General features: G+C 51.3%; 181 protein-coding genes and 11 tRNA genes (1 of these 192 cut by a window edge). 59 read left to right on the top strand and 133 right to left on the bottom strand.

Translation table 11 applies throughout. The features are described 5' to 3' along the window. On the bottom strand, positions 1–579 hold the start of the coding sequence (locus tag LZ463_RS07440) for an NAD+ synthase (RefSeq protein WP_241454987.1). Its footprint begins 1,035 nt before the window's first position; the window shows 579 of its 1,614 coding nt (coding positions 1–579); the start codon lies at positions 577–579; the stop codon falls past the left edge of the window. Between the two features lie 40 nt (positions 580–619). Here LZ463_RS07440 and LZ463_RS07445 point away from each other — a divergent pair, with 40 nt between their 5' ends. Both LZ463_RS07445 and LZ463_RS07450 read left to right on the top strand, forming a co-directional pair. Further along, positions 620–1,801, top strand: a complete 1,182-nt coding sequence (locus tag LZ463_RS07445; RefSeq protein WP_241454988.1) for a GNAT family N-acetyltransferase — start codon at positions 620–622, stop codon at positions 1,799–1,801. A 42-nt stretch (positions 1,802–1,843) separates the two neighbouring features. Further along, complete coding sequence (locus tag LZ463_RS07450) at positions 1,844–2,884, top strand: serine/threonine protein kinase (RefSeq protein ID WP_241454989.1); 1,041 nt, start codon at positions 1,844–1,846, stop codon at positions 2,882–2,884. A 101-nt stretch (positions 2,885–2,985) separates the two neighbouring features. Here the strand turns inward: LZ463_RS07450 and ppa are convergent, their stop codons facing one another. The 5 genes from ppa to hemC form a co-directional block, all read right to left on the bottom strand. Then, entirely contained in the window at positions 2,986–3,522 is a 537-nt protein-coding gene (gene ppa / locus LZ463_RS07455; protein WP_241454990.1) for an inorganic diphosphatase, read from the bottom strand. A gap of 117 nt (positions 3,523–3,639) precedes the next feature. After that, the gene (locus LZ463_RS07460) at positions 3,640–4,836 is read right to left on the bottom strand and encodes a heme biosynthesis HemY N-terminal domain-containing protein (protein WP_241454991.1); all 1,197 of its coding nucleotides are present in this window, start codon (positions 4,834–4,836) and stop codon (positions 3,640–3,642) included. A gap of 4 nt (positions 4,837–4,840) precedes the next feature. After that, positions 4,841–5,968 carry a uroporphyrinogen-III C-methyltransferase gene (locus LZ463_RS07465; RefSeq protein ID WP_241454992.1) on the bottom strand — a complete coding sequence of 376 codons (1,128 nt, stop codon included), beginning with the start codon at positions 5,966–5,968 and terminating at the stop codon, positions 4,841–4,843. A 29-nt stretch (positions 5,969–5,997) separates the two neighbouring features. Then, on the bottom strand, positions 5,998–6,771 hold the full coding sequence (locus LZ463_RS07470; RefSeq protein WP_241454993.1) for a uroporphyrinogen-III synthase: 774 nt from the start codon (positions 6,769–6,771) through the stop codon (positions 5,998–6,000). A gap of 12 nt (positions 6,772–6,783) precedes the next feature. Continuing rightward, positions 6,784–7,731, bottom strand: a complete 948-nt coding sequence (gene hemC / locus LZ463_RS07475) for a hydroxymethylbilane synthase (protein WP_277623974.1) — start codon at positions 7,729–7,731, stop codon at positions 6,784–6,786. 312 nt (positions 7,732–8,043) lie between these two features. Between hemC and trpS the strand changes: the two genes are divergently transcribed. The 11 genes from trpS (at position 8,044) to LZ463_RS07525 (ending at position 17,524) form a co-directional block, all read left to right on the top strand. Beyond that, a complete protein-coding gene (trpS, locus tag LZ463_RS07480) occupies positions 8,044–9,063 on the top strand; it encodes a tryptophan--tRNA ligase (protein WP_241454994.1) in 1,020 nt (339 codons plus the stop codon). 77 nt (positions 9,064–9,140) lie between these two features. Next, positions 9,141–9,899, top strand: coding sequence for a winged helix-turn-helix domain-containing protein (locus LZ463_RS29030; protein ID WP_277623975.1), 759 nt, complete (start codon positions 9,141–9,143; stop codon positions 9,897–9,899). Continuing rightward, positions 9,893–10,366, top strand: coding sequence for a DNA glycosylase AlkZ-like family protein (locus tag LZ463_RS29035; protein WP_277623976.1), 474 nt, complete (start codon positions 9,893–9,895; stop codon positions 10,364–10,366). Before LZ463_RS29030 ends, LZ463_RS29035 begins: the two co-directional genes overlap by 7 nt. 2 nt (positions 10,367–10,368) lie before the next feature. After that, positions 10,369–11,241 (top strand): dienelactone hydrolase family protein, encoded by an 873-nt coding sequence (locus LZ463_RS07490; protein WP_241454995.1) that lies wholly within the window; start codon positions 10,369–10,371, stop codon positions 11,239–11,241. A gap of 102 nt (positions 11,242–11,343) precedes the next feature. Then, positions 11,344–11,799, top strand: coding sequence for a universal stress protein (locus LZ463_RS07495; protein WP_241454996.1), 456 nt, complete (start codon positions 11,344–11,346; stop codon positions 11,797–11,799). Positions 11,800–11,899: 100 nt separating this feature from the next. Then, positions 11,900–12,541: a response regulator gene (locus tag LZ463_RS07500; RefSeq protein WP_241454997.1), complete on the top strand. Its 642-nt coding sequence runs from the start codon at positions 11,900–11,902 to the stop codon at positions 12,539–12,541. 244 nt (positions 12,542–12,785) lie between these two features. Then, positions 12,786–13,169, top strand: coding sequence for a response regulator (locus LZ463_RS07505; protein WP_241454998.1), 384 nt, complete (start codon positions 12,786–12,788; stop codon positions 13,167–13,169). A 27-nt stretch (positions 13,170–13,196) separates the two neighbouring features. Continuing rightward, complete coding sequence (locus LZ463_RS07510; RefSeq protein ID WP_241454999.1) at positions 13,197–14,084, top strand: helix-turn-helix domain-containing protein; 888 nt, start codon at positions 13,197–13,199, stop codon at positions 14,082–14,084. A gap of 104 nt (positions 14,085–14,188) precedes the next feature. Then, positions 14,189–15,028 carry a universal stress protein gene (locus LZ463_RS07515; protein WP_241455000.1) on the top strand — a complete coding sequence of 280 codons (840 nt, stop codon included), beginning with the start codon at positions 14,189–14,191 and terminating at the stop codon, positions 15,026–15,028. A gap of 124 nt (positions 15,029–15,152) precedes the next feature. Beyond that, positions 15,153–17,081, top strand: a complete 1,929-nt coding sequence (locus tag LZ463_RS07520) for an MASE3 domain-containing protein (RefSeq protein ID WP_241455001.1) — start codon at positions 15,153–15,155, stop codon at positions 17,079–17,081. A 119-nt stretch (positions 17,082–17,200) separates the two neighbouring features. Beyond that, complete coding sequence (locus LZ463_RS07525) at positions 17,201–17,524, top strand: flagellar basal body rod C-terminal domain-containing protein (protein WP_241455002.1); 324 nt, start codon at positions 17,201–17,203, stop codon at positions 17,522–17,524. Positions 17,525–17,574: 50 nt separating this feature from the next. Here the strand turns inward: LZ463_RS07525 and LZ463_RS07530 are convergent, their stop codons facing one another. The 13 genes from LZ463_RS07530 to LZ463_RS07585 form a co-directional block, all read right to left on the bottom strand. Further along, on the bottom strand, positions 17,575–18,339 hold the full coding sequence (locus tag LZ463_RS07530; protein ID WP_241455003.1) for a sulfite exporter TauE/SafE family protein: 765 nt from the start codon (positions 18,337–18,339) through the stop codon (positions 17,575–17,577). A gap of 1 nt (position 18,340) precedes the next feature. After that, positions 18,341–19,750: an oxygen-independent coproporphyrinogen III oxidase gene (hemN, locus tag LZ463_RS07535; RefSeq protein WP_241455160.1), complete on the bottom strand. Its 1,410-nt coding sequence runs from the start codon at positions 19,748–19,750 to the stop codon at positions 18,341–18,343. Between the two features lie 17 nt (positions 19,751–19,767). After that, entirely contained in the window at positions 19,768–20,025 is a 258-nt protein-coding gene (locus LZ463_RS07540) for a hypothetical protein (RefSeq protein WP_241455004.1), read from the bottom strand. Positions 20,026–20,082: 57 nt separating this feature from the next. After that, entirely contained in the window at positions 20,083–20,628 is a 546-nt protein-coding gene (locus LZ463_RS07545) for a FixH family protein (RefSeq protein ID WP_241455005.1), read from the bottom strand. A 9-nt stretch (positions 20,629–20,637) separates the two neighbouring features. Further along, positions 20,638–22,068 (bottom strand): cytochrome c oxidase accessory protein CcoG, encoded by a 1,431-nt coding sequence (ccoG, locus tag LZ463_RS07550; RefSeq protein ID WP_241455006.1) that lies wholly within the window; start codon positions 22,066–22,068, stop codon positions 20,638–20,640. A gap of 50 nt (positions 22,069–22,118) precedes the next feature. Then, positions 22,119–23,123, bottom strand: coding sequence for a cytochrome-c oxidase, cbb3-type subunit III (gene ccoP, locus LZ463_RS07555; RefSeq protein WP_241455007.1), 1,005 nt, complete (start codon positions 23,121–23,123; stop codon positions 22,119–22,121). Positions 23,124–23,125: 2 nt separating this feature from the next. Then, positions 23,126–23,311, bottom strand: coding sequence for a cbb3-type cytochrome oxidase subunit 3 (locus LZ463_RS29040; protein WP_347176249.1), 186 nt, complete (start codon positions 23,309–23,311; stop codon positions 23,126–23,128). Positions 23,312–23,316: 5 nt separating this feature from the next. Continuing rightward, positions 23,317–23,934 (bottom strand): cytochrome-c oxidase, cbb3-type subunit II, encoded by a 618-nt coding sequence (gene ccoO / locus LZ463_RS07560; protein ID WP_241455008.1) that lies wholly within the window; start codon positions 23,932–23,934, stop codon positions 23,317–23,319. A gap of 37 nt (positions 23,935–23,971) precedes the next feature. Further along, complete coding sequence (ccoN, locus tag LZ463_RS07565) at positions 23,972–25,411, bottom strand: cytochrome-c oxidase, cbb3-type subunit I (RefSeq protein WP_241455009.1); 1,440 nt, start codon at positions 25,409–25,411, stop codon at positions 23,972–23,974. Positions 25,412–25,604: 193 nt separating this feature from the next. Continuing rightward, positions 25,605–27,524: a SurA N-terminal domain-containing protein gene (locus LZ463_RS07570; protein ID WP_241455010.1), complete on the bottom strand. Its 1,920-nt coding sequence runs from the start codon at positions 27,522–27,524 to the stop codon at positions 25,605–25,607. A gap of 229 nt (positions 27,525–27,753) precedes the next feature. Then, positions 27,754–27,830: transfer RNA gene (locus tag LZ463_RS07575), tRNA-Asp, on the bottom strand. Between the two features lie 34 nt (positions 27,831–27,864). After that, positions 27,865–27,940 (bottom strand) — tRNA-Val (locus LZ463_RS07580). Positions 27,941–27,990: 50 nt separating this feature from the next. Next, positions 27,991–28,263, bottom strand: a complete 273-nt coding sequence (locus LZ463_RS07585) for an HU family DNA-binding protein (RefSeq protein ID WP_162040973.1) — start codon at positions 28,261–28,263, stop codon at positions 27,991–27,993. A 510-nt stretch (positions 28,264–28,773) separates the two neighbouring features. Between LZ463_RS07585 and nadB the strand changes: the two genes are divergently transcribed. The 5 genes from nadB to LZ463_RS07610 all read left to right on the top strand — a co-directional run bounded on the left by nadB (position 28,774) and on the right by LZ463_RS07610 (position 35,894). Next, complete coding sequence (gene nadB / locus LZ463_RS07590; protein ID WP_241455011.1) at positions 28,774–30,381, top strand: L-aspartate oxidase; 1,608 nt, start codon at positions 28,774–28,776, stop codon at positions 30,379–30,381. A gap of 260 nt (positions 30,382–30,641) precedes the next feature. After that, positions 30,642–31,313, top strand: a complete 672-nt coding sequence (locus tag LZ463_RS07595; RefSeq protein WP_241455012.1) for an ABC transporter ATP-binding protein — start codon at positions 30,642–30,644, stop codon at positions 31,311–31,313. Continuing rightward, positions 31,310–33,373, top strand: coding sequence for an HlyD family secretion protein (locus LZ463_RS07600; RefSeq protein ID WP_241455013.1), 2,064 nt, complete (start codon positions 31,310–31,312; stop codon positions 33,371–33,373). The genes LZ463_RS07595 and LZ463_RS07600 overlap by 4 nt, the downstream gene beginning before the upstream one ends. Next, positions 33,370–34,662, top strand: coding sequence for an efflux RND transporter periplasmic adaptor subunit (locus LZ463_RS07605; protein ID WP_241455014.1), 1,293 nt, complete (start codon positions 33,370–33,372; stop codon positions 34,660–34,662). The genes LZ463_RS07600 and LZ463_RS07605 overlap by 4 nt, the downstream gene beginning before the upstream one ends. Further along, a complete protein-coding gene (locus tag LZ463_RS07610) occupies positions 34,659–35,894 on the top strand; it encodes an ABC transporter permease (protein ID WP_241455015.1) in 1,236 nt (411 codons plus the stop codon). The genes LZ463_RS07605 and LZ463_RS07610 overlap by 4 nt, the downstream gene beginning before the upstream one ends. A gap of 18 nt (positions 35,895–35,912) precedes the next feature. Here LZ463_RS07610 and LZ463_RS07615 read toward each other — a convergent pair whose 3' ends face one another. From LZ463_RS07615 to LZ463_RS07635, 5 genes are all read right to left on the bottom strand, one after another. Next, on the bottom strand, positions 35,913–36,317 hold the full coding sequence (locus LZ463_RS07615) for a pentapeptide repeat-containing protein (protein WP_241455016.1): 405 nt from the start codon (positions 36,315–36,317) through the stop codon (positions 35,913–35,915). A 20-nt stretch (positions 36,318–36,337) separates the two neighbouring features. After that, the gene (gene nadC, locus LZ463_RS07620; protein WP_241455017.1) at positions 36,338–37,204 is read right to left on the bottom strand and encodes a carboxylating nicotinate-nucleotide diphosphorylase; all 867 of its coding nucleotides are present in this window, start codon (positions 37,202–37,204) and stop codon (positions 36,338–36,340) included. Between the two features lie 53 nt (positions 37,205–37,257). After that, positions 37,258–38,388 (bottom strand): quinolinate synthase NadA, encoded by a 1,131-nt coding sequence (gene nadA, locus LZ463_RS07625; RefSeq protein WP_241455018.1) that lies wholly within the window; start codon positions 38,386–38,388, stop codon positions 37,258–37,260. A 160-nt stretch (positions 38,389–38,548) separates the two neighbouring features. Then, a complete protein-coding gene (locus tag LZ463_RS07630) occupies positions 38,549–40,612 on the bottom strand; it encodes a M13 family metallopeptidase (protein WP_241455019.1) in 2,064 nt (687 codons plus the stop codon). A gap of 59 nt (positions 40,613–40,671) precedes the next feature. Continuing rightward, entirely contained in the window at positions 40,672–42,624 is a 1,953-nt protein-coding gene (locus tag LZ463_RS07635) for a CocE/NonD family hydrolase (protein WP_241455020.1), read from the bottom strand. A 220-nt stretch (positions 42,625–42,844) separates the two neighbouring features. Here LZ463_RS07635 and LZ463_RS07640 point away from each other — a divergent pair, with 220 nt between their 5' ends. Continuing rightward, positions 42,845–43,261: a hypothetical protein gene (locus LZ463_RS07640; RefSeq protein WP_241455021.1), complete on the top strand. Its 417-nt coding sequence runs from the start codon at positions 42,845–42,847 to the stop codon at positions 43,259–43,261. Positions 43,262–43,399: 138 nt separating this feature from the next. Here the strand turns inward: LZ463_RS07640 and LZ463_RS07645 are convergent, their stop codons facing one another. Then, positions 43,400–44,365: a chemotaxis protein gene (locus LZ463_RS07645; protein ID WP_241455022.1), complete on the bottom strand. Its 966-nt coding sequence runs from the start codon at positions 44,363–44,365 to the stop codon at positions 43,400–43,402. A gap of 67 nt (positions 44,366–44,432) precedes the next feature. Further along, the gene (ppnN, locus tag LZ463_RS07650) at positions 44,433–45,803 is read right to left on the bottom strand and encodes a nucleotide 5'-monophosphate nucleosidase PpnN (protein ID WP_277623978.1); all 1,371 of its coding nucleotides are present in this window, start codon (positions 45,801–45,803) and stop codon (positions 44,433–44,435) included. 320 nt (positions 45,804–46,123) lie between these two features. Here ppnN and LZ463_RS07655 point away from each other — a divergent pair. Next, positions 46,124–46,200, top strand: a tRNA-Met gene (locus tag LZ463_RS07655). 130 nt (positions 46,201–46,330) lie between these two features. Then, positions 46,331–46,558, top strand: coding sequence for a hypothetical protein (locus LZ463_RS07660; protein WP_241455023.1), 228 nt, complete (start codon positions 46,331–46,333; stop codon positions 46,556–46,558). Between the two features lie 22 nt (positions 46,559–46,580). Here LZ463_RS07660 and LZ463_RS07665 read toward each other — a convergent pair whose 3' ends face one another. Then, positions 46,581–47,378, bottom strand: coding sequence for a LytR/AlgR family response regulator transcription factor (locus LZ463_RS07665; protein WP_241455024.1), 798 nt, complete (start codon positions 47,376–47,378; stop codon positions 46,581–46,583). After that, a complete protein-coding gene (locus LZ463_RS07670) occupies positions 47,378–48,433 on the bottom strand; it encodes a sensor histidine kinase (protein WP_241455025.1) in 1,056 nt (351 codons plus the stop codon). The genes LZ463_RS07665 and LZ463_RS07670 overlap by 1 nt, the downstream gene beginning before the upstream one ends. 166 nt (positions 48,434–48,599) lie before the next feature. Between LZ463_RS07670 and argH the strand changes: the two genes are divergently transcribed. The 4 genes from argH to LZ463_RS07690 all read left to right on the top strand — a co-directional run bounded on the left by argH (position 48,600) and on the right by LZ463_RS07690 (position 53,005). Then, on the top strand, positions 48,600–49,994 hold the full coding sequence (argH, locus tag LZ463_RS07675) for an argininosuccinate lyase (protein ID WP_241455026.1): 1,395 nt from the start codon (positions 48,600–48,602) through the stop codon (positions 49,992–49,994). Between the two features lie 104 nt (positions 49,995–50,098). Further along, on the top strand, positions 50,099–50,425 hold the full coding sequence (locus tag LZ463_RS07680) for an MmcQ/YjbR family DNA-binding protein (RefSeq protein WP_241455027.1): 327 nt from the start codon (positions 50,099–50,101) through the stop codon (positions 50,423–50,425). A 275-nt stretch (positions 50,426–50,700) separates the two neighbouring features. Then, complete coding sequence (locus LZ463_RS07685) at positions 50,701–51,285, top strand: TRAP transporter small permease subunit (protein ID WP_241455028.1); 585 nt, start codon at positions 50,701–50,703, stop codon at positions 51,283–51,285. Positions 51,286–51,307: 22 nt separating this feature from the next. Then, positions 51,308–53,005, top strand: a complete 1,698-nt coding sequence (locus LZ463_RS07690; RefSeq protein ID WP_241455029.1) for a TRAP transporter large permease — start codon at positions 51,308–51,310, stop codon at positions 53,003–53,005. Positions 53,006–53,169: 164 nt separating this feature from the next. Here LZ463_RS07690 and LZ463_RS07695 read toward each other — a convergent pair whose 3' ends face one another. Both LZ463_RS07695 and pmbA read right to left on the bottom strand, forming a co-directional pair. Beyond that, positions 53,170–54,255 carry a TRAP transporter substrate-binding protein gene (locus tag LZ463_RS07695; RefSeq protein ID WP_241455030.1) on the bottom strand — a complete coding sequence of 362 codons (1,086 nt, stop codon included), beginning with the start codon at positions 54,253–54,255 and terminating at the stop codon, positions 53,170–53,172. 308 nt (positions 54,256–54,563) lie between these two features. Continuing rightward, positions 54,564–55,916: a metalloprotease PmbA gene (gene pmbA, locus LZ463_RS07700; protein ID WP_241455031.1), complete on the bottom strand. Its 1,353-nt coding sequence runs from the start codon at positions 55,914–55,916 to the stop codon at positions 54,564–54,566. A 180-nt stretch (positions 55,917–56,096) separates the two neighbouring features. Here pmbA and yjgA point away from each other — a divergent pair, with 180 nt between their 5' ends. From yjgA to LZ463_RS07725, 5 genes are read left to right on the top strand one after another with little or no spacing between them, the layout of a single operon-like run. Next, positions 56,097–56,714: a ribosome biogenesis factor YjgA gene (yjgA, locus tag LZ463_RS07705; RefSeq protein WP_241455032.1), complete on the top strand. Its 618-nt coding sequence runs from the start codon at positions 56,097–56,099 to the stop codon at positions 56,712–56,714. Then, the gene (gene mog, locus LZ463_RS07710) at positions 56,695–57,342 is read left to right on the top strand and encodes a molybdopterin adenylyltransferase (protein WP_241455033.1); all 648 of its coding nucleotides are present in this window, start codon (positions 56,695–56,697) and stop codon (positions 57,340–57,342) included. The genes yjgA and mog overlap by 20 nt, the downstream gene beginning before the upstream one ends. Positions 57,343–57,360: 18 nt before the next feature. After that, on the top strand, positions 57,361–57,903 hold the full coding sequence (locus tag LZ463_RS07715; RefSeq protein WP_241455034.1) for a metal-dependent hydrolase: 543 nt from the start codon (positions 57,361–57,363) through the stop codon (positions 57,901–57,903). Further along, entirely contained in the window at positions 57,900–58,574 is a 675-nt protein-coding gene (locus LZ463_RS07720; protein WP_241455035.1) for an alpha/beta hydrolase, read from the top strand. Before LZ463_RS07715 ends, LZ463_RS07720 begins: the two co-directional genes overlap by 4 nt. A 13-nt stretch (positions 58,575–58,587) precedes the next feature. Further along, a complete protein-coding gene (locus LZ463_RS07725) occupies positions 58,588–59,262 on the top strand; it encodes a phytanoyl-CoA dioxygenase family protein (RefSeq protein WP_241455036.1) in 675 nt (224 codons plus the stop codon). A gap of 26 nt (positions 59,263–59,288) precedes the next feature. Here the strand turns inward: LZ463_RS07725 and LZ463_RS07730 are convergent, their stop codons facing one another. The 3 genes from LZ463_RS07730 to purU are packed head-to-tail and all read right to left on the bottom strand — an operon-like array spanning position 59,289 to position 61,836. Beyond that, positions 59,289–60,401, bottom strand: a complete 1,113-nt coding sequence (locus LZ463_RS07730; protein ID WP_241455037.1) for an acyltransferase family protein — start codon at positions 60,399–60,401, stop codon at positions 59,289–59,291. Positions 60,402–60,418: 17 nt separating this feature from the next. Then, entirely contained in the window at positions 60,419–60,964 is a 546-nt protein-coding gene (locus tag LZ463_RS07735; protein ID WP_241455038.1) for a YaeQ family protein, read from the bottom strand. Next, on the bottom strand, positions 60,964–61,836 hold the full coding sequence (gene purU / locus LZ463_RS07740; protein WP_241455039.1) for a formyltetrahydrofolate deformylase: 873 nt from the start codon (positions 61,834–61,836) through the stop codon (positions 60,964–60,966). The genes LZ463_RS07735 and purU overlap by 1 nt, the downstream gene beginning before the upstream one ends. Before the next feature lie 288 nt (positions 61,837–62,124). Between purU and LZ463_RS07745 the strand changes: the two genes are divergently transcribed. Continuing rightward, positions 62,125–63,150, top strand: coding sequence for an NADP-dependent oxidoreductase (locus LZ463_RS07745; RefSeq protein ID WP_241455040.1), 1,026 nt, complete (start codon positions 62,125–62,127; stop codon positions 63,148–63,150). Positions 63,151–63,205: 55 nt separating this feature from the next. On the opposite strand, the gene LZ463_RS07750 is transcribed toward LZ463_RS07745, so the two are convergent. The 6 genes from LZ463_RS07750 to LZ463_RS07775 all read right to left on the bottom strand — a co-directional run bounded on the left by LZ463_RS07750 (position 63,206) and on the right by LZ463_RS07775 (position 69,849). Beyond that, complete coding sequence (locus LZ463_RS07750; RefSeq protein ID WP_241455041.1) at positions 63,206–64,831, bottom strand: hybrid sensor histidine kinase/response regulator; 1,626 nt, start codon at positions 64,829–64,831, stop codon at positions 63,206–63,208. Between the two features lie 36 nt (positions 64,832–64,867). Continuing rightward, positions 64,868–65,305, bottom strand: coding sequence for a response regulator (locus LZ463_RS07755; protein ID WP_241455042.1), 438 nt, complete (start codon positions 65,303–65,305; stop codon positions 64,868–64,870). Further along, a complete protein-coding gene (locus LZ463_RS07760; protein ID WP_241455043.1) occupies positions 65,302–67,206 on the bottom strand; it encodes a PAS domain-containing protein in 1,905 nt (634 codons plus the stop codon). The genes LZ463_RS07755 and LZ463_RS07760 overlap by 4 nt, the downstream gene beginning before the upstream one ends. Beyond that, the gene (locus tag LZ463_RS07765) at positions 67,207–67,953 is read right to left on the bottom strand and encodes a substrate-binding periplasmic protein (protein WP_241455044.1); all 747 of its coding nucleotides are present in this window, start codon (positions 67,951–67,953) and stop codon (positions 67,207–67,209) included. A gap of 134 nt (positions 67,954–68,087) precedes the next feature. Continuing rightward, entirely contained in the window at positions 68,088–68,879 is a 792-nt protein-coding gene (otnI, locus tag LZ463_RS07770; protein WP_241455045.1) for a 2-oxo-tetronate isomerase, read from the bottom strand. Positions 68,880–68,889: 10 nt separating this feature from the next. Further along, complete coding sequence (locus tag LZ463_RS07775) at positions 68,890–69,849, bottom strand: bile acid:sodium symporter family protein (protein WP_241455046.1); 960 nt, start codon at positions 69,847–69,849, stop codon at positions 68,890–68,892. Between the two features lie 211 nt (positions 69,850–70,060). Here LZ463_RS07775 and LZ463_RS07780 point away from each other — a divergent pair, with 211 nt between their 5' ends. Then, on the top strand, positions 70,061–70,504 hold the full coding sequence (locus LZ463_RS07780; RefSeq protein WP_241455047.1) for a GNAT family N-acetyltransferase: 444 nt from the start codon (positions 70,061–70,063) through the stop codon (positions 70,502–70,504). Positions 70,505–70,536: 32 nt separating this feature from the next. Here LZ463_RS07780 and LZ463_RS07785 read toward each other — a convergent pair whose 3' ends face one another. Then, on the bottom strand, positions 70,537–71,016 hold the full coding sequence (locus LZ463_RS07785; protein ID WP_241455162.1) for an acyl-CoA thioesterase: 480 nt from the start codon (positions 71,014–71,016) through the stop codon (positions 70,537–70,539). Positions 71,017–71,500: 484 nt separating this feature from the next. On the opposite strand from LZ463_RS07785, the gene LZ463_RS07790 reads away from it, so the two are divergent. Continuing rightward, positions 71,501–72,145 (top strand): hypothetical protein, encoded by a 645-nt coding sequence (locus LZ463_RS07790; protein WP_241455048.1) that lies wholly within the window; start codon positions 71,501–71,503, stop codon positions 72,143–72,145. Between the two features lie 150 nt (positions 72,146–72,295). On the opposite strand, the gene ubiD is transcribed toward LZ463_RS07790, so the two are convergent. Beyond that, on the bottom strand, positions 72,296–73,780 hold the full coding sequence (gene ubiD / locus LZ463_RS07795) for a 4-hydroxy-3-polyprenylbenzoate decarboxylase (RefSeq protein ID WP_241455163.1): 1,485 nt from the start codon (positions 73,778–73,780) through the stop codon (positions 72,296–72,298). Positions 73,781–74,267: 487 nt separating this feature from the next. Between ubiD and LZ463_RS07800 the strand changes: the two genes are divergently transcribed. Further along, on the top strand, positions 74,268–75,191 hold the full coding sequence (locus LZ463_RS07800; RefSeq protein ID WP_489686091.1) for a transglycosylase SLT domain-containing protein: 924 nt from the start codon (positions 74,268–74,270) through the stop codon (positions 75,189–75,191). A gap of 123 nt (positions 75,192–75,314) precedes the next feature. On the opposite strand, the gene LZ463_RS07805 is transcribed toward LZ463_RS07800, so the two are convergent. The 8 genes from LZ463_RS07805 to LZ463_RS07840 all read right to left on the bottom strand — a co-directional run bounded on the left by LZ463_RS07805 (position 75,315) and on the right by LZ463_RS07840 (position 82,992). Beyond that, positions 75,315–76,481 carry a pyridoxal phosphate-dependent aminotransferase gene (locus tag LZ463_RS07805; protein ID WP_241455049.1) on the bottom strand — a complete coding sequence of 389 codons (1,167 nt, stop codon included), beginning with the start codon at positions 76,479–76,481 and terminating at the stop codon, positions 75,315–75,317. A gap of 125 nt (positions 76,482–76,606) precedes the next feature. Next, positions 76,607–77,071, bottom strand: coding sequence for a transcription antitermination factor NusB (gene nusB / locus LZ463_RS07810; RefSeq protein WP_241455050.1), 465 nt, complete (start codon positions 77,069–77,071; stop codon positions 76,607–76,609). A gap of 72 nt (positions 77,072–77,143) precedes the next feature. Beyond that, complete coding sequence (gene ribH / locus LZ463_RS07815) at positions 77,144–77,641, bottom strand: 6,7-dimethyl-8-ribityllumazine synthase (RefSeq protein ID WP_241455051.1); 498 nt, start codon at positions 77,639–77,641, stop codon at positions 77,144–77,146. 108 nt (positions 77,642–77,749) lie between these two features. Further along, positions 77,750–78,868 carry a bifunctional 3,4-dihydroxy-2-butanone-4-phosphate synthase/GTP cyclohydrolase II gene (gene ribBA, locus LZ463_RS07820; protein ID WP_241455052.1) on the bottom strand — a complete coding sequence of 373 codons (1,119 nt, stop codon included), beginning with the start codon at positions 78,866–78,868 and terminating at the stop codon, positions 77,750–77,752. Positions 78,869–79,058: 190 nt separating this feature from the next. Then, positions 79,059–79,934: a PhzF family phenazine biosynthesis protein gene (locus LZ463_RS07825; protein WP_241455053.1), complete on the bottom strand. Its 876-nt coding sequence runs from the start codon at positions 79,932–79,934 to the stop codon at positions 79,059–79,061. A gap of 109 nt (positions 79,935–80,043) precedes the next feature. After that, complete coding sequence (locus LZ463_RS07830) at positions 80,044–80,493, bottom strand: RrF2 family transcriptional regulator (protein ID WP_241455054.1); 450 nt, start codon at positions 80,491–80,493, stop codon at positions 80,044–80,046. Between the two features lie 73 nt (positions 80,494–80,566). Next, complete coding sequence (hmpA, locus tag LZ463_RS07835) at positions 80,567–81,784, bottom strand: NO-inducible flavohemoprotein (RefSeq protein WP_241455055.1); 1,218 nt, start codon at positions 81,782–81,784, stop codon at positions 80,567–80,569. Between the two features lie 218 nt (positions 81,785–82,002). After that, on the bottom strand, positions 82,003–82,992 hold the full coding sequence (locus tag LZ463_RS07840; protein WP_241455056.1) for an XdhC family protein: 990 nt from the start codon (positions 82,990–82,992) through the stop codon (positions 82,003–82,005). A 245-nt stretch (positions 82,993–83,237) separates the two neighbouring features. Between LZ463_RS07840 and LZ463_RS07845 the strand changes: the two genes are divergently transcribed. After that, positions 83,238–84,740, top strand: a complete 1,503-nt coding sequence (locus tag LZ463_RS07845; RefSeq protein ID WP_241455057.1) for a peptide MFS transporter — start codon at positions 83,238–83,240, stop codon at positions 84,738–84,740. Between the two features lie 68 nt (positions 84,741–84,808). Here LZ463_RS07845 and LZ463_RS07855 read toward each other — a convergent pair whose 3' ends face one another. Next, the gene (locus tag LZ463_RS07855; protein WP_347176250.1) at positions 84,809–85,669 is read right to left on the bottom strand and encodes a DUF1653 domain-containing protein; all 861 of its coding nucleotides are present in this window, start codon (positions 85,667–85,669) and stop codon (positions 84,809–84,811) included. Positions 85,670–86,068: 399 nt separating this feature from the next. Between LZ463_RS07855 and LZ463_RS07860 the strand changes: the two genes are divergently transcribed. From LZ463_RS07860 to LZ463_RS07885, 6 genes are all read left to right on the top strand, one after another. After that, positions 86,069–87,397 (top strand): MFS transporter, encoded by a 1,329-nt coding sequence (locus tag LZ463_RS07860; RefSeq protein ID WP_241455058.1) that lies wholly within the window; start codon positions 86,069–86,071, stop codon positions 87,395–87,397. Between the two features lie 266 nt (positions 87,398–87,663). Beyond that, a complete protein-coding gene (locus LZ463_RS07865) occupies positions 87,664–89,916 on the top strand; it encodes an OPT family oligopeptide transporter (RefSeq protein WP_241455059.1) in 2,253 nt (750 codons plus the stop codon). Between the two features lie 439 nt (positions 89,917–90,355). Then, positions 90,356–91,822, top strand: a complete 1,467-nt coding sequence (locus LZ463_RS07870) for a tyrosinase family protein (RefSeq protein WP_241455060.1) — start codon at positions 90,356–90,358, stop codon at positions 91,820–91,822. Between the two features lie 45 nt (positions 91,823–91,867). Beyond that, positions 91,868–92,737 (top strand): copper chaperone, encoded by an 870-nt coding sequence (locus LZ463_RS07875; RefSeq protein WP_241455061.1) that lies wholly within the window; start codon positions 91,868–91,870, stop codon positions 92,735–92,737. An 11-nt stretch (positions 92,738–92,748) separates the two neighbouring features. After that, a complete protein-coding gene (locus LZ463_RS07880) occupies positions 92,749–93,264 on the top strand; it encodes a DUF7868 domain-containing protein (RefSeq protein ID WP_241455062.1) in 516 nt (171 codons plus the stop codon). A gap of 72 nt (positions 93,265–93,336) precedes the next feature. Continuing rightward, positions 93,337–93,606 (top strand): hypothetical protein, encoded by a 270-nt coding sequence (locus LZ463_RS07885; RefSeq protein ID WP_241455063.1) that lies wholly within the window; start codon positions 93,337–93,339, stop codon positions 93,604–93,606. Positions 93,607–93,649: 43 nt separating this feature from the next. Here the strand turns inward: LZ463_RS07885 and flgL are convergent, their stop codons facing one another. From flgL to flgB, 11 genes are all read right to left on the bottom strand, one after another. After that, positions 93,650–94,876: a flagellar hook-associated protein FlgL gene (gene flgL / locus LZ463_RS07890; RefSeq protein WP_241455064.1), complete on the bottom strand. Its 1,227-nt coding sequence runs from the start codon at positions 94,874–94,876 to the stop codon at positions 93,650–93,652. Positions 94,877–94,884: 8 nt separating this feature from the next. Next, positions 94,885–97,155: a flagellar hook-associated protein FlgK gene (flgK, locus tag LZ463_RS07895; protein ID WP_241455065.1), complete on the bottom strand. Its 2,271-nt coding sequence runs from the start codon at positions 97,153–97,155 to the stop codon at positions 94,885–94,887. Positions 97,156–97,259: 104 nt separating this feature from the next. After that, entirely contained in the window at positions 97,260–98,159 is a 900-nt protein-coding gene (flgJ, locus tag LZ463_RS07900) for a flagellar assembly peptidoglycan hydrolase FlgJ (protein ID WP_241455066.1), read from the bottom strand. A gap of 9 nt (positions 98,160–98,168) precedes the next feature. Then, the gene (locus tag LZ463_RS07905; protein WP_241455166.1) at positions 98,169–99,272 is read right to left on the bottom strand and encodes a flagellar basal body P-ring protein FlgI; all 1,104 of its coding nucleotides are present in this window, start codon (positions 99,270–99,272) and stop codon (positions 98,169–98,171) included. Positions 99,273–99,316: 44 nt separating this feature from the next. Beyond that, positions 99,317–99,994 (bottom strand): flagellar basal body L-ring protein FlgH, encoded by a 678-nt coding sequence (locus tag LZ463_RS07910; RefSeq protein WP_489686092.1) that lies wholly within the window; start codon positions 99,992–99,994, stop codon positions 99,317–99,319. 59 nt (positions 99,995–100,053) lie between these two features. Next, positions 100,054–100,836, bottom strand: a complete 783-nt coding sequence (gene flgG / locus LZ463_RS07915; RefSeq protein ID WP_241455067.1) for a flagellar basal-body rod protein FlgG — start codon at positions 100,834–100,836, stop codon at positions 100,054–100,056. Between the two features lie 61 nt (positions 100,837–100,897). After that, the gene (gene flgF, locus LZ463_RS07920; protein ID WP_241455068.1) at positions 100,898–101,638 is read right to left on the bottom strand and encodes a flagellar basal-body rod protein FlgF; all 741 of its coding nucleotides are present in this window, start codon (positions 101,636–101,638) and stop codon (positions 100,898–100,900) included. Positions 101,639–101,712: 74 nt separating this feature from the next. Next, positions 101,713–103,047 (bottom strand): flagellar hook protein FlgE, encoded by a 1,335-nt coding sequence (flgE, locus tag LZ463_RS07925; protein ID WP_241455069.1) that lies wholly within the window; start codon positions 103,045–103,047, stop codon positions 101,713–101,715. 63 nt (positions 103,048–103,110) lie between these two features. After that, positions 103,111–103,779 carry a flagellar hook assembly protein FlgD gene (locus tag LZ463_RS07930; RefSeq protein WP_241455070.1) on the bottom strand — a complete coding sequence of 223 codons (669 nt, stop codon included), beginning with the start codon at positions 103,777–103,779 and terminating at the stop codon, positions 103,111–103,113. Between the two features lie 72 nt (positions 103,780–103,851). Beyond that, positions 103,852–104,256: a flagellar basal body rod protein FlgC gene (gene flgC / locus LZ463_RS07935; protein ID WP_241455071.1), complete on the bottom strand. Its 405-nt coding sequence runs from the start codon at positions 104,254–104,256 to the stop codon at positions 103,852–103,854. Positions 104,257–104,261: 5 nt separating this feature from the next. Next, a complete protein-coding gene (gene flgB, locus LZ463_RS07940; RefSeq protein ID WP_241455072.1) occupies positions 104,262–104,666 on the bottom strand; it encodes a flagellar basal body rod protein FlgB in 405 nt (134 codons plus the stop codon). A gap of 187 nt (positions 104,667–104,853) precedes the next feature. Between flgB and flgA the strand changes: the two genes are divergently transcribed. The 3 genes from flgA to LZ463_RS07955 all read left to right on the top strand — a co-directional run bounded on the left by flgA (position 104,854) and on the right by LZ463_RS07955 (position 106,526). Then, a complete protein-coding gene (flgA, locus tag LZ463_RS07945; RefSeq protein WP_241455073.1) occupies positions 104,854–105,567 on the top strand; it encodes a flagellar basal body P-ring formation chaperone FlgA in 714 nt (237 codons plus the stop codon). Positions 105,568–105,730: 163 nt separating this feature from the next. Then, entirely contained in the window at positions 105,731–106,036 is a 306-nt protein-coding gene (gene flgM / locus LZ463_RS07950) for a flagellar biosynthesis anti-sigma factor FlgM (protein WP_241455074.1), read from the top strand. Position 106,037: 1 nt separating this feature from the next. Beyond that, a complete protein-coding gene (locus LZ463_RS07955) occupies positions 106,038–106,526 on the top strand; it encodes a flagella synthesis protein FlgN (protein WP_241455075.1) in 489 nt (162 codons plus the stop codon). Positions 106,527–106,640: 114 nt separating this feature from the next. Here the strand turns inward: LZ463_RS07955 and motD are convergent, their stop codons facing one another. The 7 genes from motD to flhB are packed head-to-tail and all read right to left on the bottom strand — an operon-like array spanning position 106,641 to position 114,429. Continuing rightward, a complete protein-coding gene (gene motD, locus LZ463_RS07960) occupies positions 106,641–107,492 on the bottom strand; it encodes a flagellar motor protein MotD (RefSeq protein ID WP_241455076.1) in 852 nt (283 codons plus the stop codon). Positions 107,493–107,511: 19 nt separating this feature from the next. Continuing rightward, on the bottom strand, positions 107,512–108,252 hold the full coding sequence (locus LZ463_RS07965) for a flagellar motor protein (protein WP_241455077.1): 741 nt from the start codon (positions 108,250–108,252) through the stop codon (positions 107,512–107,514). After that, a complete protein-coding gene (locus LZ463_RS07970; protein WP_241455078.1) occupies positions 108,234–108,965 on the bottom strand; it encodes an RNA polymerase sigma factor FliA in 732 nt (243 codons plus the stop codon). The genes LZ463_RS07965 and LZ463_RS07970 overlap by 19 nt, the downstream gene beginning before the upstream one ends. 5 nt (positions 108,966–108,970) lie before the next feature. Further along, positions 108,971–109,813: a MinD/ParA family ATP-binding protein gene (locus LZ463_RS07975; RefSeq protein WP_241455079.1), complete on the bottom strand. Its 843-nt coding sequence runs from the start codon at positions 109,811–109,813 to the stop codon at positions 108,971–108,973. After that, complete coding sequence (flhF, locus tag LZ463_RS07980) at positions 109,806–111,161, bottom strand: flagellar biosynthesis GTPase FlhF (protein ID WP_241455080.1); 1,356 nt, start codon at positions 111,159–111,161, stop codon at positions 109,806–109,808. Before flhF ends, LZ463_RS07975 begins: the two co-directional genes overlap by 8 nt. Next, on the bottom strand, positions 111,158–113,245 hold the full coding sequence (gene flhA / locus LZ463_RS07985; RefSeq protein WP_241455081.1) for a flagellar biosynthesis protein FlhA: 2,088 nt from the start codon (positions 113,243–113,245) through the stop codon (positions 111,158–111,160). Before flhA ends, flhF begins: the two co-directional genes overlap by 4 nt. Next, the gene (gene flhB / locus LZ463_RS07990) at positions 113,242–114,429 is read right to left on the bottom strand and encodes a flagellar biosynthesis protein FlhB (RefSeq protein ID WP_241455082.1); all 1,188 of its coding nucleotides are present in this window, start codon (positions 114,427–114,429) and stop codon (positions 113,242–113,244) included. Before flhB ends, flhA begins: the two co-directional genes overlap by 4 nt. Before the next feature lie 530 nt (positions 114,430–114,959). Between flhB and LZ463_RS07995 the strand changes: the two genes are divergently transcribed. Then, on the top strand, positions 114,960–115,781 hold the full coding sequence (locus LZ463_RS07995; protein ID WP_241455083.1) for a substrate-binding periplasmic protein: 822 nt from the start codon (positions 114,960–114,962) through the stop codon (positions 115,779–115,781). Between the two features lie 80 nt (positions 115,782–115,861). Here LZ463_RS07995 and LZ463_RS08000 read toward each other — a convergent pair whose 3' ends face one another. The 5 genes from LZ463_RS08000 to LZ463_RS08020 all read right to left on the bottom strand — a co-directional run bounded on the left by LZ463_RS08000 (position 115,862) and on the right by LZ463_RS08020 (position 120,794). Beyond that, positions 115,862–116,737 (bottom strand): M48 family metallopeptidase, encoded by an 876-nt coding sequence (locus LZ463_RS08000; RefSeq protein ID WP_241455084.1) that lies wholly within the window; start codon positions 116,735–116,737, stop codon positions 115,862–115,864. A gap of 1 nt (position 116,738) precedes the next feature. Continuing rightward, positions 116,739–117,263 (bottom strand): SH3 domain-containing protein, encoded by a 525-nt coding sequence (locus LZ463_RS08005; protein WP_241455085.1) that lies wholly within the window; start codon positions 117,261–117,263, stop codon positions 116,739–116,741. Next, a complete protein-coding gene (locus LZ463_RS08010) occupies positions 117,260–119,146 on the bottom strand; it encodes an adenylate/guanylate cyclase domain-containing protein (protein WP_241455086.1) in 1,887 nt (628 codons plus the stop codon). The genes LZ463_RS08005 and LZ463_RS08010 overlap by 4 nt, the downstream gene beginning before the upstream one ends. Positions 119,147–119,365: 219 nt before the next feature. Further along, entirely contained in the window at positions 119,366–119,731 is a 366-nt protein-coding gene (locus tag LZ463_RS08015; RefSeq protein WP_241455087.1) for an agenet domain-containing protein, read from the bottom strand. 196 nt (positions 119,732–119,927) lie between these two features. After that, complete coding sequence (locus LZ463_RS08020; protein ID WP_241455088.1) at positions 119,928–120,794, bottom strand: SGNH/GDSL hydrolase family protein; 867 nt, start codon at positions 120,792–120,794, stop codon at positions 119,928–119,930. Between the two features lie 662 nt (positions 120,795–121,456). On the opposite strand from LZ463_RS08020, the gene LZ463_RS29045 reads away from it, so the two are divergent. Both LZ463_RS29045 and LZ463_RS08035 read left to right on the top strand, forming a co-directional pair. Next, positions 121,457–123,466 carry a glycosyl hydrolase family 18 protein gene (locus tag LZ463_RS29045; RefSeq protein WP_277623981.1) on the top strand — a complete coding sequence of 670 codons (2,010 nt, stop codon included), beginning with the start codon at positions 121,457–121,459 and terminating at the stop codon, positions 123,464–123,466. A 104-nt stretch (positions 123,467–123,570) separates the two neighbouring features. Next, the gene (locus LZ463_RS08035; protein WP_241455089.1) at positions 123,571–124,602 is read left to right on the top strand and encodes a cupin-like domain-containing protein; all 1,032 of its coding nucleotides are present in this window, start codon (positions 123,571–123,573) and stop codon (positions 124,600–124,602) included. Positions 124,603–124,738: 136 nt separating this feature from the next. On the opposite strand, the gene LZ463_RS08040 is transcribed toward LZ463_RS08035, so the two are convergent. The 25 genes from LZ463_RS08040 to aroC form a co-directional block, all read right to left on the bottom strand. Beyond that, a complete protein-coding gene (locus tag LZ463_RS08040; RefSeq protein ID WP_241455090.1) occupies positions 124,739–126,418 on the bottom strand; it encodes a chitinase in 1,680 nt (559 codons plus the stop codon). Between the two features lie 407 nt (positions 126,419–126,825). Further along, positions 126,826–129,480 carry a TrlF family AAA-like ATPase gene (locus tag LZ463_RS08045; RefSeq protein WP_241455091.1) on the bottom strand — a complete coding sequence of 885 codons (2,655 nt, stop codon included), beginning with the start codon at positions 129,478–129,480 and terminating at the stop codon, positions 126,826–126,828. A gap of 270 nt (positions 129,481–129,750) precedes the next feature. Then, positions 129,751–129,843, bottom strand: a tRNA-Leu gene (locus tag LZ463_RS08050). Between the two features lie 78 nt (positions 129,844–129,921). Next, positions 129,922–129,995 (bottom strand) — tRNA-Cys (locus tag LZ463_RS08055). A gap of 108 nt (positions 129,996–130,103) precedes the next feature. Then, a tRNA-Gly gene (locus LZ463_RS08060) sits at positions 130,104–130,179 on the bottom strand. 36 nt (positions 130,180–130,215) lie between these two features. After that, positions 130,216–130,291 (bottom strand) — tRNA-Gly (locus LZ463_RS08065). Positions 130,292–130,342: 51 nt separating this feature from the next. Continuing rightward, positions 130,343–130,418, bottom strand: a tRNA-Gly gene (locus LZ463_RS08070). A 68-nt stretch (positions 130,419–130,486) separates the two neighbouring features. Next, positions 130,487–131,071, bottom strand: coding sequence for a CDP-diacylglycerol--glycerol-3-phosphate 3-phosphatidyltransferase (gene pgsA, locus LZ463_RS08075; RefSeq protein WP_241455092.1), 585 nt, complete (start codon positions 131,069–131,071; stop codon positions 130,487–130,489). Positions 131,072–131,203: 132 nt separating this feature from the next. After that, complete coding sequence (gene uvrC, locus LZ463_RS08080; protein WP_241455093.1) at positions 131,204–133,084, bottom strand: excinuclease ABC subunit UvrC; 1,881 nt, start codon at positions 133,082–133,084, stop codon at positions 131,204–131,206. A gap of 7 nt (positions 133,085–133,091) precedes the next feature. Next, positions 133,092–133,514, bottom strand: a complete 423-nt coding sequence (gene acpS / locus LZ463_RS08085; protein WP_241455094.1) for a holo-ACP synthase — start codon at positions 133,512–133,514, stop codon at positions 133,092–133,094. Between the two features lie 15 nt (positions 133,515–133,529). Beyond that, the gene (gene pdxJ, locus LZ463_RS08090; protein ID WP_241455095.1) at positions 133,530–134,291 is read right to left on the bottom strand and encodes a pyridoxine 5'-phosphate synthase; all 762 of its coding nucleotides are present in this window, start codon (positions 134,289–134,291) and stop codon (positions 133,530–133,532) included. Continuing rightward, complete coding sequence (gene recO / locus LZ463_RS08095) at positions 134,288–135,187, bottom strand: DNA repair protein RecO (RefSeq protein WP_241455096.1); 900 nt, start codon at positions 135,185–135,187, stop codon at positions 134,288–134,290. Before recO ends, pdxJ begins: the two co-directional genes overlap by 4 nt. A gap of 8 nt (positions 135,188–135,195) precedes the next feature. Next, entirely contained in the window at positions 135,196–136,098 is a 903-nt protein-coding gene (era, locus tag LZ463_RS08100) for a GTPase Era (RefSeq protein WP_241455097.1), read from the bottom strand. An 8-nt stretch (positions 136,099–136,106) separates the two neighbouring features. After that, positions 136,107–137,036, bottom strand: coding sequence for a ribonuclease III (gene rnc, locus LZ463_RS08105; protein WP_241455098.1), 930 nt, complete (start codon positions 137,034–137,036; stop codon positions 136,107–136,109). Between the two features lie 8 nt (positions 137,037–137,044). Then, positions 137,045–137,452: a DUF4845 domain-containing protein gene (locus LZ463_RS08110; RefSeq protein ID WP_241455099.1), complete on the bottom strand. Its 408-nt coding sequence runs from the start codon at positions 137,450–137,452 to the stop codon at positions 137,045–137,047. 30 nt (positions 137,453–137,482) lie between these two features. Further along, a complete protein-coding gene (lepB, locus tag LZ463_RS08115; protein WP_241455100.1) occupies positions 137,483–138,394 on the bottom strand; it encodes a signal peptidase I in 912 nt (303 codons plus the stop codon). Beyond that, on the bottom strand, positions 138,391–140,184 hold the full coding sequence (gene lepA / locus LZ463_RS08120) for a translation elongation factor 4 (protein ID WP_241455101.1): 1,794 nt from the start codon (positions 140,182–140,184) through the stop codon (positions 138,391–138,393). The genes lepB and lepA overlap by 4 nt, the downstream gene beginning before the upstream one ends. A gap of 169 nt (positions 140,185–140,353) precedes the next feature. Then, on the bottom strand, positions 140,354–141,169 hold the full coding sequence (gene truA, locus LZ463_RS08125; RefSeq protein ID WP_241455169.1) for a tRNA pseudouridine(38-40) synthase TruA: 816 nt from the start codon (positions 141,167–141,169) through the stop codon (positions 140,354–140,356). Between the two features lie 73 nt (positions 141,170–141,242). Next, positions 141,243–144,104: a motility hub landmark protein FimV gene (locus tag LZ463_RS08130; RefSeq protein WP_241455102.1), complete on the bottom strand. Its 2,862-nt coding sequence runs from the start codon at positions 144,102–144,104 to the stop codon at positions 141,243–141,245. 380 nt (positions 144,105–144,484) lie between these two features. Beyond that, positions 144,485–145,612 carry an aspartate-semialdehyde dehydrogenase gene (gene asd / locus LZ463_RS08135; RefSeq protein WP_241455103.1) on the bottom strand — a complete coding sequence of 376 codons (1,128 nt, stop codon included), beginning with the start codon at positions 145,610–145,612 and terminating at the stop codon, positions 144,485–144,487. A gap of 46 nt (positions 145,613–145,658) precedes the next feature. Continuing rightward, positions 145,659–146,729, bottom strand: coding sequence for a 3-isopropylmalate dehydrogenase (gene leuB, locus LZ463_RS08140; protein ID WP_241455104.1), 1,071 nt, complete (start codon positions 146,727–146,729; stop codon positions 145,659–145,661). A gap of 17 nt (positions 146,730–146,746) precedes the next feature. After that, on the bottom strand, positions 146,747–147,394 hold the full coding sequence (gene leuD / locus LZ463_RS08145; protein ID WP_241455105.1) for a 3-isopropylmalate dehydratase small subunit: 648 nt from the start codon (positions 147,392–147,394) through the stop codon (positions 146,747–146,749). Between the two features lie 8 nt (positions 147,395–147,402). Continuing rightward, complete coding sequence (locus LZ463_RS08150; RefSeq protein ID WP_241455106.1) at positions 147,403–147,525, bottom strand: entericidin A/B family lipoprotein; 123 nt, start codon at positions 147,523–147,525, stop codon at positions 147,403–147,405. Between the two features lie 19 nt (positions 147,526–147,544). Then, complete coding sequence (leuC, locus tag LZ463_RS08155; RefSeq protein ID WP_241455107.1) at positions 147,545–148,948, bottom strand: 3-isopropylmalate dehydratase large subunit; 1,404 nt, start codon at positions 148,946–148,948, stop codon at positions 147,545–147,547. 354 nt (positions 148,949–149,302) lie between these two features. Further along, entirely contained in the window at positions 149,303–150,385 is a 1,083-nt protein-coding gene (aroC, locus tag LZ463_RS08160; RefSeq protein ID WP_241455108.1) for a chorismate synthase, read from the bottom strand. A 299-nt stretch (positions 150,386–150,684) separates the two neighbouring features. On the opposite strand from aroC, the gene LZ463_RS08165 reads away from it, so the two are divergent. From LZ463_RS08165 to LZ463_RS08175, 3 genes are all read left to right on the top strand, one after another. Continuing rightward, positions 150,685–152,925, top strand: a complete 2,241-nt coding sequence (locus LZ463_RS08165) for a bifunctional diguanylate cyclase/phosphodiesterase (RefSeq protein WP_241455109.1) — start codon at positions 150,685–150,687, stop codon at positions 152,923–152,925. Positions 152,926–153,187: 262 nt separating this feature from the next. After that, positions 153,188–154,528, top strand: coding sequence for a sensor histidine kinase (locus tag LZ463_RS08170; RefSeq protein WP_489686094.1), 1,341 nt, complete (start codon positions 153,188–153,190; stop codon positions 154,526–154,528). A gap of 9 nt (positions 154,529–154,537) precedes the next feature. Beyond that, positions 154,538–155,296 carry a LytR/AlgR family response regulator transcription factor gene (locus tag LZ463_RS08175; protein WP_241455111.1) on the top strand — a complete coding sequence of 253 codons (759 nt, stop codon included), beginning with the start codon at positions 154,538–154,540 and terminating at the stop codon, positions 155,294–155,296. A 94-nt stretch (positions 155,297–155,390) separates the two neighbouring features. Here the strand turns inward: LZ463_RS08175 and LZ463_RS08180 are convergent, their stop codons facing one another. The 7 genes from LZ463_RS08180 to rpsF all read right to left on the bottom strand — a co-directional run bounded on the left by LZ463_RS08180 (position 155,391) and on the right by rpsF (position 160,316). After that, complete coding sequence (locus LZ463_RS08180) at positions 155,391–156,401, bottom strand: inorganic phosphate transporter (protein WP_241455112.1); 1,011 nt, start codon at positions 156,399–156,401, stop codon at positions 155,391–155,393. A 73-nt stretch (positions 156,402–156,474) separates the two neighbouring features. Then, complete coding sequence (locus tag LZ463_RS08185) at positions 156,475–157,101, bottom strand: DUF47 domain-containing protein (protein ID WP_241455113.1); 627 nt, start codon at positions 157,099–157,101, stop codon at positions 156,475–156,477. Between the two features lie 187 nt (positions 157,102–157,288). Then, entirely contained in the window at positions 157,289–158,677 is a 1,389-nt protein-coding gene (locus LZ463_RS08190; RefSeq protein WP_241455170.1) for a replicative DNA helicase, read from the bottom strand. A 165-nt stretch (positions 158,678–158,842) separates the two neighbouring features. Beyond that, positions 158,843–159,295, bottom strand: a complete 453-nt coding sequence (gene rplI / locus LZ463_RS08195) for a 50S ribosomal protein L9 (RefSeq protein WP_241455114.1) — start codon at positions 159,293–159,295, stop codon at positions 158,843–158,845. Between the two features lie 26 nt (positions 159,296–159,321). Beyond that, positions 159,322–159,606, bottom strand: a complete 285-nt coding sequence (gene rpsR / locus LZ463_RS08200) for a 30S ribosomal protein S18 (RefSeq protein ID WP_110252960.1) — start codon at positions 159,604–159,606, stop codon at positions 159,322–159,324. A gap of 9 nt (positions 159,607–159,615) precedes the next feature. Beyond that, positions 159,616–159,915: a primosomal replication protein N gene (priB, locus tag LZ463_RS08205; protein ID WP_241455115.1), complete on the bottom strand. Its 300-nt coding sequence runs from the start codon at positions 159,913–159,915 to the stop codon at positions 159,616–159,618. Positions 159,916–159,947: 32 nt separating this feature from the next. Continuing rightward, positions 159,948–160,316 (bottom strand): 30S ribosomal protein S6, encoded by a 369-nt coding sequence (gene rpsF, locus LZ463_RS08210; protein ID WP_186883681.1) that lies wholly within the window; start codon positions 160,314–160,316, stop codon positions 159,948–159,950. A gap of 293 nt (positions 160,317–160,609) precedes the next feature. Here rpsF and lexA point away from each other — a divergent pair, with 293 nt between their 5' ends. After that, positions 160,610–161,266 carry a transcriptional repressor LexA gene (gene lexA, locus LZ463_RS08215; protein WP_241455116.1) on the top strand — a complete coding sequence of 219 codons (657 nt, stop codon included), beginning with the start codon at positions 160,610–160,612 and terminating at the stop codon, positions 161,264–161,266. 229 nt (positions 161,267–161,495) lie between these two features. Here the strand turns inward: lexA and lon are convergent, their stop codons facing one another. From lon to LZ463_RS08250, 7 genes are all read right to left on the bottom strand, one after another. Further along, positions 161,496–163,907 carry an endopeptidase La gene (gene lon / locus LZ463_RS08220; RefSeq protein WP_241455117.1) on the bottom strand — a complete coding sequence of 804 codons (2,412 nt, stop codon included), beginning with the start codon at positions 163,905–163,907 and terminating at the stop codon, positions 161,496–161,498. A 254-nt stretch (positions 163,908–164,161) separates the two neighbouring features. After that, positions 164,162–165,427 carry an ATP-dependent Clp protease ATP-binding subunit ClpX gene (gene clpX / locus LZ463_RS08225; RefSeq protein WP_241455118.1) on the bottom strand — a complete coding sequence of 422 codons (1,266 nt, stop codon included), beginning with the start codon at positions 165,425–165,427 and terminating at the stop codon, positions 164,162–164,164. Positions 165,428–165,604: 177 nt separating this feature from the next. Then, entirely contained in the window at positions 165,605–166,231 is a 627-nt protein-coding gene (clpP, locus tag LZ463_RS08230) for an ATP-dependent Clp endopeptidase proteolytic subunit ClpP (RefSeq protein WP_277623983.1), read from the bottom strand. 16 nt (positions 166,232–166,247) lie between these two features. Continuing rightward, on the bottom strand, positions 166,248–167,597 hold the full coding sequence (tig, locus tag LZ463_RS08235) for a trigger factor (protein ID WP_241455119.1): 1,350 nt from the start codon (positions 167,595–167,597) through the stop codon (positions 166,248–166,250). Positions 167,598–167,625: 28 nt separating this feature from the next. Continuing rightward, a tRNA-Leu gene (locus LZ463_RS08240) sits at positions 167,626–167,712 on the bottom strand. Between the two features lie 243 nt (positions 167,713–167,955). After that, a complete protein-coding gene (locus LZ463_RS08245) occupies positions 167,956–171,054 on the bottom strand; it encodes an efflux RND transporter permease subunit (RefSeq protein ID WP_241455120.1) in 3,099 nt (1,032 codons plus the stop codon). Beyond that, positions 171,051–172,238 carry an efflux RND transporter periplasmic adaptor subunit gene (locus tag LZ463_RS08250; RefSeq protein WP_241455121.1) on the bottom strand — a complete coding sequence of 396 codons (1,188 nt, stop codon included), beginning with the start codon at positions 172,236–172,238 and terminating at the stop codon, positions 171,051–171,053. Before LZ463_RS08250 ends, LZ463_RS08245 begins: the two co-directional genes overlap by 4 nt. 296 nt (positions 172,239–172,534) lie before the next feature. Between LZ463_RS08250 and hpnC the strand changes: the two genes are divergently transcribed. The 3 genes from hpnC to LZ463_RS08265 all read left to right on the top strand — a co-directional run bounded on the left by hpnC (position 172,535) and on the right by LZ463_RS08265 (position 174,554). Then, positions 172,535–173,353: a squalene synthase HpnC gene (gene hpnC, locus LZ463_RS08255; RefSeq protein ID WP_241455122.1), complete on the top strand. Its 819-nt coding sequence runs from the start codon at positions 172,535–172,537 to the stop codon at positions 173,351–173,353. A 285-nt stretch (positions 173,354–173,638) separates the two neighbouring features. Next, the gene (locus tag LZ463_RS08260) at positions 173,639–173,815 is read left to right on the top strand and encodes a hypothetical protein (RefSeq protein ID WP_241455123.1); all 177 of its coding nucleotides are present in this window, start codon (positions 173,639–173,641) and stop codon (positions 173,813–173,815) included. A 10-nt stretch (positions 173,816–173,825) separates the two neighbouring features. Beyond that, the gene (locus LZ463_RS08265) at positions 173,826–174,554 is read left to right on the top strand and encodes a M24 family metallopeptidase (RefSeq protein WP_241455124.1); all 729 of its coding nucleotides are present in this window, start codon (positions 173,826–173,828) and stop codon (positions 174,552–174,554) included. A gap of 147 nt (positions 174,555–174,701) precedes the next feature. On the opposite strand, the gene LZ463_RS08270 is transcribed toward LZ463_RS08265, so the two are convergent. Next, entirely contained in the window at positions 174,702–175,541 is an 840-nt protein-coding gene (locus LZ463_RS08270; RefSeq protein WP_241455125.1) for a hypothetical protein, read from the bottom strand. Positions 175,542–175,908: 367 nt separating this feature from the next. On the opposite strand from LZ463_RS08270, the gene hpnD reads away from it, so the two are divergent. Together hpnD and hpnE are read left to right on the top strand one after the other, a co-directional pair. Then, complete coding sequence (gene hpnD, locus LZ463_RS08275; RefSeq protein ID WP_241455126.1) at positions 175,909–176,742, top strand: presqualene diphosphate synthase HpnD; 834 nt, start codon at positions 175,909–175,911, stop codon at positions 176,740–176,742. After that, positions 176,735–178,117, top strand: coding sequence for a hydroxysqualene dehydroxylase HpnE (gene hpnE / locus LZ463_RS08280; protein WP_241455127.1), 1,383 nt, complete (start codon positions 176,735–176,737; stop codon positions 178,115–178,117). Before hpnD ends, hpnE begins: the two co-directional genes overlap by 8 nt. 67 nt (positions 178,118–178,184) lie before the next feature. On the opposite strand, the gene radA is transcribed toward hpnE, so the two are convergent. Continuing rightward, positions 178,185–179,564, bottom strand: coding sequence for a DNA repair protein RadA (gene radA / locus LZ463_RS08285; protein WP_241455128.1), 1,380 nt, complete (start codon positions 179,562–179,564; stop codon positions 178,185–178,187). A gap of 169 nt (positions 179,565–179,733) precedes the next feature. Between radA and lplT the strand changes: the two genes are divergently transcribed. After that, entirely contained in the window at positions 179,734–180,996 is a 1,263-nt protein-coding gene (gene lplT, locus LZ463_RS08290) for a lysophospholipid transporter LplT (RefSeq protein WP_241455129.1), read from the top strand. A gap of 26 nt (positions 180,997–181,022) precedes the next feature. On the opposite strand, the gene LZ463_RS08295 is transcribed toward lplT, so the two are convergent. The 4 genes from LZ463_RS08295 to tsaB are packed head-to-tail and all read right to left on the bottom strand — an operon-like array spanning position 181,023 to position 184,081. After that, a complete protein-coding gene (locus tag LZ463_RS08295; RefSeq protein ID WP_241455130.1) occupies positions 181,023–182,027 on the bottom strand; it encodes a DUF1853 family protein in 1,005 nt (334 codons plus the stop codon). Beyond that, complete coding sequence (locus LZ463_RS08300) at positions 181,994–182,902, bottom strand: uracil-DNA glycosylase (RefSeq protein WP_241455172.1); 909 nt, start codon at positions 182,900–182,902, stop codon at positions 181,994–181,996. The genes LZ463_RS08295 and LZ463_RS08300 overlap by 34 nt, the downstream gene beginning before the upstream one ends. A gap of 5 nt (positions 182,903–182,907) precedes the next feature. Further along, on the bottom strand, positions 182,908–183,372 hold the full coding sequence (gene rimI, locus LZ463_RS08305) for a ribosomal protein S18-alanine N-acetyltransferase (protein WP_241455131.1): 465 nt from the start codon (positions 183,370–183,372) through the stop codon (positions 182,908–182,910). Positions 183,373–183,376: 4 nt separating this feature from the next. After that, the gene (tsaB, locus tag LZ463_RS08310) at positions 183,377–184,081 is read right to left on the bottom strand and encodes a tRNA (adenosine(37)-N6)-threonylcarbamoyltransferase complex dimerization subunit type 1 TsaB (RefSeq protein ID WP_241455132.1); all 705 of its coding nucleotides are present in this window, start codon (positions 184,079–184,081) and stop codon (positions 183,377–183,379) included. Between the two features lie 85 nt (positions 184,082–184,166). On the opposite strand from tsaB, the gene LZ463_RS08315 reads away from it, so the two are divergent. Then, the gene (locus tag LZ463_RS08315; protein WP_241455133.1) at positions 184,167–184,565 is read left to right on the top strand and encodes a thioredoxin family protein; all 399 of its coding nucleotides are present in this window, start codon (positions 184,167–184,169) and stop codon (positions 184,563–184,565) included. A 106-nt stretch (positions 184,566–184,671) separates the two neighbouring features. On the opposite strand, the gene LZ463_RS08320 is transcribed toward LZ463_RS08315, so the two are convergent. From LZ463_RS08320 to paaA, 14 genes are all read right to left on the bottom strand, one after another. Further along, a tRNA-Arg gene (locus LZ463_RS08320) sits at positions 184,672–184,748 on the bottom strand. Between the two features lie 421 nt (positions 184,749–185,169). Further along, positions 185,170–185,246 (bottom strand) — tRNA-Arg (locus LZ463_RS08325). Positions 185,247–185,303: 57 nt separating this feature from the next. Beyond that, positions 185,304–187,181, bottom strand: a complete 1,878-nt coding sequence (locus LZ463_RS08330; protein ID WP_241455134.1) for a potassium transporter Kup — start codon at positions 187,179–187,181, stop codon at positions 185,304–185,306. 146 nt (positions 187,182–187,327) lie between these two features. Beyond that, the gene (locus LZ463_RS08335) at positions 187,328–190,159 is read right to left on the bottom strand and encodes an ATP-binding protein (RefSeq protein WP_241455135.1); all 2,832 of its coding nucleotides are present in this window, start codon (positions 190,157–190,159) and stop codon (positions 187,328–187,330) included. Positions 190,160–190,436: 277 nt separating this feature from the next. Beyond that, the gene (locus LZ463_RS08340; RefSeq protein WP_241455136.1) at positions 190,437–191,036 is read right to left on the bottom strand and encodes a phenylacetic acid degradation protein PaaY; all 600 of its coding nucleotides are present in this window, start codon (positions 191,034–191,036) and stop codon (positions 190,437–190,439) included. Positions 191,037–191,079: 43 nt separating this feature from the next. Further along, complete coding sequence (gene pcaF, locus LZ463_RS08345) at positions 191,080–192,282, bottom strand: 3-oxoadipyl-CoA thiolase (protein ID WP_241455137.1); 1,203 nt, start codon at positions 192,280–192,282, stop codon at positions 191,080–191,082. A gap of 61 nt (positions 192,283–192,343) precedes the next feature. Then, positions 192,344–193,672 carry a phenylacetate--CoA ligase PaaK gene (paaK, locus tag LZ463_RS08350; protein ID WP_241455138.1) on the bottom strand — a complete coding sequence of 443 codons (1,329 nt, stop codon included), beginning with the start codon at positions 193,670–193,672 and terminating at the stop codon, positions 192,344–192,346. 57 nt (positions 193,673–193,729) lie between these two features. Next, positions 193,730–194,206, bottom strand: a complete 477-nt coding sequence (gene paaI / locus LZ463_RS08355) for a hydroxyphenylacetyl-CoA thioesterase PaaI (RefSeq protein ID WP_241455139.1) — start codon at positions 194,204–194,206, stop codon at positions 193,730–193,732. Between the two features lie 4 nt (positions 194,207–194,210). Continuing rightward, the gene (gene paaG / locus LZ463_RS08360) at positions 194,211–195,002 is read right to left on the bottom strand and encodes a 2-(1,2-epoxy-1,2-dihydrophenyl)acetyl-CoA isomerase PaaG (protein ID WP_241455140.1); all 792 of its coding nucleotides are present in this window, start codon (positions 195,000–195,002) and stop codon (positions 194,211–194,213) included. Beyond that, complete coding sequence (paaE, locus tag LZ463_RS08365; protein ID WP_241455141.1) at positions 195,003–196,079, bottom strand: 1,2-phenylacetyl-CoA epoxidase subunit PaaE; 1,077 nt, start codon at positions 196,077–196,079, stop codon at positions 195,003–195,005. It abuts the gene before it with no gap. 46 nt (positions 196,080–196,125) lie between these two features. Next, positions 196,126–196,662, bottom strand: coding sequence for a 1,2-phenylacetyl-CoA epoxidase subunit PaaD (gene paaD / locus LZ463_RS08370; protein WP_241455142.1), 537 nt, complete (start codon positions 196,660–196,662; stop codon positions 196,126–196,128). Further along, complete coding sequence (gene paaC, locus LZ463_RS08375) at positions 196,656–197,411, bottom strand: 1,2-phenylacetyl-CoA epoxidase subunit PaaC (protein WP_241455143.1); 756 nt, start codon at positions 197,409–197,411, stop codon at positions 196,656–196,658. The genes paaD and paaC overlap by 7 nt, the downstream gene beginning before the upstream one ends. Positions 197,412–197,454: 43 nt before the next feature. Then, positions 197,455–197,739: a 1,2-phenylacetyl-CoA epoxidase subunit PaaB gene (gene paaB, locus LZ463_RS08380; RefSeq protein WP_241455144.1), complete on the bottom strand. Its 285-nt coding sequence runs from the start codon at positions 197,737–197,739 to the stop codon at positions 197,455–197,457. A 26-nt stretch (positions 197,740–197,765) separates the two neighbouring features. Then, a complete protein-coding gene (gene paaA, locus LZ463_RS08385; protein WP_241455145.1) occupies positions 197,766–198,761 on the bottom strand; it encodes a 1,2-phenylacetyl-CoA epoxidase subunit PaaA in 996 nt (331 codons plus the stop codon). A gap of 202 nt (positions 198,762–198,963) precedes the next feature. Between paaA and paaX the strand changes: the two genes are divergently transcribed. Continuing rightward, positions 198,964–199,884 carry a phenylacetic acid degradation operon negative regulatory protein PaaX gene (gene paaX / locus LZ463_RS08390; RefSeq protein ID WP_241455146.1) on the top strand — a complete coding sequence of 307 codons (921 nt, stop codon included), beginning with the start codon at positions 198,964–198,966 and terminating at the stop codon, positions 199,882–199,884. Between the two features lie 27 nt (positions 199,885–199,911). Here the strand turns inward: paaX and LZ463_RS08395 are convergent, their stop codons facing one another. Next, positions 199,912–200,112 (bottom strand): DUF3079 domain-containing protein, encoded by a 201-nt coding sequence (locus LZ463_RS08395; RefSeq protein WP_241455147.1) that lies wholly within the window; start codon positions 200,110–200,112, stop codon positions 199,912–199,914. Positions 200,113–200,564: the final 452 nt, after the last annotated feature.

The raw sequence follows: 200,564 nt of genomic DNA on the forward strand, positions 1-200,564 counted from the left end.
GACATTGTTACGCATGACGTCGTAGCGCTGGTGCTGTTTGCCCATGTGATAGGGTGAACCATTTGGCACCAGCAGGACGTCTGCCCCAGCCTGTCTGGCGGCAAGCGGAGCAGTGGGCAGCCAGGTATCTTCACAGATATTGATACCGAAGCTGACGCCCTTGATCATGAATACACAAGCCTGTTCAGATGAAGAGAAATAACGTTTTTCATCAAACACCATGTCATTCGGCAAATCGCGCTTGAAATACCTGGCGATCACCATACCATCCTGCAAGACAGAAACGGCGTTATATCGTTTACCATCGACTTCATCGGGATGGCCGACCAGCACAGCAAGTCCGGAAAATAGCGTAAGCTGTTTCTTTAATGTATCGAGTACATGATTGGTTTCGGCATAAAACGCCTGACGCAGCAATAAGTCTTCGGGCGGATATCCAACCAGAGACAATTCTGGCGTGACAAGTATATCTGCCCCCTCGGCGGCGGCACGGCGGGCGTAGTCGACTATCTGTGCAGCATTGCCGGCTAGGTCGCCGACAACGCTGTTCATCTGGGCAATGGCAACGTTTACAGTCATGGTGGCAAATCTGTTTTAAATCAAAATAAAATTAGCGAAAATGAAATTAGAATCTTCAGTTTCACATGCAGTTCCGCATTATCGCATGCGTATCGTGACTTCACTGTCTGACATTGCAGCAGCAGAGTGGAATGATCTTCTCGCAGCCCAGGAAAACGCAAATCCATTCCTGTCTTATGCTTTTTTACATGCACTTGAAGAGTCAGGTTCAGCAGTTGAAAAAACTGGTTGGCAAAGCTGCTTCATCACCATCTGGGATGACAAGCAATTAGTTGCAGCCCTGCCCTTGTATGAAAAAAGCCATTCCTATGGCGAATATGTATTTGACTGGGCATGGGCAAGGGCTTATGAACGCCATGAATTGTCGTATTATCCCAAACTGCTTTCCGCCATTCCATTTACCCCCGTTTCTGGTAATCGCTTGCTGGCCCGTAGCGACGAGGGCAGGCTCGCCCTGATCAACATCCTGCAGGAACTGCAGACAGCCGGTGAATACTCCTCCAGCCACTTGCTGTTCCTACCCGAAGAAGAGGCGCTCCTGCTCAACCAGAAAGGTTATCTCCTGCGCAGTGGAGTGCAGTTTCATTGGATAAATCAGGGTTACCAGAGCTTTGAAGATTTCCTGTCTACGCTGGACAAAAAGAAACGTAAGAATATTCGTTCCGAACGTCGCAAAGTGGAAGAAGCAGGCATACAGTTCTTGCATCTGTCAGGCAATGATATACAACAAGAAGACTGGCTCTTTTTTAAATCGTGCTATGACCAGACCTACAGGGAACATCATTCCAAACCTTATTTGAACCTCGATTTCTTTTTGCGCATAGGCAGTAGCATGCCTGAGCATATACATTTGATATGTGCATTGCTGAACGGAAACAAAATTGCCGCCTCCCTGCTTTTCCATGATGACCAGAGAGTTTACGGACGCTACTGGGGTTGCCTGGAACAGCATTCTTGTCTGCATTTTGAGACAGCTTATTATCAGGCAATAGAATTTTGCATTTTGAAAAAGATTTCCATTTTTGAAGGTGGAGCACAGGGCGAACATAAAATGGCACGCGGTTTTTTACCGACCAAAACCTGGTCTGCCCATCACTTGAGCCATTCAGAATTTGCCCGAGCAGTATCTGAATTTTTAGAGCGTGAAACAGGTGATGTTGAACTATATTTAAATGAGCTTATTGATCGCATTCCTTATAAAAGTCTGAAACAGTTGACATAAGGTCCACTTGAAATTTTGCCTAGATCAGGGCATCCTGTCGCCATGCAAAATAATTTTCTTAGCACCCCGGCTGCACCTTCGGCAGCGTTGCCGAACAAACGCGTTGGACGCTTTTATCTAAGCGAACGTATCGGCATGGGATCGAATGGTGCCGTGTATCTGGGCCACGATCCTGTCATTGATCGCGATGTTGCCATAAAAATATTTAGTGCTGGTAATAATGCCGCTGACAAAAAACAGCGCGAACAACAGTTCATTAATGAAGCAAGGGCTGCAGGCAGGTTATCGCACCCTAATATTGTCACCATATTTGATGCATCAAGCGAAGGTGGGACGACGTTTATTGCAATGGAGTTTTTGCAAGGCAAGGACCTCAGGCACTTGCTGGCAGACGGCAAGCAGTTCGATATTATCGAAACTACCAACCTCATCAAAAAGGTTGCTGATGCGCTGGCCTATGCACACACCAACGGTGTGATTCATCGGGACATCAAACCCGGCAACATTTTTGTCTTGCCCAACCAGCAACCGAAAGTGGTGGACTTTGGCATTGCCCGCGCACCCAACCGCGTACTTGATGAGACTCGCGAGCAAGCGCATACGCTGTTCAACAATAACATCATGGGTACACCCAATTACATGTCACCGGAACAGGCCAATGGCAAGCAGGTCAATGCCTTGACTGATGTGTATTCGCTGGGTGCAGTAATGTACGAAATGCTGACAGGTCAAAAACCTTTCCAGTCGCAAGATGTAGACAAATTATTGCAACAAATTGTAAATAAAACGCCTAAAAATCCATCAGAAGTTCGCCCCGGCATTCCAGATTCCTTATCCAAAATTGTCATGAAGGCGATGCAAAAAGAGCCTTCTGCGCGTTATGAAAGTGCCGCTGAAATGGCCCTGGCATTGGAAAAATTTTTGGACAGGGACAAGAAGCTGAAACGCAAGCGTCAAAAGCAAGGCGAAAGCTATAGCAGCGAAAGAAATACTGATGACGAGCACAGAAATTCATGGATAAGCTGGCTGGCGCTGATATTGGCCATCGTCGCAGTCACCGTCTATGTCATGCACAGATTATGAATTTGTGAGGCCGAGCAGACAATCAGTCAGGCAGCATATTCGATGCTAACGGGCAAAAAAAAAGGGCGACATCAAGTCGCCCATTTTTTATTCATTGAAAATCACGCTTCAGCTTTTTTGAAATTCTCCACGCCGGAAAGAATTTCTGCACGCGCTTCATCCGGGCCACCCCAACCATCAACTTTGACCCACTTGCCAGGTTCCAGATCTTTGTAATGCTCAAAGAAATGCTGGATCTGACGCAGACGCAGTTCATTCAGGTCTTCAGGTTTTTGCCAGTGTGTATAGATAGGCAAAATCTTGTCGACAGGTACTGCCAGTACTTTTGCATCATTACCGGCTTCATCCGTCATTTTCAGGATGCCAACAGGACGGCAACGCACAACCACGCCAGGGATCAACGGGAAAGGTGTGATCACCAGTACATCAACCGGATCACCATCACCAGCCAGAGTTTGTGGTACATAGCCATAGTTGCATGGATAGTGCATCGCTGTGCCCATGAAACGGTCAACAAAAATCGCGCCACTGTCTTTGTCAACTTCATATTTGATCGGGTCCGCATTCATCGGGATTTCGATAATGACGTTGAAGTCATTTGGCAGATCACGACCTGCTGCTACTTTATTCAAGCTCATGTTGCACTTTCTGTATAAGTATCAATAGAAGAAATGGTATGGGGCAAGATTATATAGTTAATCCCGGCAAAATTGTGCAACGCAACAGTATTGGCAGCGAATATCTGGCCCCATGATTTATAGCATGGTGGCAATGGCGCATTGTCGGTAATGACTTGCCGCTTCTTCCGCCTGCCCCAGCGCTTCATGCAATTGCGCCAGCTTGAGGTTGGCTTCACGCACGGTACGCGGGTCTGTGGCATCGGACAGGGCTTGCTCCATATGTCTTTGTGCCTTGCCCCATAACTTCTGGCGCAAACATAGTGTACCAAGCGTCAGGGCCAGTTCAGGGTCGGTTGGATGATCCTCTGACCATTTTTCACAATGTTCAATTTGTGACAATAGCGCCGCCGATCCCTCTGAAGCTGCGGCATCGCGATAAGCCCGCATCAGGCGATCATCCCATTCTTCTGCCAGAGCTTTTTCAACGATGCTGCGGGCATCATCAAACAAACCGTGAGAATTGAAGGCGCTGGCTGCTGCAAAGGCAACAAAGGCAGATTTACGGTCAGCCTGGGGAATCTCATACCAGACACGACGTATTGATTCAGCATCATGTCCCTGGTTTTTTAACAAATCTTCATACGCCAGTTCACGCAGACGCTGCGACAAGGCCGGATGCAGGGCACGATGCTTGTCAAGGGTACGCACCAGCTTCAAGACTTCTTGCCATTTCTGTGCCTGCTGATTCGCCTTGAGCGCCCAGCGCAATACCTGGATATGGCGAGTGCCATTGGCATTCAGTTCACGTACAGCTTCCAGCGCCTTGGCTGGCTGATGCTGATCAACGAGCAATTCTGTCATGCTGACCAGACGCGCCACCTTGAAACCGGCTTCAGACTCGAGGCCCGTCAACCACGAGTCACGGCGCTCAAACTGGCTCATATGATGAGCTGCACGAGCGCCGATCAGGGCAGCGACGCCGGCGTTTTCAGGCAACTCCGTTGCCCGCATTGCGGCTTTTTCAGCATGACCAAAACGACCTTCGAACAGGGTTTTCAGGGATTCACGCAAAGCCTTGTTGCTGTCTTTCTCACGCTTGTTTTGACGATAATAGGCAACCTTACGCGGCATCTTGCGCGTGGTAACGATGGCCCGTATCAGTAAATAAAGCAATACAAAGCTGAGCAACAGCAAAAATACAAAGAAGTTCAGCGACAAGTCTATCCGGTAAGGTGGAAAGAACAGAACCACATTGCCGGGGTTATAACGAGCACCAACCGCAAGGCCGACAGCAAGTGCAAATAAAATCAGAAGCCGGATAAAGATTCGCATACTCTTAAGGCTTCACTTTGTAGTTACGTACTGCATTGAGACTTTCTGCCAGGGTCGGCATTTCTATGGACAGATTACTGCCTTGTACCTGGCGCAACAAGGCCTGCACTGTCTGCGTCTGTTTGGCGCGGGTATCAAAATACTTGGCAATCGCATCTTGAGCGGCAATCATGTCGCTCCTGAATATGCTCTCATTTCTCGACAACAACGCCAGCCTGGCGTTGAGCAGCCTGAGCTTGAGGTTTTCACGGGCAAAATAGGATTGCTGCGGCGTCAGTAAAAGTACATCCGGCGTTTCCACATTCCTCACGCGTATAAGCTGCTTGACCTCGGACCACATTTCGCTGGAAAAACTTTGCCAGCCGTCCTGCAAACGCATGGTCCAGGTGCTTTCTTCTATATCATCAACCGTTTTTTTATCACTCTTTGCATTCCCTGCCGATTTTGGCAATACACGCAGCGGTGCTTTGGGCGGGGTTGCTGTTATCACAGCCTTTTCATCTGCCCACAGAGGGATGTGGTCAATTTGCGCAATCACACTGTCAAGACGCAAAGCCACGCCTGGCAGGTCCAGGGCTGGCAAGGACTTCAGTCTTTCTATATCTTTGGCGATTGCACGACGGATGGAAATGAATTGCGGCTTGTCAGACTTGGCCAGGCGACTGTCGGCATTTTGCAGTGCAATCAGGGCACCGGGCACATTGCCGGCCAGTTGCAACTGCTGGCTGGCCGTGGCCAGTACCTGCTCTATTTCAGCCAGCGCCCAGTCGTCACGATTCTTGGACAAATCCTGGTACAACTGCTCCAGGGCCAGTTGCTGGCTTTGCGCCTCCGATTGCTTGCCCTCCAGCAGAATAACCTTGGACTGGATTTCTTTGGCGGTGTCCTGGACATTGCGCGCCAATACCTTGGTTTCGCTGCTATTGGTATCGGCATTCTGTAGTCTTTGCGCCACCTCTGCCCGCAGAGTCGATATCTGGTTTTGCGAAGTCCACCAGTTTGCCGCCAGCAAAACCGCCAGCACACCTGACACCAGGTAGACCGGATTTGCCCAACCGGGTTCTTTTACTGCTTCAGCAGGCAAAGCTGGGGCAGGCTGTCGTGTGGTCGCATCGACAGAATTTGCCGTCATTGCGGCTTCGGGGTTTGATTGCTGTTCACTCATAGACGAGATTGTAACGCGACAAGTAGTTGTTCGTCGCCAGAAGCTGTTAGGGTTATAGACTGAAAGCCATAGGATTTGGCAGTTTCTTCAATACGGCTGTGTGGCATCAGTAAGTGTTGCCGTTGCATTTTTGCCACGTCGTCATCCAGTTGTAATGAAATGACATAAGTATGCAGATTGCGCAAAGCCTCTGAACTGGTGATAACCCAGTCATTGTACGCCCCCAGCAGGCGTCGCAGCTGATCTGCCCTTTCAGGGGTCAGCTCCGGTGCAACACGCCGGTATGCAGCAACCTGATCGACTTCAACGCCATTCGTTCGCAAAGCATCGGCCAACAATTCGCGGCCACTCTCACCGCGAACAATCAAGACCTTTTTACCACGCAAGGCCGGCAAGTCAAGTTCATCGAGTAAAGTCTCGGAATCAGTTTTAAAGCGATTGCCAGGCCGGATAATACGGGCATTCTGATCATGCAACCCGTGACGGGCCAGGCAGGCACGACTACCCTCGCCCATCACTGCAATTGGCAATTTCGTCGGAAAATCAGTGACCAGCCGGAAAAAAGCGTCGATTGCATTGGGGCTGACAAAGGCGACCAGGGCATAGTCATGTAACTGCTTTATCCGCGCAAGCAATGCCGCATTGTCCTGCAAGGGTTGAATCTCCAACAGCGGGAAAAACTCGACAGTACGCCCCATTGCCACCACTTTGTGGGCAAAGTCCTGTGCCTGAACGACAGGCCGGGTCAGAATAACGGCTGCAGTAGACATGCCTGGACTAAATCACTCGCTGATCTCTGCTTTGCATACCGCCAGTATGGCTTCTGCATCCTGAGCCGACAAGGCAGCGGCCAGTTGCGCACCCAATGCCTGCGGCTGACTGGCATCGCCACTCACTTCAGCTCGGGCAATACGGCTACCGTCAGGTGTCGCGACCATTGCCTGTATTTGCATCTGCCCTTGATTCACTGTGGCAAATGCCGCCAGAGGGATTTGACAGGAGCCGCCAAAAGCCTTGGAAACCGTGCGTTCTGCTGTCACCGCCAATGCCGTGTCCCGGTGGTTCAAGGGGGCCAGCAGACTGAGCAATTCTGGTCTGTTATCAGGTATTTCTATCGCCATCGCCCCCTGTCCGGCGGCGGGCAGGCTTTGCCCTGGTTCCAGACAGGCCCTGATACGCTCAGGCAGCCCCAGGCGCTTGAGCCCGGCAGCGGCCAGGATGATGGCAGCATACTCGCCGTTGTCAAGCTTGCGCAGGCGCGTATCAAGATTGCCGCGCAACGGCCGTATCACCAGATGCGGGTAGCGAGCGGATATCAGCGCCTGGCGACGCAGGCTGCTAGTACCGACAACCGCGCCGGCGGGCAAGTCATCAAGACTTGCATAGTCATTGGAAACAAAGGCATCGCGCGGATCTTCACGCTCCATTATGGCTGCCAGGGCAAAGCCTTCCGGCAAGTCCATGGGCACGTCTTTGAGCGAATGTACCGCCAGGTCGGCACGACCTTCCGCCATGGCGACTTCCAGTTCTTTGACAAACAAACCCTTGCCACCGACCTTGGATAGGGCTTTATCCAATATCTGGTCTCCACGGGTCGTCATCCCAAGGATGTCGATCTGCCAATCAGGATAGAGTGCTGCCAGGCGGTCACGCACATGTTCTGCCTGCCACATTGCCAGACGGCTTTCGCGCGAGGCAATAATCAATTTCTTAGTAGCGAAGGATGTCAAAATAAAACTGCTTTCAGCTAAAAAAATACAAACCCTGATTTTATCATTGCAAGAATTGACTTTATAAGTAAATCGACCGACAACATGCGGGTTTTATCCAATTTTGCTCAAAACCGGTGCAGAAATGCTCCATAACAGGCGGCAAATCTGGTCAAACTTGACACAGCATGAGCGAAAACGGCATCATAGAGACAGAATAGATACAGGACACGCCTGATATCATCTTGATAGAAACCATGCCGCTCAAGATTCAGCGGCATTTTTTACGTATACTCTGACTTATTTGTCACCGCAACACCAAACGGATTTAGCATGCCAGCAAGCACAGAAGATAAAAAACACCTGATACTGACCGGCGATCGCACTACCGGCCCCCTGCACCTTGGCCACTTTGTCGGCAGCCTGCGCAATCGCGTCAAATTCCAGCATCAGTATGAGCAATATATCATGTTGGCGGATGCACAAGCATTGACCGACAATATGGATAACCCGGCAAAAGTGCATGACAATGTCATAGAAGTCGCACTCGATTACCTGGCTGCAGGCATAGACCCGGCAAAATCGACGATCTTTATCCAGTCGCAAATCCCGGAACTGACGGAACTGACCTTTTATTACCTGAACCTGGTGACGGTAGCACGCCTGGAACGCAATCCCACCATCAAGCAGGAGATCGCCCTGCGCAATTTCGAGCGTGACATCCCGGCCGGCTTTTTGACCTACCCGGTCAGCCAGGCTGCAGACATCACGGCATTCAAAGCCAGCCTGGTGCCAGTTGGCGAAGACCAGATACCGATGATAGAACAGACAAATGAAATTGTCCGTCGCTTCAATCGCCTGGCCAACAAGGACATTCTAGTTGAATGCCAGGCCCTGGTACCGGAAATTGGTCGACTGCCTGGCATAGACGGTAAGGCCAAGATGAGCAAGTCACTCGGCAATGTCATCAATCTCGGTTTCAGTCCTGCTGAAATCAAGGCTGCCGTACGTAATGTCTACACTGACCCCTTACATCTGCGTGTCAGCGACCCCGGCCACCTGGAAGGCAATGTCGCCTTCATTTACCTTGACGCCTTCGATGAAGAAAAAGCGTCGCTGCAAGAAATGAAGGATCATTATGTACGTGGCGGCCTTGGTGACAGCGTCGTCAAAGCGCGCCTCGAAGCCGTACTGCAGGATCTGCTGCAACCGATACGTGAGCGCCGTGAAGAGTTTGCAAAAGACCGTGGCCAGGTCTTGCAAATGCTCAAGGACGGCACCAGAAAGGCGCGCGAAATCGCTGCCCGGACAACCGATGAAGTCAAGGCTGCCATCGGCTTGAAACATTTCTGATCATCATGGCGGGTAAATCTGCCTCTTGAGGGCAGCCTCGCCCGCATCACTTTCTCATTCACGCGAGCAGCCAACTCATGAGCGAAACTGATTTCCATCTTAAACTCAGTTCCGCCCGGGCGCTGCATCTGGCGGCTCAGGGCGTGCTGCAGGCGCCGCCACGCAAATCCAGCAAACAGGATGTGCTGGCCTGCATACGCAATATGGCCGCCCTGCAGATAGACACCATCAATGTCGTTGCACGTAGCCCTTACCTGGTCTTGTGGAGTCGGCTGGGCCACTACGAACATGCCTGGCTCAATGAATTGCTGGAAGAAGGTCACTTATTTGAGTACTGGTCACACGAAGCCTGCTTTTTACCGATAGAGGACTATGGCCTGTACCGCCACCAGATGGTATCGCCACAAGGGCTGGGCTGGAAATACAATCACAAATGGCTGAAAGACAATGCCGGACAGGTTGAGAAAATCCGCCAGCATATCCACGCACATGGCGCCAGCCGCTCTGCTGACTTTGAACGCACTGATGGCAAAAGCGGCGGTTGGTGGGAATGGAAGCCGGAAAAACGCTCGCTTGAAGTCCTGTTCACCACTGGTGAGTTGATGGTGGCCAGGCGCCATAATTTCCAGCGCATTTATGATTTGCGTGAGCGCGTCCATCCCGCATGGAATGATAAAAAGCACCTGAAATCACAATTGACTAGTCAGCGCATGCAGATATTGCAGTCAGTGCGCGCCCTTGGCATCTGCAAGGCGAACTGGATAGCTGATTATTTTCGCATGGCCAAATTTGATCAAGGAATCAACCTGCACAATTGGTCAAGGAAGGTTTGCTGATCCCTGTAACAGTGGACAAGTCTGACCAGCTTTTTTACGTTCACCCAGACCGCCTGCCATTGCTGCAACAGGCCGCGGATCAGCAATTGAAAGCGACGGCAACACGCATCTTGTCACCATTTGACCCCGTGGTCTGGGACCGGAAGCGTGCCATAGAATTATTCAACTTCGATTACAAGCTCGAATGCTACACACCGGCGCCAAAACGACGTTACGGTTACTTCACCCTGCCCATCCTGCGCAAAGGTGCGCTGATAGGCCGCATGGATGCCAAGGCGCATCGCAAGCAGGGCCTGTTTGAAATCAAGTCACTGCACCTGGAAGATGGCGTGCAGATCTCGCAGTCACTGGCCAGTGACCTCGGCAAGACCTTGCGGGACTTTGCGCTCTGGCATGAATGCGCGGACATTCAGTTGCAACAGACAAGTTCGGCGCAATTTTCAAAACTGCTTTCGTCAGAAATTTAATCATGCGCAATCTTCCTGCTCTGGCCTTGCTGAGCCTATTTTTTTGTACTGCAAGCCTGGCGAATGAGCCAGCCGAAAAAGTTCAGTTTACCAGCCTTGACATGCAAAATGGTGCGCCTATCATGCTTGATGCCTTGTGGCTCAAGGCAAAAAATCCTGCCAGGGGCAGTATCATCGCACTGCATGGTTGTGGTGGCCTCTACAGTACACGCAAAGGCCACGAACAAGAGCTTAATGCCCGTCACGAAAACATGGCGCAGTTGTTACAGGACAATGGTTACAACGTCCTCATGCCTGACAGTTTTCGCCCGCGCGGCGTCAACAGCATTTGCACCACCAATTATAAAACACGCGACATCACTACCGACAATCGCCGTCTTGACGTACAGGCAGCCATACAATGGCTGATCAGACAGACCGGTACACAAAACATAGGTTTGCTGGGCTGGTCCAATGGTGGATCAACCACTCTGAGTGCTCTCAACACCGCGCATACAACCACCATCCCCAACGCGATATACCCCAGGGCTGCGGTGGTTTTTTACCCCGGCTGCCAGCCCTCCCTGCGCGCCAGACCTGCTTATCAACTGAGTACGCCGTTATTGATATTGACAGGCGCCGATGATGACTGGACACCTGCACAGCCCTGCATCGATCTTGAAAAAAAACTGGAACCAGGGGCAATGAAGCTGACTGTATTTGCCAATAGCTATCATGATTTTGATGCACCCAATCTGCCTGTGAAAAAACGACTCGATGTACCAAATGGCGTGCATCCCGGATCTGGTGTGACCACAGGCAGCAACCCTGAAGCAAAAGAAATTGCCTATAGGGAAATGTTGGATTTTTTTGCGCACCATCTAGGCAAACAATGAATACGCACTATACTTGTTTGAAATCAAAGCCAATGTGACAATCTGGCTTCAGGCTTGCAGTTCGCTACTCATTTGATTTATTTACCAGCAAAGAGGTGCATCATGTATAGTCGGATTCTGTTACCCACAGACGGTTCTGAATTGTCTCATGCCTGTGTAGAGGCCGGGCTGGAGTTTGCCCAGCAATTGAAGGCTGAGGTTGTTGCAGTGTTTGTTGGCGGCAATTATCAATACCCCGTCTATGTCGACATCCTGCCACCAAATGGTCCCACCGAGGAAGAGTACAAGATAGCCATGCAGACACTGGCAGACAGCTACCTGCGACCAGTACGCGAAGCTGCTGCTGCTGCCGGACTTACCTATCAGGAAGTCATACAGTTCAATGACTCAACCGCCAAGGAAATCGTACATACAGCGCAGGAATACGGCTGTGACCTGATCTTTATGGGTTCCCATGGCCGCAGCGGTCTTGGACAATTCCTGCTCGGCAGCGTTACCACCAAAGTGTTATCATTATGCCAAATTCCTGTATTAGTACACAGAATCAAGCATCACTGAGATGCTCTGAGCAGCAGGCTACAGTACAATAAGGGAAATTCTTGCCTGCGCACAACATGTGTGCGGGAGATTCTATTGACTTGACTACAGTAGCTACACCATGACCCGCATTCTGATCGCCGACGACCATACCATCATGCGCGAAGGTTTGAAACGCATACTTGACGGGATAGAAGACATACAGGTTGTTGCTGAAGCAGTGGATGGCTTTGACACTCTGGACAAAGTACGCAAGACAGAATTTGACGTCTTGCTGATGGATTTATCCATGCCAGGTCGCAGCGGTGTGGATCTGATCCGCCAGATCAAGGATGAATTTCCAAAACTCCCCATCCTGATACTGACCATGCATGAGGAAGAGCAGTATGCAGTGCGCGCCATACGTGCTGGCGCACGCGGTTACCTCACCAAAGAAAGCGCAGGCACACAACTCGTCACCGCCTTACGTAAGGTCGCTTCAGGCAGACCTTATATAAGTATAGAAGTCGCCGAACAGTTGGCGATGAACGCAATGCCTGCCGATGACAGCATGCCTCACAACAGCTTATCTGATCGCGAGTTTGAAGTATTCACACACCTCGTCAAGGGCAAAACCATCACAGAAATTGGTGACATCTTGCATTTGAGTGTGAAGACTGTGAGCACACACAAGACTAGGATCATGCAAAAAATGAACATGAATACCCTTTCCGATCTCGTGCAATATGCTGTCGCACATCACTTGTTGCAACCGCAAGCCTGACCATTTCCAGAAGTCCCCCGACCTGGGCAACAATACTGCCCCCTCCTACTTCCCATGCAGCCAGGCCAGTTATTAGCGCCTGAAGAAGCGTCAATGGCCAGGTCTGGCTATGCAGAGACGCTAAGAAAATTCCTACAAGGCGGCTCGTAAATCTGACAAACCGAATCAGCATCCCCTGATTTAAATCAAGGCTCAAGCTCACGATAATAGAGCCTGAGCAAACACATACACGTCAAGATTTATCATGAACCTTTATATCGTTGAAGATTCAGTCCTGATCCAGAATCGCCTGATCCGATTCGTGGAAGAAGTTGAGGGTATGCATGTATTGGGGGTGGCAAGCGACATCAGCAGTGCCTACTCTGCATTGCTTCACAATGACGCAGATGCCTTGATACTCGACATCCAGCTTGCCGATGGTAACGGCTTGCAATTGTTGAGAGATATCAAGCAGAGCAGACCCGACATCAAAGTTGTAGTACTGACCAACCATGCAAGTGACGCCAACCGCCTACACGCGCTGCGCGCCGGTGCTGACGGTTTTCTGGATAAATCAACTGATTTTGCATTACTACAAGACTACCTGCTGCGCTGGCAGCAACCAAATTCCAAACATCAAATCAATTAATGTCGCTTACCTTTTAAGGGGATCACCATGACTACAGCCGTGTTCAACACCAGCACAACAAGCCAGTCTTCCGTCGCCACCAAGAGCGCATTTCCAGTCATATCCGGCGAGGCAGGATGGCGTTGCCATGGCAATTTGTGGTCAAATCTGCGCGAAGTCTGCGACCTGTTGCATATTCCCGCTCCGGCTGCATCTGCTGAAGAAGAAGTGTTGTTCCAGCACGTGCGCTTCAAAGCAGGTCAGAGGGTTCACACCATCGGCCAGGACTTCGAAACACTGTACATTGTGAATTCAGGCTTCCTGAAAACTGTGCTGATTGATGAGTACGGCAATGAACAGGTGCTGAGTTTCCCCATGAAAGGCGACTTGCTCGGCATAGATGGCATACACAACCAGCATCATGCTTCTGAAGCAGTGGCTTTGTCTGATTGCGACATCATCCTGCTGCCATATAAGACATTTTCAGCCTTGGGCCGTATTTATGCAGAGCTTGAACAAGCCATGCTCAGCGTCTTGAGTCGTGAGCTGGTGCGTGAACAATCCATGATAGGCATGTTGAGCGCCCTGAGTGCGGAAGCCAAGGTCGCCCGCTTTCTGACCAATCTGGGTGAACGCTTCAGTCTGCTGGGTTATTCAGGAAAAACATTCAACCTGCGCATGACACGGCATGAAATTGGCAGCTATCTGGGTTTGACCCTGGAAACTGTCAGCCGTACCCTGTCGGCATTCAATGAAATAGGCTTGATCAGCGTTGATCAACGTCAGATTGCGCTGAACGATATCCCAGCCCTGAAAACCCTACGTCGACTGCCACCTGCCAAGGCCCGTATGAAAGTCAGCGAAAAAGTATCAGCGTTGGTAGGCAAGAGTTTATTGCCACAATGGGGACAGGATATATCGGTTGCCTTAAATTAGTGTAATCTTATATAGCCATTTTGTACTTTTGTTAAAATACCCAAAAATAAAAGCACAAAATCCCTGTTTGGTTTATTCCACGATGTTAAATCAAGGAGAACAACATGCCATACAAAACCATATTGGTTCACGTCGATGAATCAGAGCGATCCAGTTTTCGCGTGCAGGTCGCAGCAGAAATAGCCAAGAGTGACGAAGCCCATTTGCTTGGCACAGCCGTCACCGGGGTTTCACGCTTCATCTACCAGGACGGGAATATCAGTGCCAATGATCCCAACCTGACCATACACCTGAACTTCTTGCGTGAGCGCGCAGAAAAAGCCATAGACAGTTTCAGGCAACAAGCCCAGAGGCTTGGCGTCAACTCCTATGAAGCCATGATAGCCAATGATGAGGCTGGTGGTGGCATAGGTTTGCAGGCAAGATATAGCGATCTGGTGGTGATAGGCCAAACCAACCGCGATGAACCTTCCCCTTCCGTCTTGCCTGACTTCCCTGAATACCTGATCATGAATTCAGGTCGCCCCGTACTGCTCATCCCTTATGTTGGTGACTTTACGACAGTCGGTAAACGCCCGTTAATCGCCTGGGATGCCAGCCGCGAATCAACACGTGCAATTACCGACGCTATCCCCTTGCTGCGCAAGGCCGACCTGGTCCATGTGGCAATTTTCAACCCAAAGGCAGTCCCGGATGCACACGGCGAGCAACCTGGCGGCGATATAGCCTTATACCTGGCCAGGCATGGTATCAAGGTCGAAGTTGGCGTCCACAAGACATCGACAGATATCGGCAATGCATTGCTTTCACTGGCACATGATGTGGACAGCGATATGCTGGTCATGGGCGGCTATGGTCATTCACGTTTCCGCGAAATGATCATGGGTGGAGTCACCCGCACCATCTTGCAAAGCATGACCGTACCGGTATTGATGTCACATTAATTCCTGGCAAACTCTTCGGCCCCGACAAATGACACGCCTCTATCAGGCGTGTCATTTTCGTTTCATGTTAACTTAATGCGTTTTAAAATACGGCTTTGCCCCCCAGCACTTATGTACAGACAATATGGCGACTGATTACCCCAGACTTTTACGTGCCCGCTGGATAGCTGGCCTGCTTGGCCTGTTGTCGATTATCTTGTGGGCAGGGCACGCCAGGCTGTCCGATATCAAGATACCTGCCCCCCTGCCCGTCCATACCACGCTGGAAACCATCACCATCGTGATCTTCACCTCTGTGTTCATTGTTTGCTGGAATGCCTTTGGCGGCGCAAGAAAAAAGAGCAGCGTCATCCTGGCGGTCGCTTTTTTGTGTGCGGCCATACTGGGGTTCATGCATGCCATCAGTTTCCAGGGAATGCCGGGCTTCCCGGATGCGCAGGATATGCACAAGTCACTGTCATTCTGGCTCCTGTCGCGCTCTTTTATTGCCACAACATTATTGGGACTGGCGCTGTCACCGGAAGACTCTGAAGTCAGTCAGGTGCAAGCACTCTTTGTACTGCTTGCAGGTTTGCTTGCCACAGTAGGCTGGACCCTGCTGGTGTTCACCTTCCCTGACTTTTTACCAGTGACTTTTGTTGCCGGTGCTGGTCAAACCTCATTCAAGGTAGCCTGTGAAGCAGGTCTGGTCGCCATCAATCTGTTCACGGCCTATCTGCTCAACAAACAGGAACCTGCAGCTACGGGCCAGAAAGAAGACATCCAGCGCCTGCATCTTGAGCGCGCACCTTTGTTTCTGGCAACCATTTTGTTCGCACTTTCTGAAGTGTATTTTGCCATCTATGAAAACGGTAATGACATCTTCGTTGTCATCGGTCATGTGTTCCAGCTGTTTGCCGCCGTCTCCATTTACCGCGGTATGGTAGCAGTCAATATCCAGACCCCTTATGCCACTCTGGCTGAAACCAGCAATAACCTGGCACTGTCGCTGGAAGAATTAAGTCTGGAAAGAGAGCGCCTGGGCCGCATGATAGATACAGCCATCGATGGCGTCATTACCATTGATGAAAGCCAGACCATGATACTGGTCAATCCTTCCGCAGCGACCATGTTTGGCTATAGCGTTGAGGATTTGCTCGGGAACTCGCTCAACACTGTTTTACCCGACCGGCATCGCAAGGTACACGGAGAGCATGTCAGGCATTTTGGCGAAACCGGGGCAACACGCAGAAGGATGGGGGGTGATTTTGAAGACTTCTATGTCACTGGTGTGAAGGCAGACGGAACTGAATTCCCTATCGAGGCATCCATTTCCAGTCAGATCGAAAGTGGCAAGCGCTATTACACTGTCATTTTCCGCGACATTACAGAACGCAAGGTCGCTCGCGAAAAAATGGCCATCTATCATGAAGAGCTGACACAGTTGTCATCCACCCTGCAAAGCATACGCGAAGAAGAACGCAAGCACATCTCCCGTGAATTGCATGACGATCTTGGGCAGCTACTGGCGGCCCTGCGCATGGACATGTCCTTGCTGCAGAGGGATAGTATTCTGGCCAGCAAGACCCAGCAGACCCTGAACAGCATGGACCAGTTGATATTGACGGCCATCACCACACTCAGGCGCATCGCGACCGATCTGAGACCGCGCGCACTTGACGAAGGAGGTCTGTATTTTGCCCTGCAAACCCTGCAGAAAGATTTCAGCAGTCGTCATGGCATAGACTGCGAACTCAGGGCAAGCGAAGAGCAATTGACGCTGGATGACGCACGCAGTACCGCGATTTTCCGTATAGTCCAGGAGTCCTTGACCAATGTCGTCAGGCACGCAGACGCCACCGAAGTGCAAATCATTTTTGAGCGTAACTCCACTACACTGCACTTTAGCATTATTGATAATGGCAAAGGCATAGATGCGGAAGATATGGGCAAGACCCGTTCGTTCGGCCTGGTTGGCATGCGCGAACGCGTCAAAGCCATGCAGGGTGAATTCCAGGTCATCAGTGAGCCAGGTGAAGGCACACGGCTTGAAATTCAATTACCTTTGAATTAAGAATCATGGTTGATAGACAAGCACAATGTTAAACAAGATATCCCGCAGACAGCAACTGCTGCAAAGTCGCTGATTCCGGTATAAGCTAGCATTAATTCATCTGTCTTCCAGGGTTACCCATGTCTGTATCTGCTCTCAATAGTGGCCTGTCGGGGTTAAAGGCCTATATGAGCGCCCTCGACAGCACGGCGCATAATGTGGCCAATGCCAATACTGCAGGTTTTGTACCACAACAGGTCAGTTTTCAGGAACAACCAGCTGGCGGGTCAACTGTCAGCATCAGCAGAGAAGGTATCAGCCTGGCATTACAAGAACAAAGCGGTACAGATCTGACTTCGGAAATAGTTCAGTCCATACAATTCAAGACCGGTTTTGACCTATCCGCCAAAATCATCAAAACTGCGGATGAGTTGTTGGGCACGCTGATTAATATCAAGGCTTGAAGTCAGCGCCTGCACATCAGCCCAGACGTGTTTTTGCAGCCTGCGGAGTGTCAGGACCTGGCTACCACACACAAAAAATCCGGCATGTTTTTCATATCTGCAAACCACAGGCCAAATATGCCCAGTCCTAGCAAAACAGTCCCCCCTGCATAACGGACAACCTGCATGCCCCCTGTATGGCGCACCTTTTGCAAAACCACCTGACTGATCAATAAGTGGGGCAAGGCAGACAAGCCAAACATCAGCATGAGCACAGCCCCGGACCAGGCATCCCCTGACAACAAGGCAAATGGTGCAACACCATACAACAAACCACAAGGCAGACAGCCCCATCCCATTCCAAGTAAAAAGGGGTGTCTGCCAGCATGCTGCAGCAATGGAAATTTGGCACTCCATATTTCATACCATCGTGCCCATAGAATCTGCAGACCAGGCAAACTGGGCAGCCAGCCCAAAATGCGCAATGCCAGTAGCAAAAGCATCATATTACCAATGAAAAACAGGATTTGCTGTACCGGTAAATAAGGTTTGAACAACATGCCGGCAGCCCCAAACGCGCCAAATACTGCACCGGCTATCATATAGCTGAAAATTCGGCCACCATGTAACATGAACTGATAGCGCGACAGCACTGCCGTCCCTTGCTCCCTTGCTGCGACAGCAATGGGAATAACCCGTCCTCCTGATCGCGAAGCCTGGCTTTGCTGTCCCAGGCGAGTGAAGAGTGAGGAAATACCGCCGCACATGCCAACACAATGCACACCGCCGATAGCACCGGCAGTCGTGACAGCAAATATCAGGGGCATGCTGAGCATATCAAATCAGCTTGGAATACTTGGCCCCAGGCTGCAGCAAAGACAGGCGAGACAAGTAGCGATCAAAAACCATGGCAAGCGCCCGTACGAACAAGCGCCCCTTCGGCGGTACGCTGATACTGTGCTCGTCAATGACAAGCAGGCCCGCCTGTGCATAGTCGGCCAGGCGGGCAAGTTCATCAGCAAAATATTCGCGAAATACTATGCCATATTTCATTTCAAGGAATTGAAAATTCAAGGTATTACTGCACATCAGGCTCATGATGATCTGACGCCTCAGGATATCATCAGCATCAAGGTCAAAACCCTTTTCCACCGGCAAATTACCCTGGTCAAGACAAGCATAATAGTCGTCCAGCGTGCGCAGATTCTGCACATAAGAAGCGCCAATCTTGCCTATCGCAGACAGGCCCAGGCCGATCAGGTCACAATCAGACCTGGTTGTGTATCCCTGGAAATTCCTGTGCAGGCTGCCGTCCAGCGTTGCCAGTGCCAGGCTGTCGTCCGGCTTGGCAAAATGGTCGAGGCCGATATACACGTACCCCTCTGCCAGCAAACGCCTTATCGACATCAGGAAGATTTGCAGGCGCTGCTCGGCTGAAGGCAGGTCCGCTTCGGCAATACGTCTCTGCGGCTTGAAGCGTGTTGGTAAATGCGCGTAGTTGTACAGTGCAATGCGGGCCGGCGACAATGCGATGACCTGGTCCAGGGTCCTGGAAAAACTATCCAGATCCTGTTTTGGCAAGCCATAGATCAAATCGAAATTGATCGATTGAAAACCACAGGCACGACTATCACTGACTGTCTGCGCCACCATCTCGAAAGGCTGAATGCGATGCACGGCTTTTTGCACTTCGGGATTGAAGTCCTGCACACCAAGACTGGTGCGATTGAAACCCAGCTCTGCAAGCAACTGCAAAGTCGCAGTGGATACGGTACGCGGATCAATTTCTATGGAAATCTCGGCATCATCAGCAAAATCAAAATGCTGATGCAGCATCTGCATCAAGTGGCGCAGTTCGTCATGGCTGAGAAAAGTGGGTGTACCGCCGCCCAGATGCAATTGACTTAAGACTTCCCGCTGTTGCAGATGTCCGCTGACAAGAACCAGCTCTTTCGCCAGGTATTCCAGGTATTTTGCCGAACGCCCGTGATCCTTGGTGATCACCTTGTTGCATGCACAGTAATAGCAAAGCGAAGCACAGAACGGGATATGGATATAGAGCGACAGGGGGGGCTTGCTGGCAAGCCTGCTGCGCTCCTGCAAATAACGGACATAAGAGTTCGCAGAGAACTGCTCGGTGAACCTGTCTGCAGTAGGATAAGATGTATAACGCGGCCCCAGGCTGTCAAAACGTCTTATCAGGTTTTCCTCTATCTCCAATGCCGGAAATATCAGTGGTTCATGCATTTTCATGGTGGTCTTTTCTAATGTGCTTTCTGCACAAGCAAAGCCGTCAAACCACTAGACAGTATTCCCAACATCCAGAAGGCGAAGAAACCGACTGTATACACACCCATCTCATGCATCTGCAAACGGTGGTCCAGGATGATCAATTCCATGGGATCAACCAAGCTGAAGAACAAACCCGTCGCTGCACACGCCATCAAAAATGCAGGCCACAAGACGATCATCAACATGGAGCGCAGCTGTGGCTTGGGTGCTGTGTGAGTGTCATGTTCCAAATTCTGTCCCCTCTAGTGATAATCCAGCCTCAAATCAGCAAGTTTTCAGGGATGCCCTCATTTTGCTGCATTCAGTTGTATTGCCTTTTGTTCTGGATCAAACCAGTCACCAGTCAGTCGCCAGTCACTGGTTTCAAGTTTGATATGAAACAATTTTACTGTGTCAACAGGCAGATTAGTCATCATTTTCAGGTCGCCTTCATAATGTCCAGGTGAAACCCGCTTCATTGGCAAACGCCGGATGACCTCGCTGACGGAATTGCCGCCTGCAACAGCATTGGCGAGACTCAGTTGAATACTGTCAGGCAAATCGCCCTGTCCGCTCAGTTCCAACTTCATTTTACCATTGGCAAAGTCTGCACTGATCACAGCACCTAGCCGCAACTGCCGCGCCCTGGCGTCACGCTGTATGTCCTTGTTGATCATTAAGCCCTGTTTATAGTAGTCTTCCGCCACTACTTTATCAGCACCGCGCATGGCGACATAACCCGTATAAATGCTCGCACAGACAACAATGGCGGGACCACCGGCAACCAGCAGCAACCAGGGCTCCTTGTACCAGGTGTCGCGCCTGGATTTGGGTGGCATCAAACTGGCTTCCATTCTCTTCTCCTATCGCGGAACAATAAATACTGCTTTTTCAGTCACGCTTATATCGGGCGCATCAAGATCCGTGACAACAAATCGTATGCGGTTGGAACCACCGTCGAGCACTTTGGCGGGCACCCTCACTCTTACCGGGAAAGCTTTGGTAGTCGCAGAACCGATTTCCAGATTACCATTGGTGACGATACTGGCTCCGGCAGCACCCTTGACTTCCACATGATAACGGCGTGGCGATTCCTGAGTGTTCATGATTTGCAAGCGGTAGACATTCTCTATATCTCCCGACTCGGTGATCCTGGGCATGCCACGATCGCGAATCACGTCGACCTTCAAGGGCATATGCAGTGCCAGAGATACCGCGGCAAGCAAGATAATCAGGCCCAGCAAGCCACCATAAATCAGGGTACGGGTACGAAACACACGCTTCCACATGGCCTTGTCATCAAGATTGCGCTTCAATGCATGTTCAGTGGTATAACGTATCAAACCACGTTGATACCCCATCTTATCCATGACCTGATCACAACCATCTATGCAGGCACCACAGGCTATACACTCATATTGCAAGCCATTGCGGATATCGATACCTGTCGGGCAAACCTGGACGCAAATACCACAGTCCACGCAGGCTCCCAGGCCCTCCGCCTTATAATCAGCTTTTTTGTTTCTTGAACCACGCGGTTCACCACGTGCTGTATCGTAGGTAACGATCAGAGTGTCCTTGTCAAACATGGCGCTCTGGAAACGAGCATAAGGGCACATGTACTTACAGACCTGCTCGCGCATCCACCCGGCATTGCCATAGGTGGCAAAAGCATAGAACAGCAGCCAAAAGCTTTCCCATGGACCGAGCGTAAAATTTCCAACTTCCACAGCCAGGTCACGGACAGGCGTGAAGTATCCGACAAACGTGAAACCCGTCCACAATGCCAGCGTAATCCAGAGGAAGTGCTTGACAAACTTCAGTGAAAATTTACGTGGTGTCAAAGGTGAGCTATCAAGTTTGATACGTGCATTGCGCTCGCCCTCAATCTTGTGCTCTATCCATAAAAATATCTCGGTATATACCGTTTGTGGGCAGGCATAGCCACAGAACAGACGTCCCGCAATCGCAGTAAACAAAAACAGGCTCAGCGCAGAAATAACCAGCAAAACCGCCAGATAGATAAAATCCTGTGGCCACAGGACCATGCCAAAGATATAAAACTTGCGCGCTACCAAGTCAAACAACACAGCCTGTCTGTCATTCCAGTTCAGCCAGGCTGTGCCGTAAAATAAAGCTTGCGTAAAAAATACCAAAACCCAGCGCCAAGAAGAAAACCAGCCTTTCTGGCTACGCGGATAAATCTTCCGGCGCTCTTCAAACAAGGCCAGCTCAGTTTCTTCTATTGGAACTGGAATAATGGGTATGTGCTTCATTGTGATTCGATTTTCCATACAAATGCCTGAGGAAGTGCCACCAGAGCAGCACCTCCACGCGTTAACACTTATTTTTCAGGTATTGCTGTTGCAGATGCCGTCTCGGCTATTGCCTTGACCGCAACCGTCTCTGCCTCACTGATTGCCGCCGTTGCAGGGTTATTCGACAATCCCCATACATAAGCTGCCAACAAGTGTATTTTGCCTTCAGACAGAATCGTTTTGTGTGCAGGCATCTGGTTATTACGACCCTTGTTAATGGTCTCCATCACCGTATCAATACCACCGCCATACAGCCAGACCTTGTCAGTCAGGTTCGGCGCACCCAGCGCCTGGTTACCTTTGCCTTCAAAACCGTGACAGGCTGCACAGGCGGCAAACTTGGGTTTACCCAGAGCCGCCTTGATCGGGTCATGCGCAGAGTTGGACAGGCTCAATACATAGTTGGCGACATTCCTGACGTCATCGTCTGTACCCAATGCTGCTGCCATTGATGGCATCTGACCATGACGTCCTTCGCGGATGGTCGTCAGGATGGTTTGAGGATCACCACCATACAGCCAGTCACTATCTGTCAGGTTAGGATATCCCTTGCCACCCTGCGCATCAGAACCATGGCATTGAGCACAGGTATTCAAAAACAGGCGTTGACCTATCTCCCTCGCTTGCGGATCTTTTGCCACAGCCTTGATATCCATCGCCAAATATTTATTGAAGATAGGACCGTACTGCGCCTCGCCGTCCTTCATTTCTTTTTCATATTCGCCAGTCTGACTCCAGCCAAATGTCCCCTTGAAATTGCCAAATCCAGGGTACACGACAAGATAACCAACGCTATATACGATAGTCAGGTAAAACAGCCACATCCACCACTTTGGCAAAGGATTGTTTTGCTCCATCAAATCACCGTCCCAGACATGCCCCGTCGTTTCAGCAGGCAAAGGTTTGCCATCGCTGCCGACCTTTACTTTTACCTTTGACTGTGACCATAAAAGCAGCGTACATGCCACCAGGGACAAAGCGACGATGACGGCAATCGCCGTGCCCCACCATTCACTAAAAAAGTCTGCCATGACTATTTTCCATTCTCATTTTCAATTGGCAAGCGTGCCAGCTTTTCAAATCTTTCCTTGTTTCCTGAACTGAATGCCCAGTAAAGAATGCCAAGAAAAACAAACAGGCTGATTACGGTCACTACACTACTGATTATTGTGAAGTTCATTTTCTTCCCTCCCGAAATGATGGCCGGCTTGACGGCCATCCATCCTAGTTCTTGTTCTTGATCGCCGTACCCAAGACCTGCAGGTATGCAATCACAGCATCGAGTTCAGTCTTGTTCACCAAGTCGGCAGGACCTGCCTTGATGTCAGCTTCAGTGTAAGGAACGCCCAAGGTTTTCATTGCCTGCATTTTCGGTGTAATGCTATTGGGTTCCAGCGGTGTTTTGGCCAGCCAGGGATAAGCTGGCATATTGGACTCAACTACCACAGAGCGTGGATCATTCAGGTGATCCTTGTGCCAAGTGTCACTGTAACGTCCGCCAACGCGCGCCAGATCGGGACCCGTGCGTTTGCTACCCCATTGGAAGGGATGATCATAAACAGACTCACCTGCCACGGAATAGTGACCGTAACGTTCAGTCTCAGCACGGAAGGGACGTATCATTTGCGAGTGACAACCGTAGCAACCTTCACGCAAATAAATGTCACGCCCGGCAAGTTGCAGAGCGCTATATGGCTTCATGCCCTGTACCGCCTCTGTTGTGGATTTCTGAAAAAACAGTGGGACGATTTCAACCAGGCCGCCAAAACTGATGGTCAGTATCACCAGTACCAGCAGCAGCCCCACATTTCGCTCAATCAGATCATGAGTAAAATTACGCATCAAATTTCTCCTTTGATTTCTTTGCTATTTCTCTGATCTATGCATGTGCAGCAGTTGCAGGCAATGCCGGGATCGTGTTGTTGACGGGCCGAGCCGCCATGACAGTTTTTGCGACGTTGTAGGCCATCACCAGCATGCCGCTCAAGTACAACAAGCCACCACCAAGACGGATCACGTAGTAAGGATAAGTTGCCTTGACTGTTTCAACGAAGGAGTATGTCAGAGTGCCATCCGGATTCACGGCGCGCCACATCAGACCTTGCATCACACCCGCTATCCACATTGCAGCGATATACAGAACTACGCCAATGGTCGCCACCCAGAAATGCACTTCTATCAAGCGTTTGCTATACATTTGAGTCTGGCCAAACAGACGTGGGATCAGGTAATACAAGCTGCCGATAGTAATGAACCCAACCCAGCCCAAAGCACCAGAATGAACGTGACCAACGGTCCAATCCGTATAGTGGGACAAGGCATTAACAGTCTTGATCGCCATCATCGGTCCTTCGAAAGTCGACATGCCGTAGAAAGACAGCGAGACAATCAGGAAGCGCAGGATCGGGTCAGAACGCAGTTTGCTCCAGGCACCAGACAAGGTCATGATACCGTTGACCATGCCACCCCACGAAGGCGCCAGCAAAATCAGCGAAAACAGCATACCTATTGATTGCGCCCAGTCAGGCAAGGCGGTGTAATGCAGGTGATGCGGACCTGCCCACATATAAGTAAAAATCAATGCCCAGAAGTGGACTATCGATAAACGATAAGAGTAGACGGGACGCTCGATTTGCTTGGGAATGAAGTAATACATCATCCCCAGAAAACCGGCTGTCAGGAAGAAACCAACAGCATTGTGTCCATACCACCATTGCACCATTGCATCTTGCACACCCGCATAGGCGGAGTAGGACTTCATGAACGACACAGGAATCGCTGCACTGTTGACGATATGCAGAACAGCCACTGCGATGATGAAAGCACCATAGAACCAGTTGGCCACGTAGATATGCTCGACCTTGCGCTTCACGAGCGTACCAAAAAAGACCACTGCATAGGCAACCCAGACCACAGCGATAAGCAAATCGATAGGCCATTCCAGTTCAGCGTACTCCTTACCCTGGGTGTAACCCATGGGCAGGGAAATGGCAGCTGCAACAATGACCAGTTGCCAGCCCCAGAACGTGAACTCGGCAAGGCCATCAGAAAACAGCCGCACATTGGAAGTTCGCTGTACCACATAATAGGAAGTTGCCATCAGCGCACAGCCGCCAAAAGCAAAGATCACGGCATTGGTGTGCAAGGGACGCAGGCGGCCATAGCTGAGCCAGGGTATCCCTCCCAGGAATTCCGGCCAGGCAAGCTGGGTCGCAATCACCACGCCTACTAGCATGCCGACTATTCCCCAAACCACTGCCATGACAGAAAATTGCCGTACAACCCGGTAGTTGTATGTGTTTTCTTTAGTTATTGTCATGATCTCACTCTGTTGTAAAAGTACACAGCAAGCATAACAACCACACTATTGGCTACATTGATTCACATCAAATGTTGCCGGATTCAAAGACAATTACAACTGTCATGCCACACATACAGGCTCGGGGACTTTATGGTGAACAAAAAAAAAGACATCGCCAGGGATGTCTTTTTTTCAAGCCAGGGTGAAGATGTTACGGTGTCGCAGTAACGGGTGCTGTGACAGCCGCCTTGTTGACTGTAACCTTGGATCTTTGTTTTAACAACTCGAGATAGGCATACAGGTTTTGCGAAGACTGCATATTCGCCAGTTGCTGTGCTTCAGAAGCACGGCGTTCTTTATCTGGCGTGCCAGCCACAACCTTGCCTACTCTGAAGATAACATAACCGCCCTTGCCCAGGCTGGTACCAACGAACGCCGGCAGCTTCTGCACATCAGCACGCATCAGATCCACCAGGGCAGCAGTAGGAATATCCTGGTTTTTCAGGCGAGAAACCATCTTAGCTTCAGTAAAGCCTGCTGTCGAATCTGCAGCTTTCAGTGCAGCCAGTTTAGCGATACCTTCTTTTTCTGCCAGCGCCGCTGCTTCCGTCAAAGTAACCTGTGCCTGGATGGCTGCCTTCACTTCGTCGAATGGACGCCTGGAGGCAGCCTTGTATTCAACAACATGACCGGCAAGCATGACCTTGGGAGCAACTTCAACAGCTTCCGTATTGTGCTTTTTCTTTACCACGCCATCAGCAAAAATCGCTTTCAGGAACTTGGGATTATCAACACCATTTGCCGCAGCAACTGGCTTGCCAAGCCGGGTGAGGCCAGTGGCAGTTTCTATCTTCAGTTTGAACTTGTCAGCTACAGGTTTCAGGCTGTCACCCTGGTCTTCCAGCATATTGGTAAAGGCTTCCAGCGAATCGGCATAGACCTTGGCTGCTTTCTGCTTCTTGATTTCTTCAGCAACCTGAGTCTTCACTTCATCAAGGGGTTTGACGCTGCCTGGTTTGATACCAGTCACAGTAATGATGTGAAAACCAAACTCGGTTTCAACCAGGTCACTGATGTCACCCTGCTTCAGGCTAAATGCCACTTTCGAAAATTCTGGCACCATGCGTTCACGATCAAAGAAATCGAGATCACCATTTTTTTCCTTGGAACCTGGGTCATCAGAATTGGCAGCGGCAAGTTTGCCAAAGTCTTCAGGATTTTTGCGGGCCTGAGCCAGGATACCTTCAGCTTTTGCTTTGGCCTTGGCCTTGTCAGCTGCGCTACTACCTTTGGCGACTGCAATCAGGATATGGCTGGCGCGACGCTGCTCTTCCTTGATGGTATAGAGCTTCTGGTTATTTTTATAAAAGTCCTGAACCTCTGCATCAGATGCAGTTTGCTGTGCTGCCAGGGTATCGGCACTGAACACCACGTACTCGGCATTGATCTGCTCAGGGATCTCAAATTGTGCTGCATTTTTTTCGTAGTAAGCCTTGAGCATCTCATCCGTCACTTTGACACGTGATGCGAAATCGTCGGATTTGAGCATCAGCATCTGCACCTCGCGTTCCTGCTCATTGATTGCAGAGAAACGGTCAGCAACGGTTTTTGGCACAAAAGCGCCATCGCGAACCGGGCCCAGCAGTTGCTGCAATACCATATCCTGACGTTGCCTTTGCTCAAACATGGCAGGCGTCATCCCTTGCATGGACAAAAGGCGTGTATATTGTTCATTATCGAAATGACCATCGGCCTTGACCAGACCTGGCAGACTGGAAATATAGTCGCGGATTGTCGCGTCGGAAATCAGCAGTTTTTTACGCTCGATATCTACCGCCATTGTCTTGCGCGCAATCAAACCATCCAGAATGTTCTGTCTTTCCTCTGGAGTATTGAGCATCTTGGCATCAAATTGCGGCCCGTAAGCCTGACGCATGCGGTCAAGCTGATCACGCAATGCCAGGTCAAACTCTGCCTGGCTGATGGGTGCGCCATTTACAGTGGCAATGCCAGCTTCTTTACCAATATTGCGCAAAGCATCAGTATTGCCAAACAAAACAAAGGAAGGCAGGATAAGCACAGCTAGCAAAATTTGCATCAAGCGCTGATGGGTACGAATAAATTCAAACATGTTCAACCAATCACGTGGCTAAGAACTTGTTGACGATCCTGCTGCGCGAGCGTGATCGGGGTTCATGGCTGCTCAAAATGCTCATGCACTCAAGTACATTCCGCTTTTTGCGCTGCTCTTCTCCTCGCTGACGCCCGCTCGCTACAGATCGCAAACAGGTTCCAAGTATCATAAAAACAATTTGACGAATACGAAAAAAGGCGAACTTTCGTTCGCCTTTTCGATTTTCTGGCGGAGCGGACGGGGCTCGAACCCGCGACCCCCGGCGTGACAGGCCGGTATTCTAACCAACTGAACTACCACTCCTTATTTACTACCCAAGCTTTTCTATGTCTGATACTGGTGGGCGCTGAGAGGCTCGAACTCCCGACCTAAGCCTTGTAAGGGCTCCGCTCTACCAACTGAGCTAAGCGCCCCACACATACAAGCAGACACTGTGGCGCATGTCCCGCGCCACGAAAGTGCATTAGTTTACCGCATCTTTCAATGCTTTGCCAGGTTTAAATTTAGGTACCTTGGCAGATTTGATCTTGATAGGCTCGCCAGTCTTGGGATTACGACCAGCACGGGCAGCACGTTTGGCAACAGAGAAAGTACCAAAACCAACCAGTGTTACGGTGCCATTTTTCTTCAATGTGGTTTTTACAGCGCCGATCACTGCATCCAGCGCACGCGACGAAGCCGCTTTGGAAATATCCGCTGTTTTCGCAATATGATCGATCAACTCAGTCTTATTCACTTATAGCCCCCTCACAAAAATTTGAATTTCGCGATGATGTATTCGATTATTTTATTGGTCGTGCATCTATCACGGCAAGCAGGAAATCTGCATCCGGTATTAGAGCAAGCCGCAAAGCCTTGTGTCAAGCGGTTTGCGCGCTTTCTGTCGATTCTTAAAAAAATCAGTCATAAATCTGATTTCCTTATTTGCTTTCCCTCTTGATTTACGCTATCTCGGGGCAAAATGCTGACGGGCATTTGTATATACGAATGCTGCCGGGGCACAGAAATCAGCGATGCAGGCGGTTCTGCACAAATGAATTAAGATTCCCGGCCAATCAGACACTTACCCATACCGCTCTGCAATGAGCACACCGAATCCCGGTCTCTGGCATACTGTGATAAAGATTGACTTCAAGCAGGATAGTTTTTCACGAATAAGGTAAATTAGGCGCACCGAAGCACATTTTTACAAGGTTCAGCGGGTGCCGCTGATATTACATGGTCACAAATCAACCATCACCACATAATGAAGAATTTTGACGTAGCAATTGTAGGTAGCGGCTTGGCTGGCTTATCTGTCGCTTTGCATCTTGCGCAAACACGCAAAGTCGCAATTATTTCCAAGCGTGAATTACTGGACGGTGCCAGCAACTGGGCGCAAGGCGGCATTGCCGCCGTGCTTGATTCGCACGACAGCCATGAACAACACATATCTGACACCCTGATCGCCGGCGGCGGTCTGTGTGATGAAGGCGCAACCCGTTACATCATCGAACATGGCCGCGAAGCGATAGACTGGTTGATAGAACAAGGTGTGCCATTCACACGTGACAACGAAGCCGAGCTTGGTTTTCACCTGACCAGGGAAGGCGGTCACAGTCAGCGCCGCATCATCCATGCGGCAGACGCCACCGGACATGCCGTGCAGGTCACACTGGAACAGAAAGTACGCAATCATCCCAATATCAGCCTGTTCGAACATCATTATGCAATCGATGTGATCACGTCGGCCAAACTCGGTGACAACTCCCCCACGCCACATTGCCTGGGCTTGTATGTACAAGACGTCAAAACCGGCAAGGTCCATACTTTTGCGGCCCAGCATACTGTGATGGCGACTGGCGGTGCTGGCAAGGTCTACCTGTACACCACCAATCCTGATACGGCGACCGGCGATGGCATCGCCATGGCCTGGCGTGCCGGCTGCAGGATCGGCAATATGGAATTTATCCAGTTCCACCCGACCTGCCTCTACCACCCCTATGCAAAATCCTTTTTGATCACTGAGGCAGTACGTGGTGAGGGCGGCATATTGAAGTTGCCCGCAGAAGCAGGTGCCTCAGCGGGCAAACGCTTCATGAGCAATCATGACGAACGCATGGAACTGGCGCCGCGCGACGTCGTCGCCCGGGCGATAGACTTTGAAATGAAAAAACGCGGCCTCGATTTTGTTGAGCTCGATATCAGTCATCAGCCGCCAGAGTTCCTGAAAGAACACTTCCCCACCATTTATGCCCGCTGCCTGGAACTGGGCATAGACATCACCAAGCAGGCCATACCCGTCGTACCGGCAGTGCATTTCACCTGCGGCGGCATCGTTACTGATACGGATGGCCGGACCGACCTGCCCGGTCTTTATGCAGTCGGCGAAACAGCTTACACCGGCCTGCACGGCGCCAATCGTCTGGCCAGCAACTCGTTGCTGGAATGCCTGGTGATTGGCCGTGCTGCTGCCAAACACATAGAATCGCAGGAGCGCTCCAGCGTGATCGCCCTGCCTGACTGGGATGAAAGCCGCGTCTCCGACGCGGATGAAGAAGTCGTGATTGCCAATAACTGGGATGAGTTGCGCCGCTTCATGTGGAATTATGTCGGCATCGTCCGCACCACCAAGCGCCTGGAAAGGGCCAAGCACCGCATTCGGCTGTTGAAAGAAGAAATTGACGAGTACTACGCTAACTTCCGCATCTCAAATAATCTGCTGGAATTGCGCAACCTGGTTGAAGTTGCCTCCCTGATCGTCAATAGCGCCCTGTCACGCCGTGAAAGCCGCGGCCTGCATTTCAGCCGCGACTATCCAGATACCTTGCCCAAAGCCTTGCCAACAGTCCTGTCACCAAAGCGCAAGAAATAATCACAACAATCACAACCGTCGCAATAACAGCGCTGCCATCTTGCAAAACCAAGGGGGTATCATCACCTCCTTGGCTCACCCTCCTCATCAAGCCCCACCATCATCAACTGGTAAATTATCGCGGCATTGATCAATAGCCGTTTGACAAACAAAATTATCACAGTGATACTTCCCGATTCTGTAAAAAATTGTAAGGCGCACGTTTGCATGACCTGCAAACATGTCGCCAGAATTACATAACAGCCGGGAATAGAAACTCAATGATAAAACTGCGTCAGGTACGCAAAACGTACAAGCAAGGCGGCAATGAAATCAAGGCCCTTGATGGCATTGATCTGGATATAGCGGCGGGTGAGTTTGTCGCCATCATGGGTCCATCCGGCTCAGGTAAATCCACCCTGCTAAATGTGCTGGGTGCACTCGACAAACCAGATCATGGCAGCTATCTGTTGAATCAGGAAGAAATCAGTCACATGGATGACGATGCAGCATCCGATATACGTAACCGCAACATAGGTTTCGTTTTCCAGTCCTTTCATTTGCTGCCACGTCTGAGCGTGCTGGAAAATGTATTACTGCCCCAGCGGTACACCAAATCCCCCGACTTGCAGGCTGAAGCGAGAGCCAGGCAATTGCTGGAAAGGATAGGCCTGGGTGCTCGCATGGGTCACAAGCCTGGTGAGCTGTCTGGCGGCCAATTGCAAAGAGCCGCCATCGCACGCGCCCTGCTCAACCAGCCCGCCCTGTTGCTGGCGGATGAACCAACTGGCAATCTCGACTCCAGAAGTGCTGCCGACGTGCTGAGTTTATTGGCTGAATTGCATGCTGCCGGTCAAACCCTGGTACTCGTCACGCATGACACGGCAGTCGCCGCCAGGGCCCAAAGAACCATACATCTTGCTGATGGTCGCGTGGCTGGAGCTGGTACATGAACAAACGCCCAATCTATCTTGCCCTTCAAGCATTACGATCATCCATGTCCATCCATCCCAGCCCGAAACTGAGGAGCCTGACAGGTCTTTCATGTCTACTCTTCTTCGTGGCCAGTGCGCCACTGGCAAAAGCAGATTTACCTGAAAATGCTGCGTCTGCCAAACAATCGCCTCGCCATCGTCCAATACTGCTGACGGGAGAAGTCGTTTCAAAAGATTCACAACATATTTTTGTACCACCGTCCAACTCTGCACCGGTAGTCTTGCGCAATTTTGTCGCAGAAGGAAGCCGGGTTAAAAAAGGAGACCTGGTACTGAGGATAGAAACATCTAACCCGGTTGATATGGAAGAGTTGATAACCGGCCTGGACAAGACCCGTGCCAGGACTGAGTCCGAGGTAGCAAAACTCGAAGTGGCTGCGCTGGACAGTGAAAAGAAACTGATAGAAGCCAAGACCGCACTATCCAAGGCAATCGTTGATGCAGCCTTGCCCAGGGCCCAGATATCAGCACTGGATTTCGACAAATACCAGGTTGAAAAAGAGAGGACTGAGCGTGACCTGCAAGTGAAGCAACTGGCCTATGCAGATGCGGTAGCAGCCGTCAAAAGAAGGATAGCAGACGGCGACCTTGAATTGAAAAAACAGGAAGTCAATCTGACCTTTCGCAAATCGCAATTGACACGTTCAGAAGTCAGGGCCAGCCAGGACGGCGTTGTTGTCCATGGTTACAGCAGTTGGCGCGGGGAAAGACTGGAAGAAGGATCAAGTGCCTTCCCTGGCAATGTTGCGGGCCAGGTTCTTGGGTCTGGCCCGGTAGAAGTGACAGCATGGGCACTGGAAGCCGACCGGATACATCTGAGCGAAAACCAGGCTGTTCAATTGACTTTCGATGCCTTGCCTGGCGTTGAAATCCAGACAAAAATCAAGAATATTTCCAGTGCACCGGAAGAACGTTCCAAATGGGGTTATGGACGATATTTTCGCGTTGATATACAACTGCCTGCACAACTTGCCAGCTACAATCTGGTCCCTGGCATGAGTGTCATGATAGAACCTCTTGCCACAGCCAAAACAGCAGCAAGATTACGGCCTGCCTCATCCGTATCATCAAGTCTGAAGAGTACCCCCGCCAATGAAATAACAGTTGAGGGTGAGATTCAGTCGCGCATGGTGACCCCGGTCGGACCGCCCTCCATCCCTTACATATGGCAATACACCCTGGCGCAACTGGCTCCGGAAGGCAGCACCGTCAAGGCTGGCGATGCAGCGGTCACTTTTCAGGCAGCTGAAGTACCGACCCAGTTGGCAAACCAAAAGAGCGCCCTCAACGAAAAACAAAGAGCGCTGGAAAAACTAAAACTGGACCAGGCAGAAGCAGAAAAGGCTGCAGACCTGGCCGTGGCTGAAGCACAAAGCAATGCCGAAAAAGCCGCCAGAAAAGCCACCATGCCAAAAGAACTGATACGTCGCGTCGATTACGACAAGCTGGTATTGGAAAAAGCCATGACGGCGGACCTGGCCAGCCTGGCCCTGAAATTGCGAACAACCCAGGCACGGGCGCGCAAGGCAGAAAAAACTGGACTGGAAACAGAAATCAGTCAGTTGCAAAGAAAAATTGAGCAGCTGATCGCTGGTCAACAAGCGCTCACCGTCAAGGCGAAACAAACCGGGATGATGATCTACAAGAGCAATTTCAGCGGCGATAAATTCACCGCCGGCAGTCAGGTATGGGTGGGTCTGTCTGTTGCCAGCCTGGCAGATCCGGACAGGCTGTTCGTCACGGCCAAGGTACCGGAAGCGCAAGCCACCGATATCAAGCCAGGACAGGCTGCACGCATCAATATCCCCGGCGCCAACATGACGCTGGCAGCGCGTGTCACGGCACTGGGTAGTGTCTTCCACACCAAATCGACCACGCAACCCATCATCGTGCGCGATATCGAACTGGAGTTTGAACAGCCCCCCAAAGGCTTGAAGCCGGGTGCTGCAGTACAGGCCATCCTGTCAGGCTCAGCAATAATCAAACCTGTGCCGGCGGTGACGGAGCAAAGAAAATGAAAAAAATCAGACCCACGAGCAATCTTGAAAGGCTGAAAGGCACATATGGCTTTTGGCTGCTGCCACTGACACTCATGCTTGCAGCCTGTGGCACTCAGACTGAAGCGCCAGCAATAGCCACAGAAACTTTCGACGCCAGGAACTGGCAGGAAAATATTATCGTTGATGGTGAAATCATCGCTGCCGAAAAAACACCATTGACAGTGCCAGGTGAAGGCTGGGACAGCAGGATACTGGTCGAGATGATTGCCGATGGCAGCCTGGTAAAAAAAGGCCAGCTGATCGCCCGCTTTGACGCCCCCAAGTCACGTATGGAATTGTCGCAGGCAGAACTGGAGTTATTACGCAAAGCGCTGGCAGAAGAGGCAATCCAGGCTGGTGACGCCAGCAACCGCTCCAGTCTGGCGGCAGATACAGCCAAAGTGCAAAATGACCTGCGTCTGAGCGAGCGTTACGCTAACGCTGACCTGGCCATTTTTTCCCGAAATAAAATTCTCGATGAATTGCAGGACAGTGGTTTCCTGAAAAACAAACGCGGCTATCTGGACTGGAAAACCGGCCAGGTAAAATCCCGTAGTGCTGCTGAAGAAGCCGTACTGGGCTCGCAAAAAGAAAGTGTCAGTCTGACGGCGAGCCAACATAGAAAGAACCTGGATGCCCTGGATTTGTTGGCGCCCCATGACGGCGTCTTTTTGTTGCAGGCAAACTGGGAGGGTGACAAACCCCAGATAGGCGCCAGCAAACGCCCCCGGGAAGAGTTTGGCTCCCTGCCGGATCTTGAGCACCTGGTTGCCAGTTTCAGCATTGAAGAAGGACGTACTTTCGGATTGAAAACCGGGCAGCAGGTCAAGTTACGGCTGGCTGGCAGCGGTCAGGAAATTGTGCTGACCATCAGCAAAGTCGGCAATAGCGCCAGTGTGCTATCGAGGGAATCACCGGTCAAGTTCATTACCGTAGAAGCCGCCTTCAGCAAAGAACAGGTACAGCAGTTTGCATTGAAGCCTGGGCAAAGCGTGATAGGCAGTATCAGCCTGGTCAATGAACCCAAAGCCATGACATTGCCCAATATTGCTCTGGTTCAGGAGGGTAATAATTATGCTGTTTATGTGAAAGATGGCGCGCAGATCAGACGTCAGACTGTTGCACTTGGCTTGCGCGGCCCAGCGCGCAGTGAGATCAAGTCTGGCATCAGCAAGGGCATGCAAGTGGTCTTGCTACCTGAGGTCAAGAACAAAGAAAGTAAAGAAAAAAACAAAGATAAAAGCAAAGACAAGGAAATAAATTCATGAACCGCGCACTCATTACAGAAGCCATCAGTGAGCTGCAAAGGCGTAAACTGCGTACCGGCCTGACCCTGCTGGGCATGATATTTGGTGTGGCTGCGATTGTCGCCATGCTGGCTGTCGGTGAAGGTAGTCGCCGTGAGGCATTGCGCCTGGTCGCAGAACTCGGCCTCAACAACGTCATCATTGAAAGCAAGACTATCGATGACAAACGCCTCAAGGAAATCCGCAACAGGTCACTGGGGCTGTCTGCTGCCGATGCCGACGCAGCTCTGTTGGTGGTGCCTGGCGCACAACTCGTCGCCCTGAAAAAAGAAATCAAGGTTGACCAACTCTCCACCGGCAACAAGGTCGAAACAGGACGTGCCTTTGCCGTATCCACCAGCTATGCAGAGTTAAGTGGCCTGCAAACCGGCCAGGGGCGCTGGCTCGACGAAGAAGACAATGCCAGCCTCGCACCGGTGTGTGTACTGGGACCGCGTCTGGCGCATAAATTATTTGGTGACCGCAATCCTGTCGGTGAGCGTATCAAACTCAACCACGCCTGGCTGGAAGTCGTCGGTGTACTGGCTGACCGGGCACTCAGCAAGTCAGAATTTGAAGGTGTCAAACTTGGTCTTGATGATGAACGCCTGTTCGTCCCCTGGCAGACTGGTCGCGCCCGCTTCCGCTTCACCATGCTGGAAGACGAGGTTGACGGCATCAGCCTGCGCCTGGACGGCAAGACCGCGCCTGACATCGCCGCCCGGGTTTTGCAAAACCTGATAGAACAAAGGCATGCCAGCGCTGACGACACCAATCTCATCGTCCCCATGGGCCTGTACAGACAAAACCAGCAAACCCAGCGCATCTTCACCATCGTCATGAGTTCCATCGCTGCCGTATCCCTGCTGGTGGGTGGCATCGGCATCATGAACATCATGCTGGCCAATGTACTGGAGCGCAAGCGGGAAATCGGCCTGAAACGGGCACTGGGTGCACGCAAACGCGATGTGATTGAGCAATTTCTCGCGGAGGCCCTGGTGATTGCCTTCAGTGGCGCCTTGTTCGGCGTGATACTGGGCGCTGCCGCCGCCTATAGTATCGCAGCACTGGCCGGTTGGTCAGTCGCCTGGGCACCCGTCAGTCTGATATTTGCAGTCACATCATGCGTTGCCGTCGGCCTGGCTTTTGGCGTATTCCCGGCACGGCAAGCCGCTGCCCTGGACCCGATTGCTGCTTTACGAACAGATGGCTAAATGCAAAATTGATCAGGATCAGGGGATGTAACTTCGCTCTTTATCTCTATTGCGAAATTCATTCTCTAATCCTGCACAATTTACTTGTACGCAGCCAAACCAGCTTACTTCGTTAAAAAGACATTCACCGTCAAGATTGTCTTTTAAGAATTGACAATTCTTAAACTCACAATCGACAAACCTGACACCAGAAAATGCCGAGCCACGAAAAACACAGTCTGAAAACTTGACATCAACAAAAACGGATGTACTGAACAAGCCCCAATACCATTCACAGCCTGTAAAACTGCAACTCAGGAAGGCAGATGTAACATGCTCTCCTTCAAACGGGATATCGGCAAACTCGCAATATCGAAACACATGCTCTTCCAGGCTGACCGGTTTCTTCAGGCTGGAAACAAAGTTCTGACTTTCAAAAAGCATGTGAAATAAATCAGGCCCGCTCAGATTATGCGCAAAGAATAATCAGTCGCCTTGATATCCTTGGTCAGGCTACCTATGGAAATCCTGTCCACGCCAGTTTCTGCTATCGCCCTCACTGTCGTGTGATCAACACCGCCTGAGGCTTCCAGCAAGGCACGGCCGGCATTGATTGCAACAGCCTCACGCATCATGTCCGTATCAAAATTATCGAGCAGGATAGAGGTGGCGCCTGCTTGCAAAGCGGTCTGCAACTGTTCCAGCGTTTCCACTTCTATCTGTATGCTGGTGCCAGCATCAAGGGCCAATGCCTTTTGCATGGCCTGGGCCACACCACCGGCTGCGGCAATGTGATTTTCCTTGATCAGGATGCCATCATACAGCGCCAGACGCTGATTCTTGCCACCACCGACCCGGACTGCGTATTTTTGTGCCAGGCGCAGGCCGGGCAAGGTTTTGCGGGTGTCGAGTATGGCAGCTTTGGTGCCCGCGATGATCGCTGTATATTTGCTGGTAGCAGTTGCTACAGCAGATAACAATTGCAGGAAATTCAGGGCCGAACGCTCTGCCGTCAGCAGTGCTCTGGCAGGCGCCTTGATTTTGCAGACGACCGTATTGGCCTTCATCTGTTCGCCTTCGGCATATTGCCAGTCCACGTCTATACCGGCATCCAGGGCTGTCATGACGGCATCAAACCAGGGGGCGCCACAGAGAACGGTGTCCTCCCTGACGATGACCTGAGCCTGCACCATCTCATCGGCAGGCACCAGCAAACCGGTCAGGTCGGCAGCGCCTACGTCTTCTTCCAGCGCATCACGGATATTGCGTTCAAACGCTTTTTGCAAATCTGCATCGAAAGGGAAATGTTTGTTCTTTAAATTACCAGGCATAGCTGATTAACCTCAGTTTTACTCAGTTGTATTTTATTTGACGTGCGCAGCATTCAGGCCGGACCTATGCCTGAGAACAATTTGCTCTCTTTCGCCAGATCGCCGGATGGACGTACATTGGCTTTTTTTGCCGCTGCGAAATCGAGCATGCGGTCTATGCAGACCTTGGCTTTTTGCCCGATCACAGGGTCAACCTGGATTTCATTATTGCCGTTTTCCAGCACCTGGACCAGGTTGCGCAAGCCATTCATGGCCATCCACGGACAGTGTGCACAGCTCTTGCAGGTCGCACTGTTGCCCGCCGTCGGGGCAACGATGAAACGCTTGCTTGGTGCTGCCATCTGCATCTTGTGCAGGATGCCATTATCGGTGGCAACGATGAATTCATCGGCATCCAGGGTTTGCGCCGCATGGATCATCTGCGAAGTCGAGCCGACGACGTCCGCCAGCGCCACAACGGCAGCCGGGGATTCAGGATGGACCAGTATCTTGGCTTTTGGGTGTTCAGCCTTGAGCAGGTCCAGTTCTATGCCCTTGAATTCGTCATGCACCAGGCAAGACCCCTGCCACAACAGCATGTCGGCGCCTGTCTGTTTCTGTATGTAGCTGCCAAGGTGTTTGTCCGGTGCCCACAGGATCTTTTTGCCTTGGGCATGCAGGTGGGCGACGATATCGAGACCTATACTCGACGTCACCATCCAGTCGGCACGCGCCTTGACGGCCGCGCTGGTATTGGCATAGACGACCACGGTGCGGTCAGGGTGGGCATCGCAAAAGGCGGCAAATTCATCTGCCGGGCAACCCAGGTCGAGCGAACAGGTCGCATCCAGGTCAGGCATCAATATGGTTTTTTCAGGGCTCAGTATCTTGGCAGTTTCGCCCATGAATTTGACACCGGCAACGACCAGGGTCCTGGCGGGATGATCGCGGCCAAAGCGCGCCATTTCCAGCGAGTCAGACACGCAACCACCGGTTTCTTCGGCCAGGTCCTGCAATTCTGCATCAACATAATAATGCGCCACCAGCACAGCCTGTTTCTCTTTCAACAGCTGGCGCACCCGCTCCTTCAACTCCAGTCGCTCTACCGCCGACGGCGCATCGGGCACGCGCGCCCAGGCATTTGCAGTGCAGCTACTACCCACATCCATTTGCGGGCGTTCAAATTCAACAACTTTGGTATCCATATTCACCTACATAGCCAGCGCACATGGATCAGATGCACGCTGATGACGAGAAATGACGAAAATATATGGCAGGGACCAGTCCCCGCACCCGGAATAGCAGGACAGACATACCGATAACAGAATGACCATCCCACTGCATTTCAAGCCATAGTATACGCTCTTACCAGATATTTACCCGGGTCGCGTTCGGACGCAGCGGAGAATGCTCGCTCTTGCACTGGAAAGCCTCGGAAAATTCCGGCATGTTTGCCAGTGGTGCGATGACGCGATACTTGTCAGGCGCATGCGGGTCTGTTGCCAGTTTCATACGTAGCATCTCATCACGTATCAGACTACGGAAACTTTGGGCATTCGCCACAAAGAAGCGTTGGTCGACTGTCAGCCCATCAATTTCTTTGGCTTGTGGTTTGCGCTCCAGTGACTTGTGCAAGGCTTGCAGCGCTATCTTCATGCCACCAAGATCGGCAATATTCTCACCCGCGGTCAGCTTGCCATTGATATGCAGTTTATCGATGGGATTGAATTCATCAAACTGCTTTTCTATGGCCTTGACACGGATCAGGAATTTTTTCTCATCCTGTTTGGTCCACCAGCTTTTCAGGTTACCTTCTGAATCATACTGACGCCCCTCATCATCAAAGGCGTGGGTCAGTTCATGACCTATCGTGGCGCCGGTATTGCCATAGTTTGCAGCAGGATCGGCCTTCACATGATATAGCGGCGGTTGCAGTATGCCCGCCGGGAATACCATTTCATTCATGGTAGGGTTGTAGTAGGCATTCACCGTTTGCGGCGTCATACCCCACTCATTCCTGTCTATGGGTTTACCCAGCTTGGCCAGGTTGCGCTTGAATTCAAATTCAGCGGCGCGCGCGGTATTCGCTGCATAGGGGCCGGTATCAATCTGCAGGCTGCTGTAGTCGCGCCATACATCGGGATAACCTATCTTGACCAGGATGGTATCGAGTTTTTTGTAGGCTTGCTGTTTGGTTGCGTCCGACATCCATTCCAGCTTGCCTATGCTTTCACGCATGGCCAGCTTGATATTATCGACCATTTCCAGCACGCCGGCCTTGGCTTCCGGGCCAAAAAATTTGGCGACGTAGAGTTCACCCATCGCTTCACCGGCCATGACATCAATTGCGCCCAGCACACGTTTCCAGCGGGGTTGCAATTCCTTGGTGCCGGCCAGTGTCTTGCCATAGAAGTCAAAATTGGCATTGACGAAGGCAGAACTCAAGTCCCTGGCTCGCGCATTCGCCAGTTGCCAGCGCAGGTAAGTCTTCCATTGATCAAGGCTGACACCATTGATCATGCGCCCTGCTTCAGCGATGAATTTAGGGTGCGCCAGATTGAATTGCCCCGGCTTGGCCAGGCCAAGCTCATTGAAATAGACAGACCAGGCGGTTTTCTGATCGGCCTTTTGCAAGGCAGCAAGATCAGACAGATGGTAGCTGGCTTGCGGGTCACGCAATTCCACTTTGGTCAGCGATGCCTTGGCCAGGCGGGTTTCCATGCCCATCACCACATCCGCATTTTTCTTTGCCTGCTCAGGCGTATCACCGAGCAAACCAAAAACCTGTGCGACATAGGCCAGGTATTTTGCCCTTATCTCTTTGGTTTTGGCATCGGTCTTGAGATAATAATCACGGTCTGGCAGACCCAGGCCACCCTGGCTAATTTGGGGGATATAGCGCGTTGTATTCTTGGCGTCCTGGTCAACACTGAAGCTAAACAGGGGCATGACGCCCTGTTTGTGCAAACCTGCAATCACAGCCAGCAATTGCTGGCCATCCTTGATGGCATTGATATTTGCAAATTGCGGTTCCAGCGGCTTGACACCGTCTTTTTCTATCTGCTCTTCGTTCATGCCACTGGCATAAAATGCACCAACCAGTTGCGCAGCCTTGCTTTTGCCCTCTCCCTTTGCGGCATCTTTGGCGGCCGTTTCGGCAATCTGCTTCAGCGCCGCCAAATTTCTCTCCGTGACTTCGTCATAGGCGCTATAGCGCGCCCGGTCTGAAGGGATGGGGTTGGCTTTGAGCCACTCGCCATTTGAATACTGGAAGAAGTCTGTACAAGGATCCGCTTTTTTGTCCATGGTCATGGATTCCAGCACAAGCTGGTTGGAATTTGCGGTTTGCGCCATGACCGTCGTCGCCATGCAGGTTGTGGCGACCAGGCTGGCCATGATGCTGCGCTTGAAGAGATGAGTCGTTTTCAATTGTTGGTCCCTTTTGTGATTTTCTTGATTTCTGCTTTATGTTTTGATTTTCAGCTTGCTTATTTTGGCAGTACCTGCACCGCAATACCAGAATACTGCCCCGGAGAACGATACACTCTTTGCGTTGCCTTCTGGAAATCTTCAGGATTGGCCTTGGGTATGTCCATGAATTTCTGCGGATTCAGATCAACCAGAGGAAACCAGCTGCTTTGCACCTGCACCATGATGCGATGACCGCGACGGAAAGTGTGATGGATGTCCGGCATGTTATAGCTGATGGCAGCAACCTTGCCCGGCACGAAAGCTTCCGGTTTTTCAAAACTGTTGCGGAATTTGCCGCGCAGGGGTTCGCCCCTGACCAGTTGCTGATAACCCGCCATGTTCGTCACGGGTGGTGGCACGTCACTGGCCCTGTCGCGTGCTGCCTGCCTGTCTGGATATTCTGAGGGATAGACGTCAATCAGTTTCACGACCCAGTCAGCATCGGTACCAGAAGTAGATACAAATAACCTGGGATTGACCGGCCCGACGATGGTGACATCTTCATCCAGAGGTTCCGTCTGATACACCAGCACATCGGGCCTGGTCGAAGCAAAACGCTGGTCCGAAATCACGTATTCACGCGGCACGCCGGTTGCCGCATAGGAAATGAATGGCACCGGTTTTTTCGGGTCGCTGATGTATTCATCAAAGGTGTTGAATTCAGTCTGTGGCTCCTTCCAGCTCAGGCTGCCATCGTTACCAAAATACAGGGTACGCTTTTGTGCCTGTTGTGGCGGCCAGCTGGGGTATTCACGCCAGACATTGGTGCCAGTTTCAAACACCATGACTTCCGGCAGGCTTTTACCAGTAGCACCTTTCAAATGCTGCTCAAAGAAAGGAAAAACGATGTTCTTGCGATAATATTCGCCCGTTTTGACATCGAAGCTGACATGCCCCAGGGATTTGCCATCTGCCCCACCCCAACCGCCATGTGACCATGGTCCCATGACCAAACCGTTGTAAAACCCTTTGTTATTGCTTTTAATGCTGTGATAAGTCGTAAAAGGCCCCTGCGGATCTTCGGCGTCATACCAGCCGCCTACGGTCAATACGGCGGCCTTGATATTCTTCAGATGCGGGGCAATATTTCTTCTCTTCCAGAAATCATCATAACTGTTGTGCTCTATTGTCGGCATCAATAGCTGACGCTGTTTGTCGCTCAATTGCGCAGTAATATTTTTCAGGCTCATATGCTTGAGAAAATATTGATAGCCATCCGAGGTACCAAAATCGAATTCTTCCCAGCGCTTGGGCAGGCTGGTCGGATTTTTTTCTATGGTAAAACTGGAATAAAAACCAAAGTTTGCAGCGAGCATGAAAGCGCCACCGTGATAGGAATCATCCCCCATAAACAGGTCAGTTACTGGCGCCTGTGGCGATGCCGCCTTGATCGCAGGATGGGAATCAATCACGCTGGCCGAGGTATAAAATCCTGGATAAGAAATGCCCCAGATCCCGACCTTGCCATTGTTACCCTTGACGTTTTTCAGCAGCCATTCCACTGTGTCATGCATGTCCTGGCTCTCGACACCCTCACCGGCTATCCGGTCAGTTTTGACGTGGGGCGTCATTTCTTGCCAGACACCCTCGGACATATAGCGGCCACGGACATCCTGCTTGACGAAAATATAGCCACTCTGGTCGAATTCTTTTGATGGCCCCAGCGACTGCGGGTAGTAATCGACACCGTAATGCGTCTGCCCTCCTTCATAGACACCACTGCCATAAGGCGAACGGCTCATCAGGAAAGGATAGCTTTTGCTGCTATCCTTGGGGACATAGACCACCGTGAAAAGGCGCGTACCGTCACGCATCGGTATCTGGTATTCGTATTTGGTGTATTGTTCACGAATCTGCGGCTTGGGCGGTGTTGGCGGGTCTTCCATGACAGTTGCCGCAGCCAACGCTGGAAGGCTCAGCGACATGGACATGATGCAAAATGCGGCACATTTCTTTAACGTGAATTGCATATTTTCCTTAAATTTTGGGCTCTTTTTCGACCAGATATTTAATTGACAGTGAGGATTGCTGACCAAAAATGCAAATTGGAGCAGAATAGTAACTGAGTGTAATCAGGTCAATAAGTTTCCTGATTTCGTCCTAAACTGGAAATATTGAATGAACCCTCTTTGAAATTGTCACAATGACATGAAATTATTAAAACTCCCAGCGCTACTCCTTGCAGCCCTGATGTTCAGTAATACGGCGCAAGCCCACCCTCCTTCTCATCATGGCCGCTCTCGCGTCAGTATTGGTTGGGGTGCAAGTGTAGGCCTGGGTGTCGGCCTTGCCTTGGCAAGCTATCCGTATTACAACGGGTATCGTTACAACTACAGGGTCAACAGCTACCCGTACGATTACTCCTGGCGCTGGTATCCCAGTGTGGTGGTAGAGCCAGCTATCAGTTATAGCGTTCCGGTTGTTACCCGCACGGTGTACCCGACCTATTACGAACCAGACTACACTTACAATAACAACGACCGTTATCAGGCCAGTCCACCACCGCAAGTGGCTTCAGACAGGGAATGGTTGTATTGCCACCAGCCAGACGGCTTCTACCCGATGATTCAATCATGCCCGGGCGGCTGGCAGCGTGTAGCAAAGTAGCCTGGCGATCAGTATCTGTCAGCATATAGAAGGCGCTAAAAACAGAAAGGGTGCAATTATTGACTAATTGCACCCTTGTTTTTTTACCACTTCTTTTTTTGATCCAGCCAAACCTGGATCATGCACTGCTAGTACGCGTCATGCATTCTGTTTCTGTAGCACACTGCGTATGGTCGCGGCCAGTTCTTCAGCCACGAACTTGGCCACATAAGCATCGGCACCAACGGTTTTGATATGATCTTCATTTGTCGCACCAGACAGGGATGAATGAATGACCACCGGCAAGAAACGGAAGCGTTCATCCTGCTTGATCTTGCGTGTCAGTGTAAAACCGTCCATCTCAGGCATCTCAAGATCGGTCAGCACCATGGCGACCTTGTCTCGTACCCCCTTGCCTTCGGCCTGGGCTGAAGCTGCCAGTGACTGCAGCTTTTCCCAGGCTTCCTTACCGGTCTTGGTCATGATGTATTGGGCACCCATGGCAGTCAGGGCCTGCTCGATCAGGCCACGGGCCACCGCTGAATCATCGGCCGCCAGGATGGAAGCGCCGGCCTGCATCTTGAGTTTTGCACCTATGGTTTCAGGATCAACATCCTTGGTATCAGAAGGTGTAATCTGACGCAATATCTGCTCAACATCCAAAACCTGGGCCAGACGGGTATCTTCAGTGTCGCCATCGAGGCGGGCAATGCTGGTAACCATGCCACCAGCAGCACTGCTTTCTGCCGACAAGACCTGGCTCCAGTCCAACCGCACAATCTCTTCCACGGATTCCACCGCAAAACCCTGGGTGGTCCGGGCATATTCGGTCACCAGCATGATGTTCAAGCCGGTCTTGGGTTTGAGCCCGACGACAGATGGCAGGTCTATCACTGGGATGATCTGGCCACGCAAATTAACCACCCCAAGCATATGTGGCATGGCGCCGGCCATACCAGTTATGGTAGGCATGGCCACGATTTCACGGACCTTGAAGACGTTGATTCCAAATAATTCCGACCTGTCGCTATTGCCATCCGTCCCCAAGCGGAAGAGCAACAGCTCAAACTTGTTGGACGCAGTCAGATTGGTACGTTCGTCAACTTCTTGCTGTACGGAACTCATGTCTGTTTTCCTCATGTTGGTGATGGATCACGAAGCGATTGTCCTGCGTTTATTGGCAATTTTATTGCTACGTAATTATTTTATAACATGGTGTATAAGCCTTGCCAGGTAATTTCATGCGGCTTTGTGAGACAAATGATGCCAGCAAGGTGTCCATGCAAGCCATTATTTCACTATCTCCGCGAATCTCAAAGTGACCATGCTTCTCTATGGCCCGTATGCCTTGATTTTTAACATTCCCAGCAACAACACCAGAAAAAGCCCTGCGCAAGTTTGCAGCCAGTAAATGAGATTCCTGGTTCTTATGCAGTGCCAGATTACGCATGTTTTCATGGGTGGGCTCAAAAGGCCTCTGGAATTCAGCATCAATCTTCAACAACCAGTTGAAATAATAGGCATCGCCCTTGGCCTTGCGGAACTCACGCACCCTTTTGATACCGGCATGCACTTCCTGGGCAACCTTGACCGGGTCATTGACAATGATCTGGTAACTCTTTTGTGCTTGCGGTCCGAGCGTATCACCGATGAAGCGGTCTATCTGCCTGAAATAGTCGGCGGCGCTTTCCGGCCCGGTGAAAATCAACGGGAATGGCAGGTTAGCATTATCAGGGTGCAGCAGTATGCCCAGCAGGTAAAGTATCTCTTCTGCAGTACCAGCGCCGCCGGGGAAGACGATCACAGCATGCCCCATGCGGACAAAGGCTTCCAGGCGTTTTTCTATATCCGGCAAAATAACCAGATCATTGACAATGGGATTAGGCGCTTCTGCAGCAATGATGCCGGGCTCGGTGATACCGACATAGCGCCCGGTTGTCACCCTCTGCTTGGCGTGGCCTATGGTGGCGCCCTTCATGGGGCCCTTCATCGCACCCGGCCCGCAGCCTGTGCAGATATCCATGCCGCGCAGGCCAAGCTGGTAGCCTACATGCTTGGTGTAGTCATATTCTCCACTGGAAATGGAATGTCCACCCCAACATACGACCATATTCGGGTTGACCTGAGGTCGCAACAAATTGGCATTGCGCAGCACATGAAAAACTGCGTCGCTGATACCTTCAGTCGTGTTCAGGTCGAACTTGCTGGCATCTTCCAGTGCAGCCTTGATGAACAGGATGTCGCGCAACACAGCAAACAGGTGCTCCTGTATGCCCTTGATCATGACGCCGTCAACAAATGCGCTGGCAGGCGCGCCCTTGACATCGAGCTTGATACCGCGTTCACGCTGTATGATGCTGATATCAAAACTCTTGTAACGCTCCAGCAATTCCTTGCCATCATCAAGACCACTGCCGCAATTCAATACCGCCAGCGCGCAACTGCGAAATACCTGATACAGACCGCCATGGCTATTGTCCAGTACCTGAGCAACCTCAGCCTTGGACAAAACTTCCATACGCCCTTCGGGCGAAATTTGAGTGTCAATAACTTCGAATTCCATAACTGCTTTTTCGCTCCTGAAAATGCGGAGGCAGATCAATCTGTCCGCTGGCCGCGCCACCAATGGCCCGACCAAGACGCAGTCAACAACACTGCAAACAAAGGCTACAAACCTTTACTTCCATTATGCATGGAATTGACGCAAGGGAATTCCCTTAAAGCACTTTTTTCATCATTTTCCGTGTAAAGAAAGGCAAATTACCCCTGAGCGTGCAAACACCAGTACCTAGCGACGGACCAGCTCTTTGACAGCAAAGAAAAAATATTTGACTAAATCATTGTATATGGCGCTCATGCCATGTACAATTCGCCTCCTTCAGACGCGGGGTGGAGCAGTCTGGCAGCTCGTCGGGCTCATAACCCGAAGGTCGTAGGTTCAAATCCTGCCCCCGCAACCAAGTTTATGTTCTGGTGCATTCGCACAAATTTACCGAGCACAATTGATTTCTTCGGCAAACCTTTGTCGGGATATTTTTTATTCTCGTAGTTTGTTCAAACGTCACCACACTTACTCTGATAGAAACGCCGATGAAAGACAATAAAGATCATGCTACGCTGGAACTGCCAGGCTTCGGCGAACCCGCATTTTTATTGCCAGAAACCAGAAAACCCGGCAAATCATCACAACGTCAACGCGGCAGAAAACAGGAACAGCTGGATCTGCTTGAAGTACTGGGGCCGACAGACCGCAGCGGCTTGCCAGCCTGGGTGCATGATGAAAACATCGACCTGACTGGCCTGCCTATCTGGCGCTAACCATTAAACGCAATAATCAGGCTCAGACGCGCACCAATGCCTTGATCACCGGCCACTGCCGGCGCGAAATAGGCAAGCGCTCAGCGCATCCTGTAACGATAACCTGCCAGGACTCCGACACTTTCTCCTGCCCGCCATCTGCATCAACAACCTGTACCGCTCTCTCCACACCATTGATCGCTGCCCGCGCAACCAGGGCATTTCTGTGCACCCTCACCAAAAGCTCGCTCAACTCCAGTTCTATAGATGTCAGCGACTCTTCCAGCAAATACTCACGTTGAATGGTGTGTAGGGTGACGTATTTCTGCTCTGCCTTCAGAAACAGGACATCTGACACGGGGATCAGCAATATGCGGCCACGCTCAAGCACAGAAAAATGCCTGCGCCGGCTATTACCTGCGTCAGCAGCTATCGTTGGCGGCAAGTGCGGCTCACTACCGGCTTTTTCACATGCGCGCCCTATCGCATCAACCAGACGATTGGCGCGAACCGGCTTCATCAGATAATCAAGTGCATGCACTTCAAAGGCCTTGACTGCAAACTCATCATAGGCCGTGACAAAAATGATCGCCGGCGGACGCATATTCAACTGATGCTGCGCCAGATGCTGGGCCAGTTCTATGCCATTCATGCCTGGCATTTGTACATCGAGCAAAACGATATCGGGATGCAGGCTACCGATCTGTTCCAGCGCCAACATGGCATTTTCCGCCTCGCCGACAACAAGGGTAGGACATTGTTCGGTAATGTCTGACAGCAAAGTTTTCAATCTTTGACGGGCAGGCGCCTCGTCATCAACAATCAAAATTCTTGGATTCATTATCTCTTGGCCGGAAATTGCAGTTTGACTTCAAAGTGCGTATCCAGCACACCATATTGTATTTGCGCTTCGATATCATAAAGCAAACTTAAACGTTGTCGTATGTTTTCCAACGCCATCTGATTACCCGATGCCAGCTTGGCGTCGGCATGATAGGGATTGCGTATGCAGATATCGACCTTATCCAGATGCCGGCTGATTTCAACTTCGATGACAGCCGCCTGCACAGAAGGCTCGACCCCATAATGCACCGCATTCTCAAGCAAGGGCTGCAACAGCAGCGAGGGAATTTCTATATCAACCAGTTCCTTGGAACTGATTTTTTCCTTGTCCCAGACTATCTGCAGGCGATCACCCAGGCGGATTTTCTCTATCGCCAGGTATTGCTCGCACAAGCGTATTTCGTCCTGCAGGCTGGTGACATTACGGGTATCGCGCATCAAGACCCTGAATAAATCCGACAGGTCTTCCAGTACCAGTTCCGCCCGCCTCGGTTCTGTGCGTATCAATGACAAGGCGGTATTCAAGCTATTGAACAGAAAATGCGGTCGTATTCTTGCCTGCAGCGCCTGCAACCTGGCTTCGCCCAGTGCCGGTGAAAAAGCCCGTGTACGCAGTTCAAAATACTGTTGAAATCCTATCCCCAGCAATGCGCATGCTGCAACCACGAAAAGAGGGTTCAAGCGCGGAAAGCTCGCATCAAACCAATCCTGCCCTCGCAAATACAACAAGAACAGGGAGGCGATTGCGGTTGGCAGCATGCTGCACAGCAAGCGCTGAAACCAGGCCGACATGTAAAAACGCATCGCCAATCTGCGCACATTGCACATAACGAGCAACGACAACAGGCATATAGCCTCCAGCAGCATGGCCCCTTCCAAGAAATTCTGCAGGACCAGACGCCAGTCGTCGCCACGCGACCACAAAACCAGCAGTCCCAGGAAATTCACACTGAGCAGGATGCGTACGACCACGCCCAGGTTGCAACAGTCGGGGATCAGGGGCTCGCTTTGCAGGTTTTTCCTCTCTGAGTTTTTGTCAGTCACTTTGCTCATTTACATCTTACTGGGGGTTGCATATTGTATAAAATCTTGGCGAAAAGAGCATATTGTTAATCGGCCAAGCATACTTTGTACATTTCCAAGGGTAATTACCAGCAAAATCTGGGATAATCGCTAGAAATTTTCAAGCAAATGTTGCCAAAATGGCGAATTATTCACTATGACATCACAATTCAATAAAAAAGGCGAGGCATGGTCAGCCCGCTTTTCTGAACCGGTTTCCGATCTCGTCAAACGTTATACAGCGTCTGTCTTCTTTGATAACCGCATGGCCGCATTTGACATTCAAGGCTCGCTGGCCCATGCAGAAATGTTGCAAGCACAACAAATCATCACTGCCCAGGACTATGCCGACATACAGCGTGGCATGGCACAAATCAAGGCTGAAATTGACAATGGCCAGTTTGAATGGCTGCTTGATCTCGAAGATGTCCACCTGAACATAGAAAAACGACTGACAGAACTGGTTGGCGATGCCGGCAAGCGTTTGCATACCGGCCGCTCCAGAAATGATCAGGTAGCCACCGACATACGCCTTTACATGCGCAGCGCCATCGACAATATCGTTGGCCTGCTCACTGATTTCCGTCTGGCCTTGCTCGATCTGGCAGAAAAGAATGCCGACACCATCCTGCCCGGCTTCACTCACATGCAGGTAGCGCAGCCGATTACCTTTGGCCATCACATCCTTGCCTATGTTGAAATGTTTGGTCGTGACGCCGAACGCATGCTGGATTGCCGCAAACGTGTCAACCGCCTGCCACTGGGTGCCGCCGCCCTGGCTGGCACCACCTTCCCGATAGACCGTGAGCGCGTTGCCAGAACTCTGGGCTTTGACGAGGTTTGCTACAATTCTCTGGATGCCGTGTCTGACCGTGACTTTGCCATCGAATTCTGTGCGGCGGCCGCCCTGGTGATGACACATATTTCACGCATGTCAGAAGAGCTGGTGATCTGGATGAGCCCGCGTGTGGGCTTCATCGATATTGCTGATCGATTCTGCACCGGCTCATCCATCATGCCGCAAAAGAAAAACCCGGATGTGCCGGAACTGGCACGTGGCAAGACTGGCCGCGTGAATGGTCATTTGATCGCCTTGCTGACCCTGATGAAAGGCCAGCCACTGGCTTACAACAAGGACAACCAGGAAGACAAAGAACCGCTGTTTGATGCCGTAGACACTGTCATCGATACCCTGCGCATCTTTGCCGACATGGCAGGCGGCATCACGGTCAAGCCGGATGCCATGCGTGCCGCTGCCTTGCAAGGCTATGCCACCGCAACGGACCTGGCCGATTACCTGGTCAAAAAGGGTTTGCCATTCCGCGATGCCCACGAAGCCGTTGCCCTGGCCGTGCGCACCTGTGTTGACAAGGCTTGCGACCTGAGCGACATGTCACTGGAAGAATTGCGTACGTTTTCCAACCTGATCAATGATGATGTGTTTGAAGTATTGACACTCGAAGGCTCTGTCGCCGCCCGCAATCATGTTGGTGGCACTGCGCCCGAACAGGTCCGACTTGCCATCGCAAGACTACGCAACCAGTTGAAGTAAGGCAAGGAAATATATGGCTTTGGCTTCCTTCAAACACGAAGCCGGAGCCATGCAAGCTGGTCAGTAATTGCAGCACGGTGGCAAAAACAAGAGGAGGTATCCGCATGAAATTTGCCGACATACGCCACCACGCCCTATCCCTGCCTGAATCGACCGAAGCTCCGCATTTCAATTACACCTCTTTCCGTGTGCGCGGAAAAATTTTTGCGACCGCTCCGCCTGAACAGAAACATGTCCACATCTTCCTGCCGGAACAGGAACGTGAAGCCGCCCTGCCCCTGGCTCCCGAATATCTGGAAAAATTGCTTTGGGGCGGCAAGGTCGTAGGACTGCGCGTCACCATCAGCAAAGCCAAACCATCCCTGGTCAAACAACTGATCAGCAAGGCATGGGCCGGCAAAGCCCCAAAGAGCCTGCTCACAAGAATCTGACAGAACGCAACAAAAAAGTCGCCCTGGTCGCGCCGATGTATGAACACGGCCAATTCCTGACGGTTTCATGTACGTAGAAATACTGGGATTGTCTCTTTCATCTACAAAAGCCTCCTTTCGCCTGTTGCAAGCCCTTGTTCCGACAAGGAAATGTCTTATACTTGCCCCGAACAACAATAGATAGAGAAGAAGGCACCAGCCCTTACTTAATCCAGTTCGCCAGTCAACGGCACAGGACTAACTCTCACAATTCAAAACAATGTAGGAGACAATTGATGACACCTTTACTTTCGCTATCAAAACTCATTGATGCGATCAATGAAAAAATCGGACAAGCTATAAGCTGGGCCTTGCTGGCTTCGGTACTAATTTGTACTGGAAACGCACTGATACGTTATACCTTTAACATCAGCTCAAACGGCTGGCTGGAGATTCAATGGTATCTCTTCGCTGCCATCTTCCTGCTCGGCAGTTCAGCTACCTTGCGCAGAAATGAGCATGTTCGTATCGACGTCGTTGCCGGGCGCTTTTCCAAACGCACCCAGGTGTGGATAGATATTTTCGGTTTTCTGTTTTTTCTGCTGCCAATGGCTGGACTGATCCTGTATCTGGCTACACCTTATGCCTTGGAATCAATGCGCAATCAGGAGGTATCGAGTAATGCTGGTGGCCTCATCGTCTGGCCTGCCAAGTTATTGATACCCACAGGTTTTTTGCTACTGACTCTGCAAGGTGTGTCTGAACTGATCAAACGCATAGGTTATTTGCAAGGCCTGGTGCCAGCAAGTGCGTTTGAAAAACATGCAGTCACGCCTCAAGAAGAGATTGAAGCGATCAAGAACGCCAATAATCTCAAATAAATATTAAAAGCGGAGACATGAAATGACGGAGTTTATTATCGCCAACATGGCACCCATCATGTTCGCCACGCTAGTGGTGTTCTTGCTATCCGGTTTTCCGGTAGCCTTTTCACTGGCCGCTAATGGCCTGTTCTTTGGTTTTCTTGGTATAGAATTTGGTCTGATCAAGCCTGAACTATTACAAGCCTTGCCAAACCGCATCTTTGGCATCATGTCGAACGACACCTTGCTCGCCATCCCCTTCTTTACCTTTATGGGCCTCATCCTTGAACGCTCAGGGATGGCCGAAGATTTGCTCGACACCATAGGCCAGCTATTTGGTCCTTTGCGTGGAGGTGTCGCCTATGCAGTGATTTTCGTCGGCGCCTTGCTGGCAGCTACCACTGGAGTCGTGGCTGCCTCGGTGATTTCGATGGGCTTGATTTCACTGCCGGTCATGCTGCGTTACGGCTATGATAAAAAAGTCGCATCAGGTGTGATTGCAGCATCAGGGACACTGGCGCAGATCATCCCTCCGTCACTGGTATTGATCGTCATGGCGGATCAACTTGGCCGCTCTGTCGGCGACATGTATCAAGCAGCATTTGCTCCCGGTCTGCTGCTGACCCTGATGTACGCTGGCTATATTCTTATCATTTCGATTGCTAAACCGAGCTGGGTTCCAGCCCTGCCGCCTGAGGCACGCAATCTGCGCGAGGCAAACGGTGACAGTGGTGTACGCTCCTTGCTCGGATTGATCGTCGTCTGCATCGCCACCAGCTTTGCCTTCGCAAAATACTATGGAATGAATCATCCCGATGCCCCTGCTGACGAGCTTGGCATTTACTCTGCGGGTATCGGCATCGCCTGTGCATTCATTCTTGCACTGATCAATCGCAAATTGAAAATTGGCCTGCTCTCACGCATGGCTGAAAAAGTCGTCTTTGTACTGATTCCACCACTAGCCCTGATCTTCCTGGTCCTGGGTACTATTTTCATCGGTATCGCAACACCAACTGAAGGTGGTGGTATGGGTGCATTTGGTGCCATGGTGCTGGCCATCCTGAATCGACGCCTGAGTTGGGATCTGACCAAACAGGCCATGGGTTCCACCTCCCGTCTGTCCTGCTTTGTGGTTTTCATCCTGATCGGTTCGACTGTATTCTCCCTGGTATTCCGAGGTGTCAACGGTGATTTGTGGGTGGAACATCTTTTAACGTCCCTCCCCGGCGGCAACACTGGTTTCCTGATTGTTGTCAACATCATGTTTTTTGTGTTGGCCTTCTTCCTTGATTTCTTTGAACTGGCCTTCATCCTGGTTCCTCTCGTTGGGCCGGTCGCAGAAAAAATGGGGATAGACCTGATCTGGTTCGGTGTCTTGCTCGGCGTTAACATGCAAACCTCTTTCATGCACCCTCCGTTTGGTTTTGCACTTTTTTATTTGCGTTCCGTAGCACCAAAAGAAGTGAAGACATCACACATCTATTGGGGGGCTGTACCTTTTGTCGTTGCCCAGGTTCTGATGGTGACATTGATCATAAGTTTCCCGAGCATTGTGTCTGTCGACAAAAAGGCCAATATGAAAGAGGACGTGAAACTCAATATTGACATCCAGGCTCCAGATAGCGAACCGGTTAACTTACCACCTGGCGCGAATAGTCCGGACGAACAAAAACCTGGCGAACCCAAACCCGACGAACCAAAGCCGGAAGACCCTCCTTTACCCAAGTTCACCCAATAAACAAGGTAAGGATACCTAAAGAAAAAACCCGCTAACGCGGGTTTTTTTATGTATGCCAATGTAAATGCTCAGTGCAGCAGGATGATCAGACTTACTGAAAAATACAATTTAATAGCACAAAAAAACCGCAGGCAAAGCTGCGGTTTTCTTGCGGCAACTGAAGATTATTTCAGCGGACGCGCCATACTGAAGCGTGCGAATGACTGCTCTGCCACATTAAACCATTGCCCCTGATTATTTCTGAAAGCAACCCAGTCATCATAGACCTTCTTGAATTTTGGATTTTTTGCCGCCTCTTCAGTAAACGTTTCCTGAGCAGCCTTGAAGCATGCTTCCATGACAGGCTGTGGGAATGGTTTCAAGGAAATTTTGTTTTGCAATAAACGTCCTAATGCTGCCGGATTCTTGGCATCGTATTTCGCTTGCATGTCAACGTGCGCTTCAAATGAAGCCACCTCTATCGCGTGCTGGAACTGCTTGGGCAACTTGTCCCATTCTTTTTTACCTACGTAGAAGGACAGCTGCGCGCCACCCTCCCACCAGCCTGGATAATGATAAACTTTGGCAACCTTGTAAAACCCCAGTTTTTCATCATCGTATGGGCCTACCCATTCGGCAGCATCAATTGTTCCTTTTTCCAGGGCTGGATAAATATCGCCACCAGCAATCTGTTGTGGAACAGTGCCCAGCTTGGTCAACACCTTGCCAGCAAAGCCGCCAACCCGGAACTTCAAACCTTTGAGGTCTTCAACAGTTTTGACCTCTTTACGGAACCAGCCTCCCATTTGCGTACCGGTATTTCCGCCCAGGAAATTAACCACATTATATTCAGCAAAAAATTCACGCATCAGCTTCATGCCATTCCCGTGCAACATCCATGCTGTCTGTTGACGTGATGTCAGCCCAAAAGGAACGGCGGTATCAAATGCGAAAGTTGGATCTTTTCCGAAATAGTAATAAGAGGCGGAGTGACCAATTTCTACTGTGCCACTCTGAACAGCGTCAAGCACCTGAGTACCTGGAACAATCTCACCACCAGCAAAAGGACGGATAACGAATTTGCCATCAGTCAGCTCTTTAACACGATTACAAAATACTTCCGCTGCGCCATAGATCGTATCGAGGCTTTTAGGGAAGCTCGATGCCAGTCGCCAGTTGACGGTTGGTGCATCTGCTGCCATTGCCGGCAAAGCAGCCACGCCTGCCGCTGTGCCTACTGATGCTTTTTTTAGAAAGGAACGACGTTCCATGCTGTCTCCAATTATTGAGGAATATCCGGACAAAACTCCAGGATAAGCGAGTTATCAAAACGCATTACAGATCAGAAATTGACCGATTTTTATTCTATTGGGCTACAGGAATGCCCGCAATCAATGATTATATTGCAACGCAACAAAACCATATCAAAAAACATCTTCCTGTGTGCCTGCAGCATCAATCAGATGACAAAATCCCTTAATAAAACAGACACTTAGGATAAAAATTCTTCGCCTGCACTGATACTTCATCAATCAGGCTTAAGTATTTCTACGTAAGCTCATATCACACAATTTCCGGCCTAATTGCCAGCAATCGTCATTTCCTCAATCAGGATGGATCCAGTCTGCTTTGTGCCGCGAACCAGAGCATCATTCCCCACCGCCACGATTTGCTCAAACATCCGTCCCATATTACCAGCAATGGTAATCTCTTCGACCGGGTACTGGATCACGCCGTTCTCTACCCAATAGCCGGATGCCCCACGCGAATAATCACCAGTCACATAGTTGACACCCTGCCCCATCAATTCGGTAACAAGCAGACCCCTGCCCATTTTTTTCAGCATACCGGCAAAGTTATCTGCACGCTTTGTCAGGGATGAGGTCAGTGCCAGATTGTGTGAACCACCGGCATTGCCCGTAGTTTGCATACCCAGCTTGCGTGCCGAATAAGTGGACAGGAAATAGCCTTGCAATACGCCATTGTCGACAACATTTCGCTTTTGCGTTCGCACACCTTCATCGTCGAACGGAGATGAGCCGACAGCGCCAATAATATGCGGATCCTCCACAACCTGAATATGGGAAGGGAAAATCTGCTTACCCAGGGAATCAAGCAGGAAAGTTGACTTTCTATACAGAGCACCGCCTGACGTTGCCTGCACCAGTGCGCCAAGCAAGCCTGCCGCCAGAGGCGCCTCAAACAGAACCGGGCATTTGCGTGTATCGAGCTTACGTGCATTTAATCTTGCCAGTGCACGCTCAGCGGCATAACGGCCTATGGCTTCAGGCTCGGCCAGCTTTTTGGCATTGCGCTGGGAAGAATACCAGTCATCCCTTTGCATTTTGCTCCCCCTGCCGGCAATAGGCGCAACAGAAATAGTATGACGTGAAATGGGATAGCCCCCCATGAAGCCACGCGAATTGGCGGCGACAAAATGCGATTGCTGGGCATGCACGCTGGCGCCCTCGCTATTGGTGATGCGCTTGTCGACGTCAAAAGCAGCCGCTTCTGTATGTTTGGCCAGCTCTATGGCTTCTTCAGCGCTGATCAGCCAGGGATGGCAGAGCTTGAGATCATGCGGCGCCATTTCCAGCATGTCGGCGTCTGGCAAGCCGGCACAGTCATCTTCAGCAGTAAAGCGGGCGATATTGTAGGCAGCGTCGACCGAATCACGCAGGGCTTGCTCTGAGAAATCCGAGGTACTGGCATTACCGCGGCGCTGGCCGATATAAACAGTAATACCAATACCCTTGTCGCGATTCTGCTCTATGGTTTCAACCTTGCCTTTGCGTACGCTGATCGATAATCCGCCACCTTCGCTGATTTCAACTGCGGCATCGGATGCCCCTTTTTCGCGGGCAAACCGCAACATATCCTGTGCAATTTGCTTGAGTTGATCCTGGGTATGGGTAAAAACTGGTTTGCTCATAGAGGAAATTTCTGTATAGGCTGGGCTAAAAGGACTAAGCTGGAATTATCGCAATAATGTGGCTGCCAGCCGCTAACAGCCGTTAAAGCAGCGGGCAAACCGGGCATTTCTGCATATTCTCAGGCTAAAAGGGGTATCATAGCAGCCGTTTCATTAAGTTAATAGTAAAGGCGCAGAATTATGCCAAATCCAAATCGTGGCTCATGTGGCTACCAATCCAATGAGTTCGAACAAGAATACGAACGCCCCTCCAAGTCACAGTTAAAACGCGAAATGACCGCGCTGCAAAAGCTGGGAGAAGAACTGGTTGAGCAAGCGCGTGAACGCGTCAAACGCGTCCCCATGCCGGAAGACGTGCGTGACGCCATCCTCGAATGCCAGCAAATCAAGGATCACGAAGGCCGTCGCCGCCAGATGCAATATGTGGGCAAGAAAATGCGTACCCTGGATGAAGAAGAAGTCGCCCTGATCCAGAAGACCATAGACAGCTGGAAAGGCGCCTCCAAGTCAGAAACCGCCGCCATGCATGCACTTGAGCGTCAGCGTGAAAAACTGCTGGCTGACGATAGCGTACTGACCGAATTACTAAGCGCAAACCCGCAACTCGATGTGCAGCAATTACGCACCCTGATACGCAATGCGCGCAAAGAACAGGCAGAAAACAAGCCGCCCAAGGCTTATCGTGAAATTTTCCAGATATTGAAAGAATTGCAAAAATCCAGGAAAAACGCTACCACTGATGACAGCGACGATGCCGAGCTTGACGAAGAGCAGGACGATGAGTACAGCGACAAGTAGTCAGGGCCAGGTGGTGGATTCGACAACAGGACAGTTGAAGATCGGTCTGGTATCGATCTCTGACCGCGCTTCTGCCGGTATCTACCAGGACCAGGGCTTGCCCGCCCTGCAAGAATGGTTCGGCAAGGCCCTGAGCAGCCCCTGGAAAATGGTGACCCGCCTTATCCCCGACGAACGTATTGCGATCGAACAGGCGCTGATCAGCCTGGTGGATGAAGAACAATGCCATCTGGTCATCACTACCGGCGGCACCGGCCCGTCCAGACGCGATGTCACGCCAGAAGCAACTCTGGCGGTAGCCAGCAAGGAGATGCCTGGTTTTGGCGAACAAATGCGCCAGATCAGCCTGCAATTCGTACCAACTGCCATCCTGTCACGTCAGGTAGCCGTCATACGCGAAACCGCCGATCATGCAGCCCTGATCTTGAATTTGCCCGGTCAGCCCAAGTCCATCAAGGAGACGCTGGAAGGCTTGAAGGACAGTGAAGGCAAGCAAGTCGTGGCCGGTATTTTTGCAGCGGTACCGTATTGCATAGACCTGATAGGCGGTCCCTACATAGAAACAGATGACAGCATCTGTAAAGCATTTCGCCCGAAAAGTGCGATACGCACCAAACCCGCAGATTGAGGCCGGGCTGCAAATCGCATGGCAAGCATACTCACCCACCCTGTCATCCCGCTGACTTGCGGTTTGATACTGGGCACAAGGATTGTCTCGTGGCGCCTGATCTTGCTGGGTATGGCATGCGCCATTCTCCCTGACCTGGATGTAATTACTTTCAAACTGGGTATAGACTATCAGTCAGCACTTGGTCATCGCGGCGTCAGCCATTCACTGCTGTTCGCCATACTGGCCGCAAGTTGTGCAAGCTTCTTTTATCGCAGTTTGCAGACTACGCGCGTGAAGGCCTGGTGGTTTATCGCCCTGGCAACAGCTTCGCACGGCATGCTGGACGCACTGACGACTGGTGGATTGGGCGTAGAGTTTTTCTGGCCGCTGTCTGAGGAGCGGTTCTTTTTTCCCTGGCAATTCATTAAGGTATCGCCAATTGGCGTCAATCGCTTTTTGACAGCGCGTGGCCTGCAAGTGCTGCAGTCAGAATTATTGACAGTCTGGCTACCCTGCGGCCTGCTTTTACTCGGCGTAAAATCAGCCCTTTATTTTACTTCTTCAAAACCATCATCATGACAGACAAATTACTCGACACCGTAGAACTTGAGAGCAAACCCAACCCCACCGTTGCCATCATCTGGATGCATGGCCTGGGGGCTGACGGCAATGACTTTGTTCCTATTGTCAATGAACTGGATTTGCGCGAATGTCCTGGCATACGGTTTATTTTTCCGCATGCACCGGCAATACCGGTTACCCTGAACAATGGTTATGTCATGCCCGCCTGGTACGATATTTTTGGTACAGACCTGACCAGGCGTGAAGATGATGCAGGTTTGCGTACTTCACAAAAAAGCATAGAGCAATTGATCGCCCGGGAAAATGCACGCGGTATCGCAACTGACCATATCGTATTGGCCGGTTTTTCCCAGGGCTGTGCGATGGCCCTGCAAACCGGGCTGCGTCATTCTGAAAAACTGGCCGGACTGTTGTGCCTGTCAGGCTACCTGCCCTTACGCGACGTTATTGCTGCAGAACGCCATGCAGCAAATCAGGGCACACCCATTTTCATGGCGCATGGTCGCATTGATCCTGTGGTACAGATTCAACGCGCCGAAGAATCCCGCGAAATACTGAAAGCGCTGGGCTATCAGATTGAGTGGCATGAATACATGATGCCGCATTCAGTACACCCCGATGAGATCAGGGACATTGCTGCCTGGCTCAAAAAAGTACTGCCGCAATAATACCTGCAATACGATGGCGGCATTGTCCAGCCAGGGCTTTTTGCTGATTCCGAGTTTTCTGAATCACGAAGAGCTGGCACTTTTACGTTCTGCCTGTCAGCCCATAGAAAAGGAATATGGGCTGCGTCAGGTCTTGCAATGTCAGCCTGACATTGCTGCCGCACTACCGGCATCAAAACTGACCGACGTCCTGCATGAGTTCGGCATGCAAGACGCCCGCATCGTGCGCAATCTCTTTTTCAATAAAAATGCAGCACACAACTGGCTGGTTCCCTGGCATCAGGACATGACTATCTGCACAGACAGAAAAGCTGATATTGACGGCTACAGCAAATGGACTGTCAAGCAGGACATTCATCATGTAGAACCACCAGCCAGCATACTGGAAAACATGCTGACGCTACGCCTGGCACTTGACGACAGTGATGCAAAAAATGGGGCATTGAAAGTGATTGCAGGCAGCCATCGTTATGGCAAGCTGAGTGCACTGCAAGTACAGGAACAGGTCGGCAGACAAGCCCCGGCATTTTGTGAAATGCGGGCCGGGGATCTCTTATTGATGAAGCCTTTGTTACTGCATGCATCCGACAAATCCATCCATGCACAACAACGTCGAGTCCTGCATCTGGAATATAGCAAGACGAGCCTGCCATTACCAGTTCGCTGGGCAGAACAAGTCGGACTATAACAGCCTTCATCCGATAAAGTAATCGCTCAACTTAAATTCAGGCGAGCAGGCAAAGTACGCACCCACGCGACTGTGACATGCTTCAGGCCCAAGGCAGGTTTCTCTATGACATGCCACGAGATGACCGCCAGCAGCAAAGTGACCAAGGTTGACAACAAGGCCATCTGCCACACCATGATACCTGGCCACAATGCCGCTATGGCTTGCTGGACCGGGAAAGCATAGATGTACACGCCATAAGAATAGTCACCCATCGCATTGTATTTTCTGGGCATGCCCGAAGGCAGGTAGGCCAGACAAACGACAACATAGGCAAGCGACAAGGTATACAACGTAAAAAACAGGTCCTTGCTGACAAGGACCGAGCTGATCAAAAAAGGCAACAGCAGAAAAAGTGCTGTGTGCTTCAATACGATTTTGTCACTCAGCATATACATGCTGGCGCCAGAGAAAAACATGAAGAGAAGGCGCTCAAACTGCATTTTTTCTGCCATGCGACTATCCATGAGCAAGGCATCTGGCGGAAAGAAATGACGGAGAAACACCATGACGCAAGCAAACATGGCGATAGAGAGCAGCAAGTATCTGAAGGCCCTGATACGCGACTGCTTCAGCAAGGACAACACGCACCAGCAAAACAGCAGTATCAGGTACATCCTGATTTCGAATGGCAAAGTCCATAGCGAGCCATTCACTGCGTAGGGATAAGGATTGTGTGCAAATACACCAGGCAAAACATAGGCCACACCGTTGTACAGGCTCAGGCATTTGACAAGATAGTTCAGCGTCTCAGGCGCAAGAAAGTAGGCTGCGAGCGATAGTTGTGTAAAGTAGGGTCCCAGGACCAGTACCGTCAACAGCAGCATGACAGCCAGCGCGGGAAAGATGCGCAGGATGCGGGCACACAAGTAGTCGCTGAAACTTTGCTTGCTGACCAGGCTGCCACACACCAGCATGCCGCTGATGATAAAAAATATGTCGACAGCCACCGTCCCCGGGGTCACACCCCAGCGCCCGCCCCAGGGTTCCGGCAGTCTGAGCAAGGCAAAGCTGTGGCCAAACAAGACGGCAAGCGCTGCCACCATGCGCAACAGGTTCAGGTTATTGTCGCGCAGCCCGCTAACATCAGCCAGGCGCATGGCGGCACGCGCTACTGCTATGATGCATAGTCTTTCAGCATCTCAAGGTCAATCTGCACAGAGGCGTCTCCGGCAGACATCCATATCTGCCCATCCTGGATGGTGCATTGCAATTGCATGGTGCGTTGTGCAAGTTTTTCCAGGGCCTGACTTTGCGTTGAAGGCACATTCATGACACGCAGATTCTTGGCGCGGTCCAGACGGCTATTCATCGCCTTCCACCAGATATCACTGGCGCTGGCAAAGCTGTAAACTATGACCTGCTCAGAACGACCACAGGCTTTCAGCAAGCGCCTGTCATCAGGCTGGCCGACTTCACACCATAACTGTATGGCGTCGGTATAGTCTTTTTCCCACAGATCAGGTTCTTCTGTATCGGAAATACCCTTGCCGAATTCCAGACGCTCAGATGCATGAATGGCAAAAGCCAGCACGCGTATCATCATGCGCTCATCAGTTTCAGATGGATGACGGGCGATAGTCAGGTTATGGTCGGCATAATAGCCACGGTCCATGTCTGAAATATTCAGGTCAGCTTTGTAGATGATGGATTTGAGAGCCATTACTTGAACACCACCGTCTTGTGACCATTCAATAAGATGCGATGTTCGACAAAGCATTTGACAGCACGTGCCAGTACCACGCATTCGACATCACGGCCTATGGCGGTCAATGTTTCCGGCTCCATGGAATGATCAACACGCTCCACATCCTGCTCAATGATCGGGCCTTCATCGAGATCACCTGTGACAAAATGCGCTGTGGCGCCTATCAGTTTGACACCGCGTTCATGTGCCTGATAATACGGCTTTGCGCCCTTGAAGCTGGGCAGGAAGGAATGATGGATATTGATGGCTCGCCCCCTTAGTGCATCACACATTGTTGGTGACAATATCTGCATGTAACGGGCCAGCACGACGAGTTCAATGTCATTGCTGGCGACGATTTCCAGCACTTTGGATTCTTGTGCCTGTTTGGCCTCCATGCTGGAGCCCGTCGCCAGAGGCAGGTGATGGAAAGGAATATTATAGCTGGCAGCGAGCTGATAAAAATCCGTGTGATTCGATACGATGGCCTTGATCTCTACCGGCAGCAAACCACTTTTGTAGCGAAACAGCAGGTCATTGAGGCAATGACCTATTTTGGATACCATGATCATCACGCGTGGCTTGTGATGGGCATCGTGCAGTTGCCAGTTCATCTGCATGCTGGCGCCCAAGGCGGCAAACTCTTCACGCAGGCTGGCATCGCTGATGCTGGAATCTTCTACCGCAAAATGCACACGCATGAAAAAGGTCGCAGACTGCGCATCACCAAACTGGGCTGAATCAATAATATTGCAGCCATGATTGGCAAGAAAACCCGATACGCTATGCACGATGCCACGCTGATCGGGACAGGATAAGGTCAGGATATATTCTGGTCGTATAGTCATGATTTTTATTTTTCTGCTTCCTGGCCCTCAATTTTCAGGCCAAAAACAAATTAAATTCGTTATTTACTTAATGCAACTAAAAAATTAACCGCATATTGTCGCACATCAGGCGGATAATTCACAAAGCAGACTTTCAATTAAACAATCACAACAAAAAGCACGATCGTTCTTATTCGTGTATAGTCACTGTTCCGACCAGCTCTTCAAGAACCTGGCGAGAAGCAATTTCATGCCTTATGCATACACACAATTCACGTACCAATCACGTACTAATGACAGGGAGACAACATGACCACACTCAACAACCAACAATTCCGCCTTGCCGCCCGCCCCGTAGGCTCGCCCAAGCACAGCGACTGGAATCTGACAACAGAAGTCGTACGCGACATCACAGACGGCGAAATTGTCGTGCAGACCATCTATATCTCGCTGGACCCGGCCATGCGTGGCTGGATGAATGAAGGCAAATCCTATATACGCCCGGTCGCCATCAACGAAGTCATGCGCGCTGGCGGCATAGGCAAGGTGATTGCCTCCAAATCCCCCAGATTTGCTGTCGGCGACTATGTATCCGGCGGCACTGGCGTACAGCAATACTGGGTTGGCCCGGCGGATGACAAGACTGCCGGCTTCTACAAGGTTAATCCCAAGCTGGCCCCGCTGCCCAAGTACATGAATGCCCTGGGCATGCCCGGCATGACCGCCTATTTCGGCCTGCTTGATGTAGGCCAACCCAAAGCTGGCGAGACTGTGGTCGTATCAGGCGCAGCCGGTGCGGTTGGTCAGACCGTGGGTCAGGTCGCCAAGCAAAAAGGCTGTCGTGTTGTCGGCATAGCCGGCGGCAAGGACAAGTGTGACTTTGTTGTCAATGAGCTCGGTTTTGATGCCTGCATCGATTACAAGACCGGCTCGGTCAAGGACGGTTTGAAAGAACATTGCCCCAATGGTGTCGACGTGTATTTCGACAATGTCGGCGGCGAGATTCTCGACACCGTGCTGACCCGCATCAATATGAAAGCCCGCATCATCATTTGCGGAGCGATCTCGCAGTACAACAACACGACCCCGGTCAAAGGCCCGGCCAATTACCTGTCCCTGCTGGTTAACCGTGCCCGCATGGAAGGCATAGTCGTCTTTGACTACGCCGCCCGTTATGGCGAAGCCGTGGCAGAAATGGGTAAATGGATGGCCGAAGGCAAATTCCAGACCCGCGAAGATATCGTCCAGGGCCTGGAGACCTTCCCCAATACCTTGATGATGCTGTTTGAAGGCAAGAACTTCGGCAAACTGATCTTGCAGGTTGCTGAAGAATAAATTTGCCTGGCCAACGGCAGATTTGCAAAATGCAAATCTGCCAGCAGTTATGCGGTCATATTTCAGGTGTCACGAGCGGCAGATGAAAGAATAGATGCACCCCCTGATCAAGCGAGCTCTCCAGCCTGACACTCCCCTTGAATATACCCTGTACCAGATTGTGGACTATGTACAGGCCTAAACCTGAACCACCCTGCCCCAATTTGCTGGTATAAAACGGCTCAAATACCTTGTGGTGCAAATCCGGCGGGATACCGATGCCGTCATCTGCATAATCGAGCGCCAGTATCTCACCCTGCAAACTGGCATTGATAATGATGTGCTTGCCAGTACCGGTTTCAAAGCCATGCGTCAGCGAATTCATGATCAAGTTATTGATGATCTGTTCCAGATGACCGGGAAAGCTGTCCATCATCAACCCCTGGGGAATACGGTTATCAACACTGACCCCCATCCTGTTGATCATGCCGCCCAGCGCGTTGATACTGTCCTGTACCGCAATGCGTACATCAAACAAACGTCGCCGCTGACTGGTCTGGTCTACAGATACGCGCTTGAAACTCTCTATCAATTCACTGGCACGGCCGCCGCTGCGCACGATCAATTGACTGGCATCACTACATTCATCAAGTGCATGCATCAAACCGGAACGTGTCAATTTGCCGCTGTCTATGGACTGATGCACCTCCTTCAGGCGTTCTGCCAGCGTCGATGCTGCCAGCAGCATATTACCTATAGGCGTATTCAGTTCATGCGAAACACCTGCAACCAGCACCCCCAGCGAAGCAAGTTTTTCTGACTCGATGATTTGCGTCATGGCGTGGCGCAATTCACGCGTACGCTCTTCCACACGCAATTCCAGCTGCTCGTTGAGAATACGCAATTCTTCTTCTGCCTGCTTGCGTTCGGATATGTCTACATGAGTGCAGATCATGCGCATGGGCTGCCCGTTTTCATCACGGCTAACTATCATGCCACGATCGACGACCCACTTCCAGCTGCCATCCTTGCATCGCAACCTGTGTTCACTGTGATAGCGTGGCATGGCGCCGTCAAAATAAGCCTGCATTGCCGCCTTCACCAGCGGCAATTCGTCAGGATGTACCAGATCCAGCCCACCTTCAACAGTGGCCGGGATTTCATCAATTTCATAGCCATGCATGCTGACCCAGCATTGTGAGTACAGTACATGGCCAGTCTTGATATCCCAGTCCGACACACCATAACCGGCCCCCTCCAGGGCAAAACTCCAGCGCTCTTCACTCTCGCGCAAGGCTTCAACGGCCTGTCTGTGAGCCTGCCGCTGGCTTGCCTCACTCATTTCCCGTTTGATGGCGGGTGGCAGGCGTGCCAGATTATCTTTCATGACATAGTCATGCGCCCCCGCCTTCATCAAGGCCACGGCAGCGTTTTCGCCGAGTTCGGCAGAAACCACAATAAATGGCAGATCCAGGCCAGACTCACGCAACAAACCCAGTGCCGTATTGGTGTCAAAGCGCGGCAGATTATAGTCAGACAGGATGACGTCCCACTGCCCTCCTGAAAGGGCCTCACGCATCTCTGACTCGGTTTCCACACGCAACATCCGGACATCAAAATCAGCACGTCGCAGGCACAGCATGACCAGCTCTGCATCCATGTCAGAGTCTTCGACCATCAACAAAGCCAGCTGCGTCGCCATGTCAACCTGATGTCATGTCTTGTTGTTTTTGCTGCTCTACTTGTGAGGACTTTCGTTAATCACTAGCCAATACAGCCCCAGTTGCTTGATCACTTCGGCAAATTGCTGGAAATCCACGGGCTTGCGTATATAGCTGTTCACCCCCAGGTCATATCCGGCAGCCACATCCTGCTCTTCCCGTGAGGAGGTCAGGATGACGACAGGCACCCTGTGCGTGCGCTTGTCACCCCGTATCTGTCGCAAAACCTCCAGCCCATCTACTCTGGGCAACTTCAGGTCAAGCAAGACCAGCATAGGCAGATTATCCTCTTCGCGATCAGCAAAAGCACCCTGGCAAAAAAGATAATCCAGACCTTCCTGGCCATCCTGTGCAATTACCAGTTCATTGGTGATATGACTTTTCTTGAACGCCCTTTCGGTCAAGCCTATGTCACTGGGATTATCTTCTATCAATAGGATAGTTCCTGTGCTCATGGATTTCCCTTCAAAGTGAAATAAAATATTGCCCCGGCACCTGGCTTGGCATCTGCCCAGATACGACCACCGTGACGGGAAATAATTCTTTGCACCGTTGCCAGGCCTATGCCAGTCCCGCCAAATTCACTGGCCTTGTGCAGTCGCTGGAACACACCAAACAGCTTGTGCGCATATTGCATGTCAAAACCGGCACCATTGTCTTGCACAAAATAAGCAAAGACCTTTTCCTGCGAAGAAGGCTCTTCCACCTCCGCAGAACCAAAAGATATCTGGGCCGGCTGTTTCATTTTAGAAAATTTGGCCGCATTTTCGAGCAAATTCGTCAACACGACCTCCAGCAAACGACGGTCCCCCCAGGCATGCAAGCCGGGAGCAATTATGAAATCGAACTGACGTCCGGGATTATTCTCCTGAATGCGCCTGGTGACAGTCAGTGCCAGATCAGTCAGGTCTATATCACGCATATTCAGTGCAGCACGCCCCAGCCGGGAAAACTGCAACATGTCATCAATCAATTGCCCCATGCGCTGACTTTCGGCCCTGACCCTTTCCAGGTATTCCTGGCCAGTCGCATCAAGTTGCACGCCATAATCCTCCTGCAAGGCAAGGCTCCAGCCATCAATGCCACGCAAAGGGCTTCGCAGGTCATGCGAGACAGAATAGGAAAATGCTTCCAGCTCCTTGTTCGCGGCTTCCAGTTGTGCGGTGCGTTCCTGCACCTGTTTCTCCATACTGTCATTGGCCAGACGCAGTTCCGCCCTGGCCCGCTCGGTCTGGGCCAGCAGGTTGCGCATCTCCTCTGCAGCCTGCAATTGTTCGCTGATGTCTGTATGCGTGCCTATCATGCGTATCGCCTGGCCCTCGGCATTTTTTGCCACGACCATGCCACGTGACATGACCCATTTCCAGCTACCGTCCTTACAGAGCATGCGCTGCTCTATACTGAAAAAATCCGTTTTACCGGACAGATTGTCGTCAAGCTGGGCAAAGGCGCGGGCCGAATCTTCCGGATGGGCCAGCCTGGTATAAGTATCGAGCGTTCCAGGCAGTTCATCTACTTCGGTATAACCGAGCATTTCTTTCCAGCGCCGTGAATAGATGACTTCATTGGTCACCAGGTTTAAATCCCAGACACCGTCACCGGCCCCTTCCAGCGCAAATTTCCAGCGGAATTCACTTTCCTGCAGTTCAGCGACGAAACGATCGAGCCGCTGCTGCATGGAATTCAAGGCATTGACCACCTGTTCCAGTTCATCACCTGCGACTCTGGCGCTTTCCTTACGTTCCAATACCAGCTCTTCGACCCGGCCACCGGCAAACAGACGGTCAGAGAACGAGGCAATTTTCTTCAGATGCCGGCCTATCATGTACTGAAACAACATCAGAATGAACAGCGATACCAGGAAGGTCTTGATGGTCTGACTGATCAGAATCACCACGACCTTGTCACGCAAACGGTGGTATACGCCTTCCAGGTTTGCCAGCAATATCACCTTGCCTATGTGAACCTGACTTTTCCTGTGGTTGAAACTCAGGGAAAATTCATGGCGTATGACGTGTGAGCTGATCGCCTGCCCGGCCTTTGCTACCAGAATGTCCTGATCGGTACGCACTTCGCCATATTGCATATCTGGCAATCTCATGATGCCGTTTAATTGCAATTCCAAGTCGCGTATGCTGGTCACCCAAAGGCTAGATGAAAGGCTTTCCTGGTAGCTGGCCTGTATTTGAACCATCTGCGTTTCTATATCGCCAACTTCGCGCTGATAATCAAGCGCCAGCTGGAAAACCGTAGAAACCAAAGTCACAACCGAGCTGAACATGAGGATGGCAATCGCAATCCTGCGCCCAAGGCTATTGCCGGTAGCGATGCCCCAATGCCCCAGGAGTTTACGCATTCAGCCTCCGGCGACAGGCTGGTAGCGCTTCAACACAGAATCGAAAATACGCTTGTGGGTGCCGTCCTGTTTCATTTTGCGTATTTCTTCTGCCAGTCGTGGCAGCAGGGCCTCATGTTTTTTGTGCAAATACAAAAACCAGTCCCCTTCGACGAAGGCAGGCTCCATGATGTTGATATCCTTCAAACCCATACTCTGGATAAAATGCAGGCCTTCCAGTTTTTCTATGACAGCAACGTCAATACGCCCTTTGTCCAGCATGGAAAACAGTTGGGTGCCTGTTTCCAGTTTGGAGAGCGAATGCGGGTCAATGATGTTACGTTCAAGGATTTTCCAGCCTGTCAGTATGCCTACATCAAAAGACTTGAGGCTGTCCGAACCTTTTACCGTGAAGCGGGGTTTGCGTGTGAAGACCACCATCTGGTAAATCATGACTGATTCAGGTACGCGAACCAGATTGGGGTAAGATTTATCGATGCCCAGCACACGCGAAACGTCACCGTCATCAATGCCGCTGTTGACATTCAACAAACTACGTTCCGCCGACATGGGCTGGATTTCTATTTTAATGCCGACACGCCTGAACAATTCGGCATAAAACAGATCAAGTACACCGTCACGCCCTGGCGAAGTGATAGGTGCGAAAAAAGGGGTATTCAGCACCAGGGTCTGTTGTGCACTGGCCGTTGTTGCCGGCAGCATGGCAAGCAACCAGACCCAAACCCACACTTTTAATCGCATGCGCATGATCAACCCCATTTTTTAGGCAGGAGAAGCAGGCACTACAAAAATTATTTACAGCTTCACTTTCCGCCGTATTTCTGCCGATGTCAATCTGTCTTCAACATCTGTGACATCTGCAACAGCGGGAAGTCAAGGCTTCATCGTATCCAGGCTGACAGCCAGCTTAGACCAGCGCTGGTCTGGGCTTTGGGGCGATACTCGCAACCTATCCAGCCCTGATAGCCAAGCTCGTCGATCAACTGGAACAAATACGGGTAATTGACTTCGCCGAGATCGGGTTCATGCCTGTCCGGCACACCAGCGATCTGGATATGAGCGATGCCTGCATGCGGGCGCGAAATGTCACGCTTTAACTTGCTTGCAACATCCCCTTCAACAATCTGGCAATGATAGATATCGAACTGTACACGCAGGTTTTCTACCCCTACTTCTGCGCAAATCTCCTGTGCCTCGTCCTGGCGATTGAGAAAATAACCCGGTATGTCACGCGTATTGATAGGCTCAATGACAACGGTAATGCCTTCCCTGGCCGCCAACAGGGCAGCATAGGCCAGATTACTCAGGTAGACAGCCCTGTGCTTTTCCCTGTCCTGGTCAGGCTGTATCAGGCCAGCCATCACATGCAGGGTACGGTTGCCAAGTACACGTGCATATTCCAGTGCCAGATCAAAGCCCTGCTTGAACTCATCTTCCCGCCCCGGTAGCGAAGCAATGCCACGCTCGTTCTGCGCCCAGTTACCTGGCGGCGCATTGAACAATACCTGCTCCAGGCCATGGGCATCAAGCAGGTCACGCAAAGTCTGCGCCGCATAATCATAAGGAAACAGGTATTCGACGCCTTTGAAACCGTCCTTTGCTGCTGCAGCAAAACGTTCGGTAAATTCAAATTCGGTGTACATCATGCTGAGATTGGCAGCAAAACGTGGCATATCTGGCTCCTTATCTTTTTGCGTAACGTTGCGCCATGACAGCACACACCATTAATTGTAGTTGATGAAACAGCATTAAAGGTAATAAAACCATACCTACCGCATGACTGGCAAACAAAACCTTGGCCATGGGCGCGCCGCTGGCCAGGCTCTTTTTAGAACCGCAAAATACGATGGTGATTTCATCTTCCTTGCAAAAACCCAGTTGGCGACTGACCTGCATGGTCAACACCATGATAATCGTCAGCATGACAGCGCTGATGCCCAGCAACTCCAGCAGCATCAAGGGCGGCAATTGCTGCCACAGGCCTTGCACTACAGCTTCACTGAAAGCGACATAGACCACCAGCAAAATCGAACTTTGATCAACCATTCTCAAGCCACTTTCATATTTCCCCAGCCAGACTTGCAGCCAGGGCCGTGCAATTTGCCCGGCAAGAAAAGGCAGCAATAACTGATACACGATCTTCAATATGGCATCCAGCGAGGAATGGCTTTCCCCATTGGCGACTACAATGAGACTGACCAGCAACGGTGTCAGAAAAATGCCCAGCATATTGCTGGCAGAAGCGCTGCAGACAGCGGCAGACACATTGCCGCGGGCAACCGACGTAAACGCAATTGAAGACTGCACGGTGGATGGCAGGACGCAAAGAAACAATATGCCCACGTACAATTCAGGTGTCACCAGATGCAGCAGCACTGGCTTGAGCGCCAATCCCATCAAAGGGAAAACTGCAAAAGTAAACAGCATCACCAGCAAGTGCAAACGCCAGTGAGTAATTCCAGCGATGATGGCCTGACGCGACAATTTGGCACCATGCATGAAGAACAACAAGGCGATCATGCCTATGGAAAGCCGATCAAAGCCCTGGGCCACTATGCCATGTGCAGGAAAAAAACTGGCCAGTGCCACTACAGCCAGCAATAATAAGGTCATGTTATCGGGTAAAAAACGGGGGCGCTTCATCTTGGCAATAAGAAGTCAATGTAATTTGATTGTACTTGAAGAAATCAAATGCCCGACTCCGCCCCGATTATTCACGCACATTTACTATGGCAAGTAGCCAGATTCCAACAATCCGTCTCAGACTACACAGGAGAGCACACAGATAATCACCACCCACTGAACTAAGTCATCTACCGATACAATCACAGGGATTTACACAAACGACAATAAAATGGATACAAAACATCATTTACATTTTCGCCGTGCCATAGAAACAGATGTCAACGCCATGATGACAATACGTCTGGCTGTCAAAGAAAACGTCTTGTCCAACCCTGCCCTGGTGACACACCAGATGTATCTTGATTACCTTGATACCCTGGGCCGGGGTTGGGTATGCGAGCGCGCCGGTGAAATCATCGGGTTTTCTTATGCTGCGAGCGAAGACAGCAGCATCTGGGCCCTGTTCATCTCGCCAGAACATGAAGGCTGCGGTGCAGGTCAGGGCCTGCTGAAACTGGCTACAGACTACCTGTTCAGCCTGGGGAATGAAACAATCAGGCTGGGTACGGCAGCCAATACCCGTGCCGACAGATTTTATGCAGCGCAGGGCTGGATCAGGGGTGAGATGAAAAATGCGGTTGAGGTCGGATATACCTTACATAAGGGTATATAAGGGTGGCGCCTGATGCCTCAGCCCGGCCCGGCTCAGTCCTGTTCCGCCGCTGCAATAGCCTGCCCGGCCGTTACTATCTCCGCCGGCACCACCGCAGGTAAATAGATATCGCAAAATTCCGGCGGCATGCGGCGGGCTCGGCCACTGCTCAACTCTATGCAGACCAGGTCCCACCGTCCGCGCAATACCGTGACCTGATCGCTGTTCCGTATCAATTGGAAACGCCTGTCCATGGTCAGCTTGCCGTCACTGGCGTACAGCCAGGTCGCCAGTGTCAATTGCTCTCCCAGCACAGTGGGCAGCACATAGTCATACTCGCCCCGACGGATTGCCATGGCACGATCCAGGCGCTGGTAGTCAGCAAGATCAAGCCCCAGAGCTTCTGAGTGTGCCCATGCGACTTCTTCACACCAGCGCACATACACCGCGTTATTGGTGTGATTCAGACCATCGATATCAATGTCCTTCGGTGAAACCTGACGCGTAAATGCCTGCGGATAATCCCAAACCATCACATACCTTCTTCTGTCCTGACGAGAAACAAAATTATAGTGTACTTGTCATGCATCAGACAGACGCCATGCCGACAGTACACGGCTCGTCTTCAAGCTAATCGATACCTGGGAGTGCTGCCAGACCAAGTCAGGTTACAGCAGTCTACGGTGTACGAACATCCGCCCCCATTGTTTGCATGTAAATACCATCTCTTACATGTCATAAATTGCATATTTTACATGTATTTATTGAAATTAATGTCAAACCACGACGATTTTCGCTGGCATGGCTCTTGCCAATATGCTCATGCGACCGTCTTTCAAGGCTGAGCAGTACGCAGCACAGGATGGATCAGTCGCACTTTAGTTTTTTGTTTTTCCCATGAACTTGAGCACCTTGTAACAGTAGTCAATGAATACCTGTCTGTGTCCAGCAAATACAGAACCGGATGCAGCCCGGACATTTTCGTACTTTCAATCACCAATGAATCAGGAGAACATCATGACACCTATACCCAGCCCCGTCAGCCAAGTCAGCATCTATCCTTACATCCCGGATGCCCCTATTGTCGTGCCAGCTGTATTTGTAGAAGGCAGTGGCACCTACTCGGTAGGCACCCTGGGACTCAGCATTTTTTACAATCTGGACCTGACCTCGGGCATGCCGAAATTCGGCGGCGTACATGCGGGCAACAAGTATTACGCCATTGGCAAGGACGCCTCAGGAAAAGAGCTGCAAACGACCTGGCTGACTTGCCTCAAAGGCGGTGATGCCCCACAGTTTGGCCGCACCACTACCCTGGGCCAGCCAAGAATCGAGGCAGATGCCACCACCAGCAACAGCGCCGATATCGCCTATCAGATTCATCTTTCTGGGATCACCGTTGATATGTATGTCAACCCGACCGAACCATTGATAGTCCCGCTGATTGAAGGTGGTAAAGGCATAGCGACTTTCGCCGGGCTTTTGCCAGGCGGCACCTGGTCTGTCAGCGTAGCGGGCGGTGAACGCATCAACCCACTGCATTTGGGCATGCCTGTCACCATACGTGGCACCAATGTCGCAACAGGCAAACCTTTCAATATCCCCGCGACACTGGTGACAAGAAATACTGGCACCGTGGCGGAATTTGTTCAGGTGCGCTGATGCTGCCAATGCGGCTAATGCTGCTAATACTTAAGGCAGCAATAGCCTGAAGAAGCGAGAAATAGAGCCGCGAGACGCACGCGCGTGTCACGGCTCACTTGCAAAAACCCGCTTAACCACCAGTCGTTAGTATCATCGCTATCAGGGCAATCACAAGCCAAGCTCCTGCCAGATCTGATCTACTCTGGCTTTCACTTCGGGCGCCATCTGTATGGTCGTTCCCCATTCACGGCTGGTTTCACCTGGCCATTTATTGGTTGCATCTATACCCATCTTGCTGCCAAGACCGCTGACAGGTGAGGCGAAATCCAGGTAGTCAATGGGCGTATTGTCAACCAGGGTCGTATCACGCAAAGGGTCCACCCTGGTGGTGATAGCCCAGATCACTTCTTTCCAGTCACGGATGTTGACATCTTCATCAACCACCACAATGAACTTGGTATACATGAACTGGCGCAAAAAGCTCCAGACACCGAACATGACACGCTTGGCATGGCCTGCATAGGCTTTTTTCATTTGCACGACAGCCATGCGATAACTGCAGCCTTCGGGCGGCAGATAAAAGTCGGTGATTTCGCTGAACTGCTTTTGCAGCAGAGGGACGAAGACCTCATTCAGGGCCACACCCAATACAGCAGGCTCATCCGGCGGTTTGCCTGTATACGTAGAATGGTAAATCGGGTCACGGCGCATGGTGATACGGTCTATGGTAAACACCGGGAACCAGTCCTGTTCATTGTAATAACCAGTATGGTCGCCGTAAGGGCCTTCCAGTGCATGCTCATAACCACTCGGGTGGTTCTCATCAGGATAGATATGCCCTTCCAGCACAATTTCAGCCGATGCCGGCACGCGTAATTCGCTGCCTATGGCTTTCACCAGCTCGGTACGGCTGCCACGCAGGAGTCCGGCAAACTGATACTCGGACAAACTGTCAGGTACCGGTGTCACCGCACCTAATATAGTAGCGGGGTCTGCACCAAGTGCAACCGCAATCGGATAAGGCTTGCCCTTGTTGACGATGCCATGCTCACGAAAATCGAGCGCGCCGCCACGATGTGCCAGCCAGCGCATAATGACTTTATTGCGACCCAGAACCTGCTGACGATAGATGCCCAGGTTCTGGCGTTTTTTATTGGGACCTTTGGTAATCACCAGACCCCAGGTGATCAGTGGAGCTATATCGCCGGGCCAGCAATGCTGTATGGGTAAGCGGGCCATGTCAACGTCGTTGCCTTCCCAGACGATTTCCTGGCATTTGGCGCCACGCAGCTCTTTGGGTGACATGTCCCATACGGCTTTGACGAGGGAACCCATACCGAGGATTTCTTTAAACCCTTTGGGTGGCTCCGGTTCTTTCAGCGCCGATAAAACATGCCCTATCTGGCGCAACTCACCCAGATTTTCTGCTCCCATGCCAAGCGCGACACGACGTGTCGTACCAAACAGATTGCCCAGCACTGGTATGGTATGACCGACAGGTTTGGTGAACAACAACGCTGGCCCTTCAGCGCGCAAAGTCCGGTCACAGATCTCGGTCATTTCCAAATGTGGCGAAACAGGCAAGTCTACCCGTTTAAGTTCACCATTCTCTTGCAATTGAGAAATAAAATCTCTCAAATCAGAATATTTCATCATTTTTCGCTTTTTAGAATCTCTGCATTAGTCGCGCTAGCAACTTCTGCCAAGTGCTTGATTTTATTGAATTTTGCTGCGTCGCAGCACAATTCATAAGACATAAAAGTTATCAAAACACATTTTGATAGTGTTGACTTGATATAAAACCACCCCTACAATTCGCCCAACTTGATGAAGAGGTTAATGACTTCCGCCACCTTCGATGCAAAGAAGGTAACGCCAGCACGGTAACATCATTCACGGGGATCGGGCCCCACATAACATTGTAAGGATTGTTTTCAAAAGGCGTCTGCCTTATCCCGAAAATAGTTGTTTGTCACTGGACACACCATGACCAGGTCTGACTGATCTGATTTGACAAATGACTCCGGCGTCTTGTGATCACGCTAGTGAGCAGGACGATGTTTCTGATTCGTGTAAGTAGCTGTTTGCATTTAGCTTTGAAAAAAGAGGAATGACGCATCGCGAAAATTCAGGAGGTAACATGCTTCAACGTTTTATTTTAGCTTTACAACAGAGTAGTTTCAGTTCGACGGAAAAACGCCAGGCGCTTTCCATGGTAGCGCGTGATACGACAAGTGGCTTTTTCACGATACTCAAGCACATGTTTGTGCTGTCCGGCGTTATCGCCATGACCGTACTGGTCATGATGTTTGTCAAACCAGAATTGACCGACAAGTTCAAAGACCTGTCACCTTATGCCGAGGCGGAAGAAGAACCGGCAGAAGTCGCAGCAGTACCGGCACCCAATCTTACGCATCTGATGCCACAACAAGGCCAGACTGATGCAGCGTTGCAAAAAGCCGGCCTGTCTGAAGATGAGACAAAAATGATTGGCAACCTGCGCCAGCAACAATGGGTAACCAACTGGCTGGCAAAACGTTATCGCGTTGCCAATGACGCCACCAATATGCTGGTGTCAGCTGCCTACCTGACAGCCAAGGAAATCAAGATAGATCCTTTGCTGATATTGTCGGTCATGGCGATTGAGTCTGGTCTTAACCCGTTTGCGGAAAGCCCGGTTGGCGCACAGGGACTGATGCAGGTGATGTCCAAGGTACACCACGACAAGTTCCAGGACCTGGGGGGCGTCAAGGCTGCTCTGAATCCAGTTGCCAATATCCGTGTTGGCGCCCTGATACTGAAAGACTATGTCACCCGTGCAGGTTCGGTAGAGGCCGGTTTGAAGATGTACGTCGGCGCCGCTGATGCTGAAAATGACTCTGGCTACGGCTCACGCGTTTTGAATGAATACAAGCGCCTCAAAGATGTATCCGCCGGTAAGAGCGTGCCTACCGTGTTCAGCACTCCTGCACCAGTTGCGCCGCGCCCGGTTGAGCCAGCGCACAAGCCTGAGCCAACTGAAGCCAAGGCAGAAGTGAAAAAAGACCAGGTAGCTGCTTTATAAAAGACACCACTGTCCCAAGCATCACCACAATGAAAAAAAGCCACCTGATTATGAGTCAGGTGGCTTTTTTCATTGCTTGTTGAATTCTTTTGAATTCACCCGTGAACTCACTGACAAATTCGCTTACGCGACAGGCAAAAACTTTTTCAGGCGCGCCACTGCTTCCTGCAGGTTCTCCAGAGAGTTGGCATAAGAAATCCGTATATAGGATCTTGCCGTAGCCGGACCAAAATCCAGCCCCGGCACAATCACTACCCCGGCCTCATTCAAGACCTGTTTGGCAAAGGCATCCGCATCATCAGTGAACCTGGAGCAATCGGCATACACATAGAATGCACCATCCGGCATCACCGGTATGCCAAAGCCCAGGTCACGCAAGGCTGGAACGATGTAGTCACGCCTGCGCTTGAATTCTGCCTTGCGCTCTTCATAGATGGCAATTGTCTCAGGTTCAAAACAGGCCAGTGCCGCATACTGAGCAACCGAAGACGGGCAAATGAACAGGTTTTGCGCGAGCTTTTCCAGTTGCGGGACAATACGCTCAGGGACAACCAGCCAGCCAAGACGCCAGCCTGTCATATTGAAATACTTGCTGAAGCTGTTGATGACGACCACATCCTCATCCAGGGACAATGCAGAGAATGGCGCTGTGTCATACGATAGTCCCTGGTATATCTCATCAACAATGCTGAAACCGCCAAGCTCTTTTACGGCAGCGACTATTTTGCCAAGTTCATCCTTGTCTATCGAAGTACCGGTAGGATTGGAGGGTGATGCCAGCAAGACACCGGCGCTGAGCGCATCCCATTGCTGGCGAACTATCGCCTCTGTCAATTGAAACCTGTGTTCAGGTCCGCTGGCGATCAACTTCGCCCTGCCCTCGAATGCCGCCACAAAATGACGATTGCATGGATAGCAGGGGTCAGGCATCAAGACTTCACGCCCCGGCTCAACCAGGCTGGCGCAAGCCAGCAAAAGTGCCGCAGAAGCACCGGCGGTCACGATAATGCGTGAAGTCGGCACATCCAGGCCAAACACTTGCTTGTAATGGTTCGATATTGCTGTACGCAAGGCAGGCAAACCCAGTGCCGAGGTATATTGCAGGCGACCATCAGCCATGGCCCTGGCAGCAGCATCAATCACAGCTTGCGGCGCTGTAAAATCAGGTTCACCTATCCCCATATGAATGAGATGACGGCCCTGGGCTTCCAGCCCGGCTGCCATTTTCATCAGTTCCATCACATGAAACGGCGCGATATTGTCGAGTCTTGAAGCGAGATTCTTATGCATGGAAATCCTTGGCCCTGCCTGAAATATTGAACCAATGTTCCGCTGGAAAATCGGTACAAAAAAATGCCTTATTTCTTTCTCAAAAAATAAGGCAATGTTTGCTATTCAAAATAATGCTCTGGCAATTACTTACCTGCAGCAACCTCGGCAGAGCGCAGCTTGGCTGCCAGTTTGTCGAGCACGCCATTGACATATTTATGACCATCAAGCCCACCAAAGGACTTGGTCAGCTCTACCGCTTCATTGATGACGACACGGTAAGGGATTTCTATATGGTTTTTCAGCTCATAGGCACCGATCAGCAGGGCTGCGTGCTCTATCGGCGACAATTCGGCAATACCACGATCAATCAAGGGAGCGATATCTTCGCGCAGGGTGATCGATTGCTTGATCGCGCCATGCAGCAGTGAATCAAAATGCTCGCGGTCAGCCTTGTCGAAACCATGCGCTTCGCGAATATGCGCTTCAATCGCGCCGGAATCTTCATTATTGAGCAGCCATTGATACAGACCCTGCAGGGCAAACTCGCGCGCACGGTGACGTGGCGAGCGGCTCTTGCTTGGATTGGCGTGTTGGGATTTATTGTTCATATCTTCTCTTGCTTCTTTCTTGCTATTTTTCAGGCTGTAGTGCTTGACTGCAACGGATGTGACCGATGACAATCAGGCATCATAATGTACGTCTTCAGTAGCTTCTGCCAACTCTTCCAGCGCCAGGGTGAGGTTAGCCATTTCAACAGCGACACGTGCAGCATCACGGCCTTTTTCATGCATGCGTGCTTCAGCCTGCTCATCATTTTCGGTGGTCAGGATGGCATTGGCGACAGGTATGCCTGCATCAAGGCCAACACGGGTAATACCAGCACCAGATTCATTGGAAACCAGCTCGAAGTGGTAAGTCTCGCCACGAATAACGGCACCAAGGGCAATCAGGGCATCGAACTGGTTGGTTTCTGCCAGTTTTTGCAGAGCCAGGGGCACTTCCAGCGCACCTGGGACTGTCACATGCAGGACGTCTTCATTGAGCACGCCCAGCAAAGCCAGCTCAGCCAAGCAGGCATCCAGCAGGCCATTGCCGATGTTTTCATTGAAACGTGCCTGTACGATGCCTACACGTACACCGGCGCCATCGAGGTTTGCTTCGTAATGTCCAACTGTCATGATGTTCTTTCTTGCGCGTTCGCGCCTAAATTATCTGTATTATTTTCTGTATCAAATACCCGGCAGCCTGTTCAGGAGCTGATGCGTCAGGCTATCGGGAAACATTTACTATTTGTCTGCACAAGGTTTATCGAGATAACCGACAACTTCCAGATTAAAGCCTGTCATCGATGGCATCTTGCGTGGATTGGCCAGCAGCTTCATCTTGCCAACCCCCACATCCTTCAATATCTGTGCGCCTATGCCGTAGTTGCGCAAATCCATACGGGCGGCCCGGCCTACGGGTTTGGTTTCTGGTGTATCAAGTGCCTTGAACTGGTCAAACATCTGGTCTGCCGTTTCTTCGCAATTGAGCAATACAACCACACCACATTCAGACTTTTTGACCGCCGCCATTGCCGCAGCCACATTCCATGAATGGGTGGTGGCCTGGCTTTCGAGCAGATCAATGATAGAAACCGGCTGGTGTACGCGCACCAGGGCCTCTTTATCACAGGTAATGTCACCATGCACCAGTGCCAGATGGGCGGAGCCACTGGGTTTGTCACGATACACCAGCGCCTTGAAGCTGCCATGGACCGTATGCATTTCGCGCTCGGCAACCCGGTCAACGATGCTTTCTGTCTGGCTGCGATAATGAATCAGGTCGGCAATCGTACCTATCTTCAAGCCATGTTCCCGGGCGAATTCTATCAGGTCAGGCAGGCGGGCCATGGTGCCGTCATCCTTCATGATCTCGCAGATCACCGATGCCGGTGTCAAACCGGCCAGTTCGGCCAGGTCGCAACCAGCTTCTGTATGACCGGCGCGCATAAGCACGCCGCCTTTTTGCGCCTTCAGCGGGAAAATATGACCAGGCTGGACAATATCGGCAGCAGTCGACTTCTTGTCCACGGCGACCTGCACCGTACGGGCGCGATCAGCGGCAGAAATACCGGTAGTCACACCTTCTGCGGCCTCTATCGATACCGTGAAGTTTGTACCGAACGAAGTACCATTACGGCTGGTCATCATGGCCAGATTCAGCTGGTCACAACGTTCTTCAGTCAGGGTCAGGCAGATCAGGCCACGGCCAAACCTGGCCATGAAGTTGATGGCTTCGGGCGTGACGAACTCGGCGGCCATGATCAGGTCGCCTTCGTTTTCTCTATCTTCTTCATCAACCAGTATCACCATACGGCCGGCACGCAGCTCGGCAACGATTTCCTGGGTAGTAGACATGCTCATAGGGGAATATCCTGAAGCGGCCGCAAACACCATACCACGCGGGCCTTCAAATTACAGTGCAAATGAATGAAGTCGCTATTTTAAAGGATTTACGCTCTTTCTTCCCGCGCATTCTGTCGATTTATCATGGATTTATCGTGTTTATATGAGGGATATGCGCCAGATAGCTGCCTGCTTTGGCAAGTGGTTTCTAAATTTGCAGTTTGCCCTGTGCAATTTCTATCACTTTGCCGCCAACATGTATCTTTTTATTAAGATCGACATCAAGATACAGCTGGCATGGTCGCCTGACCTGCTCCCCCTGGCTGACCATCAGGCTGGCAGGCAGTGCATGCCCCTGCTCGATCCACCAGGCTCCCAGATTGGCGCAGGCTGAGCCGGTGCCCGGGTCTTCGGCAAAACTGCCACCTTTCGTAGCGAAGAAATAGCGCGCTTTTATCCCCAGGCGGCCAGTTCCGTCATCATGTGCGGCATCTGCTGCAAATACATAGGCAGACTTGCGCCCCAGTTGATTGGCGGGCCAGTCGGACAATTTCGCTGCATCCGGTTGCGCCCGCCACACTGCGGCAGAGGATTTAAGTGGTACAAGCAATTGCTCGCTGCCAGTATTCACCCACACCGGCTCAGACAATATGTCTTCCTCAGCCAGACCCAGCATGGCAGCAACCCCGGCCATAGTCAATTGACAGGCTTGCACATGTGGTCCAGGTTTGGCGGGAGTGGTCAAGGTCCAGCGACTGTCATTGAATACCAAGGGAATGATTCCGCCCCGGCACTCCAGGTCCAACTGTCCCAGCCCCTGGTTCAAGGCAGATATGACATGGGCGCTGCCCAGGCTGGGGTGGCCGGCAAAGGCCATTTCCATATCTGGTGTAAAGATGCGCATCCTTGCGGTGGCGACTTCAGAAGGCAGGATAAAGCTGGTTTCAGACAAATTGAATTGCAATGCCAGTGCCTGCATTTCTTCATCAGACATGCCGCTGGCATTTTCAAAAACACACAAGGGATTACCACCAAGAGTCTGCCCGGCAAAAACGTTGACTATTCTGAATGCATATTCACGCATGGTCGCTCGCTTCATTATTTATGGTGAAAAATTAATCTTCACCACCATGCTGACATATCTAGCTGGCAAAAATAAAGACAGATCAGATGTTTTTTGTCGATACAGGCAGCTACTGGATTCTGCTCATGCCTATCTGGTGCAGCATGATGATGGCCTCATGCGTCTTGCCCGCCACCGCATCGCTGAGCGTATAACTGTCGAGCTGCTTGTAAAAGCTAGCCAGGGCCGTGTCGAGTATCGATTTCAACTGGCAATTGCCGCGCAGGGCACAAGGCGGTGTAGCACAGTCTATCAATGTGCTCCCGCCTTCCAGTGTGTGAATGACGCTGCCAAGACGATAAGCCGATGTCGGCTGCGCCAGCGCCAGGCCGCCGCCCTTGCCTCTGGTCGTCCTGATCCAGCCTTGTTGCCCCAGGAAGTGGACGACCTTGACCAGATGATTGCGCGAAATCTCAAACTTGCCGGCAATTTCCGTAATCGTGACCGGGGTTTCACCTTGCTGGTGACTCAGGTACATCAGGACACGCAGGCCCAGGTCAGTAAAGTGCGTCAATTGCATTAGGTATTCTCTTATTCATTCAGGTGCACGCCCTTGCCTGCACCTGAATGGCAAACTCCGGCATCAATCAATATCAATCGGCAAAACCACCGCTGCCAAATGCTTCCTTGTGTATACGGCTGGCATCGACACCCAGTGACTTCAGGCTGGCAACTTGCGCCTGCATGAAAGCGCGTGGCCCACAGACATAGTAGTCAGCTTGCGGCAAAATCACTTCATCGGCAATCTTGCCCAAGTCCAGGCGACCAGTGTAATCGTAATCAACATTTACCTTGTCATTGGCGCGCGGGGTTTCGTAGTACACCATGGATTTTACCTGAGGATGTACTTGCGCCAGCTCCCGCACACGATGCTTGAATGCATGCACCCCGCCATGACGACAGGCATGCAGGAAACGGATCTGCCGCGCTGACTTCTGTGCCGTCAAATGCTCAAGCATGGACAACTTCGGCGTCAGACCGACACCGGCGCTGATCAGGACTACTGGTGTATCCCGGTCTTCGTGCAGGAAATAATCTCCCATGGGCGGCGCCACTTCCAGGATGGCACCTTCGCTGATGTCGCGGTGCAAAACATTTGACACCATGCCTGCTGGCTTTTCTGCCATTTGGGCCTCACGCTTGACCGATATGCGCAAGTAGGCATTACCAGGCGCTGCTGACAGGCTGTACTGACGCGGCTGCATCATACCCAGTTCGGGCACAAAGACCTTGACGGTAATGTATTGGCCTGGTCTGTATGCTGGTACTTTGCCGCCATCTGCCGGACGCAGGTAGAAGGAAGTGATTTCTTCACTTTCCATGACCTTTTCGCTGACCTTGAATGCTCGCCAACCTGTCCAGCCGCCTTCGGCCAATGCCGCCTTGCCATAAATGTCGTTTTCCAGGCCCGTCAATACGTCGGCAAGTTGACCATAAGCTGCCGCCCAGGCAGCAATCAGCTCATCACTGGCAGCCTCGCCCAGAACCTCTTTGATCGAAGCCAGCAAATGCCCGCCGACGATGGGGTAATGCTCTGCCCTGATGCCGACACTGACATGCTTGTTGGCGACCAGGGTCAGTACCGGCAGCAAGACCATGGGATCATCAATATGCTCAGCATAAGCGAGCACGGCCATCGCCAGCGCTTGCTGCTGTCCACCCGATTGCTGGTTGCCCTGGTTGAATACTGGTTTAAGTTCAGGGTTATGTGCAAACATGCGCGCATAGAAATGACGTGTCAGGGTGACGCCATGTTCTTTTAAAACAGGCACAGTTGCTTTTACTAAATCTCTGATTGATTGGTCTAACATTTTTTGCCTTTATATGATGTGAAGCTCCATTAAAAATGTATTGAAAATACATTTTTAAGATCAAAATCCGAAAATGACGATATGATAAAAATCAATGTGCATTGATTTTCAGCAATATCATAAGCCGTTAAAGATGCATTGTAAATGCATCTTTTTAATTTCCGTTGATATGAACTGGCAAGCTCAGCAAAACCTTGAACGAAGACTATGTGATTTTCTCAGGCAAGCAAGGACTTGGCGTGCTCCACACTTACCTCATCCGGCAATGAGATATGATTCTTCACCGCTGTCAGCTCCGCCAATATGGAAATGGCAATCTCAGCTGGCGTCTTGCTACCTATATATAAGCCTATAGGCCCATGCAACTTGCTTAATTGTGCATCACTGACGTCGAACTCTTTTAGCCGCTCTCTGCGCTTGGCATTGTTCAGGCGTGAGCCTATCGCCCCCACATAAAACGCTTCAGACTTGAGAGCCTCCATCAAGGCAAGGTCGTCCAGCTTGGGGTCATGGGTCAACGCCACCACGGCGCTGCGACTGTCAAGTTTCATTTCCATCACCAGATCATCCGGCATGGCATGAACAAGCTGTACCCCTTCCACCTGCCAGCCAGCCTGGTACTCTTCCCTGGGATCGCATACAGTTACCTGGTAATCCATACCCACTGCGATGCTGGCCAAAAAGCGTGACAACTGCCCTGCCCCTATGATCAGCAAACGCCAGCGTGGGCCATGCACAGTCTGCAAACTGTCATCCGTCAACTGCAGTTGCTGGCCCGGCTCTGCGATACCCAGTTCAACCTCGCCGGTCTTCAGGTTCAGTCGCCGCGTCAGCAGTTCAAATTTCTGCAAGCGCTGCAACAGTTCACCGAGCTTGCTGCGCTCAGACAAAGGCTCTATCGCCAGTTGTATGGTGCCACCGCAAGGCAGGCCAAAGCGATGTGCCTCATCAGCACTGATGCCGTAGGTGACAATTTCCGGCAGCACGCGCTGCATGCCTTCGCGCTGGACTCTGTCAATCAGATCATCTTCTATACAACCGCCAGATACCGAACCTACCACCTGACCATTGCTGCAGATAGCCAGGGTTGAACCTTCGGGCCTGGGACTGGAACCCCAGGTCCTGATCACCGTGACCAGCTCACAGGACAGGCCGGACTTGATCCAGGCGTGACAGGCTTTCAGCACTTCCAGGTCTATGCTATCCATTAATTTTACAAAAAGAGTATTGATGAAATTGTTTTACTTCCGGCACTACTATAAACAAGTATCAGACTTGCTGCTCGGCCCTGCAATACCGACGTCAGATGGGGGAAATTGCCCCAACACAGTCACCTTGAAGCCCTGCCCCTGGCATGTTAATTAAGACAATAAATTTATCTATACAATTTGATGGACCAGGCCCCTGATCTTTGCATTACAATGCCTGCCAGACTAATGCTCTGGAGACCACCTTGTCCACCATAAAACAAAGACTCAGCGCCATACCGGAAGGGGCAGGTGCGCTGTTTTTCATACAGATATTTGCCACCCTGGGTTATGCCATACTGTCTTCCACCCTGGTCCTGTATGCGACTAAAAAGCTGGGCTTCACTGGTAAGGCCGCCACGGCCATTATGGGTGTATTTGGCGCATTCAATTATGGCCTGCATCTGTTTGGCGGTTATCTGGGCGGTCGTTTTATCAGCAACCGCAACCTGTTTGTCGGCGGCATGATTTTACAGGTCATTGGTTGCGCCATTATTTCCATTGGTACCTCGTCCACCCTGTACTGGGGTCTGGCCTTCTTCCTGACCGGCAGCGGCTTGAATGTCACCTGCCTGAACCTGATGCTGACACAGCGCTTCAAGCCGGAAGATAATCGCCGCGAAAGCGCCTTCCTGTGGAATTATGCGGGCATGAATCTCGGTTTTTTCATCGGTTTTACGGCTGCTGGTTATTACCAGTTGCAGGAAGACTATTCCAGACTGTTCATCTTTGCCACCATAGGCAATTTTATGGCCATCGTGCTGGCGGCAGCTAACTGGCGTGTACTGTGCGACTTGAACACCACGCTGCTTGATACAACACCTGGTGAATTCCGCTGGCGCTTGGTGGTCGGCCTGGCGGTGATGACAGGTCTGGTACCGCTGGTTGAATTTATGCTGCATCGCGCAGAAATGACTGGCAACCTCGTCATGATAGTCAGCGTTACCATTGCCGCCATATTCATGGTACTGACTGCCATCCACAATGACCGGCGTGAGCGGAACAATATGTCTGCCTATGTCTTGCTGACCATAGGCTCACTGGTGTTCTGGACCTTGTACCAGATGGCACCCATGGGTCTGCAACTGTTTGCCGTGAACAATGTCGACCGCATGGTCTGGGGCTTCGAAGTTGCACCGCAATGGATACAGAACATCAACAGCTTTGTCATCATGTTTGGCGGTCCGCTGATGGCTGCGCTGTTCGACAAGCTGCGCGCCAAGGGCTGGAATATCGATATCCCGCGCCAGTTTTCTGCTGCATTGATATTGATAGGGCTGGGCTTTCTTGTTCTTCCGCTGGGTATTGCCACGGCGTCCTCTACCGGCCTGGTTGCCTTCAAGTGGATATTTATCAGCTACCTCTTGCAAAGTATTGCCGAACTGCTGATTTCCCCTATAGGCTACGCCATGATAGGCAAGCTGGCGCCACGTCAGTACCAGGGGTTGATGATGGGTACCTGGATGCTGGTAACGGGCACGGCATCCATACTGGCCAGTGATTTCTCTGGTCAGATACCGGAACCGACCGAAGGCATGCCATCCATCACAAACCCTATCTATAACCAGATTTTCTCCAAGCTGGGCTGGGGTAGTGCTATTGTCGGCGTGGTCATGGTGATCCTGATACCTGTCTTGCGTAAGCTGATTACCGATGGCCCTGCGCCAGCACAAGTAGCTACTGCTGACGTTACGGCCAAACCGGCCTGAGATAGAATCGGCTATCCTGGCATGGTCATGCCATGCCAGGACTCATTGGTTCATTTTAATGATTCACTTCAATCATCAAGAGGTGTGAATCGTTGCACTTCCACGCCGTCCACCATCAGTATCTCAAAAAACACCGCCCGGGGCCTGGTCCAGATGCTGCCATTATGGGCACGATAAACAATCACGGGACTCAAGTCTGACTCTTGCGTCGCCTCGCAAACCAGTTCGTAGATACCCCCCTTGTAATGGCGATAGCGCTGGACAGTCGACTTTTTGGCTTTTGATGACGGACTGTTTTTTTCCACAACCGGAGCATTGAGTTTTTTCAGGTAGGCAGGCACTTTGGCGGCCACCTGCTTGTTGATGTCCTGCAAGAGCCGTGGATCAATGGCCTGATAGGAATAACGCTGGCCCAGTTCCGTCGCAATACGCAACATGACTTCTGCTGTAACTTCGGCATCGGCTTCTGCCCTGTGCGCTGCACCTCTGAAACGTATACCCAGCGAGGACGCCAGCCGTCCCAAAGAATAGCTGTCCAGCCCGGGGAAGACTCGTCGAGACAACTTGACCGAACAGATTACCCCATCATAGCCCGGCCACAAGCCCAGTCTGTCACTTTCTGCCAGCAAGAATTTTTCATCAAAACTGGCATTATGGGCAACCAGGGCATCGTTACCAATAAAGTCCAGCAATTCAGGCATGACCTCTGACACAGGCGGCGCCTGGTCGACCATGGACTGGGTAATGCCGGTCAGCTCAGTAATAAAGTAAGGAATGCGCACATTTGCATTGATCAGGCTGACATAGCGGTCAACAATTTCACCGCCTGCAATGCGCAAGGCAGCCACTTCGGTAACACGTCCACCTTGTTCTGGTGTCATGCCGGATGTTTCAAAATCAATAACAACTACAGGTTTTTCAAATATCATATTTTTCACTGGCGGGAACTTTTAAAGATCAATACAATCTATTGCTCTACTGCGTCAACATAAATTTTGCGACGCATTAAAAATACAGATACAAAACCAGGTCCCTGCAGATCAGTTTGCATCTGTAAACATGACTTCAACCCACCGTGATACCCGTGCAGGTCAGGCTACTGACGGGCAGGCCATCAAACCCGATGTCCACGTTATTTTAATCAGTGTCTTGCACCTGATGCTTTCATGATGACCTTGCTTGATCGCTGACCTCAGCCTGCTCAGCCCTTATATACCGGTCATCTCTATTGTTGCTAGAGTTACTTAGTTACCTGACAGGTTTCGTTGTCGACGCTGATGCGTCGTCGCCCGTGATTGTGATTCTTACTTGCCTGCTGATGTTTGTTCATGCAAGCAGTCACTGGCATCTCCAATGTATTGAAAATGATGAAAAAACGTATTTTTGGACTATTTTCCCTGCGTGAAGGTGATCTGTTACGCGACCTGGTGTATCGCCGCCTATGGACATCCATCCTGATCAGCTCCTTCGGTGCACAGGTCACCATGCTTGCCTTGCCACTGACCGCTGCCGTCCTGCTGCATGCCAGCGCCACGCAAATGGGCATACTGACTTTTATGGAAACCCTGCCCTTTGTCCTGCTGTCCCTGCCCTCGGGCGTATGGCTGGACAGGGTACGCAAATTACCTGTCTATATAACGGGAGAAATCCTGATTTCCCTGGCGGTCGCCAGCGTACCTTTGGCCTGGTGGCTGGGCTGGGTCAATATGACCTGGTTGTATGTCGTCGGTTTCATGATAGGCATGGTCAACACGACAGCAGGGTCGGCATCGCAGATCGTGCTGACGCAGATCGTGCCGCGCGACCGTCTGGTCGAAGCACATGCAAAAAATGCGCTGGCGACTTCAGGATCAGAAGTCGCCGGCCCGGCAACGGCTGGCGCCCTGATCAAATTGCTGGGCGCACCGCTGGCCTTGCTGGCCGATGCCATGCTGTTATTGACATCGGCCGTGATCTTGCGCGGCATCCATGTCAATGAGGTCAGGAAACCCCATGAGGATGCTCACTTCTGGCGTGACCTGAAAGCCGGGCTGTCCTTTGTCAGGAATAAACCCCTGCTGATTGCCCTGGCCATGACCGTCGGTGGCTGGCAGCTTTGCTATAACGCAGCACTGGTCGTGCAGATTCTGTTTGCCACCCGAGAACTTGGTTTGTCCGAACAGGCCGTGGGGCTCAGCTATATGGGCATGGGGGCCGGTACGATTCTCGCCAGCGTCTACGGCAGCCGTATCAGTCGTGATATCGGACCGGGACCCTGCATGGTTCTCGGTGTGGCAGTATGTGGTCTGGGCTGGAGTTTGCTGGCACTGGCCCCGGCCAATCATTGGGGCATTCTGGCCTTTGGATTCATGCTGATGTGCTTTTCCATAGGTGGGGTGCTGATCTTCATTAACTTCCTGGCCCTGCGCCAGGCAGTCACGCCAGAAGCCATGCTGGGCCGCATGACCAGTACCATGCGCTGGCTGATCCTGATACCTGCAGGACCAGGTGCATTGATCGGTGGCTGGCTCGGTGAACATATGGGCCTGCGTTATGCGCTCGGCTTTGCCGGTACGGCAGCCTTGCTGCTGGCAACTGTTGCTGCAAAAAACCCCATCATACGTGGCATCAAGATGTTGCCCACCCTGAGCAAGCAGGAAGAGATGCAGCGGGTTTAGCACCGCATCCCCAAACTGCCTGTCAGAACAGGGGCCGGGCCACAGCACAGGCGATACAATACGCTGCCCCAGCCTTGCGCAGACAAATTTGCGCAAGGCTGGGTCATGGCATTGCATATTGGCTGACAAAAGCGTGATAATGCGCGATTATTTATGTTTTTTTATCGGTCTGTCCACGAGACAGGAAAGACTGGTAATCCGCCAGGCAAGAGCACCTGCCTTTCACCTTCATTTGACAACAATACAGGTACAAAATGCCAAAAGAAATGTCAACGTCCAGCTCCGGGCCGGGATTCAAACCCTATATACCCGACTCGGCCCAACTCCCCGAAATGACCGCCCGCGCCCTGATCATGGGTGTCTTGCTGGGCATGGTTTTCGGCGCCTCGTCGCTATACCTTGTGCTCAAGGTCGGTCTGACTGTCAGCGCATCAATACCCGTCGCGGTCATTGCCATCACCCTGTTCAGGCTGACAAACAAGTTTGGCGCCAAAGACGCCACCATACTGGAAAACAGCATCACGCAAACGGCTGGCTCGGCAGGTGAATCGCTTGCCTTTGGCCTTGGCGTCACCATGCCAGCGATTCTGATCCTTGGCTTTGACCTGGAAATTTCCCGTGTCATGCTGGTCGGCTGCCTCGGTGGCCTGCTTGGCATTTTGCTCATGATACCAATGCGCAGAACCATGATCGTGGAAAAACATGATGAGCTCAAATACCCGGAAGGCACAGCCTGCGCAGAAGTCCTGAAGGCAGCAGCAACCGACTCTTCACGCGAAGCCGCCGGTGAAAAAAACAATCCGAATGCACAGGATGATGCCAGCAAACGCGCCGCCATCATTTTTGGCGGTTTTGGCATAGGCTTACTGTACAAGATAGCCAACGTTGCCCTCAAAGGCTGGAAAGATACGCCTGAAGCAGTATTTGGTGCACCGCTGAAAGGCGGCTCCCTCGGCGCTGAAGTGTCGCCAGAATTGCTGGGTGTCGGTTACATCATCGGTCCACGCATTGCAGCGGTCATGGCTGCCGGCGGCGTCATGTCCTATTTGTTGCTGATCCCCATGATCAAGTTCTTTGGTGATGCATTGACGGTGCCATTGGCCCCGGGAACCAAACTGATCAGCGAAATGAGTGCCCATGACATACGTGGTGCGTATGTGCTGTATATCGGTGCCGGTGCAGTTGCTGCCGGTGGTCTGATCAGCCTGCTGCGCGCCATGCCCACCATCTGGCGCAGTCTGTCTGCCGGCCTGTCTGGACTTGGCAAAGGCAACGCCACGGCAACTGCCGCTTTGCGTACTGACCAGGACATCCCGATGAAATGGGTGGTCATCGGTGCACTGGCCATCATTGCCGTCATCACTTTCGCCACGCCCTTGCACATGAATTTCCTTGGTGCATTGCTGATACTGGTGTTCGGCTTTTTGTTTGCAACAGTATCATCGCGTCTGACTGGTGAAATCGGCTCCTCTTCCAACCCCATCTCTGGCATGACGGTAGCGACCCTGCTGTTCACCTGCCTGATCTTCCTGCTGATGGGCTGGACAGGTGGTCAGTACTATGTCACTGCCCTGTCGGTTGGCGCCATTGTCTGTATCGCGTCAAGTAATGCCGGCACAACCTCCCAGGACTTGAAAACGGGTTATATCGTTGGCTCCACTCCGCGCCTGCAGCAATACGCCATCCTGGCGGGCGCCCTGTCGTCTGCGCTGATCCTTGGCCCCATCCTGTTGAAACTCAATGATTCCGGCACGGTCTATGTGCCGGCAGCGCAGGTTGCCCCGGCACTGGTGACCGATGCCTCCAAGCTGACCGATACCGATCAGTTACAAGGCCCGCAGGCTGAGCAGGACAAAAACACTTACAAGGTCTGGCACAAGAATGACAGTGTCGGCGGCCCTGCCGGCAAATACTTTGTCGATAATGCCGGTAAAGCCGTGTACCTGGTTGACCCGGGCATTAATGGTGCCTACAACAAGCGCCCCGATGGTTCAGAAGTCAAGAAATACGATGCCCCCAAAGCTGTACTGATGTCTTACATCATCAAGGGTATACTTGACCGTCAACTGCCATGGACCCTGGTCCTGTTTGGCGTGATGATCGCCCTGGTATTGGAAATGGCGGGCATACCATCACTGGCCTTTGCAGTCGGTGTGTATTTGCCGCTCTCATCCTCTGCGCCGCTGTTTGTCGGCGGCATGATACGTTGGGCCGTGGACAGGCGCAATAACAAGCTCGCCCATAACCAGCACCTGAGTGAAGAAGAGAAGCAGGCTGCCGGTGACCGCAGTGCCGGCGTCCTGCTGTCTTCCGGCTATATAGCCGGTGGCGCTCTGGCTGGTATTGTCATTGCGTTTACTGCCGGCATCCTGACAGATTTTGACAAGAAAATCGGTGACTGGGCTACAGCCAACAACCCCTTCTTTGAAGGCGCCAATGCCAATGCCCTGTCCATGATCCCATACGCCCTGATTGCCATCGCCCTTTATTGGGTAGGGCGGGAAAAGAAAGCTGAGTAATTTGATGCACCTGACATAACATCCAAATTATTTAAGGTATTTCCGACAAACAGGCTCCGGCCTGTTTGCAAACCAAGAGGCTTGATTGTTCATGACAATCAAGCCTTTTTCATTTCCCCCCTTACGGTCAGACAAAAGCCAGGCTCATACATTTCAAAAATAACAAAATTTCACTTGCATTCCATGACTAAATTGCTAATATGCTTCAGGAGAAAAGTTGTCTTTTTTTATAGAAAATAAATCTATTTCTTTACTCTGAAACATTAGCGATGGTTTGTAAAAACTCTCTCGGCAAGAAGCATATCAAGAGTGGGCAGACAAGCCATCCAAACCAAACACGCATTATTGCAAAGCCCGTTACCGACGAATCACGCCACAAACGCTTACTCTATAACCAATATTGGCGCTCAGCACAGGCTGTGCGCGGGAGGAGACTGAAATGCCTACACGCGAAAGAAAAGATGTTTACCAACTTCCTGCAGGGGACACCACCCTGGAGTGGTATGCCAAAGCTGTAGCAAAGATGCGCACCCGCCCGGCAACCGATCCGACCAGTTGGAGCTATCAAGCGGCGATACATGGTTTTAACAAGGTCAATCCCTATTGGGGCAATGTTGGCACCCTGCCCCCACCTGGCCAGCAAACCGAATACTGGAAACAATGCCAGCACGGTAGCTGGTATTTCTTGCCATGGCATCGCATGTATCTGGCCTATTTTGAGCAGATTGTCGCCAAAACGATCGTCGATCTGGGCGGACCACCCGGTTGGTCTTTACCGTTCTGGAATTACAGCGACACAAACAATCCCAAGGCGACGCATTTGCCACCAGCTTTTATAGCAGGCACACCCGCCACCAATCCCTTGCAAATGCCGCCTGCCGGACATATTCCAGGACGCAAAAATAATGCTGTCCATCCAAAAGACGTAACACTCGGTGCGCTGAAAACCCTGATTTTCCAGGGAGCACCGAGCGGCATACCCGCAGGCTTTGGCGGGCCGGTAACAGGCTTCTCGCCGAGCGGCAGCACGCATGGCGACCTGGAAAGCAAGCCACATGATCTGGTTCATGTAGACATAGGCGGCGCCATGGGCAATCCCCAGACTGCGGGTCTTGATCCTATTTTCTACCTGCACCATGCGAACATTGATCGCTTGTGGCAAGTCTGGCTGAACATGGGCCATGCGCGCCACAACCCCAAAGACACCGCATGGTTGAATTTCGCTTTCGATTTTCATGATGCCACCGGCACACCCAAAGTGTTGAAAGTGTCAGAGGTACTGGATACGACAAAAGTACTTGGCAACGGCTATAGCTATCAAGGCGTGCCTGCATCGGCACCAGTGACCAGTGAAGCCATGTTTGCCAGCAAACTTTTTTCTGCGGCGCCTGGCGACCTTGATGACGGCATGCCGCCAGAAGTTGCCGCTGCCACCAATACGAGTTTGTCACTGGACAAGTCGAACTCCACGACCAGTCTGCAGTTGCTCAGTTCCAACCGTAAAACCGGTAGCCTGCATCGCTTCAACACAGCATTGCCGGGTCTTGCAGGAGCAGGATCGAGCACCAATACCGCTCACAGCTATTTGAACTTTGAAAATATCATCGGCAAAGGCATACCACCTGTCTACGACATTTACTTGAACTTGCCAGATGAAAACAAGGCTGACGAGGCACATTTCGCCGGCGCCCTGCCCTTCTTCGGGGTTGAGACAGCATCAAGCAAGGACAGCCACCACAACGGCAGCGGCCAGCACTATGTGTTCGATATCAGTGATGTCGTCAACAGTTTAAGAGAAAACAATCATTGGGATCCGCAAAAATTACAGGTGCACTTGCGACCACGCGAAGCCCCTGAACCAGGCTGCAGCGTAGAAATCGGCCGAATCAGTCTGTATGTGAAATAAAGTCGGTTAACGGCGTCCAGACAGGTAAATAATCAGGTAATTAATATGCTCAATAAATTTGTGACGAACATTTACCTGGCCTGGAAACCACAATGGACACCGCAACGCCTGCCCCTGTTACCACCGCATGTTCGTCAGTCCAGCCGGGTCTATCTGCTCAGTCCAGAATTCTGGCATTGCTGGCTGGCGCGCTATCCGCAGACCTGGCTGTGGTTATGGAGCGGGCTGGCCTGGATCGTGCTGATCAACAGGGTACTGGAACGATCAGGCATGCCCGATATTTGCAGCAGCTCGGGACTGCCATCTGGCCAGCAATTTATCAACATGGTCGTCGACTGGGGTCTGATGATAGTCGCGATGATGTTTCCGCTACTCAATGAGCAAATACGGCATGTAGCCTCCCGCATGCCTGCCAACATGCGTAATGCGGCCATACACTGGTTTTTACTGGCCTATACACTGCAATGGCTGTGCACAGGTTTATTCATCTATGGGGTTTCATTCAGTACTTTCAGTTCATTGACCGCTGTGACCAATAAGATCGCCGGACAAACAACATGGGGTAATATCTTGCCGGCCCTGAGTTTTGCCCTGGCCGCAGCCTGGGTATGTTCCCCCATGCGGCGCAATGCACAACTGGCCTGCAGTCGCACCATACCAATGCGCATACAAGGCTGGCGTGCCTGGTGCGACAGCCTGCATTATGGTGTATTGAGTGGTAGTTTTTGCATACGCAACTGCTGGGCCCCCATGCTGGCGCTGATATTGGCGCAGCATGGTTTATTTCTGATGATACTGGTAGCATCATTGCTCACGTATGAGCGCTATTTCCTGAATTATAAAAGTCGTGCGCTAGCGTTAGCCTGGACCAGCATGGCACTGGCATTCTTGCTACAAAGTATCTTCAGAATTTAAGCAAATCTATCATGAGCAGCCCTAGCATTATCGCCGCCAATAACGATACCCAGATACTGGGGTCGGACATACTGAATCTGCAACTGGATTTAACCCAGAACAAAAGACTTCCCGCATTGAGTAAAATCAGCCTGCCCGCCCTGGTCGGCAGCCAGGCAGACCAGTTGCTGCGTCATGCCTACCTGCACTTTGAACACATCAGCGGTCATGGCGTGCCCCCTGTCTATGATATTTATCTGAATTTACCGACAGCAACACAAACAAACATGGACACACAACTGGAAAACAGGCACTTTGCCGGCTCGCTCGGTTTTTACGGGTTGGAACAAAGCTCCACCCCAAGTCTGGAACACGATGGCTCCGGCATGAACCTGGCACTTGATGTTGCCGACCTGCTCAATGACTTACGCAGTCGTAGCGACTGGGATATGCAGACATTGCATATTAACCTACGCCCCCGCGAACCCATGGCTGCCGATGCAGCTGCGCAGATAGGACGGGTCAGCCTGCATGTAGAACTGGCATGAAGCCTGGATGAAAATGCGTAGGAATGGCAGGGAACAAGTACAATACCTGCTATTACTTATCCGGAATCAGCCATGTCAGCACCGCAAGCTATTGTCGATTGCAAAAACCAGCCCGTCGTCCTCGGCGACATCGTCCGCATTGTCAATCTCGACAAGAAATTCATCAAGAGCTTCCCGGCAGATGAACGTATTCTCATCGAATCCATGATAGGCCAGTTCTTCAAGGTCATTGCTCTGGATGAAGAAGGTTACCCCTGTGTCGTGCGTGAGTGGCATGACGAACGAGGGGTCATGCAAACCCATGTGATCGCGCTCGACAGTGAAGACATGGAAAAAATTTGAGCAGCCTCAGCTGCTCAAATAGGATCATGACGTGAGTGCAAAACTAGCGAATATAACTGAACAGTGACAATTCTGAAGTCTTGACGAACGACTGCTGGGCTGCCTGCAAAGTGGTCTGTTGCTGGTTCAGCTCGGTAATGGCCTTGGCATAATCAAGATCAAGCAATGCGGACAAGTCCTGTTTATAGGCAACGCCTTTTGCGTCACCTTCCGTGTCAAGATCATCCAACTCCTTCAGGCTGGTGCCTAATTGGGCACGCGCAGTCAACACATTATTGAGGGATTTGTCGACATTATTGTTACCCTGGGTCAGGGCAGCAGTCAGGTCTTTCTTTGCCGCTGCCGTATTGGCTGGCGTATTAAGTGCATTGATGATATCAGTGACAGTCTCAAAAATATTCTGGTTGCCCGGCTGCACCGAGAATTTGTCACCGGGCCCAGGAGCAACAACTGGCGGGCCACCCGCATTGGTAACTTGTAAATCTATACCATCGAAGGTCACGGTTGATCCGCTGACATAAGGGGTGAGCGGAACAACGACAGCGCCTGTTGTCTTGTTGGTTACCGTAAATGAAGTTCCAAGATTGTCAAATGCCACTTCATAGTTATTGCCCGTCAGGCTACCCGAGGTAGGTACATTGATCGCGGCAGTTGCCAGAGCCTGCCCCACATTTGAGGGGTTGGACTGGACATTGAACTGGCCTGCTGAGGTACGGATATTTTCAAAAATAGCAGTACCAGGGCTACTTAAGGGAATTTGCCTCGATGTATCTGCCTGCAAGAACCGCTGACCCTGGTCACCATTATAGGCAGCACCGCCAGCCACCTTGGTATAAGGCGCAACGGTTGTCGAAAAGCCGGAAAACAGGTAATTGCCGGTACCGTCTGTCGAATTTGCCAGGCCGAGCAACTGATCAAGATTACCTTGCAACTCTTGGGCAATAAAACCGCGCTCGGTATCAGAATAGGTACCGTTACCAGCCTGCACTATCAAGGCCTTGATATTGTGCAGTGTGTCAGTGACATTACCCAAAACACTTTCCGAGACACTCAGATTATTTTTCGCGGCCTGGCGGTTTGTCGCAAACTGGGTATTGAGTGAATCCGATTGCGAAATGACCAGTGCACGGGCAGAATCGATAGGATCATCAGCAGGTGTCAAAATCCGGCGGCCAGCAGCGATTTGCTGCTGAGTCTTGTTCAGGCCGACCTGGAGGTCGCTGATCCTGGAGCCACCGGTTTCATAAATGGTACTGGTACTGATACGCATGATTACCTCTATCTGCTGCCTAACGACAATAACTGATCAAACAAAGTGCTGGCGATCTGCATCAATTTGCCAGCGGCCTGGTAAGCCTGCTGGTAACGCAGTAGGTTCGCCGCTTCTTCATCAAGATTAACGCCAGATTCAGACTGCTGAGCAGCCACATTCTGTGCCAGTAACTTGGTTTCCGACGCTGTCGTGATTTCCACTTCATGCGCCTTGTTGCCTACCAGACTGACAAATTGTGCATACCCGCCCTGGAACGTCGTGGTCTTGCCTGCTACGGTATTTTGCGTTTGCAGGCTGCTCAGGATCACCGCATTTCTATTGTCACCAGAACCATTGGTATTAGGGCCAACATTGAATATGTCACCGTTGGCTGGATTGCCACTGACAGAAAAACTGATACCGTTGTAGCTGATGGTCGAACCCGATGTGTACGGAATCGCAGAACCGGCCGGGTAAGTCGTCGATGTGCCGCCATTGGTTACTGTCACATTTGCATTGGCCGGGAACCCTGTCAGGGTATTACCGGCAGAATTAAAAGTCAGTTTGGTTGCCGCAACCGGCAATGCCGCCGACAGCGTGAATGTATCGCCATTCGCTGGCGGACCAACCGGCGCGGGTGCTGCGCCATCGCTGATGGCAAAGCTGACACCACTGAAGCTGATGGTTGCACCGCTCGTATAGGGAACCGTTGCCGGTGGCGGATAATTGGTGGTGACGGCGCCAACTTTAACGGAGACAGTGGCGCCAGCAGGGAAGCCGGTAATATTGCCACCAGAATACGTCAGTGTCAGCGGTGCCGCCAGCGTGGTACCCAGATAAGTGTCGTCTGTTGCCACAGCACCGATAGTAGCAGTGGCAGAATTACTGCCCGATGCCACTTGCGAATTGGCAACGCCTACGCTGATCTTGCCACTACCGGTGTTAGTGGTCGGGAATGCTGTCGTCAGGGGCGCCGCAGCAGCCAGTTTGGCCGGGTCCTGGATAGCTACCGATATGCTGGAACCACCAGCCGCAGTCGGCCTGATCAGGAATTCATCACCGGCATTTGGTACTGCCGCCGCTGGCGGAGGCGCCAGTTGAAAATTGATGCCATCAAATTTTAAAGGCAGGGTTGCTGAACTCTGGGTAGCACCATCAGACAAACGGGTAATCTTGTAATTACCACCGATGAACTGCAAACGGTAGTCACTGGTTGTCAATGCAGTCGTATCAGTAATACTTGCATTGATGGCTGCTGTAGAGGTATTGAGGGCACTTGGAGTCGATACTGGCCCTGCTATGTTAAAAAGACTTCCTCCAGTTTGCCCATTCAAATCCAGTCCAAGTTTTTGCTGGTCATTGAACTGCGTTGCCACTCCGATGGCTATGCGTCCTATGCTATTTTGTGCGACATCCAGAGTACTGGCACGGAAATCCAGCAAACCGCCTAACTTGCCACCAGCAAAACTATTTTCCGGCAATAGCACAGAGGCACCATTTGCCAGATACGACACCTCAGTGCGTGAAGGGTCAGTCAAAGATTGACTGACCGCCAGTTGATTGACATTGCTGCCAAGCACCAAGGGCTGACCGTTACCAATGAATACATTATATTTGGGGCCCTGTGGCACCACACTGACCTTGGTCAGTTTGCTTAATTCAGTAACCAGTTGATCCCGTTGATCGAGCAAGTCATTGGGGGCATTACCTATGGTACTGGTACCCTGGGCTTTTTCAATGACATCATTCAAATTTGCCAACTGTGTTGCATAACTATTGATGGCCCCGACTGTCGTACCAATTTGACCGTTGACATCTTCCCGAATCTGGTCGAGACGGGTTTGCAAGCTGTTCAAGCGACCGGCAAGGGCTTGCGCAGAAGAAACAGCAGCCTGGCGTGCAGCTGCGCCGGCAGTACCGTTTGGGCTGGCGGCAAGATTCTGGAAAGACTTGAAGAAATCCTGCAAGGCAGGGGTAACACCTGCCGTCGGATCAGCAACCAGGTTATTGATCTGGCTGATTTGAGAATTATAAATAGCAGCCTGATTCTGGGCAGACTGGGAAGAGTTAACCTGACCGGCGAGAAAAGAATTGTATTGACGCTGTATCTGCGTGACAGATACCCCTTGTCCAATGAATGACCCGCCGAGATTCTGTGGCTCATTTGCAGCCTGCAGGATAACCTGGCGGTTATATCCCGGAGTGGACGCATTAGCGATATTGTGCCCGGTCGTCGCAATACCCAGCTGCGCCGCAGACAGCGCCGATTGCCCAACGCCAAATATATTTGAACCCATAATTGAACCTGCTTTTTTGCTAAGTTAGCTACCCAATGCTATCAATCATGTTTTCGGTCCGTTTCTTCAAAACTTTAATCTGATTGTACTTTCACCAGGGCAACTTACGTTGAAAGGGAATTTTTGATGATTTTTGTTAACTTATTGGCATATTCCGGGTCAGTTGCATAACCAGCTTTTTGCAAACCCTGGGCAAAACTTGTTGCATCTTTTGCATTGGCGATCACGTTTTCATAACGCGGATTCCTGGTGATCAGCCTGGCATAATCTTTGAATGCATCGGCATACGTATCATAAGCCTTGAATTTTTCGACTTTGCGTTGCGCTACACCATTCACATATTCTGTGGTCACGGCATCAACTGTCTTGCCTTTCCAGCCACGCGTGGCCTTCATGCCAAAAATGTTGTGACTGGATGAACCGTCAGCAGTTTTGATCTCGCGTTTGCCCCAGCCACTTTCCAGTGCAGCCTGACCCAGCATGAATTTAGCCGGGATACCAGTTTCCTGGCTGGCCTGTTCGGCATGAGCTGTCAACTTCTCCTGGAACTCCCGGATATGGTTTGGCCCAGTGTACGCTGTCTTGGGCGCATTGGCTGGCATCTGCTCGAACTTCAGGTTATCGAGGTAGGTATTGATTCCACGCATGGTCGATGCGCTGACACCTGATGTCTGGGTATCTGCTTCCAGCGCCTGGTTCATGGCATTATTGGACAGTTGTCTGACCAGTACGTCTGCCAGGCCCACGCCTTTCTTGGCCATGGTTTGCGACAACTGCTGATCAAGCATGGACGTGTACATACGACTCTGTTCACTATCAAACGGGCCATCCTGTCCACCGGCCTGACGCATGGATTTCAGCATCATGTTCATGAACAGTGCTTCAAATTGCTGGGCAGCACCTTTGATCGCCTCTGGCGAATTATTCCTGGCCGACTGCTTGAGCTCGTCCAGCCCTTTCGCATCAAAGGCGGTTTTATCAGTGAAGTCAGTGCGCCCTATCATAACCCTGCCCTAGATAATTTCCAGGTCTGCGCGCAAAGCGCCAGAAGCCTTGATTGCCTGCAAGATCGCCAGCAAATCTTGCGGCGTAGCGCCGATGGCATTGAGTGCCTTGACCACTTCGGCCAAAGAAACACCCGCCTTGAGCATTAATAATTGCCCGGCGTCCTTGGTGATGGAAACAGTGGAGTTGGCTGTTGCAGCAGTTTGCCCTGCCGCCAGTGCATTTGGCTGACTGACTGCATTGTCGGTATTGATCACGACCGACAGATTGCCATGCGCAACGGCGCAGGTTTCCAGGGTAACCGCCTGGTTCATGACGATGGAGCCGGTACGTGCATTCAGTATCACCTTGGCTGCCATTTGTGCCGGTGTCACATCGATGTTTTCCAGGTTACCCAGAAAAGCCACGCGCTGGTCAGTGATAGTCGGTGCTTTTACCTGAATGACACGGCCATCCAGGGCGGCAGCCGTGTCTGGGCCAAAACGGCGGTTAATGGCGTCGACCACGCGGCTGGCGGTGGAAAAATCAGAATTATTCAGTTCCAGCTGTATGCTTGGTCCCTGAGCGACTGAGTTTGGCACAGCCCTTTCCACGGTCGCGCCAGATGATATCTTGCCCACGCTCAGATGATTGACCTGCGCCTTGCTGCCATTGGCCGATGCGCCGACACCGCCTACCAGCACATTGCCTTGTGCCATGGCATAAATCTGGTTATCCGCACCTTTCAAGGGTGTCATTAACAACGTGCCACCACGCAAACTCTTGGCGTTCCCCATGGAAGAAACCGTGATATCAAGCATTTGCCCAGGTTGTGCAAACGGCGGCAAAGAGGCTGTGACCATGACAGCTGCCACATTCTTCAATTGCAGGCTGGTGCCTACCGGTATTGCAACACCAAGCTGTTGCAACATGCTGATGATGCTTTGCACTGTAAAGGGCGTCTGGGTAGTCTGGTCACCACTGCCATCCAGGCCAACCACCAGGCCATAGCCAAGCAACTGATTTTGCCGCACGCCCTGTATGCCCGCCAGATCCTTGATGCGCTCAGCCCGACATTCCTGCATGGCAGATGCGCTCATGACCATCAGCAAGACAGCGATTGTCTTGAACATTCTGGAAGTGAATAGGGAGTTCATCAATCTATCCTCACAATTCATCACAAGGGAAGGAAGCTGAGGAAAAAGCGCGTCAACATGGAATTGAGTTCAGCCTTATCAATATTTGAGGTCGAACGGTATTCAAAGCGTGCATCCGCCACCTGGGTCGAGGCAACAACATTCCCTGCCGCGATGGTGGTGGGGTTGATCACACCAGAAAACCGCACAAACTCCGCCCCTTTGTCGAAGGCCAACTGCTTTTCACCACTGACCAGCAGATTACCGTTAGGCAGCACATCGATCACCGTCACACCAATGGTGCCGGTAAAACTGTTGCTGGCCGCGGCAGCGCCCTTTTCATCAAACTTTGTTGATGAAGATGTGGACAGGGCCGCCTGAGCAGTGGTCGTGGCAGGCACACCGAATACGGTAGGCGCGGCGAACGATGCTGCGCCGGTTTTGCTGCCGGAAGCAGCGGCCGTTTTGGCAGCTGAGGTTTTTTCTGCGATGGAGATGGTCAATATATCGCCAACCATGCGCGCCCTTGCATCTTCATACAGCGGGCGATAAGTCGCCTGCTGGAAAATCGCGCCATTTGCCTGCCGTTGCGGCTTGGCCGATTGCGCAGGCAAAGACGTAGGCTGATGCACAATGGGTGCAGGTGTCACCGCGCATGCTGTCAAAAACAGCAAGGGGGCCATGCAGATCAGTCGGAAAATTTTCGAGTTCTTCATCATACTCACCATATTCACAATAAGGCGTCCGGATTTTTCATCAGCAAGATTACACAACGGCATCACAGTTGCGACAGGCGTTGCAACATCTGGTCTGAGGTGGTAATGGCCTTGCTGTTGATCTCGTAAGCGCGCTGGGTCTGTATCATATTGACCAGCTCTTCTGCCACGTTGACATTCGAGGTTTCAACAAAACTTTGCACCAGCAAGCCAGCCCCGTTGGTACCCGGCGTATTGGTGCCAGGGTTGCCGGAAGCCGCCGTTTCCACGTACAGGTTTTCACCCAGCGCCATCAAACCGGCTGGATTGATAAACGTCGCCAGTTGCAACGAACCTACCTGCACCGGCGCTGTTGAACCTGGCTGGGTTACTGAAACCGTACCGTCGCGCCCAACCGTGATGGATTGCGCATTGGCTGGAATGGTAATCGCCGGCTGTATGACAAAGCCGCTCGATGTCACCAGTTGCCCCTGGCTATCAGTCTGGAAAGAACCGTCACGGGTGTAGCCGGTCGTACCGTCAGGCATCAGCACCTGGAAAAAACCTGCTCCCGAAATTGCTACATCCTTGCTGTTGCCCGTCTGCTGCAAATTGCCCTGGGTGAAGATTTTTTCAGTCGCCACCGGACGCACACCAGTACCCAATTGCAGGCCGGAAGGTAATTGTGTCTGCTGTGAACTCTGTGCACCAGGCTGACGTATGTTTTGGTACAGCAAATCTTCAAATACCGCGCGCGAGCGTTTGAAGCCATTGGTGCTGACGTTGGCCAGGTTATTGGTCACCACGTCCATCTGCGTCTGTTGCGCATCAAGGCCGGTTTTGGATATCCATAATGAACGTATCATTGCATTCCCCTTTTGCCGTTGCGGCAAACTTTTACACCAGCCTATTGTGCTACAGACCAGCTCAACTCAAACTGAGGATCTGACCTGCTTTATTGGCGTTATTCTCGGCATTCTGCAAAAGCTTCATTTGCAGATCAAAGCTGCGTGCCAGGTTGATCATGTTGACCATGGACTCCACCACATTGACGTTGCTGTTTTCCAGCATCCCGCCAGAAACACCGACGGCAGCGTCGGCATCCACCGTCGTACCGTCCTTGGTCTTGAACAGATTATCGTCACCGCGCACGAGGTTTTCTTCTGGTGGATTGACCAGTTTCAGCCGGCCGATGACCTGCACTGCATTTGGCTTGGGACCGCTGGGTATAGCTGACACTGTACCATCCTTGGCGATGGCAACAGCCATGTCTGGCGGCACAGTGATGGGGCCGCCGTCACCAACCAGATTCAACCCGTTCTGCGTCTGCAGAATGCCATTTTCACTGACCTTCAGACTGCCGTGACGGGTGAAAGCTTCTGAGCCATCGGGCTTCTCGACAACCAGCCAGCCCTTGCCCTGTACTGCTACATCCAGCTCACGTCCGGTGATCTGCATGGCACCTGTAGAAAAATCGGTACCGACGGTCGCATCAACAACAAAGGCGCGCGTCGGCAGACCATCGCTTTTCACTGGTACGGCACGGAATGAATCTAGCTGGGCGCGAAAACCCGTGGTCGTGACATTCGCCAGATTATGCGATGTGGTGGCCTGCTGCTCAAGGATATGCTTGGCACCGGTCATCGCGGTATATACCAGTCTATCCATGAGCTACTCCTTCAGGTTTCCTGTTTTCTCTGTTGAAAAAACACATGTCAATATGAATCAATGCCATCAGTTTATTAACGCAGGTTGACCAGGGTTTGCAAAACCTGATCCTGAGTTTTAATGGTCTGGGCATTCGCCTGGTAGACACGTTGTGCAGTAATCATGTTCACGAGCTCACCGGTCAGGTCAGTATTGGAATCCTCTGTCGCGGACGATGTCAATGTCCCTAGGCTGCCGGAATTAGGCGGCCCAACCAGGGCATTACCTGAGGTTGCCGTTTCTATCCATTGATTATCGCCAGTCGGTTGCAAGCCATTCGGATTAGTGAAATTGGCCAGCACTACCTGTGCCAGTACAGCTGTCTTGCCGTTGGTATAGCTACCGACGATGGTGCCATCCTTGGCCGTATTGAACTTGGCCAGCTTGCCCGATGCATAACCATCCTGGGTATTCTTGCTGACACTGAAGTCTGAACCGAACTGGGTGGTACCGGTGAAATCGTATTTGATATCAACTGTCGTGTTAATCGGTGTCACTGCACCTGTACTGACCGGAACTGTCAACTTCATGGCCTTGGGGTCAGTTGCAGCAAACGGTGGTGTAGCAACCGTCAGCTTACCCAGATTGTCAAAACCAAGACGACCTATGGAATTGGTGGTCGCACCCGTACCATTGATCAACACTCCGTCAACAGTGGAAAAAACATCCCATTCAATCGTGGCTGGTGCGGTCGGGGGAGTAGCAACATTGTCCACCTTCACGAAGAAAGATTGAATCACATGCGAATTACCCAGACTGTCAAATACAGCAATCGACGTCGAGCTGTTATATGTCGTTGGGTCCGTGGCGCTGAAAGCTGTCGGCGTGATGACGGGTGGTATCGTGACCGGAGTTTGTGTACCTGGCACCAGCTTGCGGGAATCAAGATTCATCACCGCATTGATGATACCGGTCTGGGATGGCGCAATATCCGCCGTATTGATATTGATGGGCGCTGCCGCGCCGGTAGAAAGCACGCCAGCTGAATTGGCAACATAACCCGTCAATTGCGCACCCTGCGCATTGACGATATTGCCCAGCTTGTCGAGCTGGAACTGGCCGTTACGCGAATAGGTAATGGCGCCATTGGTCGACATGCGGAAGAAGCCACCACCGTTGATGGCAATATCAAGCGGATTATTCGTGGTCGAGATATTCCCCTGGGTGAATTGCTGCACAACACCAGATACCTTGGTACCAATACCCACCGTGCTGCCAGAGGAGCCATTGAGTGAATTTGCATAGACATCGGCAAACTGCGCCTGACCTTGCTTGTAACCGACTGTGCTGGCATTGGAGATATTATTGCCAATGACGTCAAGTGACTTGGAGGCAGCATTCAGTCCACTCAATCCTTGTTGAAAACCCATGATATTTCTCCCTAACTTTGAATAATTCGTTTTTTACCGCTTGATACAGGATGACTCCAAGGATCAATAAATTTGTCTTACATCACTCATACTGACATCACCGACATTGGCAAGACTGAGCTTCAGGCCCTGCGAACCGGAGGTGATACTCGACACCACACCAAATGCAAGACTGGTCGCATCCAGTTTCTTGTCACCAGAGCTGGCTGCGAATTCAAATTTGTACACGCCGTTGGCTGCCGTTGCACCCGCATCCGTCTTGCCGTCCCAGGTCAGGGTATTGACGCCCTGTGGCAATGCGCCCAGGCTGATTTTTCTGACGACGGCGCCAGAACTATCACGTATTACGGCATCCACCTTGTCGGCAGCCTGCGGCAAATCCAGCGCATAGATGCCCTTACCATCCGTCACTGTCATGTTACTGCCTGGTGCAATCACACCGTGACCTATCATATTGGCCGCCTGCAGATTCTGCCCTGTCTGGAAGCTGGCGTTCAAGGCTGTTACGGTCGCATTCAGTTTGTCGATGCCACTTACCGTTGACAACTGCGCCATCTGGCTGGTGACCTGGGCATTGTCCATGGGGTTGAGCGGGTCCTGATTCTTCAACTGCGTCACCAGCAAGGTCATGAAGCGATTTTGCGCATCCTCAGTCGAGGTTTTTGAAGTCTTGCTGCCGTTCATCGTCGCCAGCAGGGTTGGATCAACGGTGTCGGTTTGTATGGTAGTCATTATCTATTCCTCAATTCAGCTCTGGAATCAGCTTTAAAAATCAAGCACCAACCCAAGGCGTATCAGTCAAGCTTATTGCCCTAAGGTTAATGTTTTCAACAACATGGTTTTTGCCGAATTCATGACTTCAACATTGTTCTGGTAGGAGCGCGATGCTGAAATCATATTCACCATTTCCTCCACCACATTCACGTTCGGCATGGCCACATAGCCTTTTTCATCTGCCATGGGGTGCTTCGGGTCATACATCAGTTTAGGAGGATTGCTGTCTTCTACAACCTCATTTACCTTTACCGCCGTAGAAGCCGTACCAGCGACGGGCACGGCACTGAACACCACCTGCTTGGCCTTATAGGGCTGGCCGTCAGAGCTGGTAACACTGTCAGCATTGGCCAGATTGCTTGACACCACGTTCAGGCGCTGCGACTGCGCACTCATGGCAGAACCGGCAACATTGAAAACATTAAAGAGTGACATGACGATTATCCTTGTATCGCTGCCAGCATACCCTTGATCTGCATGTTGATCATGGTCAGGCTGGCCTCATAGCGCAGGGCATTATCGGTAAACTGATTGCGCTCCACATCCATATCCACCGTATTGCCATCCACACTACCCTGCACGGTTGGCCGGTACTGCGGAGTAGTGCCGGCGACGCTACCTGGCGTATCAATATGCTGGACAGCAGTCTTGTTCAGTGGTGTTGGCGACTGGTTAACATTCTGGTGCAGGGCATTACTGAGAACGGAAGAAAAATCAATGTCCCTGGCCTTGTAGTTAGGTGTGTCGGCATTGGCAATATTCGACGCCAGCAATTGCTGGCGCTGCCCCCGGACCGATAATGCAGTCTCGTGGAATCGGAAAAACTCATCTAATTTGCTGACCATCTTCATCTCCTCAGCCGCAGATTCCTGGTTAAACTGCGCGCCATACGGTTTGCCATACCTTGCATACTATCCGCCGGCAGGCAAGTTTGATCAATCGAGAAGAACGGAAAAACCCTGCTTATTCACGCATTCAAAAACGCCCCAAAATCCTAAAATGGAAGTCAGAACAGCGCAGGCAGGTAAGCAAATGAAAACCCCAAGAATTCTCCGCAAGATATTGTCGGCATCAATAGTGCTCAGCCTGGCTGGTATCTGCCAGGCTGCACCATTCACCACACCGCAAGACATGGCCCAATTGCGCCAGCTTGCACTTGATTTTCTGACATTACAGGCAAGCGGCCAAAGCGGGCAGGTACAGGTAAGTGTCGGTGAAGTCGACAAGCGTCTTAACCTGCAAGCCTGCGAAAACCCCAGCCCCTCCCTGCCACCGGGCAGCAAACCCTGGGGCAAGGTAACCGTAGCCATACGCTGTACCGTCCCGACGCCATGGATGATCTACCTGCAGGCCAATGTGCAGGTAACGGCAGAGTACTACGTGGCAGCGAATTCTCTTGCCCAAGGACAAATTTTGACGATGGCTGACCTGAGCAAGGTAAAAGGCGATATTTCAAAACTGCCTGCCGGTGTTATTACCAGTCCCGAGCAAGCCATAGGCAAGACCATACAGGTGTCAATACCGTCAGGCAGCGTCTTGCGTACCGATGCGCTCAAAAGCCCTGCAGTAATCCAACAAGGGCAGTCGGTACGGGTAGTCAGTTCCGGCCCTGGTTTCCAGGTGGCAACAGATGCCATTGCGCTCAATAACGCTGCAGATGGCCAGATTGCCAAGGCCAAAACCAGCTCAGGACAAACTGTCAGCGGTGTGGCAAAAATTGGTGGGATCATAGAGATCGTCTATTAGTATTCATTGCCGATAGAAAATATTTTCCTGCAGATAAAGTTCAGCCTGTCATGCCAAGAGTTTAGAAGATGCAATATTTTTTTAAAGTAAGGTTAAAGTTTAAAATTACGCAGCCGATAAGTTGGATGTAGATGTTTGTAATTCCCACACTGAGGGTATCGCTGTGAAAATTGATGACGCACTGAACAAGACTGCCGGGCTCCCAGTGAGCCCGCAGCAGGCGCGCACGGAAAAACCTGCGGAAACGCAAGTTCCTGTCGCAAATTCTTCGAAAGTACAGATTTCAACACTGTCCACACAGTTGCAAGCCTTGCAGAGTACGCAGGCCAGCAACGCAGTGTTTGAAACGAAGAAGGTGGAAGAAATCAAGCTGGCCATTGCCGAAGGACGCTTTCAGGTGAACTCGGAAAAAGTCGCTGATGGTCTTCTGGAAACAGTTAAAGATCTGCTCAACGCCAGAAAACGTTAACATGAATGCAACAAGTACCGGACACGCCGCCATTGAACAATGCCTGAGGGAAGAAGTCACTACCATGACTTCACTCGCTGACCTGCTGAAAAAAGAGCAAGCTGCATTGATAGAAAGCGACGTCACCCAGCTCAATGACTACACCCAAAGCAAGGGGCAGCTCGTTGGCAAGATGTCCGAACTTGAAAAAATGCGTAATGGCTATCTGAATGTGCTTGGCTATAATGCCGATATTGAAGGCATGCAAGCCTATCTGCAGCAGGCAGGTAACGCACAGGAAGCCGCCAGGGCCTGGGATGCCCTGCTCCAGTTGTCACTACAGGCAAAAGAGGATAATCGCACCAATGGCTTGCTGATCAATCGTCGACTGTCGCAAAACCAGGCCACATTGAACGTCTTGCAGCAAAACAATCCTGCCGGATCAATGTACGGCCCGAATGGCCAGTCCACCATCAAAAGCACGCCGGGTAAAGGCTATATTGCCACCTGAACCACGCAGGCTGAACCAAGACCAAAGATCCCATACCTCCCGTTGCCCTGATATATAGTGCAATCACGCCAGCTTTATTCTTGCAGCAGGCAAACATCATTGCCATTTAAATAATCATGGACCCACGACAGCTGCAGGCGAAGATGCTGGCGCTCCCACCGGTGCAGCAACAGAAGAAACAGATGAGCCAATCGGGTTTGTCGGTGCAATCGGCACCTCAACGACAGGTTCAGGCAGAACTGCCAGTATGGTGACAGAAACCCTGCGGTTTCTGGCGCGGCCCTCAGGTGTTTCATTGTCACTGACAGGCAGTTTCGCACCCTGCCCCACTGCCGTGACGCGGAGCTCATCGACACCATTTTCCGTCAGCAAACGCGCCACGGTACTGGCCCTGACTGCGGACAATTCCCAGTTGGAAGGGAAGATTGAATTCTTGATAGGCAGATTATCAGTATGTCCCTCAACCTGAATGGCATGCGTATCTACCTTAAGAACGCCTGCGATTGCTTTCAACGCCTGTACAGAATCTACGTTCAGGCGTGCATCGCCAGGAGCAAACAGCAGGCTGGCATTAATTTCTATGGTGATACCGCGGCTGGTCTGTGTGACCTTGACCTTGCCTTCACGAACCAGGGGTTCCAGCACAGTCAGAATATCCTTGGCCATGGTTGTCATCTGCGCCCGCTCCTTGCGCAAACCTTCACTGTTACGCGCCCTGACCAGCGGTAAAGGGTCCAGCTTTATCAGTTGATCATTTTGCGCATCCACCGGCTTTGGTTGCACAGTCATGACTTTGCCAAAGGCGCCGGTCAGCGAATTTGACAGGACACGATACTTGCCCTCATTCAGGGATGAAATCGCATACATGACGACAAAGAAGGCAAACAGCAGGGTAATAAAATCCGCGTAAGAAACCAGCCATCTTTCATGGTTTTCGTGTTCTTCGTGGAATTTTTTTCTTGCCATGGTTGATTGCCTCAGAAAATCACTTCCGGTGATCGGTCAGTCTTTCTTCCACCACACGCGGACTGTCACCCAGGGCAATGCTGTAAAAAATATCTGACAGCATTTCACGACGCGTGACTTCACGCCCTATGATTTCTTTCAATTTATTACTTACTGGCAAAAACAGCAAATTGGCCATGCCCACACCATAGATGGTGGCAACAAAGGCAACGGCAATACCACCGCCAAGCTTGGACGGGTCGCTCAGATTTTCCATCACATGGATCAAGCCCAGGACGGCGCCCAAGATGCCTATGGTAGGCGAATAGCCGCCTGCCGCTTCCCAGATTTTGGCTGCCTGGCGCTGCTCCATTTCGTAGAGGGAAATATCAACATCAAGGATGTCTTTCAGGCGTATCGGGTCTATGCCATCGATGACCAGGCGCAAGCCCTTGCCGATGAAGGGATCGCTTGAAGCATTCATATAGCGCTCCAGACTCAGGAAGCCCTCACGCCGGGCAACCACGCTCCAGACCAGGGCATCCTCCACATTCTTTTTGCTGTTGTCCGGCGGCTCTGACACGACCCAGCGCAACATACGCACGCCGCGACGGAAAGTCTGCAAACGGCTTTGCAGCAAGACCGCACCAAGGGTGCCGATAAAGACAATCACAAATGCCGCCGGTTGCACCAGTGAAGACAGGCGCCCTCCCTCGATAACCTGTCCGGCGAGTATGCCCACCACCACAAGAATTAATCCGACTATGCTAGCCCAGTCCACGCCTTCTCCCTTAAGTAAGCCCTGAGCCTGGCCACTGCCTGACTATGCAGTTGTGACACCCGTGATTCCGACACGCCCATCACGGCACCGATTTCCTTCAGGTTCAACTCCTGCTCGTAGTACAGACCCATCAGCAGTTTTTCCCGCTCAGGCAAGCTGTCGATGGCGCCGATGACCGCATCACGGAAGTCATCATTCAGCAAGTCCTGCAGCGGATCGCCTGACAGGTCAGAGCAATAATGATCAAGGAAATGCTCCTTGGTGTCGGCATCATGAAAATCTTCGTAGTACACGAGTTGATGCCCGCCGCTGTCGGTCAGCATTTCCTGATACTCTTCCAGGCTCAGTTTCAGTGATTTGGCGACTTCGGTTTCGGATGGCGGCCGTCCCAGCTTTTGCTGGAGTACATTCATCGCATTCTCTATCTTGCGCATGTTCTGGCGTACACCACGTGGCAACCAGTCGCTGCTGCGCAATTCATCGAGCATGGCCCCGCGTATGCGCTGTACGGCATAGGTTTCAAACTGCGCGCCATGTGTATCTTCGTAGCGGTTAACGGCATCCAGCAGGCCTATCATGCCGGCCTGTACAAGATCGTCCACCTCCACACTCGGGGGCAGGCGCGCCTTCAACTGGTAAGCCAGACGCTTGACCAGTGGCGCATGCTCCCTTAGCAGGAAGTTTTTATCTGATTTTCCGCTTGCGGTGTACATGGTGATTACATTCCGAGACTGACACCCAGCTCAGGGACTCCCTCTGCACACAAGGTGGAACGTGCCGTCATCGCCAAATGCTCTGCCAGCCGCGAAAATGCCAGCGAAGCAAGTGCCTTGGGAAAAGCATCAATCACAGAACGTCCCAAATGTGCCGCCTTTCTCACATGCTCATCTTCCGGCACATGGCCGACGTAGTGCAGTGGCACTGCCAGGTAACGGCGTGCCGCCTGCGCCATATTCGTATAAATCAATCTCGCCTCTTTTTCCGATGCACCGGACACCAAAATACCATAACCCCGCCTGCCTACACGATTGCTGACACGTTTGATCAAGCCATATGCCGCCTTGATCATGTCAGGATCAGCCGACACCTGTATCACCAGCTCGCTGTCATCAAGTGTCGCCAGCGGGAAAGCATCATCCGCACTGATCTCACTGTCAACCATCACCAGGTCCACCTTGTTCGCGGCCACATCAAACACCCGCGACAACTGCCGGGCGCTTTCTTGCGGCAGTTTTGCCGAAGCCCAGGCATGGCGCGACAGCATGGTCACAGACAGGCCAGCGGCCACCAATTTGACCGCTTCCTTCATTGTACGCTGTTGTCTCGCTACATCCAATAAGGTCTCGTCATGACTGGCATTGAGCCAGGCGCCTACGCTGTTCTCTGAAGCCCGGGCATCCACCATCAGGACCTGATTGCCCTGGCGTGCCAGTGACACCCCCAGATTCACCAGCATGCCGCTCTTTTCATCTTCCCGCAATGCTGACAAAAAGGTAAATACCCGTGGTTTTGGCCCGGCCAACAGGCGACGTAAACCTTCTGCCTGATCAAAACTAGCCAAGGGACACCTCCTCACCAGCACGACCGGCACGACCACCAGCCAGGGCTGCCGAAGCTGCACCGGCCATCAGCAAGGGCAACTCTTCGTCGAGATAACGAAAGGCCGCCGTCTCACGCTTGAGTTTGAAAGCACGGTCAATCAGGTACAGCTTGTTGGCAATGTGCAGGTCTTCAGGTACACGCTGGCCGCTGGCGACGTAGTACACCATCAACTTCTGGCGTATCGCAATATCCAGAACACCACCTATGGTCGCCGCCTCATCCAGCTTGGTTAAAATACAACCTGCCAGACCATTGCCCTGATAAGCGCGCACCACTTCACTCAGGGTTTCACCGGTTGAAGTCGCATTCAGGCACAGCAAACGCTTCACCGGAGTGTCAGTTCCTGACAACATGGCAACCTGTTCGGTCACCATTTTATCGCGCTGGCTGACACCGACAGTATCGATCAGGACCGTATGTTTGCTCCTAAGCTCGGACAAGGCAATGCGCAAGTCAGCTTCATCCTTGACCGCATGCACCATCACGCCGAGTATTTTGCCGTAGATGCGTAATTGTTCAAAACCACCGATACGATAGCCGTCAGTCGTGATCAGCGCCAACTTGGATGGACCGTGACGCATCACGCAGCGTGCCGCCAGCTTGGCTGTGGTCGTGGTCTTACCTACTCCTGTGGGGCCGACCAGGGCGTATACGCCACCTTTTTCCAGTATTTCATTTTCATTGTTGATGGTCGACAGATTGCGCGTCAGTACATTTCTGATCCAGTCCAGACCATTTTCGGCTTTATCCGTTTCGGGCAGTTTTTCCACCAGGTAGCGTGACAGACTGGCACTGAAACCTGCCGCCAGCAATTCACGCAAAACCTCTGCCTTTTGTGGCTGGCGCTGCTGTGTCTGGGCCCATGAGATTTCCGCCAGTTGCGATTCCAGCATATTGCGCATGGAACGGATTTCCGACATCACATTGTTGAGCTCGCTGGCATTGACAGGCATGTCATTTTCACCACCAGGGCTGAAGATGCCCTTCTGCAGATTATTCTGCGGCCTGCCTGTGCCGGCGCTGGATGCTCTGGCAGGCGGAGTATCAAAGCTGCGCTCGACAGGTTTGAGCGCAGGTATCGATTCATCTGACCTGAAGCGCGGCGCAAACCTTGGCGCATCCGGTACCGGCACGTCATCTTCAGGGGCAGGTGCAATGGCATTGATAGTCTCATCAGCCATAGCCAGAATCTCCACCTTGCCGCCCACGTTACGATTGGACAGGATCACGGCATCAGCCCCCAAAGCATCACGCAACATGCGCAAAGCTTCGCGAGACGTATTCGCGGTAAATTTTCTGACGTTCATGATTGACCTCCGACCAGACTGGTGACTCTAATGGTTTTTGTTTCAGGTACTTCGTTGTGTGACAAGACTTTCAATTGCGGCAAAGTACGGCGCAAGAAGCGTGACAGCAAAGCCCTCAATGGCGCAGGCACCAGCAATACCGGTGTCAGCCCCATTTGCTCCTGATGCTGTGCAGCAGCCTCGGCCTGGCTCAGCAATGTATCGGCCAAACCCGGTTCTATGCCAGATCCATCCGCACCGCTGGTCTGCAAGGCTTGCATCAGCAGGCGTTCAAGACGGTTATCAAGCGTCATGACCGTCATCTCATTCCCGGTCGGGAATATCTGCTGGACGATGGCGCGCCCCAGTGCGATCCTGACCTGGGCAGTCAATTCGCCGACATCCTGAGTATGCATGGCCTGCTCTGACAAGGTTTCTATAATGGTGCGCATGTCGCGGATATGCACCCCTTCAATCAGCAGGTTCTGCAAGACTTTCTGCAATATCGACAGTGGCAGAACCTTCGGCACCAGTTCTTCCACCATCTTGGGCATTTCCTTGGCCAGGTGATCCATCAGCAACTGTACTTCCTGACGACCCAGCAATTCGGCGGCATGGCTGGTGATGAGGTGATTCAGGTGAGTCGCAATCACCGTCCCGGAATCAACAACGGTATAGCCCATGCCTTGCGCCTGTTCCCGCATGCCGGCATCTATCCATACCGCAGGCAGACCGAATGCGGGGTCATTGGTGACCGTGCCCGGCAGGTTGCCGGTCACCATGCCAGGGTTGATCGCCAGGTATTGACCGCTCAGTGCTTCACCGGTACCGACTTCGACACCTTTCAGGGTGATCCTGTATGCCGAGGGTTTCAATTCCAGATTGTCGCGAATATGGACAGGCGGCGACAGAAAGCCGACCTCCTGGGCAAACTTCTTGCGTATGCCCTTGATACGGCGCAGCAATTCCCCGCCCTGGTTTTTATCCACCAGGGGGATCAGGCGATAACCGACTTCCAGTCCCAGGGTATCGACGGGCATGATGTCCTGCCAGGTTGCCTCTTCCATCTCAGCGCCTGAACTGACGGGCGCTTCCACTTTTTCTTCGGCGACAGGCGCAGCATTGGCACGCTTGTTGAGCAAGTAGCCGCCGCCGCCAAGAACGCCGGCCAGCAGGATAAAGGCAATATGCGGCATGCCTGGTATCAGGCCCATGCCACCGATGATGCCGCCTGTGATCAACAAGACCTGGGGTTTGGCAAACAATTGACCGATCAACTGGCCGCTGATGTCCTGATCACTGGCCACCCTTGACACCACAACACCGGCTGCGGTTGAAATGATCAGCGAAGGAATCTGCGCCACCAGGCCATCACCAATTGCCAGCAGGGTGTAGTTTTTCAAGGCGGCAGCAAAATCCAGGTCATGCTGGACCATGCCGACAATCAAGCCACCAACAATATTGATGACCGTCACCATGATGCCGGCCACGGCATCACCACGCACGTATTTACTTGCACCATCCATGGCGCCATAAAATTCTGCTTCTTGCGCTACCTCAGTACGGCGGCGGCGTGCCTCCTGCTCGGCAATCAGACCGGCATTGAGATCGGCATCAATGGCCATTTGCTTGCCCGGCATCGCATCCAGGGCAAAACGTGCACCGACCTCGGCGATACGGCCAGCACCCTTGGTCACCACAGTAAAGTTGATAATGGTCAGGATGATGAAGACCACGATACCAACCGTGTAATTACCACCAATCAGAAAGTGACCAAAAGCTTCAATCACCTTGCCGGCCGCATCAGGACCAGTGTGCCCTTCTGTCAGGACCACGCGGGTGGAAGCCACGTTCAACGACAGACGCAACATGGTGCTGACCAGCAGCACCGTCGGGAACACCATGAAATCAAGCGGCTTGACTGTGTACAGACTGGTCAGCAAAACAATGACAGCTATCGCGATATTGAAGCTGAAGAAGACATCGAGCACAAATGCAGGCAAAGGCAAGACCATCATCGCCAGCATCAGGATGATGAGGAAAGGTGCGGCCAATGCGCGCGTGTTCATGCCATTCATCCAGGCAGGCAGGGTGAGGCTATTCATACATTAGCTCCTGGTTGATTTTGCGCCCGATTCTCAATTTGATCTTTTGTTTCATTGTTAGGATCAAGCTCTGGTGGTACATATAAATCTCTTGGTTCTGCAGGCCTGCCGGCGCCGGCCTGGCGATAGCTGCGCAGTTGATAGACATAAGCCAGCACTTCAGCCACGGCGGCATACAGTGCTTCCGGAATTTCATCGCCGAGGTCAGTGTGCTTGTACAATGCACGCGCCAGTGGTGGCGCTTCCAGCAATGGCACTCTGTGCTCTTTGGCCAGTTCACGAATTTTGGCAGCGACGGCATCTGCGCCCTTGGCCACTACTTTGGGTGCGCCATTGCCACCCTCGGTGTATTTCAGTGCAACGGCAAAGTGCGTCGGGTTGGTGACCACCACGTCAGCAGTCGGTATCTCTGCCATCATGCGGCGACGGGCCATCTCACGCTGCTGTGCACGGATTTTTGCCTTGATCTGCGGATTACCATTGGCTTCTTTTGATTCCTGTATGACTTCCTGGTGTGTCATCTTCAGTTTTTCGGCGTATTGCCACATCTGGTAAGGTGCATCAATCGCCGCAATGACCACCAGCGAACCGACGATGGCCAGAAAACACACACCCATCATGTGGCCGACATGCGCAGGCCCGGTCTTCAATGATTCCAGCGGCAAGGCAAAGATGGCGTTCTTCTGGCTCATGATGACAGTCCAGGCCACCGCACCGACCAGGATGGTTTTGATGATCGCCTTCAACAGCTCCACACCGGCACGGGTGGAAATCATGTTACCAAGGCCGGAAATCGGGTTCATGCGCGCAAAGTTCGGCTGCAGTGCCTTGGCGCTGAACAGCCAGCCACCAATCAGCAGTGGCGATCCCAGGGCCACGATCAGGAGCAACACGGCTACCGGCGCAAAAGCGATCAGCACGTCCCACAAGCTGGCAGCTATTTTTGAAAACAGCAACTCATGGTCATAAATGATGGCACGCTCCAGCGACAAACCCGTCACCAGTGCATGATTCAGGTGCTGTACCAGGCTGTCACCCATAGCCCATAGCGAGCCACCTGCCGCCAACAGAATGGTGCAGGTAGACAGTTCACGCGAACGCGGAACATCGCCCTCTTCCCGCGCCTGCTCAAGGCGCTTGGGCGAGGCCGGTTCGGTACGTTCAAGGTCACTGTCTTCGGCCATTGCCGACTCCCATTATTTCTTCAAAGCAACGACTGCTTTGATTACGCAAATTCACAGGTGTAATTATTGGCTATGACAGAAGCACAAGATGCGTGGAATAAAGGAGGAAATACCCCTTTCCTTTTGCAAAAGAGTGCCTGGTTCGCCAAAACATGCTGGGAAAGGCAACAATCACGGAGAAATGCTGTTGTGACCGACTTGTCATTTAAGCTTGCAATTTAAGCTTATTCTTTGAACTACATGGCAGCACAAGCACTGTGCTGGGTTGCCATCTTGACTGGCATGCAAGACAAAATACCAAGCATAAAACCAGCCAGAATTCACACAAGTTAAAACATAATTCTGCTACCTGCGATGTATCATCATGTCTGCAAGAAATACGACGAGACAATCCCCCTCACGATCAAGCCAGGATGAGTCAGACAGATCATCATGGTCATCCTCTGTTGCACCTGAATAGTCCTGTCACCCCAAGTAACAACATCCGGGAACAATGTATTCCCTGCTGTGCGCCTTTGATTGAAACAACCATGTTGCTCCGTTTTCAACAGCTAGCCTGTTTTTTCCTATTTGCCGTCATGTCACAAGTATCGACACCGGCCCATGCTGCCCACAATGCAGACACCCGGCAGAAAGTGCCAGCTACGCCCATCAAGCTGCTGCTGCAAGAAAGCCTGGACATTCATGGCAGGCAATTACCGATAGACCGCGATCTAGAGGTCATCCTGCAATATTTTGAGCGCGAATCCGGCATCCAGTTCGAGCGCCAGCTATTACCCTGGAACCGTGCGCAGTTAATGGCCCAGAATGGCGAAGGCATCATCTTCGGCATCTCCAAATCGCCAGAGCGTTTGCTGCTTTATCATTACTCCATCCCCGTTGTCGCAGAAAAGATATGGGCGATCACCTATGGTGACCCACGCCCAAATTTTCAATCGGTGGAAGACTTGCGCGGCAAAACTGTCAGCATAGGGCGCGGCTTCAGCCACGGCATGGATTTTGAAAAAGCCAAAAATGTCATCTTCAACGTCCAGGAAGATCCTGCCTCATCCCCTGCCCGCTTCAAGAAGCTGATGAACAAACGCAGCGACATCATGCTCTGGCCCATACGTCAGCTACATCGTTCGCAACAGGTAGAAGCCTATTTGCGTGATCAATTGATACCGAGCTTCAACGACCCAGAACTGACCGGCAAAACCTTTTACGTGTCAGCCAGGCCAGTGTTTTACGACACCACCCACTTTGCAGCCGCCAACGGGAAATTTGAAGCCGAGATTGTGAAACTCAATAGTGTGATCCGCAAGGGCATAGCGAACGGCAAACTGCCCAAGGTGCTGGCGCGGTTTTATTGATCGACTTGAAGGACCTGATCATAAAAATGGCGACCCTTTAAATTGGTCGCCATTTTTTAAATGCAATTTCCTGAAAACGTTTAGTGACTGAATTCCCTGGAGCGTTCACTAAACGGTTTTCCGGCAGAGCCTGTGCTTGATTCAAACCGTGTACCCATTGCCCGTGTCAGTCTGTCCAGACGATCAGTTGGTGTCGGATGGGTTTCAAACAATAAAGAAAACCCCTTGTCCTGAGGGTTTTGTGACTGCAAGGTCTGTAAGACTGAAGGCAGCCCATAAGCATCAAAGCCGGCGCGGGCGGCAATTACGACGCCAACACGATCAGCTTCGTATTCATCATCTTTATCCAGCCCCTTGGCATACACGTCCTTGAAAATATTTGCTGCAAACGTTTTAAGTTCCGCTGGTCCCTTGTTAATATTTTCGGCAACCAGATCCACACCCAAGCCAGTTACCGCATTGCTTTGAATCGCTTTCAGATAGTGCTTGCGTATGACATGCCCAATCTCATGTGACAGAACGCCTGCCAGTTCAGCTTCGTTACGCATGCGCGCCAGCAAACCCTTGGTGACGAAAATACTTCCACCAGGTGTGGCAAAGGCATTGAAGCCATCATCGTTAAGCACACCAAACGTCCATGGCAAATCAGGCCGCTCTGTCTGCGACGCAAGCCAGCGCCCCAGCGTATTGACATACCTTTGCAGTGCGGGGTCATTCAGCAAAGGTTTTGCACCCAGCAACGATGCAGCAAACTCCTGACCAATGGCGATTTCTTTTGGCTCATCAATCTCTTTGGTCTTTTCTGCCACATCCATGGTTTTATCCAGAGCGGTCTTGGCTTTTCCAGGGATAGGGGCGTTTTCAAGCGCCTTCTTTAAAAAGTCAAATTGGGCTGCTGCCGGTCCGCAGAGCAGGATCGTCAGGCTGGCGATCAATAGTTTCTGGTAGGCGCGCATCTTAATTATTCTCCCGTTTTCCGGAGTTGTTCTGGTCCAGATAGGCAACGTTGCTTGGGCTCAGGCTGGATTTTTGCGCAAAGGTTTGAGCTGAATTCTTGTCAACCGTAAAGCGCTGCATTTTCTGAAGCTCGGCATAATTTGGCGATGCCCGCTTTAAGTCTTCCTTGTCCAGGCCTCTGACTCCACTACCGACACTGCCGCTATTGGACGTTCGGCCCGATGTCGCCAGTGAGCCCAGCAAAGAACCGCCCGAAGTTGGCACTGCCGTGCTGGGGCCGGCGTTTTCATAACGCAAGCTGGTCATACGCACCCAGCCAGACTGGCCATTGCCAGTCTTGACCTGAGTCCAACCGCCATTTCGCTGCATGACATCTACCCTGGTCTGGTTAGCCAGAGTGGCAAGTACGGCAGAATCTGCACTGGCTTTTTCCTGCAATTCGGTAGGACGCGAAGTCGTCGCTGACTCTGCAAATGCGTTGCTCGTACAGAGCAACAAGACAAAAACAAAAATGGGAATTCTCATATAAGCTTCCTCTGTTGTGGTTCATACAAATCGACTTCGGCGGCGCGCCCTTTGACAGCAAAAGCGCCACGCAATGTAAAATCAAAATCGGAATCAGCGCAAGCCAGCATGGTATCGCGGGTCACCAATACCCTGGCAACACCCTTGGTCAGTCCCTCAACCCGGCTGGCCAGATTGACCGTGTCGCCGATGGCGGTGTAGTCAAGCTTGCGTTTTGCACCAATAAAGCCTACCACAGCCGTCCCCGTGTGTACACCGATGCCGACATCGAAGTCGACCAGGTCCGATCCTTCGGTAATCAACTCTTCCCTGAAGGCAATCAAATTTGCCTGCATCTCCATGGATGCGGCTACGGCACGTCTGGCATGCAAAGGATCATCCAGCGGCGCACCCCAAAAAGCCATGATGCAGTCACCGATAAATTTGTCGAGCGTACCGCCATGCCGCCAGACGACTTCCACCTGGCGTTCAAAATACCGGTTGAGCAACTTCACCACCTCATCCGGTGGCTTGCTTTCTGACAGGGTGGTAAAGCCACGTATGTCCGAAAACAGTACGGTGACCTGCCGCGTCTGGCCAGACAGGCTTTCCACCGTCTCGCCATGATCGACAATCTTGCGCACGACTTCCGGATTAAGAAAACGACCAAACAAAGAAACAGTCCTGTCACGGGTACGCCTTTCGCGCAGATAACCGGCAATGGCGGCCAATAAAAACCAGGTCCAGGCAAAAATCAGCGGACTGGCGACCGACAGCATAAGGTGGTGCGTGATCAACTGGTCGGCCGCATACACAGCCAGCAGGCTGGCCACACTCAGCAGACTCCCCGTCAGTACCGGATTGAGGCGCTTGCGGAAGGCCAGCGCCAGCAAGGCAATCAGCGTCAGGCCCATGGCGAATGTCCAGTAAGGCGGCACCTTGCTGATGCTACGAAAATTTTTCAGATTATCAATGGCGACGGCCAGCATATCCACGCCAGGGTAACGTGGCCCAAGGGGAATAAGATGATGATCGTACAGACCCGCTGCCGACGAACCGATGACAATGATCTTGTTGCGGAAGCGCAGATCAAGTTCGGCAACGGCTGCCGGTGACAAACCCGACCTCTCTTCAGTCAGTTTCAAAAACAGGTCGGCATAGGCATAGCGCTTGTGCCCCTGCTGCGGCCACAGTATCTGGAAATCACTACCGGTGGGTATCTTGCCACCCAGGTCCTGTATGACACGCGTCGGCAAGGACGGCAAACGCCAACCCTGCACATCAGAATACAAGCGATAACGACGCACAATGCCGTCACCATCTTCCAGCAGGTTGACCAGGCCCAATCGCCATGCATCACGCTCAATTGCAAGCGGCAATTGCAGGGGTGCCTTTGCATCTGCCTTACCAGGCTGGCCAACTGCAAAAGCGTCGGCAACACTGCTCAACAATACCTGTTCATTCGACACTGCTGGCTCCAGTTCCAGCGTCTGCATATAAGTGTGCGCAAAGTCCTTGATTTGCCCGGACAAAAACGCATCACTTTTAGGGAAGGCCAGATCACGCTCGCGAAAACTGATGTCGAACACAATCGCCCGTGGCTCAAATTCACGCAGGCCTTCCAGCAAAAAACCGTGCGTCTCACGTTTCCACGACCATAACCCGACTACCCTTTGCATGGTCAACATGCTGGCATCGTCAATGTCGACCACGACAATGTCCGGGTCCACCTTGTATTCAGGCGCATGATGCCGCAGATACACATCACCCAGTCGCGCCTCTGTCGTCGCGAAAATATGCAAGCCAAATAATTCCATCGCCATCATCAGCACCAGCAACAAGCTCAGCGCCACATACCAGCGCAAGCTTGCATTCTTGATGAAGGGGAAGAGTTTTTTCAGCATGCTTGAAAGGCCGTATTGAAATCAATCAATGGAGCCACTCAGTTTAACACCGTGAAACGATCACGAATGACAAACAGGCGCAGGGAGCATGCCTTTTGACGCAATTTTGAAACAGGAAGGGAACAAAAAAGCAGGCCAAGTAGCCTGCTCGAAATGGAAACAATATACAGATAAATCAAGCCAGTTTGTTGAAACACCGGGCTTACCAGGCAAATCACCTCATCGCACCTGTATCCGCGCCAGCGGCACAATCTCGTTATCCTCGCTGCCATAACCGTCATAGCCGATCAGGTAGTTTGCCCCTTCTTTCTTGATGACACGACCAGGGTACCAATCCCCTTTCCACAGAACCTTGATCTTGAGCCGCTCTGGCCCCACCCATTCATCATCGTCTGCGGTGTAGCCGATATACGTAATCTTGCATTTATCCATACCCGCTTCGGTAATGGTAGCCTTGTACCAGTCCCCCTTCCACAGAACTTGCGTCGCTCGTCCCACCGTACATAGCTCAGCAAATGCTGACGAAGCAAAACACAGGGGCAATATTGCAAGTGAAGAGAGTAATGCCGATTTTTTGAAATTCATCACAAACTCCTATCGATAGATTGAGTAGTGCAGATTAAGTAACGAGTGACCACGCAGTATCGCGCAAATCATTCTAGGAGCCGGCAAACAGATATGCAAATCGAAATCAGGCCGACCTTTCATTGAGTTGCGCGACACTCATCTGGCTACCCATCTGTCCAGAACTTCAGATGCCGACAAGCAGGCATCAAGGCATTTACGGATAGAGCAAATGGTAGAGTTCTGGTGAAATAACCTCTGCAAGCTTCGCGTAGCCGCCTGCGTTAGGGTGAATTTCGTTGAGCCAGTCACCGTCGTCACCTGTCGTGCCAAGGCGTGCCCGGACCAGGGTTTCACGGGTATTCGAGATGACGTGGAAATTATCAATCTGCCCCGACAGATCAATGATTGTCGAGCCCAGCGACTCGAAAATATAATCCACCAGCGATATCCATTTATCCACGGGGATATCAGCACTTTTCAAGGCGTTGTACAACCATGGACCGGCAAGACCAAAAGCAAGGAATTTTGCTTTGGCATCCCTGGGTGTAGGGTAATCATACACATGCGCTACGATAGGTGTTTTCTCATTCTTGCCCGTCCGCATGGCGGCAATCTTCTTGTAACCCTTCTGCAGGTCGACCTTGAACTTGGCCAGCTCAAAACCATTCACATAATCGAGCATATGGCTCCCAGCGCCGACTGAAGGCTTGCAGAGTATCTGCCCCACTCTGTCTATCAGATCATTGCCGCCGCCGCTGATAAAAATTGCATCCCACTTACTTGAGAATACCGGGTCAGCGATCAGTTTATTCAATACCGGGTTACTGGCAATGTCAGACATGTTCCGTATCGTGTCGCCAGGCTTTGCCAGGTTGTACAACAACGTTGTTTCGGCAAATTTTAAAGGAACAAGTAAATTGCTCGAAGGTATGGCGCCAATGGAAAACCAGGAATCCCCTTCACACAATATGCGTTTTTGAAACGCACTGTCATCCACGCCGGAAAGATAACGCTGACTGTTTATCCCCCGCTCAAAACCATCAACAGAAACAACGACTGCATTTTCATTCCTCAATTCCATGGCAATTCCCCAGTTAGACAGACCTATCAATGACGGGGTATCCATCCAGATATTTGCCCATGAGAATCAAAGGAGGATCAGATAAACAAACGAATACCCGCCTCAGAAAATTATCTTATTTTCAATGCAAATACAATAACTTTAAATGGCATAAATAATAATCGTGCTCTTGGGGAAAGTGGTCTGGTTTTCATTATCAATCCTCCAGACCTGCATAAGGGCATGCAAAAAACCGGATTGAAATAAGCGGTCATATTCGTCAGATGAAATGACAGCCTCATGAAATTACAAAGTATCAACAACTCAAATTTATCCAGGTGATCGGACACTTATTTTTTAAAATATTTAACCTTTTTTATAAATTCATGACTCGCCACAACAATACCACTTTAACTTCCTCTACATATTGGTATTATTTTGGTATCGGCTAAAAGTATCTATTTTCCTCACCATGCCCCATAAATCCTGTCAGTAAATGCGCAGACTCGCCAATTGGATTCTTTTCTTTTTTGCAATATCTTAATTACAAAAAAACCACTTGACCGCTGAATCTTTAGGCAACATCGTTGCTAACGGTTCCTGGCAAAAAATGAAACCGGAACCACAGAAATGACCTCACTTAATTGAGGCATTTATTTATCAACAGTTCAGGGGGAAATAGGATGAGACATAGAACTGGAATACGCGCCAATCACCTGATGCTCAGTCTGGTCGGCAGTATGCTGGCAGCTTGTGGCGGTGGCAGCGGCACGGACAATGTAACGGAAACACCCAAGACCAGCGCACATGTGGCGATGCCACCGGCGCAGATGGCCGACAGCGGTTGTGCGGCATGGAGCAGTACTCAAGTATATACGCAAGGCAATTGCGTCACCTACCAAGGTGCAACGTATAAGGCCAAGTGGTGGACCCAGGGGAATGTACCTGGTGCAGAACAGTGGGGCCCCTGGGAGTTGAGCACGGTCACGCCAACCCCGACACCAACCCCAACTCCCACACCAACGCCTACTCCGACGCCCACACCAACTCCGACTCCAACACCAACGCCGACACCTACGTCAGGTTGTGCTCCTTATGTTGCGGGCACCAGTTATCAGGTCGGCAGTGTGGTCAGCAATGCGGGCGGCTTTTATCGTTGCGACGTGGCCGGCTGGTGTTCGACCGGCGCATCTGCCTATGAACCTGGTGTAGGCTGGGCCTGGAGCACCGCATGGACAGCGGTAACCGTCAGCGCCTGCCCGACACCAACTCCGACACCAACTCCGACGCCAACACCAACTCCCACACCGACGCCGACTCCTACGCCGACGCCCACACCGACTCCAACTCCAACTCCAACTCCAACGCCAACACCAACACCGACTCCAACACCTGTCGGCGGCCGCGAAGTCGGCTCCTATTTTGCGCAATGGGGCGTATACGGACGGTCTTACGAAGTGGCAGATATTCATACCACGCAAACCCCGGTCAATGGCGTGCAGACCAGCATTGCCGATCAGCTGACCTTCATCAACTATGCCTTCGGCAATATCTATGCCAAAAACGGTGGCTATGAATGCGATATGGTCACCAAGACTGAGACCGGCAATAACAACCCGCCACCAGCCGATGCTGGTACGGGCGGCGATGCCTTTGCCGATTACCAGCGTCAACCGGCGCGCACCGTCGATGGAAAAACCATCCCCTGGGATGCAAAACTCACCGGCAATTTTGCGCAATTGAAATTGCTCAAGGCGGCCCATCCCAACCTGAAAGTATTCATCTCGCTCGGCGGTTGGACCTGGTCGAAGTTCTTCTCTGCGGCAGCGAAAACCGATGCCCTGCGCAAGCAACTGGCGAAGTCCTGCGTCAAGCAGTTCATCGCCGGTGATCTGCCGGTACAGGATGGGCGCGGTGGACCAGGCGCTGCCAAGGGTGTGTTTGACGGTATCGACATCGACTGGGAATACCCAGGTGGTGGTGGACAGCCCTACAACACGTTTGATGCAGTCAATGACAAGCACAACTTCACCTTGCTGATGGCTGAATTCCGTGCGCAACTCGATGCACAGGGGGCTCTGGACAACAAGCGTTACTCCTTGACGGCAGCAATCGGTGCTGGCACTGAAAAGATCGCCCAGACCGAGCCTTCGCTGTATAGCCAGTACATGGACTGGGTCAATGTCATGACCTATGACTTCCATGGCGGATGGGAAAACACCACCAACTTCCATTCACCGCTGTACCATGACCCTGCAGACCCGTCCACGGGTGTGCTTGCCAAGTACAATACGGATGATGCTATCCAGGCCCTGGTCACGGCCGGCATGCCACGCAACAAGATCTTGCTCGGCATTCCGTTCTACGGGCGCGGCTGGAAGAGCGTCAGTGCAGGGCCCAATGGAAACGGCCTGTATCAGGGAACCGGAGGACCAGCACCAGCCACCTATGAAGCGGGGATAGACGATTACAAGGTCTTGAAAAACAAGACCGGTACACGCACTCTGCATCCGGTGACCAAGCAGTTGATGCTCATGACCAACAATGGCGAATGGTGGAGTTATGATGACCCATCCGTCATCGCCATCAAAATGAAGTATGTGCGTGACCAGAACCTGCATGGCGCATTTACCTGGGAACTTGATGGTGACGCCAACGGTGTTCTGGGTAGCGAAGTCTGGAAAGGAAGATAGTCTTGATTAGTGAGCTGTAACAGTTCATTAATAAGCGTATGACTGCGGGTGTGATAGATTAATAGACGATCACATCCGCAGTTTTTTTAGCGAGAGGAAAGCAAATGAATGCACAACTCGGTTTGCATGCGCAAGCGGCCCAGGCAATGAGCGATGACTGGCGTCGCTGGATCGCAGAAAACCTGCTGCTCGGCGGCCATCCGGCAACCCTGGAAAACGTCCTGCAAAAAAGCGGCTTCAGCCTGCACACAGCACGCCTGGAAATCAGCGCTGCCCTGTCCAGCCCTTATCTACAAGGGGTGCAAAGAATCAAAAACCGCCTCGACAAACGCGACTGGGTATTGGCCATTACCGACAAGCTCGATCAGATAGCGCCATTCACCCTGGAGCGTAGCCACCAGCTGTCTGGTAGGCAGTTTCTCCACGATTACTACCAGTTGAACCGACCGGTGATCATTACCGGCATGGTGGAAGATTGTCCGGCGCGTAGCCGTTGGAGCCTCGCTTATTTTCGCGAGCATTTTTCTGACCGCCAGGTCGAAGTGCAATTTGGCCGCAACAGCGACGCCAATTATGAGATGAACAGCATCGCCCACAAACGCCAGATGCGCTTTGGCGACTATGTGGACCTGGTGGAAAAGAGCGGCCGCAGCAATGACATGTACATGACCGCCAACAACGACTCCAGCAACCGCAAAGCACTCAATGAATTGTGGGAAGACGTACCCTCATTGCCAGAATACCTGAAGACAGACCAAGGCAAACAGGGCTTTTTCTGGTTTGGCCCGGCAGGGACCATTACGCCGTTTCACCATGACCTGACCAATAACTTCATGATACAGATCATGGGGCGCAAGCGTGTCAAACTCATCGCGCCTTGCCACCTGCCCAAGATGCAGAATCAACGCCACTGCTTCACCCCGATTGATGGCCGTGAGATTGATCTCCAGCGCTTCCCCATGATGCGGGATGTGCCCGTGCTGGAATGCGTGCTGGAACCAGGTGAAATCCTGTTCCTGCCCGTAGGCTGGTGGCATTATGTGGAATCACTCGATATCTCAGTCACCATCGCTGCCACGAACTTTCGCTGGGACAATGACTTCTTCAGTAACTACCCGGCAAATCACGACTTCTGATCCACATCTTCAAACCAAAACTGCGCTCCGGCATCGGCACCTGAAAACGTGCCAATGCCGGAACACAGTGCCGTAAAATCTCACCTTCATTTCCAGTTGTCGCCGCCTGTCACTTGACAGGCGGCGCATCACAACATTAAGGCAAGGTTTTCAGGGCAGCCTTTGCTGGCACCGAGAAATTATAGCCATCATGCTTGTCCCAATTGATGGACCAGGTCATCACGCCCCTGAAACTTGGATAAGCCTGTTTGGGGACGATGCTTCCGCAGTTGAGCAACTTGGTCAGACAATTAAGCGCATTACTGACATCAGCCGAAGTGGTAAAGCCGGAATTGGCAGAACTGCGCCCGGACGGCACACCAAAAGCAACCTGATCAGGGCGCAAACCGGCAAAATTGTTGCCACCATAGGTAAAGCCTTCAATCAGCATTTTTGCCGTACCCACCAGCTGGTCTGCCGACCCGGCCTTGAGTGCTGCCGACTGATACGGTGTATAGACATCACCATTGTTGTAATACTGCGGATGCAGTATGGTCAACTCGTCCCGCAATGCATTGATAATGGGGATATATGCGCCCCAGATCGACCCGTACGAGGTAAAGCCACCTTCCACATACACCCATTCTGGCGCCATCGACAGGTAGAAACTTGAACCGACTTTCGCCTTCAGTTTCTTGACAGCGACCGGCAAATAAGTCTGGATAGGTGCGCCCTGTGCCACGCCGTTTTCCAGATCAAGATCAATACCGTCAAAACCGTATTTGTTCATGATGCCGTACAGACTGTTGGCAAAATTGGTCGCCTCTGCATCAGACCCCACCGAGACAGAACCATTCTGCCCACCGAGCGACAGCACCACTTTTTTCCCTTGCGCCTGCTTGGCCTTGATATCGGCAATAAATTGCGCCTCACTACCGGCACTCGGGTCCAGCGTAAAGCTGACATTGCCACCACCGGCATTGTCACCAAACGACACGACGATGACATCCCAGTCATTACTGACCTGAGAAATAGGGTAAGTGTTGCCGCTGGGGTTGGCAAAATTGTGCCAGTAGCCAACCAGGGCATGCTTGGCCAGACCTGGCGTCGGTGTCGGTGTGGGCGTTGGAGTTGGAGTTGGAGTTGGAGTTGGAGTCGGCGTTGGTGTGGGCGTCGGAGTTGGGGTCGGCGTAGGCGTAGGCGTCGGTGTAGGAGTCGGTGTTGGTGTCGGGCAGGCGCTCGAAGTAACCGAAGTCCAGGCGCTGGTCCAGGCCCAACCTACACCAGGCTCATAAGCAGATGCCCCGGTTGAACACCAGCCAGCCACATCGCAACGGTAGAATCCACCAGCATTACTGACCACCCTTCCCGCCTCATATTTGGTGCCGGCCACATAGGCAGAACAGTTCGGCGTTGGTGTGGGCGTCGGAGTTGGGGTCGGTGTAGGTGTTGGAGTAGGCGTCGGTGTGGGCGTAGGAGTCGGCGTTGGTGTGGGCGTTGGGGTTGGCGTACTGTCACAAGCCCCTTTGCTGGTCCATGGTTTCCCGCTGCCAGATGCACCGCTATTGGTCAACGGATTTTCATTTTGCGTCCACCAGTTGGCTGCATAATTAGTGCCCCCGGCACTGACCAGGGCGCCGCCATTGTAGGCAGTCGCCGCATCCCAGGCCGCATAGCACGCCGTCGCCGCCACTGCCGGCGCAGCCGCCGGTGGCGTATTTGCCGTACCACCGCCAGCACTGCCCCCACTACCGCCACCGCACGCCACCAGCAAACTACCGCTGGAAGCGCACACCAGCATGTTTTGAATCAGTTTTCTTAAAATAGTATTTTCCACTTCGATCCCCCCAACGATTTTATAAATTCAGTAAATGTGTTAACTCCCAAAAATACAGATTTGAGGCGCTTATCCTTACTGCAACAAGCCGCTCAAGAATTAAGCATGGAGGTCTGAAACTGGTGCGTCAACTGGTTTTGTTATTATCCAGCCACTTAAGTACCACTTTATTTTCAAGCAACAAGATGTCATGCAGACAAGGCTTAAATGCCGATTTGAGATTGTGCTATTTGGCTTTTTGATCAGACCAGCCGGAGCGGCTGGTGTCAGTGGTATTACGGGATATCAGTGCGAAAATAATGGGCATTGGTTATTACTTGCTGCCAGCAATATATAAAGCTCCGTGCACGGTCACTTGCAGCATGCGTCCCCTTGCTAAGTTGTTTGCAAACGCACATCGAACATGCTTAGAACTCGTACTTCTCCTTTCGTTGGATAAAAGCGTCTCTTCCTCCTTCCAGGATGCTAGCTACCTGATCTCGGATTAGCGGAACGTCTATTGACCCTTGCGCGTCTAAGCCTAGGCTTCCTTGGTTTTCGGATGCTGTAAAGACGCCTATCCATTCTGCATCGCCAAACACAGGAATATTCGCGTTGTGAGTTGTAAAAAGAAATTGCCGACAAGTCTTCGCTGCCCTTAACTCAGTCACGATACGATCGGCAATGAAGGCGTTATCCAAATTATCCTCTGGTTGGTCCATTAGCAGCGGATCGACATTTTCTAACAAAAGCATGTGCAAGATCGCCGTACATTGCTGACCCGTTGAGAGCTTGTTTAACGGACGAAATATGGCCTCGGCATCACCGTGGGCGACGTTTAAGGAGATGTCCACACGGTGCTCTATATCCAATGCTTCCAATTCCATAATCTGAGACTTTTGGAGCTTGGCAAGAGCATCTGCCATCACTTGTGTAACACCCCAATCCCGCAGCACTGCGGCCGAACCATTTTTGATCGAGTCGGCCAATGACAAAGGACTTATCGTCTTCACCTCCTCAATCCAAGCAAGCCGTTTTTCTCCAATTCCCTCCAACTTGCACCCGAGCAGGAAATTCTTAAGCGGTGTACGATCAGCCTCAGGCACGATTTCTACTTTAACCTTCCCTTCAAGGAGTTTATTCAATTTTTTCGAAGCCGCTTTCAATGATTGAATACGTTGCGACCTCAAATCAAACAACTCGGCCAATAGATTACTTCTCTCCCGCAACAAGATGTCGCGCTGCCCCTCACTAGTGGAAAGACGAGATTTCATTGGATTAATACGCTCAATCTCCCCCAAAAGCTGCTGATAGGCAACGCCAACCTCCTGTCCGCTTTTTCCAGCCGTTGGAGGCAAGGTTCGTAATGCATTTACCAATTCGTCCTGGTGCCGATCACTTGCTCGTTGCCAGACATCAAATTGTGTAGAAAGCTGCTGCTGCCCTTGTTCCAGTAAGGTATTAATTAAGACCAGATTATCGGAAAAATCTTGTTTGAGTTGCTCCAATGTCGTGCGCATGGCTATCAACTCGGCAGCGTCCGGTAACTCTTGAAGTGCTTGATCGTCAATAAACGTAAGGTCTGGTAAGCCATCTCCAATATCTACAATTTTGCCTCGAAGGCTTTGTACGCACTCGGTAGCAGCCTTGGCGATCTCGTTCTCCCTCGCTAGTAATGAGGTTTTGGCCAGTTTTCCCTTGATTCCTAAATCGTCAAATCCCCGAAGTCGCTCTTCCAATTTGGGTAAACTATCGACCTGTGCCTTCATATCGTCTAGGTCACCTAGAGATTTCAAAAGCTTCTGCTGATTATCTTTCAAGCGTTTATGTACATTGGTACACTTTGCTTCGTACGTCCCATCCTGAGGAAGGAAGCGGTCCAACAACTGCACTCTACTAGCCTCGTCTTGAGCCAGCTCGTAAATCTCGTTCTGTCCATAAATTTCGATGCCTGGTAGCAAGTCGCGCGGAAGTAAGTTTGAGACATTGCCTTCCATATCACGTACCGTAGGCTGCTTACCATGGCGACGGGAAACGATGTATTGCTTGCTATTCTGAGCCGACGACACCACCGTAAGCTCAACTTCGCCACCGAATTTGCCAAGGTTCTCGGTGATGATTTGCTCGTGAAGCTTTTGAGCCTGCTTACCCTTTGGTGGCAAATCCAAAGCGTAACGAAGGCATTCGAGCAAGGTTGACTTACCGGTACCACGTCCACCTATAACAGTGTTAAGGTGACCAGAGAAGTCCAATCGAACACCATCCAGGTAGCCTCCCACCACAATCATACGTACAATTTTGCCAATCGGGCTTTGCAACTGCTGCGAATTGAGGCGGATTCGAGATCCCGGATCAAGGAAGGCAACCTTGAACGCAGCGAAATTAGGTCGCGTCATCTTGATTAAACAGGTCGCCCCTTGAAGCTCCAAGTCGCCAGGCTTGGCAACATCCTTAGCATTGATTGCTGCCACAGGACGCTCGCGTCTATAACCGTCATCCTTGTTCAAAAACACTTTACGATAAAAGTCGCCCTCAATAGTCTTCAGGTCGTCTATTGATCCCGGGATTTGAGCTGCACGGAGCTTGGAATGTTTCCAAACGTGATCCAGTCGATTTTTCAGCAGCCCACTGTTATGCGTACAATGCGCTGCGTAAATAAAGCCTCCGAGTTGATCAACTTCGTCGATCAACACTTCCGAACTCAGAAGAGAAGGCCGGATACCGTCAGCTGGATCATGCAACTTGAGACTCCCAAGATAACGGTCAAGCTGCTGAACTGTAGTGTCCTCTGGAAAGAGACAAACGTAGTGAGTCTTGTCGTTCGAGGCAATCTCGAAACCGGGAAAAACCACGATCCTATGCATTTGTAGTACCTGACGCAAGGCATCAACGCTGATCACACTACCATGATCAGCCAAACCTACAACCTTGATTTCGAGCTCAAGGCACCTTTGGAGAAGTGCTTGATTATAATTTACCTCATCCAGACCATGATCTGTCCCTCTGTAAGTGCTGTTATAGTTAAAAGTATTAACTTGCAGCGCACAGCGCCAAAATCTTGCATAGGTGTATTGATCGCTCATATTCCTCCCTGGATCGCCCGACATGGCCCAATAACCCTTGTTTATGCAGCGATCTGTGTACGCTACGAGGCATCCGATTTACAAACATTTGCCATTTTCACATCTATCAAGATTAATCGGCGTAGTTATGTTGTAAAAAAAGCGTAATAAGGAAAAGAAAAATATTATTTAAAGTGGATTATTACGTATTTGCGCAGGCAACAAAAACCCTACAGAACCTTGATTTTATTGGCTTTGCGGGGTTTTGTGATGATATGTGATGTAAGTACGTGGTGCCCGAGGCCGGAATCGAACCGGCACGCCCCTTTTACGGAAAGCGGCGGATTTTAAGTCCGATGTGTCTACCTATTTCACCACTCGGGCCCACTACTACAACTATACATTAGCGAATGGCTAATGTCAGTCCTGAAAAAAAAGCGCTCTAAAGCGCTTTTTTGAATTTGGAGGCGGGGGTCGGGATCGAACCGGCGTCTACGGCTTTGCAGGCCGCTGCATAACCACTTTGCTACCCCGCCAGGGGTGCTATCTCAGGTTGATGCCTGACTTTGCTATTGTGCCAGACATCGATGCTGAAATGCGGTGCAACTGAATAAAAAAGGGAAGCTGTGCTTCCCTTCAGAATCTGGAGCGGGAGAAGAGTCTCGAACTCTCGACCTCAACCTTGGCAAGGTTGCGCTCTACCAACTGAGCTACTCCCGCAGATATGCTGCTGATACTTCAGGTACTACGCCATTTTGGAGCGGGAGAAGAGTCTCGAACTCTCGACCTCAACCTTGGCAAGGTTGCGCTCTACCAACTGAGCTACTCCCGCATTTTTACTACTGTACTGCCCTACTGTTTTCGCTGCCATCCAAAAATTTTTTGGAGCGGGAGAAGAGTCTCGAACTCTCGACCTCAACCTTGGCAAGGTTGCGCTCTACCAACTGAGCTACTCCCGCGTTGCGAAAGACCAGAATTATATATCATCCAGCCAATATGTCAACCGCCCATCTGTTCTCATTGCCAATTACCCCATCTTGTCGGTGGTTTCCTTGATCAGGGGCCAGGCTTTACGCAGGTAATAGAACATGGACCAGACTGTCAGGACGGCGGCAATCAGCAGCAGCCATGAGCCAAAGACTTTGGTGTCTATCATGCCAAACAGCAAGTCGTAATACAGCAGCATGGGGATGGCGACCATTTGCGCCGTGGTCTTGATCTTGCCCAGGTTGCTGACTGCCACGGACTTGGAAGCGCCTATCAGCGCCATCCATTCACGCAAGGCGGAAATGGTGATTTCACGACCGATGATGACGAAGGCAATGACGGCATTGACACGATCAAGCTGCACCAGCACCAGCAAGGCGCCGGCCACCATCAGTTTATCGGCCACCGGGTCCAGGAAAGCACCAAAGGATGAGGTCTGGTTCCAGCGGCGTGCCAGGAAACCGTCAAACCAGTCGGTGACTGCGGCGACGATAAAAACAATGGTCGATGCCAGGCCTTTTTCAAACGGGCTCAACCAGACGTCAGGCAGATAAAAAACACCAACCACCAGCGGTATCAGGGCCACGCGCAACCAGGTCAGCAAAATAGGAAAATTGAAAGGCATGTTTTTTTATCTTTTTTAACCGCTATATACACCAGGGATACATCAAAAACACATCAGGAATGCGTCAGTAAAAAATCAGTAGCGTTCGCTGCAATACAGACCAATGCAGACATATGACGCAATTATATTTCCCTATCGCAGCCTCTTGTAAATTTCTTCTGCCAATTGGCGGGAAATACCGACAACACTGGCCAGGTCTTCGACGCTGGCATCGCTGACACCTTTCAAACCGCCAAAACGCACCAGCAGGCGCTGGCGGCGCTTGGGGCCTATGCCTTCGATTTCTTCCAGTTGCGAAGTCTGCCTGGCCTTGTCGCGTTTGGCGCGCATGCCGGTGATGGCGAAGCGGTGGGCTTCGTCGCGTATCTGGGCGATCAGCATGAGGGCTGCTGATTCCTTGCCCAGTTCTTTTTCTTCGCGCCCGTCAACGAATACCAGGGTTTCCAGGCCGACCTTGCGCCCCTCGCCTTTGGCAACGCCGACGATGAGGCTGATATCAAGACCAAGTTCGACAAATACCTGCCTGGCCATTTCAACCTGGCCCTTGCCACCATCGATCAGCACGATGTCGGGCATGCGGCGTTCATTGGTCTCATCGCCGCCGGTGTCACCACTTGCGACTTTTTCATAACGACGGAACAATACCTGGCGCATGGCGGCATAGTCGTCGCCACCGGTAATGTCCTTGATGTTGAATCTGCGGTATTCGCCATTTTGCATGGCGTGATGATGGAACACCACGCAGGATGCCTGGGTTGCCTCGCCTTGGGTGTGGCTGATATCAAAACATTCGACGCGCAGCTCTTCCAGGTTTTCAATATCAAGCTCCAGCACGGTCGCCAGGGCGCGTGTACGCGCCTGCTGCGAACCTTGCTCGGACAACATGCGCGCCAGGGCCAGTTTCGCGCCCTTGACGGCCATATCCAGCCAGGCGCGGCGCTGCTCTTGCGGCTGGAACGACAGATTGATCCTATGCCCGCATTGCTCCGCCAGGGCCAGCATCAGGTCGGGTGCATCCAGCTCCACATTCATCACCAGGGTATGCGGGATGAACTGGTCAACATAATGCTGCGCCAGAAAGGCGGAGATCACCTCTACTTCGATGTCATTTTCTGCGACGCTGACAGCATCATCCACATGGGTGGGGAAATAGGCACGATCGCCAAGATGCCGCCCGCCCCTGACCATGGCCAGGTTGACACAGGCGCGACCGCCCTCCACCACGACCGCCAGGATATCGATATCGACATCACCCGCTGTTTCCATGCTTTGCTGATGCAAGACCTTGGACAGGGCTGACATCTGGTTGCGCACCAGGGCTGCCTGTTCGAACTTGAGGTCGGTCGCAAAAGCCAGCATTTTCTTTTCCAGGTTTTGCATGACTTCGAGCTGGCGGCCGCGCAAGAAATCGGCAGCATGATTCACATCCTGCTGGTAGTCTTCTGGCGAAATGATGTTCACGCAAGGTGCGCTGCAGCGATTGATCTGGTGTAGCAGACAGGGGCGCGTGCGGTTGGCAAAGACGCTGTCTTCGCAACTGCGCAGCAAGAAGACTCTTTGCAATATCTGCATGGACTCTTTCACCGCCCAGCTTGAGGGGAAAGGGCCAAAGTATTGATGCTTTTTGTCGATGGCCCCGCGGTAATACATCATGCGCGGTGTTTTTTCTGTCGTCAGCTTCAGATAGGGGTATGACTTGTCATCCCTGAACAGGATGTTGTAGCGCGGTTTCAGGGCCTTGATGAGGTTATTCTCAAGGATCAGCGCTTCTGCTTCACTACGGGTGACGGTGGTTTCCAGCCTGGCGATTTTTTCCACCATCATGGCGATGCGTGGGCTGGACAGGTTTTTCAGGAAATAGCTCGACACCCGCTTTTTCAGGTCGCGCGCCTTGCCGACATACAATACCTGGTCCTGACTGTCGAAATAGCGGTAAACGCCAGGCAGGTTGGGCAGTTTGGCAACCAGGTCCAGCACTTGCTGGCGCGCTTCTGAAATAAGGGGCTCGGTCATGATGCGATTATTGTGCAGCGGAAGTCGCTACTGTAGCAGACAAGCTTTCAACGATCACAAAGGCAATGGCATAGTCAGTTTCATCACTGATAGAGATGCGTGCCTGCAAGGAGCGTTCTTGCATCCATTGCTGCAAGGGGCCTGTCAAATAAGCTTCCGGTTGCCCCAGGTCATTGTTCAGGGTTTGCATGGCATGCCAGTTCATGGGGTCGCGCATACCCAGACCGATGGCTTTGGAAAAGGCTTCTTTGGCGGCAAAGCGGGTCGCCAGGTAGCGCAGGCCACGCGCCTCTACCAGGGCTTTGCGTTCGCTATAAATCTTGAATTCTTCTGGCCCCAGGATTTTTTCTGCAAAGCGCTCACCATTGCGCGTCAATGCATCTTGCATGCGCGATATCTGGACGATGTCTGTGCCTATGCCGTAAATCATGTCAGGTAAATGGTTTCAAATAGGTGCCTGCAATCGGGCCTTGACCATCAGGGCTTTCATGTCGCTGACTGCTTTTTGCCAGCCGACAAACAGGGCTTGGGCGACGATGGCATGGCCAATATTGAGTTCAGAAATTTCTGCTATCGCGGCAATGGCGGCAGTGTTGGTGTAATGCAGGCCATGTCCGGCATTGACCTTTAAGCCATGGCGTATGCCTGTAATTGCCCCCACCTGAATACGTTGCAGTTCTTGTGCCTGCAGCAGAGCATCATGTGCTTCTGCGTAGCGGCCTGTGTGCAGTTCGATGACGCCAGCGCCGGTTTCTGCGCTGGCTTGTATCTGCCGTTCGTCAGCATCGATGAACAGCGACACACGTATGTCTGCTGCCTGCAATTGCCTGACAGCGGCTTGCACCTGGGTGAAATAACGAACTACATCAAGACCGCCTTCTGTCGTCACCTCTTCACGTCGCTCTGGCACCAGGCAAACATCATGCGGTTTGATGCGGCAGGCGAAATCGATCATTTCGCTGGTGACTGCTGCTTCCAGGTTCATGCGTGTCAGCAGACGCGGGCGTAACTGCTCGACGTCAGCATCCTTTATATGGCGGCGGTCTTCACGCAGATGCAGGGTAATGCAGTCTGCGCCCGCCTCTTCTGCCAGCAAGGCTGCCTGCAAAGGATCGGGATAGGTGGTGCCACGCGCATTGCGCAAGGTGGCCACATGGTCGATGTTGACACCGAGGTCGATCAATTGGGTTTGCTGATGGATATTCATAGGTTCTGCAGATCGATCAGTATCTGCCGGGTATTCAGGCTGGCGCCATGCAAGTGATGGGCGAGCAAAAAGCGCATCAGGAGTTTGCTTTGCAATTGCGTACTTTGCTCAGTATAGTCGCCCTTGTGCATGGCCAGCAAAGTCTTGCCACTGACTCTTGGTACATTGTCAGCGGGCATGGCTGGCCGCGGGCCTCGCTCCGGGTCCAGCACATAGAACTGTTCAGCCTGCACACGTTCGCGTTGCTGGGTGCAACGCGTCAGGTCACCAAGCAGGCCCGACTCACGCAACAGGGCCAGTTCAAAACGGCGCAGGACGATGGTGGCCGGCTCATCGTGCGCCAGCTGGTTCAGTGTGGAGACATACAGGTCGAACAGGTCGGGATGCGCTTCATCGCGCAGCAAAAACTTGACCAGCAATTCATTCAGGTAAAAGCCGCATAGCAAGGCTGACTTTTCCAGCGGCAGCATGCCCCCTACCCAGTCTGCCGTGGTCAGCGTGCGTATCTCGCCCTTGCCTGTCCAACCCAACTGCAGGGGCTGAAAGGTTTGCAAAACGCTGCGCAATTGCGAATGTGGCCGTTTGGCCCCTTTTGCTACCAGAGCAATGCGTCCATGATCACGCGTCAATACATCGATGATGAGGCTGGTTTCTTTGTAGGGCCAGGAGTGCAGGACAAAGCCTGGTTGCTCCAGAATGCGAATTTCTTTGGCAGCAGGTCTTGCAGGTTTATTGGCGCTTGATTTCACCGGTGCGGCTTTACTGCTGCGCGCGCGCGTCTTTTTGACGGCAACAACATCAGTGACCGCATCAGTCGCTACATTAGCAGCGGCGGCAGGCAGCGCACTTACCTCTGTGCCCAGGTCTTCCGCTGCGGTGACTGCCTGCTCAGTCATGGACAATGTTACTCGTAACCGTAAGCACGCAATCCGGCTTCATTGTCTGCCCAACCAGATTTAACCTTGACCCAGATTTCCAGATAAACCGGGCCACCGAAGAGTTTTTCCATGTCCTGGCGTGATTGCGTTGAGATATCTTTCAAGCGCGCACCCTTGTTACCGATGACCATGGATTTATGACCATCGCGATCAACCAGGATGGCGACGAATACACGACGCAGATTACCTTCCTGCTCAAATTTTTCGATAAGAACGGTACTGGTATACGGCAATTCATCACCGACAAAGCGGAACAGCTTTTCCCTGACGATCTCTGCTGCCAGGAATTTTTCACTGCGGTCAGTGATGTCGTCTTCTGCAAACATTGGCGGATTCAGGGGCAGATACTTCCTGATTTCGCCTTCGAGATTTTCCAACTGAAAACGCAAAGTTGCCGACACAGGCACAATGGCTGCAAAAGGATGGAGCGCTGCCACCTTCTGCGCAAACGGCATCATGACGGCCTTGTCCTTGACACGGTCAGATTTGTTGATAACCAGTATGCATGGTACATTTTTTGGCAGCAGATCAATGACCTGCTGGTCTGCCTGGCCAAAGGTGCCTGCTTCAATAATATAAAGAATGACGTCCGCAGCAGTCAGCGTCGTGGTCACCGTGCGATTGAGCGTGCGGTTCAGTGCATTCGAATGGCGAGTCTGGAAGCCTGGTGTATCAATGTAGACAAACTGGGTGTTGTCCGTGGTCTGGATACCGGTGATGCGATGCCTGGTTGTCTGCGCCTTGCGCGAAGTGATACTGACCTTGGCGCCTATCAGTGCATTCATCAAGGTTGATTTGCCAACATTGGGGCGCCCGACGATGGCGATATAACCGCAGCGGAAATCAGGATTGTCTATTAATTCAGTCATGCAGTGATTCAGGCAGTCTTAGGGTGTGGTGGATCCAGGGCCAGCAGTTCATCTGCGGCAACCGTGTTTGCAGCTGTTGTGCTCGTGGCAGCCGCTGCAGTATTTTTTGTTTTGTCTGGCTTGGGCAGTTCGGCATCGAGCAGGCTCTTCTGCTTGCCTGCGGACGCCTTGGGTTCGGCAGCCGCCTCGCTCTGGACAGTCGCGATGCCGGCCAATTTCAATTGCGATGCACGTGGCTTGGCTTTTTTGGCTGCGGGGGAACGCACCAGCATGGCCTGTGCGGTTTCCAATGCCAGTTTTGCGGCGGCCTGCTCGCCGGCGCGACGGCTGCCACCGGTACCGAATACCTGAATTTCCAGCTTGGGCACCAGGCATTCAATTTCAAATTCCTGGTTATGGGCTGCGCCATGGGTTGCTACCACGTTATATTGTGGCAAAGCGATTTTTTTACTTTGCAAGAATTCCTGCAACAGTGTCTTGGCGTCCTTGCCCAGTGTAGTCGGGTCCACGCTGGCCAACACCGGTGCGTACAGGGCGCGAATGACTTCACGCGCGACGTCAAAGCCGGCATCCAGGAAAATGGCACCAAACAAGGCTTCCAGTGTATCGGCCAATATGGACGGGCGACGGAATCCACCGGATTTCAGTTCACCCTCGCCAAGCCGCAAAAATTGTGACAACTCTATTCTCTGCGCAATTTCATACAGCGACTGTTGTTTGACCAGGTTGGCACGTACACGTGACAAATCACCTTCATCTATATTGGCAAAGCTATCAAACAACAAAGAAGCGACGACACAATTAAGGACAGAATCACCCAGGAACTCCAGGCGTTCATTATGCAAAACACTATGACTACGATGTGTCAGAGCCTGCTGCAACAAAGCGGGGTTGCTGAACTGGTGCCCCAGCCTTTTCTGCAATAGTTGTTGATTCATACGAGTAATTAATCTGCCTTCGCAGCTTTTTGAACAACCACGCCATTTTTTGCAGTTGTACCGGAATATTCCATCAAGATACTGGCCGGACCGACCAGGGGGATTTTTTTCGAATAAGAGAAATTCAAATCAAAACCACCATCGTTATTCTTGACGATAACCAGATCCTTGCCGGTCACTGCATCAAAATAACCAACTTCCCTTTGCTTATCAAAGGCAATCTGTATTTCTCTTGGCGTAGAGCCAGCGTTCTTGGAGCTATTCATTGCCTTGGTGATTGAATTATATTCAATCACGGTTGGCACAACTTTCATTGCTACCATGGCGAGCACGATGATCACGGCAAGAGACAGGATCAAGCCTGTCAGGGTGATACCTTTTTGCTTATGCAAGGAAGAGTATTGAATTTTTGACATACGTTTTAAGTCCCTGATAAAGATTAAGGTTTAGTGAAAACTACCAATACGCTTAATGTTGCCCAAATTCATCCAGATAAAAAATGCCTTACCAACAATATTTTCATCCGGGACAAAACCCCAGTAGCGACTGTCCAGGCTATTGTCACGGTTGTCACCCATCATGAAATAACTGCCTTCCGGTACGGTACAAGTGAAACCATCATTTTCATAGCTACACAAATCACGTCCTTTGAAATTGTGCGGGCCATCAACATAGGGCGGCCTTTGCTCATCATTCAAAATATTATGTGTCACACCGACCAGATTTTCTTGATACTGCTTGGAATAGCTGAGTCTTTCCTCATCCAGGAAGTCTGGCAGGTTCGCATACGAAAGTGCATTACCATTCACCGATAAGCGCTTGTTTTTATACACGATTTTATCACCAGGTACACCGACCACACGTTTAATATAGTCCACAGAAGGGTCTTCCGGGTATTTAAATACCATAACATCGCCTCTTTGAGGATTATTCAGCGATATCACTTTCTTATTGATGACCGGCAAGCGTATGCCATAAGTAAATTTATTTACCAGTATCAAATCACCAACAAACAATGTTGGCAACATGGAACTGGAAGGTATCTTGAACGGCTCAAACAAGAAAGAACGCAAGAAAAACACCAGGGCGATCACAGGAAAAAAGCTGCCGGAATACTCTATCCAGACTGGCTGCCTGAGCATTTTGGCTTCAAGTTCCTGGCGTCCGCCCTCTTCCAGGCGTATGCCTTCGGCAGTCAGGCGTGCTTTACGGGCATCATATTCTGCCAGGGCTTTGTCTGCATTCTGGCGGCGCTGCTTGGCAAAGACAAATACATCAATAAACCAGATAACACCGGTAACGATAGTCAGGACAAACAGGATCAAGGCAAAATTGCCTAAAATTTGTTGAAAACTCATTTTTCATCCACTTGTAAAATCGCCAAAAACGCTTCTTGCGGGATCTCTACCGAACCCACCTGCTTCATACGTTTCTTACCTGCCTTTTGTTTTTCCAGCAATTTACGCTTACGGCTGATATCGCCGCCATAACATTTGGCCAGAACGTTTTTACGCAAGGCTTTGACGTTTTCGCGCGAGATGATGTTGGAACCGATGGCAGCCTGAATTGCCACATCAAACATTTGACGCGGGATCAGTTCACGCATTTTGGCGGCGACGGCGCGACCACGGAACTGGCTGTTGGCGCGGTGCACAATAATCGCCAGGGCATCAACTTTTTCGCTGTTGATCAACATGTCGACCTTGACGACGTCAGCGGCGCGGTTTTCCTTGAATTCATAATCCATGGAGGCATAGCCGCGCGACGTCGACTTCAGACGATCAAAGAAGTCGAGCACGATCTCTGCCATCGGCATTTCATAGGTCAGTTTGACCTGGCGTCCATGATAGTTCATGTCCATCTGCACACCACGCTTCTGGGTGCACAGGGTAATCACAGAACCGACATATTCTTGCGGCATATAGAGATTGACAGTGACAATAGGCTCGCGGATTTCTTCGATTTTTGAAGGCTCGGGCATCTTGGATGGATTATCAACCATCAGGATGGTGCCATCAGCCATCACCACCTCATACACTACGGTTGGCGCTGTGGTGATCAGGTCCATGTCGAATTCGCGCTCCAGGCGCTCCTGCACGATTTCCATGTGCAGCAAACCCAGGAAGCCGCAACGGAAACCGAAACCCAGCGCCTGTGACACTTCAGGCTCATACATCAGGGCGGCATCATTGAGCTTGAGTTTTTCCAGGGAGTCACGCAAGGCATCGTATTGATTTGCCTCAACCGGAAAGAGACCGGCAAATACCTGCGGCTGCACCTCTTTAAACCCCGGCAAGGGTGCCGCAGCAGGTTTGTTGGCGACAGTAATCGTGTCACCGACTTTGGCTGCCTTGAGCTCTTTGATGCCAGCAATAACAAAACCCACCTGGCCAGCAGACAATTCTTCACGACTCAGGGATTTGGGTGTGAACACACCAACACTTTCGACCAGATGCTGCGCCCCGGTTGCCATGAAAAGTATCTTGTCCTTTGGACGCAAAGTACCATTCATGATACGCACCAGCATGACAACACCGACATAATTATCGAACCATGAGTCGACAATCAGCGCTTGCAGGGGAGCAGTCGGGTCGCCTTTTGGCGGCGGAACTTTGGTTATCAGGGATTCCAGCACATCCTGCACGCCGAGACCGGTTTTTGCTGAGCAATGAACGGCGTCCGAGGCATCAATACCGATGACTTCTTCGATTTCTGAACAGGCGTTCTCAGGATCAGCAGATGGCAGGTCAATCTTGTTCAGGACAGGTACAACTTCGACGCCCAATTCTATCGCCGTATAGCAATTGGCAACTGTTTGTGCTTCTACGCCCTGCGAGGCATCCACGACCAGCAATGCGCCTTCACAGGCTGACAGGGAGCGACTGACTTCATAGCTGAAATCGACGTGACCCGGAGTATCGATCAGATTCAGATTATATACCTGACCATCACGTGCCTTGTAGTGTAAGGCAGCTGTCTGCGCCTTGATGGTAATACCGCGCTCACGTTCAATGTCCATGGAATCGAGGACTTGCGCTTCCATTTCACGGTCGGAAAGCCCGCCGCAGAGTTGAATGATGCGGTCTGCGAGTGTGGATTTGCCGTGATCAATATGGGCAATAATCGAAAAATTGCGGATGTTATTCATTGAAATTACGAAAGAAACAAAGGTGAAGCGATACCGGCTATAAAAAAAGCGCTCTGGACTGGGCAAGTATCCCCAGGCGAGCGCCTTCAGTTTGGGTTTTGCAAAACGTCATTTTACCGGATTTCACCCCGGAAAGCCGAGAAATCGTCAGTATGATGCAAGTTAGACACTACAAAAAAGATAAGAAAGCCAGGGTGTCAATCAATTCCTTTTGTGGTAATTGCCATTTATCTTCATAGTCAATCCTGGCTAGGTACAAGCCGTCAGGACTGAAGGTCGGGGCCGCCACCTCACGATTGCGACTGTCCAGCACCTCTTTCATCCATATCGGCTCTCTTTTGCCAGTACCGACAAAAATCAGCGAGCCGACGATATTCCTGACCATATGATGCAAGAATGCGCTGGCACGTAATGTGAAAATGATCATTTCGCCCTGACGTTTTATCTGGATACTGTACATATGCTTCACCGGGGTCTTGGCCTGGCAGCCAGACGCGCGAAAAGCAGAAAAGTCATGCTCACCAAGCAAATACGCAGCTCCAGCTTGCATTTGCTCAACATCCAGCGGTCGAAACACCCAACCAGCACGCCCGAGCCACATGGGTGACCGTATCTTGCAATTATGCAAAATGTAATGGTATGTACGTGCCCTTGCACTAAAACGTGCATGAAAATTATCCTGAGACTCCGGATCCAGAGGTAATTCTCTGGCCCACTGAACTGCGACCGAACCAGGCAAGAAAGCATTTACCCCATTCACCCAAGAGTAGGGGGTGCGATCAAGTTCAGTATCAAAATGCACCACTTGCTCTATGCCATGGACACCAGCATCAGTACGGCCGGCACAAGTCGTTTTAATCTCCGTATTGGTAAATTGCTGCAGTCCCCGCTCCAGCGCGTCCTGCACAGTATTCCCCGAAGGCTGCGTCTGCCAGCCCTGCCAGGGACCGCCATCATATTGCACACCTAAAACTAGTCGCTTCACCACAATTCCATATCTCAAAAAACAAAACGGGCGTCAGCATTTGCTGCGCCCGTCATGATTACATCTCCCAACATCAGGCCATTTGCAGCATCATCGATTTGGCTCTTTCGATTTGCTCCGCCGTGCCGCCCTTCAATACTTCGTCGAGCAACTCGCGCGCACCTTCCTTATCGCCGATTTCGTGATAGGCGACTGCGAGATCAAGCTTGGTAGCCATCTCGGCATTATGGGCAGGAGCTTCCGGTTCTGCCACCTCAACGTGCGGCGCTGCAGACGGTGACGACGGCGATTCCAGGTCAAGATCAATACCCGACAGATCAAACTCGAAAGCAGAAACAGCTTCGGCCTGCGCTTCAGATGCAGCAGCCTCTGACGTCGTGTCTGCTACCGGCTTATCAGCCAGCGATGCAGCAATCAAGTTTTCATCAAGTTTGTCATCGATTGGCGGCATATCAAGTGACAATGGTTCTGCTGCAGGGACATCCGTAGAGAAGTCCATACCACCAAGATCCAGTTCAAATTTGTCAGCCTCTGCCTCGGTGGCAGGTGGCTCAGCCACCGGTGCTGGTGCAGCCTCTGCCTCTTTGGCGCCAAAGTCGAAATCGATTGTACCAAAATCAACCTCTGGTATTGCAGCCACCTCTTCAGCCGGGGCTGCCTTGGCGACCGACTCAGGTATGGTTGGCACTTCCGGCTCAGCACCGCCAGAGATGTCCAAATCAAAATCAAGCGCTCCTTCATCCAGCGCAGGCTCCTGGGCCTTAGCCGCACCACCGTCACGCTGGGCAGTATCAATGATACTGATTGCTTCCAGCATGTCCTGAGACAGGGAATTGGCCAGCAAGGCTTCAGGATCAAGGTCTTCCAGTGGCTGGGTACCAGAACCCATGGCCGAACCAGCTGCCGCCTCGGCCTTTGCTTTACCACCAGCATACAAAGGATTGCCCGGCTCCAGGACGATACCCATGGACGCAGCTTGTGCCCAGTCATCACCTTCACCGCTGGTCATGCCATACAACTCGCTGGCCAGACGCTCAAAGGTTTTGGCGTCTTTACGCGCAAAATAAATCTCCAGCAACTTGACCCTGACTGCATGACGGTCTGGCTGGGTGCGCAGTGCTTCTTTCAGGATTTCTTCTGCCTGGGAATCACGCCCATAGGCGATATACACATCAGCCTCGGCAACCGGATCAACTTCATTGGCATCAAGCTGACTGGCTGACGGCGCAAAATTCGAGTTGAATACGCTGTTATTGGTATCCACACTTTGACCGCCGGTAGAACCAAACATGGAGTTGGCCTTCATGCTGGAACCGGTCAGGATACTGTCTTCAAACTGCTGCAATTTCTTTTTGCGCTGACTAGTCCAGATACCTACACCACCCAGGATAGCAAGAATGGCGACGCCACCCGGCAACAGGTAGTCAGAGATGCTATCAAAGAAGCTGGGTTCTGGCGGTGGCGGAGGTGGTGGAGCAACAATTTTGCGCTTGGCCGGTTTAGGTGTTGTCACTGAGGCTGCAGAAGCAGCAACAGCTGGCACACTGGTCGGCGCATTTGCCTGAACAGCAGCCGGTGCCGATGCCGGCACAGAAGCAGCGGCTGTCGATGCTGGTGCAGGTGCACTTGCCATAGCAGAAACTGGTTTGGAAGCGGCGCTGGCTGCAACAGGTGCTGGTGGCGGTGTCACCACTGGCACACTGGCGGCAGCGGAAGCACTGGCTTTTGCATCAGCACGTGGCTTGGTCAGTTCAGCCTGTTTGGCTGCCATTTCCTTGTTCTTGATTTCCAGTTTCTGCAATTCCAGCAATTTCTGCAGTTCGCTGACATTTTTTTCAAGCTCTTTTACGCGGGCATTTGATTCCTGTGCAGCTTTTTCCTTTGCCAGTTTATCTTCGGCGGAAGCCCCCTTACCATTTGTGCCCGCAGGGTTGGCCCTGGACAATTTCAGCTTGTCAGGCGAATCTGTCGTTGCATTCGGCAGTTCATTGACTTTAGTGGTGATCTTGCTGCTACCGTGCTTGCCACTCGGCGCTTTTTCAGCAGGCGCATCAGCGACCTGAGTTGCCAGTTTGTTACGATAGGCATTGAAATCTGCAGCATGAGCAACTACAACGGCATGCGCTTCATTAGCACTGCCAGTTGTGGAGCGCACTGAATCCGCATCCGGAATAGTCAGAATCTGACCAGAGCGCAGGCGGTTCATATTGTTACCGACAAAGGCCTGCGGATTTGCACGGTACAGGCTGACCAGCATTTGATCCAGGGAAACACCCTCAGCGCGGTGACTACCGGCAATCTTGCTCAGGGTGTCGCCTGCCCTGATTTGATATTCACCGGCAGATTTGATGTCTTTACTGACATCAGGACTTTTTGTTGCCGTCTTATTATTGGCGGCTCCCTGCGAGGCAGGAACATTGCTTGAACGGCCACTCTGTGATGTTGCATTATTTTGTGGCTGATTAGCAACAGCATTAGGATTACTTACTTGCGGAGATTGACTGTTTCGCAATTCTGCTGGGTCCAGCAAGAAGGTGTATTCACGCAACAACTTGCCATTCGACGAATTCATTTCCAGCAACATATCAACGAAAGGTTCGTTCATTGGTTGCGCAGAAGTGATACGGATGACGTAGTTGGAGCCACGTTGTTCTATTGCAAAACGCAGTGACAATAATGCTGCATTAAAGTCTATGTTGGCTTGCTTAAAAGCCTCCTGAGATGCCAGTTTGGGTACCAGCGAATCTATTTCTTCCTTGGCAGGAGACGTTAATTCTACCTCTGCACGAAGCGGCTGCCCCAGTGCAGAGAGCACGGTAAGCTTACCCAATCCGGTAGCATGAGCACCAGACATGATTAACAAGGACGACGCTACAGCAGCACCTAACGCCTTGCGTCCCAGGGAAATCACAGACGATTTTTTTTGATTATGCATTTTGTCAGACATATTGGGAATTTTGGGCGAACAAAGTCCGCTGATTGACGCTTTACATATTGCTTAGCGACGCGTCCTAATGTTTCACATTAACATTACAAACATTGCCCCGCAAGCTTAACGCGATTTATCACAGTGGTAAATACATTAAGAACCTTGAAGTGCAAGGATATCGCATAAATGTTGTTGCCAAATGACAAGTGAAAAAATTATCGCCAAAACCCCAATTGTTTATTTATTAAAATTAATCCCGAAAATCCGGTAGCAAACTAATCAGATTTTCATGGGGTTTCAAAAACAACAAGGGGGCGTTATACGCCCCCCTATATTCTACAACATCTTTTAACAATTACTTTAAAACATCAGGCCTCGATTAAATTTCAATCGATCAAGATGCGCAACATACGGCGCAGTGGTTCTGCAGCTCCCCACAATAACTGGTCGCCAACGGTAAATGCTCCCACATATTCAGGGCCCATTGCCAATTTACGTATGCGACCGACCGGGATTGTCATGGTCCCAGTGACAGCAACAGGCGTCAGGTCACGGATACTTGCTTCACGCGTGTTCGGCACAACTTTCACCCATTCATTGTCAGCAGCGATCATGGCTTCGATGTCTGCCAGTGGCACGTCTTTTTTCAGTTTGAATGTCAAAGCCTGGCTGTGGCAACGCATGGCGCCGATACGTACGCAGAAACCGTCGACCGGCACAGCTGCTGTACCAAAACCGGCACCCTGCCCCAGTATCTTGTTGGTTTCGGCCATGCCTTTCCATTCTTCCTTGGACATGCCGTCACCGAGATCCTTATCTATCCAGGGGATCAGGGAACCACCGAGCGGCACACCAAAATTGGCAGTTTCATCAGCAGTCAGGGAGCGCTGCTTGGCAATCACCTTGCGATCGATTTCGAGAATCGCGCTTTTCGGATCATCCAGCAAATCACGCACTTCTGCGTTCAAGGCGCCATATTGTGTCAGCAATTCACGCATATGCTGGGCACCACCGCCAGAAGCTGCCTGATAAGTCTGGGTGCTCATCCATTCCACCAGGCCAGCCTTGTACAGAGCACCAACACCCATCAGCATGCAGCTGACCGTGCAGTTACCGCCGATCCAGTCTTTTTGGCCATTAGCCAGCGCTTGTTTGATCACGGGCAGATTCACCGGATCAAGAACGATCACCGCATTGTCATTCATGCGCAGGCTGGACGCAGCATCAATCCAGTGACCATTCCAGCCTGCTGCACGCAGTTTAGGGTAAATGTCATTGGTATAGTCACCACCTTGGCAGGTAATAATAATTTCGCACTTCTTGAGCGCATCAATATTATTTGCGTCTTGCAAGGTCTTTTCATTCTTTGCCATTGCAGGGGCTGCACCACCTGTATTGGACGTTGAAAAGAACACGGGTTCAATATGATCAAAATCACCTTCTTCCTGCATGCGTTGCATCAGGACAGAACCCACCATACCGCGCCAACCAACCAGACCTACCAGTTTCATCATTTTTCCCTAAAATTCTGCAGGACGTCCCTGCCTATCACCAACAAATTCAACTTAATGCATTCACCACTGCCTGCCCCATTTCGCCGGTTCCTACCTTGGTGGTGCCTTCCTCGTAAATATCTGCGGTACGCAGACCCTGGGCCAGCACTTTTTTAACCGCATTTTCAATACGATCCGCCTGTTCGGCTTTATTCAATGAATAGCGCAGCATCATGGCTGCCGACAAAATGGTCGCCAGAGGATTAGCCAGGTTTTTGCCTGCGATATCCGGTGCCGAACCATGTGATGGCTCATACAGACCTTTGTTGTTGGCATCCAGTGAAGCTGAAGGCAGCATGCCTATCGAGCCGGTCAACATGGAGGCCTGGTCCGATAAGATGTCACCAAACATATTGCCAGTCACGATAACGTCGAAACGCTTCGGTGCACGCACCAGTTGCATCGCCGCATTGTCAACATACATGTGGTCAAGCGCCACATCCGGGTATTCTTTATGCACGTCAGTGACGATATCTTTCCAGAACTGGAAAGTTTCGAGCACGTTGGCCTTGTCAACACTGGTCAGGCGCTTGCTGCGCTTTTGTGCAGACTGAAAAGCCACATGTGCGATGCGACGGATTTCTGATTCGGCATAACGCATGGTGTCAAAGCCTTCACGTTCGCCTTTGAACGGGCCATCGGGACATTCACGCACACCACGTGGCTGACCAAAATAAATATCGCCAGTCAGTTCACGGATGATCAGGATATCCAGGCCAGAAACCACTTCGGGCTTTAGCGTCGATGCGCCAGCCAGTTCCGGATACAAGATTGCCGGACGCAGGTTGGCAAACAGCTTCAGGTTTTTTCGCAGACCCAGAATCGCCTGCTCAGGTCGCAAAGGGCGATCCAGCGTGTCATATTTCCAGTCACCGACAGCGCCGAATAACACGGCATCGGCTTCCAGTGCCAGCTTCAGGGTTGCCTCTGGCAATGGATGGCCCGATGCCTCGTAACCTGCACCACCTACCGGCGCTGTCTCCATCTCAAAGGACTCGCCCAGTACATTCAATACCTTGACTGCCTGCTCAACGATTTCCGGGCCGATACCATCGCCCGGCAAAATAGCAATTTTCATATTCTTTAAAGACTCAATTAGATAGTATTTGCCAACCAGGGCTGAGCAGCGATATGGCGCTCTTCAAAGGCGCGAATTTTGTCGGCCTGGCGCAAGGTCAGGCCAATATCATCCAGACCATTGATCAGACAGTATTTGCGGAATGCATCAATCTCGAAAGGATAGCTGACACTGCCCTGATTACTGACGACGACCTGTCGCTCCAGGTCCACCACCAGCCTATATCCCGGGAAAGCCTTCACCTCATTGAACAAAGTATCAACCTGCACTTCTGTCAAAACGATGGGCAGCATGCCGTTTTTATAGCAGTTATTGAAGAATATATCAGCAAAACTTGGCGCGATAACGGCACGAAAACCATATTGCTCCAACGCCCAGGGAGCGTGCTCGCGTGAGGAACCACAGCCGAAATTCTTGCGCGCCAGCAAAATCGATGCACCTTGATAACGCGCCTGGTTAAGGACAAAATCCGGATTCAATGGGCGCTTGCTGTTATCCATGCCAGGCTCGCCATGATCGAGATAGCGCCATTCATCAAACAGATTGGGACCAAAACCGCTGCGTTTGATCGACTTCAAAAACTGCTTGGGGATGATGGCATCGGTATCAACATTGGCCCTGTCCATGGGCGCAACCAAACCATCAAGTAAAGTAAATTTTTCCATATCGATACTTATTTTTTGCCTGCATTCTCGACTGCTTCGCCAGCCTTTTTAACGTCCTTGCCAAGGCCTTGAACTGTGTTGCAGCCTGCCAGGATGAAAGCGCAAATCGCCAGTGCAAATATTTTTTTCATGTCTTTCCTCCGCAATAAATTAAGTCAGCCCGCGCACATCAACAAAATGACCGGCCACACCTGCAGCGGCGGCCATTGCCGGTGACACCAGGTGAGTGCGACCACCCTGCCCCTGACGCCCTTCAAAATTACGGTTCGAGGTAGAAGCACAACGCTCACCCGGCTCCAGCCTGTCGGCATTCATGGCCAGGCACATGGAACAGCCGGGCTCGCGCCATTCAAAACCCGCTGCCTTGAATATCTGGTCCAGGCCCTCGCGCTCAGCCTGCTCCTTGACCAGGCCAGAACCTGGCACCACCATGGCCAGCTTGACATTCGATGCGCGATATTTGCCACGTACCACATCTGCAGCGGCACGCAAATCTTCAATACGTGAATTGGTACAGGAACCGATGAATACCTTATCGATGCGGATATCGGCAATCGGTGTATTGGGCTTCAACCCCATGTACACCAATGCTTTCTCTATGGCGTCGCGCTTGACAGCATCTTTTTCATGGTCAGGATCAGGTACCCGGCTGTCAATCGACACCACCATTTCAGGCGAAGTACCCCAGGTAACCTGGGGCCTGATCTCCGCCGCGTTGAGAGTTACCACCATGTCAAATTTTGCGCCTGCATCAGTATGCAAAGTGCGCCAGTATTCAAGCGCCCTGTCCCAATGCGGACCAACCGGTGCCAGCGGACGACCTTTGACGTAATCAATCGTCACCTGGTCCACCGCAATCATGCCGGCACGTGCGCCAGCTTCGATCGCCATATTACAGACCGTCATGCGGCCCTCCATGGACAGGCTGCGTATGGTCGATCCTGCAAACTCTATAGCATAGCCAGTACCGCCGGCCGTACCTATCTTGCCTATCACTGCCAGCACGATATCCTTGGCAGTAACACCCACAGGCATGGCGCCATCAACCTGCACCAGCATGGATTTGGATTTTTTTGCAATCAGTGTCTGGGTTGCCAGTACGTGCTCAACTTCAGAGGTGCCGATACCATGCGCCAGGCAGGCAAATGCACCATGGGTGGACGTGTGTGAATCACCACAAACCACCGTCATCCCAGGCAAGGTCGCACCTTGTTCGGGGCCTATCACATGCACGATACCCTGGCGTTTGTCGGCCATGCTGAAATAGGTCAGGCCATATTCTTTGGCATTGCCATCCAGGGTTTCAACCTGCAGGCGAGACACCGGATCATCTATACCATTGACACGATTGGTAGTAGGAACATTGTGGTCTGCCACAACCAGATTGGCAGATACGCGCCAGGGATTGCGTCCGGCCAGTTTCAGGCCTTCAAAGGCCTGGGGGCTGGTCACTTCGTGCAAAAGGTGTCTGTCTATATACAGAATGGCCGTGCCATCCTCTTCAGAATGTACTACATGGGATTCCCACAATTTATCGTAAAGCGTTTTAAGCATGATCTGAAGCCTGGAAATGGGTCGTAAATTCGTATTGCATATTTTTTTCGCATTTTATTATGCCACAATTGTGCAACGCAAAACCAACCCTCACGCCAAATTGGTGCATGAAAATTTCAATACAAATCGATTTGTTTCTAAGAAATCACCAAATTTTCATCTGAGCTTTTAGGAAAAAGCTGAAAATTTCCGGTGATTATTTTGAGGACTCAAAAGTCATACAAAACAGGCTCAAAACCTGCAGTGCCTGCATGCGTTGCCTTGCAGGACTAGCCTTCCCCTCAAAACCAGCAGCGCCGACCCACAGGGCAAATGAGGCTCAGGCGCAAGCAGGGCCTCTTGCACCAATACAGTTCAGACACCAGGCCTGACATCACCACATTGAGCCCGGTGACGCAAGGCGTGATCCATCAATACCAGGGCCAGCATTGCTTCAGCGATCGGTGTAGCCCTGATGCCTACGCAGGGGTCATGACGACCAAAGGTTTCGACCATGACAGGATTGCCATCTTTGTCTATTGAGCGCCTCGGAGTACGGATAGACGAGGTCGGTTTGATAGCAATGGAAACCGTGATGTCCTGCCCTGTAGAAATACCACCAAGTATGCCACCAGCATTATTGCCGACAAAGCCATCAGGTGTTAGTTCATCACCATGTTCGGAACCGCGTTGCGCTACGGAGCGGAAACCGGCGCCGATTTCCACGCCCTTGACTGCATTAATACCCATCATGGCATAGGCGATTTCTGCGTCGAGCTTGTCATAAATAGGCTCACCCAGCCCGATTGGCACATTTGAAGCCACCACATCGATTTTTGCACCTATGGAATCACCGTCCTTGCGCAAGGCATCCATGTAGTCTTCAAGGCGCTGTATCAAAGCCGCATCAGAAGTGGGGGCAAAAAAAGGATTGGCAGAGGCATGTTCCCAGGCTTCAAACGGGATGATGATTTCCCCCAGTTGACTCATGCCGCCACGGAAAACGGTGCCATATTGCTGATGTAACCATTTCTTGGCAATAGCTGCTGCACCGACGACAGGTGCAGTCAGGCGTGCCGATGAGCGACCACCACCACGTGGGTCGCGTATGCCATATTTGTTCCAATAGGTGAAATCGGCATGCCCGGGCCTGAAAGTCTCGGTGATATTGCCGTAGTCCTTGCTGCGCTGGTCCTGGTTGCGTATCAGCAAGCCGATTGGCGTGCCTGTCGTTTTGCCCTGATACACACCAGACAGAATTTCCACGGTATCAGGCTCCTGGCGCTGCGTTACGTGGCGGGAAGTACCGGGGCGACGGCGGTCAAGCTCCGGCTGTATGTCGGTTTCCGATAATTCCATACCTGGCGGGCAGCCATCAATCACACAGCCTATGGCCGGGCCATGGGATTCACCAAAGGTTGTAACAGTAAACAAGCTTCCAAAAGTATTACCGGACATAAGATTTCAACATGAAGTGATAGTTTAAATTTATTCCATTTTACCAGTGAATTACCAGTGAAGGCCGCCGCACAGGGTTTCGACTCTGGCGACGCGACAATGGAATTTCACTATTTTTACCAGTTTCACTAGAAAATCGGGCCATTTTTCTCCCCGCTACTGCAATTCTTGTTTTATTCTTACCAAAGAAGAATATTTGAAGCTTGGCTCAGGCTACATTTAGTGTCATAGTTCCGCAAAGAACCAATTTTGCAGTGCCTTTACCATACAGATTTGCCAAGCATGGAGCCGCATTACAGATGAATTCAACGATCCACTCTTCCGAAGATGATCTGGTTTTCCTAGATGAACCAGACAGCGAAGAAACTGCGGTGGCTTCCAGGCCTGCGCAGACTTGGCGGATCATGATTATTGACGATGATCCAGACGTCCATTCGGCGACCACATTTGCTCTCGGTAGCCTGGAGATCCAGCATCGCGCCCTGAGTTTCCTGCATGCCTATTCGGCTGCAGAGGCACGCGACATCCTCAAAAATGAGCACGACATTGCGATTATCCTGCTTGACGTGGTCATGGAGCAGGAAGATGCCGGATTGCAACTGGTCAGCCATATCCGCAAGACCCTGGGCCTGACTGATGTACGCATCATCCTGCGTACCGGCCAACCTGGCTATGCCCCGGAAATCGATGCAATACGCGACTACGACATCAATGATTACAAGACCAAGTCTGAACTGACGCGCACCAAGCTGTACACCGCCGTCACATCGGCCATACGCTCTTATGAGCAGATCTGCGCCATCAGCGCCAGCCGTCGCGGACTGGAAATGATCATTCATGCCAGCACCGAATTGATGGCATTACAGGGGTTGCAAAATTTTGCTGCAGGTGTACTGGTACAGATCACCGGTCTGCTTGGGCTCAATACGGAAGGTTTTGTCTGCGCCCGGCATGTACCGGCCGAATCCAGTGAAGACAGCGATGACCTGTACATCATCGCCGCCAGCAATTTGTATCTTGGCAGCCTCAATCAACAACTTGAGAGCATGGATAACAAGGCAGCCGGTGACCTGGTGAAACGCTCGCTCAACAGTCATCAAAGTGTGTTTGAAACCGACTCGACTGCATTGTATTTTAACAATGTCGCTCAAAAGGATTTCTCGCTCTACCTGAACACAGGCTTGCATCTGAACGAAATGGATAAGCGCCTGCTTGGGGTTTTTTGCGGTAATGTGTCAGTCGGCCTGGACAACGTCATGCTGACGTCGCGCCTGCATAATTATGCCTTCTATGACCCCCTGACTGGCCTGGCCAATCGCCTCAAGCTTTTGCAAACCCTGAATGAGACCCTGCTGACTTCACTGAAAAATCATAGCGCACTCTCATTGATTGACATAGACCATTTTGCCGAAACCAATGATGCGCTGGGGCACCAGTTTGGTGACCAGCTACTGTATTCGGTAGCACAAAGACTGCTCAATACTTTTGGTGACGATTGCCAGTTGGCCAGGGTCGGGAGCGACACCTTTGCCCTGCTTGGCGAAGAAACCCTGGTATGTCCGGACAAGATACTGGCTTTATTCAACTCACCTTTTGATGTTGACCAGCAAGATGTACAGTTGTCTGCCACGATAGGCCTGATCAAACTGGTCGATTATGACGGTGATGGCTCGGAAGCTCTCAAAGATACCAATATCGCCCTGAAACGCGCCAAGATGAATCGTCGTGGCGGCTTCGAATATTTTACCCGCAGCATGGGCGTGGAAATTCGTGAACGTGTCTTGCTCATGCATGCCCTGCGGGCAGCGTTTGAGCATGAAAAACTGTTCCTGGTCTACCAGCCGCAGATCGACATGCGTGATGGCCGTGTACTTGGCGCAGAAGCATTGCTGCGCTGGAAAACGGATGACGGCGCCTTCATTCCACCGGATCAGTTCATCCCCATCGCTGAATATTCAGGGCTCATCGTCGACATCGGTGAATGGGTCTTGCGAACAGCCTGCCTGGAACTGGTGCATCTGCGCAGCCTCGGCTACACTGATTTCCAGATGGCCATCAATGTCTCGCAGGTGCAGTTTTCGCACCCACTGTTCATGCAGTCGCTGAACAAGGCATTGGCCGACACAAAGGTGCCACCTCAATGTGTTGAGCTGGAAATTACCGAATCCATGGCCATGAAAGACCCTGAATTGCTGATCAAGACCCTGCACCAGATCAAGCAATTAGGAATGAGTGTATCCATCGATGATTTTGGCACCGGCTTTTCGTCCCTGAGCCACCTGCAAAAGCTCGATGTCGACAAACTCAAGATAGACCGGGCATTCGTTAATGAAATCCAGAAAAACTCCAATGAAGGCAGTATTGCAAAAATGATCGTCCAGCTCGGTAAGAATCTGGGACTATCCATCATCGCAGAAGGGGTGGAAAGCGAAATGCAAGCAAGCACCCTGCTGTCTTATGACTGCCATATCGCACAAGGCTATCTGTACTCCAAACCCTTGACGCGCGACGACTTGCACAACTGGCTATCTAAAAGATAAGCCGTCTGTACAAAAGACCGCGCCACCCGCCCCCCTTCGCAGGCGCGGCCCCAAAACCGGAATTTCTTTTTACATCGCCGAATAATCCATATCAACGGCCCATTTTTCGTTCTGTCCCGCAGATTTTGCAGACTGTCGCAAGTCGCTACTCAGTTGTCGTCGATTTCCCTAAAGTAGCGACATGAACTGACGAGTCGTGAACAAGCTGAGTAAAACATTACTTTTGAACACGTCTGGGATACCCGTTAAATTGAGAAGCATGATGAACAATACAAATGCAGACACCTTGAAACACTGGCTGACCATTTTTCTGGCCTGGCTGAGTAAAAGTTTTGACAAGACCGCCGCCTGGGTGACCAAGTTGTCATGGTGGAAGTTTTTCCTGTTTGCAATGTTGACCATTACCGCAGGCAGTATGCTGCAAAGCATGCTGTTCACCTCAGAAGAAAATGTGATCATCACCAAGAGCAAACCCGGCAGCAAGGCAAAAAAAACCAGTAAAGTCACCGATGGCGACACCAGCATAGAAATTGACAATACTGGCCTGCACATCCGCAAAAACAGCATCGATGGCAAAGGCAAGCAAATAGAAATTGATGAGAATGGTGTACGCATCAAAAGTGATGGGGACCAGGCTCCACCGGTAAAGCCCGAACAGTCGTCAGCGACAAGCAGTGCATCATTACCACCACATGCCCCCCCTGCCCCACCAGCGCCACCACCGCTGATTACTGACCGCGACGACATTCATATCAAAATGCCGGTAGAAGTAGCCAGGGAAATCAGTGAAGAGATCAATAATGCTGTGGCAGATGCAGCGGATGAAGAAGTCCAGAGCTATAAGCGCACTTCTTCAAAGTGGTTTGCCAATTTTGTGGTCTTGCTGGTATTCGGCCTGTTTGGCATGAAAGCCCTGATGAGCGGTAAAGTACGCGCTGAAGAAAAAGCCAAGGAAGCAGGCATGGCAGCAGAAAGAGAATCGCTGTTGCGCCAGGTCAGCGAGGCACAGATGCAAATGATGCAAGCCCAGGTCGAGCCACACTTTCTGTTCAACACACTGGGCTCGGTTGAGCACCTGATAGAAACCGACCCACCGCGTGCGGCAGCCATGCAACGCAGCCTGATTGCCTACTTGCGCGCAGTATTACCGCAAATGCGTGAAAATGCCTCTATCACCAACCTTGGCCGCGAAGCAGACATGATCAAGTCCTACCTGGAACTCCTGAAAATGCGCATGGAAGAAAGATTGAGCGTAGACTTCAGCATGCCCGAAGGATTGCGTAGCGCGGCTTTCCCGCCAATGATGTTGCAATCGTTGGTGGAGAACGCGATCAAACACGGTCTGGAATGTAAAGCGGAAGGAGGCACCATACGCTTCCATGCTGAAGTTGCTGACAGTAAATTGCGTGTATCCATCTCCGACGACGGCATGGGGTTTGGCGTGATGCCCAGTAATGGGACAGGGCTGGGGCTGCAAAACATACGGGAACGCCTGAAATTGATTTACAAAGAAAAGGGACAAATGATCATTACTCCCAATCAACCAAGTGGAGTTTGCGTTACTATAGAAATCCCTTACGAATTAGCCAATAAGTTTCAATAAAACCTGACCATGCCAACTGCCATACTCGCTGATGATGAAAGATTGATGCGCGACCAGTTAAAGTCTCGCCTGGAACAAGTCTGGCCCGACCTTGAGATTCTTGATGAAGCAAAAAATGGTGAAGAAGCTGTCGCCCTGGTAGAAAAACACCAGCCCGACCTGGTTTTTCTTGATATTCGCATGCCGGTAAAAACCGGCCTGGAAGCCGCAAAAGAAATCGCCAACAAAGCCCACATCGTTTTCATCACAGCCTATGACCAATATGCAATACAGGCATTTGATCACGGCGCCGTTGACTATGTCCTGAAACCTGCCGATGTAGACAGGCTGACACGCACCGTCGACAGACTCAAGGCCCGGCTGGTCAATCAAAGCCAGCCCAATGACATGAGCTCCATGTTGTCACAACTGGCCAAGCAAATGGGGATAGCCCCCAAACCAGACTACCTGCAATGGATACAGGCATCAATAGGCCAGGAGTTACGCCTGATACCTGTTGAAGAAATCCTGTTCTTCCAATCCGATGAAAAATATACCAGGGTACAAACTGCCACATATGAAGCCTTGATACGCAAACCAGTACGCGATCTGGCTGACGAGTTGGACCCGGCTCTGTTCTGGCAAATCCACAGATCCACCCTGGTGAATGCCAAGGCCATTTCCGGCGTGGTACGCGACTTGCGCGGGCGCCATCTTGTGCAAATCAAAGGCTTGACGGAGAAACTCGAAGTCAGCCGCAGCTTCGTACATTTGTTCAAGCAAATGTAGCAAGACGATACAAACCTCGACAAATTCCACTTTCAAAAAAAAACGCCTCGCTTGCATAAACTGAGGCGTTTTTTTATACGGGAATGAAACAGGCTTACAGTATGTGCCTGCCTATCCACCAGGCAATTGCGGCAACAAAAGCTGATGCAGGAATAGTCAATATCCACGCCCAGACAATATTTCCTGCCACCCCCCAGCGAACAGCAGACATTTTTTGCGCGGAACCGACGCCGACAATTGCGCCAGTGATCGTGTGCGTTGTTGAAACAGGGATACCCAGGACGGTTGCCATGATCAAGGTGATCGCGCCACCGGTTTCCGCACAGAAGCCACCTACCGGTTTCAGCTTGGTGATTTTCTGGCCCATGGTCTTCACAATACGCCAGCCACCGAACAAAGTACCCAGGCCTATCGCTGCATAGCAGGCATACACTACCCAGGATGGCGGCCCTTTGTCCGCATTACTGGAATAACCTGCGGCGATCAGCAGCATCCAGATAATACCCATGGTTTTTTGCGCATCGTTACCGCCGTGACCCAGGCTGAAAACGGAAGCCGAGATCAATTGCAGGCGACGGAACCACTTGTCCACTTTCATCGGTGTCGATTTGACGAACAACCAGGACACGATCAGCATCATCAATGAGCCCAGGAAAAAACCCAGCAATGGCGACAGTACGATGAACAGGATGATTTTATACAAGCCGGCAGCGATCAGTGCGCCCGTACCTTCTTTTGCCACAGCAGCACCAATCAAGCCACCGATCAATGCATGGGAAGATGAGGAAGGAATCCCGAAATACCAGGTAACCAGGTTCCAGAAAATCGCCCCGACAAGGGCACCGAAAATTACATAATGATCAACAATAGCTGGATCGATTGTTCCTTTGCCTATGGTCTTGGCAACCGACAGATTAAAAACAAAAAAAGCAAATACATTGAATAAGGCAGCCATGAGAACTGCCTGGCTGGGCTTTAGCACCCCCGTTGAAACGACGGTGGCGATTGCATTGGCGGCATCATGAAAGCCGTTCATGAAATCAAACAATAATGCCAGCACCACCAACAGAGTGATGACATACAGGCTCATAGGAATGGATTGCATAAAAGTGAATTCCCTTGTTCGCTCTCTGCATTGACAGAGAACTGTTAGGCGTCAAAATAAAAGAGTCAGACGCTTAAGCGTTCTCAACAATAATGCCTTCAATGATATTGGCGACATCTTCACAACGATCCGTCACGGTTTCCAGTATCTCGTAAATCGCCTTGAGCTTGATCAGGTTACGCACATCAGGTTCGTCACGGAACAGTTTGGACATTGCTGCGCGCATGACGTGATCGGCATCAGATTCCAGGCGATCAATCTCTTCGCACAGGGCCAGGATTTCACGTGAATTATTCATGTTGTGCAGCAGGGCAACGGCGGCCTTGACCTTTTCTGCACAACCCAGGCACAGCTCAGCCAGACGCTTGGCTTCTGGCGTGATTTCACGGATATCATAAAGCGATATAGTCTGTCCCGCATCCTCCAGCAGATCCAGGATATCGTCCATGCGGGTAATCAGCTTATGGATATCATCACGATCTATCGGTGTAATGAAAGTCTTGTGCAGCAACTCTATCGTATTGTAGGTAACAGTGTCTGCCTGTTTTTCTATGCTTTCGATCGCGTGAACACGTATCTCCAGATCATCGAAGTTCGTCATCAAGGCAACCATTTCTTTTGAGCCTTTGACACACAACTCTGCGTGTTGATTGAAGAGTTCAAAAAATTTGCCCTCGGAGGGCATCAAGCGTCCAAACATTTTTTTCTCACTGAAAAGATAAGATTTCTAGAATTGCTCAGGCAGGTTCATCACTGGTTAGATGACCTGATAACTTCGTTTTACTTTTAAGTCTTTAAAACCTGCTTAATAAGGTGCTGCGAAGGTATTGCGAATCTACTGCAAAACTACTGCGTCTCTGCCAACCAACATCCAACTACATTCAATATTATTCGTTGTCACCAAATACAGCCAAATGACCAACATAGTTGTCAAACTTGGTGTACTCGCCCAGGAAAGACAGGCGCACACTGCCAATCGGACCATTACGTTGTTTACCGATAATGATTTCTGCCGTACCTTTATCGGGAGAATCGGGGTTATATACTTGATCTCGGTAGAGGAAGATGATGACGTCGGCATCCTGCTCGATCGCACCGGATTCGCGCAGGTCAGACATGACTGGGCGTTTGTTTGGCCTTTGTTCCAGCGAGCGGTTCAACTGCGACAAGGCAATCACGGGACAATGCAATTCTTTCGCCAGGCCTTTCAGGTTTCGCGAAATTTCGGAAATTTCCGTAGCCCTGTTTTCACCCGCATTATTGGCCGACATCAATTGCAGGTAGTCGACAATGACCAGGCCCAACTTGCCACATTGACGCGCGAGGCGACGCGAGCGCGCCCGCAACTCAATGGAACTCAGCGCCGGCGTCTCGTCAATATACAACTGGGCGTCATTCATTTTCTGGATTGCATGCGTGAGGCGCGGCCAGTCTTCATCAGTCAGCTTACCAATACGCAGGCGACTCTGATCCAGGCGACCAACCGACCCAAGCATACGCATGGCCAGCTGAGCCCCACCCATCTCCATGGAAAATACGGCGACAGGTAAACCACTGTCAATCGCCACATTCTCGCCTATGTTGAGCGAAAAAGCGGTTTTACCCATGGAAGGACGTCCCGCCACGATAATCAGGTCCCCTGGCTGCAAGCCGGAAGTCATCTTGTCGAGGTCATTAAAACCGGTAGGTACACCGGTAATATCATTTTGATTGTCGCGGTTATACAACTCATCAATACGTTCAACCACTTGTGTCAGCAAGGGCTGTATCGCCTGGAAACCCTGCGCGCCGCGAGCACCCTCTTCGGCAATGGCGAATATCTTGGATTCTGCCTCGTCCAGCATTTGCTTGACTTCTTTACCCTGGGGATTAAAGGCATTGCCAGAAATTTCGTCAGCCACGGTAATCAATTTACGTAAGACTCCACGATCACGGACTATTTCTGCATAGCGACGGATATTCGCTGCAGACGGCGTATTTTGCGCCAGCGCATTCAGGTAAGTCAGGCCACCGGCATCTTCCGCCTTACCCATGCCATTCAAGGCTTCATAGACAGTAATCACGTCAGCCGGGCGTGAAGCATTGATCAGTTTGACCATGCACTGGAAAATGATCCTGTGGTCATACCGATAAAAATCTTCTTCGCCGATAAAATCGGCGATACGGTCCCAGGCTGCATTATCAAGCAACAGACCTCCCAGAACAGATTGCTCTGCTTCTATGGAGTGAGGGGGGACGCGTATGGCGTCAAGTTGAGGATCAGAACCAGCTTTCATGGCGCGCATTATAACCGTTAAATCAGACTATCAGAACGTCCAAATGAGTAGAAGTGGATCAGTTTGTGACAAGTTTGTGACAAACAGCGAAATCGACGAAAATTCGGTCACCCACATAAAAAAAGCCGGGAATTCCCGGCTTTTTTGAATTTGCAAAAAAGCAAATTAAGCGTGTTCGCCCAATACAGCAACGATAACGTCAACAACAACGTCAGTATGCAAAGCAACTGAAACGCTGTGGTCGCCAGCTGTCTTCAATGGACCTTGTGGCAAACGAACTTGTGCTTTTTCTACAGCGAAACCTTGTTTGGTCAGGGCTTCAGCAATATCAAAGTTAGTTACGGAACCAAACAAACGGCCATCAACGCCAGATTTTTGTGTAATCTGCACTGTCAAACCAGACAGTTTTTCGCCTTGAGCCTGAGCTGCTGCCAGTTTAGCGGCTGCAGCTTTTTCCAGCTCAGCGCGTTTTGCCTCAAATTCTGCAACAGCAGCTGTCGTAGCACGACGAGCCATGCGTTGTGGAATCAAAAAGTTACGGGCGTAGCCATCTTTAACACGAACTACATCACCCAGATTGCCGAGATTAACGACTTTATCCAACAGAATAACTTGCATATTTTTCTCCTTTACCTTGTCGTCAATTACGCTGTGTGCAAATCAGTGTATGGCAGCAACGCGAGGTAACGTGCACGTTTGATTGCTGTATCAACTTGACGTTGGTACAACGCTTTAGTACCTGTCAGACGTGCTGGCATGATTTTGCCGTTTTCTTGCACGAAGTCTTTCAGTGTGTCGATGTCTTTGTAGTCAACTTTTTCTACATGTGCTGCTGTAAAGCGGCAGAATTTTTTGCGTTTGAACAAAGGATTTTGTTGCTGACGCTTTTGCTTCAATTTGCTTTTGTCGAATTTTTTACCGAATGCCATTTTTGGCTCCTAATCTAGTAAAGGTGTCCCGAATTCAGTGACATGAAAAACGAGACTTTTGCTATTGCGATTTTTGCGCGCTAAAAAACCAGTGAATTCCATTTCCACATCAAGTTCTATTTCATTGAAACGCTGGGAAATTTCACCAGCAGCTATCGCTGAAATTTCAACATCGACTTGTCGAACCAGGTTCGCCTCGCGAGCTGTTGAACTGTGCACCAGGGTCGCTGAAGCTATCGGGATACCGGCAGGGGTGTACCGCAATGCGGTTTTTTCCAAAATCCGGGCGACAAGCTTGAGCTGATTCACTGTTTTTCTACACGACCTCTATCAAATGAAAATTAAGCTGCAGGCGCTTCTACACGTTGCGCTTTTGCCGCATCTTCCTTCTGAACAGCTTTCATCATTGGAGAAGGTGCAGTTTCTGCTTTTTTCATTTTGACTGTCAGGTGACGCAAGACAGCATCATTGAATTTGAATGCTGTTTCCAACTCGAGCAGAGTTTCAGCATCGCATTCGATGTTCATGCAAACATAATGCGCTTTCGCCAGTTTTTGAATCATGTAAGCCAATTGACGACGGCCCCAGTCTTCAACACGGTGAACTTGACCACCACGAGCTACAACACTTGCCTTGTAGCGCTCGATCATTGCAGGAACTTGCTCGCTTTGATCGGGATGTACGATAAATACGATTTCATAATGACGCATATATTCTCCTTGTGGACAATAAAAATAGCCCGCCTCGGCGTCAAGACGAGTGCGGGAAGAGGAAAGCCGATAATAATAACCCAGTTTTCCATTTATATCAATTACGCCAGTGAGTTAGCAAAGGCAAAGTAGTGTTTTTCATGTCTTACCCTTCTGAAATTGACGCTCTTTAAAAATTTCTGCTCAACTATGCCAATTATGGCTTGCATATCACGCTCCACTGTATAAAAATACAGACTGCTTGCATATACAGCCATTAGTACCAGAAAATATCAGAAATACTAGAGAACTCCATGCTAAAACTCACTTCCCGCCAGGAACAAATCCTGAACCTGATCAAAGACGCAATTCAAAACACGGGCTTCCCACCGACCCGCGCCGAGATTGCCGCAGAACTGGGTTTTCGCTCCACCAATGCTGCCGAGGAGCATTTGCAGGCGCTGGCGCGCAAAGGTGTGATAGAAATTGCTGCCGGCACCTCAAGGGGTATACGCCTGCTGGAGTCGGACCTGTCCAGCCACATTACCGGCAAACAACTGGCCCTGCCCCATCCGGCCCTGATGCAATTGAGTCTGCCATTGGTTGGAAGGGTTGCCGCCGGCTCCCCCATCCTCGCCAGTGAACATATAGAGTCGACTTACCATGTAGACCCTGCCCTGTTCTCGGCCAGGCCGGACTTTTTACTCAAGGTGCGTGGCATGTCCATGCGTGACGCCGGCATACTTGATGGCGATTTGCTGGCGGTGAAAAAAACTGACAGCGCACGCAATGGTCAAATCGTGGTTGCCCGCCTTGGCGATGATGTCACTGTCAAACGCTACAAAAAAACCGCCAACCTGATTGAATTGATACCAGAAAACCCTGACTATCCCATCATCAAAATTGGTGAAACAGAAGAGGACTTTTCCCTGGAAGGCCTGGCAGTCGGCCTGATGCGAAACTGGGTTTGAGTGCAGGCTGGACAAGATTTCGCCCTCTCAACAGGAATCTTGTCCGGCCCAGACCTCAGATTGAGTTCGAAGGGGGATTTTAATTAAGGCACATCAATGGTCAACTTGCCGCACTGAACATTCGCACTGAATATTATTACCAAGCCTTACCTCCAAATGAAAAAAGCGCCCAAATTTGAATTTAGGCGCTTTTTTTAACTTGGGATCAATGAGATCCCAAGCATCCATCTCAGTGCTTTACCACGGTCGTATCTGCTGCTGCCTCTGGTGTTGCTGCAGCCGTCGCCACAGGCGCAGGCTCGTCCACTAAGGGTACGGGCTGGCTTTCCAGTGCGATCTCCAGGACCTTGTCTATCCAGCGAACCGGGATGATTTCCAGTTTGTTTTTGACATTGTCAGGTATCTCGGCCAGGTCTTTGGCATTCTCTTCGGGTATCAATACTGTCTTGATACCGCCACGATGTGCTGCCAGCAGTTTTTCTTTCAAACCACCAATCGGCAATACTTCACCACGCAAAGTGATTTCACCCGTCATGGCCACATCAGCGCGCACAGGAATGCCAGTAAATACAGACACCAGGGCTGTCGTCATGGCAATACCTGCAGACGGACCATCCTTCGGCGTTGCCCCTTCTGGCACATGGATGTGAATATCGCTCTTCTCGAATACATCCGCCTTGATGCCGAGACGCTTGGCGCGACTGCGCACTACGGTACGGGCAGCTTCGATGGACTCTTTCATCACGTCACCCAAAGTACCGGTGCGTATCACACCACCTTTTCCTGGCATGGCGACAGATTCAATTGTCAAAAGATCACCGCCGACTTCAGTCCAGGCCAGACCAACTACCTGACCTATCTGATTTTCCTTGACGGCCACACCAAAGTCATAGCGACGCACCCCAAGATATTTATCAAGATTTTTGGAATTGACCGTCGCTTTCTTTTCGGCCTTTTTCAACAACAGCATCTTGACGACTTTACGGCAAATCTTGGAGATTTCCCTTTCCAGTGAACGCACACCCGCTTCACGTGTGTAATACCGAATGATGTCACGTATGGCGCTTTCTGCCACGGTAATTTCACCCTCTTTCAAACCATTGTTCTTGATTTGCTTGGGCAACAAATAACGCTGGGCAATACTGGTTTTTTCATCCTCAGTGTAACCCGACAGACGTATCACTTCCATCCTGTCCAGCAAAGCTGGCGGGATATTGTAGGAATTGGACGTCGCCACAAACATTACATCGGACAAATCGAAATCAACTTCGATGTAATGATCCGAAAAAGTATGGTTTTGCTCAGGATCAAGCACTTCCAGCAAGGCAGACGAAGGGTCGCCACGGAAGTCAGCCCCCATCTTGTCCACTTCATCAAGCAAGAATAAAGGATTGCGCACACCGACCTTGGACAGGCTTTGCAGGATCTTGCCCGGCATGGAGCCTATGTAAGTACGGCGATGGCCGCGAATCTCTGCCTCATCACGTACACCACCCAGGGCCATGCGCACGAACTTGCGGTTCGTTGCACGGGCGATGGATTGTCCCAGCGAGGTTTTACCCACACCTGGAGGACCTACCAGGCAAAGGATAGGCGCCTTCAACTTGTCGACACGTTGTTGCACTGCGAGGTATTCGAGGATGCGTTCCTTGACCTTGTCGAGGCCAAAGTGCTCGTCTTCCAATACTTTTTCGGCATTCGTCAAGTCATTATTGACCTTGGACTTTTTCTTCCATGGCAGATTAACGATGGTATCGATGTAATTGCGCACGACAGTAGCTTCTGCCGACATCGGCGACATCATCTTGAGTTTCTTCAACTCATTCTGGGCCTTGTCACGGGCTTCTTTAGGCATCTTGGCGGCCAGGATTTTTTTCTCCAGCTCGTCGATATCTGCACCCTCTTCACCTTCGCCCAGCTCTTTCTGTATCGCCTTGACCTGTTCGTTGAGGTAATACTCACGCTGCGATTTTTCCATCTGGCGTTTGACGCGACCGCGAATACGCTTCTCGACTTGCAAAATGTCGAGTTCACCTTCGAGCTGTCCAAGCAAATGCTCAAGACGTTTGGCGACACTGAAAATTTCCAGAATGACCTGTTTCTGCTCAAGCTTCAAAGGCAGATGCGCCGCAATGGTATCTGCCAGGCGACCGGCATCATCAATGCCAGACAAGGAGGCCAGGATTTCTGGCGGTATCTTTTTGTTCAGTTTGACATATTGATCAAATTGCTGAACGATAGCGCGGCGCATGGCCTCGACTTCAGACTCATCGCCCTCGTCAAGAGCGACAGGGGTCAGGTCTGCGAAGAAATGCGACTCGGAATCATGGATTTTATGAATACGGGCACGCTGCGCCCCCTCAACCAGCACCTTGACGGTACCGTCGGGCAACTTCAACATTTGCAGAATGTTAGCAATACAGCCAATTTCATAAATATCGTCGGCAGAAGGCTCGTCCTTGGCGGCGGCTTTCTGGGCTGCAAGCATAATGCTCTTGCCCTGGTCCATGGCAGCCTCAAGCGCCTTGATGGATTTTGGACGTCCCACAAACAGGGGAATTACCATGTGCGGGAATACAACAACATCACGCAGTGGCAACAACGGCAGTTGGGTTTGTTCGGTAATCAGTGTAGTCGTCATGGCGCACCTTTCATAAATACTGGTTAACAATGTTGGCGCACTGGGCTGAAACACAAGCCCATTCTGGAAAAAAACAATAAAAAAGCTACACAGAGAGCTTCTCCGGGTAGCTTTACGAATGAAGCCAAATAGTCTTGTTAATCCATTGTACTTCGAATCAATTTAAAGCAAGGTAAAAAAATAAAAAAATGGGGAGTCGCCTCCCCATTTTTGCCTTACTGACATGATTCTGCATTGAATCTATTCAACGAGTCTCAGGCACCCGCCACTTTTGGCTGCTCATGGTAAATCAACAATGGCTTGGCAGCATTAGTAATGGAGTTTTCATCGATCACCACTTTTGCCACATTCTGATGGCTAGGCAAGTCATACATAACATCCAGCAAGGAATGCTCAAGGATCGAACGCAAGCCGCGCGCACCGGTCTTGCGTGCTATTGCCTTCTTGGCGATCGCCTGCAAGGCGGCTGGGCGAATTTCGAGCTCAGTGCCTTCCATCTCCAGTAATTTGGCATATTGCTTGATCAGGGCATTCTTGGGCTCAACCAGGATTTGTATCAATGCAGCCTCATCGAGTTCGTTCAAGGTTGCGATAACAGGCAAACGGCCAACCAATTCAGGAATAAGACCAAACTTGATCAGGTCTTGCGGTTCGGCGTCCTGCATGACTTCGCTGGCTGTCTTTTCTGTCTGGCTCTTCACGCTGGCAGAGAAACCAATACTGCTGCGCTCGGAGCGATCTGAAATGATCTTGGCCAGGCCATCAAATGCACCACCACATATAAACATGATATTGGTAGTGTCTATCTGTATGAAGTCCTGGTTTGGATGCTTGCGGCCACCTTGTGGCGGCACAGAGGCCATGGTGCCTTCAATCAGCTTCAGCAAGGCTTGCTGCACACCTTCACCAGATACGTCACGGGTAATGGAAGGATTATCGGATTTACGGGAAATCTTGTCGATTTCATCAATATAAACGATTCCTTTTTGCGCGCGTTCGACTTCATAATTGCAATTTTGCAGCAATTTTTGAATGATATTCTCAACGTCTTCACCAACATAACCGGCTTCAGTCAATGTCGTTGCGTCAGCGATGACAAAGGGTACATTCAACATGCGCGCCAGTGTTTGGGCCAGCAAGGTCTTGCCGGAACCAGTAGGGCCAACCAGCAAGATATTGCTCTTGGCCAACTCAACGTCATCCTTCTTGCCCAGATGCTTGAGGCGCTTGTAATGGTTGTACACGGCAACTGCCAGGATGCGCTTGGCTGTCTGCTGACCGATGACGTACTGATCAAGCAGATCAGTTATTTCTTGGGGTGTAGGTAACTCGGTTTTTGCGCTGGCAATATTGTCAATTTCCGACACTTCATCACGAATGATGTCATTGCACAGATCGATGCACTCATCGCAAATAAATACGGATGGCCCTGCTATCAGTTTTTTAACCTCATGCTGACTCTTGCCGCAAAACGAGCAATAGAGCAACTTTTCTCCGCTGGAGGATTTTTTATCGGGCATGATACGTATATGAAATAAACAAAATTAATCTAGGATGCTCCGCTTGCATATTACCCGCAAAAACGGCTTTCGTCATGGCATCAATAAGCAAGTTGAGGGATCAATGCGACATTATAGAGCAGAATAAAAAAACGCCCGAACCATAGCGGAGCGGGCGTTTTATTTTCTACAAGCTTATTACGCGCGATGGGCTAATACTTTATCAATCAAACCATATTCCGCTGCCGCATCTGCCGACATGAAATTATCACGGTCTGTATCTTTGGCGATCTGATCCAGGCTACGGCCGGTCTTCTCAGCCAGAATGCCATTGAGGCGCTCACGCAGGTACAGGATTTCACGTGCCTGGATTTCAATATCAGATGCCTGACCTTGGGCACCGCCCAGAGGTTGGTGAATCATGATACGAGAATTTGGCAAAGAGAAACGCTTACCCTTAGCGCCAGCTGCCAGCAAGAAGGCACCCATGGATGCCGCCAGGCCTGTACATAAAGTCGAGACATCCGGCTTGATGAACTGCATGGTGTCATAGATCGCCATACCGGCAGATACTGAGCCGCCAGGAGAGTTGATGTAGAGGGAAATGTCCTTGTCAGGATTTTCGCTTTCCAAAAAGAGCAACTGGGCAACGATCAGATTTGCCGCCTGATCATTCACAGGGCCAACCAGGAAAATAACACGCTCCTTGAGCAGACGGGAGTAGATGTCGTAGGCACGCTCCCCTCTGCCACTCTGCTCAATGACCATAGGCACCATGCCCAGCATGTTTGTGTCCAGTGCCGAATTACGGATGATGCCTGTCATGTGTTTTCCTTTTTGCTTACGCTTGTGCGTTGTTACCCATCAATTCGTCGAAAGGCAGAACCTTGTCTGTGACTTTCGCCTTACCCAGAACATAGTTAACGACGTTTTCTTCTAATACAAGGGCTTCAACTTCAGCCAGACGGTTACGATCACTGAAATAATATTTTACGACTTGTTGTGGATCTTCGTAGCTTTGTGCGAAATCTTCAACCTGAGCCTTGATCTGCTCTGTTGTAGCCTGCAGGTTGTTTGCCTTTACCAGCTCAGCCAGGATCAGGCCCAGGCGAACACGACGCTCAGCTTGTGCAGCAAACAGGTCGGCAGGGAAAGGAACGTCTTTGACGTTCATGCCGCGCTGCGCCATATCCTGGCGTGTCATTTCTGCCAGGCGTTCGCCATCCTGTGCAACCAGAGTCTTAGGTACGTCAAAAGCGACTACCTTGACCAGAGCGTCCATGACGCTTTCTTTGGTTTTGGCCTTGACGCGCCCACGAACTTCACGCTCCAGATTTTCTTTGATATCGGCGCGCATTTTGACCAGATCACCATCCTCAACGCCCAGCATCTTGGCAAACTCTGAATCAACTTCTGGCAAATGCGCCCATTCCAGTTTTTTCAGGGTGATGGTGAATTCTGCTGTCTTACCAGCAACATCCTTGCCATGGTAGTCTTCAGGGAAAGACAACGGGAAAGTCTTGGACTCGCCTACTTTCAAGCCGATGGTCGCTGCTTCAAACTCAGGCAGCATGCGACCTTCGCCCAGAACGAATACGAAGTCATCTGCCTTGCCGCCAGCGAACTCGACACCGTCGATCTTGCCAACGAAATCAACAGTTGCACGATCTCCGTTTTGCGCGGATTGATCTGCACCGCCATCACCATGCGCCCCCTGTTCACCTTTGACGTGGAAATGTACACGTTGTTTGCGCAGGATATCGATAGTTTTTTCGATTTCAACATCAGTCACATCGGACTTGACTTGCTCAACTTCGGCGGCAGCCAGGTCACCGACGGTGATCTCCGGGTACACTTCGAAAGTTGCGTCAAATGCCAGACTGCCTTCAGCAACGTCTGCACCAGATTTTGGCTCTATGCTAGGGTAGCCAGCAACGCGCAATTTATTTTCATTGGCAGCCGCCGCGAAAGCCTGACCGACTTTATCGTTCAGCACTTCTGTTTCTATTTGATAGCCGTATTGCGCAGCCACCATTTTCATAGGTACTTTACCAGGACGGAAACCAGGCGCTTTTGCTGTGCGTGCACGCACTTTCAAACGTTTTTCAACTTCCGATTGCACATCAGCGATCGGGAAAGAAATCGTCAAGCGGCGTTCCAATTTATCTAAAGTTTCGACTGCAGTTGCCATGAAAATCGTCCAAATAGTAAAAATTCTGTGGTGCGAGGAGGGGGACTCGAACCCCCACACCATTGCTGGCGTCAGGACCTAAACCTGGTGCGTCTACCAATTTCGCCATCCTCGCGGGATGTATGTTTATGTTCACCGGCGCAATGCCGCAACACGCTCTACACGGCCGTTACAAAAGCAAAGGGCGACCCGATATTCAAGCGTCGCCCAAAACTGATGTATGTGGCATTACAACTCCAGCCCGATATTCTACTGGATTTTGCCATCGTGTGCCTTATTTTTTTAAAACCAGTTATGGAATCCTGATTTAGTGATTATTTCATGACCTGCCGGTCGGACGACCGGCAGGCTTACCTGATCAAATCGTGGTTTTCTTCACGCGGAACCAGGCTGCATACAAGGCAGGCAAGAACAGCAGAGTCAACGCAGTCGCAATGATCAGGCCTCCCATGATAGCCACCGCCATCGGCCCCCAGAACACCGAGCGCGACAACGGTATCATCGCCAGTACTGCCGCTGCAGCCGTCAGGATAATGGGGCGGAAACGACGGACAGCCGATTCCACAATCGCATCCCAGGGTGCAGCACCCTCGCTGATGTCATGCTCAATCTGGTCAATCAGGATCACCGAGTTACGAATGATCATGCCAAACAGGGCAATAACACCGAGCTGCGCCACGAAACCAAATGGACGTTGCAATATCAACAAGGCCATCGCCGCACCCGCCACACCCAGAGGTCCGGTCAGGAACACCAGCACAGAACGCGAGAAACTATGCAATTGCAACATCAACAGGGTGAAGATGATGAAGATCACAAATGGCACATTGGCAGCAATCGACTCCTGCGCCTTGCCACTGTCAGCCGCAGCACCTGCCAGTTCTATCTTGTAACCAGGCAAGAGGCTGGCCCTGATCTGATCAAGCTTGGGTGAAATCTGGCTTGATACGGTCGGCCCCTGTATGCCATCGACCACATCGGACTGCACCGTTACCGCCCATTCACGCCCTTCACGCCAGACCACACCAGGCTCCCAGACGAGATTGATACGGGCAACTTGCGACAAAGGCACATACTTGCCACTACCGGTTGGCACATTGGCATTACCCAATGCATCTATGGTAGAGCGCTCGTCAACCGGCTGACGCACCACGATATCAATCAATTTATTGCCGTCACGGAACTGCCCTACCGTTGATCCCGTCAATATGGTGTTGGCAGCACGCATCACAGATTGCGAGGTAATACCCAATGCACGCAATTTATCCTGATCCAGATCAATGCGCACAACCTTGACCGATTCGTTCCAGTTGTCATTCACACCAACGGTATTCGGATTGGCGCGCATGACCTCTTTGACGCGATCTGCAATTTCCCTGACCTTACTCACTTCCAGGCCTGTCACACGGAATTGGACAGGGTAAGGAACGGGCGGACCATTCGGCAAAAGCTTCACACGACCACGCACTTCAGGAAAATCTTTCTTGAAAGCGTCAATGATTTTCAGACGCAAAGCCGCCCTCGCCTTCAAATCTTTGGGCAAGACCACGATCTGCGACACGTTGGTTTGCGGAAAAATCTGGTCCAGTGGCAAATAGAAACGCGGGCTACCCGTACCGACATAACTGGTAACGCTCTCCACCCCCTCCTGCTTTTGGATGAAGGCCTCAAACTTCTTGGCCTGCGCTTCAGTTGCCGTGAATGATGATCCCTCGGGCAACCACAACTCCACCATCAATTCCGGCCGGCTGGAGTCGGGGAAGAACTGCTGCTCAATGAATTTGAATCCATACACACCCAAACCAAACACCCCAAGCGTGATAATGATGGTGGTCTTGCGCCACTCTACACACCAGTTCACCAGGGAACGGAAACGGGTATAAAACGGCGTATCAAAGATTTCATGCTCACTACCACCGCTACCACCATGCGGCTTGACCTTCAACAGCAGGTAACCGAGGTAAGGCGTAAAAATCACCGCTGCCAGCCATGAAATCAGCAAGGCCAGTGCATTTACCGAGAACATGGAGAACGTATATTCACCGGCAGCAGATTTTGCCAGGCCAATAGGCAAGAAGCCTGCAGCGGTAATCAGGGTGCCGGTCAGCATGGGCATGGCGGTAGACGTATAGGCAAAGGTGGCGGCATCAAAGCGCGAGAAACCCTCTTCCATCTTCCTGACCATCATTTCGACTGCAATAATCGCGTCATCGACCAGCAAACCCAGGGCAATGATCAATGCGCCCAGCGATATCTTGTGTAAATCAATATCAAATATGCGCATGAACAGGAAGGTGATCGCCAGCACCAGCGGTATCGTCAGGCCAACTACCAGACCCGGCCAGATATCGAGACGGAAAGGCTTGGTATGCAAACCCAGCGCCAGGAAACTGACCGCCAGCACGATCACAACAGCCTCTATCAGTGTGCGAATAAATTCACTTACCGAAGATTTCACCGCATCCGGCTGGTTGGTCACCTGTTCCAGGGTAATGCCCACTGGCAATTTTGCCTTGATTTCAGCAACATCATGCTGCAAATGTTTGCCCAACTCGATGATATTGCCGCCTTTTTCCATGGAAATACCCAGGCCGACCACTTCCTTGCCATTGAAGCGCATCTTGTCTTGCGGCGGATTTTTGTATTCGCGCTTGACTGTAGCAAAATCACCAAGACGGAAAGTCGTACCATTGGCGCGCAACTGCAGGTTTTCCAGCTCCTTGACTGTCATCAGGGCACCGGTAACACGTACCTGCAGGTTATCTGTTGAGGTAGTCAGAACACCGGTGGCCTCCACCCCATTCTGGGAATTGATCTGGCCAACGATGGCGTCAAATGGCACACCAAGTTGCGAGAATTTTTTCTGGGAAAATTCGATGTTGATCTTTTCGTCCTGCACACCAAACAATTCGACCTTGGAAACAGAAGGTATGCGCAAGAACTGCTGACGCACAAAGTCAGCATACTCTTTCACTTCTTCATACTTGAATCCATCACCAGACAAGGCAAAGATGGAGCCATAGGTATCACCGAATTCATCATTGAAGAAAGGGCCAATGACGCCAGGCGGCAAAGTCGAACGGATGTCGCCTATCTTCTTGCGCACCTGATACCAGGCTTGCGGCGTTTCCTTGGGCGGCGTCGATTCACGCAACTGCAGGATGATTAAGGTTTCACCTGGTTTGGAATAGCTGCGTATCTTGTCTATATAAGGTGTTTCCTGGAGTTTTTTCTCCAGTTTGTCGGTCACCTGATCTGCCATTTGCAAGGCTGTGGCGCCCGGCCAGATCGCTCTCACCACCATGGCGCGGAAAGTGAATGGCGGATCTTCATCCTGCCCCAGCTTACCGTAGCTGAGTATGCCACCCAGCAACAGTACGAACATCAGATAGCGCGTGAGCGGAATATGCTCAAGAGCCCATCTGGACAAATTGAATCCACGGGAAGTATCACTCATTTGGCAGCCCCTGCACCGGAAGCCGCTTCATTGGCCGCAACTGACTTGGCTGGTGCAGCAGGTGCTGCTTCTACACCAAGAATTGTCACTTTCTGCCCATTCTTAAGCAGGTTGGCGCCTGCTGTCACAACCACCTGGCCAGGCTTGACGCCACCGGCAAGCAAGGCTTCTTCACCAGAAGAACCGGCAACCTGCACTGGCACCAGTCTGACCACGCCAGATTCCACCACCCAGACCGAGGATGCGTTTTTTTCCTGGAACAAGGCGGTCAAAGGTACCTTGATGGCGCTGTTGGGATTTTTGGCGTTGAAGTTGACATAGGCTGTCATGCCCAGTTGCACATCCTTGACATCGGCTGGCAAGCTGATCTTGGCTGTATAAGTGCGCGTTACAGTATCAGCGATAGGTGACAGCTCACGCAGCTTGCCAGGTATTGATTGACCAGGGCTAGCCCACAGGCGCACGCTCACATCCGACATCTGGCGTATGGAATTAACCTTATCCTCAGGAATACCAACCACTACATCCATAGCTCCTGACTGAGCGACACGCACCACTGGCGTGCCGGCAGCAACCACCTGCCCCACTTCAGCATCTATACCGGTGACAACACCGTCAATATCAGCGACCAGGCTGGTGTAGGCAGATTGATTTGACTGATTTTTATACCCCGCCAGAGCCTGTTCGTAACTGGACTGCGCCGCCTTGGCTGCAACCTCCTTGGAGTCGAGCACGGCAGCGGCAACAAAGTTCTTGGCGCGCAATTCCTGGTAACGCTTCAATTCGGCCCTGGCCAGGTCACGATTGCTTTCTGCCGCAGTCAGACCAGCCTTGGCCTGCATTTGCGCCAATGCCAGGTCTTGCGGATCAAGCTGCATCAGGACCTGACCGCGCTTGACTACAGTACCCGTCTCCACCTTGCGCGAGACTATCTTGCCCGGCACCCGAAAACCCAGCCTTGATTCAATTTTTGGCCTGACCTCGCCAGACAATTCTGCACTCACGTCAATATTGCTGCTGGCCAGCGTGATGGTCCTGACCGGACGGATGTCTTCGGTTTTTTCAGCAGGTTTTGAGCAAGCCACAAACAGCGCGGCCGAAACGAGGGCGATGGCGACGGTAGCAGCACGCCTGCCAGCAAACTGTCGAGCCAGAGGATGGATGGTGGTTTCTGGTGTTAACACAGGAGTTTTCCTTTACTATGCAGGCTTTGCAAGCCGGAACGATACAAGTAATGTACGGCAGTACGACGATTATCAAGATTGATACTAAAGATACTTATTTACAATTTTCTGGCTATTCTCGTTATTAATTTTTTGCAATGAATTGCTGAGCAATATCAAATAAAGAGGAAATAACTGACTTTACGGTTAGTAATTATAGTTAAGCCTCTTGTTTTTGCCAATGACTTTTCAGTCATTAAGCTTTTTCATTACATTCTTTTCCAGAAACACCTTTAAAATCTCTAAAACCCCTGAAAATGTCTGTTAACCATTACGAAAATTTCCCGGTTGCCTCATTGCTTTTACCAGCAAGTCTAAGACCTGCGGTAAAAATCATCTATGCTTTCGCACGCAGCGCCGATGACATTGCCGACGAGGGCGATGCCAGCCCAGAGCAAAGATTGATGGAATTGAGTAAATATGAAAGCGAACTCGACGGCATAGAAAAAAATAGTAGCAGCGAATCGCAACTATTCAAGGACTTGTCTGCCGTCATCAAGGAATTCCAGCTACCACTACAATGCTTTCGCGATTTATTGTCTGCCTTCAAACAGGATGTCGTGACCACTCGGTATGCCGATTTCCCTCAATTGCTTGACTATTGTGCACGCTCGGCCAACCCCGTTGGCACCTTGATGCTGCATCTTTACCGGGCTGCCACACCCGACAATTTGCGTGATTCAAACGCCATATGCAGCGCACTGCAATTGATCAATTTTTGGCAGGATGTCGCCATAGACTGGCAAAAGCAACGCATTTACCTACCACTAGATGACATCAGCCGCTTTGGCATCAGCGAGCAGCATATCGCCAACGGCATGCTTAACGAAGACTGGCGATCACTCATGCGCTTCCAGACAGGCCGAGCCAGAAACATGATGCTGTCCGGCAGCGGCCTGACCAAACGCCTGCCAGGCAGGATAGGCTGGGAATTGCGGCTGGTTGTACAGGGTGGTCTGCGCATACTCGAAAAAATCGAAGCAGTCGAAGCCGATGTCTTCAGACACAGGCCTAAACTGGGCAAGGCAGACTGGCTGAAAATAGCCTGGCGCGCTTACAAGATGCAGTCACATTGAATGCTCTGGTCCGGGGCACAGGCATAGCAACCGATTGCGCCTTATCCCACCTTGTCAAAATCTGTTAGCCGGGGCATTTCTCATACATGTTTACTACGATAGCAGTAGGAGTTATCCGGGATTGAATTTAAAATAAATCATACCCGCAATTCACTCTAATCAGGTATTGGTGAGAGACTGCGCAACTAACGCGGCCCACGAATCCTTCATCTATTTCCGGAGCATACCTTGCCAATCAGTCGAACCTGCCTCACTTGCATAAGCCGATGTGCTTTCCTACTATGTTTGTTGCCACTACATGGCTGCACCGTTATTGCCATTGCCGATGCCGCAGTATCGACCACAGTCAAAGTCGGCAGCGCAGTCGTTGGGACGGCCGTCGATGTGACACGGGCAGGCGTCAGAGCAGCGACTGGCAGTTCAAGTGACAACAGCAATCAGAACAACAACCAGAACAAGTAAGCCATCTATCTTGTACATCAGCCAATTGCCCATCATGCCGACCGCAGCACAAATTGCCAAGCACAGGGAAATACAGACCGCCGCCAAGGCAGTGCTCGCGCGCCTTGCTGGCGTGATTACTTCGGAAGACACCGAGCAAAGCATCGCCGACAAAGCGTATGCGATGCTGTGCGAGTCTGGCTATACTGACACCTGGTACCACAGCTGCCCTGCCCTGGTTTTATTGGGCACACGTAGTTGCATGTCCATATCTGGCCGCGATTACCAGCCGGCTGCAGAAGCGGTAGGTAACGCCAACCTGGTCACTGTGGACCTGAGCCCCATGCACGAGCAATTCTGGGGAGATTGTGCACGCTCTTTCCCCATTGAAAATGGCCGGGTCACCCAGACGCCGCAATTGCTCGAATTTCGCAATGGCCTGTGCTTCCAGAGACACCTGCACGCGCAGATGCTGGAGGTGGTAACCCCCAAGACCAGTTTTGGTCAATTATTTGACTGGGCCAATTTACGCATACGTCAAAATGGTTTTGTGAATCTCGACTATCGCAACAATGTCGGCCACAGCATCGTCACGGATCGTGATGACAGGCAGTTCATCCACTCGGACAATAACCTGGAATTAGGCGAAGTCGGATTTTTCAGCTTTGAACCTTTCATCCGCCTCAAAGGCGGCAAATGGGGTTTCAAGCACGAAGGCATCTTCTATTTCAATGATCAGGGCAAACTGGAAGAACTGTAGGGGCGGCCCCTCAAACAAGACTGACAACGCAGCGACATAGAGAAAAAGCCGTACAGATCATAACTGTACGGCTTTTTGTGGATAGTGCCATCCTTTTTCTGCATGCACAAACGGGGCCCGCCATTGGCAAAGCCCGCTACAGTTCGGTCAAGTCTTGGCGCAATCCACAACAATGTTTGCGGATGCCGCTGGATTAGACTCAATGACGGTCCCGGTAGCACCGGTAATCTTACATGTTTGCCCCGTTGGCTGCGTCACCACACTTATACTGAATGGCGTGCCATTCAACCAGCTCCAGCCGAAAGCATAGTTGCCCGGTGCGGTCACTGTATAGTTATCAACATAACCATTGACAGTATTGGCAACTGTCAGCACCAGGCCAGCAGTCAAGCCATTAACGGTAAACTTGACCGGCGTAGCTGGTATGCAAGTCACGCTTGCAGTCAGTGCCGCCGCAGGGTTAGCCAGGCTGGCAACACCCTTGCCATTAGCAACTGTACAATATTGTGCGGCAGGAGGTACGCCAACGGTGATGTCATAGGCGCCACCATTGACCACATAGTTAGGGAACAGGAAACTGCCATTCGCAGTAACTGTCGCTGTCGTTGCTGCATTGTTATACAAGGTGATGGAGCCCGTGTCCGACATACCGCTCAGTGTGCCGCCAATCTGTACATTCGGCGTACAGCTCACCGCAATATTGTTAACCGAGCTTTCACCGGTCATTCTGCCTGTGCCGTTTGCCACGGCGCAATTAACAGTATTTGGCTGGGTCAGCACGGTAATCGCGTAATTGGCATTACTCGCCACATTGAATGAAAATGTACCGTCTGCCGTCAGTGTTTGCGTGTAATTGGCCTCATTGCGCAACACCAGCGTATTGCCAGTACCCAGTCCAGTCACCGTTCCACCCACCGTGGTATACACAAAACCGCCACATCCGGCGGCGACGATACCAATACCAAGCATTACTGCTGTTAATTTCATTTTATTCAAGATGATTGTCCGAATTGAGTGTTTTTTCAAAAGCTGCGTTTTGAGGAACGCAATTATCGCCGCCTATTATACGAGTTAGCCATGATTAAGGAGACAATTCTTCATTTCCATTACAATCTGTTACGGCACGATCAGACTTTACCAGGGGCACAAGGTTCCGCAGCATATCTACTTAAAGCATCTTCGCGAGAAATTTACATTAAAAACACCTTTACAATGGCAATATCTGCATAATTAATAATCATTTCACAATTGTCATGTAAGGTAAGCTCCGCACAAGATTTGTGAGCTTAGCCACAGTTTGTTAACATAGCTACTTTTTTGGCATTTGCCGCCGCCACTTACCAGACCATCAAGCATGTCCCCAGACGAATATTGCCAGCAAAAAGCTGCACAAAGTGGCTCGAGTTTTTACTACAGTTTTCTTTTTCTTCCACAGCCCAGAAGGCAGGCAATTACCGCCCTGTATGCGTTTTGTCGTGAAGTCGATGACGTCGTTGATGAAAGCAGCGACGACATGGTTGCACGCAGCAAGCTGAGCTGGTGGCGTCAGGAAATCCAGGCCATGCTGACCGGGCAACCCACCCATCCAGTCACCAAGGCATTACTCCCCCACATGAGCACCTACCAGCTTGAGGGCTCTCACCTGACAGCGATCATCGATGGCATGGAAATGGATTTGAACCAGACTCGTTACCTTGACTTCCCCGCGCTACAGAAATATTGTTGGCATGTGGCAGGCGTGGTCGGCATCCTGTCAGCCAGCATTTTTGGTATTACTAATCCGCAAACCCGGGTATTTGCCGAAAAACTTGGCCTGGCTTTTCAAATGACCAATATCATCCGCGACGTCGGTGAGGATGCCCGCAAAGGCAGGATTTACCTGCCCGTCAATGAATTACAGCAGTTTTCGGTAACAGCTGCCGATATTCTCAATGCCCGTCACAGTCCGCAATTTGAAACCATGATGCAGTTCCAGTATGAACGTGCGCAAAAACTGTATGACGAAGCCTTTGCACTGTTACCGCCAGAAGACAGGAAGGCACAGAGAACTGGCCTGATCATGGCGGCAATTTACCGCACCCTGCTGGTGGAAATACAACGCGATGGCTTCCATGTACTCAATCAACGCATCTCACTGACGCCCATCCGCAAATTATGGCTGGCCTGGAAAACCTACGTCCGTGGCTAAACAAAATACCCTGAAAGACAAAGCTGTCGCTGTCATTGGTGCAGGCTGGGCCGGCTGTGCCGCAGCTTGCGAGCTCGCAGAGCAAGGCGCGCAGGTTAGTCTGTTTGAAACCAGCCGTATCCTCGGTGGACGCGCCCGCGGTTTTGCCATACAGGACCGGCAACTCGACAATGGCCAGCATATTTTGCTTGGCGCATATAAGGATAGTTTGCGCCTGATGCGCAAGGTCGGTGTCGACACAGATCGGGCCTTGCTGAAACTACCTTTGCAAATGGTGTACCCGGAGCGCGAAGATGGCATGTCTTTTATCGCGCCCGGTTTGCCGGCCCCCGCACACCTGCTCTTTGCGCTGGTCAGGGCAAAAGGACTTGCATTTGAGGATAAACTGGCCCTTGCCAGGTTTTCATCCACCGCACGCTGGATGGGCTGGCAATTGCACCAGGACTGCAGCGTCACCGAATTGCTGGAACGTTTTGACCAGACACCACGGCTATGCCGCCTGATGTGGAACCCGCTTTGTATTGCAGCCCTAAACACTGCACCGGAGAAGGCATCGGCCCAGGTATTCCTGAATGTACTGCGTGACAGCCTGGGCGCCAGTCGAGCGTCTTCCGACATGCTGATACCGCGTGTTGATTTGTCTGCCCTGTTCCCGGAGCAAGCTGCTGCCTTCATCAGGCAAAAAGGGGGCCAGGTTTTGCTCGCACAGACGGTCAACGCCATCGACCAGGATGCACAAGGCAAATGGCAGTTGAGACTGAAGCAAGATACGGAAAATACCAGCATAACAAGCTATGACGCCGTGATACTGGCCACTGATTTTGCCAATGCCAACAGGTTGCTGGGTACACTGCCCGCAAGCGAACCGACATCAAGGTCAGCCAACCAGACAACAGTGATGCAGTACGAAGCCATCACCACCTGCTATCTGCAATATGCAGAAAAGCTGCGCCTGCTGCGCCCTATGCTGGCTCTGCTCGATAGTCCGTCTGAAAAAAAATGGGGGCAGTATGTGTTCGATCGTGGTCAATTACGTAGCGATCAGGCAGGCTTGCTCGCTGTTGTTGTCAGCGTATCGGTGCAGGCATGTGAGCTTGACCAGGCGGAACTGGCCGCTGATATCGCCAGGCAACTGGCGCAGAGCCTGGATATGCCAGAACTGGCGCAACCTCTCTGGTTTAAATGCATCTCAGAAAAACGCGCCACATTCAGCTGCGCACCAGGGCTGATCAGGCCAGAGAATCGCACTGCATACACCGGACTATACCTGGCGGGTGACTATACCAAGGGCGACTACCCGGCAACCATAGAAGGTGCCGTGCGCAGTGGCGTAGCGGCCAGCATTGCCGTCCAGTCTGATTTCAAGCTGGCTTGACCGGCGAATGAGCACTGCTGGTCAAAGACGAAGTCAATGCGCTTCATCCTTGACCACACAAGCTGTTTTACATATTGCTGTCCACATCGCGGATTTTGCTCAGAGCCTCTTCTATCCTGTCCACACCTATGATGGTCAGGCCTTCTATTTTTTGTTTTGGCGCATTTGACTTCGGTATCATGGCAATGGAAAAGCCAAGTTTTGCCGCTTCGCGCAGACGCTCCTGACCACGTGGTGCCGGCCGTATTTCGCCTGCCAGGCCCACTTCACCGAATACCACCAGCCCCCTGGGCAGAGGTTTGTTGCGCATGGATGAATTAATCGCCAGCAGCACTGCCAGGTCCGCAGCAGGCTCGGCAATCTTGACGCCACCAACCGCATTAATAAAGACATCCTGATCAAAAGCAGCAACGCCTGCATGCCTGTGCAAGACGGCCAGCAACATGGCCAGGCGATTTTGTTCCAGCCCCACCGACAAACGCCGGGCATTCGGTGCATGCGAACTGTCCACCAGGGCCTGGATTTCCACCAGCAAGGGCCTGGTACCTTCCTGCGTCACCATCACACAGGAACCGGCCACCTGGGTATCGTGCTGGGAAAGGAACAAGGCAGAAGGATTGGATACGCCTTTCAAACCCTTTTCTGTCATGGCAAACACGCCCAGTTCATTGACAGCGCCAAAACGATTCTTGATGGCGCGCACCAGGCGGAAACTGGAATGCGTATCACCCTCAAAATACAACACCGTATCGACAATATGCTCAAGCACGCGCGGGCCGGCCAACGCCCCCTCTTTGGTGACATGGCCGACCAGTATCATGGTCACATCCATGGTTTTGGCTATACGCGTCAGTTGTGCCGCACATTCACGCACCTGCGCAACCGAACCAGGGGCAGAACTCAAGGCGTCAGAATACATGGTCTGTATGGAATCAATGACCACCACCTGCGGCCTATGCTCAGCCAGGGTATTGAGGATTTTTTCCAGCTGTATCTCAGCCTGCAATTGCAGATCCTTGGCATCGAGTGACAGGCGCTTGGCGCGCAAGGCGATTTGCGCACCGGACTCTTCACCGCTGACATACAACACCTTCTTGACACGGGCGAGGTTGGCCAGGGCTTGCAGCAATAAAGTGGATTTACCTATGCCAGGGTCGCCACCTATCAGCACCACGCCGCCCGGCACCAGGCCACCACCAAGAACACGGTCAAATTCATCAATGTCCGTACCAAAACGCGGCACATCGATGGCTTCGATTTCTGCCAGATTCAGGACCGGCGCCGATTGCGCCAAGCCTTGCGGTTTGGCAGAAAAGCGGTTGCCAACAGCTTCTACTATGGTTTCAACCAGAGTATTCCATTGTCCGCAGGATGGGCATTGCCCAGCCCATTTGTTGACGATGCCGCCGCATTCGGTGCACGTAAAATTGGTTTTCGCTTTCGCCATTTGCAAACCCTAATAAGCAGTAACTGCTTTCATTTTCAGTAAAAACACTGATATTTTACCCAGTAATTGGCGGTTAGCTTGCCTTATTTCACTAATTCCGCACAATTTTCATGGTATAAAGCATGCCAGTGACATTTCGTAGCAGGTAGATATAGAGCATGAATAAAGCATGAAGCGCGGTTTTTATACGATCATGGCGGCCCAGTTTTTTTCCTCGTTGGCCGACAATGCATTACTGATAGCCGCGATGGCCGTACTGGCTAGCATGAAGGAGCCAGCGTGGATGTCGCCGCTGTTGAAACTATTTTTTGTCTTGTCATACGTCTTGCTGGCAGCATTTGTCGGTGCATTTGCCGACTCTTTACCCAAGGGCAAAGTGATGTTGCTGACCAATATGATCAAGGTCGTCGGCTGCCTGCTGATGTTTGTTCATGTTCACCCCCTGGTGGCTTATGGCGTAGTGGGGTTTGGCGCTGCTGCCTATTCTCCGGCAAAATACGGCATACTCACCGAGTTGCTGCCACCAGAAAAACTGGTCGCTGCCAATGGTTGGATAGAGGGCCTGACAGTCTCTTCCATTATTTTTGGTACAGTACTCGGCGGTGCCCTGGTTAACCCCAGGGTATCAAATATGCTGCTGAGTCTTGATTTCCCCATGATTGACTTCCCCATCAATACAGCCTCTCAGGCAGCAATGACTGTCATCACCGGTTGTTATGGACTTGCAGCCCTCTTCAACCTCAAGATTCCGGATACAGGTGCACGCTACAAACACCAGCAAAAGAATCCCGTCAAACTTATCGTTGAGTTCGCCGACTGCTTCACTGTTTTGTGGAAAGACAAGCTTGGCCAGATCTCGCTGGCGGTCACCACACTGTTCTGGGGCACTGGTGCAACACTGCAATTCATCGTGCTGAAGTGGGCAGAAAAATCCCTGCACATGCCTTTGGACAAGGCGGCCATTTTGCAAGGCGTAGTTGCCGTAGGCGTCGCCCTGGGTGCAGTCGCCGCAGCGCAGTTTGTCCCTCTGAAAAAATCATTGAGTGTCATGCCGCTGGGTGTAGGCATGGGCCTGGTTGTCATCACCATGATTTTTGTGCACGATGTCTGGATAGCCTATCCTCTGCTAATACTGGTTGGTGCACTGGCCGGGTTCTTCGTGGTACCGATGAATGCCTTGTTGCAGCACCGCGGTCACGTCCTGATGAGTGCCGGTCATTCCATCGCGGTACAGAATTTCAATGAAAACCTGTCAGTTCTGACCATGCTTGCAATTTATGCACTGATGATATGGCTGAATTTTGACATCATGATTGTCATTGTCCTGTTTGGTCTGTTTGTTGCCAGCACCATGTATATGGTGATGCGCAAACATGCAGCCAATCAGCGTGAATTTGATTCACTGGCGCTGATAGGCGAACATAAGCACTGATTTCTGCTGAAGTAGTCTTGGTCCGTTTAGTCGGCGCGCTTCAATTCCAGCGCGCTGGCACGGGCAAACCAGTCAACTGGCACGACCATGCCGCGCTGATATTCCTGCATCGCCCCCTGATTTTCCTGCATCAACGCGAGCATGACGGGTGAGTCAAAATTGTCAAAATAATTTTTCAGGGCGTTGATGATATCCGCCCTGTCTTGCGTTTTGCCAAGGCTGACTTGCGCCGGAGCAAGCCAGTCCAGACGATCCAGCATCAGAGCCTGTGCAAAATCAAGACCCGGTAAATCATCCAGAGTCCAGATTGTACCGCGACAGTGATGTGCATTCAGGCCCGCCGCCAGCCCCGGCTGCAACAGACTGGGATTATCCGGCTCACGATAAAACAGCCACCCCAGAACCAATGCCCTGACCTCTGTCACAGTTCCAGGCAAAACAGCCTGTGCCAGCGGGTGACGCGACAGGGCCAGTTGCGGCCCCAGTATCTTGCGCAACTTTGCCCCCAGGCTATCGGCCAGATTGGGGCCAAGATAGTCATATAGATCACCAGGCCCAGCTTTTGTCCCAGGGTGATAAAGATAGAATTTGGTCGCCAACTCCCAATGAGCGAAGCCTGACCCCGACCGCAGTATGAAATCAAATTCACCTATGGTATTTGCCCCCTTGTTATGCACTTGCAGGCCATGCACATGCAATAAACCATGCTCACTGAGGTAGAACTCAAACAGCGTCTCGGCATACAGTCCCAGGCGTCGCGAGGGATGCTGCTGCAACAATTCAAGCAGGGCATCAGGATGCTTGTCAAGCTTTCCCAACCAGATTTGCAAAGCAGTGCTGTCTTTGACCGGTACCGGTGCAATTGCCCCCTGCCAGACATGAGCATTGGTATCCAGCAAGACAGGTGAGCTCAGCATCCAGGCGAGAGCCCGTACATGGGGATTATGCAGATGCTGCCATTGACAATGAAAATCCTGCTGGTACCCTGACATATCCATCAACTGACGGGCAAGGCTTTTTGTGCCTGGCATAAGTCTATCCAGGCTTTGCTCTTTTCCGTTGGCTTGCGCAAGAGATAAGCAGGGTGATACGTCGCCACCATAGGTATGCCCTGGAATTGATGGACCTTGCCACGCAATTGCCCTATCGGCGTTTCCATATCCAGGCCAAGCAGGGAGACCGCAGCAGTCTTGCCAAGCGCAACGATGACTTGCGGCTGTATCAGGGCAATCTGTCTGTGCAGATAAGGCAGACAGGCTGCCACTTCATCCGGGGTCGGCGGTCGGTCCTTGCCTTGCCCATCCGTCGGGCGGCATTTGACGATGTTTGCTATATAGGTTTGATCACCGCGCTGCATCCCCAGGGCCTTGAGCATATTGTCGAGCAGTTGTCCTGCCGCGCCAACAAAAGGAAGGCCCTGAATATTTTCGTTATAGCCAGGACCTTCACCAACAAACAACCATTTTGCCTGCCTGTCGCCGGTACCGAAAACCGCCTTCTTACGGCCTTTGCAAAGTCCGCAACTGACACAGGTCTCCACCATGGGTTGCAGTGCATCCCAGGACAACGCCGATGTGGGTAACACTTGCTGTGAAGCCGGATTTGCTTCGGGGGCGATGACTTCAATAAGAGGCTCAACCGGCAAGACGACCGCAGCTTTTTCTTCCCTTGTAGCATAAACATCTACATCTGCAGGGTTATCTGCAGTCGCACCCTGAGTCGACCTGGCAGGCTGCTCAGACCCAGCCTCTCGCGTCACATCATGTTGTAGCGGTTCGTCAGCGACGACAATGTCGGCGGCACCTGCGACCTGAACAGACGTAGCCACTTCTGCCTGGCGCAGCAACCATACAGGTCCAACGCCCAATTCCTGCAACGCCCTTTGCCTGTAATGTTGATCATTCATTTGCATCAACACATCCTCCGCATGACGATGGCATCTTCGCGCTGATTTTCATGTGCAGGGTAATATCCCTTGCGCACGCCGATGGAACTGAAACCGGCATTTTCGTACACGGCAATGGCACGTGCGTTGCTGCGCCTGACTTCCAGCAAAATGGATGCATAGGCATGCTCGTTGGCATAAGCAAACAGCCTGTCCATCAATAGCTTGCCATTACCCCTACCCTGATAAGGCAGGTCAACGGCGAAATTCAACAGGTGCAACTCATCAAGTACTTGCATTACCACGAAATAGGCAACAATCTCATGTCCGCTATCGCGGAAGCCAAATGCTTCATAGCCACTCAGAAAGGAATCAGTAAAATTCCCGCGCGACCAAGGGTAGGCGTACACCCGCTCTTCTATCGTCAGTATATTATCAATATCGGCAAACCCAAGCTTGCCAAAGTGCGCCATGCTTGCATTCATTTCCATGACTTCAGACTCTTTCAGCAGTTTGCGCTTTGACTTGTTCGCGCTCAGCGGTCGTCAGGGCAATCTTGTTACGCAAATACAAGGGTTGCGCCTGATCTGCCGGCACACTGCGCCCTGCTGCAAAATCAAGGGTGGCAAGGCTCAGTATCTGCTTCGCATGTGGCATGCAATTCATGCTGGCAAATTTTGTACCGGCAGATTCAGGCAGGTTCAAACCATTGCCAAGCACCAGTTGTGCCGACTCCAGAGTAATGCCCGCCAGTGCCTGGTCCAGACTGTTCAGTGCCGGTGCGCTGACCTCTACCCAACCCGCATCATCAAACCGATATTGAGCCCAATACACTTCGTTCATGCGGGCATCAAGTATGCAGACAAATTGCTCAGCCTGGCTCTGCTCACGCGCAGCCTGCGCCATAGCAAGCAGGCTGACGACTGGCAGCACAGCCAAGTCTGCACCATAAGCCAAACCCTGGACGATGCCACAAGCTGTACGTATGCCGGTAAATGCGCCCGGTCCGCATCCAAAGGCGATGGCATCACAATCACGCAAACGGATACCTGCTTCCATCAACAAAGACTGTATCGCCGGCAAAATACCCTGTGAATGCGTTTGTACACCGTTGAGTTCACGGATCAATATGCGCTCATCTGTCAGCAATGCTGCTGTGGCGAGCTCTGTGGAAGTTTCAATTGCTAAAATTCTGGTCATTTGCGTATTTTACCGTGTTCCGCCCATTTCAAGGCTGGCTTTTAGCTGCGCCAAGATAGGTTAAAATCACACCATGAACGCGATAATGAATACCGAAGACCTCTCCGCCATCAAGGCCGAACTGTTGAAAAAAGACTGGCTGATCGCCTGTCTGTGCGCAGCCTGGTGCGATACCTGCACGGCTTATCGTGACAGTTTTGATGCCTTGATGACGCAACATATGGACAAATGTTTCGCCTGGATAGACATTGAAGACCAGGCCCATCTGGTTGATGAAGTCGATATACAGAACTTCCCGACCATACTGATACAGCACCGTGACCAGGTGGTGTTTTTTGGCACCGTCTTGCCAGATCCCATGCAGTTGCAGCGACTGATCTTGTCAATGACAGAAAAATTGCCCGATGCTGGAAATCAGCGTAGCGCCCTGAATCAGGATGCACCGCCAGACTGGAATATCCGCAAACTCATTATGAACACCTGACAAGCCCCCATGCTCTTCTGAGCGATGACTTTCGCTCGGGAGCACATGAGAAAATCAGACACAGAAAAGACAAAAGGGACTAGATTTGCATCTAGTCCCTTGAATCTGGTGCGGCTGGCAGGAATCGAACCCACGACCCCTTGGTTCGTAGCCAAGTACTCTATCCAGCTGAGCTACAGCCGCGAAAAACAAGATTATAGCGAGATTCAGATGAAATGAAAAGCCCCAAGGTTTAGATTATTTCGACTTTAGGTGAAAACAGGTGTATTTACCTCAATACCCACCACCAATCCAACCCGAAAAACGAGAGCCGATCAAAGACTGAACAAGAAGCAGGCAACAACTGATACTGACGCCTGAGCAAAATAATTTCGGTAAAACCATGATCAAAACAACATCCCCGAAAGGAATACGATCAATCAGCCAGATATCAGATCAACACCATCCAACGATAATCAGCTGCCATTTACAAGCGACAACAAAGCCAGCCTTGGCGGACAATCTCAACAAATATCGGGAAAAATTCACAAAACACCGCCCAGGCGTTTTCTTGCATGACCTGAAAAGACAAAAGGGACTAGATTTTCATCTAGTCCCTTGAATCTGGTGCGGCTGGCAGGAATCGAACCCACGACCCCTTGGTTCGTAGCCAAGTACTCTATCCAGCTGAGCTACAGCCGCGAAAGACCAAGATTATAGCACAGGCATTTTCATTTGATAAGCACCCATGCCATTTTTTTAGATTTCCACCTGAGAGCCGACTTCAATAACGCGATTGCTCGGTATCTGGTAAAAATCGGCAGCATCACGGGCAATACGAGACATGGCGACAAAAACACTCTCGCGCCACATTGCCATGCCACTACCAGGACTGGAGATGATGGTCTGGCGTGAAATGAAGTATGACGTCTCCATGGCTTCAAATGTCAAGCCATAAGGAGCACACAGGGCCAGGGCGCCCGGGATATCTGGTTCATTCTTGAAACCGTAATAAACATCGATCTGGTAACAGGCGTTGCCAAGATCGGTCACCCGCACACGCTCGGAAAATGGTACCCAGGGAATCTCACGGTTATGCAATGTCAGGAAAACCACGCGCTCATGCAAAATCTTGTTATGTGAAAGATTATGCAGGAGCGCATGAGGCACGCCGTCGGCCTCGCCACGCAAAAACACCGCAGTACCAGCCACCCTTACCGGAGGGGATACAAACAGCGACCCCAGAAAATCTTCCAGCGGTATCGCGTGTTTTTTCAGATTGTCAAATACCAGTTCGCGCCCGCGCTTCCAGGTCATCATCAGTGTAAACATGACGATGCCCAGCACCACGGGGAACCAGCCACCATGGAAGAACTTCAGCGCATTGGCAGAGAACAGGGCCACATCAATAAACAGGAAAAATCCGGTCGCACCAAAACACAGCAACGGATTGTATTTCCAGCCATAACGGATGACGAAGAAAGTCAGTAATGAAGTCACGAGCATGGTGCCGGTCACGGCAATACCGTAAGCGGAAGCAAGCGCTGAAGAAGAACCAAATCCAACCACTGCTGCGACTACAACGGCCAACTGCAGCCAATTGACGGCCGGGATATAAATCTGACCGATCTCTTTGGACGATGTATGTACGATTTCCATCCTTGGCATGATACCCAGCGAGATCGCCTGCTTGGTCATGGAGAAGGTACCGGAAATCGTCGCCTGTGAGGCAATCACGGTTGCTATCGTCGACAGGATGACCAATGGATAAACACTCCAGGCTCCCAGTTGCTGATAAAAAGGATTGCCAACCGCAGCGGGATTAGCCAGCAACAATGCACCCTGACCAAGATAATTGACCGCCAATGAGGGAAATACGATCATGAACCAGGCAGCTCGGATTGGCCTGCTACCAAAATGGCCCATGTCCGCGTACAAAGCTTCGGCACCAGTAAAGGCAAGGACAACTGCACCCAGAGCCAAAAACGCCAGCATTTTATGTGCTGTCAAAAAATTGAAGGCGTGAACAGGATTAAGCGCCCACAATACGCCTGGCATCTTGGCGATATTGTACAAACCCATGCCTGCGAGGACGAGAAACCAGATAACCATAATGGGGCCAAACCATTTGCCTATCCCGGCAGTACCTTTATATTGCACAGAATACAAAAGCAACAGCACAATCAGTGTGATTGGCACCACGTAGGGGGTAAATGCCGGCGTGGCGACTTCCAGACCCTCTATTGCTGAGAGGACTGAAATTGCCGGGGTAATGACGCCATCCCCATAAAACAGCGCGGCCCCAAACAGACCCAGTACCAGCAAGGTGAAATGCCATTTGGAAGATTTACCAACAGATTCGAGCGCCAGCGCGGTCAGCGCCATGATACCGCCCTCACCCCGGTTATCTGCCCGGAGGATCAAAGTGACATACTTGATTGCCACGATGATGATCAAACCCCAGACGATAAGCGAAACCACGCCGAAAATATTCGCATCAGTCAGTTGTAGACCATGCTCTTTTGAAAATACCTCTTTCATCGTGTAAAGAGGACTCGTACCTATATCGCCGTAAACGATGCCGACAGCAGCCAGTGTTAATGCGGCGAGACTGCTTTTAGTGTGTTGATTAGCCAATTGTGTACCTTGTTATTATTGGTGCATTGCACAATAGGTGATTCCGGACAGATTTTCAAGTCACTGCTGCAAAAAAAGGACACTTGACAAGGATCAAATTCAAGCGTTTTCCATCACCAATTATCGGATCCAAATAACGAAAAATTTTATACAACCAGCGGCAAATCCAGATAAAAGCTGGTTCCCACACCCAGATGGCTCTTGACAGTCAGGTTTCCATGCAAAATGGAGGTAGTAATGTTATAACAAATATTCAAACCCAAACCACTACCGCCCTGTCCCAGTTTTGTTGTAAAAAAGGGATCAAAAATGCGCTTCTGGTTTTCTTCCGGTATGCCGACACCGTCGTCACTGAATTCAATCAGCACGCGTTGACCGTCAAGTTGCGTCACATTGATATGCATATGTCCAGCCTGACGCTTTTCAAAGGCATGCAGGATGGAGTTTTCAACCAGGTTGGTAATCACCTGCCCTAAAGACCCAGGATAACTGTCCATATGTATGTTGTAGGGGACGTCCAGATCCATGCTGTGACCAGTCTGGGTAATGCGTATATTGAGGGTGGCAATGATGTCATGCAGAACCTGGCGCAGGTCAAAACTGCGTCTCTGCTCTGATGTGCGATCTACCGCTACCTGCTTGAAACTGCTCACCAGGGTCGCCGCACTGCTCAGGCCACGCATCAGTATCTCAGACGACGTTTTGACCTCTTCACAAAAATTACTGAGGTCCGACCGGCGCAAGGTTTGCCCAGCCAATTTGCTGATCAGATAACGACTGCCATCCTGCAAGGTACTGGCAACCAGGAGACAATTGCCAATGGGGGTGTTCAATTCATGTGCGACACCGGCAACCAGAGAACCCAGCGCAGCCAGTTTCTCTTGCGCCAGCAAATGCTCCTGGGTTTTTTGCAGACGCAAATAAGCATCGGCATTGCCTAGTGCGATGGCGCCATAGGCACACAGTGAACGGAATATCATCTTTTCACGCTCGCCATAGACAAACTGCTTTGAGGACTGTATGGTCATTGCCCCCAGCACCCGCTCACCAATGATCAAAGGCGCGAACAGCATGCTGTGCACCATTTCAGTTCCCGGTATCAAACCGGGTAATTCATCTTCGGCAGCAATGTCGATGGCGATCTCGCGTCCTTCTTTCACGCAGCGTACCGAGTTGGAGACAGTGCTCGACATACAGACCGTATCAGGCTCTATAGGCACACCATTTTCCACGCCAAAAGCCGAGGTCATGCTTTGCTGATCGTCATTCATGAGGTAAATGACAAAGGCAGTGACATGCAACAAGCTATGCACGTGGCGATTCAGTGCTTCAAAGACTGCGGCAGCGTCCAGACTGCCGGTAATCTCTTGCCCGATGGCACCAAGCTTTTCCAGCACGACACTGGTCTGTTGCAAAACTTCGGCGCGCTCGGCTTCTGCTGCAGCCAGTTGCCTCAAATGCTCACTCTCTGCCTTCATGCGCTCGGTCTGCTGACTCAATTGCATGGCATTGATGCGATTTGCCGCTTCTTGCTTATGAATTTTCTCGCGCGAGATAATGGCTTCGCAGCTATATTCATAAGCTTCGCTAAAGTTGCCGGTCTTGGCATGGGCATGGGCCAGCTCTTCATACAATTCACCGGGTACGGTAAAGCCGCTGATATGCGTGGCGATATCGAGTGCCAGGCCAAGATAATATAAAGTGGCACTGGCAGCCTGCATCTGGTCTGGCACAGGCAAAAAATGACGCGCATGCAAGGCAGCCAGTACGCGCAAAACCTCAATATGCCGATAACTGTCGGTACTGTGGCGCGCCAGTTCCAGTGCTTCCAGCGCCACCTTCTGAGCCTCCTGCGCCTGCCCCAGTTGTGACAGCGCTGCCGCATAACCACGGCGTGAACCTATACGAAAATCCAGGTGATTTTTGTCGTCCGCCCAGAACATCAGTTCCGTAAAACTCTTAAGTGCTGTGTCATAGTCCTGCCGGTCCAGCGACAAGTCACCTAAATAGCGCAAGGCCAGCAAATGGGCACGCGAACCGACGACATCATTCAGTATGGGGAAGGCGCTTTCCAGCATCTCTTTGGCCGCGTCGAGTCGTCCCAGGCGACGCAGGGTTTCTGACATCTGGACCAGGCAACTGGCAATGCTGTTCGGCCAGCCTGTCTCCCTGGCAAGATCCAGCCCTTCCTGCATCCAGCGCAATGCGGCCTGATGGTCGCGCATATTATTGAACGAGTCACCGATATTGCTGGCGACGCTGATCATTCGTCTCTTTTGCCCGTACTGGCGGGCAAATTCAAATACCTGAATACCACGCGCGGCAGACTGGGCGAAATCACTGGTCAGCGAGTAGGTATAAATCAGAAATTCATTAATATAGCTGGCAAGGAGAGGATCTTCCGTCTTTCGCTCAGGATGACGGCTTGCCCCCCAACGCTCCAGTGCCAATGGCAGGTTGCGCAACGCTGTCTGGTTGGCCAGCAGGGATTCTGCCACCAGCTCACGTACACCGTCCTCAGCCTGACGAGCGAGCAATATCGCCCTTTCCAGCTCGACTTCCACCAGTTGCATGTCACCCCTTTGCAAGGCGACACAGGCCAGCAAATAATAGGTGTCAGTTGCCAGCACGGCTGTGTAGCGCGTGGTCTCCAGTGTCGACAACTGCAGGCTTTTTTCAGCCAGTTGCTGGGCATGATCAAATTCACCAAACAACCAGGCCGCCTCTGCCCGGACCAGCAAGAGCCGGGCTTGCATCAGTTCTGTACTGGAATCCGCATTGACAGCGCCTGTGGAAGATTGTGACAATTCCAGTTGCAACTGCTGAGCAGCATCAACCAGTCTCAGCGCCCGGTTTGTATCTCGCTGACGCAAATGCCAGGCCAGTCTGACGGTCATTTGCAGCAATTCATACCCTTGCAAACAAGGCAGTTCGCATTCCCATTGTTTTACTTCGTCATCTGTAACGAACATTTCCATGGGATCAGTACTGGGTTTGAAATAGGAAAGAGAATCGGTTTAAGCCCTGCCACAGAAATAGTATCAGATACATGGGAAAATTGGGCTCATCCGTATCAAGGCACCAGCATTTGAACAATGTTAACAAAAAACAAGTGTTTGTGACGATCAAGACACCCAACCATGGTCGACATCATTCTTAATTGACAATAAATGGCAAATCCTGTGAACATGGGGAATGCAGGACGAATCCATTTTTTGCAACGGGCGGAGGACAATCACAGTTGATCTGCCCGGGTCAGGGTTTGACATCATATGCTGGCAAACCAGCTGCATGCGCAATACGTGGCCTGTTGTCTTCTACTACGGTCAGGGCTTCAACTTCCTGCATGCCAGCGAGAGAGCGTCGTGTCAGGGCATGGTATTGCGCCGTACCTTCAGCTTTCCAGGCAATTTCTTCATCGCGCAAAATGCGCACCACACGCGCAGGCGCTCCCATGACCAGGCTACGAGGGGGGATGGCAGAACCAGCTTTGATGAAGGACATGGCGGCAACTATTGATGACTCACCAATGACAGTATTATCCATGATGACCGCATTCATACCGACCAGTGCATTGCGGCCTACACGGCAGCCATGCAATACGGCGCCATGACCGATATGGCCGTTTTGCTCGACGATGGTTTCGCTATCAGGAAAGCCATGCATCACGCATGTGTCTTGCACATTTGCACCGCGCTCCAGTATTACACGGCCAAAATCCCCGCGCAGACTGGCAGACGGGCCAACATAACAATCCGGCCCGACTATCACATCACCAATCAGCGTAGCACTGGGATGTACATAGGCAGTGGGGTCTATGACCGGTATGACACCATCAATCGCATATACTTTCATATCTGGCCCCTATCACAACATATCTGATCACATTCAGCCGTGCTCAAACCCGCTCGATGATCAAGGCTATTCCCTGCCCCACGCCTATGCACATGGTACACAAGGCGTAACGACCATTGATGCGTTCCAGCTGGTTCAGGGCGGTGGTCACCAGGCGCGCACCGGAAGCACCCAAAGGATGGCCTATCGCAATTGCACCACCGTTCGGGTTCACCTGCAGGGCGTCATCAGCCAGGCCCAGGTCACGCATGACTGCCAGTCCCTGGGCTGCAAAGGCTTCATTGAGCTCAATAACGTCCATCTGCGCCAGACTGAGGCCAGTCTGTGCCAGCAACTTACGGGTTGCCGGCGCTGGGCCGAAACCCATAATACGCGGTGCCAGGCCAGCCGTGGCCATGCCGACAAAGCGGGCACGCGGCTTCAAGCCATGCTGTACGAGCGCAGCATCAGATGCCAGCAACAAGGCACAGGAACCATCATTGACGCCGGATGCATTACCTGCCGTAACCGTGCCATCAGGTCTGACCACTCCCTTCAGGCGCGCCAGCATGGCGATATCTGTATCAGGTCGCGGATGCTCATCGGTTGTAAACAACAGATTGTCACCTTTTTTTTGCTCAATGCTGACGGGTAGGATTTCTTTGTCGAAAAAACCTGCTGCGTGGGCTGCCGCCCAGCGTTGCTGACTGCGCAGGGCAAAGGCGTCCTGATCGGCACGTGATACACCAAATTGTTCTGCAACGTTCTCTGCTGTTTCGGGCATGGAATCTATGCCATACCTGCTCTTCATGACGGCATTCACAAAGCGCCAGCCTATGGTGGTGTCTTCTATCCTGGCCGTTCGTGAAAAGGCACTGTCGGCCTTAGCCATGACAAAGGGGGCGCGCGTCATGCTTTCAACACCACCGGCAATGACCAGCGATGCCTCACCTGATTTGATGGCACGCCCTGCTATGCCAACTGCATCAAGGCTGGAACCACACAGGCGATTAATTGTATTCGCCGGCACTTCAACCGGCAAACCGGCCAGCAAAGCTGCCATGCGCCCTACATTGCGATTGTCTTCGCCGGCCTGATTAGCGCACCCATAGTGCACGTCATCGAGCAGGCTCCAATCCACACCGGAATTACGTTCCATCAGTGCCTTGATAGGCAAGGCTGCCAGATCATCTGCGCGCAGGCTGGCCATGGCGCCGCCATAGCGGGCAAAAGGGGTTCTGATTGCGTCGCAAATCCATGCGTTCATGTGTCGTCCTTGTTTTTTTTAATGTAGTTTTACTGTAAGCACGCCCACATGCACAGAATAGTCAGGTCTTGGGACGCTTATCGACAACACGCCTGGCCTTACCCACCATCGTCCGCTCTATGCTGTTGGCAGCCAGTATGTTGACATGACAACTGACACCAATAAAGGTTTTTATGTGATGTGTCAGTTGTTGATTCAAATTAGCCACATCCTGTTCAGATATGTTCCCTGAGATTTCCGGGCGTAATTCGGCCATTATATCGAGTTTGTCGAGATGCCCGTCCCGGCTCACGATCAGTTGATATTGGGGTGCAAGTTGCGGATGTTTGAGTATCAGCTCTTCAACCTGACTGGGAAAGAGATTGACGCCACGTATGATCAGCATGTCATCAGAGCGTCCGGTGATTTTACCCATGCGACGCATCGCCCGTGAAGTCGGCGGCAGCAAGCGCGTGAGGTCGCGCGTACGATAGCGTATGACAGGAAAAGCTTCTTTGCTCAGCGAAGTGAAAACCAACTCACCTTCTTCGCCATCAGGCAAAACTTCACCCGTATCAGGGTTGATGATCTCCGGATAGAAGTGATCTTCCCATATCACCGGCCCGTCCTTGCTTTCTATGCATTCACTGGCAACGCCCGGCCCCATGACTTCAGACAGGCCGTAAATGTCGACAGCATCAATACCGGCTCGGGTTTCGATTTCTGTACGCATGGCTTCCGTCCATGGCTCTGCACCAAAGATGCCTATCCTCAGTGATGTGTCTGCCGCAGCAATACCCTGACGCGTCATTTCTTCAACAATATTGAGCATATAGGAAGGCGTTACCATGATGATATCAGGCTTAAAATCCTGTATCAGTTGCACCTGCTTTTCAGTCTGCCCGCCAGACATGGGTATCACGGTGCATCCCAGGCGTTCTGCGCCGTAGTGAGCGCCAAGGCCACCGGTAAACAGGCCATAGCCGTAAGAAACCTGGACAATATCACCAGCCCGCCCACCGGCAGCACGGATTGAACGCGCCACCAGGTCCGCCCAGTTGCTTATGTCTTTTTGCGTATAACCGACGACTGTGGGTTTGCCAGTCGTCCCGCTTGACGCATGCACACGTACGACTTGTTCGCGCGGCACGGCAAACATGCCAAACGGATAATTGTCACGCAATTCCTTCTTGCCCGTGAAGGGGAATTTTGCCAGGTCAGCCAGACTCTTCAAATCATCGGGATGAACACCGGCAGCATCAAAACTGGCGCGATAGTGTGGCACATGTTGATAAACATGATTGAGCGTCCATTTCAGGCGCTGCAATTGCAGGGCCTGCAATTCATCCTTGCTTGCTGTTTCTATTGCATCCAGACCTGCTGCAGTTTTTCTGTCTGTATTGTCTGACATTCCTGGTCTCCTGCCGGTTTTAATCTAAAGGTCGATCGCCTGCCCTGGTCCTCTACTTTACTCTGTTGCAGCCTGTTGCAATATCAGTCCTGGTACTACCTCACCGTTAAGTTGATGTGATTTACCACGAAATAATGCTATCACCTGCCCATTTTGATTGGTCAGACGCGCATCGTAGATACCGGTACGCCCCGTCAATGATTGCTCTGTCGCGGTGGCCGTGATCACATCCCCTTCGCGCCCTGGCGCCAGGAAGTCTATACTGCAGCCGGCGGCAACGGTAACCTTGTTGCGGCTATTGCAGGCAAAGGCAAATGCGCTGTCGGCCAGGGTAAACAAATAGCCCCCATGGCAAGTCTGGTGGCCATTGAGCATGAATGGCCCGACGCACATGCTCAGCGTCGCCCTGCCCTCAGCCACAGACAGTATCTGCATATCCAGTCCACGGCTGGCAGCATCACTGGCGAACATCGCGGCCGCTGTCATTTCAGCCATCTGCTGACTGTCTTTTGCCACCTTCTGTGTGGAATTCATGCTCTTATTTCCCGAGGAATTGTGGCGCACGTTTTTCCATGAAGGCAGCAACACCTTCACGATAATCATGGCTTTGCCCCAATTCGCGCATCATGGCGGTTTCCAGCGCCAACTGTTGCTCCAGGCTGTTTTGCGAACTGGCATAGATGGCCTGCTTGGTCAAAGCCAGCCCCATGGTTGGCGCCGAGGCAAAATGCCTGGCCAGGTTCATGGTCTCCTCCTGCAATTGCAGGTCATCGACGCATTTCCAGATCAACCCCCATTGCTCAGCCTGTTCTGCCGTGATTTTTGCTCCGAGCATGGCTGCGCCCATGGCACGTGCTGTTCCCAGGGCGCGTGGCAGGAAGTAGGTGCCACCTGTATCGGGTATCAGACCCAGCTTGCAAAACACTTCAACAAAACTGGCTGAACGAGCAGCCAGTACAATGTCACAAGCCAGAGGCAAGTTTGCCCCGGCACCGGCAGCAACACCGTTGACGGCGCATATCACGGGTATGGGCAGATTGCGCAGAGCCAGTACCAGTGGTGAATAGTACTTTTCAACCGAAGCGCCCAGGTCAGGGGCTTCACCTTCAGCTGAGACGGCACGATCAGACAAATCCTGGCCGGCACAAAAACCACGACCGGCACCGGTCAACACCATCACGCGCACGCTATCATCAGCACGTATGGCAGCCAACGCGGCTTGAATCTCCAGATGCATGGCAACGGTGAAACTATTGAGCTTGTCCGGACGATTCAGGGTCAGATGGGCAATGCCATCCCTGATGTCAAACAGAATATTGGCATAAGTCATTCAATTCTCACTATCAAAATCAAGGGTCAAGGTATCACTGACAGGAAAGCTTTGGCATGTCAGTACAAATCCGCGTGCTATTTCATAGTCTTCAAGCGCGTAATTCCTGTCCATATCAACCTTGCCTTCAATGATCTTGCAGCGGCATGTGGAACAAACGCCACCCTTACAAGAATAACGCATGTCATGGCCAAGCTTCAATGCAGCATCGAGCACTGACTCCCTGTCTTTTTCCATCTCGAAGTGAGTGTGATGACCATCCATGATCACCGTTACGGCACAACTGGCTTTGCCCGGCAAAGGCTTGGCACTGGCAACATGCTTATGCGCTGGTATGCTGGCGGCAAATAGCTCGACTTTGATCTTGTCCCTGGACATGCCATTTTTTTGCAACGAAGCACTGACTGCGTGCATCATGTCTTCCGGTCCACAGATAAAGGCAGCATCAAAGTCAGAAACAGCGATCCATTTATCAAACAGGTCATTACATTTATCTTCAGTAATGCGGCCATTGAACAAGGCGATATCCTGCTGCTCACGGCTCATGATGTAGATCAGGTTCAATCGTTGCAAGAAGCTGTCTTTGAGTGCAGCCAGTTCTTCCTTGAACATGACAGCAGAAGAGGCGCGGTTGCCATAGACCAGGGTAAACCGACTATGCGGCTCGCTCAATAAGGTGGTCTTGATGATGGACAAAATTGGTGTAATGCCGCTACCGGCGGTAAACGCGAGGTAATGATGTTTCTGCTCCGCGGCCAGCGGCAAGTTGAAATGCCCCATGGGAGGCATGACATCAATACTCATGCCCGCACTTAGCCCTTCATGTACCCAGTTGGAAAATACTCCTCCCTGCACGCGCTTGACTGCCACACGCAATTGCGCATCCTGTACTGCCGCACAAATCGAATAAGAACGCCTGACATCCTGCCCGTCTATCTGCGCCCGCAGAGTCAGATGCTGCCCTTCTTTATACAAAAACTGTGGCCTCAAATCAGCAGGAACTGAAAAACTGAGCACCAGTGCATCACGAGTCTCGGGCCGGATATCGCTGACGGTCAGTGGATAAAACTTGCTCATGCGTTTATTCTCCAGGCGGATTATTTATATTCTTAATGCGAAATTCTTAATGCGGCTTGAAATAGTCAAACGGTTCCAGACAAGAGCGGCATTTATATAGCGCCTTGCAGGACGTGGAACCAAACTGGCTGACCAGTTGCGTCTGATCTGAACCGCATTGCGGGCACACAATGGCAATATCGTCCTGCCTGGGCCGCAGAATAGCGCTGATATCGATGACCTGCTGTTGCGGAGGGGCGATACCGTAGTCACGGAGTTTCCGCTTGCCCTCCGCTGTCATCCAGTCGGTGCTCCAGGCTGGCGACAACTGGTAAATGACGTGGACAGCGTGCAGGCCATGCGTCCGCAATTGCGCACGGATTTCCTGCTCGATGACGTCCATTGCCGGGCACCCGGAATAGGTAGGCGTAATCGTGATCGCACATTGCGCTTGTTTACCCTGCTTGGGTGTCAGCAGTTCCACTTTTCGGACTATTCCCAGGTCCGTCACCGATATGACAGGTATCTCAGGATCATTGACCTCACCCAGCCACTGCCAGATTTGTTCAGGAGTAGCAGCAATCTCATCAGACAAACTTACCATTGCGCCCCCGGGTAGGCACGCTGCAAAAACTGCATCTCGGCCAGAAGATATCCCATATGTTCTGTATGCACTCCCTGTTTGCCACCTTTGTGCATCCAGCTATTGGCATCGGGCAAACGCAAGGTAGCATCAGCCGCAACGCTTGCCACATGCGCCACCCATGCCTGCCTGATCATAGCCAGATCAGGCGCAATACCCGCACCATGCATGGCCAGGTCAAGCTCATCAGCAACCGACATTTCACCTGTAAAACGCCAGAGCTCATCGAGTGCAGCCTGCATCAGTTGATGACTCAAGTCGCTACCATCGCCAAGACGGACCAGCAGGTCGCTGCTGCGGCGCAGATGGTACGTGACCTCTTTCAATGATTTGGCAGCAATAGCTGCAATGCGCTCATCACCGGAAGCGCACAAGGCTTGCAGATAGTGGTAATGCCATGCATCAAACAGAAACTGCCGTGTCATGGTGTCTGCATAGTTGCCGTTTGGTTGTTCCAGCAGCAGAAAATTATGAAACTGGTGAGCATCACGCAAAAAAGCCAGGTCATCTTCAGTACGCCCCTTGCCCTCAAGTTCAGCGGCATAGGCATACCACAACCTGGCCTGGCCTATCAGGTCCAGGGCCACATTGGTCAGGGCCATATCCTCTTCCAAAGCAGGGCCCTTGCCACACCATTGCGACAGGCGCTGACTCAGGATCAGCGCATTGTCTGCCAAACGTAAAACATAATTGAACTTATCATCTGACATGTCAATTCTCCGTACAGAAATTGGGTAAGCAGCGGGACATTATTCAGAGATTCTTGACTTCTTCCGGCATGGGGAAAAAAGTCGGATGACGGTACACCTTGCTGTCTGAAGGTTCAAACAAAGCCTCCTTGTCACCAGGACTGCTGGCAAAAATGTCACCGGCGCGTGCCACCCAGATGCTTACACCTTCATTACGACGGGTATACACATCACGTGCATGATTGATCGCCATTTCGGCATCAGGTGCGTGCAAGCTACCGACGTGCTTGTGCGCCAGACCATGCTGACTGCGGATGAAAACTTCCCATAATGGCCATTCTTTACTCATGATTTCTCTCCACTATTTTTTGCATCTCATGCCCGGACAGGTTGTTTTTTCTGCTCATGCTTGTCTGCATGTGCCTGCAGAGCATCGCGAAACCAGGCGCCATCTTCATAAGCCTTGACGCGTGTGCGCAGACGTTCACGATTACAAGGCCCATTCCCCTTCAGGACTTGATAAAACTCGTCCCAATCAATTTCGCCAAAATCGTAATGACCACGCTCTTCATTCCACTTGATTGCAGGGTCAGGTAATTCCAGTCCAAGATATTCAATTTGCGGCACAGTCTGATCGACCATGCGCTGACGCAATTCATCATTGGAAAATAATTTGATGCGCCATTGCGCCGATTGTGCGCTATTGACTGAAGCAGCATCCGAGGGGCCAAACATCATCAGCGCTGGCCACCAGTAGCGATTCAAGGCATCCTGGGCCATGGCTTTTTGCTCTGCCGTACCGCGGCAAAGCGTCATCATGATGTCGTAACCCTGACGTGCATGGAAAGACTCCTCCTTGCAGACACGTATCATGGCGCGCGCATAAGGGCCGTAAGAGCAACGACACAGGGGAATCTGGTTGATGATGGCAGAGCCGTCAACCAGCCAGCCGATTGCCCCCATATCTGCCCAGCTCAGTGTCGGGTAATTGAAAATACTCGAATACTTTGCTTTGCCGCTGTGCAAATCGGCCAATAAGCTGTCGCGCGACACACCCAGGGTTTCTGCTGCGCTGTAAAGATAAAGTCCATGACCTGCCTCATCCTGGATTTTTGCCAACAAGATGGATTTACGTTTCAGGGTGGGCGCACGTGTTACCCAGTTGCCTTCAGGCAATTGGCCAACGATCTCTGAATGCGCATGTTGGGAAATCTGCCTGATCAGGGTTTTCCTGTAAGCATCCGGCATCCAGTCCTTGGCTTCAATCTTGACACCGGCATCTATCCTTTCCTGGAAAATGCGCTCTGCTTCAGTCAACTCCTCTGTCGTCTTAATCCGGGTCAGTCCGGTTTCTACCAACTGTGCGTACATGAGAAAACTCCTTCGTCCCTGATCATAGGGAATGGAATACTGGTTTGCGATTGATCTGCATCAATAAATAATATGATACAGTTTTTTATAAAACAAAACATATTTTGTATCATTTTAATTTCAAACCAGGCTTTTTATCCCGCGACACATTCACCATAGGTAAAATCTGTCTAACTAGAATATGAGCCAATAATCTCACCGCATGCCAACTGCCTTAAAAATTCAGGAATGGATAGACCAGCAACTGAAAAGTGACCCGCCAAGGGCGAAATCCCTGGTCATGACAGTTTTTGGCGATGCCATCGCCCCACATGGAGGCAGTATCTGGTTAGGTAGCCTGATCTCACTCATGGGCCACTTTGAGATCAGCGACAGACTGGTACGCACCAGTGTTTTCAGGCTGGCAGAAGAAGGCTGGCTGGAAGCCAGACGTGATGGCCGACGCAGCAGCTATCAACTGGCAGAGTCCAGCTATGCCCGCCTCCAGCATGCCTACAAGCGTGTCTACGCATCGCAAAATACTGACTGGGATCAACATTGGACCCTGTTGATCATGAATAGTGACGACAATGTTGCGGGCAATAGAGCCAGTTTAAAGAAAGAATTATCCTGGGCAGGTTTTCGCATGATCAATACCGGCATCTTTGCACATCCGCAGGCAGACATGACGGTACTGGAAGATATCCTGAAACGTAATGGTCTGACAGATCAATTAATAATTTGCAATGCCACTGACAATGAAAAAATCCAGGGACGTCCACTTTCATCATTGATTGCCACACATTGGCAACTCGATGAAGTCAATGCCAGTTATCAGCATTTTATAGCGACATTTTCGCCACTGTCGGCTTTGCTTGACAGGTATGAACTGGCTGAGCAAGCTGCTTTTACCATACGCAGTTTATTGATACACAGCTTTCGCCGTGCGCAATTGCATGATCCGCATTTACCTCTCAGCTTGAGGCCCGATGACTGGATGGGAGAGCAGGCTTACCTGCTCTGCCGCCAGCTTTACCAGACTTGCATGGTGCCAGCGGAAGAATTACTTAAAACGGCGCTAGACCAGAACTACAGGTCTGAAGCCTGGCTGCATTTGCGCAAGAGGTTTGAAATCGCCGCTTGAAAGTCGCCATTCGACAAGCAGCAAAACTTACTTGGCAACATCGGGTAATAGGGGTTTTATTTCGCGTGTGCCATCCCATTCCAGCCAATCTGCACCAAACAATTCCACTGGATGTGCTGTCCTGTCTGCTCCATTACCACATATAAGTTTATCGGCCGCACAATACTTGTCGCAACCCCAGCATATACGCTCGGGATTTTTAGGAAGAATAGGAAATTTTTTTGTCATGTGGGCCACAACGCATCTGCATCACAGATTATGCAGCAGAGCTCATGGTTTGAGTTTTATAACTTCAGGAAACCTGCTTCAGATCAAAACAGTTGATGGCTGCAGGTTGTTAGCGATCAGATTATTGATGTTAGTGTCGGCACACCATGCCCCATTTCACATGAACGGCATCACGCTTTCCAAGCGTGTATTCCTGGCACATGCCAGACCTTCGACAGGCAGACATATAGCCTGAAGGAAATCACCCATAAACCACCTGATTGCAAAAGAGTGCGGGGTTGCGAAGCAGGCTGGCACGGGAGGATCACGATTCACGACCATGGTTGAACGATGAAACAGTGGGGGTACAGTGAGGATAGCCCTGATCGAGACGAGAGAGCAGAAGGCCAGTCGCGTGATCGTTGCGAGGAGGGTGAATTGGTGAATTGGTTGTTGGAGCTATTGAAATTTTA

Source organism: Undibacterium paludis (assembly GCF_022568815.1).
GTDB lineage: Bacteria > Pseudomonadota > Gammaproteobacteria > Burkholderiales > Burkholderiaceae_D > Undibacterium.

Coding starts and splice junctions, on each gene's coding strand:
- purU (WP_241455039.1), bottom strand. CDS start 61,836: ATGACTATACGACCAGAATATATCCTGACCTTATCCTGTCCCGATCAG.
- LZ463_RS08190 (WP_241455170.1), bottom strand. CDS start 158,677: ATGAAAGCTGGTTCTGATCCTCAACTTGACGCCATACGCGTCCCCCCT.
- hmpA (WP_241455055.1), bottom strand. CDS start 81,784: ATGTTAGACCAATCAATCAGAGATTTAGTAAAAGCAACTGTGCCTGTT.
- LZ463_RS08300 (WP_241455172.1), bottom strand. CDS start 182,902: ATGAATGATCAACATTACAGGCAAAGGGCGTTGCAGGAATTGGGCGTT.
- nadC (WP_241455017.1), bottom strand. CDS start 37,204: ATGCCTGGTAATTTAAAGAACAAACATTTCCCTTTCGATGCAGATTTG.
- lepA (WP_241455101.1), bottom strand. CDS start 140,184: ATGAATAACATCCGCAATTTTTCGATTATTGCCCATATTGATCACGGC.
- LZ463_RS07760 (WP_241455043.1), bottom strand. CDS start 67,206: ATGCGTAAACTCCTGGGGCATTGGGGCATCGCTACCGGCAATAGCCTT.
- LZ463_RS07860 (WP_241455058.1), top strand. CDS start 86,069: ATGCAAGCAGTCACTGGCATCTCCAATGTATTGAAAATGATGAAAAAA.
- LZ463_RS08045 (WP_241455091.1), bottom strand. CDS start 129,480: ATGAGCGATCAATACACCTATGCAAGATTTTGGCGCTGTGCGCTGCAA.
- argH (WP_241455026.1), top strand. CDS start 48,600: ATGACATCACAATTCAATAAAAAAGGCGAGGCATGGTCAGCCCGCTTT.
- LZ463_RS07825 (WP_241455053.1), bottom strand. CDS start 79,934: ATGCGTGAATATGCATTCAGAATAGTCAACGTTTTTGCCGGGCAGACT.
- LZ463_RS07910 (WP_489686092.1), bottom strand. CDS start 99,994: ATGATGAAGAACTCGAAAATTTTCCGACTGATCTGCATGGCCCCCTTG.
- paaX (WP_241455146.1), top strand. CDS start 198,964: ATGCCAACTGCCTTAAAAATTCAGGAATGGATAGACCAGCAACTGAAA.
- paaD (WP_241455142.1), bottom strand. CDS start 196,662: ATGGTAAGTTTGTCTGATGAGATTGCTGCTACTCCTGAACAAATCTGG.
- paaE (WP_241455141.1), bottom strand. CDS start 196,079: ATGAGCAAGTTTTATCCACTGACCGTCAGCGATATCCGGCCCGAGACT.
- LZ463_RS08000 (WP_241455084.1), bottom strand. CDS start 116,737: ATGCGCGCCTACCAGAAACTATTGATCGCCAGCCTGACGATCCTGCTC.
- LZ463_RS07605 (WP_241455014.1), top strand. CDS start 33,370: ATGAAAAAAATCAGACCCACGAGCAATCTTGAAAGGCTGAAAGGCACA.
- hemN (WP_241455160.1), bottom strand. CDS start 19,750: ATGCATGAACCACTGATATTTCCGGCATTGGAGATAGAGGAAAACCTG.
- LZ463_RS07610 (WP_241455015.1), top strand. CDS start 34,659: ATGAACCGCGCACTCATTACAGAAGCCATCAGTGAGCTGCAAAGGCGT.
- ccoN (WP_241455009.1), bottom strand. CDS start 25,411: ATGACAATAACTAAAGAAAACACATACAACTACCGGGTTGTACGGCAA.
- LZ463_RS07775 (WP_241455046.1), bottom strand. CDS start 69,849: ATGAAGCGCCCCCGTTTTTTACCCGATAACATGACCTTATTATTGCTG.
- hpnD (WP_241455126.1), top strand. CDS start 175,909: ATGTCCCCAGACGAATATTGCCAGCAAAAAGCTGCACAAAGTGGCTCG.
- flgG (WP_241455067.1), bottom strand. CDS start 100,836: ATGATACGTTCATTATGGATATCCAAAACCGGCCTTGATGCGCAACAG.
- uvrC (WP_241455093.1), bottom strand. CDS start 133,084: ATGACCGAGCCCCTTATTTCAGAAGCGCGCCAGCAAGTGCTGGACCTG.
- rpsF (WP_186883681.1), bottom strand. CDS start 160,316: ATGCGTCATTATGAAATCGTATTTATCGTACATCCCGATCAAAGCGAG.
- paaI (WP_241455139.1), bottom strand. CDS start 194,206: ATGAATTCCACACAGAAGGTGGCAAAAGACAGTCAGCAGATGGCTGAA.
- LZ463_RS07595 (WP_241455012.1), top strand. CDS start 30,642: ATGATAAAACTGCGTCAGGTACGCAAAACGTACAAGCAAGGCGGCAAT.
- LZ463_RS07755 (WP_241455042.1), bottom strand. CDS start 65,305: ATGAGCACAGGAACTATCCTATTGATAGAAGATAATCCCAGTGACATA.
- LZ463_RS07720 (WP_241455035.1), top strand. CDS start 57,900: ATGACAGACAAATTACTCGACACCGTAGAACTTGAGAGCAAACCCAAC.
- LZ463_RS07515 (WP_241455000.1), top strand. CDS start 14,189: ATGCCATACAAAACCATATTGGTTCACGTCGATGAATCAGAGCGATCC.
- lepB (WP_241455100.1), bottom strand. CDS start 138,394: ATGAGTTTTCAACAAATTTTAGGCAATTTTGCCTTGATCCTGTTTGTC.
- yjgA (WP_241455032.1), top strand. CDS start 56,097: ATGCCAAATCCAAATCGTGGCTCATGTGGCTACCAATCCAATGAGTTC.
- LZ463_RS07645 (WP_241455022.1), bottom strand. CDS start 44,365: ATGAGTTCCGTACAGCAAGAAGTTGACGAACGTACCAATCTGACTGCG.
- asd (WP_241455103.1), bottom strand. CDS start 145,612: ATGATGAAACTGGTAGGTCTGGTTGGTTGGCGCGGTATGGTGGGTTCT.
- LZ463_RS07695 (WP_241455030.1), bottom strand. CDS start 54,255: ATGGAACGTCGTTCCTTTCTAAAAAAAGCATCAGTAGGCACAGCGGCA.
- LZ463_RS08270 (WP_241455125.1), bottom strand. CDS start 175,541: ATGAAATTAACAGCAGTAATGCTTGGTATTGGTATCGTCGCCGCCGGA.
- LZ463_RS07545 (WP_241455005.1), bottom strand. CDS start 20,628: ATGGAAGCCAGTTTGATGCCACCCAAATCCAGGCGCGACACCTGGTAC.
- flgJ (WP_241455066.1), bottom strand. CDS start 98,159: ATGATAGGGCGCACTGACTTCACTGATAAAACCGCCTTTGATGCGAAA.
- acpS (WP_241455094.1), bottom strand. CDS start 133,514: ATGATTTACGGCATAGGCACAGACATCGTCCAGATATCGCGCATGCAA.
- LZ463_RS07670 (WP_241455025.1), bottom strand. CDS start 48,433: ATGAGCAAAGTGACTGACAAAAACTCAGAGAGGAAAAACCTGCAAAGC.
- otnI (WP_241455045.1), bottom strand. CDS start 68,879: ATGCCACGTTTTGCTGCCAATCTCAGCATGATGTACACCGAATTTGAA.
- LZ463_RS07465 (WP_241454992.1), bottom strand. CDS start 5,968: ATGACGGCAAATTCTGTCGATGCGACCACACGACAGCCTGCCCCAGCT.
- LZ463_RS07470 (WP_241454993.1), bottom strand. CDS start 6,771: ATGTCTACTGCAGCCGTTATTCTGACCCGGCCTGTCGTTCAGGCACAG.
- LZ463_RS08395 (WP_241455147.1), bottom strand. CDS start 200,112: ATGACAAAAAAATTTCCTATTCTTCCTAAAAATCCCGAGCGTATATGC.
- LZ463_RS07875 (WP_241455061.1), top strand. CDS start 91,868: ATGCTCAATAAATTTGTGACGAACATTTACCTGGCCTGGAAACCACAA.
- aroC (WP_241455108.1), bottom strand. CDS start 150,385: ATGTCCGGTAATACTTTTGGAAGCTTGTTTACTGTTACAACCTTTGGT.
- LZ463_RS07905 (WP_241455166.1), bottom strand. CDS start 99,272: ATGTTCAAGACAATCGCTGTCTTGCTGATGGTCATGAGCGCATCTGCC.
- LZ463_RS07495 (WP_241454996.1), top strand. CDS start 11,344: ATGTATAGTCGGATTCTGTTACCCACAGACGGTTCTGAATTGTCTCAT.
- LZ463_RS08340 (WP_241455136.1), bottom strand. CDS start 191,036: ATGAAAGTATATGCGATTGATGGTGTCATACCGGTCATAGACCCCACT.
- flgL (WP_241455064.1), bottom strand. CDS start 94,876: ATGCGTATCAGTACCAGTACCATTTATGAAACCGGTGGCTCCAGGATC.
- ppa (WP_241454990.1), bottom strand. CDS start 3,522: ATGAGCTTGAATAAAGTAGCAGCAGGTCGTGATCTGCCAAATGACTTC.
- LZ463_RS07730 (WP_241455037.1), bottom strand. CDS start 60,401: ATGCGCCTGGCTGATGTTAGCGGGCTGCGCGACAATAACCTGAACCTG.
- LZ463_RS07445 (WP_241454988.1), top strand. CDS start 620: ATGAAATTAGAATCTTCAGTTTCACATGCAGTTCCGCATTATCGCATG.
- LZ463_RS08170 (WP_489686094.1), top strand. CDS start 153,188: ATGAACAATACAAATGCAGACACCTTGAAACACTGGCTGACCATTTTT.
- pdxJ (WP_241455095.1), bottom strand. CDS start 134,291: ATGAATATCCATCAGCAAACCCAATTGATCGACCTCGGTGTCAACATC.
- LZ463_RS07765 (WP_241455044.1), bottom strand. CDS start 67,953: ATGCGCATGCGATTAAAAGTGTGGGTTTGGGTCTGGTTGCTTGCCATG.
- LZ463_RS07505 (WP_241454998.1), top strand. CDS start 12,786: ATGAACCTTTATATCGTTGAAGATTCAGTCCTGATCCAGAATCGCCTG.
- lon (WP_241455117.1), bottom strand. CDS start 163,907: ATGACGACTACACTGATTACCGAACAAACCCAACTGCCGTTGTTGCCA.
- LZ463_RS07995 (WP_241455083.1), top strand. CDS start 114,960: ATGTTGCTCCGTTTTCAACAGCTAGCCTGTTTTTTCCTATTTGCCGTC.
- LZ463_RS07955 (WP_241455075.1), top strand. CDS start 106,038: ATGAATGCAACAAGTACCGGACACGCCGCCATTGAACAATGCCTGAGG.
- LZ463_RS07785 (WP_241455162.1), bottom strand. CDS start 71,016: ATGGTTTGGGATTATCCGCAGGCATTTACGCGTCAGGTTTCACCGAAG.
- flhB (WP_241455082.1), bottom strand. CDS start 114,429: ATGGCCGAAGACAGTGACCTTGAACGTACCGAACCGGCCTCGCCCAAG.
- leuB (WP_241455104.1), bottom strand. CDS start 146,729: ATGAAAATTGCTATTTTGCCGGGCGATGGTATCGGCCCGGAAATCGTT.
- ribBA (WP_241455052.1), bottom strand. CDS start 78,868: ATGAGCATGTCTACTACCCAGGAAATCGTTGCCGAGCTGCGTGCCGGC.
- LZ463_RS07665 (WP_241455024.1), bottom strand. CDS start 47,378: ATGAATCCAAGAATTTTGATTGTTGATGACGAGGCGCCTGCCCGTCAA.
- LZ463_RS08295 (WP_241455130.1), bottom strand. CDS start 182,027: ATGCCAGGCACAAAAAGCCTTGCCCGTCAGTTGATGGATATGTCAGGG.
- paaB (WP_241455144.1), bottom strand. CDS start 197,739: ATGAGTAAAGAATGGCCATTATGGGAAGTTTTCATCCGCAGTCAGCAT.
- leuC (WP_241455107.1), bottom strand. CDS start 148,948: ATGCTTAAAACGCTTTACGATAAATTGTGGGAATCCCATGTAGTACAT.
- nadA (WP_241455018.1), bottom strand. CDS start 38,388: ATGGATACCAAAGTTGTTGAATTTGAACGCCCGCAAATGGATGTGGGT.
- LZ463_RS07660 (WP_241455023.1), top strand. CDS start 46,331: ATGAAAGACAATAAAGATCATGCTACGCTGGAACTGCCAGGCTTCGGC.
- LZ463_RS08005 (WP_241455085.1), bottom strand. CDS start 117,263: ATGAGAATTCCCATTTTTGTTTTTGTCTTGTTGCTCTGTACGAGCAAC.
- era (WP_241455097.1), bottom strand. CDS start 136,098: ATGACTGAATTAATAGACAATCCTGATTTCCGCTGCGGTTATATCGCC.
- ccoG (WP_241455006.1), bottom strand. CDS start 22,068: ATGGAAAATCGAATCACAATGAAGCACATACCCATTATTCCAGTTCCA.
- LZ463_RS07510 (WP_241454999.1), top strand. CDS start 13,197: ATGACTACAGCCGTGTTCAACACCAGCACAACAAGCCAGTCTTCCGTC.
- LZ463_RS07725 (WP_241455036.1), top strand. CDS start 58,588: ATGGCGGCATTGTCCAGCCAGGGCTTTTTGCTGATTCCGAGTTTTCTG.
- mog (WP_241455033.1), top strand. CDS start 56,695: ATGAGTACAGCGACAAGTAGTCAGGGCCAGGTGGTGGATTCGACAACA.
- flgA (WP_241455073.1), top strand. CDS start 104,854: ATGAAAACCCCAAGAATTCTCCGCAAGATATTGTCGGCATCAATAGTG.
- clpX (WP_241455118.1), bottom strand. CDS start 165,427: ATGCCCGATAAAAAATCCTCCAGCGGAGAAAAGTTGCTCTATTGCTCG.
- lexA (WP_241455116.1), top strand. CDS start 160,610: ATGCTAAAACTCACTTCCCGCCAGGAACAAATCCTGAACCTGATCAAA.
- LZ463_RS08015 (WP_241455087.1), bottom strand. CDS start 119,731: ATGAATTTCAAAAAATCGGCATTACTCTCTTCACTTGCAATATTGCCC.
- LZ463_RS08020 (WP_241455088.1), bottom strand. CDS start 120,794: ATGGAATTGAGGAATGAAAATGCAGTCGTTGTTTCTGTTGATGGTTTT.
- trpS (WP_241454994.1), top strand. CDS start 8,044: ATGCCAGCAAGCACAGAAGATAAAAAACACCTGATACTGACCGGCGAT.
- LZ463_RS29040 (WP_347176249.1), bottom strand. CDS start 23,311: ATGGCCGTCAAGCCGGCCATCATTTCGGGAGGGAAGAAAATGAACTTC.
- LZ463_RS07680 (WP_241455027.1), top strand. CDS start 50,099: ATGAAATTTGCCGACATACGCCACCACGCCCTATCCCTGCCTGAATCG.
- LZ463_RS29045 (WP_277623981.1), top strand. CDS start 121,457: ATGAGACATAGAACTGGAATACGCGCCAATCACCTGATGCTCAGTCTG.
- LZ463_RS07790 (WP_241455048.1), top strand. CDS start 71,501: ATGACACCTATACCCAGCCCCGTCAGCCAAGTCAGCATCTATCCTTAC.
- rpsR (WP_110252960.1), bottom strand. CDS start 159,606: ATGGCATTCGGTAAAAAATTCGACAAAAGCAAATTGAAGCAAAAGCGT.
- LZ463_RS08315 (WP_241455133.1), top strand. CDS start 184,167: ATGAATACCGAAGACCTCTCCGCCATCAAGGCCGAACTGTTGAAAAAA.
- LZ463_RS07840 (WP_241455056.1), bottom strand. CDS start 82,992: ATGGATAGCATAGACCTGGAAGTGCTGAAAGCCTGTCACGCCTGGATC.
- tig (WP_241455119.1), bottom strand. CDS start 167,597: ATGGCAACTGCAGTCGAAACTTTAGATAAATTGGAACGCCGCTTGACG.
- flgK (WP_241455065.1), bottom strand. CDS start 97,155: ATGGGTTCAAATATATTTGGCGTTGGGCAATCGGCGCTGTCTGCGGCG.
- LZ463_RS07745 (WP_241455040.1), top strand. CDS start 62,125: ATGACCACACTCAACAACCAACAATTCCGCCTTGCCGCCCGCCCCGTA.
- LZ463_RS08180 (WP_241455112.1), bottom strand. CDS start 156,401: ATGCAATCCATTCCTATGAGCCTGTATGTCATCACTCTGTTGGTGGTG.
- ribH (WP_241455051.1), bottom strand. CDS start 77,641: ATGACAGTTGGACATTACGAAGCAAACCTCGATGGCGCCGGTGTACGT.
- LZ463_RS07865 (WP_241455059.1), top strand. CDS start 87,664: ATGTCAACGTCCAGCTCCGGGCCGGGATTCAAACCCTATATACCCGAC.
- nadB (WP_241455011.1), top strand. CDS start 28,774: ATGAAGAATTTTGACGTAGCAATTGTAGGTAGCGGCTTGGCTGGCTTA.
- LZ463_RS07635 (WP_241455020.1), bottom strand. CDS start 42,624: ATGCAATTCACGTTAAAGAAATGTGCCGCATTTTGCATCATGTCCATG.
- LZ463_RS07830 (WP_241455054.1), bottom strand. CDS start 80,493: ATGCAATTGACGCACTTTACTGACCTGGGCCTGCGTGTCCTGATGTAC.
- rnc (WP_241455098.1), bottom strand. CDS start 137,036: ATGAATCAACAACTATTGCAGAAAAGGCTGGGGCACCAGTTCAGCAAC.
- LZ463_RS07750 (WP_241455041.1), bottom strand. CDS start 64,831: ATGGCGACGCAGCTGGCTTTGTTGATGGTCGAAGACTCTGACATGGAT.
- leuD (WP_241455105.1), bottom strand. CDS start 147,394: ATGGAAAAATTTACTTTACTTGATGGTTTGGTTGCGCCCATGGACAGG.
- LZ463_RS07640 (WP_241455021.1), top strand. CDS start 42,845: ATGTTCAGTAATACGGCGCAAGCCCACCCTCCTTCTCATCATGGCCGC.
- LZ463_RS07715 (WP_241455034.1), top strand. CDS start 57,361: ATGGCAAGCATACTCACCCACCCTGTCATCCCGCTGACTTGCGGTTTG.
- LZ463_RS29030 (WP_277623975.1), top strand. CDS start 9,141: ATGAGCGAAACTGATTTCCATCTTAAACTCAGTTCCGCCCGGGCGCTG.
- LZ463_RS07685 (WP_241455028.1), top strand. CDS start 50,701: ATGACACCTTTACTTTCGCTATCAAAACTCATTGATGCGATCAATGAA.
- rplI (WP_241455114.1), bottom strand. CDS start 159,295: ATGCAAGTTATTCTGTTGGATAAAGTCGTTAATCTCGGCAATCTGGGT.
- LZ463_RS07690 (WP_241455029.1), top strand. CDS start 51,308: ATGACGGAGTTTATTATCGCCAACATGGCACCCATCATGTTCGCCACG.
- ccoO (WP_241455008.1), bottom strand. CDS start 23,934: ATGCGTAATTTTACTCATGATCTGATTGAGCGAAATGTGGGGCTGCTG.
- LZ463_RS07880 (WP_241455062.1), top strand. CDS start 92,749: ATGAGCAGCCCTAGCATTATCGCCGCCAATAACGATACCCAGATACTG.
- LZ463_RS07870 (WP_241455060.1), top strand. CDS start 90,356: ATGCCTACACGCGAAAGAAAAGATGTTTACCAACTTCCTGCAGGGGAC.
- LZ463_RS08165 (WP_241455109.1), top strand. CDS start 150,685: ATGAATTCAACGATCCACTCTTCCGAAGATGATCTGGTTTTCCTAGAT.
- ubiD (WP_241455163.1), bottom strand. CDS start 73,780: ATGAAATATTCTGATTTGAGAGATTTTATTTCTCAATTGCAAGAGAAT.
- LZ463_RS08150 (WP_241455106.1), bottom strand. CDS start 147,525: ATGAAAAAAATATTTGCACTGGCGATTTGCGCTTTCATCCTGGCAGGC.
- rimI (WP_241455131.1), bottom strand. CDS start 183,372: ATGGAAATGAATGCAAGCATGGCGCACTTTGGCAAGCTTGGGTTTGCC.
- LZ463_RS08175 (WP_241455111.1), top strand. CDS start 154,538: ATGCCAACTGCCATACTCGCTGATGATGAAAGATTGATGCGCGACCAG.
- ppnN (WP_277623978.1), bottom strand. CDS start 45,803: ATGGAATTCGAAGTTATTGACACTCAAATTTCGCCCGAAGGGCGTATG.
- LZ463_RS08130 (WP_241455102.1), bottom strand. CDS start 144,104: ATGCATAATCAAAAAAAATCGTCTGTGATTTCCCTGGGACGCAAGGCG.
- LZ463_RS07525 (WP_241455002.1), top strand. CDS start 17,201: ATGTCTGTATCTGCTCTCAATAGTGGCCTGTCGGGGTTAAAGGCCTAT.
- flgF (WP_241455068.1), bottom strand. CDS start 101,638: ATGGATAGACTGGTATATACCGCGATGACCGGTGCCAAGCATATCCTT.
- LZ463_RS08110 (WP_241455099.1), bottom strand. CDS start 137,452: ATGTCAAAAATTCAATACTCTTCCTTGCATAAGCAAAAAGGTATCACC.
- LZ463_RS08035 (WP_241455089.1), top strand. CDS start 123,571: ATGAATGCACAACTCGGTTTGCATGCGCAAGCGGCCCAGGCAATGAGC.
- LZ463_RS08335 (WP_241455135.1), bottom strand. CDS start 190,159: ATGGAAATGTTCGTTACAGATGACGAAGTAAAACAATGGGAATGCGAA.
- LZ463_RS07615 (WP_241455016.1), bottom strand. CDS start 36,317: ATGCTTTTTGAAAGTCAGAACTTTGTTTCCAGCCTGAAGAAACCGGTC.
- LZ463_RS07800 (WP_489686091.1), top strand. CDS start 74,268: ATGCTTCAACGTTTTATTTTAGCTTTACAACAGAGTAGTTTCAGTTCG.
- hpnC (WP_241455122.1), top strand. CDS start 172,535: ATGTCTGTTAACCATTACGAAAATTTCCCGGTTGCCTCATTGCTTTTA.
- paaG (WP_241455140.1), bottom strand. CDS start 195,002: ATGACTTATGCCAATATTCTGTTTGACATCAGGGATGGCATTGCCCAT.
- LZ463_RS07855 (WP_347176250.1), bottom strand. CDS start 85,669: ATGATATTTGAAAAACCTGTAGTTGTTATTGATTTTGAAACATCCGGC.
- LZ463_RS07520 (WP_241455001.1), top strand. CDS start 15,153: ATGGCGACTGATTACCCCAGACTTTTACGTGCCCGCTGGATAGCTGGC.
- pgsA (WP_241455092.1), bottom strand. CDS start 131,071: ATGCCTTTCAATTTTCCTATTTTGCTGACCTGGTTGCGCGTGGCCCTG.
- flgB (WP_241455072.1), bottom strand. CDS start 104,666: ATGGTCAGCAAATTAGATGAGTTTTTCCGATTCCACGAGACTGCATTA.
- recO (WP_241455096.1), bottom strand. CDS start 135,187: ATGACTGAGCAGGCAGTCACCGCAGCGGAAGACCTGGGCACAGAGGTA.
- flgE (WP_241455069.1), bottom strand. CDS start 103,047: ATGGGTTTTCAACAAGGATTGAGTGGACTGAATGCTGCCTCCAAGTCA.
- LZ463_RS07460 (WP_241454991.1), bottom strand. CDS start 4,836: ATGCGAATCTTTATCCGGCTTCTGATTTTATTTGCACTTGCTGTCGGC.
- LZ463_RS07450 (WP_241454989.1), top strand. CDS start 1,844: ATGCAAAATAATTTTCTTAGCACCCCGGCTGCACCTTCGGCAGCGTTG.
- LZ463_RS07600 (WP_241455013.1), top strand. CDS start 31,310: ATGAACAAACGCCCAATCTATCTTGCCCTTCAAGCATTACGATCATCC.
- LZ463_RS07490 (WP_241454995.1), top strand. CDS start 10,369: ATGCGCAATCTTCCTGCTCTGGCCTTGCTGAGCCTATTTTTTTGTACT.
- flgC (WP_241455071.1), bottom strand. CDS start 104,256: ATGTCACTCTTTAATGTTTTCAATGTTGCCGGTTCTGCCATGAGTGCG.
- LZ463_RS08185 (WP_241455113.1), bottom strand. CDS start 157,101: ATGTTTGGACGCTTGATGCCCTCCGAGGGCAAATTTTTTGAACTCTTC.
- LZ463_RS07805 (WP_241455049.1), bottom strand. CDS start 76,481: ATGCATAAGAATCTCGCTTCAAGACTCGACAATATCGCGCCGTTTCAT.
- nusB (WP_241455050.1), bottom strand. CDS start 77,071: ATGAACAATAAATCCCAACACGCCAATCCAAGCAAGAGCCGCTCGCCA.
- LZ463_RS07500 (WP_241454997.1), top strand. CDS start 11,900: ATGACCCGCATTCTGATCGCCGACGACCATACCATCATGCGCGAAGGT.
- lplT (WP_241455129.1), top strand. CDS start 179,734: ATGAAGCGCGGTTTTTATACGATCATGGCGGCCCAGTTTTTTTCCTCG.
- flhA (WP_241455081.1), bottom strand. CDS start 113,245: ATGAATAGCCTCACCCTGCCTGCCTGGATGAATGGCATGAACACGCGC.
- flhF (WP_241455080.1), bottom strand. CDS start 111,161: ATGAACGTCAGAAAATTTACCGCGAATACGTCTCGCGAAGCTTTGCGC.
- LZ463_RS07885 (WP_241455063.1), top strand. CDS start 93,337: ATGTCAGCACCGCAAGCTATTGTCGATTGCAAAAACCAGCCCGTCGTC.
- LZ463_RS07930 (WP_241455070.1), bottom strand. CDS start 103,779: ATGACTACCATACAAACCGACACCGTTGATCCAACCCTGCTGGCGACG.
- paaK (WP_241455138.1), bottom strand. CDS start 193,672: ATGTCAGACAATACAGACAGAAAAACTGCAGCAGGTCTGGATGCAATA.
- tsaB (WP_241455132.1), bottom strand. CDS start 184,081: ATGACCAGAATTTTAGCAATTGAAACTTCCACAGAGCTCGCCACAGCA.
- pcaF (WP_241455137.1), bottom strand. CDS start 192,282: ATGAACGCATGGATTTGCGACGCAATCAGAACCCCTTTTGCCCGCTAT.
- paaC (WP_241455143.1), bottom strand. CDS start 197,411: ATGTCAGATGATAAGTTCAATTATGTTTTACGTTTGGCAGACAATGCG.
- ccoP (WP_241455007.1), bottom strand. CDS start 23,123: ATGGCAGACTTTTTTAGTGAATGGTGGGGCACGGCGATTGCCGTCATC.
- pmbA (WP_241455031.1), bottom strand. CDS start 55,916: ATGAGCAAACCAGTTTTTACCCATACCCAGGATCAACTCAAGCAAATT.
- motD (WP_241455076.1), bottom strand. CDS start 107,492: ATGGCAAGAAAAAAATTCCACGAAGAACACGAAAACCATGAAAGATGG.
- LZ463_RS08010 (WP_241455086.1), bottom strand. CDS start 119,146: ATGCTGAAAAAACTCTTCCCCTTCATCAAGAATGCAAGCTTGCGCTGG.
- radA (WP_241455128.1), bottom strand. CDS start 179,564: ATGGCGAAAGCGAAAACCAATTTTACGTGCACCGAATGCGGCGGCATC.
- LZ463_RS07970 (WP_241455078.1), bottom strand. CDS start 108,965: ATGTACACCGCAAGCGGAAAATCAGATAAAAACTTCCTGCTAAGGGAG.
- LZ463_RS07570 (WP_241455010.1), bottom strand. CDS start 27,524: ATGTTTGAATTTATTCGTACCCATCAGCGCTTGATGCAAATTTTGCTA.
- paaA (WP_241455145.1), bottom strand. CDS start 198,761: ATGTACGCACAGTTGGTAGAAACCGGACTGACCCGGATTAAGACGACA.
- LZ463_RS08245 (WP_241455120.1), bottom strand. CDS start 171,054: ATGAGTGATACTTCCCGTGGATTCAATTTGTCCAGATGGGCTCTTGAG.
- clpP (WP_277623983.1), bottom strand. CDS start 166,231: ATGACAGGCATCATCCGTAATTCGGCACTGGACACAAACATGCTGGGC.
- LZ463_RS07780 (WP_241455047.1), top strand. CDS start 70,061: ATGGATACAAAACATCATTTACATTTTCGCCGTGCCATAGAAACAGAT.
- LZ463_RS07735 (WP_241455038.1), bottom strand. CDS start 60,964: ATGGCTCTCAAATCCATCATCTACAAAGCTGACCTGAATATTTCAGAC.
- LZ463_RS07530 (WP_241455003.1), bottom strand. CDS start 18,339: ATGCTCAGCATGCCCCTGATATTTGCTGTCACGACTGCCGGTGCTATC.